Raw genomic sequence first — 230686 nt, 5'->3', positions numbered from 1 at the left:
CGGATATTTAAATTACGTACATCTTCAGAGTATTCCTTACTACATGATATTGACTTCATATTGTTTTAAGCGCCATACGAATAATATCTTTAGTGTCCAAGTTTGGTGATTCATCTTCTATTTTTTTTATTGTATCATAAGCTTTTGTTCTTTCATATCCAAGATTGATCAAAGCTGAAAGAGCATCTTCACTAATTGAGTGAAAATGATTGTTATTTATCTCTAATTTACTTACTTTGCCATTCAGCTCAGTAATAATTCGATTTATGAGTTTCAGGCCAAGTCCACTCACCTTAAGTGCTAGTTTATCCTCATTTATAATTGCCAAAAACAGTTGCTCTGGAGTTAATTTGCTCAAAATTGACATTGCGGTTTTATAGCTGACACCGCTCACTTTAACTAATAAACGCAGACACTGCTGTTCTTCTTTACTTATAAAGCCATATAGCTGAGTAACGTTTTCTCTGCTATTTGCATAAGTGTCGATAAGTAATTTTACTCTACTTCCAATCGAACAAGCACTTAAAGTTTTGGCTGAAAGATATACTATGTAGCCAACATCATTCACATTCAGGATTATGTGATCGCTACACACCTCATCAACTATTCCTCTTAGATTTCCTATCATTTCTAGTACTTTATAAAATTCAGTTTAAATGCTCCTGAATCTTAGGTCAAGCAAACGAACATTATAGAAGTAGTTCCAGTTTCAATCATTGCAGACAAGTTTGCAGGAAATCTATTTTAATATGTTATTCCAGATCATTATGTAATTGAACCACAAGTTACTCCGATAGAAATAGAATTGCAGTCTCCTAACTTAGCTAAGTAATAGAAATTTCTATCTTTGGTGAAATAAAGGTAATTGTTTACTGTTTGCGAAAATATTTGCATAATTTAAGTAACATTACTTGATAAGAATTAACTATGGAGCTTAATAAGATTGCAGCATCGATTTTACTTTCTGGATTAATAATTATGATAGTTAGTAATGTAGTTGATATGCTCTACAACCCAGAGGATTATAAAATTGAACACCAAACAATAGTAGCAGCCAGCAATGAGCCTCAACAAAAGATTGAACAAGTGGCACTTGATATTGGAGAGCTCATGCAGAATGCTAGCTTTGAAAAAGGCAAGTCAGCAGCAAAAAAATGTATAGCTTGTCATAGTTTTGAGAAAGGTGGAATGAATAAAGTGGGGCCAAACTTATGGAACGTGGTTGGAAATAAAAAGGCCCATCTTGGCAGCTCATTCAATTACTCAAAAGCACTACTTGAAAAAGGTGGGAAATGGGAGTATGAGGAGTTATTTGCTTTTTTAAAAAATCCAAAAGCCTACATAAAAGGTACACGTATGGCATTTGCAGGCATTTCCAATCCACAAGAGATTGCAGATCTAGTCAGCTATTTGCGTTCGATGAGCGATAGTCCGGTTGCCTTGCCAAAGTAGTATGAATTATTGTAAATTACTCGATGGAAGTAATGGCCATATAGCATATCGAAAGCTACAAGGAAAGAAGGCTTCTATAGTTTTTTTTAGTGGTTTTGCATCCAATATGGATGGAACTAAAGCAACTGCCGTTTACAAATTTTGCCAAGAAAATGATATAGCACTTGTGCTCTTTGATTATTTTGGCCATGGTAATTCAAGCGGTGATTTTGCTGATTATACAATAAGTGATTGGCAAAAAAATTGTGCTAAAGTGATAAGTGAATTAACTAGCAATAAACAAATAATTATAGGTTCAAGTATGGGAGGATGGCTGATGCTGCTCACTGCTCTTCAATTTCCAGAAAAAATTGCAGCATTAATCGGCATATCGTCTGCTCCTGATTTTACTGAAGATTTGATATTCAAGCAATTGTCAGGCAAGCAAAAAGAAGAACTAGGTTCTAAAGGTGTAATAGATTTTACTTCGGAGCATTGTGCATACAAAATAACTAAAAATCTGATCGAAGACGGTAGAAAGAACCTTCTTTTAAACAGAGAAGCAATAGATATAAACTGTCCTGTGCGCTTATTGCATAGCATTAATGATAAAGATGTTCCTTATCAAACTTCATTGAATTTAGCTGAAAAAATTAAGTCAACAGACGTTGAAGTACACTTAATAAAATCAGCAGAACACAACATGTCTGATAATCATTCACTGAAAATTTTATTTAAGACCATCAGAGAATTTTTGCCAGGAGAAATATATAATTGAAGTAATTCAGATGTGTTTGTCGTAAGAGCTGCAGTTATAGCTTCAACAGTAGGCACTATTCTTGATCACCTCAACATTTTCTCTTGGCAATTCTTTAATAAATCGAGAAGTGCGCATTGGTTGCCACTGATTATTAATTTCCCTCCTATCTGCACATGAAATGATCAACCTTTCTTTTGCTCTAGTTATGCCAACATATGCAAGTCTTCTCTCTTCTTCTAAAGCTTTACCACTTTTATCTTCAAAAGATCTTTGATGAGGAAATAATCCTTCTTCCCAACCAGGTAAAAACACGCACGGGAATTCAAGCCCTTTAGCCGCATGAAGAGTCATAACATATACAGTGTCATCGCTATTCATATTATCCACTTCCATCACCAAACTAATATGCTCCAAGAAGGTTATAGTGCTGTCAAAATTCTTCAAAGATGAAATGAGCTCTTTAACATTTTCTATTCGCGCTAAACCCGTCACTCCTTCATTCTCAAGCATTTCCATATATCCTGATTGATTTGCTACGATTTTAACAAATTCATGCAGTGGTTTTACGCTTACTATTTCTTCCCAAGCTTTAATTTTATTTAAAAAATCATTTAGTGAGAGTTTAATTCTTTCGGTTACTTGATCACTATTAACCAATATTTTTGCTGCCTCAAAAAAAGAAATTTTGTTATCCTGAGCAGTCGTGTATATTTTCTTTAGAGTTGTAGCTCCTATGCTTCTTTTTGGACGATTTACGATCCTTTCAAAAGCGAGATCATCATTATTATTTGTAACAAGCCTCAAATATGCAATTATATCCCTTACTTCTTGACGTTCGTAGAATTTTACGCCACTTATAATCCTATAGGGAATTGAATATTTTATAAAATACTCTTCGAGCACTCTAGTTTGAAAAGTCGCTCTTACGAGCACTGCAATGTCACTAAATCTGTATTTATTGAGCTTTAATATCTGTTCGCTTATGAACCTTGCTTCAGCTTTCCCGTCCCATAATTTTATTAGATTTACCTTTTCCCCTTCAATGTTTGTTGTCCACAACTTTTTTTCTAAGCGAGTCTTATTGTGATTGATAACATATGATGCAGTTGCAAGTATGTGGGATGTTGACCTGTAGTTACACTCCAGTTTAACGGTTTTTGCATTTTTAAAATCATCGGAAAATTTCAAAATATTTTCAACTTCTGCACCACGCCAACTGTATATCGATTGATCGTCATCTCCTACACAACAAATATTTGAGTGCTCTTTTGCAAGGTATTTTAGCCAAAGATATTGTATTGCATTTGTATCTTGATATTCATCTACCATGATATATTTAAACTTGTTTTGGTAGTAGGATAGAACCTCGGTCTTTTGATTAAAGAGTTGTATGTTATATAGCAATAAGTCACCAAAATCGACAGAGTTAAGGAATTTTAACCTTTCCTGATACTGGTGATAGACTTTGAGTGCAGTCACGTATACTTGCCTAAATGATTGAACATCTTCCACTTCAGACGGCAATAAACACTTCTCTTTCCATTGCTGAATAATATTCATAATGGTCTTACATTTTTCTGATAGGTAATCAGGGCTGATTTCATTAATAATATTTTTTATTACCTGTAATTGATCATCCACACCAATGATTGTGAAATTGGAATTTAAGCCCACAATTTCAGCATGATAACGTAAAATTTTTGCTGCAATTGCATGGAAAGTGCCAAGCCATGGTATGTTTGTGCCCGTGAGTTCAAGCACTCTTGATATCATTTCATTTGCTGCTTTGTTCGTGAATGTAACTGCTAATATTTCATCAGAATAAGCGTGACCGTTTCTAATTATGTGCGCTATTCTTGAAGTAATCGTTCTTGTTTTTCCCGTTCCCGCCCCTGCCAGTATCAAAATCGGCCCATTTAAGTTAGTTACAGCTAATCGTTGCTCTGGATTTAACAGTGAGAGATAATCGTTCATTGAAGCCCTATAGACTATAACTTCGTAAAGTTAAACCTATGATCCAAATATTGTAAAGATTTTATTGAATAGAACAGTTTAAAGAATGCTTCACTCAAGTACTACATATTTAAACGTAGGTTTTTTATCTATCTTGTTTTAGTAGCTTCAGGTGTATGTCAAGTAACAACAACTTGATTTGAGGTATTGGCACTAGAGCTTCTGCTTGTTGGTTGGATAGGTGGAGTTTTGAATGGCTTAGGCTTACGATTCAGTTCCTTCATCTCTATTTCCTCAGCTTTAACAGGAAGTTTTTCTGGAACATAGAAGTTATGCATTTCAGGTCGTTCAGTGAGATTTTCATATGTTTCTTTCAACCAAGCTCCGATATCATATATAAACCCATATGCTTCTTCTTTAAATTCTCTCCATGATCCACCTAAACTGGCTAGTGTGTTATTGAAGTAAATTGTCACATGATCTCTTGTGGTGTATTGATAACTTTTGCCATCTAACTTGCCACTTTGCTTATCACAAGTTTCGAAGTAACCAAATATGTTATACATTTTGAGCTATTACTGACTATTAACATGCATATATTGTACATTAATAAATTAAAATTGTCAAGAGTGTTTGTGTGACTGAGGAAATGCTCTATATAATAATTTAAAATGGAGCTGAAGCTTGTAGTACAATGTTTTTAAACGTTTAATATAATATTGACTTTACGGCAATAATTATTTTAAGTTAGTAACTATTGTTGCAGTTAAAGTATCGATGCCTTTTTTCTTTTATTTTTTTGCAATTCTTAGCATTTTATCTGCTGTATGCGTAATTAGTGTAAGGAATCCTGTGCATGCAGTATTATTTTTAATTTTCACCTTCGTTAATTCTGCAGTTCTTTTTATTCTCCTTGGAGCTGAATTCATCGCTATGATGATGCTGATAGTATACATCGGTGCAGTTGCAGTGTTATTCCTCTTTGTAGTCATGATGCTCGATATTGACTACATAAGATTGCATCAGGGTTTTGCAAAGCATTTCACTCTTGGTGCTATATTATGTGTTGTGTTTTTTCTAATCATCAGCTTTGTAATTCGCAGTTCAGAACCGAATATAAGCAATGTTATAAACTATAATAACAATAACGTGAAAGCTATCGGTAATTTGCTCTACACTGACTACATGTACGCTTTTCATCTTTCTGGTATTCTGCTGCTTGTTGCAATTGTTGGTGCAATTGCTCTTACTTTGCAGGAAAAGAAAAAAGGAGTTAGAAAACAGAACGTGTTAAAGCAATTGACACAATCTTCATCTGTAAAATTGATTAAGGCTAAATTTGGAAAAGGAGTGGAATGGAAATAGGATTAAATCACTTTTTGATAATTGCTGCTGTTTTGTTCACTATTGGCGTGTGTGGTATTTTCATTAACCGTAAGAGCATAATCAATATACTGTTATCAATAGAAATATTATTGCTGGCAATTAATATCAATCTAGTTGCTTTTTCTGCCTTTATGAATGATATAGTTGGGCAAATTTTTGTGATGTTTGTGTTGACTGTTGCGGCAGCAGAGTCAGGAGTTGGGCTTGCAATATTGGTTGTATATTATAGAAGCCGTGGCAATATAGATGTTGAACAAGCGAACTTAATGAAAGAATGAAAGTATGATGGATATACTGAAATTAATAGTATTTTTGCCACTCTTTGGTTCGCTATTTGCAGCACTTTTTAGAAAAAGTCAGTTAGTTACAACGGCAGGGATTGGAATATCTGCAGCTTTATCTTGGTATGTTTTTCTCACCTTCTCTGAAAATTATCACTTGAGTTTATTTCCTCTATTTTCATTAAGTGTATTAAAAGTAAATTGGGCAATTAGTGTGGATGCTCTCTCATCCTTAATGCTTATTGTCATTACCACCGTTTCACTAGTAGTCCACCTCTATTCTATCGGTTATATGGAGCATGACAAAGGGAAGTCGAGGTTTTTTTCTTACCTATCGCTATTTACGTTTTGCATGATTGTGCTGGTTGTAAGCGATAATTTCGTGCAGCTTTTTTTTGGCTGGGAAGGGGTTGGCCTGTGTTCTTATTTACTCATAGGATTTTGGTTCCAAAAATATTCTGCAAATAATGCAGCAATTAAAGCATTTGTTGTGAATAGGGTAGGAGACTTTGCACTATTGATTGGAATCTTTCTTATTTATTATACATTTCACTCTTTGAATTTTACTGAAGTTTTTGATACAACTGATCTTCTTGGCACACAGAACATTAGAGCATTCTGCTGTGAATTCAAAGTAACTCATATAATATGCATATTACTTTTTATTGGCTGTATGGGTAAATCTGCACAGCTTGGTTTACATGTTTGGTTGCCAGATGCAATGGAAGGGCCAACCCCTGTTTCTGCACTCATTCACGCAGCAACGATGGTAACAGCAGGTATATTTTTAGTAGCAAAATGTTCTCCATTATTTGAGCTATCAAATGTGGCACGAGAATTAATAGTTATTGTTGGGGCACTTACTGCTTTCTTTGCAGCTACGGTTGCGATTACTCAGAACGATATAAAAAAAATAATTGCTTATTCAACCTGCAGTCAACTTGGTTATATGTTCATGGCATGTGGGCTTTCTGCTTACAATGTTGCTATTTTTCATTTAATGACACACGCTTTTTTTAAAGCTCTACTATTTCTTGGTGCTGGCAATGTGATTCATGCAATGCATCATGAGCAAAACATTCAGAAAATGGGAAATTGCTGGAAGAAAATCCCTTGCACTTATACTCTCATGTGGATTGGATCTCTTGCGCTTTCTGGAATATTTCCATTTGCAGGTTTTTACTCAAAGGATTTGATAATTGAACATGCTTATAGCACGGATAGCTTTGCTTTTGTAATAAGCTTAGTTGTTGCATTCTTCACAGCGTTTTACTCTTGGAGGTTATTGCTTCTTGTGTTCCACAGCCAAAAACAAAGTAAAATTAATATACATGAGGCACCAAAGATTATGCTTATACCATTACTGATACTCGCTTTTGGATCAGTATTTTCTGGAATATGGGGAGCAAATATTTTGAACATAACTAGTAATGCGTTTTGGAAATCAAGTTTAGTGATGATTGATGAGCATGGAGTTCATAATTTCTTTATAAAACTACTGCCAACCTTAGCAAGCCTAAGTGGAATAGCACTTGCGTACCTAATTTACCAATATCAAGTAATTAGGCAAATTAAGAGTAAATTTTTACTTAAGTTTTTGCAGAATAAATGGTACTTTGATGAGGTGTATGAGTTTGTTATAATTGCACCGATAAGGTTTATATCTAGGCTTCTATGGAAGTTTGATGTTAAGGCTATTGATTCATTTGGACCAAATGGTGTTGTAAGGTTGGTTAATGAATGTTCAAAAAGTTCTATAAAGTTACAAACTGGTTATATATTTGATTATGCATTTATTATGTTTGTTACTTTAATAATCGGTGCTTTATATATTATTGGAATTAAATAGAAGGTGTTGTTACTTAGTATATTCTTGCTTCCACTGATAGGAGCGTTGATTTTATCCTCGATCAGGATTAATCATCAATCTATACACTTAAGATTCCTTGCCCTATTTTTTGCTGTACTTCCATTTTTGCTTAGCATTGTAGCTTGTATAGAATTTGATTATAACGATGCGGACTTTCAGTTTGTCAGCTATCCAGTAAGAGATATTGGAATAGGGGTGGATGGAATATCGTTGCTTTTCCTTCTGCTTACAACTTTCTTGTTTGTTATTTGTATGCTCTATAATTGCAAAATGAGTTATACGACCCTAAAAGCCTATATGGCATTATTTCTACTGCTTGAGAGTTTTGTAGTCGGTTTTTTCGTTTCACTGAATGCTATAAGCTTTTATGTGTTTTTTGAAGCTGTCTTAATACCAATGTTCTTTATTATTGGCATTTGGGGAGGGAAGCAAAGGATATATGCGACGTTTAAGTTATTTCTTTATACATTAACTGGCTCATTATTATTTCTACTGGGGTTAGTATACATCTATAGTGTTTTTGGAACGTTTAGTATACAAAAATTAGCTACATTAGTGCCAAGCCTTGATCTTGAAGTGCAGTCATTGCTGTGGATTGCATTTTTTATTTCTTTTGCAATAAAAGTACCGATGTTTCCATTTCACACTTGGCTTCCTGATGCACATGTGCAATCACCAACTTCTGGATCTGTGATTTTAGCTGGCTTGCTTATTAAAATGGGGGGATATGGATTTTTAAGATTTTCTATTCCAATGCTTCCTCAGGCAAGTTTGTATTTTTCAAATTTCGTTGTTGTGCTGAGCATTATTGCGGTGATATATGCTTCTCTAGTTGCGTTTGCTCAAGATGATATAAAGAAGTTAATAGCTTATTCTTCAATAGCACATATGGGGATCGTTACCGCTGGCCTCTTTTCATTTTGTGAGGAAGGAGTACTGGGTAGCATATTTCAAATGATTAGTCATGGCCTTATTTCTGCTGCTTTATTTTTGTGTGTTGGAATGCTATATACTCGAACTGGGACTTTGGAGATTGCAAAATATTTTGGCATAGTAAACACAATGCCAAAATTTGGTTTTATGTTCATTTTATTTTCAATGGCTTCAATAGGGCTACCTGGAACATCTGGATTCATAGGTGAGTTTTTGGCTATGGTTGGAATGTTTAAGAGCATAGGGTTTTTTACAGGATTTATCGCACTTGGCACTATTTTAAGCGCAGTTTATATGCTGAATTTATGTAAGCAAATAATATGGGGGGTTAGCTATTCTAAATTATTAAATAACCGTTTGGATAGCATAGAATTTTCTGTCTTAATTCTGCTTGCAGTGTTTGTTATTTTGCTTGGATTTTACCCAACCCTTGCACTGAATTATTTGAAGCCATGTATGGCAAATTTGTTAGTCAAATATAATGCGCTATGAATTATATACAGATATTGCCGGAAACGTTCTCTATTATCTCCTCGTTAGTGTTGCTACTGCTTGGAATTATATTTAACCGCCGAACTATCAACTTATTAGCACTTGGCTGCACAGTGGTAACTTTGATTATTTTAATTATTTCGGCAGAAAACAATGAAATTTTTCTCTTTAATTCGTTGTTAAAACTCAATTTATACATCAGGTCAGCCCAAGGGTTAATTCTCAGCACAGGAATTTTAATACTTTTGATGCTGAATTTATCAAAATATGACTATAAATATGAATTTTCAATACTGATTCTTTTTGCGCTATTTGGCATGATAACTTTGGTTTCAGCAAATAGTCTGATTTCTTTTTATTTAGCTTTTGAGTTGATGAGTATATCTTTGTATGTTCTTGCGAGCTTTAATAAAGATTCAGCTTATTCATGTGAAGCAGGAGTGAAATATTTTACACTTAGTGCACTATCTTCCTGCATTATGCTATATGGAATGTCGCTGCTTTATGGATATACAGGACAAGTCAATTTCTCTGAGCTCGGTTCATTCTTGCAAAACCATCAGATAACTTATGGAATAGTTTTTGGGTTAGTTTTTATCCTTATTGGTTTGTGTTTCAAGCTTGCTATTGCTCCTTTTCATATGTGGGCTCCAGATGTCTATCAAGGTGCACCTACCATAGTAACTGCGTTTTTTTCTACGGCCCCAAAAGCTGCACTTGTAACATTTTTAATTCGATTGATGAATGAAGAGTTAGTAAATGTAAAAAGTTATGTTCAGCCTATTTTCTTATACGTTTCAGCATTGTCTGTGCTTATCTCAGCTTTTGGGGCCTTGCGTCAGCAAAACTTAAAAAGGCTGCTTGCTTACAGTTCAATTGGTCACATTGGTTTTATATTTGCTTCACTTTCTATTTTTACACAAGCAGGAATAGATAGTGCCTTAATGTATCTGGTGATATATATCATCACAAGCATAGGGCTATTCTCATATCTCGTACAAATTGACGATGATGATTGTGATATTGCAAATTTATCTGGTATAGGAAAAAAGCAACCAATTTTAGCATTCCATCTTTCTATACTATTACTCTCGATGTCGGGAATACCTCCACTTGCAGGTTTTATCGCTAAATTTTTTATATTCAAAAGTTTAATAAATTCTGGCTTTATCAGCCTGTCTTTGATTCTTGTAATAGCAAGTGTGATATCATGCTACTATTATTTAAATATCATGAAAGTTATGTATTTTGATAAAGCTAGTGGTAATAAGGTTGCTTATTCTAAGGGTCTATTCATTATCACTTCAGTGGCTTCACTGATCAACCTCGTTCTTTTCTTGTACGCAGAAGATCTTTACTCATTGATTAATTCATTGACAAATTAACAATTTAGTGTTTATAATTAGTGATTAATTAATATTTTGTGGTGAAAAATGAGTAAAAGAAAAACTGTTTTGAAATTTTCAATTGCCGCTCTCTTGCTAGGAGGATCGAGCACTGTAGCTGTTTTATATTTTCCTTATGTTGCTTTAGCAATTAAATTTGGTATTGTAATCTCTACAGCTCCTCTGGCAATTTTTGCCATTTCTGTAGTTGCTGCATTAGTTTCAGTAATTACATTAGCAGCATTTACTATTTCCGCCATACGCAGTAAGGGTAAATCTAATAAGGTTAGTAGCGAACCAAGAAGTAAAAATGAAGAAGAAGGAGAAAGTCTAGTACAAGAAAAAGAGCAAGCTGTGCCTATTCTTACGCCACCGTTGCTTTCGCAAGAGCCTGAAAAGTCGGTTATTCCTATTCCACAACAACCACCAGTTGATGATCCAGTGAAAGAAACAGAAACACCGCAACCTGACGTTATGGTTAATGGTGCTGATCAGCAAGCTAACCAAACAGAGGAATCGTTGCCACCATATCCAGAACCCACCTCGCCTCTAAATAGCATGGATCAACTCAAATCGTTTCCTGAATTGCCGTCAATTGTTAGTTTGGAAGGTAGTAGTAATTCTATCAAAAATTGCAAAGAACGAGAATATGTGTTATTTTTACCAAGTCTGTCAGAGCAACCTTTAACGTTGTCTAATGCAAAATTGGCATTTAAGCTGAGAGCTGCATTAGATGAGTACAAAAGGCAACAACCTAATCAGGCTAGTACAGAAAATAGTTATGTTTCCTGGGGCAGTGACTTTGAGGATTCAATAATTGGTAACAATAGCCTTCCTAGTGTTAGTATCACCCAAGAATTAGAAGAACGGTCAGGAGGAGTTAGGTGTTTTTCTGAACTAAATAATGTTCATAATATACTCGAGTATCGAAGACAGCTATCTCTTATGAATAATTGCTCTAACAGTTATTGTTCTTCTATGCTTTCATCAATACAAGAACCAGATAGGCTACAAGCAAGTTTAGGAAGTGACAATCCATCAGTGCAGTCTTTTCAACCAAAGAAGGAGCTTTTATATGATGTAAATAAAAAAATTTTTGATAGCGTTGATTATGAAGTAAATTATACTAGACTTTCTGAGAATGCAGGGGAAGCTCCTAATTACGAACGGGAATTTCCACTTACTGAAACAAATGTTAACAGCGGTCCTGAAGCAATGCCCTATGACGTAAATGAAAATGGGGCTCCATATAGCAGTATACAATCACCTGTACCACCAAGTTCTGCTAGCCGTAGCAACAGTTTTTCTTGATAAGAGAGTTTTTGATAGAATTAAGAAAATGATCCCTGAAACATTTGAGGGCTTTCATATTCATCATTACAAAGAAGTTCCAAGTACTAATAAAGAAGCATTGGGTTTAATTGAGAAAGGGATATCTAATGAAACTGTCATTATTGCTGATAAACAAACAGAAGGTAGGGGACGCACTGGAAAAAGCTGGATTTCTCCAGAGGGTAATCTCTATGCGAGTTTGATAATTAACCAAGAAAAGGATGTCAGCAAATTAACAGAATTGACTTTTGTGACTGCTCTTGCTGTTGGAAATACTTTATTATCGTTAAATTTCTTGAATAATCAAACCCACTGCGGTGTCATTCCAGTGCGTGACACTGGAATCCATACTTTTTCTTCTGGATCCCAGTGTCAAAGCACTGGGATGACAAGAGATCAATTCATAAACGATCTCAATCTTCAACATAAATGGCCAAATGACATTCTAATCGATGGCAAGAAAATAAGCGGAATATTGCTTGAAAAAAAATCCAATTCAAATTGGCTCATTATAGGAATTGGAATTAATGTCAATCATGCGCCACTTCCAGGCACAACGTGCATTAGCAATTACGGTGAATCTGTGTCTAACATGGATCTGTTAAAGGAATTAATAATAAATTTTAATAAGCTAAGAAAGCAATGGCTATTTGATGGGTTTTATGCTATAAGAGAAATGTGGTTAAAAAAAGCATTCAAAATGAATGAGCAAATCAGTGTAAAGTTAGCTGACAAATTGTATGAAGGAATTTTTGCTGATATAGATAAAAGTGGTAAATTGTTGTTGCAGCAAAAGGATGGAAGCTTAATTTATTTTGATGCAGGTGAGTTATTTATTGGCAGTGCATTATGAATACATATGTAATTTTTGCTTACCTTATTAGTTTCATACTGATTGGTGGAAATTTGATTTTTACCGTTTCTTGCTATACTAAAAGTAAAAAAATTCTAGAAAGCCTGAAAGATAATAATGAAGAAGAAACATAAGCGATTACTTATAACTTCAGGAATTTTCTGCTTTTTAAGTTGTGCAGTTTTTTTTATTTTAACAACGCTCAAAGAAAATATCTCATTTTTCTATACAGTAAGTGAGGCAATAGTTTTACCAAATAATCAAAAGCCAATCCGTGTTGGTGGAATGGTTGTTGAAAATAGCGTGATACGGAGCGAAAGTGAAGTAGTTTTTCAGATGACAGATTTTAACAAAAGCGTTGTGGTGAAATATCAGGGAATACTTCCACCAATGTTTTCAGAAAAAAGTGGTGTTGTTGTGCAAGGTAAAATGTTTGATAATAGTACTTTTCTTGCAGATACGGTGTTTGCAAAACATGATGAGAACTATAAGCCGAAAGTCCTAAAATGTATCCGTTCAGCGGAGTGGCAGAATAAGGTAGACAAGGTGATCTAAAAAGATAATCATAGAGCAAAAGTGAGGTAATGTGGTAAACCTTTTAGAGCTTTGCAAAAATTTACAGCAAAAAATAGAAAAGTTAGAAGCAAAAATAGAAAAGCTGGAAAGGGAGAATGAAAGTTTAAAAGCAGAGAACAAGGCTTTAAAGATAGAGAACGCTGAATTAAAGGAAAGGCTTGGTTTAAACTCGAAAAATTCATCTCTACCAAGCTCTAGAGAGTTGTACAAAATAAAAAAGGACAAGCCAAAGAGCGACAGAAACGTTGGTGGTCAGGTTGGTCATAAAGGAAGTTTTCGCGCCAAAATGGATGCAGATGAGGTGATAAAAGTAAAGTTGTCATCTACTTGTGAATGCGGAGGAGGGATTGCAATATGCAATGGACCGTACATTCATCAAAAAGTTGATCTTCCGGAAATTAGGCCTTATGTAGTGGAATATCAGATGGAGCATGGTCGTTGCCGGAGATGCGGAAAAAGAAGAAGCAGTAAGTTACCAGAAGGTGTTACGTCAGATACATTTGGTCCAAGGGTTAAGTCAATAATTGCAGCGTTCAGCGGATTCTACAAAAATTCAAAACGCGAAATAGCGAGTGTCGTAAATGATATCTTCAATTTGAACATAAGCGTCGTTAGCATATCAAATAGTGAACATAGAGTTGCTTCAAAATGCAAAAAAATGTATGAGCAGATCGAACAAGAGATAAGTAGGAGTAAAGTTCTACATATTGATGAAACGAGCCATTATAACAAAGGTAAACTCGCTTGGTGTTGGATGTTTGCAAGCAATACGGCAAGTTTTGTGAAGTTGACAGAGTCAAGAGGAATGAAAGTTTTAAAAAATAACGCATGCTGCAATCATAATAGCTTAGTGGTAACCGACAGGTACGCAGTATACAATTACTTTGCTGATGAAAAAAGGCAAATCTGCTGGGCACACTTAGCAAGGGATTTTGAAAGATTAGCGCATAGTTGGAATATTGAAGTCAAAGTTCTTGGCTGTTACTTAAGAAATGTAGCTACTGAATTATTTGCACTAAAAAAGGCTTTGCTAAAAAATGAGATAGATGTTTTTAGATTTGCCAGACGTGCCAGAAAGTTGCGAAAACGTACAAGGTATTACTTGAAGGAAATATCCTACTTACCTGAAGCAATTGGAGCCTCTCGAGTTGCGAAAAATATTTTGAAATCTGAAAGAATGATGTGGAATTTTTTAGATGACCCAAAAAACATTCCGCTGACAAACAACCATGCTGAACAGCAGATACGGCATTATGTCGTTTACCGCAAAAATTCGTATTTTACACAATCAAAGCGGGGAAATGCATTCCTTGAACGGATAATTTCGTTATACTTAACATGGAAACAAAGGGGTCTCAATCCTTTCCAAAACCTCTTATCTATTGTTTCTTAAACCACTCTCCTGAACGGATACCCTAAAATAGATTTCCTAATTCAGTTGTATTGAAATGGTATGTGAAAGAAAGCAACAGCCTGCTAGCAAGCTGTTACTTTCCTAACTACCACAATATATCAGAGTGAGCTGGTGCTTCCCATTTTACGTTATTATGGTCAATTATTGCTGCTTTTAATCCTTCAACTTCGCCCCTTAGGTGATCAAGTTCTTCTGCCCATGTTCTATATTCTTTATTATTATCAATAAATCCATCCTGCTGAATTAACTTATTCAAATGAGATAAACCATTAGCCAATGCTTTACTCATATCAAGAGACTCTTCTCGAAGTTGTAATATGTTGTTCCCAAGTGAGTCATTTAAGTCAACAACAAACTTCTTATTTAAATCGCAGACTAACTTATCCATAACTTGATAGACGTAATGAATTGTTGCAATTTTATCTGCAATGTCCTCAAAGTTTGTGGGCTTAACTTCAACTTCTATATTGTCTATTTTTTTTAAGTTTAAAGCGCTCATTTGGTTTATTGCTTCAAAGTTATTTTCGCTTTCTTGTTTACTGTTGTTACTCATGTTAGCTCCATAAAATTTTAAAATTAACTCAGCTACATTGAAATGGTATGTGGAGAAAGTAATAGCCTAGAGACTATTACTCTTTCCAGTTTAACCCCAATCTGGTTCATTAGTGGTATTGTCTTCTAATTCTTTTACTCTTGTCTGTAAGTTATTCAGGCTCTGTACTAAACCACTATCTACATTACCAACGTCTTCAATCAGTTTTTTGACTTTTTCTTGTTCTCCATGCAAGTTAGTATTTACTTGCACAACAAGTCCGTCATTCATACTTTCAATCAGTTTATCAATAATATTATGAGTATAACCAACTGTCGCTTTTGTCAATTTTCTCGTTTCATAATTTATCGGTTTTGCAAGGGTAACTTTACTTATAATTTTTGGTTCATTGGCCATATAAACTACCTCATTAAAATTTAAAATTTCAAACAAAATCAACTATAGAAATATAAAAAGCTCTTTTCAAACCCATAAATATTTAGCTCAACAATACTTCGTATCCAGTCTGAAAGTACTCTTCCATTACCATTAGTTCAGCATTGGCGTTTTGAAGAGGGCCCTCCCATTCAGGTTTATCAGTAGAATCTCCAAGTTTCTTAATCAGCTCAAGGATTTCCTTTTGTTTTTCATTTTGTTTTTCATTTTGTTCATCAAACTTCTCCTGAAATGCATCAATAATAGCTTTAGATTGATCTTTACTGCTAAGATCGCCAATCACAGATATGACTTTCTCATGAGGCAGTTTGTGAATGATGTCTTTAAGCTCTTCTGCACCTAAGTTATCCAAAAGTTCTTTAAACTGCTCACGAGACATATTATGAGCAAAAGCTTGAAGTTTTTCTGGTTTGTCAACTAAAGACTTAATAACCATCTGAATCTTATTAGGATCAGTTAAATCTCGAGCTACTATTGCAAGTTTCTCGTGGTCTAGCTTATTAATTAAATTATGTAATGTATCTTCTTCTAAAGTTTTTACTAGGGCTGGAAGTTTATTTTTCAACGCGTCGTCCAAAATAGTGTTTATCATTTTCTCATTTGCATTTTTTATTAGTTCTACAAACTGGTCATCCTTCATTGTCTTGACCGCTATCTCGAACTGATCCATTTTAAGGTGAGGGAAAATTTGTTTTACTTGATCTGGATTTAAGTCTCTAACTAGAGCTTCAAGCTGAGCATCATTTAAAATAGGAACAATTATTTGTAACTTTTCTGGATTTAGTTCCTGAGCGAGGGTTTGTAATTGGTGATTGGTTAGATGATCCACTAAAGCTCGAAATTGTCCATCTGTTAAGTTCTCTGCTAAGACCTGTAGTTGCTCATTATTAAGAGTATTGGCAAGAGTCTCTAACTGATTTTCTGTTAGTCTCTCAACAAAAATTTTAGCAAACGCTTTTGATAGTATTATATCCTCTGGTATTTTAGATGATATTATATCTGTGCGACCCGAAGTTGCGATTTTGTGATGGTTAGATTCCATCTTCCCTAGACATCAGGGATAATGTATGTCTCACATTTTAAAGAATGGCAACCTTTAGGATGCAAGCATGAGATAAAAGCAGGTAATGCTAAACCTTATAGCAAACTCCTGCAAACAGAGTTAGATATGGTTACGAGAGAAACTTATGATTGAATTGTCGTTATATTGAATATGCGAAATTAAGGTTGTTTTACGCATAGACCAAAATGGTATGAAGCATACGAGGAATTAAAGTTAGATGTCTTTGATTATAGATGTTCTCAGCTTCCGGTAAAAAGTAAGAACCTAAGTCTAACACGAAACAAAATCGTGAAACGGGATAACCATATAGGTGCTCTTATATTCATTTGAATGTAAGTAGGCAGCCAGCCATAAGCACTTACATTGGAGGGATTGTCCAAGAAGCTAATGCCCAAAGTAATATTTGGGATATGCAGACGTGGACACTATAATTTGGAAGGTAAAGTGGTGAATAGTAGTAAATATGTTATAGACCAACAATTTGTTAGGTATGAATGGAATACAATTCCTTGGCGTAAAGTTGAGAAATTTGTATTTAAGCTACAAAAGCGAATTTACCAAGCTGCAATATGTAATGATAAGAAGAAGGTACATAAACTTCAAAGATTATTACTCAATTCAATAAGTGCAAAACTACTTGCTGTCAGAAAAGTAACTCAAGATAACAGAGGGAAGAAAACTGCAGGTATTGATGGAAAAGCAAATCTTAATCATAAAGAAAGATTGCAATTAGCATATTCTTTAAATGTTAGAGAAAAAGCGAAACCATCAAAACGTGTTTGGATTCCAAAACCTGGAAAACCAATAGAATATCGCCCTCTTGGTATACTTACTATCTCAGATAGGGCAAAAGAAACACTTATGAAAATGGCACTAGAGCCAGAGTGGGAGGTAGGATTTGAACCGAACATGTATGGTTTTAGACCTGGTAGGTCATGTCATGATGCTATTGAAGCCATATTTAATTCACTGAATTGGAAAACAGCGTACTGTTTAGATGCTGATATTTCTGGATGTTTTGATAATATTAATCAAAATGCTCTGTTGGAAAAACTTAACACTACACCAACCTTTAGAAGAATTATAAAAGGATGGTTAAGAGCTGGAGTAATGGAAAACAGAAAATTTGAATCCACAAAACGTGGTACAATTCAAGGAGGGACGATCTCACCGTTACTTGCTTGTGTTGCATTAAATGGATTAGAACAATATATCAAAGAAACGTTATGGAGTGAACTTCTTCAATATAGGAAGATGAAATGTGGTGTTGCAAGCAGTAGAGAAGCAAAAAGCTCATTAAGTGTAATTTTCTACGCAGATGACTTTATCATCATACATGAGAGTAAGGAAATCATTCTGAAGGCAAAAATGATAGTTGAAGAATGGCTCAAAACCATTGGACTAGAATTGAAACCTTCAAAAACAAAGATTTCTCATACTCAAAATGGAGAAAAGCCAGGATTTAATTTTCTTGGTTTCTCAATAAGGCATTACTCTACGAAAAATAATAAGAGGGGTTATAAATTATTAGTCAAACCAAGTCGTGAATCCAGAAAACAGCATACACTCACTATAAAACATAAGATTAGAGGATTAAGAGGATCAACACAAGAAACAGTAATAAGACAGCTTAACCCAATTACTAGAGGGTGGAGCAAATATTATTCTTCGGTTGTGTCAAACAAGACCTTTAGGTTTATTGACAGTGTAATGTTTAGAAACATCTGGAAGTGGGCAGTCTACAGGCACCCAACCAAAGGAAAATACTGGATTAAAAATAAATACTTTAAAAAGTATAAAAACGATAATTGGCGATTTATGACAAATAACAAAGTTCTTCTTATTAAGCACGGAGATCATGCTATTAAAAGGCATGTCAAAGTGAAAGGAACCAAGTCTCCATATGATGGCGATTGGGTTTATTGGGGTAATCGTTTAAGGAAGATACCAGATAAACTACCAAGAGTAATAAAATTGTTGAAGTTACAACAAGGTAAATGTGGTCATTGTCAACTTTGGTTTAAAAATGATGATATCTTAGAAACACATCATATTGACCGAAACAGACGTAATAATATGAAAAAGAATTTATCCTTGTTACATGGACATTGTCACGATGAATTACATAGAAAGTGTGCATGACAAGCACCAAATTATAGAGGAGCCGTATGAGGCGAAAGTCTCACGTACGGTTCTGAAGTCGAGTGGGGAGAGGCGACTTTTCCCACTTAGATAACTGTATTACTTCTTCCTTGACATGCCGTTCAATATATTGGAGTGCCTGATTGTCAGGTGAATCAATAATATTCCCTTGATCATCTGAGAAATAATATTTGTAGGTATCACCTGACTCTTCCCATGTTACATATTGATATTCGGCTGGTTGTGCCTTAAGAACGTAAGTATTAAGTGTCATATACTTAGAAGGTTGTGATACTTCGTAGTCAATTGATATCTTCATTAATTTTTCATTAAGATACACAAAAGAATGTAAGTTATTCTCATAACCGAGTTTAGCGTTTCTAAATGGCGCAACTGGAAATTTACAATTTGTGATTAGACCTTCTTCTTTATCACAACGGTAAGATGTTTGTTTCAAATCTTTTCCATTCTCCTTTATGCATGCAACAATTGTAAAGGAACCATCTCTTGAAGCGTTGCAAAATTTTATAGGTAAATCTAGTACTCTACCATCTTCATCATCCAGTGGAATAAATCCAATTTTATCAAAACTATTCCAAGTTAACTCTTCACCATCTACGGAACCTTGAAATATCCTCATTCTAGCCTCGTTAAATACCCTTTGTCCAGGTACCATCTTAAAGACATGTTTTTTTCCACTCATAAGTATTATCTAATAAATTTAATTATAGCTATTCTAGCATTTAATGATTAATTTATAATTAAATTAGCATGTATTGGAGTCATAATAACAAATATCACTAGAGAATTAGTATAAAACCCCGATAGAATAAATAGGCTGGCTTTATGGTATGTTGAAACCTATATTGGTGGGGGTAAGCGTACTTTTCGAACTCGCTCTCTCGAATATTATACAAAATGAGTAAAGTGAGTAAATAAAAGAATTTAATTTGTACTTAATGACATCTCAATTCAACCACTATGGATTAAAATCCAAAGATTGAAAGAGAGCGTAGAATGCTAACTTTCAACTTACCAAATTTATCTTCTTTTTTAGAGTGATTTTCAATATGATTTTTTATCATTACAAAGTAGCCTACTAACCATAACTCAGTATCTTTTTCTCAGCTCTGGAAAGTTTTGCTGGAACTTTTTCCTTTTATTAACTGCACTAACTTACTAATACTGAAGTATGGGGTACAGAAACGTATACATGTTGACGTAACTCTACCTCTGATAATTTCTACTTCCACATACTTCTTGTACAACTTCTTTAGTTTTCTGACCAATATCTCCAACTCATAATGGATATCGATATTTTGTTATCCACACTATGTGATATATATACAGAGTGACTGCTTTTTCTATAATATTCCACATTCTTTCAAATTTTTCACCTTAAGATTATATTCTTGAAAGGATGGTCCAGGGTTATTCTCCCAAATTTGGGAGAATAAAGAAAAATTGAGATGATTTACAGCAAAAACGAAATTAGAACAAAGCCCTTCTACAAGGAAGCTCAAAAACTTCAACAAAATACCATAATATTCAAAAATCCTTTGTTTTTCTGATGTATCTAATTACTATATAAAAGCTTTAGGTAATATAGGGGGTGTGTATGCTGAGGACACAACATCGAGTAAGTAATCTAAAAAAAGAGATTAATTCAGAAATCATTGATCGGTTGAAAGAGCAGCTGAATAAGCAACAAAACAGTAAATCTTTTCAATTTAAAAATAGAATAAGACGTCAATATAATCCTGATGATACTAACATTGCTAAATTGTTTCTGGCGATACGTGAGCATAGAACGGATAATCCTCAGCTAAATAAGATTAGTGAAATTGAAGGGTTACTTACTCAAGTACAAAATATTAATGATATTGATCTCAATGATGGTGGTAATACACCACTACATGTTGCTGTAAGCAAAAATCATCAAGACATTGTTGAACTTCTTTTGAATGTGTCTGGTATAGACCCAAATATTAAAAATAATCAAGGTAAAACTCCACTAGATATTGCTAAGCAACAAAATAAGGGAGAGATTATTAGGACTCTAGAAGAACATTTAAAAAAATCTTCTGATCAAGTAGAAAGACTTTCTGCACAGGAGAAGGAAGTGCATGAAAAGCTCAGAAAGTTTGTTGAAGATTTTGTTTTTATTTATGAACGCTCTTTATCAGAGTACTATGAGAGACTAGAAAATCAAAGAGGAAAGCAAGGTAAATGGGCTGATTTTGTTAATATGATAATATATATAGGAAAAGGTGGAACAGAACAAGGAGAAGCGGAATCAAAAGTAATTCCTCTTATTGGAATTAACATTCTTCGAGCAACAATATCCAGCATTGGTAGTAGTTATAATAGAGCAGAGCTTAAAAAGCTGATAGATCAATTGTATATATTTAAAAAGGATCCAATCAAAGTCAGGGAAGAGTTAGTAAAATCTGGTATTGAGATTTTTCAAAGTTTTGAGAGCCAATTTATACAAGTAACAGCAGAAGGAAGTTGGCAGAGAGCAATGACAAAATTAGCAGAAGATGCTGTGAGTAGAGTGGTTGATTACTATAGAAAAAATACCGAAAAAGAGCTTTGTGCTTCCTCAATTACTGAGGGTATTATTTTGGGAGAATCAAAAAGATATAAACAAACCTACACTGGTGTTCCTCATATTAAGCTAGGACATACTTTAGAAAGTAAAAACTCGAATTCATGGAATACTGCAGAACTATTTGATAAAGCGGGATTAGTAACAATAAAGAGTGATGGTAGTGCTGATAAATACTATAGGAGAATAGATGGAAAGAGTGATACTAGCAAATATGGCTATCGTCTTCTTTTTAAATGGGAATTGGAAAGTAAAATAAAAAAATTCGCTAGAGAATACATTGAAGAAAATCCTTCTAGGGAGGAGTATAGGTATATTTTAAAGTTAGATGAGGGAAAATGGAAAGATGAATTATTGGATGAGCTTAATAAGCAAGATCCGAAGTTAGTCGAAGAGAGGTTACTAAGCAAATTCAAAGGAGAAATGGAACAGGAAGCTGAAAAAAACTTCAATGAATTAGAGGATTATATAGGTAAGAATTTTAATGAGTTATCAGGTTACATAGAAAGTAATCAAAATGAGATTAAGGGAGTCTTTGATGAATTAATGAGTCAATATCAGGAAGCCAGTAGGCAACGTCACAAGATAGCAGATTCTATTGTAGAAGGAAGGAAAGAAAGTGAAAAAAGTTTCGAGAAAATAGATAAAAAGCTTGATAAGATATATGATGCAGTTGTAGCAAGAGAGCAAGTAAGAGAGCCAATTTGGTTTAATGTGGGAGAGTAGACCGGCGGAGCTTCCCCACCAGTCTCTCGCAGAACTGTACGTAAACCTCTCAATTTGGGAGTGTTAAATAAACTGTGTCAAACCGAAAAAAAAGTAATAAATTGATATAAAAAAATGGAGGTTTGACAATGAGTCAGAAAGTAGTAAACAGAACTACCGGTTTGGTAAGATTATAAAGAATTAGAAACAAATATCCTGTCGTCTATACGAGAAGGAAGACCGTTGACAGGAAGAGATGGAGCATTAACACCGTTTATAAAAAAGTTGCTGGAGGTAAGCCTGGAAGGTGAAATAGAAAACCACTTGTCGGCTGAAAGCGAAGAGAATAATCGAAGAAATGGGAGGAATGCAAAGACTTTACGTACAAGCGCAGGGTCATTTGAGCTTTTGACGCCAAGAGATAGGGAAGGAAGTTTCGAACCACAAATAGTCAAAAAAAGGCAAACAAACTTACATCCAGAGCTTGAAACGAAGATTTTGAGCACATTTGCCAGTGGTATGGGCTATAGAGATATAGTGTCACATGTTGAGGAAATTTATGATCACAAAATATCGGCGGCAGAGATATCAAGTATTACTGACAAATTGCTACCAGTAATCAACGAATGGCGTAGTCGCCCGCTGCAGTCTGTATATCCGATAGTTTTCATGGTTTTTTAAAGTCAAAGAGGACGGGCATTGCGTAAGTAAATGCATGTATAATATATTAGGCATAGATCAAAATGGCAAAAAAGAAGTATTAGGTTTTTATTTGGCTGAAAGTGAAGTTCTGGTTGGGAGTGCTAAATGACCTCAAAGAAAGAGGAGTAGAAGATATCCTTATTGCCTGCGTTGATGGGCTGAAAAGCTTTCCTGCAGCTATAAACAGTGTCTTTCCTAATGCGGAAGTGCAGATGTGTATAGTGCATCAGATACGCAACTCACTGAAGTATGTGGCCAGTAAAGATGCGAAGAGTTTTTTGAGCGATTTAAAGAAGGTATATCAAGCTTCAAGCAAGGAAATTGCCGAGAATTATCTGTTGGAATTGGATGAAAAATGGGGCACAAAGTATCCTATGGTTTTGGCAGAATAATTGGGAAAACTTGTCTGGTTATTTTAAGTATTCTGGTCCAGTTAGGAGGATAATCTACACCACCAATCCCATAGAGGGGCTACATAGGCAAATTAGGAAATTCACTAAGACCAAAGGCTCATTTACCAGCATAAATGCCTTGTATAAGCAGGTATATTGTGCTATAAAGAAGGCAGAGGAAAAGTGGACGATGCCTGTACATGATTGGGCTTTAACTATCTCTCAACTTGATGTTTTCTTTCCTGGCAGATTGAAAATTGAGTTGAACTAAAAATGCGGTTTGACACAGTTTATTTGTATCCGTTCAGGAGAGTGGTTTAAGAAACAATAGATAAGAGGTTTTGGAAAGGATTGAGACCCCTTTGTTTCCATGTTAAGTATAACGAAATTATCCGTTCAAGGAATGCATTTCCCCGCTTTGATTGTGTAAAATACGAATTTTTGCGGTAAACGACATAATGCCGTATCTGCTGTTCAGCATGGTTGTTTGTCAGCGGAATGTTTTTTGGGTCATCTAAAAAATTCCACATCATTCTTTCAGATTTCAAAATATTTTTCGCAACTCGAGAGGCTCCAATTGCTTCAGGTAAGTAGGATATTTCCTTCAAGTAATACCTTGTACGTTTTCGCAACTTTCTGGCACGTCTGGCAAATCTAAAAACATCTATCTCATTTTTTAGCAAAGCCTTTTTTAGTGCAAATAATTCAGTAGCTACATTTCTTAAGTAACAGCCAAGAACTTTGACTTCAATATTCCAACTATGCGCTAATCTTTCAAAATCCCTTGCTAAGTGTGCCCAGCAGATTTGCCTTTTTTCATCAGCAAAGTAATTGTATACTGCGTACCTGTCGGTTACCACTAAGCTATTATGATTGCAGCATGCGTTATTTTTTAAAACTTTCATTCCTCTTGACTCTGTCAACTTCACAAAACTTGCCGTATTGCTTGCAAACATCCAACACCAAGCGAGTTTACCTTTGTTATAATGGCTCGTTTCATCAATATGTAGAACTTTACTCCTACTTATCTCTTGTTCGATCTGCTCATACATTTTTTTGCATTTTGAAGCAACTCTATGTTCACTATTTGATATGCTAACGACGCTTATGTTCAAATTGAAGATATCATTTACGACACTCGCTATTTCGCGTTTTGAATTTTTGTAGAATCCGCTGAACGCTGCAATTATTGACTTAACCCTTGGACCAAATGTATCTGACGTAACACCTTCTGGTAACTTACTGCTTCTTCTTTTTCCGCATCTCCGGCAACGACCATGCTCCATCTGATATTCCACTACATAAGGCCTAATTTCCGGAAGATCAACTTTTTGATGAATGTACGGTCCATTGCATATTGCAATCCCTCCTCCGCATTCACAAGTAGATGACAACTTTACTTTTATCACCTCATCTGCATCCATTTTGGCGCGAAAACTTCCTTTATGACCAACCTGACCACCAACGTTTCTGTCGCTCTTTGGCTTGTCCTTTTTTATTTTGTACAACTCTCTAGAGCTTGGTAGAGATGAATTTTTCGAGTTTAAACCAAGCCTTTCCTTTAATTCAGCGTTCTCTATCTTTAAAGCCTTGTTCTCTGCTTTTAAACTTTCATTCTCCCTTTCCAGCTTTTCTATTTTTGCTTCTAACTTTTCTATTTTTTGCTGTAAATTTTTGCAAAGCTCTAAAAGGTTTACCACATTACCTCACTTTTGCTCTATGATTATCTTTTTAGATCACCTTGTCTACCTTATTCTGCCACTCCGCTGAACGGATACGTTTATTTAACACTCCCCTCAATTTATACAGCTCCCGTTATTCAGCCTTTTGATCCCAATCCTAGTGTCCAGTGATAGAAAATATTTGGAGACCTCTTTCTCACTTTTGCTAGAAATTGCTTTGCTAGTCTTCCATGATTTCGAAGTTTCTTATATTTGGCTCTGACCCATCCTACTAGGTGCCACTCTACATTTCTAAGAGATGGATACATCTCTGATTTATAAAACCTGCCATAGTACTGATACCAGCCTCGGACTATAGGATTTATTTTCTTTGATATTTTCTCTAGTGTTGTATATGTTTGCCTACGTATTTTCCATGACCTTATGGTTTGGTTGATCTTCTTCTTGGCTTTGTTGCTAATTGCAGGTAGAAATGAGACAAAATAGTTTCCTATTTTATTGTTCTTTGCCAGTCTAGGTCTGAACGTGTAACCCAGAAAGTCAAAGCTCTGTATTGGAAACACATCTCTCCTATTGTCATCCTTACAGTACACTATTTGTGTCTTTTCAGGATGTAATTTTAGCTTAAACTCAGCCAATCTTTCTTCGATCTTGTCTTTTATGAATTTTGCCTGTTTCTGGGTTTTACAGTGCACCATTGCATCATCTACATATCTCTCAAATGGTATTGTTGGGTAGTTTTGCCTCATCCACATATCAAATGCATGATGCATAAATATGTTAGAAATGATTGGGCTTACAGAACCTCCTTGTGGAACTCCCTTATTCCTAACTACCTTACTGCCATCTGCTAGTTGAATCGGGGCTTTCATCCACCTTTCCACGTACAGTATGACCCACTTGCAATCTGTATGCTTCTTGATAGTTTGCAGTGCTAACACATGATCCAGATTGTCGAAAAATCCAGAAATATCAAGATCTATCGTCCAATCACTTCTCCAACATCTCTTACACGCTGTACTTACCGCATCCAGTGCAGACTTGTTTGGTCTATAACCATACGAATCTTCGTGAAATTCCGGCTCTACTAACGGTTCGAGATACATAGTAGCTGCTGTTTGCCCTATCCTGTCGAATACTGAAGGAACACATAAAGTTCTTTGTCCTCCTGTATCTTTTGGTATCGCAACAGCTTTTACTGGTTCTGGAAAATAACTTCCGGATGACATCCGATTCCACAGTTTGTATAGATTATCTTTTAGATTTTCTTCAAACTTTGTTATCGAGACCTCATCTACACCTGCCGCACCTCTGTTTTTGGATACTTGTTTATAAGCTTTCCAAATCAGTTGCTTTGGTATGTCAAAAGATTTTGTTTTATTCATTAACTCTTCCCTTTCGGTTGATAAATAATTAAAACTAAATAACTCAGCCCCTTCGCTCCATTTCCATTACAAAAACTTCTTCACTACTACGAGCTAATCCGCCCCTGTTTTTCGCATCAGTACTCTCTTCCTTAGAGTTCAGCTCCTTGGACTTCTCCCTTATCATCGAAACGACAGGTTCCCATAGTTCCACACAATAGCCTGAAATAGGTTCATGCCACCTATATGCCGGATGCCACCTACCCAGTAGACAAGTTCCCGATAGGCTTATCCCAAGTTACTTTTTCTCCCCTGGTTTTGACATCATCGCATTACCTTTCGACGTGTAATCAGTGGTTCACTTGCGTTCATCTCTCTATTTCACACATGACGCATAATTACGCCTTTTCCATAACGCTCACTACCTTGGCTCTTTACCAAAGCAGCTTATGGTTGTTTGAAGCCTGCTCTTGTAAACCGGCTCCGAGGGGCCCACCCTCATCTATTGTGCAGCTTTCGCACTTAGTTTGCTCTTTCCTGAACATTCCTTGTGTCTCTACGGCACACAAAAAGCTTAATAAATTGAAAAAGGCAAATAAATCCCTGTATAGCGAGTTTTAATAATGTAAATTGGCACTGTAATAATGTGCTAACGCTTAAAGTAAGAGCGATTTGGCTGACCACCCTCATAAAGGCTTTTCATACAAGAGTTTTAGTAGTTTCTTACTAGGTCCACTAATGCAGCAATATTTTCAACCGGAGTATCAGGAAGCACTCCATGTCCAAGATTAAATATAAAAGGTAACCCTCTAAAACAATCTATTATACGCTTTGCTTCTTCAATTGCTTCTGACTTATTGTAGGCCAAAAGACTAGGATTAAGGTTCCCTTGCAGAGGAATTTTTAGATTTTCTTTCGCCCATTCTATTGGAACATTATAATCTATACTTACTGCAGATACGCCTGTTTGTTCGCAGTAATCTGTATAAAGATTTTCAGCAGAGCGCGGAAAACCTATTATTGGAAAATTGGGAAATCTACTCTTTATTGCCGAAACAATTTCCTTTGTTGGCTTGATGATGTATCTTTCAAACAGTTTTTCCTTCAATACACCAGCATTGCTGTCAAATAACTGAATAACATCTGCTCCAAACTCTATCTGTTTGATCAGATAAATAATTGTCGCTTTCGTTATTTTGTTTATTATTTCCTCTAGTGCCAATGGACAGAAATTTAGCACCTTGGAAAAAGTTTTACTACCACCGCCCTCTATGATGTATGAACCTACCGTCCACGGCCCTCCAGCAAAGCCTATAAGCGATTTTTCTTCTGGCAACTGGCTTCTTACTTCTTTTATAGCATTTAGGATTGGTAATGTGTTAGATTCAATTCCTTGTAGACTCTTCAAGTCTTTAGCACTTTCTATAGGTCTTATTATTGGACCCACACCTCGAATAAAATTTACATTACAGCCTAAAATGTCAGCTATTATCAAAATATCAGAAAAAATTATCGCTGCATCCATATTGAACCTTCTTATTGGTTGTAACGTTAACTCTGTTACCAAATCTGTGCTATAACATATCTCCATGAAATTATTCATGTTTTCCACCGCCTTCCGATACTCAGGAAGAGACCTACCAGCCTGACGCATTAACCAAATAGGAACTTTTTCATCTGACTCGTTCTGGCTGATGATTCTTGCTATTTTTGCTTTACTTCTTTTCAATCTACTTTATCTAATTTTTATTTAAACTAAAGTATAACAGTAGTAGTAGTTCTATCAATAAATTGTTATTAACTTAAAATTCAGTAAAAATTAGTATTACTTAGCTTGTGGATAAATATGTTAATAACTTCTCTATACTATTGATTTTCATTTATGATTTATGTGTATAAGTAAGATGTCTAGAATGTTAGTAATTTTCTTTTATGGAAAAAAGCTTTACTATCATGGATTGTTATATAATTATGTATATGTCATTGAAAAAATTGTTGATCAATTGTTAGTATTTTATGTCAACAAATAATTCACAAATTAATTTGACATTATTCACATGCTTATTAAACATTTAATAACAGTTTTCTTGATAGACCTTATCTAAAGATATTTTCACCATTAAAGGGAATAAATTGAATAAGAAAAGAACTTTAGTAGAAAAAATAGCATACAGAATTTTTCTCTTTCTCTTCAACAAAACTTCTGTGTTAAAAAAATGTGCGACTGAGTCATTAATGGGTGATCTGTCAGGTCTTGACATACTTAATAGTCTATTAAAATTCCGTGATTGTAGTATCATGGATATAATGACTCCACGTAAGGAGATATGTGCAGTAGACATTGAATCGAGCAAGGATGAGGTAATAAAGAAGGTGAAAAACACTTACCATGCTAAGATACCAACTTATATGAATAACTTTGACAACATAATAGGCTTTTTTTACGTAAAAGATATCATTTTCAATAAGAATAAAGATTTTAATCTGAGGAATATTATAAAAAATGTAATATTTGTACCAGCCTCAATGAAAGCAACAAATCTTTTTGTTAAAATGAAATCTTCCAAGTCATATTTAGCTATTGTACTGGATGAATATGGCGGAACTGATGGTTTAATTTCGATAAATGATCTTATAGAAGAATTGATACCAAATATTGATAACGAGAATGAGGTAAATTCAGAACACACCATTACTGAATTATCTCAAAATAAGTTTGAAATATCGGCAAGGGCCCTTATAAAGGATATAGAGGAAAATCTAAAAATAGAGTTGTGTGAATCTGAAGAGCATTATGCCACACTTAGTGGTTTGGTTCTTTCAATTGCTGGTAAGGTACCTTCTGTAGATGAAGTTATAAGATATAAAAATGGTATAAAATTTATCATCAAGGATGCAAATGAACGATACATTAACAAAATAATACTAGACTTAAGTGATTACAAAAATTAAATTCAATATTTTTTAGTGAAAGGTACTTTATCTTGGAAGTAGGGGACATAGTAGCCAGGTATACAATTTAAACAATTTCTTAATATACAAAAGTTTGTAGTTCTATACGTTACTGTTTGATAATTAAGGTGGGAATAGTTTTATTGGTACAAAGTTATAAAAATTAGTTGTTTAAATATTTTTAGCGATCTGTAACTTTCAAAGTATCCGTTCAGGAGAGTGGTTTAAGAAACAATAGATAAGAGGTTTTGGAAAGGATTGAGACCCCTTTGTTTCCATGTTAAGTATAACGAAATTATCCGTTCAAGGAATGCATTTCCCCGCTTTGATTGTGTAAAATACGAATTTTTGCGGTAAACGACATAATGCCGTATCTGCTGTTCAGCATGGTTGTTTGTCAGCGGAATGTTTTTTGGGTCATCTAAAAAATTCCACATCATTCTTTCAGATTTCAAAATATTTTTCGCAACTCGAGAGGCTCCAATTGCTTCAGGTAAGTAGGATATTTCCTTCAAGTAATACCTTGTACGTTTTCGCAACTTTCTGGCACGTCTGGCAAATCTAAAAACATCTATCTCATTTTTTAGCAAAGCCTTTTTTAGTGCAAATAATTCAGTAGCTACATTTCTTAAGTAACAGCCAAGAACTTTGACTTCAATATTCCAACTATGCGCTAATCTTTCAAAATCCCTTGCTAAGTGTGCCCAGCAGATTTGCCTTTTTTCATCAGCAAAGTAATTGTATACTGCGTACCTGTCGGTTACCACTAAGCTATTATGATTGCAGCATGCGTTATTTTTTAAAACTTTCATTCCTCTTGACTCTGTCAACTTCACAAAACTTGCCGTATTGCTTGCAAACATCCAACACCAAGCGAGTTTACCTTTGTTATAATGGCTCGTTTCATCAATATGTAGAACTTTACTCCTACTTATCTCTTGTTCGATCTGCTCATACATTTTTTTGCATTTTGAAGCAACTCTATGTTCACTATTTGATATGCTAACGACGCTTATGTTCAAATTGAAGATATCATTTACGACACTCGCTATTTCGCGTTTTGAATTTTTGTAGAATCCGCTGAACGCTGCAATTATTGACTTAACCCTTGGACCAAATGTATCTGACGTAACACCTTCTGGTAACTTACTGCTTCTTCTTTTTCCGCATCTCCGGCAACGACCATGCTCCATCTGATATTCCACTACATAAGGCCTAATTTCCGGAAGATCAACTTTTTGATGAATGTACGGTCCATTGCATATTGCAATCCCTCCTCCGCATTCACAAGTAGATGACAACTTTACTTTTATCACCTCATCTGCATCCATTTTGGCGCGAAAACTTCCTTTATGACCAACCTGACCACCAACGTTTCTGTCGCTCTTTGGCTTGTCCTTTTTTATTTTGTACAACTCTCTAGAGCTTGGTAGAGATGAATTTTTCGAGTTTAAACCAAGCCTTTCCTTTAATTCAGCGTTCTCTATCTTTAAAGCCTTGTTCTCTGCTTTTAAACTTTCATTCTCCCTTTCCAGCTTTTCTATTTTTGCTTCTAACTTTTCTATTTTTTGCTGTAAATTTTTGCAAAGCTCTAAAAGGTTTACCACATTACCTCACTTTTGCTCTATGATTATCTTTTTAGATCACCTTGTCTACCTTATTCTGCCACTCCGCTGAACGGATACCTTTCAAAAAGGGAGTGTTAAATAAACTGTTTCAAACCGCATTTTTAATTCAACTCAATTTTTAACCTACAAGAAAAAAAGATATCAAGTTGAGAGATAGTTAAAGCCCAATCATGTATAGGCATAGCCTATTTTTCTCTTACCTTTTTTATAGCACAATATACCTGTTCATACAAGGCATTTGTGCTAGTAAATGAGCCCTTAGTTTTAGTAAATTTTCTGATCTGTCTATGTAGTCCCTCAATAGGATTTGTGGTATAAATTAACTTTCTTACAGGGCCAGAATATTTTAAATAACTAGACAAATTTTCCCAATTATTCTCCCAAAACTAAAGTATATTTTCTCCCCATTTTTCCTCTAGCTCAAGCAAATAATTTTCGGCAATTTCTCTACTTGCAGCACGGTATATTTTTTTCAAATCATTCATGAAAATTTTCACATCTTTGCTCGATGCATATTTCAGTGAATTTCTTATCTGATGTACAATACATAGTTGTATTTCTGCTTTAGGAAATACACTGTTTATTGCTTTAGGAAAGCTTTTTAGCCCATCTACACATACAATCAGGATATCTTCTACTCCTTTCTCTTTTAAGTCATTTAACATCCCTAGCCAAAAGTTAGCTCCCTCACTTTCTGCTATATAAAAGCCTAAAACTTCTTTCCTTTCATTCTGCTAATATATTCTACATATATTTACTTACGCAATGCCCGTCTTCTTTGACCTTAAAAAACCATAAACACTATTGGATACACTGATTGCAGTGGACGACTACGCCACTCATTTATTACAGGCAATAATTTATCAGTAATACTTGATATCTCCGCTACAGATATTTTATATCTCTTCTACATGCGACTCTATATCTCTATATACCATGCCACTGGCATATGTACTTAAAACCTTTGCTTCAAGTTCGGTTGTTTGCCTTTTTCTGACTACTTGTGGCTCAAAGCTTCCTTCCCTATCTCTTGGTGTCAATAACTCAAATGAACCTGCACTTGTCCGTAAAGTCTTTGAATTTCTTCAATTTCTTCGATTATTTTCTTCGCTTTTAGCCGACAAGTGATTTTTTATTTCACCTTCCAGAATCGCTTCCAGTAGCCTTTTTACAAACGGTGTTAATGCACCATCTCTTTCCGTCAATGATCTTGTATCTTGTAAAAAGCATCTAATGTTTTAAGCTTAAGCATTAGATGGAGAAGAGAAGAACTCTGTCAGTGGTCTTAGATATAAAATCTGTAAGGTAGATAAGAGTTCTCTTCTCAAGAGTACAGGCTGGACGGTATCGTAGAAAAACCTAAATGGTTCTAATTCTGTATTCACAAGACTAGCCTTACTTTTCATTTTTAATGGTAACGCATGGGGTTATATATGATCAACAACTTTTTAGGTATAGATGTATCGAAAGATCGCTTTGATGTTTTTCTCTCGTTCATAAGCAAAAAAGGAAGATGTGAAACTAGAAAAAGGAGTTTTAAAAACGAGGATTCTGGGTTTCAAGGTTTACTTAGCTTTCTACAAAAACATAATGTAGAAGAAGTAAAAGCCTGCATGGAGGCTACTGGTTGTTATAGCGAAGCTTTGGCTGAGTTTCTGCACAACGCTGGACATTCTGTTAGTGTTGTAAATCCTTATTGCATAAAATCTTATGCAAGGAGTAAGCTGATACGACAAAAGAATGATCAGACCGATGCAGAAGTTATTGCTGATTATTGCCAAAGACAGGAACCTTCTAGTTGGACACCACCTTCTCCTGAAATGAAAAAATTAAAACATCTTTATCGTTGCTCAGTTGCGTTAAAAGATGAGTTAACATTAGTAAATAACCACTTAGAAAAAAAAGAGAGACTGCTTAAAGAAGTTGCAAGTGCTTGGGAAGACCTTGCAATGAATATAGCTCAAAAAATAGAAACAATAAAAAACTCCGTACGTGAACTATTAAATCAACATAAAGAATTGTTGGAAAATTTTCAACTTCTATTGACTATTCCAGGAATAGGAGAAGAATCAGCAATAGCTATTTTAGCTGAAGTTCCTGACATAGAGGTTTTTAGAGATGCCAGGCAATTGGCAGCATATACAGGAGTTATACCACGAAATATGACGTCAGGTTCCTCTGTATATGCCAAACCCAGATTAAGTAAATCCGGTTCACAAACATTACGTAAAGCACTTTTCTTTCCTGCTATAGTAGCTAAGAATCACAATCCTATCATTATTAGTTTTTGCCAGAGATTAAAGGAAAAGGGTAAGCATAATATGGCTATCGTTGGTGCTGCAATGCGTAAGCTACTCCATATCATTTTCGGTGTTCTAAAATCCAAAAGTGCTTTTAATCCTGACCATATCAAGAATTACAGGGCAAAGCGGTTGGAGGAGAATTTAGTACTTTAAAATCAAAAAATGCGTACTTTCTATCTTATGTAAAATAGCATTTTACACAAATTTATTTAATGTAGTTGGTTAGTGTATATGTTGATAGAAAGTATTTTTTGATTTCGTAATACAGCTTAAGATTCAATTTCTATAATTTTCTTGTTGACTGACAAGACGGTATCTACCTTCTCGTATAGATGACAGAATATTTGACTCTAGTTCTTGATAGTCTACTAATCCAACATATTTATTTGCCATTTTTTCACTCATGTGTAAAACCTCCGTTTTATATTAATTGTAATATTTTACTTTTCGGTTTGACACACTTTATTTAACACTCCCGTCCTTTCTGGCAATACCCATAGGTTCAGTGTCCAGACTCATCTATATACACTAATTCTTTAGGTTCTTTTGTTGCTATAACCTTTGAAAATTGAGCTCGCTTTTCTTCATTTCTTTCTTTATATCCGTAGGTCTTTTTTTTCTTGTGAATCCTATATTTTTAAGTGCTCGATGAATTGTTTGTCTACTAATATTGCCCCAGCATCTCTGACTGAGTTTTGCCACCTTGCTCATTTGCAAATTCGGCAAATGCATTCCAGTCGGTAATTTTATGCCACGCTTCCAGGCTTTTTTGACTGAAAATCTCCCGTTTTCTCACGTCTTTTCTTCCACTCATATAAAGTTGTTTTTCCGATCTTAAATCTCTTGGCAACAGTTTCTCCACTCTCTCCTTCATCCAATGCTTCCATTACCTTTTTTCTTAAGTCATAACTATATGCTACTGGCATCCTTACCTTCCACTACTATCAATCCATATCTTACTCTTTTTGGACTATTATGAGAAGGGCTATACTATCAGAAAGAGGGAGACTATGCTACTCCTTTCTATCCACTTTTTTGAGCAATCCACTTCTACATCTAACACACATCTCAGTGATTATAATATCCAATTTTTGATCATGTTTTTCTACAGGTAAATTTTTACAATATTGCTTCTCATAGGCTACACCTATAAATATTTTTCCAAGTGGCCGTAATTTTTTTATCATTTCATCATACCAACCACCGCCAAAACCTAACCTATTAAAATGATCATCAAAAGCAACAATAGGGGTAATGATTGTGTCGGGAATTATATCTTCATCTGCTTTATTCCATTCCTCAAATTTTAATAACTTATTTTTATTAGGAATTGCTACTTTATATCCTAAATCGAGTAAATGATGCATCAAAGGCACAACATTAATTTCTCCGTCTGTTGGAATGTACGCTGCTATTGTTTTACCTTTAACGCAACTTAAGTTTTTGTTAAAGAGATTAATAAGAGAATTTGCTGCATAACTAGAATAACTTTCATCAACATCTTTTCTTATGGTTCTATATTGCTTCCTTAGTTCCTCTTTGTGCTGTTTAGTGTCTTTGAACATGTTCTATCCATTTTGCAGTGAGCTTTTCTTGTAAACTATTTTGCTTCAAGCGCTCACTTAAAAAATCAAAGTCAACAAGCTCCATATCCTGGTCTTGATTACTGCAACTATAAACAAAACTTATTTCTCCTGTTTCCTTATTTATGTGTTGCTGAATACATTGAGCGCAGATTTCTTTCATCATGCACTGCATAGGAGAGTTAACTGATGATATTGCTATGTGTTTTGGTTTTAGATATGGCTTTAAAATTGTTTTTCTAGCTTCATTTATAGCTTTCATCATTTTATCAGAACCAATAGTGATGATTTTATCTATAGTGTTTAAACTAATAGTAATTTTACCTAACTTTCCTTGCTGATATGAGATTATTGCATCAACTATATTACCATGAAAGGATTTATCCTGTTCTCTGCTTGTTTCTATCAATCCTTCTTCACATGCCCAAATTACTGCACTTGATGCACGTTCTATCAGTGCTCGTTTAAATACATCACTTAATTTTTTATAGCCAGCGAAATATAAAACCTTATGATTGTTTTCAAGACATGCCTTCCCTATCGAAAATAACACTGCATTTCCAACTCCACCGCCAATGAGCATTATATTCTTCATAAACTTTTTATGGAGTAGAAAACCTCTCTAACTTCAATTAAACTGATAACTAACAGCTGCATTTTTACGCATATTATCCAATAACAGGTTGCTTTGTATCATAATCTTTTGTTGATACATTTCCTGTTTGATTGCTTCTATATCCATTGCATTATTTTTGATATCACATAACATCATCAACTTTGCAGTGCTATTTTCTCTTAATTCTACTATTTCATTCATATTTGTTTTACTAAATAAAATCTGTAAATCAGGATTTAAATTTCGCATTTTTATTTCAAACTCTTTTACGCTTGGCAACTTGAAATCATCTGCTAACTTGTCAAAATTTAAACAACTGACCTTTTGCTCCTTAAAATTAGAGAGTAAACTTTCTGAACCTTCAACTACAACCTGTTTCAGTTTTAAAGTACTTTTCAGCATTGTATGATTAAGCTGTACTTTATCTATGACTTTTATAACAGAGTAACCTTCGCTTAAACTAACCGGACCTGCTACATCACTGATTTCTAATCCTTCCAAAACGTCCTTGAGTTTACCTTTTAGCTGACTTAAATTAACGGTTGCTTTGCTCATCTTTATTGAAGATTCTGGATTATTACTGCTACGCAATTGTTTTATTAAATCTTCAGCCATCTTCTGATCAGGAATTACAAACTCCTGAAATGTAATAAGGTAGTCAGGTTTCTCTTTTTGTTTTCTTACATCGTCCACTTCTTTATCGCTGATATTGACAAGTGGCACAATTCCTACTTCAATAATCTTGTTCCACAGTAGCTGACACTTTACTTGTTTTTCTAGGGTATTGAGATCTATATTATGCTTTTTTACGTATTGATCAACTTCATCAGCCTCAAGTTTTAAACTTTGAGTTAAGAATAACGTGACAGCATTATTTAACTCCTCGTTACTCAATTCTATATTCATCTTCTGTGCTTTGCTGACAATGATAATTTCGTCTATTAACTGTCTTAGAATTTGAGATTTTACCTCTTTTTGATTAATCTTCTGAGTGCCAAGCAATGAATTTATGAAGTTTATACGTCTTTCGATATCTAAATTTGAAATTGGCTCACCATTTACATCTGCAACAATTTCAATCTCAGTTGCAAGTAACCTAAGCGGCAGCATTATTAATATCAAAATTAGTATTTTATGCATATAAAATTATTTAGCTAATAACTAATTCTATAATAAATACTGAATAAACGCTAGCTAACTTTTTAATAATTAAAAAAGAGGATGAAATTACTGTAATGAATACCTAAACAATAATATACGGAAGGAGAGGGATTCGAACCCTCGATACGACTTTTCAATCGTATAACGGTTTAGCAAACCGCCGCCTTCAGCCGCTCGGCCACCCTTCCAAATTATTACTATAATATCAAGACCTTTACTGCCTGTCTAATGCTTTTAACCGCAACATAAAAAACAACAATATTTTTCTGAGCAGCTCTAATGCAAACTAATTTCTACTTTTTTCAATGATTTTTTTTGCTTTTTCCACATCAGCCCATTCTCCAACTGTTACCGTTTTTCCCTTTTCTAAATCTTTATAATGAGAAAAGAAATGAGAAATTTTATCTAGTAAGTTTTTAGGTAAGTCAGAATAGTTTTTTATATTCTCATAATAGCTATCAACACTGGAGATAGGTACGGCTAATATTTTTTCATCCTCTCCTTTTTCATCTTTAGTGAGCAATGCACCTATTGGACGCACTGATATCAAAACCCCAGATGCTAAAGGAAATTGAGTTATTACCAAAACATCTACAGGATCACCGTCACCTGCACAGGTGTTTGGTACAAATCCATAGTTGCAAGGGTAAGTCATTGAGGTGGACAAAAATCTATCAACTTTTAATAAACCAAGCTCTTTATTAAATTCATACTTTACAGGCTCAGCATTTGCGCCTATTTCAATTACCACATTCACCGCATTTGGTCCCGCTGTTATTTTACTTAAATCCATAAATTACCTCTTAACTTAAGAATAAGCATTATACAATATGTGCTTTTAAGTTGCCACATTTATGTAGTTCTGAGCTTATTTTGCATGGAGCGGTTCTAATTTTTTCTTCCGCACATCATCGACTGTTGAAAGTGGTGGTTCCTGTGGTGGTTTCAATAATTGAGATAAGGCATATACTATTACGATAGTAAGTACTGCAGCAACTATGAAATTGATGAGATTATTTTGTGGCAAAATATTTGTTATTGAGTTGAATAACTTTTGCTCCATAAAGAAATAATCAGCAGTATATAATCCAATAGACAATATAAACATACCTAAAGCTAATTTACAAAATGTGTTTTTATGATTTTTGTTTTTTTTGTTACTGATAGTAGAGTTTAGTCTGCATTCACTTTGTGGCACTGAGTAATACGTATTCTCAGGGTTTGTTACTAATTGTTCAAATGCATCACTATTTTGGTTTTTTAGTAGTTGCTCTAGAGTACGTTTGATATTTTTAGGATATAGAGAATCTTGACTGTCTTGCTCTCTTGCAGCTGTAAATGTCCCGTTCAATTCACTTATACCTCTATAATTAAGTGTATACTTGGTGAATCCATTTCTATACGGTAACTCAATTTTTCTTAATACGTTTATTAACTGTAAGATGTAACTGTAATACAGTGGTGTGTTGATTACTCTAGCTTTCTCATTAATATATTGATTGAGTGATAAAATATCTCCATTTCCAGTACATGTAGAAAATATACCATAACTAGAAAATAGTAATGCTATGTCTTTATCTATTTTTATACTGTGAATCGAGTAATAATGATTTATTACCTCTTTACATAAGCTAAACTCTTTATCAAATTCATTTGCATAGCTTATTTTGAGTAACTTTTTAACATTATTGAGTACTTGTTTCTCAAAGTCATCATTATTGTTAAATAGAGCTTCACCTTTCGGATTTGCTAGAATATTAAAAAGCTTTAGTTTTTTTTGATCTTCTGTCAATTCTACTTGATCTACAATTTCCCTTAGCAGTTTCTTCGAAGTGTCACAAAGAGTAGGTATTTTTTTACTTTCAACTGCAGCATATATTTTATCAATTACTTCTTGAGTATTGAACTGAGCATTTTCTGCAAGAACTCTATAAGCTTGAACATAAATTAAAAACAATCCTTGTAGACTAAATTTTAAGTTAAAATATTTATCTAATGGCTCTTGTTCTTTTTTATTAATGAATTCGGATAGACCTATATGATTTCTGCAATCCATGCAATGATGTAAGTCAGCATGTTGAAAACTGCCCAAACGAATAAATGCGGCCTCTAGTAAATTGCCCTTACCAACAATTTTTATTAACTCTTCAACTTCTTTAACCATCCCTCTAGTCCACAATATAATAATTATCTTTATAGTATAAAGAATATAGGATAAAACAGCAATAAATTTTATTGTATGTTTACATTCTGCATTAAAAAATTAAACCACCAAGTTAGGAGCATATCCAACCTCCACCTATAACTTGTTCGCCCTTATATGCTACACAGGCTTGACCTGGACTGATGCCAAAGTAATCGTCGTTTAAAATTACACAGGCTTTGTTCTTTTCGTCAGTTGAATATATTGTCGCTAAGCTTCCTGCATGTGATGACCTAAGCTTCACAGTTACTTCCATGCCTTCTTTTGGTTGTTCTAACCAATTTAACTCTTTGACCAATATCTTTTTTTGCATGAGCGCATTGATTGGACCCACTACAACCTCATTATTTTCTGTATTAATTCTTATTACATAAAGAGGCTCACTGTGTGCAATGCAGAGGCCTCTTCTCTGGCCCACTGTAAAATTTACTATGCCGTTGTGCTCACCTAGCACTTTTCCATGAATATCTACTATTTTACCTTTCTGTACAGATTGTGGAGCTAATTTAGCTATTGTTTTACTATAGCTTTCGGAAACAAAGCATATATCTTGACTATCCGGCTTTTCAGAGATTTGTAAGCTAAAATATTTTGCTAATTTTCTTATATCACTTTTATAGAACTCACCTAGTGGAAATCGCAAAAGCTTTAACTGCTCCTCAGTTGTAGCAAACAAAAAATAACTTTGATCTTTACTTTTATCAATACTTCTGCACAACTTTACCTCACCATTTTCTTCTAATCTTCTTACGTAATGTCCTGTTACGAGCACATCCGCACCAAGATTTTTTGTGACTTGCAATAGATCACGGAATTTTACTGTTTGGTTACATCTTACACATGGTATGGGGGTTTCCCCACGCATATAGGTATTTGCAAAATCCTCTATTACTTCCTTTTTGAATATTTCCTCGTAGTTTAAAATATAGTGGGGAAAGCCAACACTTTCAGCCACGTATTTGGCATCATAAATATCCTGTCCAGCACAGCATGCACCCTTTCTCGCATTACCATCACTGCCATAGAGCTGAAGAGTCACACCTATCACTTCGTACCCAAGGTTATACAGCAGTGCTGCAGCAACGGAGCTATCAACTCCCCCGGACATTGCAACAATAGCCTTAGTTTGATGCGGAGCTTTATCTTTTAATAAAGGTTCAATTTCAAATTCTTTTAGCATATAATTTATAAACACAAACCTGGTGTCAAGCACTGGAATCCAGTTTCTATTACACAATTTCATCGAAACAGCGTACTTATTTGTAGTCAAGTTCCAGTGTCAAGCGCTGGGATGACACCCCTTCCTGCTGGAAGTTGCCTTTAAATTACTTGGTGCGTGACACTGGGATCTCATTTATATTACATAATTCCATCAAAACAATTCGATAAACTGCCTTCAAAAACAATTTAATCTTGCTTGAATAAAACATGGCCAAAATAGTCCATGTTTTCAAGTACTTTTCCGCTACCCAGGGCAACACAACAAAGTGGATCATCTGCAACACGAACTGGTAATTTTGTTGTTTCACTAATAACTTTACTCAAGTTGCGCAATAACCCACCTCCACCAGATAAAATTATTCCTCTATCAACTATATCAGAAGAAAGTTCAGGTGGAGTACTCTCCAGTGCAGTTCTAATAGCAGAAATTATCTGATGTACAGGCTCTATTAGGCTCTCTGCAACTTGATATTCTGATAAAAGCATTTCTTTTGGCATACCACTCACTAAATCCCTGCCTTTAATTATCATTCCCTCTTTGTTGTTTTCAACTGGCAGACTGGCTGAACCGACGCTTTTCTTAATTTTTTCAGCAGTTGTTTCGCCAATCAATAACTTATGATTTTCACGAATGTATGACTTTATTGCCTCATCCATAATATCGCCACCTACTCTGGCAGAACGTGAATAAACAATTCCACCTAAAGAAATAATTGCAACTTCAGTTGTACCACCTCCTATGTCAACAATCATAGAACCTTCAGGTTCGGTAACTGGAAGTCCAGCCCCAATTGCTGCAGCCATTGGTTCTTCAATTAAGAATACTTCATTTGCACCAGCACTTTCTGCTGCATCTTGTATAGCACGCCTTTCAACTGGGGTAGATCCAGATGGAACACATATGATAATATTAGGCTTATTAACAGTGAATCTTGTGTTTGCGCTGCGTATGAAATATTTTAACATTTCTTCCGCGCTTTTAAAATCAGCAATAACTCCGTCTTTCAAGGGCCTTATCGCTTCTATTTCTCCAGGTGTTTTTCCGAGCATCATCTTAGCTTTTTTGCCAAAAGCATAAGGAACGTAACTTCCTTTTTCTTTTACTCTTGCTACAACTGAGGGTTCATCAAGCACTATCCCCTGACTTTTCTGATAAACTAAAGTATTTGCAGTACCAAGATCTATAGCAATATCGCTAGCAAATAAACCTTTGAAAGTAAAAAAATTTCTGATTAAATTCTGAACAAAACTCATACACAACTCAAGAAAACCATTTATTTAGACAAATTATACTTTTCAGATAAGTAACTAGTGTAGCACTCAATATCTAAATCCCTACCTGTTACCTTTTTTAGCTGTTCCAAAAAGCCATAATTTGCACTATATACATTTTTAGAGAACCAATCGATAAGTAAACTGAAATCTCCTTTTACTATAGAATCTAAAAATTCGTAATGATTTTTCTTAATGAAAGAAAAAAACTGCACAGCAGCGATTAACGCTATGACTTTAATAGGAAAGTAGCCTATAACACCACTTATCCAATACTCATCTTGAAAATAAGTGTCTAGCTCATTTTTAGCTTTTACTGAAATCTTGTAATGCTTCATACCTTCCAACCATTTATCGTGTAGATCTTTAACTTCTAACGTACCATTTATTAGATCTTGTTCTAATTTAGTTCTTAGCATAATGTGAGCCAATAAACTAAATTCATCCGCATTCTTCAAAAAAGATGAAAGATTTACTTTATTGAAAATCAAATACAAATTTTCAACACTACTATTAATTTTGCCTTTTGTAGAAAGTTTCTCCTTTATGTGTGGTTGAATGAACTCAATAAATTCTCTGGATGTTCCAATGATCCTTTCCATGAATAACCCTTGAGTTTCATACATAATATGTTTTGTAATTGAGCTCTTTATAGAATTTTGCGCTAAACATTTTTGATGAATTGCATAACCAGTATGCCGTAAAAGTAAAAATAAACCATAACAAAGGTCAGATTCATCATAATCGATAGAATCGTAATAAGAAATGGAAATCTCATTTGGTGTAACACTCATTTGCTGTAAGAATAAGGAACCAAGTTCAATCTGTCTCTGAACCGTAACTTTTTGTATATTAGTAACCTTATCCTTCTTCTGCTTTTGAGTTACTTTCTCTACATTTTCACTAAAAAATTTACCTAGCTTAGGAAATATTTCCTTTATGTTCTTTTCTGTGATATTAGAGTCATAGTCAGCAAGCAATGACTCATAGTTTGAGCGCTTTAATTGCTGCGATTTTATAGAAGCTGCTTCACGAGTAAGCTTAATTAGGTTAGTAAAGCATTCTTTCAGCTTTTCTAAGTTACTAATTTCAGAATTAGTTAGCCTCCATAAGTTTTGGCATTCAATCTTAGCTTTGGACAAAGATTTTACTAAATCAACAGGAATAGCACTACTGCTTTTGTATATCCCCTCTATTAACTTTAGCTGCTGAATATTTGCACTCTTTTTATTCCTAAGAGCATTTGCTAATGATTCCTTTATTGTATCATGAGAGATAATTTCATGTCTGATTTCCTCTAGAAGACACATTTGTTCAACTTTGTCCTCTACATTCAATTGGCTTTTGCTTAGTAGTTTTAGTGTGTTTTCGATATTCCTTACCTTATGTAATACTTCCTCTAAAAACTTATAAGATCTCATTTTTATTCATTGCTTTGAAACATCTGCTTAATATCGTAATAGATTAATAATAAAGTTAAAAGTATATTTGCTTAAAGTACAATAAAAAATTGTATTTTTATTCTTTTATTGTACTTCATTGCTAAGAATTGAGCATCTTATCAGAAAATTAATTATAAGATTGTAAAGAAAACATTTAGTATTTTATTTCCCTTGACTCTATTCTAGTATAGAGGGATTATTAGTACTAAAATTAAAATTACGCACTATATTTTAAATTTATGGAGGTTTAGTGATGTGGAGTAGACTGATTATAATGTGTTGTTTTTGTTTACTGCTTACTGGTGTAAGTTCTTGCCCTAAAAAAGGAGTAAATACGACAAATAAAATGAATGCTGTTGTTAAGCAGATAGGTGATAAAAGAGTTTTCTTTGGTTATGATGAATCTAGTATCAGTGAAGTGAGTGCAGATGCATTACTTGACGTGATGGAAGTGTTACAAAATAATCCTGACGCAAAGGTCACTTTAACTGGTCATACTGACAATCGTGGTTCTCACGAGTATAATCTTGCACTAGGAGCTAGAAGAGCAGATGCAGCTAAAAAATTTATGGTCAGCTGTACACCTTATCTAGAAAATAGAATAAAAACTGCTTCTAAAGGTGAAACTGAGCCTTTGGTTAATGTAAAAGATGATTCTAGAAATTCTAAATATGAAAAAGAGCATGCTAAAAATCGTAGAGTGGAATTTTCATTTTCTGGAATAAAGAAGTAGTTTCTTGCATTAAAACCTGGATCCCAGTGTTAAGCACTGGGATGACAAAAGAGAGCAATTCCGCTGCTTGTTAGCGGGATCTATATATACCACAAATAAGTCGCTGTATGACGTAGAGACTATCTGGCCATCAAGAAACATAATGAAATTAGAGTTATTATTTCAAAATATAGCTAATAGCTTTGCTTTCCATAACCAAATCGCAGTTGCAGTATCAGGTGGTGTAGATAGTATAGTCTTACTGCATTTAATGACTAACTGGGCAAAAAAAAACAAGCTTTCACTTCCTATAGCATTAACAGTAAATCATGGGTTACGTTCAGAGTCTCAAAAAGAAGCTGATTTTGTTATAAGTTATGCAAAAGAACTTGGAGCAAAGGAATCGTTCATATTAAATTGGGAGAAGCAAAATATTAAAGGTAATATTCAGTTACAGGCACGAAAAGCACGATATAAGTTACTAGCAGAGTGGTGTAAAAACAATAATGTTAAATGTTTGCTCGTTGCTCATCACAAAGATGATCAAGCAGAAACGTTCTTATTAAGATTGGAGCGAGGTAGTGGAGTAGATGGATTATCATCAATGGATTACAAATCTTTCTTAAATGGTATTTATATATTTAGGCCGTTGTTAAATTTTAGTCGTAGTGAAATAGAAAAGTACGCTAATCTTCACCGGTTAAAATGGATCGAAGATAGAAGCAATTATGACTTAAAATACAGACGAACTTTATACCGTAACTTACTTAAAGCAAGTGACAATCAAGAGATTTTAACAGAGCGAATATGCCTCACAGCCCTTCATATGAAAAGAGCTGCAAAAGCGTTGATGCACTACACACGCCTTGCACTTAATGACTGCGTTAATATTCATGATCTTGGTTATATTGAAATTAAACTAGATGAACTTTATAAACTGCCAGAGGAAATAGCTTTAAGGCTTCTTCTTTATTCTATAATGGCAATTGTCAACAAGCACTATAAACCAAGGTACCGTAGCCTTATCGCAATATTTAATAGAATATTGCAACAAAATAGTGATGTTAATTGCACACTCTATGGATGCAAAATAAGAAAATATGGAGAAAGTATTTTGATAATGAGAGAATCGTCAAATATACAGGAAATTACTGTACACTTACCATTAAATGGTTCTATTGAATGGGATAACAGGTTTAGCTGCACAATATTTGGAGATGAGGAGTGTTCAGTAACTATTGCTCCGCTAAAAAAAACACAAAAAATCCCTGAATTTCTAAAAAATTATGATTATTGCTCTGAAGTTTACTATTCTTTGCCTACAGTACAAAAAGATGGAAAGATGTTTGCTTATCCATGTATGAAACATAATAGTAAGAGCACTAGTGATGATGAGATTAAATATTTTATTTCTAGTATAATAAAGGAAAATTTGCTAAAGTTAACTGATATTTAATTAAGGATTACAATGAGTGGGGCAAGATTTTTTAAATTTGTAATTATTTTTCTAAAGTTTACTACTCTTTTCCAACAGTGAAAAAAATGGAAAGGTGGTTGCTTATCCTGATGTAAATTATAACGGAGAAATACGGTGATGATAAGATTCGATGCATTATTAATAGCATGATAAAACAAAATTTGGTAAGCTTGATTAGTGTTTAATTAGAAATGTAAATGAAAAAATTTTTAGAAGGCTTATTGATCTGGTTAGTGATTATTGTTCTTATTTCAGTTGCTTATATTCAATTTAGCGGAAGTATAGGTAAGAGTAAAACAACCATACCTTTTTCAGAATTTTTAACTAGACTAGAAGATAATGATATAGAAAATATTACAATAAGAAACCAAAGCATCGAAGGGAAGTTTAGGGATGGGTCAGCCTTTAACTCAAGTGGTGTTATATATAGTGACTTAATAAAAAGTTTGCATGATAGGAAAGTGAAGTTCTCCTTTTCAATTGGAGACTCTGCAATAGGTATAATTGGTGGATTACTTATTCAATGGGTTCCGACCCTTATCTTTATCGGTTTATTACTTTTCCTTTTTAAACAAACGCAAGCAGGAGGTAATAGAACTATAAGCTTTGGCAAATCAAAAGCTAGGCTTATGACTACTGGAAAAAAAGTGACATTTGATGATGTTGCTGGGATTGATGAAGCAAAAGAAGAGTTGGTTGAAATTGTTGATTTTCTTAAACAAAGGCAAAAATTTCAAGTGTTAGGTGGGAAGATACCAAAAGGATGCCTTTTAATTGGTTCCCCTGGAACTGGTAAAACTCTACTTGCTCGTGCAATTGCAGGTGAAGCTAATGTACCGTTTTTTAGTATTTCTGGATCTGATTTCGTTGAAATGTTTGTCGGTGTTGGTGCAAGCCGTGTCCGGGATATGTTTGATCAAGGTAAGAAAAATGCTCCTTGTATAATTTTCATAGACGAAATAGATGCAGTAGGTAGGCATCGCGGCATCGGTCTTGGTGGCGGTAACGACGAAAGGGAACAAACATTAAACCAGTTACTGGTTGAGATGGATGGTTTCGAGTCTAATGAAGGTGTGATAATAATTGCTGCAACTAACCGTCCAGACGTCCTAGATCCAGCACTACTTAGACCTGGTCGTTTTGACCGACAGATTACTATTTCTTTACCTGATATAAATGGGCGTGAGAAAATATTAAATACGCATATAAAGAAAATATCGATAGCACCAGATGTAAACGTAAAAACAGTTGCGAGGGGAACGCCAGGTTTTTCAGGGGCTGATCTAGCAAATTTAGTGAATGAGTCTGCGCTTATTGCTGCAAGAAGAAATAAGAAAATTGTTACCATGGATGATTTTGAGTATGCACGTGATAAAGTGATGATGGGCATGGAAAGAAGGTCCTTAGTCATTACAGAAGAAGAAAAAAAGCTTACTGCTTACCATGAAGCTGGTCATGCAGTAGTTTCAGTTAATATGCCTGCTTCTGATCCTATACACAAAGCAACAATTATTCCACGTGGTAGAGCACTTGGTTTAGTTATGAGACTACCAGAAACAGATAGAGTGTCCCTCACAAGAGAAAAGATGCTAGCAGATATAACTGTTGCAATGGGTGGGCGTGTGGCAGAAGAGCTAATTTTTGGCTATGATAAAGTCACAAGCGGTGCATCTTCAGATATAAAACTAGCATCAGATTTATCACGTTCTATGGTGACAAAATGGGGAATGAGCGACAAAATAGGTCCGATCTATCATAATCGCGAACAAATCACACATGATTCTGAGACAATTTCTGAAGATACGTTAAGACTTATAGATGAGGAAGTAAAGAAAGTCGTATTTTCTTGCTATGAAAAAGCAAAAGACATTTTAACCAAGCGTAGGAAAGACTTGGAGCTCATTGCTGAAAATCTACTGGAGTTTGAAACTTTAACAGGAGATGAAATAAGAGACATATTAAGTGGAAAAAAAATTGTTAGAAATGAAAATGAAGGTAAAGAAGAGATAAGAAGATCCTCTCTCTAATAAGATCTGGCTTTATTTAACCGCTAAAACAAAAATTTTTAATTAATTAGCTTAAGTTATAAGATCATAGTTAAGCCGATGTATTTTATAAATGGACTTTTTTGAACATTCTTCCAATTTTTTTCTAAATAACTCTTTGCCTATTTAAATAAGTATGTTCAGTATTAGAGCTTTCCAGACCGCTACTAGGAGAAAGATTAGGTTCTTGACCTTTAAACATCTCTATTAGCTTTAATACAGGAGCAGTTCCTGCTACAATAGCTCCTATAACAGCAGTAGCACCCATGATGAGAAGAATCGGTTCTGCAGTGGTGATTACACAAAGCTCAATACATAAACCAGCAATGACCATACCAACCATTATACCAATGAAAGCACCTACAATTATGGATGAAACTACACCAATTAATTCTCCTATTTTTGAACTAAGTGGTACTTCTCTTTCACGTCTAATACGCCTAATATAGCGTGACCTCATTTGTCCTCTCATTATTACATTTTCATCCCTGTTTCCAAAGAGATTCAATGACGCTTCTCTTTCTCTAATAAAATTTGGCCGCATTTGTTGTTCTCTTGCCCTTCTTCGCTCTCTCATTATTATGTTTTCCTCAAAGAGGTTTAGTGGTACTTCTCTCTCACCTCTAATTCTAACATGATTTAGCTGTGCTTGTTCTACTAATAACCTTATTGTACTTTTTGTGTGCCGTAGAGACACAAGGAATGTTCAGGAAAGAGCAAACTAAGTGCGAAAGCTGCACAATAGATGAGGGTGGGCCCCTCGGAGCCGGTTTACAAGAGCAGGCTTCAAACAACCATAAGCTGCTTTGGTAAAGAGCCAAGGTAGTGAGCGTTATGGAAAAGGCGTAATTATGCGTCATGTGTGAAATAGAGAGATGAACGCAAGTGAACCACTGATTACACGTCGAAAGGTAATGCGATGATGTCAAAACCAGGGGAGAAAAAGTAACTTGGGATAAGCCTATCGGGAACTTGTCTACTGGGTAGGTGGCATCCGGCATATAGGTGGCATGAACCTATTTCAGGCTATTGTGTGGAACTATGGGAACCTGTCGTTTCGATGATAAGGGAGAAGTCCAAGGAGCTGAACTCTAAGGAAGAGAGTACTGATGCGAAAAACAGGGGCGGATTAGCTCGTAGTAGTGAAGAAGTTTTTGTAATGGAAATGGAGCGAAGGGGCTGAGTTATTTAGTTTTAATTATTTATCAACCGAAAGGGAAGAGTTAATGAATAAAACAAAATCTTTTGACATACCAAAGCAACTGATTTGGAAAGCTTATAAACAAGTATCCAAAAACAGAGGTGCGGCAGGTGTAGATGAGGTCTCGATAACAAAGTTTGAAGAAAATCTAAAAGATAATCTATACAAACTGTGGAATCGGATGTCATCCGGAAGTTATTTTCCAGAACCAGTAAAAGCTGTTGCGATACCAAAAGATACAGGAGGACAAAGAACTTTATGTGTTCCTTCAGTATTCGACAGGATAGGGCAAACAGCAGCTACTATGTATCTCGAACCGTTAGTAGAGCCGGAATTTCACGAAGATTCGTATGGTTATAGACCAAACAAGTCTGCACTGGATGCGGTAAGTACAGCGTGTAAGAGATGTTGGAGAAGTGATTGGACGATAGATCTTGATATTTCTGGATTTTTCGACAATCTGGATCATGTGTTAGCACTGCAAACTATCAAGAAGCATACAGATTGCAAGTGGGTCATACTGTACGTGGAAAGGTGGATGAAAGCCCCGATTCAACTAGCAGATGGCAGTAAGGTAGTTAGGAATAAGGGAGTTCCACAAGGAGGTTCTGTAAGCCCAATCATTTCTAACATATTTATGCATCATGCATTTGATATGTGGATGAGGCAAAACTACCCAACAATACCATTTGAGAGATATGTAGATGATGCAATGGTGCACTGTAAAACCCAGAAACAGGCAAAATTCATAAAAGACAAGATCGAAGAAAGATTGGCTGAGTTTAAGCTAAAATTACATCCTGAAAAGACACAAATAGTGTACTGTAAGGATGACAATAGGAGAGATGTGTTTCCAATACAGAGCTTTGACTTTCTGGGTTACACGTTCAGACCTAGACTGGCAAAGAACAATAAAATAGGAAACTATTTTGTCTCATTTCTACCTGCAATTAGCAACAAAGCCAAGAAGAAGATCAACCAAACCATAAGGTCATGGAAAATACGTAGGCAAACATATACAACACTAGAGAAAATATCAAAGAAAATAAATCCTATAGTCCGAGGCTGGTATCAGTACTATGGCAGGTTTTATAAATCAGAGATGTATCCATCTCTTAGAAATGTAGAGTGGCACCTAGTAGGATGGGTCAGAGCCAAATATAAGAAACTTCGAAATCATGGAAGACTAGCAAAGCAATTTCTAGCAAAAGTGAGAAAGAGGTCTCCAAATATTTTCTATCACTGGACACTAGGATTGGGATCAAAAGGCTGAATAACGGGAGCTGTATAAATTGAGAGGTTTACGTACAGTTCTGCGAGAGACTGGTGGGGAAGCTCCGCCGGTCTACTCTCCAATATCTATATTTAAGAATACAAAAATACCAACCTTTATGTAAAATAATAAAATTTCTAGCTTTTTTGTTGTGTAGAGTTTATCATTTTTATTTAACTTTAGTGAGATTATGTCAGACCTTGCAAAGAGGATGTCTCTGATAAAACCGTCGCCTACAATTGCTGTGACCGATAAGGCAAACAGATTAAAAAGCGAAGGAAAGAAAATTTGCGTTTTAGCTGCGGGAGAGCCGGATTTTGACACTCCAGATCATATAAAAAAGGCAGCTATTCAATCGATAAATGAAGGCAAAACTAAATATACTGCTGTTGATGGAACGCATGAGCTTAAAGAGGCGATAATCAATAAGTTAAAAAGGGATAACAATCTAGAATATACACTGAACCAAATTTGTGTCGGCGCAGGCGCTAAGCAGGTGTTATTCAACTTATTTATGGCAACAATTGACCCTGGAGATGAGGCTATAATACCAGCTCCTTATTGGGTTTCGTATGTTGATATGGTAAATCTTTTTGGCGGACTGCCAGTTGTTGTAGAGTGCAAGCAAAACTTTAAGCTGACACCAGAATTACTGAAGAGCAAGATAACTAAGAAAACTAAATGGTTAATTCTTAATTCACCGAACAATCCAGCAGGAATTGTCTATAGATATGATGAATTGAAAAGCATAGCGCAAGTATTGCTTGAATATCCACATGTAAATATTGTTACAGATGATATTTATGAGCACATAGTATACGATGAAAAGTTTTTTACCATTGCTCAGGTTGAGCCAAAGCTTTACGATAGGGTTTTTGTTGTCAATGGAGTATCAAAAGCCTATGCAATGACTGGCTGGAGAATAGGTTATATTGCAGGTAGGAGTGATATAGTAAAAGCTATTTCTACACTGCAGTCTCAAAGTACTTCTAACCCAAATTCAATAGCACAAGCAGCAGCAGTTGAAGCGTTAAACGGTGATCATAGTTTTTTGAAAGAAAGAACAAAAATCTTTAAGGATCGTAGAGATTTTGTAGTAAAAAAGCTAAATTCTGCTTCAGGATTGTCAGTATCTATTCCGCAGGGTGCATTCTATTTGTTTGTCTCATGTGAAGGTTTATTGGGTAAGAGTACGAAAAGTGATAAAGTAATAAATAGTGATCTTGATTTTACCGAATATTTATTAGAAGATCATTTAGTTGCTGTTGTTCCAGGAATTGCATTTGGTCTGAAAAATTTTATCAGAATTTCTTATGCAACCTCTCAGGAACAATTAGAAATTGGATGTGATAGTATTACTAAAGCATGCGAAATGCTAAGTTAACTTTTTAATATTCCTATATATAATATTTCAGTAAGATAGAGTTGATTTATGGCTTGGGTGTATTTGCTATTAGCTGGTTTGGTTGAAATAATATGGACCACAGCACTGAAATATAGCAATGGCTTTACTCGTGTTATACCTGTAGTAATTATTTTAGTTAGCGGTTCTGTGAGTCTTTACTGGCTATCGTTAGCAATGAAGTCTATTCCTCTTGGAACATCTTATGCAGTTTGGACTGGTATAGGCTCTATAGGTGCAGCGATAATAGGAATAATGTTTTTTAATGACCCAGTAAATTTTGGGCGTTTATTTTCCCTTGCTTTGGTAGTGCTGGGTATCATAGGATTAAAAGTATTTTCCAATTAGGAAAAGTTAAGTACGTCTATTTTACCACCTCAGGACTTTCTACTAAAGTTGCTTTGGATTTTTCAGTTCTCGAAGAGGGCATTCCTATTGATTTAGAAAGTACCTTTCTAATGTTCAATATTTCATTTTTCTCATTTTGTTGAGTTAAGTTAATGTCGTTTATTTTATTCACTAAATCTTTTCCTTCCTTTAAAATTTTTAAATCGCTTTCGTTGATATGATGTTCATTTTTAAATTCTGCAACGATTTCTTTCTTCTTTGGATGAGTATTCAGAAATTCTAATATCTGGTGTTTAGCAACAGCTTGAATAAATTTCTTATCGTGAAATATTGAATTGTTATGTAGTTCTTCTAGGCTTTTATCATATTGTTTTGCTTCGTTTACAGTAAGTTTTATTATTTCTTCTGCGCTACTTAAAAGTTCCCTGTATAACTTGTCGTATCTATTGCCTGTGTGTGCGGCGAATGTTTGTTCAATGTATTTTGTTATGTAGTTTTGTAGCGTATTGTCTATTGTACCTATGTACCTATGTTCATTCACTCACCTTGCTTTTATATTATATTTTACACACAAAAAGGTTAATATTTAGTTAACTACAGCGTTTCTGATACTGAATTTCATTAAAAATTATATTATTTAAAGTATAATCGGTATCACGAAATAAAAGCGTAAGTAAAATGAATTTTGTAACAAAACTAAAACTTATAGTAAAAAAAATAAAGCTTAAGATGAACAAGGGTAAAATTATAAAAATCCTTATCATCTGTGGTATAATTTTTTTCATATACCTTATCCATGAACCAGTTATAGATATGCTAAAAGGTCTCTTTTAAGAAAGATACTCGGATTAGAGTAGCTATTTACAAAAGTGTTGCTCCTTGCTGATAAAATACCTATAATTCTGTTTTTTAGGTAATATTAGGATTGCAGAGAAACTTTTTCATATGGTTGCTAGCATCACTATTTTATGCATACCAGTATATATTACGTGTAATTCCAAATATAATCGCGCCTGAATTAATAACGAAATTTAACATAAGTATTACAGATGTTGGTCAATTTGGTGGGCTATATTATATAGGCTATACGCTTGCTCACATACCTGTTGGTCTTGCCCTTGATAGATTTGGGCCAAAGTTTGTTTTGCCTGCATGTATTGTCTTAACGTTTGCTGGGACATTACCACTAATATGCTTTGATGAGTGGTATTACTCAATACTTGGTAGAATGATTGTTGGAGTTGGGTCATCTGCTTCGGCAATTGGGCTCTTTAAAGTTGCAAGTATGTATTTCTCACAAGAAAAATCAGCAAGGATGGCTAGTTTATCTATAATAATAGGGTTACTGGGAGCTATTTATGGTGGATTACCTCTAGACTTTTTGCTCAATAAATTTGGTTGGAATTATGTTATATACACTTTCTCAGCGTTTGGTTGCTTGCTCGCCCTACTTTTATTCTTAATAACGCCAAACAGTAACATAGAGGAGAGTAGAAATGACAACATACTTCAAGATTTAAAGACTGTACTTTTCAATAAACATATCATTCTAATCAGCTTTTTTGGGGGCTTGATGGTTGGGCCACTAGAAGGTTTTGCTGATGGTTGGGCAAAAGCGTTCTTATGTGAAGCATATCAAATGACCGGAGATTTGGCATCTTCACTTTCCTCTCTCATGTTCATAGGCATGGGGGCTGGATCATTCTTTCTCGCTTATTTACTGGAGAAGTATCCAGACAAACATTACGAGGTGATTATTGCGTGTTCTTTTGCAATGATCGCTAGCTTTCTTTTGCTTTTTACACAAGTTGGCGGTTTATATATTGCATTACCTACACTTCTTGTTATCGGCTTTGCATCTGGGTATCAGGTAATTACTATTTACAAGGCAATAAGTTATGTAAACAATAACTTGGTAGGCTTGGCCACAGCTGTATCAAACATGATAGTTATGGTTTTTGGCTATTTTTTTCATACTGGAATTGCAAAAATAATAGACTTATGTTGGAATGGAACGGTAATACAAGGAAATCCTTTGTATGGTACTGATTTGCTGGTAAAAGCAATATCAATTATTCCTGTATGTCTGCTTTTGGCTGTTTTTGGATTTATGTGGTTAAGGAAAAGGTCTTATGACAATTGCTTCAGAAAGGATTTGTAACTCTGAAAATAATTTAAAGTCTTTTGATAATGAAGTTTATCTCTCTATAGAGAAGGAACTGCAGCGTCAAAGATCGCAGTTGCAATTGATTGCATCGGAGAATTTTGCAAGTAAAGCAGTGATGGAAGCACAGGGTTCTTTTCTGACTAATAAATATGCAGAAGGTTATCCTGGTAAAAGATATTACTGTGGCTGTGAGTATGTAGATGAAGTTGAAAATCTGGCTATAGAAAGGCTTTGTAAGCTATTTGGTGTTAAATTTGCAAATGTTCAACCTCATTCTGGTTCTCAGGCAAATCAAGCAGTGTTTGCTTCACTGCTTGCTCCGGGTGATACAATACTTGGATTGTCACTGAACTGCGGTGGACATTTAACTCATGGTGCAGCACCAAACCTTTCTGGTAAGTGGTTTAAGTCGATTCAGTATACAGTTAATAGAGACACTTACCTGCTTGATATGGATGAGGTGGAAAGGCTAGCGCTGGAGCATAAACCAAAATTAATTATTGCTGGTGCTTCTGCTTATCCAAGAAAAATAGATTTCGAGCGCTTTCGTGAAATTGCGAATAAAGTTGGTGCATATCTGCTTGCAGATATTGCTCACTATTCAGGGCTTATTGCTGCAGGTTGTTACCCATCACCTGCCAAATATGCGCATATTATAACTTCTACAACTCACAAGACTCTACGTGGTCCTCGTGGTGGAGTGGTGATGACAAATGATGAAGCGTTACATAAAAAAATTCAGTCTGCAGTTTTTCCAGGATTGCAAGGTGGGCCACTTATGCATGTGATAGCTGCAAAAGCTGTTGCATTTAAGGAAGCATTAGCGCCAGAGTTTAAAACTTATAGTAAAAAAGTTGTAGAAAATGCAAAAGTGTTAGCTCAAGCGCTGCAAGGGCATGGGCTGAACATTATAACTGGCGGCACTGACTCTCATATAGTGCTAGTTGATTTAAGATCACGGAAATTGACTGGAAAAGACGTTGTGAATAGCCTTGAAAGAGCTGGCATTACCTGCAATAAAAACTCCGTGCCATTTGACACAGAAAAACCAACCATTACTTCAGGGCTCCGTTTTGGTACCGCTGCTGAGACAACACGCGGACTTGAGAAAGAAGATTTTAGAGAAGTAGCTAATCTAATAAATGAAGTAATTCAGGGATTAATTGATGGAAATAGCCCTGATGTTGAAAAAGCAGTGAAAAATAAAGTTGAAAGTATTTGTAGTAATTTTCCTATTTATTAATTTGTTTAGCATTGGAATTTCCTTCCTTTACTTTGGATTAAACTATTGTATAGTGATTTTATAGCTCTTTAATTTTATGATAAATGTACCTAGCATAGAGAGTTGTGATTTTCACAATAAAAATGTTCTGCTCAGGGTTGACTTCAATGTTCCTATAAAAAATGGAAGAATTTGTGATGCCACTCGTATTTTGAGAGCGCTACCTACCATTCAGTATTTGGCAAATGCGGGTGCAAAAGTTATTGTTATCTCACATTTTGGGCGTCCAAAAGCCAAAGACAGTAACTTATCACTAAAAAACGTAGTTGAAACTTTATCGCGGCTGCTAAGCAAAGAAGTGAAATTTATTGATGATTGTATTGGTGAGAGAGTACAAAGAGCAATAAATGCGATGGATGGAGGAGATATAATATTACTAGAGAATCTGAGGTTTTATAAAGAAGAAGAGCAGAATGATTCAAATTTTGCTAAACAATTAGCATCTCTAGCAGATATATATATAAATGATGCGTTTTCTTGCTCTCACAGAGCTCACGCTTCTATTTCACGCATTACGGAATTTTTACCTTCTTATGCAGGATTTTGCTTGCAAGATGAGCTAAAGTATCTTGAGCAAGCTATATCGTTTGACGCTAAACCTATTACTGCGATAGTTGGTGGAGCTAAAATATCAACTAAAATAAAAATGCTTATAAAGCTAGCAGAAAAGGTTGATTACCTTATTCTGGGCGGCGCAATTGCTAATAATTTTTTGTTATTTAATAAAGTTAATATAGGCAAGTCTTTTTTTCAAAATGGCGTTGATGATCTTCTGCACGATATTGTTGAGACGGCAAATAAAAACAATTGCAAAATAGTTGTGCCAGAAGACGTTTTGGTTGCAGTAAATTCTGATTATAGCACTGGCGTTTTAAGAAAAATTGAATCCATTTTGGACGGTGATATAATTTTAGATATCGGACCTCAAACTTTAAGCACAATAAGCGGTATAATAGCAAGCAGTAAAACTCTGCTGTGGAACGGACCTATTGGTGTTTTTGAACATTCAGCTTTTGCAAATGGTACAGTAGAGGTGATGAGAGTAGTAAGTGATTTGACACACGAAGGAAAATTAACCAGTGTAATAGGGGGAGGAGATAGCCTATCTGCAGTAAATGCTGCAGGTCTTGCCGATAAAGATTTTACATATATTTCAACTGGTGGGGGAGCGTTTTTAAGTTGGCTAAGTGGTGATGAGATGCCAGGACTGCGATCAACATTAGATTAAAACTTTTTTAAGTTGTTGCTTATACCCTAGCTTCTTTATGAATATGATTATGTCGAAAATAGCTAAGTTAATCTTGTGCTTGATAATACCAGTAATAGGATTTGTTTTTTACATTAAGGAGCATTATCTCAATGATGCAAATTCACAAATTGGCTTTGAGCCGTTTTTCAAAACAGATTCTTCAGATCCAGACTATATTCCACCACTTCCGGAGCTGACTGATTTTGATAGAGGAGTATTAAGAGTTTGTGGAGATTGGGGAACACACCCTGATGAAGAAGATTTTAGAATTTTGCTCGATTGTCCGCAGCATCAAGAAGTGGTGAAAAGGATATACGATAAGCTCGATCATCAAGTGGCTACACCAAATGCAGGCTTGGGGTTATTTAAAGATGAATTGACTAAGATTTGGTTTACAAATAGCGGAGTTGAGAAAGAAACTATAGGATTTGGACATATTTTTTGTGGTGAACCAGATAGATTGGGACTTGGTGGTATGCATTTTGTAGGTAGATATGTTGAAGCTCAAGAAAATAAGTGGGCGGGTGCAATTTGGGGTAATAAATCTCTGTGCAATAAATTAGATATTAAGCCACCTGTTTACACGTTTGGAATGAAATACTTAGGTAAGGGTGGAGAAGTAAAAGTTAAGTGCCCAAATGGGTATGCACATAACCTTCATGCTGATGATATTTTAGTTTCTGCAACTAAGGCGTTTAAGGAATTGGGAAAAGATGGAATGTGTCTGTATAAAATGGAAGATGCCAATTATCAATCAGTGTTTGTGAGAAAGAATGACGCTATACTTACGTTCTATCCTGACTTAACACCAAAATGTAATGATAAAAGTACTAATTGTAGCTGTAGCAAGCCTTGATTAGCTAAAAAAAAGTAAACATTTTATGCGTATTATGTTAATTTAGTTATATTGTGGGCAATTTGTAAAGCTGCATGAGACTTATAGTAAAAAAATGTTTGTCTGTTTTATTTCTGTTGCTGCTTGTAGCGCCTCTTGTATATGGACAGCAATCTTGCTTAATTGATATCGAGAACGATTTTCAAGATTTGAAAACATCATTAAAGAATCCAATATTTTTAGATCCTGCACCAAGTTCAAATTATGATGATAGAGAAAGCAAAAAAGTGTTGATGGTGGTGGTGCATCATACCGAATCACCAACATTAAAAAGCACAAAATGCGCATTAAATTCTTCAGGTATATCAGTACAGCTTATTGTTGATAGGGATGGTAGCATTACTCTGATGGTTCCACTCGAAAAACGAGCGTGGCATGCTGGTATAAGTTATGCGAAAGTTCAAGTAGATAATGTGATTGAAGAGCTACGAAAACTGAATGATTATTCTATAGGTATAGAGATTGTAAACACAGGGCTTGAGCCTTTTCCAGAAGAGCAAATGAAATCTGTTAAAGATCTGATTTTGTACCTCATGAAGCGCTTTAAGATTAGAAAAGATATGATATTTAGTCACGCTGAAATAGGTACTATAGTATATAACTCAGCCATTGAAGGCTACGCAATGCGTAAACCTGACCCACATAAGTTGTTTGATTGGGAGTTATTGGAGAGAAATGGCATTGGACTGCATATAGGTGATAGAATCAGTTCTCAAGACGCAAGACAAAAAGTAGAAGAGGTTTTATATAAGGTAGGCGATAAGAGTGAAAGTATTTTGAAATTAAAAAAAAGGTTGAACAATTTTTTTTATAAAATACTGCCTTGGAATGATAAAGAAGGTAACGCTGACAATAATGTTGATTACTCAAATGAGTTTGATGAGAATTTTGCGTGGGTTATTAATCAGTTTTCAATGCATCATTTGCCGAAAGAGATTAGAAAAGACTTGCCTCTAAAATTAGAACAGGAAGATATTTTGCCTGAATTTTTAAGCGAATATGGCAATTGTATTTTCAACAGATTCACATCTTTTAATAATAAAATTGAATCAAGTTTACAACCAACATTTTTGAATGAAGAGGATTACAAGCGTTTATTATCTTCTCTTGCAGAATATGAAAATAATATTTCTTCTAGTGCATTTGCTACGCTCATGTACAAGATTAAGCTATATTACGACTCTTATCTAAGGTATAATATAAGATCCTCGCTTTATATTCCATTTAAGCTTAATTCATTTGAGAAGCTAGATGTTTTAAAGAATGAAATATTGTCTTTTAAGTCTATAAGCCCTGAAAAGGCTATAGAAGTCTCGAATTTAATTAATGGGTTTAGGTCGAAAATTTCACCTGATTTCCAAAATTTTGAAAAACAATGGTTCCAAGAATTTAAGGACACTTGGAAACAAAAGTTTATACCGAATATGGAAAAGCAAATGTCTTGGACTGCGCTGCATGAAACTGTGTTGGAATATTTAGAAGAGGCGAAGAAAGAAGTCTAATGAGTATTACAATGGCCAGATGTATGGGCAGAGGAAAATATTGGATGAATTACAAGCACTACGTTTTTTTACTTATGCTAACAATTTTTTGTGGTGAAAACTATTTACAGCTCAAGATAATTCAAAGGTTAGGATTGTACGTAAAGTATTAAAAAATTTGTATCCATTTAGCAAAGTAGTGAAATAAGGTAGATGGGAAAAGACAACTAAATGGGTGTCATGAAAGTAACTGATACTGATTTCTGTAATTATCAGAAACGTTATATTTTAGCATAACTTTTATGCTTGCAAATTTACTGGATGCCAGTGTCTGAGCACTGGCATGACATCTATCATTTTGTGTTTATAGTATTTTTTGCAAATAAATGTTCATAGTTGTGGCATAAAGTGGAAAATGCCTTAGTTATTGTACAAGTGTGATTTTGAAAAGACTCTTGTAAAAACTTATTTTTCTCTTTTATCTAGGTTTTACCTTAAATTGGTATCTGTTCAGCAGAGTGGCAAAATAGGAGCCAGTAATCGGTAAGTGTAACAAACTTATTGTTAACCAGGCCATAGAAAGTTTATATGTGAAAACAGTCCAAAAGTGGCAGGCAGCAACAATAAAGTACACTAATGGCGTTGCTACCGATTATTTGTTGGCTTGTAATATGTGAGAGAAAGTTAATATATAGGTATAATATTTGTTTATGCGAGCAGATGTAGTTCATGATATAAGAAGCGTGTATAGAGAATACAGGCAATATCAATACTTATACCTATTATTCAGCCTAGAAAGGACGCTAAAATTTGTTTAGCTGACTACTTTATCAGAAAGAAACAAGTACGTTAGCAGAATATGAGCACTATGAGTAATAAGTGGAAGAAGAAAGTTAAATATGAAACACGGTCTTATGTTAAATCCTTTTTCTATGGGTTAAAGCAAATATTTGTTAAAACACAAATCGGAGATAAATCGTAAAAAAGAGCTGAGTACCATTTGCTCAACAAATTTACTGATATAGATATAGCTGAGTTTAAATTAGCTGCACGAGTTTACTCCAATTTGCATACCTATAAAGTGTTATGTAACAAAGCAATCCAGAATTCGGATTTGAAACACAAACGATTCTTACTGTAAAATATTGATTATTATAGTATATGCTAGCTTAATGATAAATTAACCAATATACACTATAATAAAAGTTTGAAAAGGTTATCTATGTATGACTTTTGGAATTGTAATTTTTTACAGGAGTTGATATGAGCACTGATGAACAGAGTGGTGAAAATAACCTCAAAGTAATGAGCAGAATAGAGATCAAACACAAGCCTTCTACTTTTGAGGATATTAAAGAAAGAAATGTACGAGTTAAATACCTTCACGCAGCTCTAGATAAATGTAACAAAGATCTAAATGATGAATTTGTTCCTAAATTGGATAGTGTATTGGACAATAATCAAAAGTCTATTAGCAAACTGCATAATGACCTAGATGTGGAGAAAGGTAAAACGAGCCATATAATGGAAGTTATTAATCATAATGTCGCAGTTTTTCATAATATGAGGGATAGGTTAGAAAAATTAGAATTAGCAACATTTGATGATAGTGGCATAGATGAGGGATGGCGACCGCCACAGTTCAAAAGTTGTGAAAATGAATTATTCTTATAGTATAAGAATGTGCTAAATGACCCTGGACAAAACTGTAAGCCGGACCTACCGAGAGTTAAAGTGGTTAGAGGCCGAAAGAAAATGGTCGATGAAAAGAGGCTACAAAGAGAATTAGATTTTATCACAAGCAGTGTAGAAAGTTTTTCCTCTGATGTTGAATCAGAGCTTAATCAGGCAGATTGGGAAACTAAACTTGATATAATAAGAAAATTAGTTCAACGCATTGAAGTTGATGATGATAACGTGCATGTAGTGTTTAGATTGAAAGAACTTGCTCTCTCGAAAGGCAAAAACGGGATTCCAGTGTCACGCACTGGAATGACATGATGGGAACTGAAATAACAAGAAGGGAAGCACTAGAAAGAAATGGGTGTCATGAAAGTAGCTGAAACTAGCATTCAGCAAATTTATTGCAAATAAGACTTAGCCATGCATCTGGAAGGATACAAAAATTTCTAAATGAGATTAATATAGTATTGGGATGACAGAGTTTAAAAAATAAGTTACTTTTTTATTTTTGGTAGAAAGTAACCCATGGGTATTAAAATTGCACCTTCTATACTTTCAGCAGACTTTGCAGAATTAGGGGAGGAAGTAAAAAGAATTAATGACTTAGGTGCGGATTATATACACATAGACGTTATGGATGGGAATTTCGTTCCAAATATTACAATTGGTCCGAATGTTATCTCTGCAATACGTAAATATAGCAATCTTCCTTTTGATGTACACTTAATGATTAAATCTCCTGGTGACCATATTGAAAGCTTTATAAATGCTGGTGCTGATATTATCACTATACATGCAGAAGCAGAGATACATCTTGAGAGGCTAGTAAAAAGGATAAAATCATATAAAAACATAAATGATACAAAAAAAACAATACAAGTTGGAGTTTCAATTGTCCCTTCAACTTCTCCAAGCGTGCTTGAGTATATAATACATGAGCTAGATATTGTGCTAATTATGACAGTTAATCCTGGATTTGGAGGACAAGAGTTTATTCATTTGCAGCTGCACAAGATATCTATTATAAAGAAAATGATACAGGACCGTAACCTTAAAACGCAAGTTTCAGTAGATGGTGGAGTTAACTTTTCTAACGCAGCTGATATAATAAAAGCAGGTGCAAATATATTAGTTGCTGGATCAGCAATATTTAAAGCTGAAGACATGAAAAAGGCTATAAACGATCTTAAAAATCTTTCGTTATAACCCTACAGATAACACAAACCATTTTTGTTAGTATCCGTTCAGCGGAGTGGCAGAATAAGGTAGACAAGGTGATCTAAAAAGATAATCATAGAGCAAAAGTGAGGTAATGTGGTAAACCTTTTAGAGCTTTGCAAAAATTTACAGCAAAAAATAGAAAAGTTAGAAGCAAAAATAGAAAAGCTGGAAAGGGAGAATGAAAGTTTAAAAGCAGAGAACAAGGCTTTAAAGATAGAGAACGCTGAATTAAAGGAAAGGCTTGGTTTAAACTCGAAAAATTCATCTCTACCAAGCTCTAGAGAGTTGTACAAAATAAAAAAGGACAAGCCAAAGAGCGACAGAAACGTTGGTGGTCAGGTTGGTCATAAAGGAAGTTTTCGCGCCAAAATGGATGCAGATGAGGTGATAAAAGTAAAGTTGTCATCTACTTGTGAATGCGGAGGAGGGATTGCAATATGCAATGGACCGTACATTCATCAAAAAGTTGATCTTCCGGAAATTAGGCCTTATGTAGTGGAATATCAGATGGAGCATGGTCGTTGCCGGAGATGCGGAAAAAGAAGAAGCAGTAAGTTACCAGAAGGTGTTACGTCAGATACATTTGGTCCAAGGGTTAAGTCAATAATTGCAGCGTTCAGCGGATTCTACAAAAATTCAAAACGCGAAATAGCGAGTGTCGTAAATGATATCTTCAATTTGAACATAAGCGTCGTTAGCATATCAAATAGTGAACATAGAGTTGCTTCAAAATGCAAAAAAATGTATGAGCAGATCGAACAAGAGATAAGTAGGAGTAAAGTTCTACATATTGATGAAACGAGCCATTATAACAAAGGTAAACTCGCTTGGTGTTGGATGTTTGCAAGCAATACGGCAAGTTTTGTGAAGTTGACAGAGTCAAGAGGAATGAAAGTTTTAAAAAATAACGCATGCTGCAATCATAATAGCTTAGTGGTAACCGACAGGTACGCAGTATACAATTACTTTGCTGATGAAAAAAGGCAAATCTGCTGGGCACACTTAGCAAGGGATTTTGAAAGATTAGCGCATAGTTGGAATATTGAAGTCAAAGTTCTTGGCTGTTACTTAAGAAATGTAGCTACTGAATTATTTGCACTAAAAAAGGCTTTGCTAAAAAATGAGATAGATGTTTTTAGATTTGCCAGACGTGCCAGAAAGTTGCGAAAACGTACAAGGTATTACTTGAAGGAAATATCCTACTTACCTGAAGCAATTGGAGCCTCTCGAGTTGCGAAAAATATTTTGAAATCTGAAAGAATGATGTGGAATTTTTTAGATGACCCAAAAAACATTCCGCTGACAAACAACCATGCTGAACAGCAGATACGGCATTATGTCGTTTACCGCAAAAATTCGTATTTTACACAATCAAAGCGGGGAAATGCATTCCTTGAACGGATAATTTCGTTATACTTAACATGGAAACAAAGGGGTCTCAATCCTTTCCAAAACCTCTTATCTATTGTTTCTTAAACCACTCTCCTGAACGGATACTTTTTGTTATCTTGTCAGTTTTAAAAATTCCTATTATCCCAGTGCTTCGACACTGAGATAATAGAAAGTAAGTTCAACCTCAATAGAAACCTGATGATGAGTCATTATTACCAAATTTTGGTCTGTTTCTATTACTAAAACCAGAACGAGGACGAGTAGGTCTATTACTATGATAATTATCTCCAGGTTTTTTATTAAACGAGTTGTTATAATAATTATCCCTATTATTTAAACCATCTCTCCTTTCTTCATTGTAAAGCTTACCTTCAAAAAATTCACCTGTTTCTTGATCAACACGACGTCTTGATAATTTTGGACATCCACCTTTTTCAAAGTCAATTATCAAAGCTTTGAAGGTATCACCCTGTTTAAGTATATCCTCAATGGACTCTACATGTTGATTAGCTACCTCGCTTATATGCATTTTTCCTTTTCTTCCATTAAGAAGTTCTAGCTCTACAATAGACTTCTCTATCTTTACAACTTTAGCATCAATTATAGAACCTTGTTCTAGCTCTGTTATTGAATCAATCATCATATTCTTTGCAGCTTCAGCTTCAGTACTACTAATGGCAAAAACAGAAACTTTACCGTCATCCCCTATTTCAATTTTTGCATTACTTCTTTCACATACACTGCGTATATTTTTTCCTTTAGCACCAATAGCTGCAGAAATTTTATCTTTATCTATATAAAACGATAACACTCTTGGTACATGATCTTTTATATCCTTACGATGTTCTGAAATTACTGCATTCATTTTTTCTAAGATATGTAATCTTCCGACTTTTGCTTGTTCTAAAGATTTTTCAACAATTTCAAAGCTTATACCAGGAATTTTCATATCCATCTGCAGTGCTGTAATCCCTTCGCTAGTTCCTGCTACTTTGAAGTCCATATCACCAAGATAGTCTTCATCGCCCAGTATATCAGAAAGTATTATATGCTCATTTTTGTCTTTGATGAGACCCATAGCAATTCCTGCAACGGGAGCCTTTATTGGCACACCTGTATCCATTAATGCAATGGAAGTTCCACAAACTGTTGCCATAGAAGAAGAACCATCAGATTCCATAATCTCAGATACTACCCTTATTGTATAAGGAAATTCAGATTTATCAGGTAAAACAGGATGAATTGCTTTCCAAGCAAGTTTACCATGACCAATTTCTCTCCTTCCTGGTGCGCGTATAGCAGAAGCCTCTCCAACAGCAAATGGAGGAAAATTATAATGCAACATAAAATGTTCACGTCTATCCCCTTCAATGTCATCCACAATTTGCTCATCTTGTGTAGTACCAAGAGCAGTAACAACTAGTGCCTGAGTGGTACCCCTTGTAAATAGCGCAGAACCGTGAGTCTTGGGTAGAATGTCAGCCTCAATTTCTATCTGGCGTATTTCATCATACTTACGGCTGTCTATCCTCACACTTTTCCTTCTAATCATTTCACGCACTAAAGATCTTTCAAAGCTTTTTACTGCATAAGTAATTAACTTTTCGTCTTTTCCAGCCTCTTTAAGAGTATTCAATATATTATTCCTGACTACTTCTAGAGCTTGAACTCGCTCTTGTTTTACTGTTTTTGAATATGCTTCTTCAAAGTCTTTTCGATATTTTTCAAGTTCTTGAGTTATATCTGATATATCAACAGGAGCAAAGCTTTCAGGTTTATTGCCTACTGTATCAGCAAATTCTTTTATAAGCTTAATAACAGGTTGAAGATGTTCATGGCCGAATTTTATTGCACTCAAAACATTTTCTTCAGAGAGCTCTTTGACTTCCGATTCGACCATTAAGATCGAATTTTCATCACCAGACAAAAACAGATCCAAGTTGCTTGCCTTCATCTCTTGAACGGAAGGATTGAGTATATAATTGTTATTTTCATCACAACCGACCATAACTCCAGCTATAGTAAAGTGGAAAGGAACACCAGAAATTGCAAGAGCTGCGACGGTACCTATCAATGCTGGTACTTCAGGAGAATTGACCGTATCGTAAGTTAACAGATTACATACTACACTAATTTCATCATGAAAACCTTCAGGAAATAACGGCCTTATACTTCTGTCTATTACTCTTGAAATTAAAGTTTCTCTATCAGATGGTTTTCCTTCTCTTTTAAAAAAACCACCAGGAATCTTACCCATGGCATAACTTTTTGCAATAAACTGCACATTTAAAGGGAGAAAATCAACACTTTCTTCCTTCTTTTTTCGTACAACAGTGACTAAGATAGAAGTATCTCCATAATTTACAACTACTGAACCATCAGCTTGACGTGCTATTTTCCCAGTTTCTAAAGATAAGGTACGCCCCTCCCAATCTATAGATTTTTTTATAATTTCAAACATACAAAATTCCTCGATTATTTTCTAATGCCTAACTTCTCTATTAACTCTTGATAGGCTTCATTACCAAATTTACGTTTTATATAATTTAAGTGCTTGCGCCTTCTACCTATCAATATAAGTAAACCGCGCTTAGAATTATGGTCATGCTTATGCGCTTTAAAATGCTCAGTTAAATTACTGATCCTCTCGGTTAAAATTGCACACTGTACAAAAGATGAACCTGTATCATCTTCTTTAATTGCATATGTACTAATCAAACTTTTTTTCTTTTGGGATGTTATTGACATCTAAACCTCATTTCAAAATATTAAAAACACGAATAGGCTTCACACAACCATGAGTAAAACTGCAAATTGCAATAGGTACATTACCCACTATCGTACAAAAAATATCATAATTCTTTAAATTACGCAAGTTATTTAATATAATTTCTTGACCTTTTCTGATTTTCTCCGCTTCCTCTAAGGAAATTTCAACTTTGAACATCGATTTTAAAGCCGATTCAATGGGGATGATGAAGCCTTTTGTATTACCTCCATCATCTTCTGCCATCCCAGTGCTTGACACTGGGATCCAGTCTATTTCATCACGAACATTGTTTTTGACATATGCTCCTAGAATCTTTTGTCCATTACATGATTTGTAAGTATTTGTATCCAGTGTCAAGCACTGGGGAGAGTAAGTTGTTGTGTTTTTTTTAGTAAGTTGCTCAATTGTCACTGATTCATCTTCCTTAAAATCACCTACCATCGTTCTTCTTAATTTTGTAATGTGTCCAAAGCAATTTAATGTGACTCCAAGATCTCTTGCAATTGATCTTACATATACACCGCTACCGCAGATCATAGAAAAATCAGCACTATTATTTATAGTGTCCAAGAATATCAGCTTCAGTTCATGTATTTTAACTTGTCGAGGTTTTATATTTACCTTTTGCCCACTTCTTGCCAACTTATATGCTCTTGCTCCCTTGATTTTCACTGCTGAAAATTGAGGAGGAGTTTGTGTTATCTCACCAATAAAATCCTTAATCGCACAATTTATTTGGTTATATTCGGGTTTTATATCGCTAGTTCTAATGATATCACCACCCAAATCATCCGTAGTTGTTTGCTTTCCCCATTTGATTGTGAAATTGTATGCCTTTAAGTCACAAGATAAATACGGTATAGTTTTTGTTGCTTCACCAAGAGCGATTGGTAATACACCTGAAGCCAAAGGATCAAGTGTTCCCAGATGACCAGCTTTCTCAATTCCAAAGATCTTTTTAACTTGGGTTACAGCTTGTGCAGAACTCATTCCTGTTGGTTTATCAAGATTCAGCCAGCCATTTACCATGTATCAATCTTATATAATTAGTAACAATTTAAAAAGTAGATAAAACATCAAGTTATTAATAAAAATGCTTGATTAGTTTACATTCTCAATATATAATTAACTTTTTATAAACCTTAATTAGGAGGAAGTGATTATGACTGCAAGTATATGGAAACTAAAAAACACAGCACATATAACAAAAATGGGTATTGACTGTTTAGTTGCAGCTGCATCTTTAGCAGGAGCAATAACAGCAATATTAATTGCTACTAAAGTAATTGCTGGACCTGCGTCTTTAGCGCTTATTGCTAGCCCTGCTGGAATTGCAGTTCTATTTATTGCCGCTGTATATTTTGCTGCAGCAGCTTATGCTTCATATCAGCAAATGTATAAGAATGAAGAAATAGGAGTGAATGGTACAAATGGTAAGGATGGTAAAGATGGTAAAGATGGTAAAGATGGTAAAGATGGTAAAGATGGTAAAGATGCAGATTTCTCTGTTCTTCTTGGTGATGCAATAAAGAAAGGTGAAATTGTTGAAGAAAGTCAGAAATTAAATCTGAAACTTTCAAAAGATGATTATGAAGCATTAACAAATGGTAAAAATGTTAATGATGAAGTAACTCTGAATGTGTTGCTAAAAAATAAATCAGTTGAAGTTAAATTTAAACACGTTGATGTTGCTAACGATAATTATAAAGTACAATTAACTAGCGTAGATGATGAAAATCAGCTTGCTGGAATGAAAGAAAAGTTAGTTATGGATGCTGATTCTAAAACAGTTGCGGTAAGTAGTAAAGATATGAATGCTTTAAAAGCTGACGTAACAACTAAATTAGGAGAGGTTGCAGTAAATGCATTCTTATCAAAAATTGCTAATAGTAAGCAGCTTTAAATCGAGAAAAAAAGAGGTAGGTTCATCTCTACCTCTTTTCTCTATCATTCAAGTATGTAAAGGTTACGATAATCTATCCCACACCTCAACTACATCCTTACTAAACTCTATTATCTCTACTTTTTTAAATTGGTAACAGTTGTTGATGGATTGAATTCCTAAATTCCCTATAAAGGGAGTGGCATCATTGCCTAGAATTTTACCACTGCGACAGATTATTAACCTGTCGATTAAATTGTGCTTTAATAATTCTGTAATCAACACTCCTCCACCTTCAACTAATAACCTTGTTATGCCAATTTCTGAAACAAGTTTTGATGCCATGTCTTTGAGGCAGACTTTGCCAGCATTGTTTGAATTAACTACTAAGTAGTTAATGTTTTTTATTTTTTTCTTTACTTCATTGTTTGTAATTACCCAAGTTGAACCTCCTGTCATCCCAGTGCGTGACACTGGGATCCATTCTTCTTCTTTTTTTCTAGATTCCAGCGTCACGCGCTGGAATGACATCGAAAGGTATGCTGTTGGCTCTTTGCTTAAATCATGGTTATATAAGGTATCTGCAGTCTTTGCAATATTATGCTCTTCCTTCAATTTCCCTTGGCTATCGATAATTAGCCTTATTGGTGATCTATTTTCCAGCCCTGGTAATCTGCAAGTTAAGAGTGGATCGTCACTAACAAGGGTATTGCTGCCAATCATAATTGCATCATATTTTGCTCTGAGCTCATGTACCCAATTTCTCGTATCTTCACTTGTTATCCATTTGCTATCGCCTGTAAACGTTGCGATTTTTCCATCGAGAGTTGTTGCGATTTTGCAAGCTATGAATGGTCTATGGAGTTTCTTGGTGGTAAAAAAGCCAACATTCAGCTTCTCTGCTTCTTTCTGCATAATACCTTGCTTCACTTCAATTCCTGCTTCTTTCAGAGCTTTAATTCCTCCGCCTGAAACTCTACTATCTGGATCAATTGCTGCAATCACTACCTTTCTTATTCCTGATTTTATGATTTCTGCAGTGCAAGGTTCTGTAACTCCAAAGTGGCAGCATGGTTCGAGAGTGACGTACATAGTTGCACCATGAGTTAAGTCTTTAGCATTTTGTAAAGCAACTACTTCTGCATGTGGACGTCCACCGATTCCTGTGTAGCCTTCACCGATCACCATACCGTCTTTTACAATGACACATCCAACAGTGGGATTTGGTGCAACACTTCCAAGACTTTTTTCTGCAAGTTTTAATGCGATCGACATGAAATAATCTTCAGTCATTAGAAAGAAGTCATTTCGTATGAGGTATCAAAAATTCTTCTGTGCTCGTGTATGGCAAATCTATCTGTCATACCTGAGATATAATCACATATTATTACTGAACGCTGAGATTCACAGGCAAGCTTGTTCCACTCTGTGGGTAATAACCCTGGGTTTTCATAAAAACATTGAAAAAGCTCCTGTACTATACGTTTTGCTTTGTTCATTGTTCTGGTCAGTTTATAACTTCTGTATATTTTTTCCATGTTGAACTTTTTCATCTCTTTTGTGGCATTTGCAACTTCTGGTGAAAATGTGACTAGCATTTTATTTAGACCTCTTACATCTTCTACGCTTTTTATTTTGTAGTCTTTAATATTTTTTTCAGTCTGAAAAACGACATCATTTATCATAATTCCTATAGCTCTACTCAGTGATTCATGTATGAGTTTGCTTTGGGCCAATTCTGAATATTCGCTTTTTACTTCTTTGAACATTTTGCCAATTAAAGGAACATCGAGCAAATCTTCGATGGTTACTAAATTTGCCCTGAGTGCATCATCAAGATCATGAACACTATAAGCAATGTCATCAGCAATCGAAGCAACTTGTGCTTCAAGACTTGAAAATTCTTCAAGCTTTAGATCATATTTTTCATTGTATTCTAATAACAGCTGATTATTTGTTTGAGATACCGCATTTTGACCGAGTAAAGGACCGTTATGCTTTGCAACGCCTTCAATCACTTCCCAACTTAGATTCATACCATCAAAATCAGCATGTTTTTGTTCAAGATAAGTTAAAATCCTTATAGCTTGAACATTATGATCAAACTTATACTTCTCGTTATCAATTTGAACTAGAGCATTCTCACCTGTGTGACCAAATGGAGGATGACCAAGGTCATGTGCAAGCGCTATGCATTCGGTGATGTCCTCATCTAATCTGAGCCTGCGTGCGATGGATCTTGCAATTTGTGCAACTTCAAGGCTATGAGTTAGCCGAGTGCGATAGTAATCATGCTCATAATTGATAAAAACTTGTGTTTTGTATCCTAGTTTCCTAAACGCATTAGAGTGAATAATGCGGTCCCTATCACGCTGAAAACAGCTGCGATTTTTGTCTTCTGGCTCTTTGAAATTTCTTCCTTTTGTTTTATTTGGAAAGCACGCGTAACTTAATAGAAAATTATTGTTTGACATGTAAAATTTCTACTATAATAGGTTATCAATAATGAACGGTGGTTGTTATGTCAACAGATTACAATATTAGCTTAACTGACAATGCATTAAGGAAAATCCACTCCCTTGTAGAACAGGAAGGAGATGAGAGTTCTATTTTGCGGGTTGCAGTTTCAGGTGGTGGATGCTCTGGCTTCAAGTATAATTTTCTTATGGATCAAATAAATAAGAAGATGTCTTTGGATGACGATTTTGACGATGATGAAGACGACGATTTTGACGATGACGAAGATAGCGAGGATTATAGAAGCCACTCCAGTTTTAGTGAAAAAGGTAAAGATATAGTAATTAATGATGAGAATGGAAACCCTGTGTTAATGGTTGATAATTGTTCAGCGAAATTTTTAAATAACTCAACTATAGATTATACTGAAGATCTAAGTGGTTCTGGTTTTCAAATCAAGAATGCTCTCGCTAAGTCTCGATGTGGGTGTGGTAACAGTTTCTCGGTCTAATTCTCCCTCCTGGATCTTTTTATAATATGGGTGGTGGTGTAACACTAGAGCTAGCTTCTGTAAGTAAGAGCTTCAAAAAAAGTCCTGCTATTGTAGAAGATATCAACCTGAAGATTACAAGAGGGCAAGTAGTTGCATTGATTGGTAGTTCAGGATCAGGAAAAACAACTATATTGCAAATTGCGGGTCTATTGGATGAGCCAACTTTAGGTATAGTGACGATAGATGGAATAAATTGCACACAAGCCAGTAATAAGAATAAAACTCATGTAAGAAGAAATTTTCTTAGCTTTGTTTATCAATTTCACTATTTATTACAAGAGTTATCAGTGTTGGAAAACGTTATGCTTCCTCAGCTCATTGCAGGAAAAAGCAAAGCTGAAGCAAAAAAAAAATCGCAAGCAATATTAGAAAAATTTGGTCTGGAAAATAAAGCAAGTAGTATGGTATCTGAAATTTCTGGTGGAGAAAGGCAGAGGGTTGCAATTGCAAGAAGCATTGTAAACTCTCCAAAGCTTTTACTTGCAGATGAGCCAACGGGAAATTTAGACCCAACAAATTCTTTGAATGTATTTTTGCTGTTACATTCATATGTAAAGGAAAATAACAGCTCTATGCTTATAGTAACACACAACTATATCCTTGCAGAAAAAGCAGATCACATTTTTCAGTTAAAAAACCGATCATTAGTAAAGCTGTAAATGGAAGAAACAGTACAATACAAAGCTACCTATAACTTGTACTTATTTAACCAATGGTCATTAACAGAGTGTAATTCGCATGAAATGCTTTCATTATTTTTTATACACGGACTCTTTAACTTACGCTGTTTACTTAGAAAGCATCCTGACAGCATAAACATTGCTAAAACGAGAAATAATAATTGCCTAAACATAACAAGACTTTTTTTATTTATATTAATACGTTCATTTCTCTCATTTGTAAAGTTAGGCATATTCTTTTACCCTTATCTCTTTTTTAACTTTTTTGGAGGAAGTGACTGCACTGTTTAAGCGTAGTTTTATATAATTATCTATAATTTGAGCTACTTCCTCTTCTTTATCCCTTAAAAAGTGGTTAGTATCTTCTACTATATGGTATTCCATATGGTTATTTTTTACCGAATTTATTAACCTTTGTGCTAATTCTGTTACATCGCTTTCTTCTGAAATTGTATCATTATTACTTTGTATTATAAGTCCAGGAACTGGGCAAGGAGAGAGAAAAGAGAAATCGTACTTAGTTGCTGGGAGAGAAAGGGCAACAAAACTTACTATCTCTGGACGGCGCATTGTCAATTGCATAGCTACCCATGCTCCAAAAGAAAAACCAACTATCCAAATTGGAACATTGTTAGAGTTATGCTCCTGAAGCCAATCAATAGCTACTGCAGCATCAGTTAATTCTCCTATACCCTTATCAAAAGTTCCGGTAGATTTTCCGACACCACGAAAATTAATTGTCAATGCAGAAAAGTTATTATCGATAAAAGATTCATATATAGTATGTATAATCTTACTATCCATACTACCACCATATTGAGGGTGATGATGTAAAATTAGCACAACTGGTGCATTGGTATCTTTGCTTTGATGGTATCTACCTTCTATCTTTTTTGTTGAATTATTTAAAAAGACTTCTACCATGATAACTCCTAATAAAAACCTGTTTTGACAGGTGTTGATAATGTAAATTGTTTATTAATTATGTATTAATTTCCCTGTTTTTGCAATAAATTTTTATCGTGTTAAAGTTAACATACATAATTGGTTGATGGTAAGTGACAAATAAGCCTGTGAGTTTATTCTCTCTGGAAGACAGTAGTTGCGTGTATGCTGATTATAATGCAACTGCTCCAGTGAGTAAAAATGTAAAAAAAAGTATACTTGAGATTTTGTCAAAACAAACACTAAATCCATCATCTCTGCATAAAAGAGGACAAGAAGCGAGGAAGATTCTTAAAGAGGTAAGAGATAACGTACGTGATGCTCTTAGCATTCCAGATGATAAAGAAATAGTTTTTACGTCTGGTGCAACTGAAGCAAACAACCTCGTCATGAGAGGAATGAAAGGCTATCTGCATGTAATTTCAGCTACAGAGCATCCTTCAATTCTTAATTCTGCATGTAATCCACATATAATACCCGTTAATCAAGAGGGTATTGTTGACTTTTTAGAGCTAGAGAAAATTCTAAGCGAACTTGAAGGGAATAAAGTAATAATTTCAGTGATGATGGCTAATAACGAAACTGGAGTTATCCAGCCTGTTAAGGAAATAGCTAAAATGGCACATAAATTCGGGGCAATCTGTCACACTGACGCTGCTCAAAGTGTTGGGAAAATCAAAGTAAATATGGAAGATTTAGGAGTGGATTTACTTACTTTATCTGCTCACAAATTTGGTGGTATAGCAGGTAGTGGAGTTTTAATATTTGACAAAAAGCTTGTAATAGAACCTACTATAATAGGTGGTGGGCAAGAAAAAGGATTGCGTGGTGGTACAGAAAACATTATTGCAATAGTAGGTCTTTCTGCTGCATTGCAAAACATTCCAGATCTTCTATCAAAGATGGATGAAGTAGAGAAGCTACGTGATCAATTGGAGTATGGGTTATTAAGTCTTGTCAGTGATATCAAGATCTTTGGCAGAAATTCTAAAAGATTGCCAAATACAAGTTTCATTTATATGCCGAGAGTGAAGAATGATCTGCAGCTCATGTGCTTTGACTTAAATAATATTGCAGTCAGCAATGGTTCTGCATGTTCTTCTGGAAAAGTTGGGCCTTCTCATGTTTTGCTTGCAATGGGAGCAACAAAAGAGCAAGCAGAATGTTCAATTAGAATCAGTATAGGTCCGGAGGTTAAACCGCGAGACATAGAAAAAATAGTGGATTGTTGGTATAGTATCTATAAGAAGAATGCTTTAGTAAATGCAAAAACTACTTTCACCATTCCCCTTAAATCATGATAGAGGGAATGGTGAAAGTAATTTCTATTGCCAGAGGTTGTTATAATAGTTAAATGCTGCTGAAAACCGATTTGCTTATAGTTATGGAAGAAATTCTCTAATTGCATACCACACCATTCAATTGTAGTATGTCATTTTATACTTGATAAAAACGCTGTATTGTATTATAATATATCATCAAGAGATAATAAGGAGTTACATATGTCTTATATGAAAAACGAACAGGATATTCGCTCTCAGGGCGTTTATTATAGTGCTGGACTCAGGAGTTACCTAACTAAAGTATACAATTATATGGCTTTAGCTTTAGGTGTTACAGGGCTTGTTGCGTTTTTAACAGTGTTTTCTGGTCTTTTCCAGGTGATTTATTCCAATCCTGTTCTATCGCTTGTGGTAATGCTATCTCCAGTTGCATTGGTGTTTTATATGTCTTTTAGGCTTCAACACCTAAGTGCTCAGTCAACACTTACTGTATTTTTTCTATTCTCAGTTTTAATGGGAATTTCTTTATCTCATATTTTTATAATTTATACTGCAGAAAATATAGCGAGAGCATTTTTCATTACATCGATCATGTTTGGTTCTATGGCTTTATATGGTAATACTACAAAAAAAGATCTTACCAGCATGGGTTCTTTTTTGATTATGGGAATCTGGGGGTTAATCATTGCATCTATAGTTAATCTGTTTCTTGGAAGCAGTCCTCTCTATTTTGCAATATCGTTTGTATCAGTGATAGTGTTTACTTTAATGACCGCATACGATGCTCAGAGAATCAAAGATGTTTATTATAGATATAATGATGGCTCAGAAGTTGCAACTACTAAGCTGGCAATACTTGGTGCAACTAATCTTTACTTTGACTTCATCAATATATTCCTCAATTTACTCAGGTTACTTAACTTGTTCAACAATAAGGATTAGATGATTTCCTTTTTAAGGGGAAACAATAAAAGTTCTATAGTTTTCCTCCTAATATCTTTAGTGGTATTGATGCTGTGTCTTGCATATGCTTCAGTACCGTTGTATAGCATCTTTTGTAAAGCTACTGGATATGGTGGCACAACGAGAAAAGTAACTAATGCAACAATAAATGCAACTGACCAAAAAATCAGGATTTACTTAAATGCTGATGTAATGTCCGGTCTGCCTTGGGAATTTAAATCAGAAACTAACTACATCGATACAAATATAGGGCAACAAAGTTTAGTATTTTATTATGCAAAAAATTTATCTGATCAGCCTTCTTTTGGAATGGCAGTGTATAATGTCACACCTTTTAAAGCAGGTAAATATTTCAATAAAGTTGCATGCTTTTGTTTTGAAGAGCAAATGCTGCTGCCAAAACAAAAAGCGGCTATGCCCGTATCCTTTTACGTAGACCCTGAAATAATGCGTGACAATAGTACAAAAGATTTAAGTGAAATAACACTATCATATACGTTTTTTAAGCTTAAATAACAAACCTTTTCCTATTGTAATCCGAACAAGGTTGTACGATACATCTATTGAATTGAGCAGGAGCTCTTATTTGCTTTTTGCACACTGACTACTTGTGTTTCAGTGTTCGTTGTTGCTAATTCCCATCCTTCATTATTTGCTTCACAAGCATTCCAACATTGAGCCAACTCCTTATTATTTTTTACAGAATCTGGTATTTCTATGTTGGGATTTTTTTCTAATGTGTGCTTAATTAGAATCTCACAGCAATTTTTGCGTTCAATTGACTTATCCTTACAATATAATTCAGCAACACACTCTAAAGCAGTGTTTCCATTGTAGTTTTCATCTGGGCTATCATTCACTCCCGCTTTTATGAGAGCCTTTAATATGTCCGGAGAATGGGTCAAAACACAGGTATGTAAATATCCTTTTTCGTTTTGCACATTAGCTCCTGCTTTTATTAAAACTTGCGCTAGATTTGTTAAAGTGTACGGTTTATAGTTAATGGCGATGGAAAAAAGACTATCTATTGGAAAGCCATCATAATCTTTCAAGTCAAATCTGTGATTAATATCAAATCCTTTTTTTCCCAAGAAGTATATAAATATTTACAATAGTCTCCTTTTTTATCTGATTTTTGCATTTTACATTTTAACCTTTCTTTTATTTTTATTATTGGTATCTAAATCGTCATCTTCATCCACTTCACACAACACATTGAATAAAACACCATAAAGCCAAGTTTCTCTGTTTGTCATAATTTGTGCCTCAAAACTATTAACAATACGCTTATGTAGTGTATAAACTCTAAATAACATTTTGCAAAATATTAATTGCTAGATAACATAATTAAAGTTTTTGTCTTACATTTATCATGGTTAGAGCTATACAAATTAAAAAAACTGGGGGGCCAGAAGTATTAGAATTTGTAGATAAGAGCATAGGTGAGCCAAAAGATGAGGAAGTCTTAATACGTCATACAACTATCGGCTTAAATCGTTATGATTTAGAACACAGAAAAGGTACACGCAAAATTAAAGATCTGCCATCAGTACTTGGAGTAGAGTCAGTAGGAGTTGTTGAAAAGCTTGGTAAAAAAATTAGTGATGGACTTAAGGTTGGAGATAGAGTTGGATATTGCACAGCTCCTCCAGGGGCATATTGTGAAAAGCGCATTGTACACCAGAAATATTTGATAAAAATTCCGAATGATATACCTGATGAAGTTGCTGCTGCAGTATTGTTTAAAGGTATGACAGCTCACTATTTAGTTAATCAATCTTATAGAATCAGGCCTGGTGCTTTTGTACTAGTTCATGGAGCTAATGGTGGTTTGGGGCAAATAATATGCCAATGGGCAAAGGATAAAAAAGGTGTAGTGATAGGTTCTATAAGCTCTGACGAAAAAATGAAGATAGCTTTACAAAGTGGCTGCACATACGCAATAAACTACAATGATAAAGACTTCGTTTCTAAAATCATGGAGATTACGAAAAATAGAGGAGTAGGTGCGGTGTATGACCCTATAGGTTACGCTACAAGCAAGCTCTCTTTTGAATCTTTAGGTAAGTTTGGCATATATGTTTCCTATGGGCAGATATCAGGTAATGCTCCTATTAATTTCTCTTTACTTAGTTCGCGTTCGTTATTTGCAGCTGGAACTTCGATATATCACTACAAGCACAATAGACTTACGTTAGTGCTTACTGCAATGGAAATTTTTGAAATGATAAGAAAAAAACTTTTAATTGTACGAATTAATAAAAAATATAAATTTGATGAAATAATAGAGGCTCATTGTGACATGGAAAATAGGAAAGTAAGTGGGCTAAATATTATCAAAGTTTCTTAAATAACTTAGTAACCTAAAATAATTATTCATTAAGTCATATCAACAAGAATTTCATATGGTTAGTTTTCTTATAACAAGTTAGTTTATTTGATGCAGGTGTAGAAGTTGATGATGTGTGTTCCTAGCTTTAGCTATTAGTCAATTCTTTCCATCCAAGAATCATTTTATTAGCTTGCCTCAATGTTTCAATAGAAGGCAAGTCTTCTGTGCTTAGTGGTAGACGAACAGTTTTGTGTTCTATAAGCCCAATGTCATGCAAGAGTGCTTTAGTAGGTATTGGATTGCTGGCAGTAAATAGAGTTTTGCAAGCTTGTTGCCAACTGTCTGCCTGAGGGTTCTCGCCACTCATGCATTGCTTAACATATTCATGTACTACACGTGGCCAAACATTGGCAGCAACAGAAACCAGACCAGCCGCACCCTTAGCAGCCATATCGGGTATCATATTATCATCTCCGCAAAAGACCTCAATATTTGGTGCAACTTTCTTATACTGAGTTAAAGTATCAACGGTGCCACTTGAATCTTTGATAGCCCAAAATTTTTCGTGGCTGGATAAGTTGCGTACAGTTTCAGCGTGAAGACTCACTCCTGCTCTTGATGGAATATTGTAAAGCATGGCTGGCACATGTGCTTTTTCAAGCAGCTTTTCAAACCATAAAGTTTGCCCCATGATTCCAGGCTTTGCATAAATGGGAGTTGTCATTAGATAGCCATGAATAGGCATACCCTTGCAAAAATCAAGCCATTCAAGAGTCTGATATAGATTCACTCCTGGTACACCAATTATAATTTTCGTATTTAATTTTAGCTCACATACAAATTCAACTAATGTGCGCTTTTCAGAATCAGTAAGTGATAAGCTTTCACCTGTGCTACCTAGCAACACTACACCATTTTCAGCTTCAGCTTGCATTGTTAGTAAACGCTGCAAGCTTTGGTAATCTATACTATCTCCACTGCAATTAAAAGGAGTAACACAAGCAGTCCATAAAAATGTAGATTTCAATTGAAGTTATTAAAATGGTATTTCATCATCGATTAGTTCGTCTTTTATATCGTTGTCAAAACTTCCGTGTTTATCTTTTTGTTCTGTTTCATTTTGTTTGTATTCACTTGGCTTGTAATCAGAGTTTGACATACTGTTTCGTGAATCTAAAAGGGTAAGGGCACTATTAAAGTTATATAGCACCACCTCTGTCGTATACCTTTCGCTACCATTTTGGTCAGTCCATTTTCTAGTTCTCAGAGAACCTTCAACGTAAACTTTACTACCTTTGCGCGCAAAATCCTTAACAATTTTTACTAATCCTTCACTAAAAATTACAATATTATGCCATTCTGTCTTTTCAGAGCGCGTACCAGAAAATTTGTCAGTCCAACTTTCAGATGTGGCTATCGAAAAACTTGCCATCTCTTTTCCATTTTGTGTAGTCCTAATTTCAGGATCTTTTCCTAAATTACCAACTAATATGACTTTATTTATAGTACCACTAGACATAATTATGCTTTAAAATAAATCTCTTTATTATCTTATGTGAGAGTATTATTGTCAAATTTAATTAAAAACGCGCTTGGAGGGATTCGAACCCACGACCTTTGCCTCCGGAGGGCAACGCTCTATCCAACTGAGCTACAAGCGCAGATGTATTAGATTATTTAATAGATAAACTATCTAAATCAAATTTTTGTTCTGGATAAAGCGTAAACATAATACCTCCATGTCCAAAATGTACATTTTTAGAATTGCTTATCCGTTCTTTTGTTATCTTTTGGTTTACAGCCCATGAAAAAGTTACATAATTTTCAGTTACTGAGTGCACTTTTAAATCCTTAGTATTTATAAACAACTTTCCATTTACCCATATTTTCCATGTATCGGGGGAAAAGTATAAAATTGAATCTAAACTGACTACTTTACAATTGAAATTTTCTTCCTCTGTAACTACTGAAGACTGTAAGTTAAACTTTTCCATCTCACTAACTATTCTATTAACCTGCTCTTCATCAAAAAAAATGCTTTTTATGCTACCATATTGCGATAAAGTACTCTCTGCTGCCTCTTTTATTATATCGTCTCGATCTATATAATAATTGTTGATAAAAAAACACTCCTTCGCACGCAAATTTGCTATATCAATGAAGTCATTTATTTCTTGATTTCCAACTTTTAAAATACTTTTTAAGTACTTCTTTTCTATAATCATTCCATCATTAGAATGATGACAGACCATTTCATCATTGCCTTGTCTTTCTATATATACACATAAATTTTCACTATTTAACCCTAATATTTTATGCTCAATAAAATCTTCATTACTAATATGCTGTTGGCAAGAATATTTTTTACAAATCCCTATATTTTCTACAAGATCTTCGCAATTGCAATATGCACTAAAATTAAAAAATAGCAGCGTAAAAATAAAAAACAACTTTATATTCATCTACTTAATATGGTATACCAATCAAAAACTATATTAGCTCTCACTATCTCTATCATATTACCACTTAAAATCTGGTTTATAACTTTAGCATCTATATTTCTCTGCTTATTCAAGGTAAGAGATCTGATCATAACATAACCAGGAAGATTTGGAATAGACTGTAGAAATAAAAAAATATGCTTATCGCTAATTGAGCTTAAACTTAGAACCACTTCACTTCTTATTACTTTTGTATGTTCACTTTTATTGTGGAGTTCAGCTTCTTCAGGTATAGAAATTGATATTTCAGGTTCTAACATGTAGTGTTTTTTATATAGCTTGTTAAGCTCAAAATTTAAATTTGTAATGTATCTGCTACTATGTAAATTTGAAGAAGAAATTCTTTTCCATAAATCTAGGTTTTTATTTAGAACGACTTCTTTCTTTTGAATTTCAATGATCTGTAAATTAATAGAGCGTATTTCCTCAGCTGCAGTTTGATTTTTATTATAAACCTTTTTGTTATAGATAATAAAACACGTTGATAACCCTATTAATACAATAGATAACAATAAGTAATATATGCACTGAATTGTAGCTTTTCTTTTTAGTTGAGAGATAGTCATCAATCTACATTGCCTCTCCTATTTCAACATCAATAGATAGATTTTTCTCTTTAGTAGTAGGTAAGCTAGAAATACTAATATCATGAGTACGGAAATTATCGTTTAAATTTTTCTGTAGTTTCTCGTATTGATAAGAAATGTCTTTACCAGATTGAAAATTAAACCTTAAAGTTGTGGTAATATAACTTTTTGCCTCATTATAATTCCACTCAAATAATTGAAGCTCTACATCTGGTACTTTTAGCTTTTCTACATACTTAACTTGTGTGAGAGGAGAGTACTCTATTTTTGATAAAATATTATTGATATTAATAAAATCGTAAACTTCATCTATCTTTTTTACATTATAGCTTTGGCTAAGTTTTATTAGTTTGTTATTTAAAGCACTCCGCTTTGCAGATAAATTATCAGCAACATTAAAATTTGAATACAAATTTTGCAAACAAAAGGTGTTAATTACAATTAAAGTCAAAAGGAGGTATAGAAAAATCCGAGGAGAGTTTAAATAAAGGTAATTGAATAGATAAAATTCTTTAGTTTCTTTTGTATTAAAAACATCTGTTGGCTTATTCTTAAAGCTATGGAACAAAATTGTAGTATCACAAAAGCTATCTTTTTCGCATATAGCTAATTCTGCTCCCAATAGTTTACCTAGCTCATATGGAGTCAATATGTTCACACTATTCTCTGAAAAATTTATAACTGATAAACTAGATTTAATAGCTTCTGATACTATGATGCAAAGGTCGATAGGGTCATTTTTTTCAAATCCAAACTTAGTTAAAGATTGAATTGTATTTTTCACTTCCTGATATATTTCACCAGCAATGATTCCTGGTAAATTATCATTAGTAAATGGTATTAAACGTGTAAATATCATTTTGTTCTCTTTAAGAACCACTTGTCTATAGCCACCTGTTTTAGTTGCAGCAACTATAATTTTCCAGTTACTAGGATCTTTGTGTAGAATCTTTTTTGCTATACTGACTAGTTCTATAGGAAACATTAATATTCCTTTAAAGTTAGAGCCTATTTCAACAAACACGTCCAACCAATATTCTATTAAATGATTTGCTTTTGATGAAACAAATAGATACCACCAGTTTTGATTAAATTTATTCGGCTTTTCGACCAAGAGAATAGAATTTATATCGTTATTATGAGCAAAATGCTCTACTTTTGTTTTTGCTGATAGATAAGCACTAATCCTATTTACTCTTGGGATAGACTGTAGCAAATAGTTCTGATCAGTGTGATTGAGAACCAGATATAAGGGTGCTTTTTTATCTGATGAGAGACATGAAATTAAGTCAGAAACAACTTTATTATTTTTGTCCTTAGCAAAATATCTTTTATTTAAAGTATCATTTTTAAAATATAGTAACATTGTGCCTTCTTTTCCTATAGAAAGCATAAACTTACTTTTGGGTTTTGACCCAAACATATTAACAAAGTGTATACTCATCTAGAATTAAAAAGGTAATTTATTGAAATTCATTAAACATTAGATGACAATATTACTTATATTATAAGTTTTTGATAAAATTAGTAGTAATATTAACCCTTTTGTATGATGAAGGTTTTTTATATTTGTGCTAGACACAACTTAACCTGACAAACGAGGATTAATTATATCTCAGCTTGATATTTTATTCTCCAACAGACTGAAAATTGAATTGAGCTAAAGACTTGATTTGACGCACGTTGTTGCACATTACCATTTAGTATACTTGAACTGAACATTTTCAGTGAATCCATCTGGCATGACTGAAACTTTTGTATTCATATTTATTTTTAAGTAATTTACTAGCTCATCAACTAATATATCAGGAGCAGAAGCACCTGCAGTAATTCCTATTTTTTCTGCGCCCTGCAACCAATTTTTGTTCATACATTTATAATTATCAATCAAATAGGCTCTTTTTCCTGTGGAAATGCACAGGTCTAATAAACGGTTTGAATTTGAACTGTTTTTGCTTCCTACAATTAACACTACGTCTGTAATTTTAGCCAATTTTTTAACAGCGTTCTGCCTATTTTGTGTTGCATAGCATATATCTTTTAAGTCGGGGCCTGTAATGCTTGGAAATCTGAGCTTCAGTGTAGCAATAATTTCTTTGGTATCGTCAATACTTAACGTGGTTTGTGTTACATAAGATAAATTATCTGGATCTTTGATTTGTAAATTGTATACGTCTTGCATAGTTTGCACTAGAGATATAGGATTACTTACTCTTCCTATAATTCCTTTAACTTCTGGATGATTTTCATGTCCAATTAGAATTAATTCTTTACCACTATCCTCATACCTTTTTGCCTCTTTATGTACTTTGCTAACTAATGGACATGTTGCATCAATCACTTGAACACCCTTTCTTTTTGCCTCATCCTCTATACTTTTCGACACTCCATGTGCGCTAAAGATCAATATTCCTCTATTGTCTTTAATGTCTTCTATGCTGCTTACAAAAACCACTCCTTGTTTCTTGAAGTCCTCTACTATATACTTATTATGAACGATTTCGTGTAGTACATAAACTTGGCGTTCATTTTTGTATTTCTCTAAAGTGATTGCTAATATGTCTACAGCTCTTTTAACCCCTGCACAGAAACCGCGTGGTTCAGCTAAGATAATCTCCATTTTTTAAGTAAGTATGTAAACATTGCTAAAAAGCAAGCTCCGCTCACTATGTTTCATATCATGACTGCTTTACTATAATTTCAAATTTATCATTACCAAGATTTTTGTTAATATACCAGGAACCGTCATCTTTAATTACAAATTCAGGACCCTTAAGGTCTCTTTTTATTGTCCTTCCATCTTGGCCATCCATAGCAATATGGATATCGAATGTAACGATGTCTAGATTTACCATAGCCTTTTTCCCACTTTGTGAATTTAGGCTAAACTTGCCCAACATGACATCATTAATACTCACTTCTCCTGCATAAGTATCACACTGACCATCTATACAACACTCACTTTTAATATAAAAAAGATCTAACATATTTAAATCTATAAAAAAAAGAACTAAATTTATATACTAAATACAATTCATCATTAATAAGCAACTATAGATTACTTTGGCTACAGCAATAATGCAACTGGAAGTATAACATAATTAATTGTATAAGAAACTACACTTTAGAGAAATGGTTGTTTGGTTTTTTTATTAATTTTTTTCACCATACTGTCAATCATGTGTTTTATTCCTTGATATACAGAGTGTGTACTTTCATCACTACGCATATAAGCAGAGCAGGAAAATATATTATGCTTTTCGTCTTCTATTGATAGCTTTGTATCGCATGTTATATGTTCGCCGCCGAGCTTCTCTATCAACTGGTCTTTGTCGTTTCCTATAGTTACCTTAATCTTACTTTCTTCTTTACCTATCTTGCTACTTAAAATTAAAACAATAATGGCTGGAGATATACATATAGTTCCTATTGGCTTTTTTGCAACAAAGAACTCTGAGACTAATCTTTCAAACTCAGGCATTACTGTTTTATTTTCAGCTAAGTCAGATAAATTTTTCGCAACTCCATATCCACCAGGTACGACTAGCATGTCAAAATTTTCAGCTTTAGCTTCTCTTAAATCATTTATCTCACCTCTTGCAATTCTTGCTGATTCTACAAGTACATTCCTTTTTTCTTTTACTGCTTCTTTTGTTTTGTGATTCATAACTTGTGTAATATCAATGTCAGGAGCAAAGCACGTGACTTCAACTTCCTGCTGATCAAGCACAAGCAAACTTAAAACTGCTTCTCTCACCTCTGTGCCGTCGAGGTGGCCGCATCCTGATAAAACCACAGCGGCTCTTAATTTTTTCTCACCCATAAAATACCTTGATTTCATATAATCTAGGTATTGTAATACAAATTCCATATTTGGAAAGGAGTAATTATTTTATGTCAATTATAATATAATTAATAATTAGTATATATAATTAGGTATATTTGTAGTTAATGGAGTTTGATATGGCCCTTGAAGAAGATGATGATGAATTTTTTGACGCTCAAATTGACCATCAGGAACTAAGAAAAGCTATTTCAAATATAATAGGAGGCATTGTAAAATCTTCATCAGAGGAAAAAAAAGCGTTATTGAGTAAGATAAGTGACACAGTTGATAAGATAGATATATATGAGCTTAAGTTAGTAATTAATAGCCAGGGTCTAGAAAAAGCCATAAATAAAGAATTATTTACAAAATTCATTGAAGAAGCGCTTGAGAATTTAATGCCAGAAGATGTCGTGCCAGAGATAATAGAAAAGGCGCTACAATCTGTTGAGCGTGAAGCAATAAGTAATATTATAAATAATAATAAAGGTCCGCTGGACAATCTAGTCAATTATTTTAAATCAGCATCTGCAAATGAAAAAATTGGAATGGCTTCTGCTGTAATGGTATTAGGAGCAGCATTTTCTCCGCTTATTGTGCTTGCCACATTAATAGCGCTTGTGGCTATTGGAGCGCGTTATGTAGGAATAGGTATAGGAAAGGCAGGGGAAAAAATAAAAGAAGGTGCGATTGATGCAGGAAAAGCAGTGAAAAGTTCATATAAGGATTTAATAGATAAATTACCTATAATTCAAGCAAGAGAGAATAATTTTGATAAGTTCAAAAATGACTTGTCTGAGCGTATTATAGAAATTGATACGGCACAAAAGCGAGAAGAAATTGGAGAAGATGAAACTAAAAACAATCTTTCTAATAATCTAAAAATGGTAAAAATGCTTCAAAACAAAGAGCAATTAATGGCCATAAAGGAATTAATAAAAGATGGAACCATTAAAAATTTTTCAGAAGATGATATGAACAAACTTCTGGAAAAGGGCCTCAGTACTCATCTAGATGATCAAAAACCATTTGATGATCTTATAGATAAACTTCAATCTGCAATTATGGCAATTGGTAATAATAAAATAGAGGAGGTGGAAAAAAAGGTTAATGAGAAAGTTCCGAAAATAGAACCAAGCCCTAAATTAGATAGTTCAAGTGCTGAACGAGTTAGTGAAGAAGGGAAAGGAATGGATTGATACATTTGAAGAGCGTTTTGATGCAAAAATGTATCTGTCTATCTTATTTTGCCACCCTGCTAAGCGGACACAAAAAATTACTTCCGCGTATTTTGAATCCAATTATAATTACAATTAGAGATATTTATTGAGCTCAAAAATCTATCTCCGTCTGCAGACCTTTTTTATTAAACTCATAAAAAATGTATTCTTCAGTGTATATCTGTCGTATGTGCGCTGCATTTTTTTCTAATCTTTTTTACAGGGGGATTTTATGTCCAGAATTCCAGATATTTGACCTTTATTTTAGCTAATAAAAACCAACTGGTACCTGCGGTTTTTATAGCTACGTTTCTCAAACAAGTTTCAAATGAATAGATTTCTTGCATAACTGGAATTCAAAAGTTGATGTCATTCTAGCGCGTGACGCTAGAATCCAGTCCTTTTGTGCGAAAAACGTTGTAAAGTAACTTAGTTGGATCCCAGTGGGCTTTTTAACTGTTGAAGAAAAAATATGCCACAGAAAATGAAAGTCAGTAACCAAAACGAATATAACAAATTCCTTGAAAAAAGGGGGAATATTTTTCGTTACATCGATGAAGCTATCGAAAATTGGTATGAAAATAGTCCAAAAATGCAGGGCGGCAACTATATTTATAGTGATAAAGTTGTGATTTTAGTGCATATAATCGTCAGTTTCTTTAGAATTGGTTTAAGACAAACAGTCGGGTTTATAAAAGGATATCTGCAACAAATAGGAAAAAATTTGCAGCTATTCACAAGCATCAAAAAAAACTTAATATTAAGATAAATGATTGCAGGATTGATAAAAGCAACATGGAAAATATTGAAATTATCATAGATAGCACAAATTTACAGTAACACTCCTGGCCACAGTAAGGAAAACAGTGCAGATAGAAAGTACCGAAGCTACGAGCAAGTAAGAAAGTTACATGTTATGTTAAGTGTGAATAGTAAAAAAGCTATAGCTGCAAGATACAGTAATGGCGTCTACTCTGACCACTTGCGATTTGCTTGAAGAAGTTAATTTTCAGCACAAAATAAAAGCATTATATGCAGATAGGGCATACGATAGGCAAAAACTTTATAAATTGTGTAAGAAATACGATATAAAGACAAAAGTTCTACCAAAAAAGGATGCAGCAGAACATTCAAAAATAGATTATATGTCTGACAGAAATGCTGCTATTAGGTTAATAAAATTATATGGACAAGATGGTGTAAAAGAGTGGAAAAAGGAAGTACATTATGGGAAAAGATCTTATATAGAAGGATTTTTCTCAAGGTTGAAGCAAGTATTTGTTTAGGAATAAATCTGAAGTAAATCGTGAAAAAGAATTACTAATTAAGTGCTATTTGCTCAACAAATTCACTGGTATTGGTATGGCTAAATTTGAGATAGTTACATGAATTTACCATAAATCACCATCTCATAAAGTGTGATGCAACAAAGCCATCCCAGTGTCAGCTACTCTGATGACAGAAGAAGAGTATTTTAGGTAACAGCTGTTTACTCCAAAGTAATGTTGCAAAAGGTCTAACATATAAATTATAAGACTAATATAGAATATACCTTGCTAAAAAAAAAAAAAAGTATAACCTTTTATAAGGTATGCAGGCAAAAATTCTGTAACTTGGTCAGGTCAGAAATGAAGCAACCATATCAGAATCTTTTTGGGTTGCATACCTATTTGTACTATTTGTTTTATTCTAGGCTATGAACATAGCATTAAAATATCGTCCTAGTAGCTTTAAAGATTTAGTAGGTCAAGATATATTGGTGCGTATACTAGAAAATGCTTTTACTCTCAACAAAATTCCACAATCTATACTGCTTTCTGGTAGCAGTGGAATTGGTAAAACCACCACTGCAAGAATAATAGCTTTATGTTTGAACTGCTCATTGGGGCCAACTTTTGAACCTTGTGGATCATGTACAAGTTGTCTGGCAATAAAAAATTCAAGCCATCCAGATGTAGTTGAAATCGATGCGGCAAGTCACACTAGTGTTGAGGATGTTAGAGCGATCTTGGGAGATATTTGCTATTTACCAATAAGTTCTAAATTTAAGGTTTACATTATAGATGAAGTACACATGTTATCCAGTAATGCATTTAATGCATTACTTAAAACTCTAGAAGAACCACCATCTAGCGTAAAGTTTATTCTAGCAACTACAGAAATAAAAAAGATACCAATAACTGTTATTGCACGTTGTCAAAGGTTTGACTTACATAACATTCCTTCAGCTAAGATAATGGAGCGTTTAAATGATATTGCACAAAAAGAAAATTATTTTATTGAAAAAGAAGCATCGGAATTAATTGCGCACCACTGTAGCAATTCAATGCGTAACGCTTTATTTTTGATGAATCAAGCAGTGCTATATAGCAAAGATGGTACAATATCCACTCAAAGTGTTACAGACATACTTGGTCTAGTAGATAGAAACGTTATATTTGATCTACTGGAAGCAGTATTAGACAGTGATTTACAGAAGGCTTTGTTAGTATTCGACAATGTGGTAAAAACAGCAAATCCGCTCAATATTTTTGAAGATCTACTGCAAACAATCCAATTAATATGCCGTTTTTTAATTACAAAAGAGATTGATACAGAATATGAGAAGAGCAGAGTAAAAAATTTGAGTGCAAAAAAGTCTTTAATATTTTTTTCGAGATTGTGGAAGGTGCTGCTTAAGGGTATTCAAGATATAAAGGTTTCAACATGCAATGAAATTGCCGCTGAAATGATATTAATTAGCCTTTGTTATCTTTCTGATTTGCCTTCTCCGGAACAGGTGATCAAAAAAATTCTTTCACAGAATGTAGAGCAAGGAAATAGACAGGGCAGACCTGTTGCACCTTCCCCCCCTGTCATCCAAGTAGCTGACTACTCGGATCCAAAAAAATATGTGGAAAAACCCCACTCTGTCATCCCAGTGCGTGACACTGGGATCCATGTGAAAAATAAACAACAAAATTACGATTTTGATAAGATTTTGCAACTATTAAGGCAGAGTAACCAAATTTATCTTTACAAACAACTGTGTAGTAATCTAAAATTAATAGATTGTAAATTTGGGTATTTAAAATTAAAAGCTGTATCTAACTTGAACAGTAATTTTTGTAATGACTTGAAAAGTTACTTAAATCAAGCTACTAATCAGGAGTGGGTTATTATAGTTGATACGAGTTATATGAATAGGGAAGTGAGTAATTTAAATTATGCACCTGTAGTTAAGGATATATTAAATACGTTTAAAGGTGCAAAGGTAGTTAATATAGAAAATAAGGAGTAGGTTGTGGATTTCAGTCAAATAATGAAGCAAGCGCAAGAAATGCAAAAAAAGCTTGCGGAAGCCCAAGAAAAATATATTGGAAAAGAGTTTCAAGGTATTTCTGGTGGTGGCAAAGTTTCTGTATTAGTGGAAGTTATAAAAATAGGTGGCTATAAAGCTAAAAAGGTAAACATAGACTTAGAGCTTATGAGAAATGAAGAAAAAGACATAGTAGAAGATTTAGTGACAGCAGCGTTTAATGATGCCATTAAAAAAGCAGAAGAAGATATGGCAAATGCAACCTCTGATCTTGCAGGTATGATGGGGTTACCACCTGGATTTAAACTTCCTTTTTAAATTTACTACTGAAGTTTGCCTTAATGCAGTAACTAAGTGTTTTCCTTTTATACTAGTACTTCCATGAAGTACATTCATATTACTGCATGAATATGCAGCAATTCACAATGATGAATGCAGATCAGAAGATAAAAAGACATTAGTGAAATAGGTGTCAGAAGATCAAGAGTAAAAAAAGTAGAGTAACTCTATTTATTAATTAATAAAATCTTTGTATTTTCCTAAAAGTTAGTTAAGATACAGAAGGTTTTGTGTTATTAAGTTAGCACTTGACTTAACTTTAGTTATTATTTAGACTGCTAAAGTGGAATTTTAATTTTTTTAACGAGGGCAATTATGCATTATAAAAAGTTTTTTTCGGCAGCTGCTTTAGTGACGTTGCTAAGCCTATCAAACTCTGCTTTTTCATCAGACCCTATTGGTCCAATAAGTGATGAAGAAACTAGCTACTACGTTCGTTTACAATACAACGGTGAAATTTTACCTTTTTATACAAAAGTTGATGGTATTACAAATGCAACAGGTAAAGAAAAGGATAGTCCCTTAACAAGATCTTTTATAGCTGGTGGTGGTGCATTTGGTTATAAAATGGATGACATTAGAGTTGATGTTGAAGGGCTTTACTCACAATTGGCTAAAGATACAGCTGTAGTAAATGCTTCTGAAACAAATGTTGCAGACAGTTTAACAGCATTTTCAGGATTGGTTAACGTTTATTACGATATAGCGATTGAAGATATGCCTATCACTCCGTACGTTGGTGTTGGTGTTGGTGCAGCATATATCAGCAATCCTTCAAAAGCTAATGAAGTTAAAGATCAAAAAGGATTTGGTTTTGCTTATCAAGCAAAAGCTGGTGTTAGTTATGATGTAACCCCAGAAATCAAACTCTTTGCTGGAGCTCGTTACTTCGGTTCTTATGGTGCTAGTTTTGATAAGGCAGCTAAGGATGATACTGGTATCAAAAATGTTGTTTACAGCACTGTTGGTGCAGAAGCTGGAGTAGCGTTTAATTTCTAGTCTATCTTTGTCTTATTATCCCAGTGGGTTTTTCTTGTCATTCAAGTAGCATGACACTGGGATCTAGAAAAAAGAAATGTGAATTCCAGTGTTTGAGCACTGGAATAACACATTATTTATTTAATGTAGTTTTTATAGTTACACGCTAGCAATTTTAATGATACATTTAGGTAGCTGTTGTTAAGATCTCAATAGATGTAAAATTGTGCTTTTTTAATTAAAGCTTGAATTTTTCACTGAAAATCAATATATTATATGTATAGAGTTTTAATTTAAGTTATTATGTTGACCCCAGTAGCAAATTTATGTGTTAATAGTAGCACTAATCTCATGCAATATATTGCTGAAGTGCGAAAATTTCCTATGCTTTCCCAAGAAGAGGAAGTGCGATTAGCAAAAAATTGGCAAGAATACCAGGATATTTCTTCTGCTCACAGGTTGATTACTAGCCATTTGAATTTGGTAGTAAAAATTGCAATGAAATTTAAGAATTACGGTCTATTGTTGATGGACCTGGTCATGGAAGGAAATATGGGTTTAATGCATGCAGTGAAAAAGTTCAATCCTGACTTGGGATTTCGTTTTTCAACTTATGCAGTATGGTGGATTGAAGCTTCAATGAAAGACTTTATATTAAAATCTTGGTCACTTGTAAAAATAGGTACAACGCAAGCACAAAGGAGATTGTTTTTTAGTTTACGTAAAATAAAAAAAAGAATTTTACAATACACAAACAAAGAAACTTTGAGTAAAGAAGAAATAAAAGCAATATCAAATGAGCTTTCTGTATCTGAAGAAGATGTTGTACAGATGAGCTATCGTCTGGCTTGTAAGGATCAGTCGTTAAATAATTGTATAAAAATAGGTGATGACTCTAAAAAGGAGTTACAAGATATGATTCCGTGTAATTTAGTTAGTCAAGAAGTAGCTTACCAGAATCATGAAGAAAAGGCATTAAAAGAAACAATTTTAAGCAATGCGCTGGCAAGTCTTAATGAAAGATCAAGAGACATTTTCATTAGCAGATATTTATCTGAAAGTACTCAGACTTTGGATGAGCTTAGCAAAAAATATTGTGTTTCAAGAGAAAGAATAAGACAATTGGCTAAGCAAGCAATGAGTAAGGTAAAACAACATGTAAAATCAGAGAGTTTGAAACTTGGTTTACATGCGTAGTCTTTTTGTATTTCTAATACTTTTTTCAATAGGTACTCTTGCATCGGTTAGTAACGTACAACTGAAGGAAAAATATAAAGATTGGCTTGTGTACACTGCATTGGAAGATGGTGAAAAAGTGTGTTACATTGTATCTCATCCTAAGAAAAAAAGTGAACATTATACAGCTGACCGCAAGCCGTATGTAATGGTCAGTTACGTTGATAAAAAAGCAGATGAGGTGAGCGTCACTTCTGGCTTTCAGTATAATAATGAGCCTGTAGTTCTCAATATCGATAAAAAAATTAAATATCAATTGCCAATAATACAGGGAAGTCTTGCGTGGACAGATGATACAAAAATGGACCAAGATTTGATTCTAAAAATGAAGCAGGGATTATCAATGGTAGTTAATGGAAAAGTAAAAACAGCAAATGTTGATGATACTTATTCCTTGCTTGGCTTTCAAAAAGCGTACCAAAAAATGCATGACTTATGCCATACAAAGCAAATTATTGATCACTAAAGTATAAGATAGGCTGTTTTGTCTCTCAGACAAAAATATGGATATCACTTTACATAGAATATGAATATCATTTAAAATATATTTTTGAGAATTAATATGTCAAAAATTGTAGATATAGGAATCAAAGAACAAAGTTCTGTGTGTGAACAAATGCGTTTTAGTGTAAGTCGTGCAAGCCTTTTAAATACGCTATCCAGGGTAAGTGGAGTGGTTGAAAGGCGCAACGCGATAGATGTTTTAGCGTGTATAAATATCAAAGCACAACATGGCAGCATAAAACTAAAGGCTACTGATCTTGACATTTCAATATTTGCCTCACTTACTGCAAATGTATCAGCAGAAGGAGAAGTGAAAATCTCAGCACATACTTTACATGACATAGTGAAAAAATTGCCAACTAATTTGGATGTCAATTTCGAAATGAATAATCAAGGAAAATTATTGATATCCTGTGGAAATGCAAATTTTTCTTTACCGAACGTAGTTTCAAATAACTTCCCTGTTCTTGAAGAAGGTGATCATCAATACGATTTCACTCTACTAAGTGCAGATTTGGTAGACTTGTTGACTAAAACGAAGTTTGCTGTGTCGCTGGATGATACAAGGTATAATTTAAACGGGATATATCTGCATACAGATGAGCAATTTCTGTACTGCGTTGCAACTGATGGCCACCGTTTATCATGTATAAAAAGGCCTAAACCTGAAGATATCAACGGAGAATTTGGGGTGATCATTCCACGTAAAACTATCATGGAACTGTTGAAAGTATTGGGTGATTGTAATGAGATAAATATAAAACTTTCAGATAGAAAAATCAAATTTACATGTGGTGAGTATATTCTAATATCAAAATTGATAGATGGGACTTTTCCAGATTACAAAGCTGTCATTCCAACGTCTCAAGATAAACAAATGATTGTTGAGAGTAGCAAACTTGCTAGTGTTATAGACCGAGTTTCCGTTGTTGTGTCCGATAAAATAAAATCAATTAAATTTTCATTGCAAGAGAATTTATTAACTCTACATTCAAATTCCCAAGAGTGCAGTGATGCGACTGAGTCTATAGAGGTGGATTACGATGGAGCTCTTATGGAAGTAGGATTTAATTCTCGTTATTTGCTTGATGCTTTATCTTGTATAAAAAACAAATGTAAGGTCAGCCTATCAGATGGTAATAGCGCTACAATTATCACTGATGAAGATGATCCAAGTGCACTATACATAGTGATGCCAATGAGGACTTAAGCTAGTAATCTATCTTTACTAAGTATAAGCCGTGAGACGGCGCAGTGACCCCAGCGGCGTTTCTTTTACATTGACTTAATATGTTTAGCATTTCTTGTGGATTAGTTCTATTTTTTCCAAATTCAACTAAAGTACCAACAATAATCCTCACCTGGTTATGTAAAAAGGAAATCGCAGATATTTTGATGTATATGTGACTTCCGTTTTGTACTATATCAATATCATCGATTGTTCTGACCGGATTTGTAGCTTGACAATCTTTTGAGCGAAAGCTTGAAAGATTATGTTTTCCAAGCAGGTGTCTAGCAGCTTCACGCATGATGTTTACGTCAAGTGGGTTAAATACTTGCCACACATAACCGATTTCCAGAGCTGCAGGAGCGTAGCGATTAATTATTCTATATTCATAATATCTTTTTTTTGCTGAAAATCGTGCATGAAATGCATCATCTACAGCTTCTGCACTAAGCACAACTATAGGAATCGCTTTTAAGTGATAGTTTATTCCATTTCTTATTCTGTAAAGCTCAAATTGCCTTTCCATATTGAAATGAGCAACTTGCCCTAAAGCATGAACCCCTGTGTCAGTTCTGCCACCACAATGCAAAGAGACTCTCTCGCCACTGAAATTAAATATAGCGTTTTCTATGGTTTCCTGAATTGAGTTAGCAGAGTGTTGTTGCTTTTGCCAGCCAGAGAAACCACTACCATTGTATTCTATCGTTATTTTGTATCGCACTACAAAGTCTATCTATCTAATTTTAGGTAACTAACGTTCTTCGTTATTAAAAAACCCTTGGCAGATTGGTTGCGTTCAATTACCATGGAGACTATACAAGTTAATAAATGATCCATGGCACATAATCCAGAAGAAAGAAATAATGATAAGCAAAAAGCACTAGATAATGCAATAAGTCAAATTGAAAAAGCATTCGGTAAAGGTGCAATAATGAAGCTAAAGCAAAACCCTGTAGAAAAAATAGACACGATATCTACAGGGTCGATTGCACTTGATTCAGCTCTGGGTGTTGGGGGATTGCCAAAAGGACGTATAATTGAGATATTTGGCCCTGAGAGTTCTGGTAAAACTACCCTTGCTTTGCATGTAATTGCTGAAGCACAGAAAAAAGGAGGTTTATGTGCATTTATCGATGCGGAACACGCACTGGATGTTATATATGCTCGTAAACTTGGAGTGAAAACTGATGATTTGGTAATTTCACAACCAGACACTGGAGAGCAGGCGTTGCATATTGTTGAGTATTTAGTGTGTTCTAGTGCAGTTGATGTAATAGTTATTGATTCTGTTGCAGCACTAACTCCAAGAGCTGAAATTGAAGGGGATATGGGCGATCAGCACATGGGATTGCAAGCAAGGCTTCTAAGCCATGGACTCAGGAAACTAACTTCTGTAGTTTCAAAAGCAAACTGTATATTGATATTTATCAACCAAATTCGTATGAAAATAGGAGTAGTATATGGAAATCCTGAAACTACCACTGGTGGAAATGCGTTAAAATTCTATACTTCTATAAGACTTGATATAAGAAAAGTTGGTGCGATAAAGGATAAAGAGAATATTACGGGTAATGAAACGAGAGTTAAAGTTGTAAAAAATAAAGTCGCTCCTCCATTTAGAGAGGCAAAATTTGATATAATGTATAATGAAGGCATATCAAAACTTGGGGAAATAATAGATATAGGAGCAAAACTTGGTGTCCTTGAAAAGGCAGGCGCTTATTATTCATATAACAATACGCGTCTTGGCCAAGGAAGAGAAAATGTAAAAAGTTACCTCAAGGCAAACAAAGAAATTGCAAATGAAATAGAAACAAAAATCAGAGATTTATTTAAAAATCACGATAATTCTATTGCAATAGAAGAGGAACGCGAACAACTTCTAGAAGAATCAGTATTCTAATCTAAATTAGTTTGTATTGGGCAGTATTCGTTTGCTATACTAAAGTTTCACTCTCAACCGAGTTGATAAAAGCTGTGGTATCTCCTTGCAGCATTAGGTGTATATTTTTTGCTATTTTTTCCACTAAGAGGATAACATTATCAAAATTTTCAAATTTTGATAGTACATAATCTGCTAAGCTTTTCCGATTTTCAGGCCTACCTACTCCAAATCTCAAACGCCAATAATCGTTACCAATAAAGCTATCTATAGACTTAAGTCCATTGTGTCCAGCAGAACTACCACCTTTTTTTACTTTTATTCTTCCAAATTTCAAGTCAGCATCATCATGTATGACAACAATATTGTCTAGCGATAATTTGTAAAAATTTTTTATTTTTGCAATAGGAATACCTGAATTATTCATAAATGAATAAGGTTTTATCAGCATGATTTTATTATTATTAATTATGCCAGAGGTTATCAAGTAATCAGCTTTATTAGAAAATGACTGAAAATTCCAATATTTGTGAATTGCGTCAATAACGATAAAACCAATATTATGGTGAGTTAATTCATATTTACTACCAGGATTACCAAGCCCAGCTATTAAATGCACTACTCCTCTGTTTTTGTTTGAGGCTCTTCAACATCACTATCAGCAGCAGAGATTGTTACAATGGTGAAATTTTCTTCCTCATGAGCTACAAATTTAACACCTTCTGGCAATTTTACATCATTGATATGTATAGACTGACCAATCATTTTGCCAGATAAATCAATTTCTATGACTTGAGGTATTTTCTCAGGAGAGCATTTGACAGTAATAGAACGACACAAAACATTAAGCACTCCACCTAATTTGATTCCTGGTGATTTACTTTCATTGATGAATGATAAAGGTATATCTATTTTAATTTCACTACCTTTATCAACAAACTGAAAATCAACATGTTGCACAGTATCCTTTACTACATGCCATTGAATATCACGAACAAGAGCATATTCTTTTTTCCCTGAAATATCTAGTTCTATTAAATGTGCAGAAAGAGCACCTGATTTATATTGTTTAGTAAATTCCTTTGCAGACAATGTCAAATTTACGTTATCATGTCCTTTACCATATATAACTGCAGGTATACTTCCCTTCTCCCTCAGAGCCTGAATCGCTTTCTTTTTTTTTACATCACGTAACTCTGCATTAATTGTTACCATTTCTTGCTGTGCCATCGATTACTCCTATTCAGCTAATCCTTTTTATATAATTTAATAATATAACATAAAAATATTTATTTCAAACTTCATTCTTTCACACTAATTCTTTGTGGAAAAATTTATTTAGATATATACTTAAGATTACGTAGTAAGATCTATGAGTATTAACGATCAAGTAGTTTTTAAGATTTATAAGCCAACAAAAACTGCAACACAATCTGGCTTAGGTAATACAAAATTCTGGTACCTAAAAATTGAGCCTTGTTCTTACTATATTGAACCTTTGATGGGATGGGTTGGCTCAAAAGATCCCCAAAAACAGATTGTATTAAAGTTTGATTCTCTTGAAAAAGCAATATCTTACGCAAAGAAACACAACACAAAGTACACAATTGAAATGCCAAAAGATGTTAAAAGACTGCCAAAATCTTATGCAAATAATTTCGTATCAAAGTAAGTTTTATCGTAGTGTGTTTATCTAAAAACCTAAACCTAATCGTTACTATGATTTTGCTAACACACTAAGGTCATTTAGATAGTTGAACCTGGCTAGCTAGTATCAAAGAGTTATTTTGTATCCGTTCAGGAGAGTGGTTTAAGAAACAATAGATAAGAGGTTTTGGAAAGGATTGAGACCCCTTTGTTTCCATGTTAAGTATAACGAAATTATCCGTTCAAGGAATGCATTTCCCCGCTTTGATTGTGTAAAATACGAATTTTTGCGGTAAACGACATAATGCCGTATCTGCTGTTCAGCATGGTTGTTTGTCAGCGGAATGTTTTTTGGGTCATCTAAAAAATTCCACATCATTCTTTCAGATTTCAAAATATTTTTCGCAACTCGAGAGGCTCCAATTGCTTCAGGTAAGTAGGATATTTCCTTCAAGTAATACCTTGTACGTTTTCGCAACTTTCTGGCACGTCTGGCAAATCTAAAAACATCTATCTCATTTTTTAGCAAAGCCTTTTTTAGTGCAAATAATTCAGTAGCTACATTTCTTAAGTAACAGCCAAGAACTTTGACTTCAATATTCCAACTATGCGCTAATCTTTCAAAATCCCTTGCTAAGTGTGCCCAGCAGATTTGCCTTTTTTCATCAGCAAAGTAATTGTATACTGCGTACCTGTCGGTTACCACTAAGCTATTATGATTGCAGCATGCGTTATTTTTTAAAACTTTCATTCCTCTTGACTCTGTCAACTTCACAAAACTTGCCGTATTGCTTGCAAACATCCAACACCAAGCGAGTTTACCTTTGTTATAATGGCTCGTTTCATCAATATGTAGAACTTTACTCCTACTTATCTCTTGTTCGATCTGCTCATACATTTTTTTGCATTTTGAAGCAACTCTATGTTCACTATTTGATATGCTAACGACGCTTATGTTCAAATTGAAGATATCATTTACGACACTCGCTATTTCGCGTTTTGAATTTTTGTAGAATCCGCTGAACGCTGCAATTATTGACTTAACCCTTGGACCAAATGTATCTGACGTAACACCTTCTGGTAACTTACTGCTTCTTCTTTTTCCGCATCTCCGGCAACGACCATGCTCCATCTGATATTCCACTACATAAGGCCTAATTTCCGGAAGATCAACTTTTTGATGAATGTACGGTCCATTGCATATTGCAATCCCTCCTCCGCATTCACAAGTAGATGACAACTTTACTTTTATCACCTCATCTGCATCCATTTTGGCGCGAAAACTTCCTTTATGACCAACCTGACCACCAACGTTTCTGTCGCTCTTTGGCTTGTCCTTTTTTATTTTGTACAACTCTCTAGAGCTTGGTAGAGATGAATTTTTCGAGTTTAAACCAAGCCTTTCCTTTAATTCAGCGTTCTCTATCTTTAAAGCCTTGTTCTCTGCTTTTAAACTTTCATTCTCCCTTTCCAGCTTTTCTATTTTTGCTTCTAACTTTTCTATTTTTTGCTGTAAATTTTTGCAAAGCTCTAAAAGGTTTACCACATTACCTCACTTTTGCTCTATGATTATCTTTTTAGATCACCTTGTCTACCTTATTCTGCCACTCCGCTGAACGGATACGTTATTTTTTAGGTATTTCTCCGTAAGACTGCAAGTTTTTTTGGATTACTCAAATAACTTCATTCTGCTTGAAGAACTTTTATGTTGCTTTGCACTAAATTAATTTCACGTTTTATTTGTGTTAGCTATTTATTTAGTGAGTGGACATGTAATTTTACCTTAAATAACCCTATAATAAAAACATAGTTATTGAAATAATACAGAAGGTTCTCATGACAACCTCTGTATAGCTCTTAATTTTGCTGAGCGCGCACGCGGATTTGCATTTATTTCTTCCGCACTTGCTTTAATCACTTTTTTGTTTAAAAGGGAGAATGTCTTGGTAGGTCCTGGTTCACACAAATCTTTAAAAAGGGTTTTAACTATACGATCTTCTAGAGAATGAAAGGTAACTACAATTAATTTGCCGTTTTCACTTAAAATCTCAGATGCAGCTTTAATACCCTTTTCAAGCTCTCCTAGCTCATCATTTACCCATATTCTGATTGCCTGAAATGTCCTAGTTGCAGGGTCAATCTTGCTTTTTCCACGAAACACTACAGAACGTACAATATCCGCAAGTTCAAATGTAGTTTTGATAATTTTCTTCTTCCGCGCATTTACTATCGCTCTTGCGATTTTACGAGAATGACGCTCACCCCCATAATTATATATAGTGTTCGCAATCTCTTCTTCACGTAAAGCGTTAACAAACGTCGAAGCATTCATATGAGAATAGTTATCCATGCTCATGTTAAGTGGGCCATCACGTAGAAATGAGAATCCTCTATCTCCATTATCAAGCTGCATAGATGAAACTCCAACGTCGAAAACTATTCCATTGATACCTTTAATATTATTACTATCTAATAAATTTTTAATATTACTAAATTTCTCAATAAATAGATTTATTCTATCAGGGTATTTAACGTTCAGATCATCATAAAATTTGGTAACTGTTTCATCCCTATCAATTGCATACACTTTGCAATCAGCGGATTTCAATATTGCTTTGCTATATCCTCCAGCCCCAAATGTAGCATCTACATATATGCCACCACTTTGTGGTGCTAATTGAAATAGCATCTCTTTTAACAAAACTGGAGTATGTGTCATATCAAGAGACTTTGTGCACTTAAATTAAAATAACTTTCTCGCCAAAAAATATATGGAAATATATAGGTATAGTATAAGAATATTTAAATATAATCAACGATATAAAAATTTAATAAGATAATATTATTAATATAACATTTACATAATTCACGTTTGAAAAAGTAAGTAATATTACTATAATATCAAACAAATTACGGAAGATTTCGTGCAACAAATAACAAAAGTAATACTATCAAGTTTAATTTGTAACACTTTGTTGTGGTATGATCACATGCTTTTCAGACATCTAATAAGCATAATCGGAGATGTGTTTTTTCCATCAGACGACAAATTAGTCAGCATACTTAAAGCTTTTGGAGTGTTTGCAGTGGGTTTCTTAATAAGACCAATTGGTGCTGCTATATTTGGCCACATTGGCGATAAATATGGAAGAAGGATTGCTCTATTTCTCTCTATCATATTGATGACTCTATCAACCGTACTTATTGCATTTGTTCCAGGGTATCAGAACATTGGGGTACTCGCATCAGTACTGGTGGTATGTTTAAGATTATTGCAGGGTATATCTCTTGGAGGAGAGGCAGGAAATGCCCCATTTTTAATAGAGCATGCTCCTAAAAATAAAAGAGGATTCTTTGGCAGTATTGAAGTATTGAGCGCAATTCTTGGCTCAATATTAAGTCTTATAGTGGTGCTTATATGCAAAAAAGTATCCGATTTTGAATCTTGGGGATGGAGATTGCCTTTTATTTTCAGTTTTGTAATAGGATTAATCAGTATATATATGAGATATATACTCGATGAAAGCCCAGAATATAAAAAGCAGGAAAAGCCACATGAATTACCGTTAAAAGAACTATTAAACGGCTATAAAAAACCTTTTTTAATATCAGTTGGAGTTGACATAGTTGAAAATGCATCTCTTTACATATATTTAGTGTTTTTTAATGTACTTGCATCAACAATCAACACTCACTTTAACCACATAGTGGAAGTATTAAACCAAATTGCACTTGGAGGACTGACTATACTATTTGCAATACTGTCTGATAAGATAGGAAGAAAGAAAGTCATGAAATTTGCGTTTGTGACTTTTATAGTAGTAAGTTATCCAGTTTTTTCAATGATACTAAGTGGTAATAATTTGCTCACCATAATGGCGCACGTTCTTTTTATAATCCCAATAGCTGCTTCTCTTGGTCCTGTTAGCGCGTTTATGTGCGAATTATTCCCAATAAAGGTACGATACAGTGGATTTGGTTTATCAAGAAATATAGCTTCGGGATTTTTTGGTGGTCTTGCACCATTTATATGCACAACTATTATCAAAGTTACAGGACAAGGAACTTTAGCAAGTTTTTACATGATTTTCTGTGCACTAATTGGGTTAGTTGCTATATCACAAGTTAAGAGTTAGATTTTTTCAAAAACCAAGTGTTTAAAAAATCTAATCATAAGGTGGAAAATGCCAATTTTTAGGGTATCCGTTCAGCGGAGTGGCAGAATAAGGTAGACAAGGTGATCTAAAAAGATAATCATAGAGCAAAAGTGAGGTAATGTGGTAAACCTTTTAGAGCTTTGCAAAAATTTACAGCAAAAAATAGAAAAGTTAGAAGCAAAAATAGAAAAGCTGGAAAGGGAGAATGAAAGTTTAAAAGCAGAGAACAAGGCTTTAAAGATAGAGAACGCTGAATTAAAGGAAAGGCTTGGTTTAAACTCGAAAAATTCATCTCTACCAAGCTCTAGAGAGTTGTACAAAATAAAAAAGGACAAGCCAAAGAGCGACAGAAACGTTGGTGGTCAGGTTGGTCATAAAGGAAGTTTTCGCGCCAAAATGGATGCAGATGAGGTGATAAAAGTAAAGTTGTCATCTACTTGTGAATGCGGAGGAGGGATTGCAATATGCAATGGACCGTACATTCATCAAAAAGTTGATCTTCCGGAAATTAGGCCTTATGTAGTGGAATATCAGATGGAGCATGGTCGTTGCCGGAGATGCGGAAAAAGAAGAAGCAGTAAGTTACCAGAAGGTGTTACGTCAGATACATTTGGTCCAAGGGTTAAGTCAATAATTGCAGCGTTCAGCGGATTCTACAAAAATTCAAAACGCGAAATAGCGAGTGTCGTAAATGATATCTTCAATTTGAACATAAGCGTCGTTAGCATATCAAATAGTGAACATAGAGTTGCTTCAAAATGCAAAAAAATGTATGAGCAGATCGAACAAGAGATAAGTAGGAGTAAAGTTCTACATATTGATGAAACGAGCCATTATAACAAAGGTAAACTCGCTTGGTGTTGGATGTTTGCAAGCAATACGGCAAGTTTTGTGAAGTTGACAGAGTCAAGAGGAATGAAAGTTTTAAAAAATAACGCATGCTGCAATCATAATAGCTTAGTGGTAACCGACAGGTACGCAGTATACAATTACTTTGCTGATGAAAAAAGGCAAATCTGCTGGGCACACTTAGCAAGGGATTTTGAAAGATTAGCGCATAGTTGGAATATTGAAGTCAAAGTTCTTGGCTGTTACTTAAGAAATGTAGCTACTGAATTATTTGCACTAAAAAAGGCTTTGCTAAAAAATGAGATAGATGTTTTTAGATTTGCCAGACGTGCCAGAAAGTTGCGAAAACGTACAAGGTATTACTTGAAGGAAATATCCTACTTACCTGAAGCAATTGGAGCCTCTCGAGTTGCGAAAAATATTTTGAAATCTGAAAGAATGATGTGGAATTTTTTAGATGACCCAAAAAACATTCCGCTGACAAACAACCATGCTGAACAGCAGATACGGCATTATGTCGTTTACCGCAAAAATTCGTATTTTACACAATCAAAGCGGGGAAATGCATTCCTTGAACGGATAATTTCGTTATACTTAACATGGAAACAAAGGGGTCTCAATCCTTTCCAAAACCTCTTATCTATTGTTTCTTAAACCACTCTCCTGAACGGATACTTTTTAGGTGATAGTGTAAATATTTCAACTCCATCTTTTGTGACTCCAAGCGTATGCTCAAACTGTGCAGAAAGTGAAAGATCACGTGTTGTCACTGTCCAGCCATCTAGCTTGCTGAGAAGAGTTTCATGTTTTCCAGCATTGATCATTGGTTCTACCGTAAAAAACATGCCTTCTTTTAAGATAAGATCCTCACCTTCATCATAAAAATGTACAACATTTGGTGGAGCATGAAAAACCTTTCCTATGCCATGTCCACAATAATTGCGTACGATAGAATATCCAAAATCTTCAATATATTTTTCTATAGCAAATCCTATTTCATTTAACTTATTGCCGGGCTTAACTTGTTTTATCGCTTCCATTAGCGCATTGTAGGCAGCATTACACAAACGCTTTGCTTTTATTGAGGGTTTACCAGTCCAAAACATGCGACTTGTATCACCATACCAGCCATTTAAAATCACTGTAACGTCAATATTTAAAATATCTCCATCTTTAAGAGGTTTATCATCAGGAATACCATGACATACAACAGCATTTTTCGAAGTACAAATTGATTTCGGATATCCCTTATAATTCAGTGGTGCTGGAATTGCACCTGCATTGATTATAAAATCATGACATAGATCATTTAATTCATTAGTTGTTACGCCTACTTTGACGTATGGTGCAATAAAATCAAGGGTTTCAGCTGCAAGCCTGCCAGCTTTACGCATAAAGTCAAAGTCTTCTTGTGAATGTATAGTTATGTTCATATCTTCCATTTCTTATTATAATTCACATCTTGCATAGTAGATAATGTCATTCCACTGCTTGACACATAATTGTACGAATATTGAATGCAAAAGTACAAAAAATAGTGTCATCAGAATGCCTTTTTTTCCTGTCATCCCAGTGTCAGCTACTCTGATGACACCAAAGGGGCACTTGGATAGAGGCTACTTGAATAACACCATCATAAGGTGAACCAGTGTCAAGCACTGGAATGACAAGGAAAGGGCTACTTGGATGACAAGAAAAAGGACGCTGAGATGACACCAAAGAGGCTGACACCACCATAAAGTAAATTCCACTAACACTATAGGAGACTAACATGAACTTTTTAAAATTTATCGAACTATGCTTTCAAACGGTAATGCCGGGGTGTGAGTATAACAATTATCATTATATAAAAATCATAGCAGACAGGCTTGAAGCAGCAGGTACTGGCACAGTGAAGCGAATAATATTCAATATGCCCTCCGCACTCAATGAAGTCTATGTGCGTGAGTGTTGCATGGCCCGCATGGATACTCGGTAATCAGCCAACTGCAAGAATAATAGTTGCAAGCTATTCTCAGCGGCTTAGCGAAAAGCATTCGCTCGACACCAGGTGCGTAATGCAGTCTAGTTGGTATAGAGCGCTATTTCCAGAGGTAGAGCTATGTAAAGACCAGAACACTAAATATAAATTTCAAACAGTCCAGAGAGGATGTAGGATTGCAACATCTGTTGGTGGAACATTAACTGGTGAAGGTGGTGATTTTATCGTTGTGGATGATCCACTGAGTTCCTCTCAAGCTTTGAGTGAAACGTTTAGAAAACGTGCTACAAATTGGTTTGATCAGACTTTAGTAACTAGGCTCAATGACAGGAAAAAAGGAGTTATCGTTGTTGTGATGCACAGACTACATCGGGAGGATTTAACTGGGCATCTTCTCTCCAAACCGATAAATATATGGCATCATGTTTGTTTACCGATGATTTCTGAAAATAAGGAAATTATCTATTCAATCAAAAGATCAATTCTCCCTTTTCCTGTTCCTATTATTCGAGTAACTACAAATGAGTGCAAAAGCTCAACAGGCGCTACATCTTCAAGGATTTTATACTTAAAAAAGGAAGGTCAGCTGCTATATCCCCTAGATGTAGGAGAAATTGAAATGATAAAGGCTGAACTTGGGAGTTACGCTTTTGCTGCTCAATATCAACAAAATCCTCTGCCACTTTCAAGTGGTATAATTAAGCAAGAATGGTTGAAACGCTATAGAAATTTTCCTGACAATCTCTCACATATAACTCAGAGCTGGGACACTGCTGTTTCAACAAAAGATTCTAGCGGCTTTAGTGTCTGCACCACCTGGACAAAGGTGAATAATAAGTTTTATTTACTCGATGTGTACCGTGCAAAGCTTGAGTATCCAAAACTTAAAGAACAAGTTCTATCACTAGCTGCAAGATGGAAGCCACACGCAATTTTAATCGAAGCAAAAACAAGCGGTCAGCAATTGATTCAAGAGCTCAAGGCAATACCTATTATCGGGATAGTGCCACACGGTGGCAAACTTGCTCGATTCCACCAGATTGTTCCGATAATAGAATCTGGCAAGGTTTTTCTGCCACACCAAGCAGTATGGCTCAGCGATTTTGAGTATGAGATTTTAATGTTTCCAGAAACCCGCCACGACGATCAAGTAGATAGCGCTGTGCAATACCTTCAGTGGATGAGAGATAGTAGCTTCAGGGTTGCAGCTATACGAACATTGTGATCCAAGAGGTAATAATTTGCTACCCACAATTTCGATTATAAGCTCATTTAAAATAAATATTTATTTTCTAGTATAATATGTAATAGTTAGATATTTTATTCTAGTTTAAAGGTAAAGTTATGGCAAAAGGATATGAAACACTGAAAAAAGTATTGAATGTAATTAACGATAAGCAAGATTTTAATAAAGATAACATAATTGAGAAAATACAAGAAGAACTAGAGAGGAAGGATCAAGATTTACATAAAGAGTGGATTGATGAGAAATTCGATATAAATCATGAATTTACCTCAGATCATCCTAAATATTTAAAGTTTACGTTATCAAGGATAGCTGCTGAGGCAGGCTATGCAAATGTGTTGGATGCTCTAATATCATCAGGATCAAACATTAGCGATAAGAGTGGAAAAGGTTGGACTCCTGTATTAAATTTAGCAGCTAAACATGGCCATATAGGAACAGTAGAAGCTCTATTAAAGATCGAAGGAATTAAAATTGATGAAAGGAATGAACATGGGTTTACCCCATTACACAATGCTGTTCATAAAGATCACAAAGAGATAGTAGAGGTTTTACTCCAAGCAGGAGCAAATGTTGATGCGCAACATTTGTATGGAACTCCTTTACATTATGCTGTTTCTTATTGTCACAAAGAGACAGTAGATGTTTTACTCGAAAAAGGAGCAAATGTTAATGCAGTAAATACACATGGAATGACCCCTTTAGATTATGCCAAGGGTCAAAACGTAGAAGTTCTATTAAAGGCAGGAGGACGTTCTTTTGTGAAAGCATTTAATAAAGGGATTGCTACCGCTGTAAAAACTGCATTATTAGGCACTGCTATAGCAGCGGTACTTTTTGCAATTGAAACAATTGCAATACCTATAGCTATAGCAGTGGTTGCAGTTATAGCAGTAGCACTAGCAGTTGGTGGTGCTACATATATGATGTTAAAGCCCAGTACTAAAGTTGATGGAGTAGCAGTCTTAATGGATGGGCGTCAAGAAGCTGCTAGCACTAATAGGGTTACCTAGCGCGTATTCGACCTAGCTGCATAAACACTGATCATAGGAAATGACATTACAGGAGAACTGGAATAACGTAGAAGAGAGCGCTGACAACTTTCGTTTAGGCAAGATTATATCTTGAAAAAATTAAGATTTAGTGCTACTAAATATTGTAACTTCTATGCTGAAACCTGACTATGAATATGGAAAAAATACGCAATGCTAAAATAAAATTACCAATATTTCTCGATTATCAATCTACTACTAAAGTAGATCCTCGTGTTTTAGAGGTGATGATACCTTATTTTGGTGAGTTTAGTAATGCACACTCTCGTAGCCATTCATTTGGTTGGACAGCTGAGGAAGCAGTAGAAAAAGCAAGGAAGCACATTGCTGATTTAGTGAATGCAGACAACAAAGAAATCGTCTTTACCTCGGGTGCAACCGAATCAAATAACATGGCTATCAAGGGTGTTGCTCATTTTTATAAGAATAAGGGGAATCATATAATAACTGTCTGCACGGAGCATAAGTGCGTTTTAGATTCTTGTCGACATCTAGAAAATGAAGGCTTTAAAGTTACATATTTGTCCGTTAAGCAAAACGGAATTATAGATTTGTTGAAACTTGAGGAGGCAATCACTGATAAAACAATTCTGATTTCAGTGATGATGGCAAATAATGAAATCGGAGTAATGCAACCTGTCAAAGAAATTGGTGCAATATGTAGAAAGCATAATATATTTTTTCATACAGACGCTGCTCAAAGCTTTGGAAAAGTTCCAATAGACGTAAATGAAATGAACATTGATCTTATGAGCCTTTCTAGCCATAAAATTTATGGACCTATGGGAATAGGTGCATTATATGTCCGTAGAAAAAATCCTCGTGTTAGGTTGACGCCACTAATTAGTGGTGGTGGACAGGAGAGAGGCATGCGCTCTGGAACAGTTCCTACTCCCCTTGCAGTTGGTTTTGGTGAAGCGGCACGTATCGCTAAAGAAGAAATGGAAATAGAAGCAAGCAAATTAGAAGAGTTGAGAGATATTTTGTACAACAAAATAAAAGAGGCATTTCCTGATGTTGTTTTAAATGGTGATTACGAAAATAAGATTCCAGGTAACCTTAACTTAAGTTTTCCTTATGTTGAGGGTGAGTCTCTTATCATGGCAATCAAGGATTTAGCAGTAAGCTCTGGTTCTGCATGCACATCCGCATCTCTTGAACCTTCTTATGTCATAAGATCACTAAACAATGGCCACGATCTTGAGCATTCATCAATTAGATTTGGCCTTGGCCGATTTACAACTAAAGATGAAGTTCTATACGCGGCAGATCTTGTTACTAAAAATGTTGGACGGCTAAGAGAGATGAGCCCACTTTTGGAAATGGTAGAAGAGGGAATAGATTTAAGCACCGTAAAATGGGACTCTCATTGAAGAATAAGACGTTAACCATTAGCAGAGTGATGGTTGTCTAAGCTCTTTCTATGGGTGAAATCGGAAACTTAGCTTTAAGTCCTTTGTAGATGTCACGGAACTAAGTAGCAATCCTATACATATTAAGCTCGCAGCAGTTGTGCTTCCGCCATAGGATAGAAATGGAAGTGGGTCACCTATTATAGGTAATAGGCCTATTGTCATTCCAATGTTTATAAAGAAATGAGCACCAAAAAAGGCGAAAACCCCGATAGATATTAACTTAGAAAAGTAATTTTTTGACCTGTAAGCAATGGAGAATATTATAGCAAGCAATGTGGTATAGAGTAAAATCAAAGCCATGCTGCCTAAGAACCCCCATTCCTCACTAAGTACCGCAAAAGCAAAATCTGTGCGTTTCTCTGGCAAAAATCCAAGTTGAGTTTGACTCCCATTAACAAACCCCTTACCAAACAAACCTCCTGAACCAATAGCTATTTGAGATTGCTGTGCATTATAACCTATTCCAAGTGGATCTACTGATGAATCCAAAAATGATAATATCCTTTGCTTGTGATAAGGGCGCAAAAAAGGCCAAATAGCTGGTATTGCGAAAATGCCAAGCGTTCCAAAAATTATTAAATGAGGTCTTTCCATTATTGCTGTGAATATAATTGATGCTCCTATAAACAATATTATTACAGCTGTTCCTAAATTAGGTTGCTTCAATACAAGGAATACAGGTAAGAAAATAATTATAAGTGGCTTAAATAAACTTTGAAATTTCATCATTTTATACACACTTTGTTTATTAAAATAACGAGCAAGTGCAAGTATTAAGCCCACTTTTACAAATTCTGATGGTTGTAAACTAATTGACCCAATTCTTATCCATCTCGTTGCACCCATTATATGCGAGCCAAAAAAATTTACTGCTAACAGCGCAATTACTGCTGCTATGTAAAAAAAATAAGCGTGCTTCAAATAAAAATCTAGCTCTATAAATGACATAGCTATAGCAAGCAAAAGGAAGAAAGAGAATATGACCAATTGGTGAATTGCAAATGGAGCCCACTTTCCTCCAGCAGAAGAATATTGAACAACAATGCCAACGCAAAACAGAGCTATTACGTTCATGACTAATAATAAGTGAATCTTCTTCAGCTTATCCACAGCGAAAACTTTACAGACTTTTAGATACAATAAAACATAAGAAAATCAAAAAGCAAATTTATTAATTACCAAACGAATTGGACTACTATATATCCCAGTTATTATCGTTAAAATTGCCATAAATAATAGACAAAAGAGCATAAGCAATGGTACCTCATTAAGTGTCATTCCAGCGTTTGATGCTGCGCTATTTTCAAAATACATTTTCTCTACCACCCTCCACATATATATTAGTGCAAGAAAAGAGCCAGCAGCAAAAACTGCAAGGGAAATCCATGCATGAGATTCGATAATTGCTTTCATCATATACCACTTACTTACAAAGCCATTTGTCAAAGGTACACCGATTAATGCGAAACTAAGTAGAGTAAATGCAAGTGTTGTATAGGGCATTGACTTTTTTAATCCTGATAAATTTTCTATTTTTGTCATACCAAACTTATAAGAAATACACCCTGCAGTCATGAATAAAGACGTTTTTATCATGCTATGATTTACTATGTGAAGAACTGCTGAAAACAAACCTGCTTTTGAATTTAAACCCAGCATTAAAATTATATAGCCAATCTGACTGATACTGGAGTGAGCAAACAGTCTTTTTATATCTTTTTCGATCATTGCAGATATTGATCCAAATACAACAGCACAAAGCGCAAGGATGATCATCACGTTGCTTAGTGGTAAGAAAAAATTTTGCTGAAAAACATTGTAAAAGATTCTGATAAAAACATATATCATCACTTTGGTTACTGTACCTGAAAAAAATATGCTAATGAAGCTAGGTGCTTCACTATATGCGTTAACCAGCCATCTGCTGAGTGGAAACAGTGCCATTTTGATTGAGAGACCAACAAAAATGAATAATGTACCAAGTCTTATGATGTTATTATCGTATAATGGTACTATTCTTTCAGCCATGTCAGACATGTTGAGCGTTCCGGTCATAGAGTATAAAAGGCCGATGCCAAACAAGTAAAATGTTGCTCCTAGAGTACCACTAATGAGGTATTCAAATGCTGCAACTAAAGCTTTCTTATCCCTTCCCATTGAAACTAAAACATAAGAAGAAAGAGATGAAATTTCTAAAAAGACATAAAGGTTGAATATATCGTTTGTTACTAAAATTCCGAGTAATCCACTTAGGCACAGTAGAAATAGAGAGTAAAAACCAGAGATTTTGTTTTTGCTAATCTCTTTTTCATTAATATGAAAGCTATAAAGCACACTAATCAGCGCTATAAAATTCACCAAAGTTAGAATCAAGGAGTTCAATATGTCAATTCTCAACTCTATTCCGTATGGAGGAGCCCAATCTCCAAGATAATAAGTTATAATTTCACCATTGTATGTTTTCACTAGCAACATTAATGAAATAAAGAAAGTAGCTGCCGTTGTAAAAAAAGAGATAAACCAGGACACCCTATGTTTCCTGGTAAGAAAGCAGAACATCGATGCAATTATTGGTATAATAACTTGTAGAATTGGTAATTGCATTAAACTGTTGTTAATACATCGTTAAAGTATTAGTATATATAATACTTTTTGTTTTAACACCTTTATGTTGTCTAAAATTTATAATGCAGTAACGAGCCTATTGCGGAGAGAAGGTGAACTTATAGGAAGGGACGAAAACGGAAATTCTTACTATGAATCAAGTAAAGGAAAAAGATGGGTAATATATGACAATGTTTCTGAGCCTACAACAATTCCTCCAGCATGGCATATATGGCTGCATTATACTGATAATGCAGTACCAGTGAATAATAACAAAAGAAAAATTCCTAATTTAACAGGTACAAAAGATGCATACTACCCAAACCAAAAGGTGAAAAATTACTATGAAAGCTGGAATCCTAATAACTAAAGATGCGAAGGTCAAATATACTTGAAATAACTGCTGGTTCATTTGTATTAATTTTTACTGTTTTTCTTATCTTCTTCGCTATTGATAAATTATCTTACATAAAGAAAAACTATAAGGATTGTTATAAAATACATGGCCTTTTTACTGATGCTAACGGTGTAGGGGTTGGTGATAGTGTCAAGATCTCTGGTGTAGAAATCGGAAGCATAACTGGTGTATCGCTTGACAAAGCTACCTACATAGCACGAATCGACATGTGTATAAGTAGGGATATAAAACTCCCAGTTGATAGCTCAGCCCTAATCACTAGCAGTGGAGTTGTTGGTAGTAAATTTGTTAATATATCACCTGGCGCAGATCCCAAATTAATTTCACACGGTGGTAAGATAGCACACACTCAAGCTGAAGCAAATATGGGCGGAATAATGGATAAAATTATTGGCATGTTTACAAAGTGAGAATAAGAACACATAAGCCAACTTGGCCTATGTACAATTAAGGGATTTTTCTATCAATAGCTTGAAGTTGTTCAGCGTTTGAATTATCAAGATTTCTGCTAGGTTTTACATTCCTAATAATCTCAACAAATGCTTGTACTTTCAGTATAGGAGTGTTTTTTCTTACGTACTTAGGGAAGTGTTAAATAAACTGTGTCAAACCGAGAAGTAAAAATAAAATAGAAACAAAAAATGGAGGTTTGACAATGAGTCAAGCAAACAGAACTACCGGTTTGGTAGACTATAAAGAATTAGAAACAAATATCTTATCGTCTATACGAGAAGGAAGATACCGTCTTGTCAGTCAACAAGAAAATTATAGAAATTGAATCTTAAGCTGTATTACGAAATCAAAAAATACTTTCTATCAACATATACACTAACCAACTACATTAAATAAATTTGTGTAAAATGCTATTTTACATAAGATAGAAAGTACGCATTTTTTGATTTTAAAGTACTAAATTCTCCTCCAACCGCTTTGCCCTGTAATTCTTGATATGGTCAGGATTAAAAGCACTTTTGGATTTTAGAACACCGAAAATGATATGGAGTAGCTTACGCATTGCAGCACCAACGATAGCCATATTATGCTTACCCTTTTCCTTTAATCTCTGGCAAAAACTAATAATGATAGGATTGTGATTCTTAGCTACTATAGCAGGAAAGAAAAGTGCTTTACGTAATGTTTGTGAACCGGATTTACTTAATCTGGGTTTGGCATATACAGAGGAACCTGACGTCATATTTCGTGGTATAACTCCTGTATATGCTGCCAATTGCCTGGCATCTCTAAAAACCTCTATGTCAGGAACTTCAGCTAAAATAGCTATTGCTGATTCTTCTCCTATTCCTGGAATAGTCAATAGAAGTTGAAAATTTTCCAACAATTCTTTATGTTGATTTAATAGTTCACGTACGGAGTTTTTTATTGTTTCTATTTTTTGAGCTATATTCATTGCAAGGTCTTCCCAAGCACTTGCAACTTCTTTAAGCAGTCTCTCTTTTTTTTCTAAGTGGTTATTTACTAATGTTAACTCATCTTTTAACGCAACTGAGCAACGATAAAGATGTTTTAATTTTTTCATTTCAGGAGAAGGTGGTGTCCAACTAGAAGGTTCCTGTCTTTGGCAATAATCAGCAATAACTTCTGCATCGGTCTGATCATTCTTTTGTCGTATCAGCTTACTCCTTGCATAAGATTTTATGCAATAAGGATTTACAACACTAACAGAATGTCCAGCGTTGTGCAGAAACTCAGCCAAAGCTTCGCTATAACAACCAGTAGCCTCCATGCAGGCTTTTACTTCTTCTACATTATGTTTTTGTAGAAAGCTAAGTAAACCTTGAAACCCAGAATCCTCGTTTTTAAAACTCCTTTTTCTAGTTTCACATCTTCCTTTTTTGCTTATGAACGAGAGAAAAACATCAAAGCGATCTTTCGATACATCTATACCTAAAAAGTTGTTGATCATATATAACCCCATGCGTTACCATTAAAAATGAAAAGTAAGGCTAGTCTTGTGAATACAGAATTAGAACCATTTAGGTTTTTCTACGATACCGTCCAGCCTGTACTCTTGAGAAGAGAACTCTTATCTACCTTACAGATTTTATATCTAAGACCACTGACAGAGTTCTTCTCTTCTCCATCTAATGCTTAAGCTTAAAACATTAGATGCTTTTTACAAGATACAAGACCATTGACAGGAAGAGATGGAGCATTAACACCATTGATAAAGAAGCTGCTAGAGGCAAGTTTAGAAGGTGAAATGGAAAGCCATTTATCAAATAATAGGAACGAAGAAAATAATCGCAGAAACGGCAAAAATTCAAAAACTTTACGAACAAGTATTCGAGCTGCTAACACCAAGAGACAGAGAAGGAAGCTTTGAGCCACAAATAGTCAAAAAAAGGCAAACAAGCCTACATTCTGAACTTGAAACAAAGATTTTGAGCATGTTTGCCAGCGGTATGGGATATAGAGACATAATGTCACACGTCGAAGAAATTTATGACAACAAGATATCGGTTGCTGAAATATCCAGTATTACTGATAAATTATTGCCAGTGATTAACGAATGGCGCAGTCGTCCTTTACAGGCAGTTTATCCGATAGTTTTTATGGTTCTTTAAAGTAAAAGAGGACGGACGCTGTGTAAGCAAGTGCATGTATAATATATTAGGTATAGATCAGAATGGCAGAAAAGAGGTGTTAGGCTTCTATTTAGCTGAAAGTGAAGGAGCGAACTTCTGGTTAGGTGTACTAAACGACCTCAAGGAAAGAGGTGTAGAAGATATCCTAATAGCCTGTGTTAAAAAGCTTTCCTACAGCTATAAACAGCGTCTTTCCTAATACAGAAGTACAACTATGTATAGTGCATCAGATACGTAATTCATTGAAGTATGTGGCTAGCAAAGATACAAAGAGCTTTTTAAGTGATTTGAGGAAGGTATATCAAGCACCAAGCAAGGAAATTGCTGAGAATTATCTACTAGAACTGGATGAAAAATGGGGTGCAAAGTACCCTATGGTTATAAAATCGTGGCAGAATAATTGGGAAAATTTGTCTAGTTATTTCAAACGCTAATTCTGGATGGCTTTGTTGCATAGCACTGATAGGCATGTAAATCACAGTGAATTTACGCAGCTAATTTAAATTTAGCCATACCTATATCAGTAAATTTGTTCAATAAGTAGCACTTAATTAACAGCTCTTTTTCACGATTTACCTCTGATTTATTTTTCAAGCCAAACCCAAATATTTGCTTCAACCTATAGAAAAAGACTTCAATATAAGACCGTGCTCCATACTTAACTTTTTTCTTCCATTCATTAATACCATCTTCATAATTCTCATATGACCTAATTCTACTAATATACTTGTTTCTTTCTGATAAGTAGTCAGCTAAACAAATTTTAGTATCCTTCCTAGGGCGAATAATAGGCACAATATTGTATTTTCTGCATTCTTTATACACACTTTTTATATCATAAGCCGCATCTGCTCGAATAGAACAAATGTTATATTTATCACTGACTTCTTCTAACATATCGCAGACCGGCAAATAGTCTACAGCAACACCACTAGTGTAGTTCATGCTTATTGCTTTCTTATCATTTATGTTTAAAACAACATGTAATTTTCTTACTTGACCATAACCACTGTATTTCCTTTTTCGAATATTAAGCTTACTATGCCCACCGTTATTATTGTAGATACTAACTCTAGTGCTATCTACGGCAATTTCAACATTTTCCAGATCATCTTTATTGCTTCTATGGTCATCAATCTTCAAATTAAGCTTTTTAAATCTTCTGGAAGCTTGTGTATAGCTGATAATCTTAAGTTTTTTGCCTATTTGTACCATATAACCTTTTACAAAACCTACAGCTTGTCTCAAGCCAATTCTAAAAAGATGAACTATTATGTGTATTAAAATTACAACTTTATCACTATAAGTGTTATTGCCACCTGCAACTTTTGGACTATTTTCATACCAATTTTCTATGGCTTGATTAACAAAATGAAAAACATTTCCTCTTTTTTTGAGAAACTCGTTATATTCTCTTTGGTTACTTACTCTCATTTTTTGTGGCATAAGTTGTACTTGTTTGAAAAATGCCTATTTTACAACAAAATGCGTTAGTAGCCATATATTAAAAAGCTTTTCTTCTTACAATAACCTCAACCAACACTAGCTATGCAACAAAGCCATCCAGAATTAGCGTTTCAAGTATTCTGATCCAATGAGGAGAGTAATTTACACCACTAATCCGATAGAGGGACTACACAGGCAAATTAGAAAATTCACCAAGACCAAAGGCTCATTTACCAGCACAAATGCCTTGTATAAACAGGTATATTGTGCTATAAAAAAGGTGGAAGAAAAGTGGACGATGCCTGTACGTGATTGGGCATTAACTATGTCACAGCTTGATATTTTCTTTCCTGGTAGATTGAAAATTGAGTTGAGTTGAAAATGTGGTTTGACACACTTTATTTAACACTCCCGTCTTTCTTTCGATGAGATCAAACAGTTACAGCAGAAAAGACCTCATAGTTCCCTCAATTTATCCCTCTGCTTATTCCTTTAACTACTGATGTTCCATTTAAGAATGTATCAGGCTTTTTGTGTGCCGTAGAGACACAAGGAATGTTCAGGAAAGAGCAAACTAAGTGCGAAAGCTGCACAATAGATGAGGGTGGGCCCCTCGGAGCCGGTTTACAAGAGCAGGCTTCAAACAACCATAAGCTGCTTTGGTAAAGAGCCAAGGTAGTGAGCGTTATGGAAAAGGCGTAATTATGCGTCATGTGTGAAATAGAGAGATGAACGCAAGTGAACCACTGATTACACGTCGAAAGGTAATGCGATGATGTCAAAACCAGGGGAGAAAAAGTAACTTGGGATAAGCCTATCGGGAACTTGTCTACTGGGTAGGTGGCATCCGGCATATAGGTGGCATGAACCTATTTCAGGCTATTGTGTGGAACTATGGGAACCTGTCGTTTCGATGATAAGGGAGAAGTCCAAGGAGCTGAACTCTAAGGAAGAGAGTACTGATGCGAAAAACAGGGGCGGATTAGCTCGTAGTAGTGAAGAAGTTTTTGTAATGGAAATGGAGCGAAGGGGCTGAGTTATTTAGTTTTAATTATTTATCAACCGAAAGGGAAGAGTTAATGAATAAAACAAAATCTTTTGACATACCAAAGCAACTGATTTGGAAAGCTTATAAACAAGTATCCAAAAACAGAGGTGCGGCAGGTGTAGATGAGGTCTCGATAACAAAGTTTGAAGAAAATCTAAAAGATAATCTATACAAACTGTGGAATCGGATGTCATCCGGAAGTTATTTTCCAGAACCAGTAAAAGCTGTTGCGATACCAAAAGATACAGGAGGACAAAGAACTTTATGTGTTCCTTCAGTATTCGACAGGATAGGGCAAACAGCAGCTACTATGTATCTCGAACCGTTAGTAGAGCCGGAATTTCACGAAGATTCGTATGGTTATAGACCAAACAAGTCTGCACTGGATGCGGTAAGTACAGCGTGTAAGAGATGTTGGAGAAGTGATTGGACGATAGATCTTGATATTTCTGGATTTTTCGACAATCTGGATCATGTGTTAGCACTGCAAACTATCAAGAAGCATACAGATTGCAAGTGGGTCATACTGTACGTGGAAAGGTGGATGAAAGCCCCGATTCAACTAGCAGATGGCAGTAAGGTAGTTAGGAATAAGGGAGTTCCACAAGGAGGTTCTGTAAGCCCAATCATTTCTAACATATTTATGCATCATGCATTTGATATGTGGATGAGGCAAAACTACCCAACAATACCATTTGAGAGATATGTAGATGATGCAATGGTGCACTGTAAAACCCAGAAACAGGCAAAATTCATAAAAGACAAGATCGAAGAAAGATTGGCTGAGTTTAAGCTAAAATTACATCCTGAAAAGACACAAATAGTGTACTGTAAGGATGACAATAGGAGAGATGTGTTTCCAATACAGAGCTTTGACTTTCTGGGTTACACGTTCAGACCTAGACTGGCAAAGAACAATAAAATAGGAAACTATTTTGTCTCATTTCTACCTGCAATTAGCAACAAAGCCAAGAAGAAGATCAACCAAACCATAAGGTCATGGAAAATACGTAGGCAAACATATACAACACTAGAGAAAATATCAAAGAAAATAAATCCTATAGTCCGAGGCTGGTATCAGTACTATGGCAGGTTTTATAAATCAGAGATGTATCCATCTCTTAGAAATGTAGAGTGGCACCTAGTAGGATGGGTCAGAGCCAAATATAAGAAACTTCGAAATCATGGAAGACTAGCAAAGCAATTTCTAGCAAAAGTGAGAAAGAGGTCTCCAAATATTTTCTATCACTGGACACTAGGATTGGGATCAAAAGGCTGAATAACGGGAGCTGTATAAATTGAGAGGTTTACGTACAGTTCTGCGAGAGACTGGTGGGGAAGCTCCGCCGGTCTACTCTCCATTTCATTTAGCGGTGCTCTTCCTCCAATATCCTTAATTGCCTTCTCAAATTTTAATAGCGACTTGTTATTTAGTCTGACATTATTCTGAGAATCACAAACAATAACCCAATCTAAAATTGGCTTTTTTTGACCACCATACTCTATATCATCATTAATGTGTTCCTTTAGTTTTTTAATTATCTCTACTGCTCTTGTTTCCATAGTTTCTATGGTGCTATCTTCATTTTCTACGAGTATATTGAAAACAATTCCTAATAACTCCTGCTGGAAATCCTTGCGTTCTTTAATATTCATAATTAGCCTCAACTTTTATATGCTATTTCACCAAAGTAATTTTACCAAATAAGTAATATACAGTACAGATAAATTCAATTTATTCGTTTAAAAATTTTCTTACATTAGCCTATCTAAGTTATGTTTTAGGATGTAAAAGCTTCTTACTTTAATACTTTATTAAAGTAAACCATATATGGATTGCTATTTAGGAGCAGCTGTTGTACTTTAATCAGAAGGTACAGTAATGTAAGAAGGAGGTACTTTATGTCTTTAAAAAATGAAATTTCTGAGTTGATAGAGCAACAGCTTGGCATTAAATATCATGACAATTGCTTAGCTTACACTATCCATAATTCGGCTGCAGGTGAAATATCCGATTCTATTGCTCTTTGCATAGTTGGCTGTGGCGATTGTGAGATTAAGTATCAAGGTATTGCTAATTCATTTAACATAACGAAAGAAGAAATTAACCAAAGTAATATAGAAAGCATAAAAAATAAGATAGAAAGTGAAGCTAGAAAAGAAGGTAGTGAATTTTCCGAGTTGATTTCTAAGATGGATCAATCGCTGAAAGAACAAAGTGAAAAGTCTATTATACAGATTTTAAATTCATCTGCTGAAGAGATGTTAAGGAGTTTTTGTGGTAGTTCTATACAGAGAACAGAGGATAAAGAAGTTAGTCTGTCCTCTGCTTCACATGAAGAGCCTGCTACAGAAGATTCGGAAACTACTATTAATTCTGATCTTTTATCAATTTAACCAGCTCCTCATATAAATTTTTTCTGTACCCAAGCTATATGTTTGTGAGAGGATAGTAAGCACTACATTTTTCTATTTCCATTATAACAGATTCGTCTATTTTCATGATGATCTTACTATTTGTACTCTGTCTAGGACTAAGCAATAGAAATAGTAGGATAACAGTAGTCAACCAAGATTCCAGCATCACGTACTAGGATGATATAAGTATCATGATTTACGATTAGATTGACATAGGGTAAAGAGTAAATTAAAAATTAAATAGATCTTTTAATGCAGAATAAATGCCTATAGAAATATTGATGCCCGCTCTTTCCCCAACAATGAGTAAAACTGGAGGGAAAATTGTAAAGTGGTGTAAAAAAGAACAAGATAAAGTTGAAATAGGTGATGTAATCGCTGAAATTGAGACTGATAAAGCCATAATGGAGTTTGAATCTGTCGATGAAGGAGTTTTAGCAAAAATTTTAGTGTCGGAAGGAACAAGTGGTGTGCCTGTAAATCAACTGATAGCTCTAATGTTAGAGGAAGGGGAAGATAAAAGCGCACTTGATTTAGCTTCTGCCATCAATACCAAGGTTGAGAAGGAGGTTGAAGCCGATTTTTCAGTATCATCCAACCCTTCGATTTCATCTAGCTCTTCAATGTCATCCCAGTGCGTGACACTGGGATCTAAAAAAGAGGATAGAGCAACAGAAAATAGAATAAAAGTAAGTCCCTTAGCTAAAAAAATAGCTCAAAATGAAGGTGTTGATATAAAGCGATTAAAAGGTACAGGTCCATATGGTCGTATCATCAAAGCTGATGTATTAGAATTTTTAGATCAAACTAAAAGCTATGAGAGATTTGAGGAAAATACAACAGTTGAAGTAAGTAATATGCGCCAAGTGATAGCGCAGCGCCTAGTTGAATCTAAGCAAAATATTCCACACTTTTATTTAACTGTAGACTGCCACGTTGATAAGCTAATATCGCTCAAAAATGAGGTTAATTCAGCAAATGAGAACAATAAAGTAACAATTAATGACTTAATTATAAAAGCTGTGGCTTTCAGCATGAAAAAATTTCCTGACATAAACTCATCGTGGATAGATACTAAGATAGTAAAATATTCAAATATAGATATCTCAATTGCTGTAGCGCTTGAGGATGGACTTATTACTCCTATAGTAAAAAATGCTGATGAAAAAAGTGTTTTATCTATATCAAAAGAAGTGAAAGATTTAGTAAATAGAGCACGATCTGGAAAATTAAGGCCTGAAGAATTTCAAGGAGGAGGGTTTACCATTTCTAATTTAGGCATGTTTGGTATAAAAACTTTCAGTGCTATAATCAATCCACCACAGTCTTGCATTATGGCTGTCGGCGCATCTAAAAAACAACCAGTTGTCATAAGTGAAAAAATAGAGATAGCAGAGGTAATGACAGTTACTCTCTCTGTTGACCACAGAGCAGTTGATGGAGCACTCGGAGCAAAATTTTTAAATGCCTTTAAGTACTATATAGAAAACCCTACGGTGATGCTTCTTGAGCCTTTATTATTATAATAAAATTAATACCTCTTAGTTTATACTTTTGTTAGTTAATAGGTTTAGAGGTAAAATATGACTGATAAAAAGATAGAAAAACGTAGTATATCTTTTGATGCTACAAAATCAAAATTTTCAAACGATAGGTTTCAAATAGATTCCTCATCTAATGAGTCAATAGATACCATTGGTAAAAAATTTAAGTATGAAGTGAAACTTCCAGGTGTTATTCACACTACAACAAGAAAAAATAATGTTGGAAGCGGATTAAATGAGTTAGATCTAAGAAAGAAAAATGAAAACTCTTTCAAGACACCAATAAAGAATATTGAAGAATCAGATAGTAAGAGAAACCAAAGTCATTTGCTGTTTCAGGAGGACTCATTTCCAGAACTACCAGCATGTGCATATAAGCCAGCACTGCTGCCAAAACCATCAAAAGAAAAAATAAAGGAAGCTGTAGATAAAATGCGCAATAATAGAAAAGCTCATAATTCTGCAAGTGTTGAAAATGGTGTTAGTTCAGACAGGTTCAAAGTGCGCCCGTTCTTATGTAGTGATATAGATGGATATGTAGCTCCTGACAAACGTGACCGTAATCTAGAAAGGTGTAGGGTTACACATGATAGCAGTAAGCTTGAAGCACAAATGGAAAGAAAGCATGGGTTTCAATCAGATCCAAGTGTTAAGCATGTAAAGGCTGATACTGTAGTATGTTCTATTACTAAAGGTCATGACAAAAAAGGCGTTAAATCTGATGTCTCATATACACAAGAGCCTACATCAGAAATGTCTAAGGTTAATGTGAGAGAATTAGCAAATAGGTTCCGTGGCTAATCATTATTGGATTTGTATCCGTTCAGCGGAGTGGCAGAATAAGGTAGACAAGGTGATCTAAAAAGATAATCATAGAGCAAAAGTGAGGTAATGTGGTAAACCTTTTAGAGCTTTGCAAAAATTTACAGCAAAAAATAGAAAAGTTAGAAGCAAAAATAGAAAAGCTGGAAAGGGAGAATGAAAGTTTAAAAGCAGAGAACAAGGCTTTAAAGATAGAGAACGCTGAATTAAAGGAAAGGCTTGGTTTAAACTCGAAAAATTCATCTCTACCAAGCTCTAGAGAGTTGTACAAAATAAAAAAGGACAAGCCAAAGAGCGACAGAAACGTTGGTGGTCAGGTTGGTCATAAAGGAAGTTTTCGCGCCAAAATGGATGCAGATGAGGTGATAAAAGTAAAGTTGTCATCTACTTGTGAATGCGGAGGAGGGATTGCAATATGCAATGGACCGTACATTCATCAAAAAGTTGATCTTCCGGAAATTAGGCCTTATGTAGTGGAATATCAGATGGAGCATGGTCGTTGCCGGAGATGCGGAAAAAGAAGAAGCAGTAAGTTACCAGAAGGTGTTACGTCAGATACATTTGGTCCAAGGGTTAAGTCAATAATTGCAGCGTTCAGCGGATTCTACAAAAATTCAAAACGCGAAATAGCGAGTGTCGTAAATGATATCTTCAATTTGAACATAAGCGTCGTTAGCATATCAAATAGTGAACATAGAGTTGCTTCAAAATGCAAAAAAATGTATGAGCAGATCGAACAAGAGATAAGTAGGAGTAAAGTTCTACATATTGATGAAACGAGCCATTATAACAAAGGTAAACTCGCTTGGTGTTGGATGTTTGCAAGCAATACGGCAAGTTTTGTGAAGTTGACAGAGTCAAGAGGAATGAAAGTTTTAAAAAATAACGCATGCTGCAATCATAATAGCTTAGTGGTAACCGACAGGTACGCAGTATACAATTACTTTGCTGATGAAAAAAGGCAAATCTGCTGGGCACACTTAGCAAGGGATTTTGAAAGATTAGCGCATAGTTGGAATATTGAAGTCAAAGTTCTTGGCTGTTACTTAAGAAATGTAGCTACTGAATTATTTGCACTAAAAAAGGCTTTGCTAAAAAATGAGATAGATGTTTTTAGATTTGCCAGACGTGCCAGAAAGTTGCGAAAACGTACAAGGTATTACTTGAAGGAAATATCCTACTTACCTGAAGCAATTGGAGCCTCTCGAGTTGCGAAAAATATTTTGAAATCTGAAAGAATGATGTGGAATTTTTTAGATGACCCAAAAAACATTCCGCTGACAAACAACCATGCTGAACAGCAGATACGGCATTATGTCGTTTACCGCAAAAATTCGTATTTTACACAATCAAAGCGGGGAAATGCATTCCTTGAACGGATAATTTCGTTATACTTAACATGGAAACAAAGGGGTCTCAATCCTTTCCAAAACCTCTTATCTATTGTTTCTTAAACCACTCTCCTGAACGGATACTAGTTGCATGGGACATATGTATGCACCCGTTTACAATCTTAAATTAATTAAACTATCGAGGTTATTTATTATGATTACATCTTATCAAAATTTCATTGGCATTGATATCGGAAAATTTAAAAATGTTGCTGCAGCTTATAACCAAAGGAGCGCTATCAAGTTTGACAATGATGCTACTGGTTGGCAACAGTTGTTTCAAAAATTTTCAGATATCCTACCTAATTCTCTAGTAACTTTAGAAAACACTGGAAAATATGAGCTTGGCTTAGCACATTTTCTTGTTGATAAGAATGTTGCTGTACATCGAGCTAATACTCGTAAAGTAAAAAGTTTTATCATATCACATGGAACTTTAGCAAAGACAGATCAATCAGATGCAAGAGCCCTTGCTCAATATGGTTTTGAACGCTATAGTGCTCTATCTCTATTTGTGCCTATGTCAAAAGAACAAACCGCCTTAGTTGCACTCTGTCAACGTCGTGATGACATTACGCAAATGAGAACTCAAGAGAAATGTAGGCTTGCAGCACCTGAAAACGACTATATAAAGGAAAGTTGCCAAAAAACAATAGACTTTTTTACCAGTCAGATAAATGAGTTCAACGATGCCATACAAAGAATTATTGATAAAAATCCAGAGTTACAAAAGCGTCAAAAGATCTTGAGAACAGTGCCAGGAATAGGTCTCAAGTTATCACAAGTTTTTGTGTATCTAATGCCAGAACTTGGCCACCTAAACAAAAAAGAAGTTGCAAGTCTTGCTGGAGTTGCTCCACATCCAAAAGAAAGCGGTAAAACTATTGGTTACCGAAGGATAACAGGTGGTAGAAGCAATGTTCGTGCAAAGCTTTTCACAGCTGCTATGGCTGCTGCAAGATCTAAATCTGCACTTGGTGCTTTTTATTCTGATCTTATTGGTAGAGGTAAAAAGAAGATGGTAGCTATAACAGCTCTAATGCGAAAAATCATAGTAATTGCCAATGCAAGACTTAAAGAAGCAATTAATATGAAATAAAAAAAATCTGTATAGAAAATAGGTTAACGAATATGTGCGTCTACACACATTTAAAGCACATATTCGTTAACCATAAAATCTAAGCAGTGCTTGCTGTTTGATATAAATTTCTTTCTGTATAAACTAGGGTTTTTGTTGCCAAAATACATTTTTCAATTGAATAAAAATACAAAATTATCAACAAATGAGACTAAATTCAAAAAATTTTAAAAAACATAGTTGATGGTAAAGTAACACTTATCATTCCTGAGGAATTAAAAGCTGGTAGGGAAAGTTTACTAGACGATATTAATGAACGTTTCACAGATTATGATAATGATGGATTTATTCGTTTACACGTTGGAGCACAAAAAGGTGATGTTGAGCTTGGCAGGCGTTTACTAGAATGTGGTGCAAATATTGAGATTAAATCAAAAACAAAAGTAGGTGGTGACACTGCACTTCATTTAGCTGCTAGAAATGGTCATAAAGATTTTGTGAAGCTTTTACTTGATAACGGTGCAAATGTTAATTCAGTGAGTAGTACAGGCAGCAGAGTAACTCCTTTACATGAAGCAGTGTATTATGGACATTTAGATGTTGCGGAATTGCTAATAGATCGTGGCGCAACAGTTGATGCTAAAGAACGATATAATCTTACTCCTTTGATGTATGCTTCTACACAAGGTAATTCAGCAATGGTGGAATTGCTTTTAAAAAAAAAGGCAGATCTTTATTTACAACATCATAATGGTGAAACTGCATTGCACTTAGCTGCTGATAATGGTCATTCTGATGTAGTTGCCATCTTAATAAGTGCAGCAGAAGATAAAGAAAGGTATGTTAATATGCAAAGCAATAATATTGGTACTGCGTTGCATGTTATAGCTTATAATCGAAAAATAAATGAAGGGCATAAAAAATCTGCAAAATTGCTAATAGAAAATGGTACAAGCCCGTATTTAGAAAACGATCCAATTATTAATAAACCATCAGATACTCTTTTGAAAGGAAGCTCTTTAGATATGGCAAAAAAACGAGGAAATAAGGGATTTTTGGAATTTATGTCATCTTTAGGCTATTCAGCAACCGTACCAAGCAATTCAAAGAATGATCCACAAAACACAAAAAAGTATGTCGTAGCTGCTTCTGCGCTTGCAATAACTGGTATTGCCTTAGGAGCAGCTGTTGCAGTTTACTTGGAAATGTTAGCAATAGGAATAGCAGTTGCAGTTTGTTGTCTTATTGCAGCTACAATTACGTACTGCTATAGGCCTAAAAGCTTAGTTGAGGATAATCAGGTCAAAAAGGTTATGCAGACAGAAAAATGTCAGTCTAAGTAATAAATATAGTAGTCTATCATTTAATAATTTATTATAATTATATTGGTTGTTAATAGATAAAAACTTGGTAGACTACGAAGAAATATTCTTAAATAAAATCAAAGATATAAAAGAAGAAGGGCGCTATCGTGAATTTACACATTTTGCGTCATTACCTGGCAAACTTCCCTATATTATGGATTATGAAAGAAATAGAGAGGTTATTGTCTGGTGCAGTAATAATTATCTGGGAATGTCACAAAACGATAGTGTCATTGCTGCTATTCAAAATTCATCTGTTGGTGCTGGAGGAACAAGAAATATATCAGGTACAACAAAGGAAGTTGTTGAGCTCGAGAAGTCTTTGGCTGACTTGCATCAAAAAGAAGCTGCTTTAACTTTTGCTTGTGGCTATCTTGCAAACCAAACTACACTTAGTACTTTATCGTCTGTTATTCCGGGCGTGGTAATTTTTTCAGATGAGAAAAACCATTCTTCAATGATAGAAGGTATAAAATCAGGAAAAAGACCGAAGCACATATTTAGGCATAATGATGTTGATCACTTAGAGCAGTTGCTAAAGTCTATAGATATAAAAACGCCGAAAATAATAGCACTTGAATCTGTATACTCAATGGATGGTGATGTAGCACCGCTTGAAGCGATATGTGATCTAGCAGATCAGTATAATGCAATTACCTATTTGGATGAGGTACACGCAGTTGGCATGTATGGACCGCGCGGTGGCGGAATTGCAGAAAGAGAAGGTTTGATGGATAGAATAACTGTTATTCAGGGTACATTATCAAAGGCTTTTGGAGTGATGGGTGGATATATAGCGTCTTCAAAGAGCTTAGTGGATGTAATAAGAAGTTCAGCCCCAGGATTTATTTTTACTACTGCTATGTCACCCGTTTTAGCAGCAGCAGCAAAGGCAAGCGTTGAGCATTTAAAATCGAGCAATGTTGAAAGAGAGAAGCAAAAGCAGTCTGTTGAAAAGGTAAAAGACTCACTGAGAAACGCAGGAGTGAATTTTATGCAAACAGAAACTCATATAATTCCAATCATAATTGGCGATCCTGAGTTGTCCAAAAAAGCATCAAAATTGTTATTTGATGAGTATGGAATATATGTACAACATATAAATTACCCAACAGTTTCAAAGGGGACTGAGCGCTTCCGTATTACTCCTACGCCTTACCATACAAATGAAATGATAGAGCATTTAACAAAATCTCTTGTAAAAGTTTTTGAGAAATTGTCTGTTTGTGTCTGTTGTTGAGTTTAAAGTTGCCAAGAATAAGGTATCTATTTAAAAGCATGGTTAATGTACAAAATCAGTGCTTTATTTCTTGTCATGAAAGTAGCTAACACTGGGATCCAACTAAGTTACTTTACAACGTTTTTTGTGCAAAAGGACTAGATGCCAGTATCCGTTCAGCGGAGTGGCAGAATAAGGTAGACAAGGTGATCTAAAAAGATAATCATAGAGCAAAAGTGAGGTAATGTGGTAAACCTTTTAGAGCTTTGCAAAAATTTACAGCAAAAAATAGAAAAGTTAGAAGCAAAAATAGAAAAGCTGGAAAGGGAGAATGAAAGTTTAAAAGCAGAGAACAAGGCTTTAAAGATAGAGAACGCTGAATTAAAGGAAAGGCTTGGTTTAAACTCGAAAAATTCATCTCTACCAAGCTCTAGAGAGTTGTACAAAATAAAAAAGGACAAGCCAAAGAGCGACAGAAACGTTGGTGGTCAGGTTGGTCATAAAGGAAGTTTTCGCGCCAAAATGGATGCAGATGAGGTGATAAAAGTAAAGTTGTCATCTACTTGTGAATGCGGAGGAGGGATTGCAATATGCAATGGACCGTACATTCATCAAAAAGTTGATCTTCCGGAAATTAGGCCTTATGTAGTGGAATATCAGATGGAGCATGGTCGTTGCCGGAGATGCGGAAAAAGAAGAAGCAGTAAGTTACCAGAAGGTGTTACGTCAGATACATTTGGTCCAAGGGTTAAGTCAATAATTGCAGCGTTCAGCGGATTCTACAAAAATTCAAAACGCGAAATAGCGAGTGTCGTAAATGATATCTTCAATTTGAACATAAGCGTCGTTAGCATATCAAATAGTGAACATAGAGTTGCTTCAAAATGCAAAAAAATGTATGAGCAGATCGAACAAGAGATAAGTAGGAGTAAAGTTCTACATATTGATGAAACGAGCCATTATAACAAAGGTAAACTCGCTTGGTGTTGGATGTTTGCAAGCAATACGGCAAGTTTTGTGAAGTTGACAGAGTCAAGAGGAATGAAAGTTTTAAAAAATAACGCATGCTGCAATCATAATAGCTTAGTGGTAACCGACAGGTACGCAGTATACAATTACTTTGCTGATGAAAAAAGGCAAATCTGCTGGGCACACTTAGCAAGGGATTTTGAAAGATTAGCGCATAGTTGGAATATTGAAGTCAAAGTTCTTGGCTGTTACTTAAGAAATGTAGCTACTGAATTATTTGCACTAAAAAAGGCTTTGCTAAAAAATGAGATAGATGTTTTTAGATTTGCCAGACGTGCCAGAAAGTTGCGAAAACGTACAAGGTATTACTTGAAGGAAATATCCTACTTACCTGAAGCAATTGGAGCCTCTCGAGTTGCGAAAAATATTTTGAAATCTGAAAGAATGATGTGGAATTTTTTAGATGACCCAAAAAACATTCCGCTGACAAACAACCATGCTGAACAGCAGATACGGCATTATGTCGTTTACCGCAAAAATTCGTATTTTACACAATCAAAGCGGGGAAATGCATTCCTTGAACGGATAATTTCGTTATACTTAACATGGAAACAAAGGGGTCTCAATCCTTTCCAAAACCTCTTATCTATTGTTTCTTAAACCACTCTCCTGAACGGATACAGATGCCATTGTCACACACTGACTATTTGTTCCTATAGTTGTCTTTTCTCGTCTATCTTATTTTGCCACCCTGCTGCAATGAGGGGTAGGTAAGACCATTTATTATTTTCACTACGTGACTTTTGCTCTTTTGAATGAACTTTAGTTTATATCTCCAGCAATGACAAGCGCGTTATCTTCCCTTAATCTCCCACCGCTTTCTTGCAGAAAAAGCCTACCGAGTGAAGTTTTATATTTATTAATTCCAGAGTAAATTATTCCATTGTATCTTCCGGCAGCAAGATATGCAAAACCTAGTACCGTTGAGCCAAGGGAGCGTAGATTATTATTGTCAAGTGGTAATTTATTTAACAAATTACCACTTATGTCTATTATTCCCCCTTCACGAGCTTTCATCCGCATTTTTACATGGCGAGATTTGAAATCTTCAAGAAAAGCTCCTTTCTTTTCCTCTGCCCAGAAAGTTTCTCTAAGCGCTGGAGCATCAATCACAGCTGCTACAACTCTGTTTTTATGAATGAGACAAACTGATACTGCAAAATAAACCATACAACTAAAAAGGTTTTCCTTGCCTTCTATAGGCATAATAAACCAAGTATAACCGCCGTCTTTTAGATCTTGGCCCACATCGTCTTCAAAAATAAAGTCATAGTTCTGGTTGTAGTTTTTCAAGCAATCGTATATAAGTTGCTTGGATTTTGAATAAGTTTTATTGATAAAGTCTGCTGACTTAACGCTTGAAATTTGCAATTCATTAAAATCACGTATAAGCTGCTTGGAGGCACTGCGTACAGAATCAAGCATCACATTGATTCGTGGTGATGAAATTGCCATTTACTCTTTCACTCTTTCGTAATAGCTGTTATCAGGAGTATGTACTACAATTTTATCACCTTCTTTTATAAATTGAGGCACGTTAACGCGTATTCCGTTTTCCAAAATTGCAGGCTTATAAGAAGCAGTAACAGTCTGCCCTTTGATAACAGACTCTGTTTCTTTTACAGTTAGTGTAACGTGATCAGGCACATGTGCAGAAATTATTTTATCTTGATAAGTTACTACTTTAATTTTCATATTATCTTGCAAATAAGCCTTCTTTTCCCCTAATAAGTCTAAATTTATAACAATCTGCTCGTAACTACTTGGATGCATAAGATTTACGATATTCCCTTCAGTAAAGAGATAAACATATTCCTCTTCATCTAAAATTGCCCTTCTGATTGTTGCATCAGAGCGAAACCTCTCATAGTACTTTGCTCCTGTTTGGATATTTTTCATTTCAGCTTGTATATATGCACCACCCTTACCAGGTTGAGTATGCATAATACTTATAACCGAAAATAAACCACCGTTATGTTCTAGTACCTGACCTGGCCTGATATCATTAGCCCTTTCTGCCATAATTACACTTTTAATTTGGTCTGATTATTATAAATAACTTTATACAAATATCAAAATTTTTATTGGCCAATGAATTCTGGCATGTTGATTACTATATACCTTTCCTTCATGTTGATGTATGGAAATACTTCTTTAGTAAAAGATAACATAATGTTTTTTTTTGTGCTGATAACCAAAATTTCTAATATATCCCCCGAGCCGAAATTATTCACAGACTTCACATAGCCATATAATTCATTACTCTCTAGTCTTACTTCCATATTCACAAGATCATCTTGGTAAAATTCATCCTCATCATTTAATTGTGGTAGCTTATTTCTCTCTATATATAACTTTTTATTTCTTAAAAGTTCTGCTTCATTACGGGAGTTCACACCGCTAATTGTTGCTATTACTAAATTATTACTGACAACAGACACCAAGCTTATTTTATAATTTTCACTTCCGCTTATTAGTTCACCATATAGGAAAATATTTTCGGGCTTTTCAGTAAAGGTTTTTATCTTAACAGCTCCTTTGATTCCATGGGGAGAAGTAATTATTCCGAGGCATATATTCATATTAATATGATAGTTGAAATCAGCTTTTTGTCCATAGAATTGACAATTTACTGAATTAACATACAATTAATATTGTAATAATTATAGCGGGTAATGTGTGAGTTCTATCAGTAATCAAGAAAAGCAAAGTATTATAAGTAGCTTAGAAAAAATCAACTGCAAGCTAAAAGGTGAATCTATAAAACTTGATGATACAAAGGAATCTATAATAGTAGCACGTCGTAAACCTGTTGTTGAAGAGGCATTAGAACATTTACGCAACCCTTCTACTACTAACTGTAATGTTCTGATCGATGCAGAAACTGGGTTTGGCAAGACTTACGATATTGGAATGTGGAGCCATTTACTAGCCCAAGCAGGGTTTCATCATCTGGTTGCAGTACCAAACAGTGATCTAGTAAACCAAGCTAAAAAAATGATGAGTAGTGCATTTACTGTAAACATTAGGACACCTAAAACTGCTGAGGAAATTAAAAATGCACTGAAGGCAACTAAACCTACAACAATTATAGTGACACATGACCTGTTATTACAGCAAGAAAATGATCGTAAATTTAAAGACCAAAATACCAAGTTGTGGATTAGTGTTGATGAAGCAGACAGTATTAACAAGCAGCAGGATTTTGAGAACATGTGCAAGCTTGATGAGAAATATCCTACGACTTACCTCACTGCAACACCAAAGAGAAGGATTTTAAATAGATGCGGAAAAGTTATCAGCCCGACAAGATTGAGTAGACGTTGTATTGCAAACGCCATCGAAACAGCAAGTGTTATTGCAAAAACCAATAGGAGAACAAATTTCACTCTAGCATTTGTAGTGAATATTGCTGTTACTATAATACCTATGATTACATTATTTCCTGTTATAAATAGTAATGTTGCTGCTGTAATTGGTCTAACTTCAGATTATTGGCTGTATTCTGCTTTGATTGGAAACTTATATTATACAATTTCTATGTTTATATTTGGTATAGTAATGTTGCCAATTTGGTGGGTACTAACTAAAGCAACTGGTGTAGAGTCAAAAGAACTGCTTTCTAGATTTCTTGCTAACGTGCGTAGCTTATTTACTAGAGAAAAATCGAGCCCAGCTCATGAATATGTTGAAGAGAGCGAAGAAGTTTTTAATTACAATAAGCTTGTTGATACCGATGATTTATTAACTTCTATAAGATGGAATGTGCAAAGCCCAATTGGAGAAAGTGCTCTGCTTTTAGCTGATGATGTAAATAGTATAGTTAATCTTAACTTTGCGTTGCAGGGTAGAGATAATTTAGTATATGAAGGTAGTACACGTTATGAAGTGTATAATAAATTTCAGCCTGAAGGGATATCTTATCAAGACTATAGGCTCAAGTTACGCGAAGCGAACTTTATAAGCTGCGTTAAAAAGCAACATCCTAGTCTGACAGAAGAGCAGATATCTGAATTAAAAGAAAAGGTGGATTTCAGTAGTACTGCTGAATATCTAAAATATAGAGTAATGCATTCAATGATCGATCTTACTCTCTCATATTTAATGAAGTGTGATAATATTACTTTAGATAAAAAAAGAAGAGAAGGTTTGAGTGAATTGATAGAAGATGTTAAAAAGAATGTTAGCACCACTAATGATAACAATATTATAAGCTACCTAGAGAGAAAAGGCTTTAGTGAGCAATTTGCTAGAGATGAGCTCTTACCGCAAATAAAGACAGTAATTGAAGCATTGAGTAAAAGTGATAATGAGCAATGCAGCTTAATAGTTGATAATTGGCGCTTAAGCAAAGAGCTCCATGACCTCATGGAAAGAGAGGAAGGTATACTACATAGTCTCATTGATTTCTGCAAACAAAATAAATGTATCTTTGCAGGAATTGGGAAAAATGATCTTGGTATTGGAGAAAACAGACTCTTTTCAGCGATAATACGTAATCAGATAGGTGGATATCGAACTCTTTATTGTGATTATGAAAAAAGAGATTTTGATTCATTGGCTAAATATGCGTTGACAACGGTTATAGATGGATCGAAAGGTCGTGGATTTGATAGTGAATATAATCATGTTGCATCAATATTTGCAGATTCGGTTAGTCAGTTCAATAATCCATCTGAAGCCCTACAGAATCTTGGAAGAAATAGAGAGCGTAATGAGAGCAGACAATCATGGTTTTTCGCTGCTGCAGGTGAAGAAGTTGAGCTATTTGTGAATAAGATCTTAGCAAATTTTAAAAACGAACCACAGAAATTTTGTCAGAAAGTTTTGTTTCCAGCTACTAATAAATACAATAAGTTGCTAAAAAATAGAATGGGAGAAGAACTTGGAAGAAAAATAGAAATCTATATTAGTAAAAATATTGATGCATTAGGAAATATTGATGATTCAGCTCTGAAGAAGTTTTCTAGTGATTTGATAAAAGAAACGTATGAAAAAGTTCATGATATAAATGATTTTGATGTCAAAAAGACAGAACAAGATTTACATAGGATTTTAAAAAGTACAGAGGCATACCTTCGTTCATATGAGAACAGAATTAAAAACAACGGTAAATTATCTTGCACACGCTCAGCTTTATTTTCTGTGGGGAGTGCTATAACAAAGGTAATGTATTATCTTTGGGCAGGGTTTGACTATTTAGTCTTTTTGGCTAAAGCGTACAATATAGATAAATCTGGAGATACCAGTGCAAGAGCGTATGTACACATAATCAGAAACTGTCACTGTGAAAGTAGTGTGAAGGCGCAAAATGTATTGGTTCATGCATTAGAAATTGCCAAAGAACATGACAGCAGTTTCAAAAGAAATAGTTTGTACGAAGGCAATGAGGATAGATGTAAAGAAAAAATCATCTCATATTTTCAATCCAAGCAATATATACGTGCATTAGATAGAACAATTGCTCAAATTGAAAATAAACACTTGGTAACAATTTTGAAAGCTGTAGGCTACGAAGATGATGCTAATAAAATGGCACAAGAAATCAAAGATTTTTTATGTGATTTAAAGAAACTAGACTGCGTGAAATTTAGAGAAAAGTACTATCAAGGAGATTCATATCAAACGAGCAATTTATACAAGATCAATGATCAAATTAAGAAGGTAATTGATGAAATTGTAAGGTGCCATAAGTGGCGTCATGGAATAGAGGATTTGGGGCTAAAATTAAAAAATGGCCATAGTATTTTTGAAGTCAGAGTTAACAATGATTTTTCTAAGTTACGTGAGAAAAACTTTAACAAACGCTCTAAAGAAAGGACATATCTAGGTAGAGCTATGTTACTTATTGGGTTTATAATTTCAATGGAGCTTATAGGTAGAATATCATCAGGTCAGACCATGCCATTGCCTTTACTTTGCGGTTTTATAGTATTTGGACCACTGGCACTCTTGTGTGGTGCATTGTTATATGAAATAACAACCTATTTAGTGAGAGGAGCATTTTTTACTTTTGGAGTGCCAGTTGTGTTAGAGGAGCTATTTAAATTCATTGTTAAAAACAGTTTAATGCAGAAGTTATTAGATGTGGCATTATCGTTTGGTAATGGTGCTTTCTTAGGTGTTGAGAAGAGTGCCGTGCAATCTTTTATATTTGAAGATGCAACAAAATTTGACTCACTAAGTGATATAAATGAGCTTACACTGATAAGAGAACAGGAAAAGGCAAAGTGTACAAATGAAGTAGCTGATAAAGTTGTAGCTACTGCTTTATCTGCAATTTTGATACAGCCAACAACTAGTGAGCAGGAAGGTTTAGTTTTTAACTAGAACTTTTCAGATAAATACTGAGTGAGGATTTCAATGCCTTCATCAATCTCTTTTTCAGTGATAATGAGTGGAGGCAAGATTCTTAGAACGTTATCTGATGTTACTCCAACAGTAAGTAAACCACGGTGACTTAGCTCTTCTGCAAATTTTTGGTTATTCATTTTTACTTTTATTCCTAGCATCAACCCTTTTCCTCTCACTTCTTCTATCATTGGAAACTTGCTTGCTAAATTTTCTAGTTTGTTTTTTAAGTACTTACCTCTAACTTCAACATTTTCTAAGAAGCCAGGGCTGAGCAATTCATCCAATACAGCATTACCTACTGAAGTTGCAAGTGGATTACCACCAAAAGTAGAACCATGCATACCGACCGCCATGTACTTAGCAACCTTTTCAGTTGCAAGACAAGCCCCCAGAGGGAAACCTCCTCCTATTCCTTTTGCAAGAGCACATATGTCAGGCTTAATTCCTATGTGTTCATATGCAAATAACTTTCCTGTCCTGCCAGCACCGCACTGAACGCAATCAAAAAATAGCAGTATGTCGTTTTCGTTACATAGTTCTCTTAGCTCTTTCATGAAGACTTCACTCATTACTTTAATACCACCTTGTCCCTGTATTGGTTCTATTAATATAACACCTATGCCATTAGAAATTGCTTTCTTTACACTCTCAATATTGGGCTCTATGTTATCACACCAGTCAATATAAGGATTCAGTAATTCAGAAAATTTCTGTCTATCGTTTGTTGCACAAGTTAAAAATGTCCTTCCATGAAATGCACCATGAAATGTTAGAATTCTATAGCGATTTTTATTACCTTTTCCATTTTGATAGGCCCTAGCGATTTTAAGTCCACATTCCACTGCTTCTGATCCAGAATTTGCAAAAAATACAGTATTAGCAAAGCTGTTGTTTATTAAATTTTCTGCAAATTTGTTGGCAGTAGATATATTATAGGTATTTGATATATGCCATAGTTTTTCTCCTTGTAATTTTAGGACATCAGTTAATCGTGGGTTGGCATGACCTAAACTGCTAACAGCTATTCCAGAGTGAAAATCTATATAGCGCTTATTATCGATATCATACAAGTAAATACCTTTGCCATAAGAAAAATTTATGTTAACAGGAGAATAAACTGGCAAGATAGGAGAAATTGTCATAAAAGTATGATATGCTAATTTTTTATTAATACCATAAAAGACGTTATTTCACAATGAGAAGAATATGTATAAATTAAGTAAATTAATTTTTACTACACTAAAAACAAATAGATATACAAAAATTATCTCGCTATTCTTATTAATTTTTGTGGTTTTATTGGGCACAATATACCGCAGTTATTCATTAAAGAATAATTTTCTTTCTTTTTACCGTAATTCAAATGCAAACTTAAAAGATCTATTGGAAAATAGTATAATAAAAAAATATCATTATTTACTAATAGAAAAACATCATATTAAATATAACAGTTTTGATTACATAAACCAGTTGGTAAAATTGCGTGCTGAATTGTTACAATCAGTAAGCAAAGTAAGAAATTTTAGCTTAATACTGTATGATCAAAATGCCAGAGTGATTTTCAGTAATTTTAATACTCAAGGTCATGACTATGAGCAGTTGCTTACAAATGATGAAATTGATAAATTGCTAAGCAATCAAGAAATATTTTACGCTACAGGAAATACATTAACTTCTACTTTCCCTATATTTCATGAAGATGACATTAAGCCTTCATTTTTTTTGAAGATCATTCAAAGCTATAATGACTCTTATATTATGGTATATAGTCTATTTTCAATATTAATGGGCTTATTACTGGTTATCTTAATACTAATAATGCTTTATTTGCACTTTTCCAATACCCAAATGCTAGCCAAGCAGCATAAAACTAATATTGAATTACAAAGGGTTAAAGAGGCATTAGAGCAAGAAAATGCAAATAAGATAAAATTTTTTGCAAGTGTTACACATGAGTTGCGTACACCTCTTAATGCTATTATTGGATTTGCAAAGTTGATCAAAAATGAAACTTTAGGTTCGGTAGATCACTCTAAATACAAGGAATACGTAGACGATATATATAATGCTGGTACACATTTACTTGCTTTGATTAATGATGTGCTCGATTTTTCTAAAGCTGAATCCAGTAGTTTAACAGTAGAGAAAGTGAAGTTTAATCTGAATAAGATAATAGATTCGTGCTTAAAAATGTTATCACCTAAACTAAAAGAAACAGGTATTAGTTTAAAGAAAGAGATATCTGATAAACAATTATTAGTTATCGCCGATCCCAAAAGAATGAAGCAAGTTATAATAAATTTGTTATCAAATGCAATCAAGTTCACTCCTCAAGGTGGTTTAATAAGAATGATTATTAAAGAGAATATAGAAAAAAATTTATTAACTATTGAGTTTCATGATAATGGAATAGGGATAATGCAGCAGGACATATATAAAGTTATGTCCGTTTTTGGCCAAGCAGATTCGGGATATAGAAACGAAGGCACAGGTATCGGATTACCTCTAAGCAAGAAATTAGTAGAGTTAATGGGTGGGACTTTCAACATTCAAAGTGAAGCAAAACTTGGTACTACGATAACATTGAGCTTCTTTTATGAAGAGCAAACATGTGAAAAGTTGATTGATTTTTAGTAAAATATATTTGATATTGCACTTTTATATCTAGTACATTCCTAAGTCATACTGACGTGATACCTCTTGGCTAATAATAAGTAGCGGAATGTAAGTAAATTAAACTTTTTTAGCTATACTTCCTGAAAACACTTTATAATTCTTGAGCATAAAGAAAATTCCTTTAATAATGAAGCATGCTAATCAGGAACTTAATAAAACAAGCAACTCAAGTAGGAAATAGTGAAAACGTAATACAATATGTCAAATATCTCTATCAATTTGAGAAGTTTAGAAATACATTAAACCTCACTTTGTCACTAATAAAGCAAACTAGACTCTCGTTTGAAATATATCAAGAAGGATTAGTGGATATGGAAGAGGGAGTGTGTAAGACAATTCGTTCTTCTGGTTTAAATAAGTATGTTATTGTGCTAAGAAGGTCAAATCCTTACATCATAGTACATGAACTTTCACATATGGTTGAAAATGAACTGAACTTAAGCTTAGAGCAAGAATTTCTCTATAAAGTTTATCAGGATATTGAGCAGAACTTAAAGCAGTCAAATATTCTGGTACAAAAAATTATTGGTCAAATTATATTTAAGGAGATACAAGTTTACCAAACTCCAAAATCACGTGCGTCTGAGTTATTCGCACGCTATTTTGAGCTGTTTGCTTGGGCTCAGGAAGTTTATCCTAAAGATAAAGAATATCTAATTCGCACTCAAGATTTAAATAAAGTATTTCTTGCTACTAACCAATGGAAAAAGAGATGCCTGGATCCACAAATAATGAAGATAATAGATAAAGAAGTAAAGGAGTATAGCAATAAAACTGCCTTTAAAGATATAAACAAAGTACAAAGCAGTTGGACTAATAAATTTTCCTCTGGGAGTAAAAAAATTGGTTCTATATTTGGAGATGATAATTAGCTTAACAGAACAAAGTTCACTTCTTCAACATTTCAAGTTATAGTTCTCACAATTAAAGAGTTCAAATATATATGAAAACTATATTAGCTGTTGAAACAAGCTGTGATGAAACTGCAGCAGCAATTGTAAATAGTAATAAGCAAGTCCTTGCTCACGAAATTCTTTCTCAGGAAGAGCACAAAAAACGCGGTGGGGTAATACCTGAAATAGCGTCACGTGCTCATATGAAGCATTTAAGTGGTCTAGTAAAAAGCGCTATAGAAAAATCTAACCTTAACTTTTGTGATCTAGATGCAATTGCAGCAACATCAGGACCAGGACTCATAGGTGGACTAATAGTTGGTACAATGATGGCTAAAGCAATTTCGCATGTAGCACAAAAACCGTTTATTGCAGTTAATCACTTAGAGGCACACACATTAGTTATTAGGCTGCTATATGAGGTTAAATTTCCATTTCTAGTCCTACTTATATCGGGTGGCCATTGTCAATTTTTAATTGCACAGGATGTAGGTAAGTATATTAAACTTGGAAAAACACTTGATGACTCGCTGGGTGAAGCGTTTGATAAAATTGCTAAGATGCTGGATCTAAGCTATCCTGGAGGTCCATTGATTGAAGAGTTAGCTAAAAAAGGTGATGGTATGAGATTTAAGCTGCCAAGAGCAATGATAAAACGTTCTGGATGTGACTTCTCATTTTCTGGAATTAAAACAGCAGTAAAAAACTTAGTTAAAGAGCTTGCAATGAGCAAGCAAGATGTTTGCGATATGTGTGCTTCGTTTCAAGAGTGTATTAGCGACATATTACTCGATAGAGTCAGAAATGCTATTGATATCACTGCATCTTTAAATATTAAAATCAATGATTTTGTAATTACCGGTGGAGTTGCAGCAAATAATTTTCTGAAGGAGAGATTGAAAAAATACATAGATTTGAACGTGCTTTCTCCTCCAAGCAACCTATGTACAGACAATGCGGTAATGGTTGGATGGACAGGAATTGAAAGGTTACAGAAAAATTATATAGACTCTCTTGACTTTGCACCAAGGCCAAAGTGGGAATTAGAAAAATATTACTAGCACAAAAAATTATCTACTATATAATGCGGCCGCTGGTGAATTTTTGTAGGCTTAAAAATTACAGTGGTATCTACTAAAGCCTTATTCACTACCGGCATTATTATTTATGAGGTACAGTATGTTCAAAAATAAATTTGACACAGTTACTAATGTTTTCAAAGCTAAATCTAGTACAAGCGCAAAGACACTCAAGTCGTGTTTATTTATTTCGGGAAACGTTGTTATGGCCAGAGCAGTTAGTGATATAGACCTCTCTTCATTACAAGGCAATTCAGAAGATAAAGTCAATAAGCAAGACCTAATAATCATATATGATTATATTAACAAAGTAACTCAAGAAGAAAACTATAATATATGTACTAATAATCTTGATTATATAAAAAGCAGGATTTTAGAAGAAAATATAAGTGATTCATTAGCTGAAAAATTTTGTCAAGATGGATGGAATATAATAAGTAATGATGGTTCTTCGCTATTAACAGTGGCTATTGAAAGAATTAGGGAAAGACAACAAAAGAAAAATAGGGATTGTGATATTAAAATGGCTGTATCTCTAATTCTTGGTATGAAGAAAGAATTGATTACAAAACTGGAGAATTTTGCAGATAGTAATGATAAAACACTTCTACATTATTTAGCTGAGTTGGGTAAAGAAGATATTTTACGTTTTGTGATAGAAAATTCTAATTTTGACATTGAAGAAGCATTAAGGAATAAAGATAGAGATGGCAAAACACCACTACACTATGCGGCTAAATCTGGCAATAAAGAATGCTTGAAAATTCTCATAGAAAATGAAGCAGATTTTAGTTGCACTACCAATAATAAAACTGAGTTACACTATGCTGCCAGAAGCGGAAGTCCTAACCTCCTAGAATATTGTAAGTTGAAAATGTGATATAAAAGAGGATAAGAGGGAAAGATAGCCCTACTCACTATAGGAATAGGACTATCATGGGCGTGTGCGACCGGAAGAATATTGGTACTACAACCGTTTAAATCAAGGTACACTAGCCCATCTCTCGATACGTTTGAATAGTTGCTTGGGACATATATATGCACCCGTTTACAATCTTAAATTAACTAAAACTATCGAGGTTTATTATGGTTACATCTTATCAAAATTTTATTGGCATTGACATCGGAAAATTTAAAAATGTCGTTGCAATTCACAAACAGAAGAACGCTGTCAAATTTGACAATGATTCTGATGGTTGGCAACAATTATTTCAAAAGTTTTCAGATATTCTACCTAATTCTTTAGTAACTTTGGAAAACACAGGAAAATATGAGCTTGGTTTGTCACATTTTCTTATTGACAAGAATATTGCAGTACATCGAGCTAATACTCGTAAAGTAAAAAGCTTTATCTTGTCTCACGGAACTGTAGCAAAGTCTGATAAATCAGATGCGAGGGCTCTTGCTCAATATGGATTTGAACGCCATAGAACTCTCTCTCTATTTGTACCTACATCAAAAGAACAATCAACCCTGGTTGCACTTTGTCAACGTCGTGATGACATTACGCAAATGAGAGCTCAGGAAAAGTGTAGACTGGAAGCTCCTGAAAATGATCATATAAAGAAAAGTTGTCAGAAGACCATTGAATTTTTCGATAGTCAAATAAACGAACTCAATGATACTATACAAAAAATTATTGATAGAAGCCATGAACTACAACAACGTCAAAAAATCCTTAAAACAGTTTCTGGAATAGGTAAAAAGCTATCACAAGATTTTCTGTGTTTAATGCCAGAGCTTGGTTACTTAAGTAGAAAAGAAGTAGCAAGTCTTGCCGGAGTTGCACCTCATCCTAGGGAAAGTGGTAAAACTGTTGGTTACCGAAGGATTATAGGAGGTAGAAGTAATATTCGTTCAAAGCTCTTTACATCTGCCATGTCTGCTGCAAGGTCCAAATCTGCACTTGGCACCTTTTATTCTAAGCTTGTTGAAAGTGGTAAGAAGAAGATGGTAGCTATAACAGCTCTAATGCGTAAAATTATAGTAATTGCTAATGCAAGGCTTAAAGAGGCAATTAATTTGAATGTTTAAAAATTTACATAGCAGTAATTGAAATGAATATTGTGCATCCACACAAACTTAAAGTGCTTGTTCACATAGCTTAAACGGAAATTGTTGCAGTAGCTGTTTGATATAGAATTCTGTTTCTATGACAAACGGGTTTTTATTATCTATATGGTTGGGTAAAGTTGCAAAATTATACAAATGAAAAATTAAAAAAAAACATAGTTGATTTAAAAGAAATATTGACAGCAAAAGGAATTTTTGATAAGGAGAAAATTAAAACAGATAAATATGGAAATAACGCATTACACTATGCTGTGCAATCTGGAAATGCTGAGTGCATAAAATTCTTCATTGATAATCAAGTACAATTTTTAAAAAATAAATATAATGAGAATCCTTTTCATAAGATTGCAGGTAACTCAGAAACTCAAGAAAATGCCATAAATTTTCTTATAAAGAATCTAGAATTTTTAGGTAGACTAAACAGTAAAATTGATCAAGAAAATGTAGATGGTAACACCCCATTGCATATAGCTGCAAAACATGGAAATAAACAGCTAATAGAATTGTTTATTAAATCAGGTGCAAAAATTGTTCAGAATAAACAAGGTAACACCCCCTTACATATTGCTATTATACATGGTAATACATATTGTATAGAGCTATTTTATGAAAATATAGGAAATAGCATACTTCAATCCAAAGGTGAGTATGGAAGAGATCTTGTACATTTAGCTGCAATGTACGGGAAGTATGATTGTCTAACATTTTTACTCAATAAATTTCCTGATTACGATTTAAGTACAGAAACACGCAAAGGAAATATGGCCCTACACTTAGCTCTATCGAGTAATACAGAAACAGAACTAAGAAAAAAATGTGTGAGTCTATTAATAGACAGAAGCATGCAAGTAAATAAGAGTAATAATGAAGGAAACACCCCTTTACATTTTGCTGCCCAACTTGATTTATCGTTTTTAAGCATGATAGAAAAAAAGTTGGAAGAGAAGAAATTTGACGTTTATCAAGAGGTTTTGCGTGAGAATAGCAACGGTGACACCGTCTTTCATATGGCAGCACGTGTTGGTAATAAATCATGCCTTGAGCACCTTTTTAAAAAAGAGAGAGTGGGAGAAATATTAAGTAAGAAAAATAAGGATGAACAAACTTTACTACACTTATCTATCCTCAGTGGAAGAGTAGAATGCGTTAAGTATTTGGTAAAAAAAAGCCCAAAGGGTATTTTTTTAGAACAAAATACACAAAAAAAGTTGTTATTTGCAGCTATTTTGAGCGGCAATAAGGAATGTCTTGAATTTGTGTCAAAAGAACTTGTAAGTAAAAAGGTGGCTGCTAGCATCAAAGTGTTATATGATGAAAATGACAATACACCGTTACACATGGCTGCTCTTGCCGACGGCATAGGATGCTCTCAGTATGTTATTGAAAGTATTGCTAAGTCAACTATTAGGAACACAGTATCACTTTTTCGCGCAAACAGTCAAGGGCTTATACCTCTACATTTAGCTGCCATGATCCTTAATGCTGAGGTAATAGAATATTTTATGACAGATCATCATGATCCCTATACTGAGGAAATGTTTAATGTTGTATCTAAATCTGGAAGAACACCATTACACTATCTTGTAATGAGTGATAATGATTTTGAAAAAACTATAAATGAGGATTTTAAGCAAGGTCAATTTTTGAAAAAGTTGGTTTTAGAAAAGCGTAAACAAAATGAGCACTTAAGGGAAAAAGCTATTAAAGCCTTATTCTACCTAACAATCAGCACCGGAGAGAAAACTGTAAATAAGAGGATAAATTTTGATATAAAGGATAATGCAAAAAAAACAGCTTTAGATTATGCTTTTAAATATAACGACATAAATATCTTGAGGTTATTTTTAGATGCTTTGTATGAAACAAAGGAAAACGGAGAAAGGGAACATAATAAACTTAAGCTAAAATATCAAAAGAAAAGCAAAAAGTTTTTAAACTGCGCTAACATATCCGTATCAATATCAAGTGTGATTGTTTCTGTTTGCATTGTATCTGATCAGTCAAAATCTAAAACAGAAGAAACTTTTAACTGGATTTCCATTGGATGTTCTGTGATATCACTTATTTCTTTCTTATGCAACTTAGCGATTGACCGTCAAAAAGCACTTGTTAAACGTAAGATAGAAAACTATACTGAAAAGATCAACAAAATTGAAAAGGCCACAGGAAAGTTAGCTAAGACAAAAGTAGGGAGTCATGATTTGGAAGAATACAACTCAATACTGGAACTATTAACAAAGAATGAAGAAAATCTTTCACGATTGGAAAATGAACTTTACAAGTTTACGCATGAAACTAGCTTAGAGAGTAAAAACAAACTCAATATTTCTCCTCAGAAAATGAGTAGGCGTAGTAGTACAGAGTTAGCAGAAAGAAGAAGTTCATCTTTTCTGGGCAATTTAGGGGAAAAGCTCGGTCAGTATGCAAGACGCACCAGTAGAGTGCAAGATATAATGGATAGTGAATTATCCTCAATTATTATAGACAAACATTCAGAAAAAGCTTCGCAAAGTAAGCTTAATTCTACGGTAAACAGTCTAGTATTAGCCAAGAAAGCAGTCGGTTTTTTTAAGAAAAAAAAGAATCCGGTTGATGCATCAAGCTTATCAGAAGGTGCTAATCAAGAGAATATTACAAAAATGAATGAAGAAAACTGTGGGTTGATAAAACGATTTGGTGATACCAATGGGTATTCAAAATTTTCGACTCCTTTTAATCCAAGCGGTTCAACCTCAAGAGAAGAGTGTGGTAACAATCATAGTGCAGCGCGTCATGTGAGTTATGGTAGTGCAAATAATTCTGTGAGTGATAAGGAAGTTAGTAAATCTCCATCTCTAATACTTTCTAACTTTGAGGAGGGGATTACTGTTGACTGTTTTAAATTCGAAAGATATAGACCAAGGGTATATTCAAGTCCATCTTGTGTGAGAAAAAGAGCAATTACAGCTAGATCATTGGAATATGTAATACTTCCTGATCATATAGAAAGAGGAAAATAGATGCAGATTGTAATCACTGACTCTGATAGCATCAACTTTCAGAGGAGTGATAGTAAGCATTATAGTAAACTGTCATTGAGTAGTAGATAAGGAAAACATAGAACAATTGGCAAGGCTATCGTATAAGATTATAGTAGAGAAGGAATTAGATAGTCTTGCTATAAAAAAGTTTATGTTTTCCTATTCGCATATGTTAACATTTTATTATATTAACGATAGGGTAAGGCAATAGCTGTTAATACTTTTGAAATAAAAGTTATATATGGTGCATATAGTTAAGTTAAAAGGAAGATTGTGGAAATTACTCCATCAATAAAAAAAGAATTAAAGCAAAGTATACTATACACTTGTCTAGAGAAATGCAAGAGTGCGTTTTGGTTCATTTTCTGGTTTAGTTCAGGGATTAATGCGTTGATGTTATTTTTGCCACTCTATACTTCTCAGGTACTTGATCGAGCGAGAGTGTATCAACATTAGTTATGCTGACGATTATTACTTTATCTGCGTTTGCATGTTCTGCAATGCTTGAAACTTGTCGATATTTAGCCATGGCAAAAATTGGCGACTGGATTGATAAAACTGCAACACCAGACCTAATAGTAAGGTCAATTAGGCTAACATCAGTACAAAGCTCAACTTCAAGTGGTGAAGCAATACGAGATCTTGGAGTAATAAAAAATTTCATTACAGGAAATGGTATATTTTCACTGTTCGATACTCCATGGTCGCTAATTTACCTTGTTGTGATCTTTATGATACATACCTCTACAGGGTTTATAGCTATTGCCGGGATCATTATATTAGTTTCAATGGCAGTATGGAATGAACTTGCCACTAAGCGTATATTGCGAGAAACCAATGAAGAAACTATACGCAATATTAATGCTATAGATATTGCAACAAGAAACGCAGAGGTGGTTGAAGCTATGGGCATGTCAGAATTTATAGTTTCTGATTGGTGTAAACGGAATGATCAAAATCGTGCAATGCAAGTTACAGCGCAGAATCGTTCTAATGTGATTACTGGGATTACTAAGTTTTTACGCTCGACTCTCCAAATTTCAGTAATTGGAACAGGCGCATTACTTGCAATTACAGCTCACAAAACTGCCGGTAGTATCATTGCTGCCTCGATTTTGATGGGTAGAGTATTGGCTCCATTTGATGCAGCAGTTCATACTTGGAAATTTTTAAATCAAGCCAGAATGTCATATGAGAGGCTACAAAGACTTATACTAACATCCCCAAAAAGAGAGCAAACTATGGCTCTACCAGAGCCTGAAGGGAAGTTGGAATTTGATAGGGTATTTTTTACTCCTTATGGGAGCAATAAGCCAACAGTAAAAGGAATCTCATTTGTAATAGAACCAGGGGATGTTGTTGGTGTTATTGGTGCAAGTGCTTCTGGTAAGTCGACCATTGCAAAACTAACCGTTGGTGTTTGGAAACCCATATCAGGTGTAGTCAGACTAGATGGCGCTGATGTATATACTTGGAATCGAGAGAACTTTGGTAATTATGTTGGTTACTTACCTCAAGATATTGAGTTATTTAACACGAGCGTTAAAGCTAATATTGCCCGCATGAGACCAGATCCAAATCCTGAAGAAATAATCAAAGCAGCAAAAATTGCAGGAATACATGAATTAATACTGAGCTTACCAAATGGGTATGATACAACAATAGGAGGACCTGGAGGAGTAATACTCTCTGGTGGCCAAAAACAGCTTCTTGGACTTGCAAGGGCTTTCTATGGTAATACTAAGCTTTTAGTGCTTGATGAACCGAATGCTAACTTAGACAGTAATGGAGAGGCGCGCTTGATTAATGCAATCAATGTTGCAAGAGAGCAAAATACTACCACTGTTATCATCACTCATAAGCTACAGCTACTATCTGTAGTCAATACAGTGATCGTCATGTCAGATGGGGTTATTTATGCTATGGGACCAAAAGATGAGATTTTGAGTAGATTAGTTGCTCCATCACCAGATGCTACAGAAGATAAACGTTCTTCAGCAAGTGGTTAAGAAAGAGAGAAGTTGTCACACTTCTCTTATAGAGTACTATATGCACAGTTTATAAAATCTTAAGCAATTGTTATTCGAAAAATCCAATGAGTATGTTCAAGACTGTGGAACTATAGATAGAGTGCCTCTATATGTGAGGGAAATAATAAAACAGGGATTACTGATTGACGCATCATCTGTTGCAATTTCACATAATCATCCAAGTGGAGATATAGAGCCATCTAAAGAGGATGAAGATAACACACTTACATTAGCTGCAACCTGTGAAAATGTAGGAATGAAATTAATAGATCATATAATCGTAACACAGAAGAGCCATTTTAGTTTTTATGACAGTGGTTTATTGTAATCTGTAGACTGAAAGGAAAGTTCTCTAGCTTTCCTTCTTTTTTTTTCACTTCATAAATTAAAAAATTCAATATAAGCTTGAACAGCTAAAATTAGTAATAAAAAGTGGAATTAGGCAAAAAAATAAAGGAACTTAGGTTATACTGTGGTTTAACACAAACTGAGTTAGGAAAAAAAATAGGTGTTTCATATAGGCAGATACAAAGGTACGAAAATGGTTCAAACCACATTTTGGCTAGTAGACTATACGACTTAGCAAAAGCTCTATCGATTAATGTGGCTGATTTTTTTACTGATGTGCATGACGACTCACATGAAGCTTATGATGAGGAGATATTAAAATTAGTCAAAGGATACAATGAAATTAAGAGCAAAAGGTTACGTAGTGTAGTTTATATATTGGTAAAATCTTTTTCTCAAAGTATATTATCTGATACGTAAAATGACCATACAACATCCTATCGATAAGCAAATAGGTGAAAGAATAAGGAAAAGAAGGCTAATATGTGGTTTTAGCCAAAGGGACTTAGGAAAAAAGCTTGGAATTTCATTTCAGCATATACAAGGATATGAAACTGGAGAGGTAAGGCTTGTAGTTGATAGATTGTATAATTTAGCAGAAGCTTTGTCTGTTGATATGTCATATTTTTTTACCAAAGCCTCTGAAGACTTGCATGATAAGGCCTTTCACAGCGATGTAGGCAGCGAAGAAATATCAAGATTAGTAAGAGAATATAGAAAAATTGTATCCGTTCAGGAGAGTGGTTTAAGAAACAATAGATAAGAGGTTTTGGAAAGGATTGAGACCCCTTTGTTTCCATGTTAAGTATAACGAAATTATCCGTTCAAGGAATGCATTTCCCCGCTTTGATTGTGTAAAATACGAATTTTTGCGGTAAACGACATAATGCCGTATCTGCTGTTCAGCATGGTTGTTTGTCAGCGGAATGTTTTTTGGGTCATCTAAAAAATTCCACATCATTCTTTCAGATTTCAAAATATTTTTCGCAACTCGAGAGGCTCCAATTGCTTCAGGTAAGTAGGATATTTCCTTCAAGTAATACCTTGTACGTTTTCGCAACTTTCTGGCACGTCTGGCAAATCTAAAAACATCTATCTCATTTTTTAGCAAAGCCTTTTTTAGTGCAAATAATTCAGTAGCTACATTTCTTAAGTAACAGCCAAGAACTTTGACTTCAATATTCCAACTATGCGCTAATCTTTCAAAATCCCTTGCTAAGTGTGCCCAGCAGATTTGCCTTTTTTCATCAGCAAAGTAATTGTATACTGCGTACCTGTCGGTTACCACTAAGCTATTATGATTGCAGCATGCGTTATTTTTTAAAACTTTCATTCCTCTTGACTCTGTCAACTTCACAAAACTTGCCGTATTGCTTGCAAACATCCAACACCAAGCGAGTTTACCTTTGTTATAATGGCTCGTTTCATCAATATGTAGAACTTTACTCCTACTTATCTCTTGTTCGATCTGCTCATACATTTTTTTGCATTTTGAAGCAACTCTATGTTCACTATTTGATATGCTAACGACGCTTATGTTCAAATTGAAGATATCATTTACGACACTCGCTATTTCGCGTTTTGAATTTTTGTAGAATCCGCTGAACGCTGCAATTATTGACTTAACCCTTGGACCAAATGTATCTGACGTAACACCTTCTGGTAACTTACTGCTTCTTCTTTTTCCGCATCTCCGGCAACGACCATGCTCCATCTGATATTCCACTACATAAGGCCTAATTTCCGGAAGATCAACTTTTTGATGAATGTACGGTCCATTGCATATTGCAATCCCTCCTCCGCATTCACAAGTAGATGACAACTTTACTTTTATCACCTCATCTGCATCCATTTTGGCGCGAAAACTTCCTTTATGACCAACCTGACCACCAACGTTTCTGTCGCTCTTTGGCTTGTCCTTTTTTATTTTGTACAACTCTCTAGAGCTTGGTAGAGATGAATTTTTCGAGTTTAAACCAAGCCTTTCCTTTAATTCAGCGTTCTCTATCTTTAAAGCCTTGTTCTCTGCTTTTAAACTTTCATTCTCCCTTTCCAGCTTTTCTATTTTTGCTTCTAACTTTTCTATTTTTTGCTGTAAATTTTTGCAAAGCTCTAAAAGGTTTACCACATTACCTCACTTTTGCTCTATGATTATCTTTTTAGATCACCTTGTCTACCTTATTCTGCCACTCCGCTGAACGGATACTGCAACTATTCAAACGTATCGAGAGATGGGGCTAGTTTACCTTGATGGCTACGGTTGTAATACCAACTTTCATTCGGTCGCACACGCCCGTGATAGCCCTATTCCTATAGTGAGTAGGGTTATCTTTCCCTCTTATCTCTTTTATATCACATTTTTAACTTACAATTTTCATACTCTACTTCACCATTATGAAATTTAAGTGTGAATCTAAGTAAACTGTCTAATTCACATATCTCCTTCTCTGGCTCATCAGAATTGCGTGCCACCATTGATGACTTATAGTTAATGCGTACATAATTCTCATCAGAACAATCGATGTACATGATCTTCTTGTAAGAATCGCTAGAAAGTACCTGATATTTTATTAATATACTATGTATTCGGATAGCAAGGAAAGCCATATACCCCGCTTGATTACAACTTGTGGTTAATTCCTCTATGAGGGAATCATTCGGAACCTCTGCTTTAGCATGTTTAAAAATTTCCGTAAAAACATACTTTGCAAACAGACGTTTATCATCTCCCTCATTATATTTATCATATAACCCTTTAATGAAACTATTATCTATAGTGCGATCATTGATTACAAAAAAATCCGTTCTATATAGGTCTTGATAAGCTGTGTTACCAGACTTTACATCTTCATTATTCTCATTTGCCTTTACTTGACCCAGCAGAGATTGTGTTAGCTGAAATTCTAACGTAGTTACTGCACTAGATTTAGTATCAGAATTATTAACGCCAGATTCTTCTTGACTTTCATTACCTGAATCCTCAGAACGACGGCGCTCTTTTTCCTCTCGTTCTAAAATTTCAAACCCTTCTTCAGTTCCTGAATCCCTAGAATCTGATTTCTTTAAAATTTTGTTTGATTCCTGTGATACAAAATCTGAACCTAACATGTTTTTCCTCACTAATTAGTAGCTAAGCTAAGTGTAGCATTAAATGGCAATTTTGTCAACTTAGCAAGCATCTCTTCGTAGTCCACCAAGTTTTTATCTATTAACAATCAATATAATTATAATAAATTATTAAATGATAGACTACTATATTTAGTATACAGACCTTTCCTTGAACACAATCTCTGCAGGCTCACCATTCTCAATTAAGCTTTTAGGTCTACAGCAGTATGTAACTGTAGCTGCAATAAGACAACAAGCTGCAACTGCTATTCCTACCGCTAACATTTCCAAGTAAACTGCAACAGCCACCCCTGAAACAATACCGGCTATTGCAAGCGCAGAAGCAGCTACAACATACTTCTTTGTATTTTGTGGATTTTTTTTTGAGGCCACTTTTGCTGCTTTGCTCATTAATTCTTGGCAATTCTGTTTTTGGCTGTCCATTTCCGTTAGCAACTTGTTCTACATGCTCAGTAGGTTGATTAACGTTAATATCATTATTAACATCTTCAATTTCAATCGAAAGAAGTTCATCTTCATCATCACTTGTTAATTCTACTCTTAAAGTACAAGGAACAGAATTACTAGAAACAGTACCATTAGCTGTTGCTTCAGCTTCCACTGTGTCAATTACAGATATTCTTGTTTCATGACCTTCTTCACTAATTTTTTCAAATGGAGAATTACTATTAGAGTCTGAGGAAGTTCCGGCAGAGCAATCACTTTTATTACCTTCAAGTTTAGAAAAATCATCCTCCTCAGAACTCAGTGATGGTGAGCTTTCTTTAGACTCTACCAAAGGAGCTTCTTGGCTACTTGCAGCAGCTTCTACATTGTTGTCTACTGGTAATGTAGCAGCAGTGTGCTTGAGCTCATTTTCAAGAAATAGTATTATTTGTTCAAGAGCCTCTTTTTGCTCACCCTCTTCCAAATTTGTAATTTTGTCATTTGCTTGGTCCAAGAGCTTCTGTACAGTAGGTTCATATGTGCTGACTTCTAATTTCTTTAATAAATGTATCAAACCAGTAAGATTGATTCTATCGACAGCATTAGACAATTTTTCTCCTATAATTTTTTCATTTCCAGGCATTTTACCTCTCCTATAATTGTTATCCATAGCTTCTTCTATTGAAGCCTTTTCATTATTCATAATGTTTTCTCCTTTATCAACAATACTTCTTTGTGGCCGTTGATTATCAATATTTTTGAATTCTGGATCTTTTTTAATATTTAAATGCAAAGGTGTTTTATCATCTAAACCTTCAAGAAATTTTGTGATTTTTGATTCACTAGAAGATTTTTCCCTGTTTTCTTCCCTTACCAAATATAAACTTTTCGTTCCTACCAGATCTAAAGCTGTTTTGCCATCTCTATCTTTAATGTTCCAATCAGCTCCCTTGTTTACAAGTAATTTTACTATTTCAAATTTATCATGGTAAGCAGCCCAATGTAAAGCTGTTCTGCCATGCCTCTCATCTTGAACATCAACATTAGCACCATTTTCAATAAGTAAGCTTATTAGTTTAAAATTATCACGTGCTACAGCATAATGCAAAGGTGCAATTCCAGAATTATCTATACTATTAATATCAACAACTTTACGATTAACAATTACCTCTGCCGCTTTACTTTCAGGAGCTAAGTGTATAGCATAGTGCAAAAGTTTAGATGAAAAAATAATTCTACCTTCAGCCTCAGTATTCTTAAACCTATTTAGTATCACTTCTACGCATTTTTGATTACCAACAAAAGATGCCCTTTCAAGTTTTTTACATATACCATCCAAAAACATAGTATGATTCGGCTTATCCAAATGCTCTAATAAAAACTTAATATAGCATTGTCCACCAACACCAATAAGTAGCCTATCGAGCTCTTCATCTTGCGTAAATAATATACTTTTATGCGTTTCTGCATATCTTTCCACAAGCGTATCATTAGCTGCAATGGCTAGTAGTGAAAGCTCTTTTACTGAATGATTATAATAACCATTTGTTTCATCATAACTATTATTCAACAGCACATTGTGCGTATGATCAGTCAAATTAAGCTGTTGAGAGCAAAAATCCTTCAAATTACCACAATTCAAATCAGTAATAAATCTATCGCTTTCCTCTATATTATTTATAGTTTTATCTAAACCTGTGTAATCACCATAATTTTTTGCTTTATTTATAACGTCTATTAATCCATCAAAGGTTAAATTTTCAGGGATAATGGTAAATTCTTCTTCATTATGCCTTGGTTCTATATTAACCTGATCTTGAGGCCAAAATAACTCTGTTGCTACAACTGCTGTAACTTCTGCAACACCTACCAATACATTCGCAACATTACCTAAAATGCCTGGATCAGTAACTACTTTGTTTGCTACTTCACTACTATCAGATGAACTCTCAGTAATAGACAAGTCTTCAGCAGCAAATGACTTAGGTCCTTCATTCATATTTTCTCAAGAGTCTCTGTAATTCTATTATCCTCATCTTCGAAATGCCTATTTATTTCATCTAACAAACTTTTGCCATTAACTTTGTAATTCTCTAATTGTTCAGGAATAGCAAGTGTTACTTTGCCGTTTTCATACTCTACCTTACTGTCTCGAAACTTAAGGGTGAACTCTAAAATAGCATCAACCCTGCATATTTCCTTATTCGTATCAAGTTCTCTAACAGGCATACTTGGACAATACTGAATATTGAGAGAACCTTGGCTATTATATACAATACTTATCTTTCTATCGTTGGCATGAGGCAAGCTTAGTTTATGCTTAGAGAATATAGGAGAGAGCTGCATTAACAAAGAGCCATCATACCCAGCCTGATTGCAATTAGTAATTAACTCTTCTAATATATTGTCATTTGGAGTTTCTGCCTTAGCATATTTAAACATTTCTGTGAAAACTTGCTTAGCAAACAGGCGGTAATTTGCATTTTCACTCGAAATTAAGTGATTGTGCTGGCAATATGACTCGTGAACATACGCTTTGCTTATTGTTTGCCCATTAATTAAAAAATCCATTCTTTCCAAATCAAGTTGTGCTTGCTTGCCAGAATTTGCATTCCTATTATTCTCACCTGCCTTTACTTGACTTAGCAAAGATTGTGTTAGCTGAAATTCCAATTCAATTGCTCTGTTAGTATTTTGTCCTTCCTCAACCTCTGAACAATTGCCTGAATCTCCAGAATGACGATGCTCCTTAATTTCTTCTTGTTCTAAAACTTCGAATTCTTCTTCAGCACCTGAATCTCTGGAATGGCGACGCTCCCTTTCTTCTGCAGTATCTACTGCTGGCGGCATGAGCCCACCAAGTAAATTCCACCCCATGTTTTACCCCCTAATTATTAGCTAAACTAAGTATAGCATTAAATAGAAATTTTGCCAAGCAAGTTATTGAGCCTTTTAGCAAATAGACTTACGTCTTCCATCTCTTCACCTTCCACTATACAAGCTTGATAGAACAATAAGTAAATCATATCTCCAAGTGTTGGATTTTCACCATTTTCAGCGTGAGATTCCATTATGTTTCTTATCAAAGGATGCTTAATGTTAATTTCAAGTACTTTTGGCGTGCGGTAATTTAGCTGCTTCTGTTCACGTAAAAAACGCTCCATACGGAGATCCATAGTTCCTTCATCAACTGCTAGACACACAGGACTATCGGTTAATTTCTTAGAGATCTTTACACTTTTTACTAAGCTTCCAAGAACCTTGGTGAAGTATTCGAGTATAGAATCCGCGTTTTCTTCGCTTTTGTTTTCATCTGATTTATTTTCTTCATCTTTCTTACCTTCTTCTGAAGAGAATTTTTCTAAATCAACATCAGCACGAGTTACAGATTTAAATTTTTGATCTTTATATTCATGAATCACGCTAGTCCAGAAATCATCAACTGGATCAACAAATAGAAGCACCTCCAATCCTTTGCTGACGAATCCTTCAAGTTGTGGACTGTTTTTTACTGAATCGAGACTATTTCCTGTGAGATAGTAGATATGTTCCTGTTCAGGCTTCATTCTGCTTATATAATCATCAATGCTAACTAGCTTACCATCACTGGTGCTATGAAATCTGCAAATGGAAAGCAATGCTTCTCTTTCATCAGTTGGCATAGCTTCGCAAAGACCTTCTTTTAACACCGCACCAAAATTGCCCCAGAATTTTGTGTATTCCTCTAAATTATCTTTTGCTTTTTTGCCGAGCTCTGATATTATGCGCTTAGTTAAAGATTTCCTAATCTGCTCAACTACACGATTATTTTGCAGTGTTTCTCTGCTGATATTGAGAGGCAAATCCGGTGAATCAACCACACCTTTCAAAAAACGCAAGTACTGCGGTATAATCTGCACATTATCTTCAGTGATAAACACTTTATTTACATACAATTTTACAGAGCAGCGTCTATCTGGATGAAATAAATCAAAAGGCTTGATAGAAGGAACATAAAGCAAGTTCGTATACTCTATTGCACCTTCATTTTTATTATGAAATATCATCCAAGGCTCACCGCCCACATGTGCAACACCACGGAAGAAGTCGTTGTGCTCTTCTGGAGTAACGTCATTTTTTGGCTTAGTCCAAATTGCAGCTTTGCTATTTAATTTTTCACTTTTTCCTTCTTCATTTACAAACTCAACGGGAAAATTTATGTGGTCAGAGTAAGTAGTAACGATGTTTTCAATACGGAATTTGTCTAAAAATTCGCTTTCTTCAGGACGCATGATGAGCGTAATTTTTGTGCCACGAGAGATTTGACCATCTAATTTGCTGATTGAATACTCTCCATCTCCTTTAGATTTCCACACCCAAGACTCTTCTTCTCCGGCTTTTCTTGATTCTACTATAACTTCTGAAGCAACCATGAAGCTTGAATAAAAACCAACACCAAACTTTCCAATCAGCTCTACAGCTTGGCTCGAATCTTTATTATTCTTAATTGCATCCAAGAATTTTTGCGTACCAGAACTTGCAATCGTGCCAAGATTATCTATTAAATCTTGCCTGTTCATGCCAATTCCATTGTCGGTTATATACAGCTCATTCTTATCTTTACTGGAGCTAATAGTAATCTTCAACTCATCACTTGAATCTAATAAATCAGCATTTAATTGTGATTCATAGCGCAATTTATCACATGCATCTGATGCATTTGATATTAACTCACGCAAGAAAATATCCTTATTAGTATAAAGTGAATGAATTACTATATTTAGTACTTTGCCTACTTCAGCGTCAAATTTTAAACTTTCAGTTTCTTGTATGTTGTGCATTTTGAGCTCCATTATTAGCCTACTACTCTAATAATTTAAGTATTGCACTGCGATCTTTCAAGGTCACACATGCTAAAATTTATGTGGGCCAACTTATGGTTCCAATGCTAAACTGGAATAAGTACAACCATTGTGTCATGCAAATTAAGAAGAAAGTGCTAGAATATAATATCTCTTATTTGCTTCAAAGATTTGTTAGTCTTTGATTCTTTTTTTTTAAAAGTAGTCTCAAGAGAGATTTTAAGCTTTTTCCATTCTTCTTGACCATTTGGCATTAAATCACTCTCAATCTTCTCCAGTACTTTCTGAGGTGATGAATATAATTCCTCGTACAAATCAGTGTTTACTGACTGTAGTATTACTAAAAATGTAAACAAATTCGAATCAAGTAATTCTTCTTTTGCATGGTTCAAAAAACATAGCTTTATTCTCCTTATACAGTATTGTATTGCCTGCAGTGATAATGAGAAGCTTTCTGCATAAAATATAAAGCTATCTATAATTAAGCTCTTTGATTTTTTCGGTAATTCAGAACTTTCAAACAGTTTTCTTATAAACTGCTCTGTTGGCTGTTTTGGCAAATGCAAAGAGAGATCAGTAAAAGATTTTAGGCTAAAATTTGGTCCAAGTATTGTGCTAATTGCTCTTTGCACATTACTCTTATCTTGGCTAACAGAGATAATGAAAACCAGTCCCTCGACATCAAGCATGTACTTTATGGATTCTAAAAAATCGACAATGAATTTAGGGCGACATATATCAAGATCATCGACCATTATATAAATGTTTTTGTCTTTCCTGATTTTATTAACCACATCTGCTAGTTGTATCTTAAAGTCTCTAATGTTCTCTTTTCTCCTTTGGAGAAGATTTAATTCACCCAAGACAAAACCAATGTCTTTCTTATCAGCCTCTTTTGCAGCATCGAGAAATACTGAAAGCATAGCAAGTGGAGATTTACTGATCAGCTTTCCTAATGTATTAAGAGAAAATAGTTCTTGATTTATGTTTTTGAACTGCTGTATAACACTCCTTTTTACTTTGTATGATGCGAATAGATCCTCAAACAAGAAATGCAAAAAAGAAGGCAATGGTTGATCTAGCGCACTAATATCCCATGCGCTGTAATAAGCTGCAATTTCATTTTGCTGCTCTAGATCCTTTACCCATTCTTTCAAGAAAAATGTCTTACCCCACTTATCATATCCTTCTAAGGATACGATTGAAAAAGACTTGTCGATTGTCTTGATTATAGAACTAAATTTACTTGCAATTTGCTTATAACCCAAGCAATCACCTTCCCAATTTATTACCTTAGGCAATTGTTTCTCTTCTTTTTTTCTGAAGGTTATTAGCGATGTAAGTTTTTTTAAGCACATACCTTACTTTATATTTAACTCATACTCTTGTCTTGACGTAAGCGCTATCTTCAGAGTCCCTTCATCTAGGTAGTCAATTTCTCCACCTATCGGTATACCACAAGCAAGGCGCGATATTTTTACATTCGAATTCTTTAGCAATTCAATTATATATTGCGCAGTAACTTGGCCTTCTAATGTCGGATTGATTGCAATAATGACCTCTTCAATTTTAAATTCTGTAACTCTTTTGGGAATGTTATCAAGATTCAGTTCTTTTGGACCTATGCCATTTATTGCTGATAGCCTTCCACCCAAAACATGATACATACCTGAATATATATTCCCTTTTTCAAATGCCCATAGATCACCCAATTCTTCTACTACACACATTAACTTGGTGTCACGCTTTGGGTTAGTACAAATAGAACACGGCGATTTAGTATCTAGGTTTCCACAAATTTTGCACTCTATTATAAGATCCGCTAGCTCTCTAATCAAAGATGCAAGCGGTAGCATGACTTTCTCTTTATTTTGGAGCAAATGTATAACTAACCTTCGTGATGATGATGGACCTAAACTTGGCAATTTAGAAAAAGCATGAACTAAATTCTTTATATTAATGTTCATTTAACAAATTCAGGATATAGTTTATAAAATGATAACATCAAACCTTTCGTAAAGAAAGCTTAGTTTGATTGGCTATGAAAAAGATTTCCCACTTTTTTTTAGAACTGTCTTGAAAAAATTAATGTAATCACAATCTACTGTAACCTAACTCTGATTCAGGTATAACTGAAATTATCTCACACATTTGCGTAGTTACTACGGTACTTCTTTTTTGAAAATGACGTAATTTATTTTTCAACATATTTCTTTCTTCCACATAACTGTCCGATTCTTTATTCAAACTAGAATTTTTTTCTTCATACTTGGAAAGTATTGTGTCGATCAAATAATTAAAAAATAATATTAGACCTGTAGTGTTGGAGAGCAATTCAAGAGAATAATATAACATATCTTCACTCACTTCTTCATTTATTATGTCATGAGAATTTTTATACATTCTAAAACAAGAGCCGAAGGCTGCTAAGCATACGCAAGTAAGTTTTGTTTTGTTTAGGACGCACTTAATTCGCGCTAGTTTTTTATTATTATCTTCTAATTTTATACGCAACTCACTAATTTTACTACTATAGTGCTTAATAAACAATTCTATTGCCTCTTTGTTATTAGCATAATTATATGCTTTGTAAGATTCCTTATCCATAAATTCAGTATCTATATCTCTTGATTTTAGAAGCTCTTTGATTACTTCATTCTTGCCAAGAAGCACAGCTTCGTGTAGAGGTGTGTACTCACTTTCAACATCTTTCCTTCTGTTAATATGTTCACGAGTTAAGTAGTCGAAAAGAACTGAAACGCATTTTGAATTATTACCTTCAATAGCCAGAGTAATTACATCTTTTTCGTCTTTGTTCTTAGTATTAATAACTTTAGAAAGCGGCTTTTCATTCTCTTGCTTACGTTCAAAATATTTGTGCTTGTAAAACTCATTCGAACAGTATGGTTCCTTAAGAATAGACAAAAGCTTTTTTACAAAATCAGCACGATTTTTTTTTATGGCCAAATGTAAAGGTGTGTCCTGATTTTTCTTATCTTGCAACAATAAGGCATCATACAAACAGCCCTCTTTATATAGAGAATCAATCTCTTGGTCAAAATAGATATCTTCTTCTTCTCCTTCACAGATATTTAATAGCCGTGACCCTATACTTTCTGTAGTACTGTAATCAATTGCAGAGCTACGTTTCACTTTAGATTGATAAAGGTTTATGTTCATACTACCCCTGCCTTTAAACAACCCAGCTATACCTCTAAACAGTTCAGCTATACCTGATTCACTCCGAGTGGCACAAGGTGTTTCATCTGGAATGTTAATCTCAACATTTTCACTAGAAAAAAGTTCTAAAACATGCGAGTTGCTTTTTCTACTGGAAAAAGGCACATCGTTCCTTTTATCTTTAATCTCAGCACTCTTTGCATTCAAAGAATTTAGAGAGTTAGCTAAACAATCAAGATCTGTAGCATTTTTAGACTCAAGGTCTTCTGCTTGAAAATTTGCTGCAGTGTTTATTTCACCTTTCATATTTCTTTATTTTACAGGGATTGCATTTCAGGTAGGGTATCTCATCTTTAAAATTTTTCAACTCTATTTAAATTTTTTTAAAATAGTTTTTGATAAAAATATTTATGACACTAACTTTTTGGTTCTCTTGTTAAACTTTTACAAGACAGAATTATTTTATAGCTAAAAAAATTACTTCCGCGTATTTTGAATCCAATTATAATTACAATTAGAGATATTTATTGAGCTCAAAAATCTATCTCCGTCTGCAGACCTTTTTTATTAAACTCATAAAAAATGTATTCTTCAGTGTATATCTGTCGTATGTGCGCTGCATTTTTTTCTAATCTTTTTTACAGGGGGATTTTATGTCCAGAATTCCAGATATTTGACCTTTATTTTAGCTAATAAAAACCAACTGGTACCTGCGGTTTTTATAGCTACGTTTCTCAAACAAGTTTCAAATGAATAGATTTCTTGCATAACTGGAATTCAAAAGTTGATGTCATTCTAGCGCGTGACGCTAGAATCCAGTCCTTTTGTGCGAAAAACGTTGTAAAGTAACTTAGTTGGATCCCAGTGGGCTTTTTAACTGTTGAAGAAAAAATATGCCACAGAAAATGAAAGTCAGTAACCAAAACGAATATAACAAATTCCTTGAAAAAAGGGGGAATATTTTTCGTTACATCGATGAAGCTATCGAAAATTGGTATGAAAATAGTCCAAAAATGCAGGGCGGCAACTATATTTATAGTGATAAAGTTGTGATTTTAGTGCATATAATCGTCAGTTTCTTTAGAATTGGTTTAAGACAAACAGTCGGGTTTATAAAAGGATATCTGCAACAAATAGGAAAAAATTTGCAGCTATTCACAAGCATCAAAAAAAACTTAATATTAAGATAAATGATTGCAGGATTGATAAAAGCAACATGGAAAATATTGAAATTATCATAGATAGCACAAATTTACAGTAACACTCCTGGCCACAGTAAGGAAAACAGTGCAGATAGAAAGTACCGAAGCTACGAGCAAGTAAGAAAGTTACATGTTATGTTAAGTGTGAATAGTAAAAAAGCTATAGCTGCAAGATACAGTAATGGCGTCTACTCTGACCACTTGCGATTTGCTTGAAGAAGTTAATTTTCAGCACAAAATAAAAGCATTATATGCAGATAGGGCATACGATAGGCAAAAACTTTATAAATTGTGTAAGAAATACGATATAAAGACAAAAGTTCTACCAAAAAAGGATGCAGCAGAACATTCAAAAATAGATTATATGTCTGACAGAAATGCTGCTATTAGGTTAATAAAATTATATGGACAAGATGGTGTAAAAGAGTGGAAAAAGGAAGTACATTATGGGAAAAGATCTTATATAGAAGGATTTTTCTCAAGGTTGAAGCAAGTATTTGTTTAGGAATAAATCTGAAGTAAATCGTGAAAAAGAATTACTAATTAAGTGCTATTTGCTCAACAAATTCACTGGTATTGGTATGGCTAAATTTGAGATAGTTACATGAATTTACCATAAATCACCATCTCATAAAGTGTGATGCAACAAAGCCATCCCAGTATCAGCTACTCTGATGACACCAAAGGGGCACTTGGATAGAGGCTACTTGAATAACACCATCATAAGGTGAAACTAGATTCCAGTGTCAAGCACTGGAATGACATCGTCTACTATGCAAATTACCAAAATGTTCGTACAGCTGTGACTGGTTTGGGTTTTGTACAGCTATCCTGCAAACGCTATGTAAATAACAACTATACATTTATCTTCAAGATTATTTACCAAGTATAGACATCAGCTCATCCCATTCTCTTTTACCCATGCCACTTTCTTCTCTCGTAACATTTTCTCCTTTTATTAGCTTGCGAATTATTTCAAGACCAGTTTTTGAAATGCAGGCTGATTTTAGCGAGTATTCAACAAAAGCATTATAGGCCAGCGGGACCCATTTCTTTACTATGTCCAACATAACTTCTGCATAGACTCTAATTTCATATTGGGCGTGCTGATCAGCTCTAAGCCTTAAAAAGTGAAGAAGGTTGTGTAAATCTATTTTCCAATAAAACTGAGTATAGTAATTAAGTGTTAGATTAGTTCGGGCAATTTCTCTTGCAAGGCCCTGTTCAATAAATTTCTCATAATGAGAATATACTAAATTAGAATCATTTATTAGAGAATCTATTATTTCTTTTGAAGTACTTGAGTCAAAAGCTTCACCGCTGCCTTGTTTATTATTATCAGATTGTTTTGCAACCTGTTCTGGTATATAAAATTCATTATCAAGTATCGAATACCTTCCGGAATATTCATTCACATTTGCAGTTCTGTGTCTTATCCACTGTCTTGCAATAAAAATTGGAAGTTTCACGTGAAACTTAATTTCACACATTTCAAATGGAGTTGTATGATGATGCCTCATCAAATACTTTATAAGCGCTTCATCTTGATTTATCTGTTTTGTTCCCTTTCCATAAGAAACACGAGCAGCTTGAACTATGGCGCTATCAGAGCCCATATAATCAATCACTCGAACAAATCCATGATCTAACACCTTATGTTCTTCGTATAGAATTTTATCTATCTCTTTTACTGTAGTTCGCTTAGTTGTCTCATTCATAATATATTCTCAAGATGAAACGAAAATATCAGCCCCGCATGAATTGAGTTTTTCGTGCATTGCCTCATATCCTCTCCATAAATGATGTGAGTTATTTATTGTAGTTTCTCCTTTAGCTACCAAAGAAGCGAGAATTAAAGCTGCTGTTGACCTTAAGTCATTAGCATGCAGATTAGCTCCAGATAAGCTCTTTATTCCACTTATAGTAGCTTTACTTTTTTCGATGCTAATATTAGCACCTAATTTTCTTAACTCATTCGCATGTGCAAATCTACTTTCAAAAATGTTCTCTTCAATGATTGATATTCCATCTGCAATGCACATTGCAGACATTAGTTGTGGTTGCATATCACTGGGAAAGTTGGGATATGGATTTGTTGCAACGTGAGCAGATTTAATAGAGCCATTTTTTCTAGAAATAATAATACCATCATCATGTAACTCAACTCTGGCTCCTATAGTCTTCAATTCATTTGCAATACATTCTATATCAGACAAACTTACTCCTTCTAACTTTAGCTCGCCGTCGGTAATGATAGCAGCCAAAGCATAAGTACCGGCCTCTATCCGATCTGGTATGATTGTGTGGACACATCCGTTTAATTCATCAACGCCTTCTATTGTGATTTTTGTGTTGTTAACTTCAATATTGGCACCCATTTTTTTTAGAAACTCTATTAAATCAAGAACTTCCGGCTCCGTTGCGGCATTGTTTATTGTTGTTACTCCTTCTGCAAGTGTTGCTGACATGATTATGTTTTCTGTTGCGCCAACACTTACTTTTTCAAATGTTATTTCTTTGCCTTGCAATTTTCCCTTTGTTGTTGCAGTTATATTACAGCTATCAATTTCAATTTTAGCTCCCATTGCTTCAAGTGCCTTGATATGAATGTCAACAGGACGTTTTCCAATATTACATCCACCAGGAAATACTGTTGAAACTCTACCAAATCTGCTGAGCATTGGACCTAGCATTAAAAAAGATGCTCGCAGTCTGCTTGCAATTTCATGTGATATTAAATGGTTATTGATATTGCTACAGTCAATTTCCAAAGTATGATTTGCTTTATAGTCTTTATTGCATATAAAATTTACTTCTGCACCAAGACTCTTAAGCAGCTCAGACATCAAATGCACGTCAATTAAATCAGGTACGTTATGCAAAGTTATTGAAGAATTACTAAACAAGCTTGCCGCCATTATTGGCAAGACTGCATTCTTTGAACCATTAATCTTGATTTTTCCAATCAAGGGCTTATGGTTACTTCTTACTAATATTTTATGCATTTAATCAAGCGATAGAACTTATCAAGTAAGTATAATAGGTTAGCGGTAAAAGGCAAAATTTTGCTTTTTCTTCTTCTGTCATTCGAGTAGCTGACACTGGGATCCATTTCTTCATCATCATCAAAATGTTATATTTCAACATTACTTTTATGCTGACCAATTTAACTGGATTCCAGTTGGCTTTGTTGCATCGCTATCTACGGCGGATTAAAGATAAAAAAGATGAAGAATATCAGTAGCTTATTATTCTAGCATTTATAGTAAGGACGGTCAGTGAATATCTAAATTTGAGTAAAAGAAATTTTACTACCATTCACTAATCTAGCTAAAATTCAATAATTTCAATGCTTTAGCTATTTTAAGTAGAATTAAATTTACTAATACAAACAATAAATTACTATTCTTAAATTTGATCAGATTGACTGCAAAAAAATAAGATTTTCAATAAGTTGCTTGTATAGTTAGCCTTTCATAGGTAGCGATGCAACAAAGCCATTCCAGTTTCAGCTACTCGAATGACATTTTCGTAGTCGATTGTGTGTCCAGAGAAGGCAAGTATGTTCAGTGGGAGGTAGACCCACCAGGATAAAAGTCGAAGTCCTGTAGCTAGGGTAGCAATGTGGAGGGAAAGCAAAATGTTGAAGCCTACCGACAACGTTATCATAGGATAATGGCGAATTACCAGGCCGTAGCGAAAGCAAACATATAGGTGGCCTCGAAAACGATAAGAACTGAAGGCTGAGCCAGCGGTCAATGGGCGAAAGCAGAATAGGCAGTTGAAAAACGACTGATACAATTGTTCTACTTCAGCGGGGTGGTAGTGATAGCATGGTAATGAGGACATACAAAGCAACTGGAGAAGCCCTCCTCATCCCAAGGAGAAATACCTTGGAGTGGTAGGTTCTATAACTGGAAAACAGGAAAAGAACCGAAGATGAGAGGGTGGCGGATGGGTGCGTAGTAGTAAAGAAGTGAGGTAACTCTCATGGAGCAAAGGCACCCTACTAGTAGAAATCTTTTAACAAAAAGGAAGGTAAAGGTAAAAATGATAAAAATGCCAATAAAATTACAAGACCTGAGAAGAAAGATATATACCAAAGCGAAAACAGAACCGGAATGGCGATTCTGGGGAATCTATGTTCACGTCTGCAAGATGGAGACACTAGAAGAAGCATATAAGCTGACAAAGAAGAGCAAAGGGGCACCAGGAATAGACGGGGTGACATTTGAATCGATAGAGGCAGAAGGCTTAGAAAAGTATCTTCAACAAATAAGACACGAACTAATAACCAAAACCTATAGCCCAAATAGGAACCGGAGGAAGGAAATACCAAAAGTTGGGGGAAAACTCAGAACGTTGAACATACCCTGCATCCGGGACAGAATAGTGCAAACAGCACTGAAGCTAATACTTGAACCAATATTTGAATCTGACTTTCAGGACGGATCATATGGATATAGACCTAGGAGAAAAGCGCATGAAGCAATTGATAAAGTATCGAAAGCAGCAATCAAAGGCAATACAAAAGTTATTGACATAGATCTGAAATCCTACTTCGACAATGTGCGACACCATATTCTTATGGAAAAGATTTCCAAAAGAGTAAATGATAAAGAAATCATGCACTTGATCAAGCTAATCCTCAAAGTAGGAGGGAAACGAGGAATAGCGCAAGGATCACCACTTTCACCACTAATAAGCAATATATACCTAAATGAGGTAGATAAAATGCTAGAGAAGGCAAAAGAGGTGACAAAAGAGGGAAAATATCGACATATAGAATACGCCAGATGGGCAGACGATTTAGTGATACTGATAGATGGGCACCAGAGATGGGAATGGCTAGAAAAATTAGTGTATAGAAGAGTACAAGAAGAATTAGCAAAACTAAAGGTAGAAGTAAATAAAGAAAAGACAAAAGTAATTAACCTAAAGGAAAGAGAGACATTCAGCTTTCTAGGATTTGATTTTCGAGAGAAGATCACAAAACAAGGAAAGTGGAGGGTACAAACAACACCACAGATGAAAGCGCGGACAAACTTACTTCAAAAATTGAAGGAGGTATTTCGCGACCACAAATCGCAACCAATATGGAAAGTGATAAATATCATTAATCCAATACTGAGAGGGTGGACAAACTACTTTAGGATAGGAAACTCAGGTCGAAACTTTAACTACGTGAAACTATGGGTAGAGAAGAAAGTAAGACGCAAATTAATGAAAGCTAGAAAAGCAAAAGGATTTGGCTGGGAGAGGTGGAGTAGCGAATGGATATACGAAACACTAGGTCTATATAAAGACTATAGATTAAGATATTACGTTCCGAAAGCAGCCCCAGTACAAGATGTTATAAACTTTGGTAAGAATCTGCTAGGAAAGCGTAGTGCGGGAAAACTGCATGCTGCGTTTGACGAGGCGGGAGCTGGAAACGTAAACATGGGAATTTTGGATTGAGGCCCAACATGAAAATAATGGATCAGCCACCAAGCCCTAAAGAGGCGCGCCAGTTCTCGACCCTACCAAAATAGCATAATTAACTATACCTTTCCAAAGATGAGAGACGCGTTGGTACCACCAAAACCAAATGAATTAGAAAGCGCATATTGAATTTTATGCTCTTGAGCTTTAAGTGGTACAAAATTTAAATCACACCCTTCTGAAGGTTTGTGTAGGTTTAAAGTTGGTGGAACAATTCCATTGTTTAATGCAAGGATACTAAATATTGCTTCAACACTTCCTGCGGCACCAAGTAAATGTCCTATAGAAGATTTAGTCGAGGAAACAGGTATTTTATAGGCATAGTCACCGAATAACTGCTTCATTGCTATTACTTCAACTTTATCCCCAAGTGTTGTTGAAGTCCCATGTGCATTGATATACCCAATTTGACTTGGGCTTACTTGTGCACTCCTTAAAGCAAGTTCCATTGCCTTAAGTGCGCCTCTTCCTTCTGGATGTGGTGCTGTGATGTGGTGCGCATCTCCTGTTAACCCATATCCAGTGAGTTCTGCATATATTTTTGCTTCCCTTTTTTTTGCATGTTCATATTCTTCCAGAACTAATATACCTGCCCCTTCGCCCATGACAAATCCATCGCGTTCTTCGTCCCATGGCCTTGAGGCCTCTTCAGGCTTATCATTGAATTTAGTTGATAGCGCCTTCATCGATGCAAAACCTGCAATTCCAACTCTGCATAACGCACTTTCTGCTCCGCCTGCAATCATAATGTCAGCTTCACCGAGTTTTATAGCTCTTGCTGAGTTTATAATCGCATGCGCACCTGTTGCACATGCAGTAACCGCTGAGTCATTTGGACCTATAAATTCGTATTTAATAGAAATATGACCAGATATCAAATTTATTAGACTTGCAGGAACAAAAAATGGGCTAACACGTCTAGGCCCCTTCTCCTGCATGGTAATTACATTTTCCTGAATTGATGGAAGACCACCTATACCAGAACCAATAGCTACACCTATTCGCTCTTTATTAATATTTTTATTTTCCAAAATTAGTGAATCTTCTACTGCCTGAATAGCTGCTGCAATTCCGTAGTGAATAAAACGATCTGTTCTTTTTAGGTCTTTTTCAAAAATATAATCTGGTGGATTAAAATAATGCTCAATGTTATCGGATTGCACAGGCACCTGCCCTGCAACCTGACAAGCAAGATCAGAAGAGTCGAACCTATCTGTATTGATTGCTTTGATGCCAGATTTACCTTCTTTCAGCTTTGACCAGGTGTTATTAACATCTGCTGCTAGTGGAGTAATTAAGCCAACACCGGTAACTACTACTCTTCTGCTCATTCAACATCAATTGTTTGCTTTGTTTACTACATATTCAACTATCTGTTCCATAGTTTCCATTTTTTGTGCATCTTCGTCAGGAATCTCTATACCAAATTCTTCTTCAGCTGCCATGATTATTTCAACTGCATCTAAACTATCTGTGCCATGGTCTGAAAGCTTTGAAGAACTACTAAATCCCTCTACATCCTTACTGATGTGCTCTAGTATAATCTTCTTTACTTTTTCTTCTATATCTTCCCTAGTGCTTTTTGCCAATTCGCTCATTTCTTACTAAAAAATAACCTATTCTCTGATGTTATAAGAAATTTTGATGTTTGCAATAGCTTTTATGATTATATAAACTATTAAAAACTTCCTATCTCTTAGCACTCAATAGTTAATAAATTTAAAAATGCTAGACGAAACAACAAAAAATTTGCTTGTTGTAGAAGTGAATAAGCTCTTACCTGAAAATAGCGAGAATAAACTTATATCAGCTATGCGTTATGTGCTTCTTGCTCCTGCAAAACATATACGTTCTTTTTTAGTTATAGCATCTTCGTCGATATTCAACATAAAGGTTGAAAAAGCAATAACAGCAGCAGCAGCAATTGAATTTATTCATGCTTATTCCCTAATTCACGATGATCTGCCATGTATGGATAACAGTGACACCCGCAGAGGCCAGCCAAGCTGCCACAAAAAATTTGGTGAAGCAACAGCAGTACTGGCTGGAGATGCATTACTTACCCTGGCTTTTGAGGTATTATCTTTGTTAAATTGTGAGATCATAAAAGTGCTCTCTCAAGCAATAGGAATGAAGGGAATGGTGGGAGGGCAGATTTTAGATATAGGTGCAGATTTTGACAAAATAAAAGAAATTCATTTGATGAAAACTGCAAAACTATTTGCAGCTTCATGTGAAATAGGGGCTATAATAGGAGGCGCTACAGACAAGGAGCGGGAAGCATTATATAACTATGGAATAAATCTAGGGCTTATTTTTCAAGCCAAGGATGATATCGAAGATTATGAGCAAGATAAAACAAACAATTTAATGTCCGTGCTTGGAAAAAATGAAATGGAAAACTATATAGATAGTCTCTTTAAACAGGCCTCAGATAATTTAAGTACGCTTTCAGGGAATACTAATGACTTATATGATTTATTGAATCAAGTAAAAAAAGATGGTTAGAAAAATTATATTACAAATGTTTATCTCTGTAGTAATGATTCTCACTTTAGCTTCTGCTTTTATAATTACGATTGTTTATATAAACAAAGATAAACCAGAGAAAAGGGAAAAGCTTTACGAAATAAATGCTACACATGGTGGTTTGACACAGATGATAGCAAGTTATTTGGTCAGGCCGATACTTGAATCAGCTCTTGATCGTTATATTGAAAAGCATGGGTTAGCAGAATATTTAGAAGAAATAACACAGCAAAAAGAAGAAGAGATGATAAACTTTTATGAAATTACTGAAGGCAGTGGCAGTAAAGTTTTCTGTGGCCAAGAAGTTCTGCTACAAATGTACAAAGTCTCCAACAACCTAGCAACGCTACTTCCGACTGATGTCAATTTGAAAATAGGTCAGGATTACTTAAAAGAAGTGAGTTTAGGGGTAATAGGTATGAAAGAAGGTGGAGAGCGTGTAGTTACTATTGCCGCTGATGACAACAAAATGAGTTTTAACTCTTATTACATCAAACTGATTGAAGTAAAAGATAAATATCCTGATTCAGTAAATAACCTAATGATTTTTAATGACTTAATTAACAAAACTGGAAAACGAGTAAAATGTGGCGATGAGATATCAGTTCAATATAGCATAAAGAGACATAATGGTGAGTATATAATCAAAGATCAAATAGTGCAGTTTAAGGTTGGTGACAAAAAAATACCACTTGCTATAGAACTTGGAGTTGTGGGAATGAGAGCTGGTAATAAAAGAACAGTTCTTTCTCCACCTGATCTTTTAACTGATGTGTTAACAAAAGGCATAGATTGTGATATTGCAATAATTGATTTAAGCTTGAATTCTACTATTGAAAAATAGCTTAAAGAATTACGAAGTAAGAAAAAATAAAACCGTATCCGTTCAGCGGAGTGGCAGAATAAGGTAGACAAGGTGATCTAAAAAGATAATCATAGAGCAAAAGTGAGGTAATGTGGTAAACCTTTTAGAGCTTTGCAAAAATTTACAGCAAAAAATAGAAAAGTTAGAAGCAAAAATAGAAAAGCTGGAAAGGGAGAATGAAAGTTTAAAAGCAGAGAACAAGGCTTTAAAGATAGAGAACGCTGAATTAAAGGAAAGGCTTGGTTTAAACTCGAAAAATTCATCTCTACCAAGCTCTAGAGAGTTGTACAAAATAAAAAAGGACAAGCCAAAGAGCGACAGAAACGTTGGTGGTCAGGTTGGTCATAAAGGAAGTTTTCGCGCCAAAATGGATGCAGATGAGGTGATAAAAGTAAAGTTGTCATCTACTTGTGAATGCGGAGGAGGGATTGCAATATGCAATGGACCGTACATTCATCAAAAAGTTGATCTTCCGGAAATTAGGCCTTATGTAGTGGAATATCAGATGGAGCATGGTCGTTGCCGGAGATGCGGAAAAAGAAGAAGCAGTAAGTTACCAGAAGGTGTTACGTCAGATACATTTGGTCCAAGGGTTAAGTCAATAATTGCAGCGTTCAGCGGATTCTACAAAAATTCAAAACGCGAAATAGCGAGTGTCGTAAATGATATCTTCAATTTGAACATAAGCGTCGTTAGCATATCAAATAGTGAACATAGAGTTGCTTCAAAATGCAAAAAAATGTATGAGCAGATCGAACAAGAGATAAGTAGGAGTAAAGTTCTACATATTGATGAAACGAGCCATTATAACAAAGGTAAACTCGCTTGGTGTTGGATGTTTGCAAGCAATACGGCAAGTTTTGTGAAGTTGACAGAGTCAAGAGGAATGAAAGTTTTAAAAAATAACGCATGCTGCAATCATAATAGCTTAGTGGTAACCGACAGGTACGCAGTATACAATTACTTTGCTGATGAAAAAAGGCAAATCTGCTGGGCACACTTAGCAAGGGATTTTGAAAGATTAGCGCATAGTTGGAATATTGAAGTCAAAGTTCTTGGCTGTTACTTAAGAAATGTAGCTACTGAATTATTTGCACTAAAAAAGGCTTTGCTAAAAAATGAGATAGATGTTTTTAGATTTGCCAGACGTGCCAGAAAGTTGCGAAAACGTACAAGGTATTACTTGAAGGAAATATCCTACTTACCTGAAGCAATTGGAGCCTCTCGAGTTGCGAAAAATATTTTGAAATCTGAAAGAATGATGTGGAATTTTTTAGATGACCCAAAAAACATTCCGCTGACAAACAACCATGCTGAACAGCAGATACGGCATTATGTCGTTTACCGCAAAAATTCGTATTTTACACAATCAAAGCGGGGAAATGCATTCCTTGAACGGATAATTTCGTTATACTTAACATGGAAACAAAGGGGTCTCAATCCTTTCCAAAACCTCTTATCTATTGTTTCTTAAACCACTCTCCTGAACGGATACTGAACGGATACATAAAACCTCTTGAATGCTCTATATTACTTAAAGTAGGCTTCCTCTAAAGTATAAATTTAGATAAATCAAGCTGCTTTGAAATTGACTCTAGTTTATCTCTTACATATTTGCTATCTATAACAAATTTTTCACTATTTTTTTCAGAAGCGATAAAACTTATTTCATCCAAAAGCTTCTCCATGACAGTATGAAGTCTTCTTGCACCTATATTTTCCACTTCTCTATTAACTGTAAATGCTATTTCAGCTATAGTCTCTATACCATCATCAGTAAACTCAAGTGTTACATTTTCCGTTTTCATTAACGCTATATACTGTTTTAACAAACTAGATTCTGGTTCCTTTAATATTTTTATTAGATCCTCTTGAGTAAGCGCCTTAAGTTCCACTCTAATTGGCAATCTACCCTGTAATTCTGGTAAAAGATCAGATGGCTTAGATAAATGAAAAGCACCAGATGCAATAAATAATATATAGTCTGTTTTTACGGGGCCATACTTAGTTGAAACAGTTGTTCCCTCAAGTAATGGTAACAGATCGCGCTGCACTCCTTCTCTGTTGACTTCACCTTTTATTTCTGTACGTGCTGCAATTTTATCTATTTCATCTAAAAACACTATGCCTTCATTGCTAACAAGATCAATCGCTTCTTTGATTATCTTGTCTTCATCCATTAACCTTTCGCTTTCTTCATTAATCAATATTTCACGTGCTTCTTTCACTTTAACTGTAATAGTTTTTGTTTTTTTGCTCCCATTAAACATCTTGCCCACGATTTCTGTTACGTTCATCACACCAATTTGCCCACCTGGCATGCCAGGTATATCAAAAGTGGGTAACATACCTTTGCTCTCCCTGACGTTAATAGAAACTTCTCCATCTTCAAATTCCTTATTTCTCAGTCTTTCTCTGAAAACTTTTTTGCTTTCCTCGGTTGCATCTTCACCAACCATGGAGTTGACTATTATCTTTTCAGCCAAACCTAAAGCTTTTTTAGTTAAGGCTTTACGTGCTTTTTCCTTAACTAAAACTATTGCTGCATCAACTAAATCACGTATTATCGAGTCAACATCACGTCCAACATATCCTATTTCAGTAAATTTCGTTGCTTCAACTTTTATAAAAGGTGCACCAGCAAGCTTTGCTAAACGGCGAGCTATTTCAGTTTTACCAACTCCCGTATGGCCTATCATGAGTATATTCTTAGGTATAATCTCTTCACGTAGTGGAAGTGGGACTTTATTTCGACGCCAACGATTTCTGAGTGCAATAGCAACAGCGCGCTTTGCGTCATTCTGTCCGATTATAAATCTATCCAACTCTTTAACTATCTTCTGTGGTGGTAGATCATCTAATAAAGCTTGTGAGCTTTGAATGCTGCTACTTTCTGTACCTTCATTTTCATAGAGGCCGTTTTTTTTATTGCAGTCATCATTATTATCAGATTGACCTACTACAGGTTGACCAGAAGAATTGGTACACAAAGTTCTTGACATATTACTCCTTTATTTTTTCAATAATTAGATTATGGTTTGTATAAACACATATATCGGCAGCTATCTTCATAGCCTTTTTTGCAATCTCCTCTATTGATATTCCTTCAACGTCAATCAAAGCTTTTGCTGCAGATAAAGCAAAATTTCCTCCAGAGCCAATGGCTGCAATGCCATCTTCAGGTTCAAGAACATCACCCGTTCCTGTAATGACCAATGAAATGGACTTGTCTGCCACGATCATCATAGCTTCTAATTTTCTTAGATATTTATCCATTCTCCAGTCTTTTGCAAGTTCAACACATGCCCTCATTAACTGTCCTGGGTGCTTATCAAGTTTAGATTCTAGCCTTTCGAAGAGAGTAAATGCATCAGCTGTTGCTCCAGCAAAACCGGCAATTACGGAATCACCAGAAAGACGCCTAACTTTTTTTGCTCCAGATTTTATAACGGTATGGCCTAGCGAGACTTGCCCATCACCTATTACTACTACATTTTTGTCTCTTCTAATTGACAGTATAGTAGTACCATACATTTTACTGCTGTCATGATGAATCATTTTTTTGTTATTTTAATTCGTTATATTATATTAAGATTATAACTTATAATATAGTACTTTTCTTATAACATTTAAAGTGTAGATGCAAAACATAATTCATCCAAATCTGGAAAAAGATATAAATAATTGGTTCAAAACAAAATTTAATGGTTTTACATTACCATTTTATAGCTCCATAGATCTTAGGAATTCAGGCTACAAAATTGCTCCAGTAGACGCCAATTTATTTCCTGCAGGGTTTAATAACCTAAGTGAAGTATCAAAAGCGATAGCAGCAAAATTGATAAAAAGCTACTTCGAAACAAAACAATATAAAAAGGCCCTTATAATACCGGAGAATTACACACGAAATAAAATGTATATAGAAAATGTATTTGCTATAGAAAAGGTACTGCAACTCGCAGGTTTTGAAACTAGAATTGGCCTCTTTCATAATGAAACGTACAATTTAATAGAACAGTATGAAACTGTTGTGAAAGAAAACTCTTTGCTGAAGACAACTTCAGGATTTGTGCCTGATATTATTATACTGAATCGTGATATGACGAGCCACATTCCAGACACGCTAGAAAACGTAAAACAAGAGATAGTGCCAAGTCCATTATATGGCTGGCACAGTAGGCAGAAATTTCAATATTTTGAAATCTATCAAAAATTAGTGTCCGAATTTTGTGGCGAATTTAAAATGGACCCATGGCTTATTTCTGTGCTTACAGAAAGCTGTAATGGAGTTGACTTTAATGATGATTCATCACTAGGAGCAGTAGCGACTAAAGTTGACCAAATATTATCTCTAGTGCAAAAAAAATATGAGGAATATGAAATAAAAACACAACCTTACGTTTTTATCAAAGCAAGCAATGGCACATATGGAATGGGCATTATAACAGCAACAAGTGGAAAGGAAATATTAAATCTCAATAAAAAAAAGCGTCATAAAATGAAAAAGATAAAAGAAGGAATAGCAATCAATAGTGTTATTATACAAGAAGGTGTACCAACTATTGACATATTTAAAAGTAGTTCTGCAGAACCGCTAATATACTATATAGGAGATACTCCAACATGTTACTTATACCGATGTAATAGCAGGAAAGATGTATATTCTAGCTTGAATTCCACTGACTGTGAATTTTATGACATCAGCCAAGAAAATAAAACTTTGCCACTTTGGAATATTGTTAGCAAATTAGCAGTGCTAGCATTGGCAGTAGAAATTAAGTCTTTTCATCTCTAATAATTAATTTCTACAATGCTGCCATTATGCTGAATATGGTGAGCGTCATCAAGTCCAGTAGAAGGATCAGTACCATTATTAGGTTGATTGACAAACTTATCGATGTTTGATACTAGATATGCTATGCTTAGTATCAAACTGACCGTAACAGTTAAGTTGAAATTATAGATTATGCCACCACCCAAGTCTATTGGTATGGTTGGAAGTTCCATTCTTTTTAATATGAAGCTTAACAAGCCCAATGACAAAGCGAATGTGCTAAAAATAACTTCTTTGCCATATTTAGCAGACTTTTCAGAATCCTTATTATCTAGATACTTCTTCCATGTATAATAACAGTTTATGCATTCTGAAAATAGAAATAGAACTGCTGATGTTAAGCTAATATAACTTATTACATCCTTGTTGTTTCTAGCTAAGAAATGAATGATTTTTGTCTGCATCAATATTCCTATGACACAGTTTGCCAAGAAGGCTAAGCTACCCACAACCTGTATTGGTTTTTCAGGTTCATTTCCCCCTTTACCATTCTGAAGTTTTTTAGATTTATATCCAGCTAAATTGAGACCAAAGTGAAGAGCAAATATTATTGATGTTGGTAGTTTTATGAACTTAGAAATATCTAATATAGTACAAATATTGGATCTGTTGTTATCAATAAACTCGCAACAGAATTGCAATGAAATTTTACACAATATGCCTGTTAAACCTACTGCAATACAATACATCTTTCTAATATCATGATTGTGAGCATCATGTATACTTTCTATAAATGTATTTGGCTTACCTTTTGGCATAAGTAGATAATAAAATCATAACTTTTTAATATTATACTATAAAAATCTAAAAAGAAAAGTGCTATAAATCAGTACTTTGAGAGTGATCTAAACATAAATCGGCCAAGCACTTGATAAATAAGAGATCAGTACTGAGAGTTGGTACGCGAAAGTAATATCCGTCTTTGATAATTGCTTTATACTCTATATCAAGTTCAACCAGTGTTTCAGAATGCTCAGAAACAAAAGATATAGGTGATAAAACTACAGGTATATTATCGTCTTTCGCGCGTGATAGCTCACTTTCAGTGCTAGGCTCCAACCATTTTACAGGGCCAACCTTACTCTGATAACATATTCCCCAATCAAGATCTTCAATATTCAATTTTTTTACTATTAATTTTACTGTTTTTTCTATCTGTGAAGCGTAAGGGTCGCCTTTTTTAATGATACTAAGAGGTAAGCTATGAGCCGAGAATAGGACTCTTGGCTTACCGATTTTGCTAGCTAATTTATAATATTTAGACGTCAGATTAACATGAGCTTTAATAAAGTCTTCATTGTCATAATAATGGTGAATTGTTTTTGTGTTACATTCCAGTTTGGCATTTTTTTGCCAATTCTCTATGGATGATAGAGTTGTGGTGGTTGAATATTGCGGATATAGTGGTAACAGAATGATTTCGTCAGGGTTGAATTGCTTTACGCTTTTAACAACTTCATCAGCAAATGGATGCCAATAACGCATGCAGATGAATATCTTATACACATGGTTTCCATCTTCATTTAATTTTAGTTCTAAAGCATCAGCTTGTGCTTTTGTATTCTCCAAGATTGGCGATTTACCTCCAATGTGCTCGTATATTTCTTGTGCAGTACTTTCTCGCCTTTTGGAGATAAACTTTGCTAAAAGGAAGCGAAAAGGATTTGGTAGATTTATTATTCTTTTATCGTAAAAAAGATTAAATAAGAAAGGACGGACCGCACTTAGTGAATCAGGTCCGCCTAGGTTAAATAAGATTACTGCCTTCTTCACTGACAGCACCTTTCTTCAGGTTTGCCTATAAAATCAGCTACACACTCATCAAGTTTAGTTACAGGCACTAAATTTCTTACACTGGCATACAATAGATGAGCAGATCTCTTCATGTTACTCTGTGTAGATGCAAAGCCTCTATCGAAAACCACATCAACACAAAAACTTGGCACTGCTTCAAGAAGTTCAACAGCAGCCAAAGATATCATTATGCAGCTTTGTAGAGCCTTCAGAAAAATCGTAAGGGGGAAAAGTAAAACCTTAACAAAAAGAGAGGGAGGACTTTCATTCATTAGTTGTCCTGGATTAGGAGAATTATATTCAATATGCTGTCTGTTTTTATCAAAGATAGGAAATTTTATAGTGTCTTTCTTAAATTCCTGCTCTATTTGTTCCTCGGTATAATTTTCATTATTAGTCATTTTTTTCAATAACTTTTCACGCAAGTAAAAGGTTCTCACAACAAAACATGTTGCAACCATCAGTGCAGCACATATAAGCGCACAATGCATGAGGTTCATCCCACCTATCATAGATGGTAATGCAAGACAAACAAATGGCACTATGATAGCCATTTCGAAAAATGGAATAGTATTCCTTTTTATTGCAAAAACAGCGCCTTCTTTTAATTTTGTATTATTGTGTAAGCTATACTCTAAATAACTCAAAAATGCCAAATTAAAAGTTAAAAATCCTTTTGTCCCACAAAAAATTGATGACTTGAATTGATTAACCCATTCTTTAGCAGTAAGTGTAGTTTCAATTGATTGTTTAACATTAGGATCGACTGGTTTGTTGTTTTTTTTATTACAACACCCCATAAAACACCTCCTTGATGGTTTATTCTTAACTATAAGTGAAAAATTGCTTTTATCAAATCAAAGTTTATAATAAAATAAATCTATAAATATACGATCTTAATATAAGGAAATAATATGGCAATTGAGAGAACACTTTCAATATTAAAACCTGATGCAGTAAAAAATAATATTACAGGCAGTATAAATTCTTACATTGAAAAATCTGGACTAAAAATTATAGCACAAAGAATGATGATGCTGACAAAAAAACAAGCAGAGCTGTTTTATGAAATTCATAAGGATAGGCCTTTTTTTGGAGAGTTGGTGGAATTTATGACTTCTGGGTCTGTGATAGTTCAAGTTTTAATCGGTGAAAATGCAGTCAGTAAATACAGGCAAATCATGGGTGCTACAGATCCAAAGCAGGCAGATAAAGGTACAATTAGGGGTGATTTTGCTGATGATATTAGTGAAAATAGAGTGCATGGTTCTGATAGTCTAGAGAATGCTCATAGAGAAATAGCTTTCTTTTTTGCTGAATGTGAATTGGTGTAGTTTTACTTTTTTACATATTAAATTTCTGAATTTTATGTTGAACTGTATAATATTAGCCCAATTTTTAGTTTAAGCAATATTAAGGGAAAGCTTTTTCATGCACAGTATAGATAATATTTAAAATGGATCATGTTGTTAACGCTTATAATAGATCTGAAGCTTCTATAGTTAGAGGAGAAGGAGTATATCTCTTCGATAAGGATGGTAAAAAATATTTAGACTTTGCTGCAGGAATTTCTACAACCTCTCTAGGGCATTGTCATCCATACATTACAGATAAACTGAAGGAGCAACTGGATTCATTATGGCACTGCTCTAATATTTTTACTATTCCTCAGCAGGAAAGGCTTGCTCAGCGTTTAACAGAACTTACCTTTGCCGATAAAGTTTTTTTCTGCTCAAGTGGACTTGAAGCAACAGAAGCTGCAATTAAATTTATTCGCCGCTATTTCTACTTAAATGGACAAGAAAAGCGCAGTCACATCATTACAATTGAAGGAGGTTTTCATGGCCGCAGTATTGCTGCAATTTCAGCTGGGGGAAATGAAAAATCACGCGAAGGTTTTGCTCCACTCCTTTCTGGTTTTGATAAAGTTCCAAGAAATAACATTGAAGCATTAGAAAAGAAAATCAATAGCGAAACAGCTGCCATATTTTTAGAGCCCATACAAAGTGAAGGCGGAGTACATCCATTGGACGTAGAGTATCTTAAAAAAGTAAGAGAGATAACAAAAGCTCAAGGAATAATTTTATGCTTTGATGAAGTGCAATGCGGATATGGACGGATTGGCTCTCTATTTTACTATCAAAATATAGGAGTTGAACCTGATATGCTCACTTGTGCGAAGGCTATGGGTAATGGATTTCCTTTGGCTGCATGTTTAGTAAAAGATTATATAGCAGAAGCAATCACTCCAGGAACTCATGGGTCAACTTATGGAGGTAATCCACTTGCCATGACTGTTGGTAATGCAGTACTCGATGTAATGCTAAAGGAAGGCTTTTTTGACCATGTTAAGAAGGTCAGTAAATATCTAAAAGAAAAGTTGTTGCCTTTGACTGAAGAATTTCCGAAGATCGTTTCAGAAGTTCGTGGGGAGGGTTTATTGATAGGGATAGAGCTTAGAGTACCTTTGGCTGATAAAATTGTTAAACAATCTCTTGACAAAGGCTTAATAATGACTAAAATTTTAAATAATAGGGTAATAAGAATAACTCCTCCACTTGTTGTTGAGAATATGCATGTGAATGCAGTGTGTGATATATTTCATGATTTATTTTTTTATATTAAAGATATATAGACTTGCAAATGCTTCTTACAACATATAAAATCGACTCTGTTTCTATATCGCAATAACATCATACTTTAATGGATTGGTTATTGATTTCAGTATTGTCAGCAATTTTTTTCTTATTGATTTTATCGTTTTTGTTCTCAGGAGCAGAAATAGGGTTAACCTCAATTAGCCGATCCCGAGTGAATAAACTAAAGCTAGAAGGTAACAAAAAAGCCAAGATAATAGAGCTTTTGTTAGGTAAAAAAGAATTAACAATAGGAACAATATTACTGTGTAATACAATTATTAACATTACTTGCTCTGCTTTATTTACAGTAATATTTATAAATTCTTTTGGGAGTGAGGGCATATTTCTTTCAACGTTCATGATGACGTTTTGTATTTTGCTATTTTGTGAAGTTTTACCAAAAACTTACGCCATGCAAAATCCTGAAAAATTTACATTACTTTCTGCTTATTTTATGCTGTTTTTTGTCAAGGTTCTTTCTCCATTGACATTAGGCATTCAGTTTATTGTCAATATCATTCTGAAGTTATGTGGGCTTCATAAGAATAGGGAGGTAATATCTGCAGCAGATGCAATGCGTAATATGATTACTCTTCACCGCAGTGAGGGCACTATGTTACAACAGGATTTAGATATGCTAAATAGTATACTTGATTTGGCTGAGACAGAAATATCACAAATTATGACCCACAGGAGAAACTTATTTTCTCTTGATATAGATCGAAACAAAGAAGAGTTAATAAGAGAGATTTTAACCAGTAGCCATAGCAGAGTACCTTTATGGCAAAAAGAACCAGATAATATTGTTGGAGTGGTTCACGTGAAAAATCTAATAAATGCCTTGCGTGAAAAGGATAATAAAATAGAGATTGCCAAAGTTATGTCAAAGCCTTGGTTTATACCAGAAAGTACGCCACTCAGTGTACAACTTCACAACTTCCGTAAAAACAGGAAACACCTTGCATTTGTTATTGATGAGTATGGAGCACTACAGGGAATCGTAACTCTTGAGGATATACTGGAAGAAATAGTTGGAGAAATTTCAGATGAACATGATTTGATCACAGAGAATTTTATAAAAAAGATATCCGATAATATGTATCACATAGAAGGAAAATCTACTATTAGGGATATTAATAGACAGTTACATTGGGATCTTCCTGATGAAGAAGCTACAACTCTAGCAGGTATGATTGTAAACGAGATAGAGCGCATTCCTGAAGAAAATGAAGAGTTTTCCATGTACGGTTTTTACTTTAAGATTTTAAAAAAAGATAAAAATATTATTACTATGATTGAAGTACAAGTAAAAACTGATAATACTGTAGTAGCAATTAATTAGTTGGGTTCTATGGAAGATACAGTAAAAATAACGGCTGAAGATTTGAAGAGCTATATAGAGAGAATCGAAAAACTTGAACAAGAAAAGAGGGATGTGCAAGATCACATCCGTGATGTATATGCAAAAGCTGCAGATGAAGGTTGGGATATAAAAGTGATGAAACAGATTATTAGGCTAAGAAAGATGGATGATGATGACAGGGAGGAACAGGAAATATTACTTTATACCTACAAACGTGCATTGGGAATGAATTACGAAGGTGAATAGTAGGATTGTAATTGGAATAAGTGGAGCATCTGGTTCTATTTACGGTGTACGGATTCTAGAGGCACTAAAAAATACCAATCATGAAACTCATTTAGTGATCAGCAGTGCTGGAAAAATAACTATAGCTCATGAGATTAAAGAAAAACTTGAAGATATTATATCGCTTGCAGATTTTTACTATTCTGAAGAAAAAATAGGAGAAAAAATAGCAAGCGGCTCATTTAAAACCTCAGGTATGGTTATTGCTCCATGTTCTATGAAAACAATGTCTGAAATAGCATCGGGGGTGACTTCCAATCTATTAACAAGGGCTGCAGATGTAACTCTAAAAGAAAGAAGAAAATTAGTTCTTATGGTGCGAGAATCTCCACTACATCTTGGACATCTCCGAAATATGTTAAAACTAACGGAGATGGGAGCAATTATTGCTCCGCCGATGCCTGCTTTTTATATTAAACCAAAATCTTTGGATGATATTGTAAATCATGCTGTTGGTAAAGTATTGAATTTATTTGATATTGCATTACCTGACTTCAAGGAGTGGCAAGGAAATGTCAATTATTATTAACGGTAAAAAAATAGCAAATGATCTCTGTGAGGAGCTATCAAAAAAAATTGATATTTTAAAGAAAGAGTATAATGTTTTTCCTTGTCTTAAAGTAATTCTTGTGGGTAGCAATCCAGCAAGTCAGGTCTACGTTCGTAATAAACAAAGAAAAGCAGAATCAATAGGCATAAGTTCTGAAACTATTGTTTTGCCTGATAGTATCTCAGAAGATGAATTGATTGAAAAAGTTAATACATTAAATGAAGATTCATCTGTGCATGGAATTTTAGTTCAGTTACCTTTACCAAAGCACATCAGTGCAAGCAGAATAATTAATACAGTAAGTGTTGAAAAAGATGTAGATGGCTTTCATGATGAGAATGTTGGCAGGTTAGTTAAAGGTGAAAAAAATTGTCTGATACCTTGTACTCCCAAAGGTTCTTTGCATTTAATTCAGTCAGTTGAAAATAATCTGTCCGGTAAAAATGTGGTAATCATTGGCAGATCAAATATTGTGGGTAAGCCAATGTTTCACCTATTGTTGCAAGAAAATTGCACTGTTACCATCTTGCATTCACAAAGTAGGGATTTAGCTGATTATTGCTCTAAAGCGGATATAGTAGTTGCAGCAGTTGGAAAGCCAAATTTTGTTCAAGCAGATTGGATAAAAAAAGGTGCAATAGTGATCGATGTTGGCATAAATAGCATTAACATAGGAAATCAAAGTAAGCTTGTGGGTGATGTTGACTTTGAGGGAGTAAAAGAAAAAGTCAAAGCTATTACTCCAGTGCCTGGTGGAGTTGGCCCGATGACAATAGCATTTCTTATGATGAACACTGTAATTGCTGCTTGCTTGCAGCGGGGAGTTGATGCTTCTGATTTCATTAATTGAGGGCATAAGAAAAATAGATACCCGTCTCTAGATAATAGTATCCGTTCAGGAGAGTGGTTTAAGAAACAATAGATAAGAGGTTTTGGAAAGGATTGAGACCCCTTTGTTTCCATGTTAAGTATAACGAAATTATCCGTTCAAGGAATGCATTTCCCCGCTTTGATTGTGTAAAATACGAATTTTTGCGGTAAACGACATAATGCCGTATCTGCTGTTCAGCATGGTTGTTTGTCAGCGGAATGTTTTTTGGGTCATCTAAAAAATTCCACATCATTCTTTCAGATTTCAAAATATTTTTCGCAACTCGAGAGGCTCCAATTGCTTCAGGTAAGTAGGATATTTCCTTCAAGTAATACCTTGTACGTTTTCGCAACTTTCTGGCACGTCTGGCAAATCTAAAAACATCTATCTCATTTTTTAGCAAAGCCTTTTTTAGTGCAAATAATTCAGTAGCTACATTTCTTAAGTAACAGCCAAGAACTTTGACTTCAATATTCCAACTATGCGCTAATCTTTCAAAATCCCTTGCTAAGTGTGCCCAGCAGATTTGCCTTTTTTCATCAGCAAAGTAATTGTATACTGCGTACCTGTCGGTTACCACTAAGCTATTATGATTGCAGCATGCGTTATTTTTTAAAACTTTCATTCCTCTTGACTCTGTCAACTTCACAAAACTTGCCGTATTGCTTGCAAACATCCAACACCAAGCGAGTTTACCTTTGTTATAATGGCTCGTTTCATCAATATGTAGAACTTTACTCCTACTTATCTCTTGTTCGATCTGCTCATACATTTTTTTGCATTTTGAAGCAACTCTATGTTCACTATTTGATATGCTAACGACGCTTATGTTCAAATTGAAGATATCATTTACGACACTCGCTATTTCGCGTTTTGAATTTTTGTAGAATCCGCTGAACGCTGCAATTATTGACTTAACCCTTGGACCAAATGTATCTGACGTAACACCTTCTGGTAACTTACTGCTTCTTCTTTTTCCGCATCTCCGGCAACGACCATGCTCCATCTGATATTCCACTACATAAGGCCTAATTTCCGGAAGATCAACTTTTTGATGAATGTACGGTCCATTGCATATTGCAATCCCTCCTCCGCATTCACAAGTAGATGACAACTTTACTTTTATCACCTCATCTGCATCCATTTTGGCGCGAAAACTTCCTTTATGACCAACCTGACCACCAACGTTTCTGTCGCTCTTTGGCTTGTCCTTTTTTATTTTGTACAACTCTCTAGAGCTTGGTAGAGATGAATTTTTCGAGTTTAAACCAAGCCTTTCCTTTAATTCAGCGTTCTCTATCTTTAAAGCCTTGTTCTCTGCTTTTAAACTTTCATTCTCCCTTTCCAGCTTTTCTATTTTTGCTTCTAACTTTTCTATTTTTTGCTGTAAATTTTTGCAAAGCTCTAAAAGGTTTACCACATTACCTCACTTTTGCTCTATGATTATCTTTTTAGATCACCTTGTCTACCTTATTCTGCCACTCCGCTGAACGGATACAGATAATAACATCGAATTTTTATCCAAATAGCAAACCTCTTTGCAGGATTATCTTATTCACTACAAGAAATATGCAATTTAGAACATTAAAAATTATAACGTATGCCTACTTCTATGATTGCATCTGGTATTTGTACTGGTGGCTTGAAGGCACTTAATTGCCCACTTGCAGCAATAGCAACTGTAGCAACTATCTGCGGAGTAAATTCATAATCAACACCTACCTTTAGTTTATAGGAAATAGAACTCAGTATTTTGTCTACTAAAGATGGATCAGACGTTTTATCAGCAGCTAGTAGATCTGGATCTTCTTGACTCTCTTTTTTCTCTTTCCCTTTTTTATCGTTTTTTCCACCACCTTTACTCACAATTTCACCTGAATTACCACTATCTGAAACATTTTTGACTGTAGTTTCACCTGTACTACTGCCACCGAAGCCAAAAGAAGGCAATACTTGGATATATCCACCCAGTCCTATACTGGCATATAATTTAATGGGATCAATTTCAAGATCAGGATAGTAACGGTAATTCGCCAACAAGCTAGCTCCTACTTTCCTTTTTTGTTTATCAGTTATATCACTTATGTTGGCAAGAACCTCAAGTTCAAATTTAGAATTTTTGTCATAATTATAACCAAAAACAACGCTAGGTTTCATTTTAAAAGTATCACCCCATCCAGCACCAAAGTTTAAACCTACATAGTACTGATCTTCGTACCGATCTTCGTACCGATCTTCTAACTCACTTGCACTACTACTAGCTGTACTTGCTAAAGATGAAGCAAGCAATATAGCAAACAATTTTTTCATTTTCATATTACTCATATGTAACATTCCTTAAAACATACTAAAATAAGTGTTCAAACATGCTAGCAGCAAGTTTTGAGCATTGCTTATGGTTACACCTAAACATGTACACAATGCCATCCAGCATTAAAAACTATAACGTACTCCTACTTCCAGCATCGCATCTGGTATTTGTTTTGCTTTTAAACCACTCAGTTGCCCGCCTACGGTTAAAGCAGCTGTACCAACTATCTGTGGAGCAACTTCATAATCAACACCAACCTTCAGTTTGTACGAAATAGCACCCAGTATTTTATCTAGTGTTTCAGTGCCAACAATGTCAAAAGGATATACTTGTAGATGTACTCCTAAACCTCCACTGACATATAGTTTCACAGGATCAATGTCAACGTCAGGATAATAACGGTAATTTGCTAATAAACTAGCTCCCATTTTCTTGGTTGCCTTACCAAACATATCACTTACGTCGGTGAGAATCTCAAGTTCAAACTTAGAGCTTTTATCATAATTATAACCAAAAACTAAGCCAGGTTTTATTTTTAATCCAGTGCCCCATCCACCACCAAAGTTTAAACCTGCGTAGTACTGCTCTTTTGCACTATTACTAGCTGCTTTATTACTAGCTGCACCTGCTAGAGATGAAGTGAGCAAAACAGCTAAAACACACAATCCTTTTATTTTCATATAACTACCCATACAAAAAAATATATAATGCACAAGTATATATCCTTTATATTAAAAAAGATATAACCTCATATCAAAAAAAGTATACCTACGAAATTAGGGACATGCTACTCAAAATTTTTATATAACTATGTTTACTACCTTATTTGGTACAGCATATATAGTGCGAATTTTGCTTTGATCGATTTTGTTAGATACAGAATCTGTTGCTATTTTCTTCAATTCTTCTTGAGATAAACCAGTTGCTACTTTGATGGTCGCACGCAACTTTCCATTGATCTGCACTGCCACAATTACCATATTATCAATTAGTAGTGATTCATCAGCTTGTGGCCAAGGCTTTAGATATAGCATACCTTCGCCTCCTATTTTTTGCCATAAATTTTCAGCCAGGTGTGGCATGAATGGCTCAATTACTCTGATTAGTATGCATATACCTTCATCAATAAGAGATTTTCCAGTTTTTACGTCTATTGCAGCTATTAAATTTGTCATTTCACGAAACTTTGCTACCACACAGTTTAATCTGCAGTTTTCCAAGTCATCTGTAAGCCCTTGCAATAGTTTATGGATTTTTTTTCTGTCCTCTAGGAGTTTACCTACAATGTTTTCATTGTCATAGTGTATGTTTACGGGCCTAAGTTGCACTACCATACGCCACAATTTATTTATGTAGCGAAAACAACCTTCCACGCCATCATCAGACCATTCCATATCTTTTTCTGGGGGGGTATCGGATAATACAAACAAACGAGCAGTATCAGCACCGTATTTTTCTATGATAAAGTTTGGGTCAACTGTATTCTTCTTTGACTTACTCATCTTTTCGACTTTTCCAACTTGGATCTTAGCACCCTTCGCAATCAACTCTTTTGCTTCTTCGGGAAAGAGCCATTTGCCATTCTCATCTTTATAAGTTATATGGCAGACCATTCCTTGAGTGATTAAAGTAGAGAAAGGCTCTTTAACGTCAAAATAGCCACATTTAGTTAAAGCACGGCAGAAAAACCTTGAGTAAAGCAAATGTAGAATTGCATGTTCTATTCCACCTATGTAATAATCAACAGGCATAAAACGATTACAAGTATCTTTATTAATCGATTTATTTTCACTGCAAAATGCAGCAAAATACCAAGAAGATTCAAAAAAAGTGTCAAATGTATCAGTTTCACGTTCTGCTTGCTTTCCGCACTTTGGACAATCAACAAATTTCCAGGTTGGGTGCTTATACAGGGGATTACCACCACTTGTAAATTCTACATCCGTTGGTAGAACAACAGGGAGGTCTTTTTCTGGAACTGGAACAATTCCACAATCTTTACAATGTATAATAGGTATAGGACATCCCCAATAACGTTGCCTTGAAATTCCCCAATCATGCAAACGGTAGTTTACTGTTTTTTTGCTTATTCCTTTTTCTTCAAGTTTTTTTATGATTACTTTTTTTGCCTCATTAATCATTAGTCCGTTTAAGAATTCAGAATTGAACATCACTCCATCACCGAAGTACGGTTCTTTTAAGATCTCTGTGGTCTCTTCACAAACTACAGGAATAATCGGTAAACCATACTTCTGTGCAAATTCAAAATCACGCTGATCATGTGCAGGGCAACCAAAAATCGCACCTTCTCCATACTCCATCAACACAAAATTCGCTATATAAATTGGTAATTCCTTGTCGAGAAATGGGTGCCTGACGTTCAGTCCAGTGTAAATTCCAATTTTTTCATCATTCTCCCCCTTTGCCTTCATATTACCAATAAAGTCTCTTATTTCTTTGTCCTTAAGGTCTTGTACAATAGGGTGCTCTGCTCCTACTGCAAGAAAAGAAGCTCCAAATAAAGTATGAGGAGAAGTTGTAAAAATCTTTAACTTCTTATTCAAGCCAACTATTTCAAAATCTATAGTTGCCCCTTCAGATTTTCCTATCCAGCGCTCTTGCATAGTTTTGACTTTTTCTGGCCAATTTTTTAAACTTTGCAGACAATGAAGCAAATCTTCAGCAAAATCAGTAATCTTTAAAAACCATTGGAATAACTTACGTTTTTCAACAACTGCACCTGATCGCCATCCTTTTCCATCAACCACTTGCTCATTTGCAAGCACTGTTTGGTCCACTGGATCCCAATTAACCCACGACTCTTTTCGATAGGCAAGACCATGCTTTAAAAAATCCAGAAAAAATTTCTGTTCGTGTTTGTAATAATCAGGCTCACATGTGGAAAGCTCGTGATTCCAATTGTAGGAAAGACCTATAGATTTTAGCTGTGCACGCATATTGTCTATATTCTCTTTTGTCCACGCTGCAGGGTTAATATTATTGTCCCTTGCTGCATTTTCAGCTGGTAATCCAAACGCATCCCAGCCAATTGGGTGCAAAACCTCAAATCCATGAGCTCTCTTGTAACGTGCTATAACATCTCCTATTGCATAGTTACGCAGGTGCCCCATATGAATCTTACCAGATGGATATGGAAACATTTCCAACACGTAACATTTCTTCTTTTTACTATCTTTGCTTACAGAAAAATCCCACTTATTTTGGTAGAATTTTTCAACGTTTTTAAAATCATATTTCATAAATTCAATCACAGTTTATATGTACTAAAGGATCGACTGCTTGACCATTATGCCTTATTGTGAAACACATCTGCGGATCTTTATCTTGTGTGCTTGATTTACCTGCAGATCCAATTACTTGACCTTGTTTTACTTTATCACCAATTTCAACTTGTATGTTTTTTAAATAGGAGTACATAGTCATGTAATTATCTTTATGTTCCACTATAATTAAATTTCCGTACCACCTCAGGCCTTTGCCTACGTATATTACTTTGCCAGGTGCAGAAGCAATAACCTTTGTTCCACTTTGAGCAGTAATTTTTATGCCATCTTGACATATTTTATCAGAAGAGGTAACTGCACCTTTAACCGGTATTACAAATTTACACATGCTTTGTGCATTATTGTTATATACCTTATCTACAAAGGCTTTTCTACTTTCTTTTCGCAGCGAAGAATCAACATTTTCTTTAATCAAATGATACTCCCTTGTGTACTCTAGGTCTCTTTTCCCATAAAATTCTTCGCCTTTAAGTAGTACAGGTGCAGGTTTTTGCAGGCCACAGCTTATCAGTATTGCTGATAATATAAAGAACAAGGCTATACGACACATACACTTATCTCTAGATATATCAACTTTCACAAAACTTTATAGTGTTTTTCGTCTATTTATTACTTTCTTCATTTATTTTATCAGTCAAATAGTCTCTTAAATCGGTAAGTTCTTTCAACAAATTTCTTGAATAATGATCAATTCTTACATCGTTACCAAATTCCTTTTGTACTCCTTTTATTGTATATCCTTTGTCATATAGCATATATTTTATTTTCTTTATTGCCTCTATACACTTATGATCATATAGTCTTCTTCCCTTCCGTTTTATGGGTTTAATTTGATGGAATTGACTTTCCCAGAATCTTAAAACATGCTGCTCCAAATGTAGTTCTTCAGCTACTTCTCCAATTGTGTAAAATAATTTTTCCTTATTCATCGGTTGTTTATTAATTTCTTCATCATTTTTGAAGGTCTAAAAGAAATTGATTTTCTCGCTTTAATTACTACCCTTTCCGATGTCTTTGGTATATTTCCTGGTCTTTCTTTCTTGTTTTTAACCAAAAATGTTCCAAATGAAGATATTTTTACTATTCCATCCTTTGCTAAGCTCGTTTTTATCTCATCCAATATATCATCTATTATTGCAATAGAGTCTTCTTTCGATAATCCAATTTCCTGGTTTATACATTCAGCTATTGTTGCCTTAGTTACTGTTGTGTCTTTTGTTGTCATAATTTATTACAGTATGTTAATATAATATAACAATCGACTCAAGATTCAGCTACTTTATTTTTATAGTATGTTTCTTTTGTAGCATAATTAAAAATACTAGCAAATGTTAACATTGCAAATATTGTGAAAAGCGCCATTTGATGATCTGAAAAAAGTGCTAAAATTGACACTAAAATTCCACTCATAACAAACATAAATCCATTGATAATGGATGATGATGTGCTAATATACTTCTGCTCAACAATCTCACTACCAACAGTAAAATTAAGCATATGTCCTCCTGCAAAAAAACCAAACATTAACATACAAAAGTATATAATATGAACTGTTAAATTACCGCATAGTAAAATAATAGCTGAAATACTTTGCAATGTGGCAAAAGCAGAGATTACGTGCCTTCTATTTTTAAATAGATTTGAGATTAGATCTGCAATTGGAGCACCAACTGCAAGACCAAGCCACAATATTGCAGTTGCCACACCTAACTCCATTGTATTGAGTTCTAAGTTGCTTAGTAACCTTGGTGCCCACAGCATATTAAGCGCTAAAAATGTTCCAAAAGTAATAGCACCCACTATTGAGGTTATCCAGATATCTCTTAATTTTAGCACTGTTAGTACAGAACATATTACTGTTTTTATAGAGCTCTTTATTGTGTATTCCCCCAAATTTTTTTTTGAAAGTCCTTTCGGATAAAAAAACATAAGTACAAATATCGATACGCCAAATAATATTACGCATACAATAAGATTTTTCCAATCTGCACCTTCGGCAAGCAAGCTAGAGAAGCACATTTGAATCATCAAAGCAGAAAGACTTGAAATTGTCTGCACTAGTGAGAACATCAGTCCAAATTGAGTAAGGGGAAAATATGTGCTACTTACATGAGCAGCGCCAATAAAACCAAACGATGCTCCAATTGCGATCAAAAATTGAGATAAAATTAAATGGGCAAAATTGTCACTCTTGATAAGGACAAAAAAACCAAAGAGCATGATTGACAATGAGAAAAAATAAATTTTTTTGCTGGAAAAAACATTAAACATTGCCCCACTAAAAAATTGTGAGATAGCAAAAGTCCAAGTATATGCTGAATTAGCTAGTGCAACTTGCGCGATTGTGAGCCCAAGTTCTTTTTCAAGATTCACGCTTATAAAGGTGTAGATTATCTGCATATTGCTGAATACAACAATCAAGTTACTGATTAGCCAAATGAACCAAGCTTTATTTTCCATAAGATTTTTTATAAATAGTCCATTGATAATAAACCTCTTTTAGGCTCTGATTATTGTTAAAACAGTTGCAATTATAGTATGATATAAAAGCTATGAAACAACAAATTTGTTGTGAGATTTAATTTGTTAGAGTCTGTACATAATCTCAAGAAAGAAATAAGTTCAACAATCATTACCTATAAGATAAAAGGTGAAAATTTGAAATTATCATGAACTGGCTCATTTTTCTGCCACTTAGATGATGTTTTTTCAAATTGTTGATAAATCAAAGTCAGTTTAGCTATTAATTATTCATCTTTTTTCTAATTATGCAGTGGATCTATTATTAAACCTTTCAATAATACTTTTTATTTTTGCTGCCTCTTCAAACTCTAAATTTTCAGCATGCTTCAACATTTGTTTTTTCAAACTGCTTAGATCATTCTGACTAAAATCCTCAATCACCACTTTTTCCCGTAAAGTATTTGATATAGGCTTTATTATAGTTTTTGGTACAATATTATGCAGTGTATTATGCTCTGTCTGTTTCTTTCTTCTCCTTTCAGTTTCTTTCAGTGCACGATCCATAGAATTAGTAATTTTGTCTGCATATAAAATTACTCTGCCTTCAACATTTCGTGCAGCACGACCTATCGTTTGAATGAGCGAAGTCTCTGATCGTAAAAACCCTTCTTTGTCAGCATCTAAAATTGCAACCAATCCACACTCGGGAATATCAAGACCTTCCCGCAACAAGTTAACGCCAACAAGAACATCTATTTCTTTAGATCTTAATTTGCATATAATTTCAATTCTTTCCAGTGCACCAATATCTGAATGTAGGTAAGTTACTTTCATACTGAGCTCACTCATATGCTCAGCTAGCTTTTCAGCCATTTTTTTTGTCAATGTGGTAATTAGAATACAAAATCCTTTTTTTATTGTTACTTGCGCCTCGTGAATCACATCATCAACCTGACTCTCTGTTGGTTTTATGGTGCAGATGGGATCTGTCAGTCCTGTTGGGCGGATAACTTGCTCTATAAATGCGTGATTAGTCTTTTCTAATTCATATTTTCCTGGAGTAGCCGAAACGTAAATAGTCTGTGGCCGTATTGCCTCCCACTCTTCCAATTTTAATGGACGGTTATCAAAAGCAGAAGGTAGCCTAAAACCATAATCTATCAATTTCTTTTTACGTGCTTCATTACCGCTATACATTGCACCTATCTGGGGAACGGTTACATGGCTTTCATCAACAAATAAAATTACATCTTTAGGTAAATACTCAAACAATGTAGGCGGTGGATCTCCGGCTTTCATTCCGTAAAGATAACGCGAATAATTTTCAATACCTTTACACACTCCCGTTGCCATCATCATTTCAATATCAAAATTAGTACGCTGCTCAAGGCGTTTTGCTTCAACAATTTTGTTCTGTGAATAGTAATAATCCAGGCGTTCATGTAGTTCTTTTTTAATCAATTGAACTGCTTGCAAAAGAGTCTCACGTGATGTAGTGTAATAGCTATTTGGAAAAATGGTGACTGTATCTATGCGTCTGATAATATTGCTGTTCATGGCATCAATCTCAGAAATTTCCTCTATTTCATCACCAAACAATGATAAACGCCAAGCTTTATTTTCATAATAGGCAGGAAATATATCAATAATATCGCCGCGCACTCTGAAATATCCTCGCTCAAATCTGACATCAGAACGTTTATATTGGAGATTAACTAAATTATTCAGAAAGTCATTAACATGAATCTTATCTCCAGCACTTAAAGTCAAGGTCATGCTGAGATAGCTCTCAGGCGAACCAAGACCATATATACAAGAAACACTCGCAACTACAATCGTGTCCCTACGCTCCAAAAGAGAGCATATAGCAGAATAGCGTAGCATATCAATTCTTTCATTTATTAAAGAGTCTTTTTCAATATAAGTGTCTGTTTGTGGCGAATAAGCCTCAGGCTGATAATAATCATAATAAGAAATGAAGTATCCAACAGCATTGTGAGGGAAAAATCCTCTCATCTCCTCGTAAAGCTGCGCCGCTAAAGTTTTATTATGTGCCATAATTAATGCAGGCCTGTTTGTTCTTGCAATAACATTTGCCATAGTGAAGGTTTTTCCAGAACCAGTAACTCCAAGCAAAACCTGATCTCTTTTATTACTATTTAACCCTGCAACTAAGTTGTCTATTGCCTGTGGTTGATCTCCAGCTGGCTGAAAATGTGTAACTATTTGAAATTCCATACCTTTATATTTTCATAATGTATTTATTACTATACAATACATTTGCTAGTGTAAATAAGGTATGAAAGAATGAACATAAAAAACTCTATTTTTTCTTTTTATAGAGCCTGCTCCAAATCCTGTTGTTGGTTAATACAAAAAACACCGTCAAAATTATAAAATATGTCACTATTTTTAGCCCAAGTTTATGTCGGCGCTCCAGTTCTGGCTCTGCTGCCCATTGTAAGAAATTTACCACATCATATGCCATATTTTCAACTGTGGCTTGCCTTGTACCATCATATTCTACCATTCCTTCAGAGAGTGGTGGTGCCATAGCTAACCTGCCTGTTGAAAAATATGGATTAAAATATAAACCGTTCTCATCATGTTCACCGTTTTGATAACCAATTAGTAGTGAATAGACATAATTTGCACCATCATGTCTTGCTTTGACAATTAATGATAAGTCCGGTGGAATTGCTCCATTGTTGCTTGCTGCAGCTGCTTCTTTTGTATCAAAAGGTGCAATAAAATAATCCGAAGACACTCCCGGCCTATCAAACATTTCACCCAAATCATTCGGACCATCTTTAACTTGGTAAGAGGCTGCAATTTGTTTTACATCCTCTTCAGAAAAACCAACATCTTGCAAATTACGAAACGCTATTCTATTCATTGAATGGCAAGCAGCACAGACTTCCTTGTATACTTTATAGCCACGCTGAATTGACTCTCTATCGAAAGATCCAGTAATTCCATCAAAACTCCAGTCGATTTTCTTATTTGGTAAAGGTTTAAACTCCTCTGCAGACAAAGAATTAGTGAGAAGTAATATACAAAATACAGCAACTTTAACCAACAGCATCACTTCATCTCCGGAACGGAATCGCTTATTGTTTTTGGTAATTTTTTTGGTTTCTCATACTTACTAAGTAAAGGTAAAACTATCACAAAATATGAAAAATAATAAAGAGTTGAGAGCCTACTTAAAGTAATGTAAGGCTCCTTAACTTCTTGTCCCCCAAGCCAGGCAAGAAATGCAAAATTTATTGCAAAAACCCAAAAAAATTTCTTAAATAATGGGCGATAAGCACCACTTTTAACCTTTGATTTATCAAGCCAAGGCAAAAGAAACCACACTAAAATAGATCCAAACATGGTAAGTACACCAATAAGTTTATTTGGAATTGAACGCAGCATCGCATAAAAAGGTAAGAAATACCACTCTGGCACTATATGTACTGGAGTTACCATAGGATCAGCCTCTATATAATTATCAGGATGCCCAAGATAATTAGGGGCATAAAAAACAAATGCAAATAAAATTATAAAAAATAAACCAAAAGTTATGCAGTCCTTTGCTATATAGTAAGGATAAAAAGGAATGGTATCCTTATCTGACCTGACTTCTATTCCACTTGGATTATTAGAGCCAAACCTATGCAGAGCAACAACATGCAACATAGCTAAAGCGATAATAATGAAAGGCATAAGATAATGCAGCGCAAAAAAACGATTGAGCGTTGGATTATCAACAGAGAAACTTCCCCATAGCCATATAACTATTTTATCACCAATTAAAGGTATAGCCGAGAATAAATTAGTTATAACTGTTGCACCCCAAAAACTCATTTGTCCCCATGGAAGAACATATCCCATAAAGGCAGTTGCCATCATTGCAAAAAATATAAATATGCCAATAAACCATACCATTTCTCGCGGTCTCTTATAAGATCCGTAATATAATCCACGCATGATATGAACATAGACCACCATAAAGAAGAGCGACGCCCCAACAGCATGAGTATAACGTATCAGCCATCCATAACTTACGTCACGCATTATACGCTCCACACTATTAAATGCATGATCAACATGCGGAGTGTAGTGCATGGCAAGAAATATACCTGTTATTATTTGTAAAATCAGCGCTATACCAGCTAAAGAACCAAAATTCCAAGCATAATTTAAATTTTTTGGTACTTGATAAGAAGCAGTATGTTTTAGAAAAGAAAATATAGGCAGTCTATACTCTATCCAACCTAATATACCTTTTTCTTCTATTATTTCTTTTTTGCTATCATCTTCCATAACTTAAAGCTTTGTCATCTTAACTCATTGTATTGTAACAATTTAACGCTAATAAACAATAAAAAGTTTAAGTTTAAAGAGTAGATTTCACAAAAACAAGCACTCAAATTTGAGTGCTTGTTTTAAAGGGATTTTTGATGACATACACCTTTAGATATTGTTGAATTGCTTAATAAACTTCGAGGACATTGATCAAGTTTTTCAAACTTACTAAGTGCCGTCTCGACATTTTTTGCCATAGTGTGAAACTCTTTTTCTCTAATTCCTTCTATTGCAAAAAGCGAATTATTCAGTGGTTCTGAATATTTTTTCCCTGTAAATTGCTTGAACATTACATAACCTAACATGGCTGTTCCATACAAATTACCTCGTGAAAAATCTATTGAGCTTTCAGCTGAGTGGACAGCAGATTGCTGTGCAGGAGGTAAAGCAGGGGCACTCTGAAATAAGCTACTGAGTGCAGGCAGTTGTTGAAGTTCCCATCCAACTAAATACACTATTAATAAAAGAAGAAGGTCTTACTGCACTACTTGGTGCAGGAGTAATATCTTCTGAGTTTACATTGGCACTCTCTGCTTCTGCAGCAATTTCTTTTATCGTTTTGCCGGAATAAAATAACTTAACATAATCTGATGGTGTCTCGTTCCTTATATCTTTAACATTATCAATATCAGCACCATTATCGTATAACAATTTTATCATTTCAGGGCGTTTTGATCTAATAGCTAAATATATAGGTGTTTGCCCCTGTTCGTTTTTAACATTGACATCAGCACGATATTCAATAAGAAGCTCAACTATTCTTGAGTAGTTTTTTTCAATAGCAGCATGTAGGCATGAATTTTGTGAATAAGCAAGAAGATCAAATTTGCCATTTGGGCTAGCACCATGTTTAAGTAAGACCTCCACTTTTTCCGGACTATTCTTGTCTATAGCCCAACCTACAAGAGTGCGTTTTTCACCAGCATATGAAAAATAGCCACTAATGCTTGCCTTTTTATTGATTAAAAGCTCTATCATTTCTGTAGTGCCCTTTGTAACAGCATAGTATATAGGTGGCATACGAAAATAATCCTCAATATTAACATCTGCACCATTCTCAATTAAAAAATTCATCATTTCTAAATCTCGGTTACTAACAGCAATCGATAAAGGTGAGTTACCATTTCTATCTTTAGAATTAATAACATTAGTAGTATGTGTCTTTCCTTCTCTAATATACTCCTCAGCTTTTTGAAAATCACGTTCCTTTACTGCAGAACGTAGCCCGTCTCTCCATTTTTCAACTTCTGTTTTTGTAACCATAATCCCTCCTAAAGGATAAAACTTTTGATTGTATATCACATAATTTATGCATATACTAGTAAAATTTATATGTAAAGCTAAAGAAATTCCACAACGCAAGAGATTATTTATTTCATCACGTGCTACATTTAGTTTTCGTACAAAACATCATAAATCTCCTTAATTTCGTAGCAGCTTATTCCTAATATATAAGAGCTTAAACTTAAAGAGGATTATACGAAAATAAGCACTTAAGCTTGAGTGCTTATTTTAACTGATTTAAAGGGACTTTTGATGCATACCTTTAGATATTGTTAAATTGCTTAATGAACTTTCAGGACATTGATAAAGTTTTTTACACTTACTAAGTGCTGTCTCGAAGTTTTTTTCTATAGTGTTAAGCTTTCTTTCTCTAATTTCTTCTATTGTGAGAAGTGAATTGTCCAGTGTCCTTGAATATTTTTTTCCTGTGAACTTACTCATTGCTGCAGCAGTTAGTAGAATTATTCCATTACAATCAACTTGTGAAGAACTAATTGGGCTACGATCTAAGTGGTCAACAGATTGCTGTGCAGGAGGTAAAGTAGGAGCACTGCTGAATAAGCCATTGAGTGTGGCAGTGGTTACCCAACTAAATATACTATTAATAAAAGAAAAAGGTTTTACTGCACTGCTTGGTGCAGGATCTGGAGTATCACCAGCTTCCAATCCTATCTTAGTATTTGCTCTGGTGGAGGCTGAGAAAGGGTTCGCTGTACTACTTGCTGCATCTGGAGTATCACCAGCTTCTAATTCTAACTTAGTATTTATTCTAGCAGAAAGTAATAGTTCTGTACAATTATTTTTATGAAATCTTAACACAGCTAAGAATATTTTTTTTATGTCACAGCCATCACTGCAAAGACTTTCATAACCTGGAATAACCTCAAATGCTATTTTGCCATTTGTACTTCTAATATTAACATCAATATTATGATCAAGCAGAACTTTTGCTATATCTAATCGACACTGATAAAGTGCTAAGTGTAAAGCTGTAAAATTTTGCATTCCTTGAAAGCTAGTGTTGCCGTGAATACAATCAAATACAACTTTCTCCATATCATATGTTACAACAATGGATACGGAAGGAACAATGCACGCATCACTCACAGCATTAACACGAGCACCATTGTTAATCAAAAACTGCAATATCTTTGAGTTAGCTCTGTAAGTAGCAAAATGTATAGGTGCCATGCCATATTGCTTACCATTAATAATATCGTTTTGTACACCTTTAATCTTTGCCTTTCTAACACATCTTTTAACTTTCTCAAAATCAAGTTTGTTTATAGCAATAAACAATTTATTCCTTAACTCTTCTATTCTGTATTTTCGCATCAAATACCTCCTATAAGACAACGCCCTTGGCTTTGTATCACATGATTTAGTATTTACAAGTAAAATTTACAGAGAAAACAATAGTTAAAAATTAGGTCTTTAGCAATCTATCACGTGCTGCGTTTAACTTTTGTGCAAAATATTCCGAGCCTCCCTTGTCTGGATGGACCAGTTTCATTAAATTTTGGTATGCCTTATTGATTTCATTTTGGCTTGCCTCGGAATTCAGCCCCAGTATTTTTAATGCTTCATCTTTGGACATATTATCACCAGTGTAATTTTTGGTGTAACTTTTACTGCTGTTAAATTCGTTCAAAAACTTACTTAATATAGAGTTCATCATAAAACTTATGTTATTTCTCTTTGCCAAAAAGAGAAAAAATACAACAACGCTAGGTAAAACAAACGTGATTATTGTGAATATCAAAAAAAGGAAGAAGATGAATGACATGTATATTTTTTTATCATTTTATGATTAAATAGTAACAATTATAATTGTCATGGTAAATAACATGTTTATCCAGATTGAAGAAACACCAAACCCAAACACGCTGAAATTTCTTCCTGGTTTTGAAATTCTGAGCGAAGGAGAAACAGCTGATTTTTCAAATGCAGATGAAATAAAGAACTCCAAACTAGCAGTAAATCTTTTTCAAATAGAACATGTTGTAAGAGTATTTTTTGGGCATGATTTTATTTCGGTAACAAAATCAGATAGAATGAATTGGGATATAGTAAAGGTGGAAATTTTAACTACAATTATGGATCACTTTACTTCTGGTGGAAAAGCATTTGATAAAGAAGGAGTAAGTGATAATAAAATGCTAGAGGAAGAATTCTTTAATGAAAATGATATAGAAATTGTAAATAGAATAAAAGAATTGATGGAAAGTTATATTAAACCTGCAGTTGCTCAAGATGGTGGTGATATCAAGTTCCGTGGCTATAAAGACGGAATAGTTTACGTTGAACTGCAAGGAGCTTGCTCTGGGTGCCCAAGTGCTGCAATTACCTTAAAACAAGGAGTGCAGAATATGCTAAGCTATCACATACCAGAAGTTTCAGGTATAGAGACTATGCTATGACTAATCAAACAGTTAGAGGAACAAAAGATCTCCTGTTTGATGAATGGTACAAGTTTAAACACATAGAGCAAACAGCAAGCAGAATCTCAAGTTTATACGGCTTTTTACCTGTTCAAACTCCGATATTTGAATACACAGAAGTCTTTACAAAGACTTTAGGTGATAGCTCAGATATTATCACTAAAGAGATGTATACTTTTATTGATAAAGGGGGAAAGAGCATAACTCTGCGTCCTGAGTTCACTGCAGCTATTGTTAGGTTACTCATTGAAAAAAAACTGCAAACGCCGATAAAATTATTTTCAATAGGGCCTGCATTTCGCTATGAAAGACCGCAAAAGGGAAGACAAAGGCAATTTCATCAGATAAATTTTGAGGTTTTTGGCATAGAAGATCCAAAAGCTGATATTGAATTGATATCACTCGCTCAGCACTTACTAACTGAATTTGGCATCAATAAAAATGTAAAGCTGGAAATCAACTCTCTGGGTGATAGTGAAACAATAACTCAGTATAGAGAAGCTTTGATATCGTATTTAAAAAAGTTTCAAAATGACCTATCAGAAGATAGTCAAAATAGATTGATTAAAAACCCACTCAGAATATTAGACTCTAAGGATAAGACAGATAAAGAAATAATCTCTGACGCACCAAAAATCAGTGATTATTATACAAAAGAATCTTCATATTTCTTTGACCAGGTGTTAAATGGACTGCAAGCTCTTGGCATACCTTACACTGTAAATAGCAAATTAGTTCGAGGTCTAGACTATTATTGTCACACAGTATTTGAATTTGTCACAGAAGATTTAGGTGCACAAGGAGCAGTTTTTGCCGGTGGAAGATACGATAATCTAGTATCTTCAGTAGGTGGAAAACACACTCCAGCAATAGGATTTGCAGGGGGGATTGAGCGTATAATGGAATTAATCAACTATGCTGAAAAAAAAGAGAGGCCTATTTATATAATTCCAATCGGTGGAGAAGCTGAAGAACATGCTCTAACACTTGCAAGTGAATTACGCAGAAATGGTTTATATGTGATTTACGAATATAGTGGAACTCTAAAAACCCGAATGAAAAAAGCAAATCAAGCAAATGCAAAAGTTGTATTAATCTTTGGTGATGAAGAGCTAAGCAGTAAAACTTTAAAAATTAAAAATATGGACACGGGTGAAGAAAAAATGATTGCTCGCGATAAAACCGTAGAAAATATCTAATCAGAAGCAATAGGAGTGTTAGCTATAGAAGAAAATTCCTCTGCACAAGAATTTTTCATAGCATTTAATATATCATAATCTGTAAAATCTAATTTTATCGGTGTAATAGTAATAAAACCTCCTTTTATTTTATCTACACTACCACTGCCTGAGTGTTCCCGAGACCAATTTAAGCTCAAAGAACCATTTAAGTTTTCAGTAAAAGTTAAATCACCATCAATGTTATATTCACCTTGTTCAGCAAATTCGACCCCTTTCACTTTTTCTGTAGCAGGAAAATTTATACTCATCACTATATCTTTAGGCCAACCAACTTTCATTAGCTTGCTGATAACCTTTGGTGCAAAAACTTTTGTATTGTTCCAGTCTATTTTATCATGATAAACTTGGCTCAGCGCAATAGAAGGTATAGATCTTGCAGCACCTTCCATTGCAGCACCGATTGTGCCTGAATAACAAATATCATCTCCGACATTTGATCCAATATTTACTCCAGATAATATTAAGTCTGGTTTCTTATTCATAATTTTATTTAACGCGATAATAACACAATCTGCGGGAGTACCAGACACACTAAACTCCCTTTCACTATGTTGGTTTATTCTAATAGATTGTTTCACTGGGTAATCAAGAGATCTTGCAGATCCACTCCTGTCAGTATCTGGTGCCACTATCCATACTTCCGATGCAAAATTGTGTGCAATTTCTTTAAGTAGTCTTATTCCTTCACTTTCAAAACCATCATCATTTGTTATCAATATTATCATATGCAGCACTCGACTATCAAAGTATACTAATGAGGTTTGAAGTTTCTTTTCATAACCATAACAAAGAATCTGCTACAAATCAATAAGGAAAAATTAGAAGACGGCCAGATTGCCATCGTTTAGTTTGCTGTGAGTTAATTGTAAATACCAATTTTAGCTTCACGCCTAACTCACAATCAAAGCTTAGGCAAGTCTCAGAGCTCTAAGCAGCAGAGAATCTTGTATGCCCTGCAAAAAATGCTTTCATCTTTTCAAGATAAGTAGATGGTTCTGCAGGAACTTCTATCTCATTTATCTGATAAGATATTGCTGCATCTATGACTTCATCTGTTATTAATTCTCTCAGCCTTTGTTTTATTTGCCCTCTTCGAATATGTTCTCCATAGTCATTATAAAACTTCACATATAATTCTTTAAACACAAATTCTTTTATAGCATCTCTCATATGAGAAATTCCATCCTTTACTTCATCATTTGCATTGCTCAAATCCACTCCAGAACCTAGCGAATATAAGTCGTCAAACTTTTCTTTTAAAATCTTTATTTTAAAGTAGTGCTTATCTACAGATTGCTCAAGAAATTTTTTAGTAGCATTACCTGCCAACTCTCCTATTATCTGAGGTTCTAGTTGAGCTGCAAAATTATTTTCTGCTTCAAGGCCACTTAATGCATAAATGATACGATTAAGCATTCCAGGACCACATTGGCGATTACTTTCCTCAAAACGAACCAGCAATATGGATTTCAACAGCTCTACATCTGCATTTTGCTTTGTTGCTGCAATTAAAACTAAATTTATGGCCTGTGTTAATGTCAGTCCGGTTTTAGAATCTACCCATCTTACCCATTCTCCTTCTCTATAATTATCTACCTTCAAATAAGGTGCTATCAGTTCTTTCTGAGGATTTGTCAAACCTCTTATATAACTTTTAAATTCTTCATTCAGCTCGTTTGACGGACTACCATATTCTTCCTTTAATTTTTTGGCACACTCAATAACGCTTTGCTCAAAACTTCTAGTATGAACATTCTGATTACCAGTACCTACATCACTTACATTAAACAAAAAGCTCATTTGCTTTACACTTAAACCCAGAGGCGAGAAGAGCTTTATTAATGGATACTTTATTAACTCAAGAAGTGCTACTGGGATCAATAATATAGTATTAATAAGCACTAAACATATTCTAAGACCCAACGCTCTACTATTTGATAATGTTCTGCTAAGCTCTGATATCTTCGATGAACAATACAAAAATGGTAATTGGATACAATATATTGAGTATATAGAAAAAAATAAAATCTTATCTTTCAACCCTATTGTCGGGTCATTATATACTTCAGAAAAAATGTTATCATCACTATTTTCATTTTTGAAAGATTGATAGCTACTTGTAATCTTTTCTGTAAAAATAGAACAGAGCTTATGCAGTCCGTAGCACAAAACACAAGTGGCAAGTAAAACTGCAAGTGTTCCAAAAACAGCTAACACCTCACTTGAAGTTTTGGCAAGAAGGAATGCATAAAGCGCATCAATAAAGATCTCAAGTAAGTAGTCAAATAAAAAAATTGCTCCAATAGCAGCACCAACTAATAGAACATACCCACAAACAACCAAAAATGTTTTTAACCTCGGATTCATAAACCACTTCTTAATAACCTATTAATATACTTCTCATTATATGCTTAAATTAAAAAAATGCAAATTTTTATACAAAAAAGATCAATTGAAATTTTCGAGCTTCAGCTATATTGTTAATATATTCAGATAAAAATTAAACATTGTCGTGTCAAATAAAATAGGCTTTTTGGCTATTTTCGCCTTGGTGATCAGTAGCCAAATCGGCTCTGGAATTTTTATGCTCCCAATTAGCCTTGCACCATACGGCGCTTATAGCCTCATAAGCTGGGTTATATCAGGATTTGGTGCTATATCTCTTGCTTTAGTTTTTGCTTCACTCTGCGCAAAATTTCCAGAAACGGGTGGTCCTCATATTTATGTGAAACATGCCTTTGGCTCTACAGCAGCTTTTTTTGTTGGCTGGACATATTGGGTAAGCTCGTGGGTAAGCTCAACAGCTGTGACAATTGCAAGTATCGGTTATTTAGCCCCGCTTTTTCATAATGATATACAAGATATACGTTTGCTTTTAGAAATAACATTAATTTTAGCTATTATGCTAATAAACTTAAGGGGAGTAACTACTGCTGGGCATGTTGAGCTTCTGCTGACCATTGTTAAAATTATTGCACTTCTCGCAATACCTATCGCAGGGTTGTTTTTCTTTGATAAAAATAATTTTATTGTAAGCGAGGAAGTATCAAACTTTACAATATCACAAACTCTTGCTCGTTCTACACTCCTTACTCTATGGTGTTTTATTGGACTTGAATCAGCAACGGCACCTGCAGGATATGTCAATAATCCCTCTAAAACAATACCAAGGGCTATAGTGCTTGGAACAGTCTGTGTTGCTGTGATATATTTCATCAATAGTCTTTCAATTATGGGATTGATAAGTTGTAATGACCTAGCTAGTTCAAAAGCACCATATGTTGATGCGATAAAAATTATGTTTCCAGGTAATTGGCATTTAATTATTTCTGTTGTTGCCTTTATCGTTTCTGTAAGTAATTTAAATGCTTGGTTTTTAGCTGATGGACAGGTCACCTTAGGCCTTGCAAAAGACAAGTTAATGCCGCAATTTTTTGGCAAAAAAAATAAGCATGATGCTCCATTATGGGGAATAATACTCAGTACTTTGGGGGTGTTAGTTTTACTTATCCTAACGTCAAACAAAAGTTTTGCTGAGCAAGTAACTTCAATAATTGATATCTCTGTGGTGTCATTTTTGTTTATCTACTTAGCATGTAGCCTTGCTTTTCTCAAAGTTAATATACAAGACAAAAGCTACTGCAAATTTTTAATTGGAGGTGTGGCTGTATCTTTTTGCTGTTGGGTAATATACGAGACTTCTATAAAAACATTGTTAATATCAAGTCTATTCCCTTTAAGCGGAACACTTATTTATCTACTTTGGTATCATAAACTAAAAACTTAACTTAAATTTTTTAGTTGCTAAAATTCTTAAGCTATACTACTGGCTTACATTAATAGAATTAAGAGGTATTGTGTCAAATAAAATAGGTTTTTGGGCTGTTTTTGCTTTAGTCATTAGTAGTCAGATCGGCTCTGGGGTTTTTATGCTTCCAATTAGCCTTGCTCCATATGGCGCTTATAGCCTTATAAGTTGGATGATATCAGGAGCTGGTGCTGTGTCTCTTGCGCTAGTTTTTGCTACGCTATGTGCAAAGTTTCCAGAAACAGGAGGTCCTCACGTTTATGTGAAACATACTTTTGGTCCTGCTGCAGCGTTCTTTGTTGGTTGGACATATTGGGTAATCTCATGGGTTAGTACAACAGCTTTAATAGTTGTGGGTGTTGGCTATCTTACACCATTTTTCCATGAAGATATCAAAAGTATGCGTTTATTTTTAGAGCTGTTGTTATTTACAATCATTACATTAATAAATTTAAGGGGAATAGCTACTGCAGGGCACGTTGAGTTTCTGCTCACGGTTGTGAAGGTTGCTGTATTGCTTGCAATACCTGTAGTAGCGTTGTTTTTTTTCGATAGAAATAATTTTATCATAAGTGAAGAAATATTAAGTCTTACAACATCGCAAATTCTTGCCCGCTCTACACTCCTTACTTTATGGTGTTTTATTGGACTTGAATTGGCAACAGCACCTGCAGGGTCAGTTGATAATCCAGCTAAAACTATACCAAAAGCTGTGGTGCTTGGCACAGTTTGTGTTGCTGTTATATATTTTATCAACAATTTTGCAATTATGGGATTGATCAATGGCAACAATTTAGCAAGTTCAAGAGCACCATATGTTGATGCGATAAAAATTATGTTTTCTGGTAATTGGCATTTAATTGTTTCTATAGTTGCATTCATTTTTTGTGTTGGCAGTCTAAACGCTTGGGTTTTATCTAGTGGACAAGTTGCTTTTGGTCTTGCAGAAGATAGACTAATGCCAAAATTCTTTGCTAAAAGGAACAAGCATGGCTCTCCTTTTTGGGGAATAACAGTTAGTTCAATTGGAACTGCAATTTTACTAATTCTCACTTCAAACAACAATTTTGCCCAGCAGATTACGTCGATTATTGACTTTTCTGTAATTTCATTTTTGTTCGTTTATCTTGCGTGCTGTTTTGCCTTTCTAAAGGTTATTATACAGGAGAGGAGTTGTTATAAGCTTTTAATTGGTAGCATAGCAACAACCTTTTGTTGTTGGGTGATATTAGAAACCCCTGTAGGTACTCTGCTGACTTCGAGCCTGTTCACTGCAAGTGGCATACCCATTTATTTATTTTGGTACTGCAAAACTTCTGTGCAACAAATTCAGTAGTGAGAGATACACTTTAAATGGTTAATATTTATGGGCCAAGATTTTTTTTCTCTTTATCTACTTGTTCAATATTACCGTTCTCAAGTTTGCTACCTACTTCTTCTGTGCGTTTATTATCTATGTAGATCTCATTTTTTGCTTTATTAGAAAGACCTATTTGCGATTGCAGTTTTTTATACTCTTCTTTTTCAGGCGTGAAAATTTTCACTAAAAATCTTCCTATTATTGGTATTGAACTTAAAAAATCTCTTAATCCAAAAGATTCTTGCTTCTTGTTTGAAAGATGCTGGTCTATCTTAGAAATTTTTACACCATACTTTTTATCATCAAAATTTATCGCTGGCTTGCTTTTTTTCGAAAGAACATTTTGAATCTCTAATCTATTGACTTTTTCAGGCTTTTGAAATTCAGATACTGCAGGTTTGACCTTAGTGTCATCATGTTTTTTACTCATTTCATTCTACCATGCAATATTACTAGTGTCTTATAATTATAACTAAATTATGGTTAATTGCAAGGTAAAAATATTAAAGTAATTGTAAATTTTATCAGTAAAAATATAATATAGCTTTAAAATCAGAGGTTTATTTATATGGGATGTAAGATTGCAGTTATTGGAGCAACAGGAAGAGTAGGATATGAGGTATTGACCATGCTTGCTGAGTTTCAAAAAGAGGGAAAATTTTCGATAGATTCTGTTGTTGCTTTTGCATCGAAAAAATCAAAGGGAAAAAAGGTGAGTTTTGGTGACAAAGAGTTAACAGTTTTATGCCTTGAGGATTATGATTTCGTTGGAACTAATATAGCCATTTTCTGTGCAGAATCTCATGTTTCTGAGAGATACGTACCAATTGCAACTGAGGCTGGGTGCGTTGTGATAGATAACACTTCCTATTTTAGGATGAAAGAAGGCGTGCCACTAGTTATTCCAGAGATCAACAAAGATAAAATTACGGAATATAAAAACCATAACATAATATCTAATCCAAACTGTACTACAATACAAATGTTGCTGGCATTACATTTATTACACAAAAAAGCAAAAATAAAGAGAATCGTTGCTTCAACTTATCAATCAACTTCTGGTGTAGGTAAAGCAGCAATGGATGAGCTTTACAATCAGACAAAAAAAATCTTTATGAATGAAGCTAAAAAACCTGAAATATTTCCTAAGCAAATAGCATTTAATTGCATTCCTCATATAGGAGAGTTCATGGAAGATGGTTCTACAAAAGAGGAGTGGAAAATGCAAGAGGAGACAAAAAAAATTTTAGAAGAGGATATAAAAGTAACTGCAACTTGTGTACGAGTACCTGTTCTTGTTGGTCATGCTATAGCAGTAAATGTAGAATTTGATCAGCATATAACTGAAGAAGAAGCTCGTGAAATGCTCAGTGAAGACGATGGAGTTTTAGTACAAGATAAGCGCGAAGATGGTGGATATATGACTCAGATTGATGTTGTGCAAGAGGATGCCGTATACATATCGCGTATTAGACAAGACGATACCGTTAAACACGGATTAAATATGTGGATAGTAGCTGATAATCTACGCAAAGGTGCAGCACTAAATATAGTGCAGATCTTGGAGATCTTGATCAAAGAGCATTTATAGCTCAATAACTTAAATCTATATTGACATGTCCCATTTTACGCTTGTCCCTAACCTCTTTTTTCCCATATATGGTTAAACTAGCTTTTTCGTTGCTCAAATATTTGTGAGAATTATATATATCATTACCTATTATATTTTTTGTCATGCAAGGAAAGCGTAATACTACTTCCTGCATAGGTAATCCGCATATTACCCTCACCAGCTGCTCGAATTGACTAACGTTGCATGCATCCAAGCTCCAGTGGCAAGAATTGTGGGGTCTTGGGGCCAATTCATTAACTAGTAATTCATGATTTTGAGTGATGAAAAATTCAATAGCTAGAATTCCTACTACATCAAGCGCAGTTGCTATTTTCTTTGCAGTTTTTTGTACCTCTTGGGCTAATTTATTATCTATTTTAGCTGGTGCTATTGAAGTATTAAGTATTCCGTCAACGTGGTGATTCTCTGCTATAGGAAAAAAAGCTACTTTACCGTTTTTATTTCTTGCAACGACTATTGAAACCTCTTTCAGTAAATCAACACTTGCTTCAAGAATGTACTCTTTATTCCAATCGAAGGAAGCAAATTGCTTCAGTTCAGAATCATTTTCAATCACATATTGTCCTTTTCCATCATAACCCATTTCTGTTGTTTTTAGCCTCACTGGATAGCTAAAAGTTTCACTACTTTCTAGTAGCTGATTATAATTTTGTATACTTTTGTAATCAGCAGTTTTTATGCTTAAATCTCTAATAAAATCTTTCTCTCTCAGCCTATTTTGCGAAATGTGTAACGCCTTTTTGCCTGGATAAAAATCTGCGTGCAGCGACACAATATCAATTGCACTACATGGAATATTTTCAGACTCAATAGTGACTAAATCCACACTCTGTGCAAAAGATTCAAGTGCCCTCTTATCACAGAAGTCTGCTATTGTTAAATCATCAGCAACAGAACAAGCTGGATCGTTTTTAGCACTGGCAAAAATATGCGTTTTGTGCCCAAGTTTTATTGCAGCGATAGCAGTCATTTTACCTAATTGCCCACTTCCTATTATTCCTATCACTTTTTTATCCAGTGGATCTGTTTTGTTCATCATGTAGATTAATATTTCCTAGTTAGAGTACGATAATATGCTTGGAAAATCTATGAAAAAAGTGTATAATTGAAGTGTGTTAAATTTTTATCATGAACACTTTACGATGACCATGAAATACACACTTATTACTAATTCTGTTGAAGTTACAGTTTTGCCAATTTACATTGAAGAGCAATCCATTCCTTATGAAAATTGTTACGTATGGATGTATAATGTTAAGATAAAAAATAAAAGCTCATCAACCATTCAATTATTAAGTCGCTATTGGCGAATAATAGATCATAAGGGCAAAATAAATGAAATTGCCGGAGTTGGTGTTATTGGAGAACAACCTGTAATAAAATCTGGAGAGGTATTCAAATATACAAGTGGAACATACTTAAATACACCATCAGGAATAATGCAGGGTAAATATGAATTTCTGAACGAAGAGAGCATAAAAACCTTTGATGTTATGGTACCACCCTTTTCCTTAGATAGTCCATACGTTAACACTAGACCTCATTGATCATCAAGATAGTGTATTTGTTTAAGTGCATCTGAAACCAGTGCTTCTTGTTTTGTCATTTGAGCTTCCATAATGTCATCCGAGTAGCTGATACTGAGATCCAACTAAGTTGATAAACACGAAAGCACTGACCATTTGCTTCTATAGTTGTCTTTTTTCGTCTATCTTATTTTGTTACTCTGCTGAACAGATGCAAAATAGTTTATTTTTGATTCTTATCATCAAGTGTGAATAAGATTATTGTAGAGGTTAAACCTATAATAACTATCATTAACGAAAATGGGGCAGCTTCTCTGTAACGCTCATCGCTGACAAGTTCATATATTCTAGTTGATATAGTTTCAAAATTAAATGGTCTGATAATTAGTGTTGCCGTGAGTTCTTTTACCGTATCCATAAACACGAGCAGAAATCCCGATAGTATGCTTTTCTTGATAAGGGGAATATGAATATTCAGGCACGTGGAAATAGGCCCATGACCCATAGTATATGCAGTCCATTCAATTTCATTTGGTGTTTTTTTGAGTCCCGACTCTATCGCCTTGAAAGATATAGCAAAAAAACGAAATAAATATGAGTAAACTAATGCACCAATAGTTCCTACCAAGCTAATTTCCACAATATATTGAGTAATGAAAGAAGATATTCTGCTTAAAAACATTATTATGCTAATTGCAATAATTGCATTTGGAATTGCATATCCAAGAGAAATGAGACGTGCTATATTGCTTATTACCTTATTTTTACGTGCTGTATATCCAATAATTATTGCAATGCTGATCGAGATTAGCGCGGTAATAAATGATAAACTAATACTGTTTGCTATTATATTATAGAATCTTGCTTCGTATATGAAAAAGCCTTTCTCTATGCTCCAATATATAAGTGGAATCATTGGTAAAATAAAGCCTATTAATATCGGCAATAAACACATAAGATAAGAAAAGATCAACGATATAGAACCGTTTATACTACGTTTATTGTGATAATCTGCATTAGTATTGATTGAAGAGTAAGATATTTCTCTTTTTTGTAGTTTTTTCTCGATAACTATTAGTGTTGCAACGAAAATCAGTTCTGCAACTGCCAAAACAGTAGTTGAATATTTGTCATGCAATAAAAACCAAGTACGGTATATTCCTGTCGTGAAAGTATCGATAGCAAGAAACTGTGGTGTGCCGAAATCTGTAATTACTTCCATTAGTACCAAGGATAACCCAGCTATAATTGATGGACGTATGGAGGGTATGATGACAGAAAACAGACTCTGTAATGAGGAGAACCCAAGTGTTGATGCAATAGTGACTGAGTTACTAACGCTCTTTAGACTTGAGCGGACCAACATATAAACGTATGGATATAGACTAAATCCCATTACTAATATTCCACCACCTAGGGATTTGATCTCGGGAAACCAATAGTCACCTTTGCCCAATTGAAAAGTATCTCTTAACAAGCTCTGAATCGGACCTGAAAACTCTAGCGTATTTACATAAACAAACGATACTATATATCCAGGAATTGATATCGGAAAGAATAAGGCAATCTCAAAAATTCTACTTCCGGGAAACGAAAAAAATGTAGTAAGCCAAGCTGGAATTACTCCAAATATAAAGGATATTAACCCTACTCCTACCATCAAAATTAACGTATTGAGTATATATTCAGGAAAAAGTCTACTAATTACCCATCCAGAGTTTGCTGATTCTGTAAATAGAATCGATATTAACGATAGTATAGGGCAGACAAATAATACACTTACTAAAAACAAGAATATATTTTTAAATACTCTCAGAAACATTAACTTGAATCTATATTTGATATTAAAATGTTATATGCAAAAACTAAAGATATCCAGTAATTAACAGCCGTCCTATTGAATATCTTCATAATTTTATATATTATGTTTTAAATCGATAAACTAATTAATTATGAGTTTTGTCATTGCAACTTTCTATCATTTTGTAAAACTCTCTAATTATTATGACATGAAAGATGAAATAAAAGTTGCATGCGATAATGTCGAATTAAAGGGTACTATACTCCTTGCAGAAGAGGGTATTAATGCAACCGTATCTGGTGAAAGAAACGCGATTGATAAAATATTCGATTTTCTACGTTCTGATTATAGACTAAGGGACCTTACATGGAAAGAGAGTGCAGCAGAATATCAACCATTTAGTAAGATGAAAGTGAGATTAAAAAGAGAAATTGTGAATCTTGGTGTAAGTAATCTCGATACTTCCGTTAGAGGTCAGTACATTGATCCAGATTATTGGGATGATTTTATCTCTCAACCTGATGTTTTAGTGATAGACACACGAAATGATTACGAAGTAAAACTAGGCAAGTTTAAAAATGCAATCAATCCACATACTCAGCGTTTTCGAGATTTTCCTCAGTGGTCAGAGTCTTTCTCTGAGAGTAAAGATCTGAAAGTGGCTATGTACTGCACTGGTGGAATCAGATGTGAGAAATCTACAGCATATATGAAAAGCCTTGGATTTAACGATGTTTATCACCTTAAAGGCGGTATTCTTTCCTACCTTGAAAAAACTGGTAATAAAAGTGGTAATTGGGAAGGCGAGTGTTTTGTTTTTGATGATAGAATTGCTGTTGATCACTCACTCGCCCCAAGTGATAAAATAAAATGCATATTCTGCTCAAGTAAAGTTTCAACTGATGAGCTGAAATCAGTTCCACGTGGCCAGGTAGTTTGCTCTGATTGTAAATCTTTAAGTATTGAAAGAAAGCTAGAATTCAATACGAACCTCTAAGAAAATCTGCTTATTGCACACTTACTAACCTCAATTTTATCAAGACATTTACCTACGACATAGCCCGCTCCAGCTCCAAGTAACGCACCAACTATAGCAAATGCAATCAACACTACACCAGAACCGCCAATAAGAGCTAAAGTTTCTTGCCATAAACAACATGCTGCAACTAGACCAGCAGCTAAACCAATTCCTGCACCTCTGCACCTAAGTTTCATATTATTACTAATATTGTAACCTCTTCTAGATTTTATGTTATGACTAGTATTGTTACTTATCCAATCAAAGGTTTTGATATCTAGGTTTTTGTCCATAAAAGCGATAAGCTCACCTATTGTTTTTTTATGTAAATTATCTAAAAATATAACTTTACCTTTTACATTTTGTTCAAATACATTTTGTTTGCGTGTCATTTATTTTTCCATACTATTAGAATATATTTTTACTACACTTAATGTCTTAATAGTTGGTAAATTCCCATACAAGAATAAGTAGATAATCTTACCACTATAGGTGGGACTAAAGCGCTGTAAGATTAAATTCCTGAAAAATGTTAGTAAGAAGAGCTTTTCCAAAAACAATAAAGTTAAGAGTTGAAGAGATAGTAAAAGAGCGACTTACAGTTAATCCAATTGATTTTGGTGAATCGTTTTGTTACAAACTCAAAGGATACAGAAGACTGAGAACTGGCGATTATCGTATCATGTAAATGCTGCAAAGTATGAAGTGTTTCAATAAAACACAGAAAAGACATTTACGAGTCTGAGGCTCCATACTAGTATCCTTCCAGTATTAACTTACTGTAACCTTTCCAGTTGAGCCACTGCGATTCTTTGCAACGTTTATCTCTAATTCGTTATTAGCATCGATTTTATAGTCTGTAGAGTAGTAAAATTATAGGGGTATAGTCAAAAAATGAGTTATTTTTGAGCTGAGCAAAGCCACCTAAGGTGAAGAGGAAAGAGGGCTGTATAATGAAATATACAATGCTTATAGGAAGGTTCTAACTTTTATAGATGTATTCTCTATGCTCTATTGCAGTAATTATTACCGTACGTTCTAATTTACTTATTCTATAAACCAAACGATAATCACCAGATCGTATTCTACGATGTCCTTTGAACTCACCGAGCAAGGGATCTCCTGCCTTTTCAGGAGAAAGCGTAAGACGCTCTTTTACAATTTCTTTTATCCTTGACCATATTGTCTTTGGAAGATTTGGAATGTCTTTGTGAACTACATTTTCCTCATAGCAGATTAAATACTTATCACCAGTTGATGTCTTCATGCCTGATGAATTTTGCATTTCGAGTGTCACGTTGAATAGCAAGTTTGGCTATTGCCATATCTTCTTCATTTTCAATTGCTTCTTGTATAAACTGCTCTGCTAGCTCTTGAGCTGATTGATTCTTTACTTTAGCTAAACGAGTAAGGTTTTTTAAAACTTTTTCACTAATGTTAATACTTGAATCAGCCATAAGTTTTACCAAAATCTACTAATAATTATACAACATTTTTCTAAAATTTTCAATAAAGAATGGATCAGGAAGGAGGGCTGTATAATAATATATTTATAATTTACTTATGTAACTTAACGAAGCAGAGTTTATTGAAAAACATGGTTCTTAAGTACCTTCAAAGCTTTCTCGTAAATGGTATCCCTATGTCCTATTGTAACGATAGTTACTTCATGTTTTTGGTGTCTGCACAATACATAATACGGTAATCGCTGACTCTTAGTCTTCTAAACCCTTTAAAGCTATGGTATAAAGGCTCACCAATGGATCAACTGTAAGGCGTTCCTTTATTTACTCTTGATTCTATTTTTATTGGTAAAGCTGGAAGATCTTTTTCAGTGACATTCTTCAAAAATTTAATTTTGTAGTTCACTTGATCTCCACTTTACATCTTTGTAATCAACTGTTTCTGCACCTTCAATATCATATTGATCAGCAACTACAGATAGTAAAAAATCTTCCATTTCACTATCTATTGCTTCTTTAAGTAGTTTTTCTGCTAATGCTTGAGCAGGTTGCTTAGTAAGTTCAGATAATTCAGCAAGATGCTGTAAAGTTTCTTTACTGAAAGCTAAATTAGCGTTTGCCATAAGTTTTACCAAGTTCTACTACTGTATAATTATACAACATTTTTCTGAAATTTTCAATAAAAGTAATTATACTATTATTAATATAATATTAATGCTTTTATATTAAAATTAATACAATATTAATTAAGGGGAATATTATGTTCGGAAACTTACAGAGTGAGAAAACAGGAGCAGATTTACAACAAAAGTTGGATAATCAATCAACACAGTATGGAAAAACACGTGTACACCGAAATGAATCAAATTTGAATGATTTGGATCCGGACATGGATCCTTCTCGGCTCTGGAAGAGCTCAGAGGGCAGAACAGTTTATGAAGAACACCAGGTTGATGCAAGTGATGTATTAAGTGATATTGGAGACAATTTCCATGCTCTCGCAGATTCATTTTCTGTTCTGTAGAAGGTACAGGTTTAATATCAAAAAAGTGTGAGGCTTCTTTATTTTTTCCTAAAATTTTCAATAAAGTAAACGAAGTAATTATGCTAATCTAAATATTGGGATAATATTAACATATAAGTACTATCTTAGCGTTAGTTTTTTAATTAAGGAGTATATTATGGTTGAAGACCCTTTTTGTCATATAAATCAGACTTGCCACGAATACTGTGAAATGAAATTCATTGAGGAAAAATCTCAGTGCAATGACCTCTGTGATTTTATCTTTCCAATTTCTGAAACTTGTTCACCATCTGAAGTTGTGGATCAATTAGTATCTATTTAACAAAAAAGTGTCAGTATATTTTTTAATAAAGAATTATATTAACAGATTATGATAGGTTGAGTATACACGAGTTTGCTGATGCTCGTGAGAAATGACACAGACTAAGTATAGTATTGCAAAACATCATTAGAAATAGGGAGGGTATGCCGGCGGCAGGCTATTGGATGTATCCGTTCAGGAGAGTGGTTTAAGAAACAATAGATAAGAGGTTTTGGAAAGGATTGAGACCCCTTTGTTTCCATGTTAAGTATAACGAAATTATCCGTTCAAGGAATGCATTTCCCCGCTTTGATTGTGTAAAATACGAATTTTTGCGGTAAACGACATAATGCCGTATCTGCTGTTCAGCATGGTTGTTTGTCAGCGGAATGTTTTTTGGGTCATCTAAAAAATTCCACATCATTCTTTCAGATTTCAAAATATTTTTCGCAACTCGAGAGGCTCCAATTGCTTCAGGTAAGTAGGATATTTCCTTCAAGTAATACCTTGTACGTTTTCGCAACTTTCTGGCACGTCTGGCAAATCTAAAAACATCTATCTCATTTTTTAGCAAAGCCTTTTTTAGTGCAAATAATTCAGTAGCTACATTTCTTAAGTAACAGCCAAGAACTTTGACTTCAATATTCCAACTATGCGCTAATCTTTCAAAATCCCTTGCTAAGTGTGCCCAGCAGATTTGCCTTTTTTCATCAGCAAAGTAATTGTATACTGCGTACCTGTCGGTTACCACTAAGCTATTATGATTGCAGCATGCGTTATTTTTTAAAACTTTCATTCCTCTTGACTCTGTCAACTTCACAAAACTTGCCGTATTGCTTGCAAACATCCAACACCAAGCGAGTTTACCTTTGTTATAATGGCTCGTTTCATCAATATGTAGAACTTTACTCCTACTTATCTCTTGTTCGATCTGCTCATACATTTTTTTGCATTTTGAAGCAACTCTATGTTCACTATTTGATATGCTAACGACGCTTATGTTCAAATTGAAGATATCATTTACGACACTCGCTATTTCGCGTTTTGAATTTTTGTAGAATCCGCTGAACGCTGCAATTATTGACTTAACCCTTGGACCAAATGTATCTGACGTAACACCTTCTGGTAACTTACTGCTTCTTCTTTTTCCGCATCTCCGGCAACGACCATGCTCCATCTGATATTCCACTACATAAGGCCTAATTTCCGGAAGATCAACTTTTTGATGAATGTACGGTCCATTGCATATTGCAATCCCTCCTCCGCATTCACAAGTAGATGACAACTTTACTTTTATCACCTCATCTGCATCCATTTTGGCGCGAAAACTTCCTTTATGACCAACCTGACCACCAACGTTTCTGTCGCTCTTTGGCTTGTCCTTTTTTATTTTGTACAACTCTCTAGAGCTTGGTAGAGATGAATTTTTCGAGTTTAAACCAAGCCTTTCCTTTAATTCAGCGTTCTCTATCTTTAAAGCCTTGTTCTCTGCTTTTAAACTTTCATTCTCCCTTTCCAGCTTTTCTATTTTTGCTTCTAACTTTTCTATTTTTTGCTGTAAATTTTTGCAAAGCTCTAAAAGGTTTACCACATTACCTCACTTTTGCTCTATGATTATCTTTTTAGATCACCTTGTCTACCTTATTCTGCCACTCCGCTGAACGGATACTATTGGATGTATTTCTATGATAACAACGACTCTTCGTCGTCAAAAATCAAGAAGGCTCTGCAACTTGATAACTCTATTCTTTTATTGACGTAGATGACTCTGAAAAATTGCGGAGCTGAAGTGCTAATGCTATATGGTTATTACGTTCAAGAACAAAACGGAAAATCCTATGTTATACTAGAAATAATGTGCGGAAAAGGGGGGATTCGAACCCCCGACATATTTTCATATGTGCACGCTTTCCAAGCGTGTGCTTTAGACCGCTCAGCCACCTTTCCATACTTATTCATAATATTAAAAATTATGCTGCTAAACAACTGGTATATATGGTTCGCCACGAAAATTCACAGTATTGTTAAACTTGTTTTTGCACGTTAAAAACGCTTTATCACAACCTGCAAGTATCGAATATTTATCTCCGGTAGAAATTTGATATGGAGGAGAAGCAAATAATGTAACTACTTTATTTTTGTATTCTTTAACTACAACTTCAAATGTTGCTGAACTAAACACTCCGTGCTTATAATATCCATCGCTTTCGATTAAATTAGTGTCTTCAAATCTTCTTTCATCTATCACTTTAGTAATTGTGCTCATTCTACTAAACTTTTTAGCATCAGCTTTACATCTATCATCGCAAAATTGTGCCCTGCATACAGGAGAATATAGCTCTGTTATGCTTCTCTCAAGCTTTGTCGCAAGACCTCTAATTTCAGCGATAAACCTCCCACTATTTAATGTTACTTTACCAAAAGTTCCTGCATGCAAATTCATAATTCCCTGACTCAAATCTTTATAATTCACAAGAAATATTTCAATATTTGCAAAGTCATGCCTTCCTGATAAAACATCTTTTTCTTTAATATCAGCACTATTTAATATTCCTTCAATTTCTAGATTATCAGTTCTCAAATCGCTATTTAATATTATGCTACTAGCTGTAAACCCACTTGAAGATTTATAGAGTATATTATTGAGATTTAAATCTTCATCATAGTCAGTGAATCCCATTACCTCCCCACTTACAAGTGTTAATTTCCAGCAAGTAGCGATGGTAAGTAATTCTCCAGTTAAATGGTTTTTTAGTTTGGTTTGCATACTGCTTAATTGATTGAATTTGAAAACGTTCGATAGGTAAGGGATTATATCCATTATCTGAGTAGCCATAGGGTGTCATGCCAGCGCCCAGACATTGGCATCCAGTTAAATTTACGAGTATAAAAGTAATGTTAAAATACAACGTTTCTGATGATGATGGAAAAATGGATCCCAGTGTCAAGCACTGGGATGACACCATTTACTATGCAAATTGCCACAATTTTCGTACAGCTGTGACTGGGATGACATTACTTATTGTGTGAATAAAATAAATACTCGTAGAGTTTGTTACGCACTGGCTTATGTTTATTTGATCGACAAATAAACACTAACAGACAAGACACACACCACATTCAAGTTGTGGTGTGTATTACTAGAACAAATTAGAAAGAAAACTTCACACCAGTGAGGAGAAGAATTCCTTGGTTAGAAGGTACATCAGTACCTTTTTGGTCTTTCAGCGCACCTTGTTCATCAGTCATAAAATAATGTAAGGCTGCATAAGGAACAAACTTGCTCTTATTGCAAGAAGATAGATCATACTGAACACCAAGTGCAACATCATGAAGCATATCTTTATCATTCATTGTACTGCCAAAGTATGTCAAGCTTGTGTAGATATTATCATATTGATAACCAGCACCTGCAGTCCAATACATGGTGTCCTTGTCATTAAATTGCTTTAAGCCATTTTTTCTAGCAATATCAGTAGTCTCTTTATATTCTTTTGAAGTAGGGTTGAGTTCCTTGATACTCTTCGGTTGACCAGATTTGCCTAAATATGCAAAAGAGGCAGCAAATTTTACACTTTGATCTTCATCAATCTTATAATCAGCGCTTGCACCTAAATTCATACCTGCTAGGTTATTGTATTCTATGAACTCATTATAAAGGTGCTTATCTTCACTTGGCTCTTTTGCCAAGCCAAACTCACCAACTACGGAAGTTTTAACTTTTATATTATGTTTACTAAAGTCATATTCATATGACGCACCAGCACTTATTATATGCTGGTAATCTGGTCCAACATGTCTTAACGTTTCCTTATGCTTTACCTCATCTTGCTTTTGAGCATTTTTAGAAAGAACTGAATCTATTTCTTTTACAACGGATAAACCACTATCATAGCGAGGTGAGTAGCTAAGACCAAATCTTGCACCCATATAATTTGGTGAGTAGTAAGCAGCTCTAAACGGCAATGTGGTCATAACGTCTTTGTTGTATTTTCCTGCCATACGGAAGGAGAGTTTTTCGCTCTCGCTCGAGAAGCTTTCAGTGTAAAGACGTGGTGTTACGTAAAATGGGAAGTTTGCAGCACTTCCTTCTAAGTTTACTTTTCTGAACCAGTCACTATCTGCAGCTCCATCAACAGTTGCAATTCTTGTTGCATCAAGTCTCATCAGAGACTCAGGACCAAACTGATAGCCAAGTTTCAGATCACCATATTTTGAATTCAAAAACACATGTGCACTTCTACCTCTTGCAGCATTCACGCCTTGTGAAGCTCCTTTACCTTCGGTAACTGGAACATGGAATTGTACATCGGCACCATAACGAAGACCAATATCCTCATTTTTATTTTCAGCTCTTAAGTGCAATATTGCATCTGAAATCATGCCCATGTTTTCACTGTAATCACCAATATTCCCTATCCCTTTAGGAAATATTGGATTTGCTCCTTTTATACTATCTGGAGTATTGTTAAAATAATCTGTAGATTTACCTGGCATAACATTATAATGGTTATAGCCACTTAGCCCATGGTTACCATAACCTTGAGAATCAACAACGCCACCGAAAGTTATTCTTAAACCATCCCCTTGATTGGTATTGATAATATCAATACCACCAACTGAAACAACAGGACTTGCCTTGCCTTTTTCCTCTGTATTGCTGTTAACAACTTTTACATCCTTTTTTATATCTTTAGCTTCAATTTTAGCATTCTTAGTTTTAGAACCCTTAATTTTTGACTTTTCTACATTAGAATTTTTAGTGCTTAGAGCTTTCGCCTTTGAATCCTCTATAAGCTTTGCTTTTTTCTCTTTTGCTAGCCTAATTTCATCTTTTTTCTTTTGTTTTGCTACTAATTTTAACTCTTCTTTTTTCTTCTTTTGTTCAGCTGCTAATTTTAACTCCTCTTTTTTCTTCTGCTCAGCTGCTAATCTTAGTTCTTCTTTTTTCTTAAGCTCCTCAGCTTTTTTTCTTGGATCAGCATTACATATCCTGTCCATTTTTTCTTTTAGTTTCTTATTTGACGTCTTCATCACTTCCATCTTTCCAGAAGTTTTGATTGACTCGTTACTCTCTTGCTTTTTTACTTCCTTCATACTCTCGTCAGAAAAGTCAGCAGCAAAGCCACTGAAAGAACATAAAGTCAATAGAGAAGCTAGAGCAGTTCTAGTATAAATAGATTTTTTCATGAAGTGCCCCCAAAAAATTTTAAAATCATAACATAAATAGTATAAAGGTGTTGAAAATCCAACTTAAAGCAACCTTATAGCGAAAATAAAAGTAAAATGCAATACTTTAAAAGCAACTTTCTTAATACGCTCAACGTGTATATTAACCAAAATTTAGTACAGAGGTTTGCTTGTTAGTGTATTATAACTCTATACTTATTCTATGGAAGTAAAATTTACTCAAGTGAAAGTACATAAAGATTAAAATATTAATATAACTATTGACAATAATATTAGTTTATATTATAATTAGTGAATTATTGTTTTATTTTTAATAATTAAGGTATTTATGGATTTTAGTTTTTTACGAAATTGGTTTAGCACTACAGGTGCTGCTACAGGCTCAGAGCCAGGTAATACTGAACAGCCAGATTCTATTTCAGTAGATGATGGCAAATACGAGATGAAAGAATATGACGATGAATTTGAGATCATTGAAGATTATGAATTTATAAATCGTGCTGATCCAAATGAGCCATGTTCTTTACCTTCTGACTATAAAATAGATGAAAGTATTGTAAAAATTGCAGGATTTGATCGAGAGAAATTATTAGAAATGGGTAATTTCTGCAAGATAAGCTATGGCGATGATGATGATAAATTAAGTAAAAAAAGATGTAATAACCTAGCTCAAGGAGTATACAAAACTGAATTTGAAACTGCAGAAGATTTTGAAATTATTCCATCTACTGAAAAAATGTATAAAACTAGAGCTGAACTTATCAGCGAAGGTTATGAAATCATTCCATTTAGTAATAGTTTTGAGGAAGATGCTGGTCATGTTTTCATAAAAGGTAAAGAAATAACGGTAGCTTACCACGGTACTCGTGGCCTCAATGATGGAATCACTGATGCAAATGTACTTTTTACTACTTCAGAATTTTTACCAGAAGGTGGAAGAATTCATCGTGGTTTTTATAATTCATTTACGGATTCATGGTCTAATCTTTATGGCATTTTGAAATCTTATGCTGAAAAACAAGAATCAGAAATCAAAGATTTTAAAATCAATCTCACAGGTCACAGTATGGGAGGAGCTATTGCTAAGATAGCTGCTTTATGCCTCAATAAAACAGAAGGAGCTGAAGATGTTCATGTTGCAACTTTTGGTGATCCACGAGTTTTTGATCTTACTGCTAGTGAATTTTATAATGATGTTCTTCAAGAAAAAACCATTAGAGTAACTCAACATAGACAAGACCCAGTACCAGCGGTATCACCTGGTATTTGTGGTTATGCTCATGTAGGTGCACAATTGAGAATATCAGTACCTGAAGGATATTTTGTTCATCAAATGGATGGTTATCATGAAGCCATTAAAATAATGGATGAGAATGACTTCCAATCAAACAATAACGTTTCTCTCTTTTATTACCCTTCGAGAATATTAAGTCGAATTAACTGTGCAGTTTTAGGTAATGCTCAATATTATGCTGCTAATTTAGGTAATTATATTCTTAGTGGACAAAATTTTTTCGAGAAAGTAAAAAAGGAATACCAAGATAAAAACTTAGAAAATTTTTCTAAGCTTGAACAAGCAGAAGTTAAGCAAAGGGCACATCAAAATGTCTTTTCTACTACAAGGAGTTTATAACTACTATACAGAGCAATCATTAGATTGCTCTGTAGCATCTATTCATTTAAATTCAATATAAAAATTTTCACCAGAAGTTATTTTCCATTCTTCTTTAAATTTCTTTAGGTGTTCTTTTTTTTCGCATTCTAAAAGCAGTTCTTCTATGCTCTTATTATAGCTTTCTGTAGTAATTCTTCCTTGATGATGCATAAACCTCAAATAAATCAAATAAGTGTTAATCACATCTGTTTCACAATAATCGCGAATCTCTTGTATTTTGCCACTATCATATAAGTCCATAACTTGTGAACCATCAACTCCAATCTTACCGGGAAGATTAAATGCTGCGCAAACTTCGTTCATCTTCATTCTTGCAGAAGCTCCAAAATCAGAGAGAGATTCAAGCAAATCACAATGCCAATCACTACTGTACCTCTGATTGTAACTATTCCACTTATCGCCAGCTTTGTGAAAATATTCTGCTTGAATGCCATGAACCATAGCACGGTACTTCAGTACCGGTATATCAAAAGTGCGTCCATTGAACGAAACTATTCTTGGCTTTTTCTCTGATATGTAGTTAAAAAATCCCTTTACTAGCTCTTTTTCATTGGAGTTTACTGTGCCTCCAGATCTTATTTCTTGTAGTGTGAACATTTCATAACCGCTCTGGCGTGTTATATTACAAAGTAAAAAACTAATGACTACAACAAGGTGGAAGGGCTGACGCAGAAAAGAGTTTTGCCCGTTTGTTATTTCAAGATGATATTTTGTTAATGCGTTCCTCTTTTCTTCTACACTGCTATCATCACTAATATTTAGTAAATTCTTGCAGGAATTTACATCTGGTATAGTTTCAATATCAAATACTAACAAAGAATTAAGCATTACTTATATATTCCTCAGGGCGATCAGTCCAAGGTCGCACTTTTACGAACAAAAAGAGATGAACTTTACACTCAAATAACTTTTCCAATTCTGTACGCGCCTCGATATTAATTTTTTTTATGCTACTGCCGTCTTTTCCTAGCACTATTTTCTTATGATTATCTTTCAATACAAATATGATCTGTTTTATGACTAAACTCTTATCTTTTTTTTCCTCAAATTGTTCAGTTATAACAGCTGTAGAGTATGGCAATTCTTCACGTAGGTTCAAGAATAACTTTTCTCTCGTAATTTCCGCTGATAAAAAATCAGCTGAGGAATCAGTTATTTGATCTTTTTCATAAAACCAAGGGCCTATCGGTGCAATTTCAGACAAGTAACTAGTCAGATCAGAAAGTCCATCATTCTTCAGTGCCGAGATCGTAAAAATTTTTTCAAACTTATAAAGCAAATTTAGGTGCTCATGTGCCATCTTGAGCTCTGATTTCTTTACTAAATCAGTTTTATTGATAACCAAAATGCATCTGCCTTTTGTGCGCTCCAGTCGTGCAAATATCGTTTTTATTCTTTCTATATTTTTTAGGTAATTGTTTACATCAACAAGCAACAAAGTAATGTCACTATCCTTAACTGCTCCCCATGCAGATTTGACTAAAGCTTTTTCAAGATTTGTTTCTGCTGAAAACACTCCTGGAGAGTCAGTAAAAACAATTTGCGCATTGTTGCATATAGCAACACCCCTTACCTGTGTCCTTGTTGTCTGCACTTTAGGGGTGACAATTGCAATTTTCTTGCCTACGATGCTGTTAATCAGCGTTGACTTTCCAGCATTTGGCAAACCAGCTATCGTTACAAATAAGCATCTTTCTTCTTTCACAAAGGAAATTATAAAGAAAACTAAATGCTAACGTCAATGGATTATTTTGCAGGTAGATTGCACTCTTCCTCTTTTGAAGAAAAACGCTCAACTATAGGTGATATAATATAATCATTCACTTTTTCAGCTATTGGTTCAATAACACAAACTGTAACACAAACTGTTACAAATACCCCTGCGATTACTGCTATGAGTGCTATGGGTGCTATCACCGCACCTGCTAAAGCTGCTGATCCCATTCAAAGCATTGCACCAGGGAAAACAGCAGTTGCAGCTGCAGCAAGACCAACTCCAGTTGCAAAGCTTGCAGCACATAAACAAGCACCAATAAAAAAACTTTCTTTGGAAAATTTTTTATTATAAATAGATTTACATGCAAGTAAGGCTGCCGGAATCGCAGCAATAATTCCACCCATTACCAAAGGTGATAAAGCTGTAAAACTGAGTCCCAAACCTGTAAGTGCTCCTATTGGTATATCTGTACCTAAGATAAATAACATTATTTTAGTATTATCATTCATATAATCTTCTTAATTAATTTTCTAAAAAGCTTTTAGCTACTTTTAGTATAGCTGAATTAGTTGGATAAGCAAAGCAATTTTTTTATGGAATGATCTTGGAGCGGGAGAAGGGCCTCGACCTCAACCTTGGCAAGGTTGCACCTTACGAACTTCCACAAGCCACTTATAGGCAAAATAAAAAGCAAAAACCTCACTTAAACTCTCTGTTCTTTTGAAGAAAAACGCTCAACTATAGGTGATATAATATACTCATTCACTTTTTTAGCTATTGGTTCAATAATACAAAATGTTACAAGGAACCCTGCAATTACTGCTATGGGTGCTATTATTGCACCTGCTAAAGCTGCCGATCCCATTCCAAGCGTTGCACCAGGAAAAATAGCCATTGTAGCTGCAGCAAGACCAACTCCAATTGCAGCACTTGCAACAAATAAACAAGCATGAGTGCAATCATGAGCATAAGAGAATTGGGATTGTGAGAGTCTCTTACCTGTACAAAGGGCAAAGTATAAGAGTGCAGGAATTGCAGCAACAATTCCACCCATCACCAAAGGTGACAGAGCTGTAAAACTGAGCGCTAAGCCTGTAAGTGCTCCTATTGATGTAGCTATACCTAAGGCAAATAACATTGCTTTAGTCTTGTTGTCCATATAATCCTCCTAAATAATAATTTTCTAAAAAACTTTTAGCTACTTTTAGTATAGCTGAACTAGTTGAATAGGGGAAGGAAATTTTTTATGTTAAAATTAAAGAGCGGGAGAAGGGGTTCGAACCCTCGACCTCAACCTTGGCAAGGTTGCGCTCTACCAACTGAGCTACTCCCGCAGTTAAATTCTGCTTAGATTCTACTTCTAATTATAGGTACATATTACAATTTGTAAACCCTACATGCATGAAAATCATGAGAGCCAATTTTCTATGATCTTTTCGTATACTTAAAACTCATTTTTGATTATTGTATGTGTCATAAAACATATTAAATTTATGAGAATATTTATATATAAGGACGACCTGCCAGCCAGTGCAATACCGAATGATATAAAATCTATAGCTGTTGATACAGAGGCAATGGGGCTACTGCATAGCAGAGATAGATTATGCCTTGTTCAGCTCTCTTTCAATGATGGCAACGCTCACTTAGTTCAATTCAAAAACGATTATACAGCTCCAAATTTGAGAAAAATATTAGAGGATAAAAATATAACCAAAATATTTCACTTTGCGCGATTTGATGTGAGTATAATACATTACTACCTGCAAACTTGGGCACTGCCTTGCTATTGCACGAAAATAGCCTCACGTTTAGTTCGCACCTACACAGATAATCATAGCTTAAAAGAGTTGTGCTTAGAACTACTTGATATAAAATTAAATAAGCAACAACAATCTTCTGATTGGGGAAATGAAAATTTAACAGACAAGCAAAAAAGTTATGCTGCATCTGATGTTTTATATCTCCATAAAATAAAGGAAAAGCTAGATTTAATGCTAGAACGTGAAAATAGAAAAGAATTAGCCGAAAAGTGCTTTGAATTTCTTCCTACTCGTATTGAGCTAGATTCAATGGGTTGGGGGAGTGTAGATATCTTTAATCATCATATGTAATCACTTCACTTGAATCCAGAAAAATTTAGTTGATCAGCTGTTAATTGATACGCTATATTTATAAAAATTTAGGTATTTTATGAGTGATGATATTAAAGCGGTAAATGATCAAAATTTCGAATCTGAAGTTGCTAACCACAAAGGATTTGTGCTGGTAGATTTTTGGGCAGAATGGTGTGGACCATGCAAAAGTCTGATGCCACGTATCGAGCAGTTAGCCAAGGATAGAAAAGACAAGATCAAAATCTGTAAGTTTGACATAGATGGAGAAACTGAGGTGCCAAGTAAGTATGGAGTTCAATCTATACCTACTTTAATCATATTTCAAGATGGTAAGGAAATTGCACGCAAAATTGGCGCAATAAATGATTTACACAGTTGGGTTGATAGTGAAATAAGCGAGTAGACAAATTTCCTTTTGCGTGTATTATAGGTGTTGATAAAAGGGATTGTAGCTCAGTCGGTTAGAGCAGTTCGCTCATAACGAATTGGTCGTAGGTTCGAGTCCTACCAATCCCACCACTATTGATACAATTGCAAGGCCTACTCTCTTAGATAAGCTTTTTGCCTTATTAAAGTACTTGGTTGTTAGTGTTTGAAAACTCCATGATATTAGATTCCTTGCATAACTGGAATTCAAAAGTTCCAGCGCGGTTTTCTTATTGGATCTCAGCTGGGATGACGCCTGGTTATGAAAGAAATCTATTGTCAAAAAAAATTACTTCCGCGTATTTTGAATCTGATTATAATGACAATTAGAGATATTTTAAGAGCTCAAAAGTTTATCTTTGTCTGCAGACTTTCAATTAACTTTTCAATAAAAAACGTAGCGTATCTTTTTCAGCGTATACACACTTCTGTCATATGTGCGCTGCATTTTTTTCTAATTTATACAGGAGGATTTTATGTCCAGAATTCCAGATATTTGACCTTTACCTTAGCTAATAAAAATCAACTGGCGCCTTTGGTTTTTATAAAGAAAATCTAGGAAATAACCAAAAACTGTTTCCAGGCATAAATTTGCCATGTATACCTAAAAAGTAATGGTATTAACATAATGTTCATATTTGCATGCTAATATTAGAATTATTTGAATTGGAGAATATTATGCAACAACAAGCATCAAACAGAGAGAAAGGGATTAAATTTATGCTGAATCAATGTCGTCAGAAATGCTATGTCAACAAAACAAAACAGACAGACCAAAAATGCCTAGATGAATGCCGTGAGTATCACTATCCTAGAGTTTTGAAATTTTGTAAGTTGAAATGCGATTCCTACACAAAAAAACAGACAGACCCAGAATTCCTAGATGAATGCCGTAAGGAGTGCATTTCTAAATTTTATCCACAAATTAGTGAGAAATTATTAGCTAGTGAAAACAATCTCTATGATGAAAGCACAGAATTATCACTTATGGCAGATACTCTAGATGCAATGTTTTTTTAATCACAAAAGAAACACTTATTTCAATATTTGCAGAGATGTTAGCTTTTTAGATATATTCTGACTTATTGAATAATTCTTTAAATTGGTAAAATACTGTTTCTTTTCCTCTATTTCTTTTTCACTATTCTTTCCACATATCGCTTCTGTTTTTATCTCTGGTTGTTTCTCTTGATTGAGAGAGCCCTTCTTTTCAAAATAATTATCTGTGAATTCTAAAAAGAGTGAAATCAGCTCAGGAAGATTGTATTTGTGTTCACTTGATGAGCACAATTCTGTAATCGAAGAAAAGTGAATATCATCTGCCTTAATAGGTAGTAACGATAGAAACTTATTCCAGCATTTTTTCATTATTCCAACTTCAGGTTCAAGGTTTTTTATTTTAGCTAAGTTGGCATGCTCCATAAAAAACTCTTTATATTGCTCAAAACCTTCAAAAGTTTCTTTTTTTTGGTAGTTTTTTTTCCTATGACTTTTTTCTATGTCAGCAATTTTAGTACCTATATTTGCCTGCTTACTAATAAAGCCATCGTTCTCTAAGTTAAAACAAATTGTGTATGGAGTAATGTCGTTTACTATTGTGTGTGGCTTAAAGTGCCAACCAAAGCATTTGAGTATGAATTTTATTATAGGAGGAAATAGCCATTTAGGTTTTGATATGTGTAGTAATTTCACTACAAGTTTTTTGAATGAGCTAAAGGATTTATTGATAATGCATCTTAAATGAATATTTTCATCTTTTTTAAACTTTTTATAAACCTCCGCAGCTATTGGTCCTCCAGCACAGCTTCCATACAGTACTATATTGTCTGGGTGAATGCCTTGCTTTAGAAGATCTGAAATGACTCCAATTCCTGCATTTACTCGATTTCGACCGTTTAAAGAATGGCCTTTGCTTTTTCCAGAACCAGGAAAATTAATAAGGTGAACATCCATACCTGCTTCAGCTGCCCAATTCCATTCACTTTTGTCTTCATTTGGCTCTTTTTCAAAAGTATATGTAAGCCCTGGAAAGTAAACTATATGCTTTTTCTTTCTGCTATCTGCACTGCTCTTCGAGTTTGACATCACTATCTTTTGAATTCGCATTCCATTTTGAACTTCTACGAACTCTTCCCTAATTTTTATTGTATTTTCTTCTGTTACTTTCATTTTGCGTTTTTCACTATATTGATTTAATAATACATGAAATTTTAGAAAAAATCAATTTTACTAAAAAATTAACCTATAGCGTATCTATCTTTATATTTATTGGAATTAAAGTAGTAGTGAGAAATGCCTCTTGACATTTGATAAACCTAAACGTAGCCTAAAACAATTTACTGTTTATTTATGACATTTGTTCAATTACTTAATAATCAATTAGATAGTTTACACTTATTAAAACACCCATTTTACGAGTCATGGAATGAAGGTGGCTTAAGCCTGCAGGCTCTGCAAACCTACGCTAAGGAATATTATCACCATGTTGCTGCTTTTCCTCGTTATATCAGCGGTATACATTCCTTGTGTCCGAATTTGAAAATGCGGCAAGTTTTACTTGGTAATTTAATAGAGGAAGAACAAGGCGACGAGAATCACCCAGAATTATGGCAGCGTTTTGCTGAAGGACTGGGAGTAGCACGTTCAGAACTTTGTGAAAATGCACAAATTAAGGAGACACGAGAATTAGTTGATGGTTATTTTGACATTGTAAAATCAGATTTTGCAGCAGGTCTTGGAGCTCTGTACGCTTATGAACGTCAAACTCCAGAGGTTTCTAAGTCTAAAATTGAAGGTCTGAAAAAACACTATTCAATAAATGATGAGCGTTCTCTCAAATTTTTTACCGTTCATATGGGAGCTGATGAGTGGCATTCTGAAGAATGTGCAAACCTTATTGCAGATTTAAACGAAGAAGAACAAGAGAAAGTTATGCAAGGCGCTGAAAAAGGAGCAAAACTCTTATGGGGTTTTCTTGATGGCATGATGAATGTTGATGTTTGTCATTAATTATAAGTAGATACTAAATTCAGTGGTAGCATGTAATCTTCTTATATCTGATTTACGGCTTTGGGTTCATTTGGGATGTAGTGCAGAAGAGAAGTTTTCTCCCCAATTGGTGAGTATTGACGTTGATTTCACTTTTAAATCTCCTCCTTCAGGGCTTACAACTGATCAACTTAAAGATACTATCTGCTATTTGGAAGTAGTGCAAAATATTCAATCTCTTGTTCAGGGCAAGCAATTTAATTTAATCGAGCATTTAACTCATGAGATATACAGAGCCATTAATAACCTTTTGCTGCGAAAGAAGCATATTATTTCTTCTGTCAGGGTGACTACTCACAAAATCGCACCACCAGTTCCTGGTGTGCATGGGGGCGTTTTTTTTACTTACTGTAATGAATTGCAAGAATGATCTATATTTCTATTGGATCAAATATAGGGAATCGCCTTTCCCATTTACAAAGAGCTACTGAGTTACTAAAGAAGCGCTATTTAAAAGACTTAAAGTCTTCGATCATTCTAGAAACTAAGGCTATTTTACCAAATGGTGCTCCACCTGATTGGAACAAGCCATTTCTTAACATGATTGTCTATGGAAGTTGTTCTTCTTCTCCTGAGGAGCTACTAAAAGGCTTAAAACAAATTGAATGTGACATTGGTCGTCCACAAGTCTACGAAAAATGGGCACCTCGTGTTATTGATTTAGATATTTTGTTATGGGATGATCTAACGCTTGATATACCTGACCTTAAAATTCCTCACCCAGAATTAGTAAATAGACCATTTTTGCTCCACTTGATGGCAATGGTTAACAAAACCTTTGCTTTCAATGTTCAAGACTGTTTTTCAAAGAGTTTTACGCTTTCACCAAAGCTTATGGGTATCGTCAATATTACCCCTGATTCATTTTCAGATGGTGGTCTTTATTATGATGCGAATCGAGCAACCAAGCAGGCATTGCAGCTGGTATCAGATGGTGCAAGCATAGTTGATCTTGGAGCTCAATCAACAAGGCCTGGAGCTTCAATAAAGACGCCAGAGGAAGAGTATGAACGTCTAAAACCAGTACTTGATAATCTTAGCGACTATATGAAAAATGGTGATATTGAAGTCAGCATTGATAGTTTTTGGCCAGACATTATTTTAAACGTTTTGAAGCACTACAATATTGCCTGGGTAAATGATCAGAAGGGAGATCTGAGTAGTAATACCTTAAAAGAAGTTGCTAGCAGTGGGTGTAGTGTCGTTATTATGCATTCACTTTCGATACCACCACATAAGGACAATATTATTCCACATGACACTGACCCAATTGATATCATAAATAATTGGGCAGAGAAGAGCATTAATAGGTTACTTGACCTTGGTTTTGATGAAAATTCAATAATTATTGATCCTGGTATTGGTTTTGGCAAATCTATGTATCAGAATATTCAGATTTTACGCAGTATAGAAACTTTACAAAATTTTGGCTGCAAGGTTTTAGTTGGCCATTCTAGAAAGTCATTTATTTCTTCTTTTTCCACAGAGCCTGCCTCTAATAGAGATTTAGAAACAATTGCTACATCTGCTATACTGCACAATAAGGTTGATTTCCTTAGAGTGCATAATGTACGTGACCACATGAGATTTTTTGTAGCCCAAGCTGCCTTACAGAGATGAAGATTATTGGAATTATGGCTGTTGACCCTAATGGGGTAATTGGAATAAATGATGATTTGCCCTGGCGTTATCCAAGTGAGTTTAAACATTTTTGTCAAGTGACCGATAAACAAATTATTGTGATGGGAAGAAAGACATTTGAAACCGTGCCTCAAAGCATACTAAAGAATCGTACACCTATTGTTTTCTCCCGTAACAAGTGTCTTAATAGAGGTCCAAAATGTACTGTTGTCTCTTCCATGCAAGAATTTCTGTCAATTCAAAGTAGTTCTCAAGTCTTTGTGATTGGTGGGGCACAAATAGCACACCTTTTTTTAGAGCATAACCTAATCTCAGAATTTATTATAACTGAAATTCACAAGCCCTATAAGGGTGATACATACCTCAATTTAGCATTTTTTGATGGATGGAATAAAACTATTCTCGTCAGAACAGAAGACTATACTATATTCAATTGTATCCGTTCAGCAGAGTAGTAAAATTATTAGCATAAAAGTAATCAACGTTTCTAATGAAAGCTGGATTCCAGCATCAAGTGCTAGCCTGAAGCTTTAGCTATAAATATTAAGAAATTTACCAAACGAAGAAAAAAGGCAGAAGAATCGTATCCGTTCAGGAGAGTGGTTTAAGAAACAATAGATAAGAGGTTTTGGAAAGGATTGAGACCCCTTTGTTTCCATGTTAAGTATAACGAAATTATCCGTTCAAGGAATGCATTTCCCCGCTTTGATTGTGTAAAATACGAATTTTTGCGGTAAACGACATAATGCCGTATCTGCTGTTCAGCATGGTTGTTTGTCAGCGGAATGTTTTTTGGGTCATCTAAAAAATTCCACATCATTCTTTCAGATTTCAAAATATTTTTCGCAACTCGAGAGGCTCCAATTGCTTCAGGTAAGTAGGATATTTCCTTCAAGTAATACCTTGTACGTTTTCGCAACTTTCTGGCACGTCTGGCAAATCTAAAAACATCTATCTCATTTTTTAGCAAAGCCTTTTTTAGTGCAAATAATTCAGTAGCTACATTTCTTAAGTAACAGCCAAGAACTTTGACTTCAATATTCCAACTATGCGCTAATCTTTCAAAATCCCTTGCTAAGTGTGCCCAGCAGATTTGCCTTTTTTCATCAGCAAAGTAATTGTATACTGCGTACCTGTCGGTTACCACTAAGCTATTATGATTGCAGCATGCGTTATTTTTTAAAACTTTCATTCCTCTTGACTCTGTCAACTTCACAAAACTTGCCGTATTGCTTGCAAACATCCAACACCAAGCGAGTTTACCTTTGTTATAATGGCTCGTTTCATCAATATGTAGAACTTTACTCCTACTTATCTCTTGTTCGATCTGCTCATACATTTTTTTGCATTTTGAAGCAACTCTATGTTCACTATTTGATATGCTAACGACGCTTATGTTCAAATTGAAGATATCATTTACGACACTCGCTATTTCGCGTTTTGAATTTTTGTAGAATCCGCTGAACGCTGCAATTATTGACTTAACCCTTGGACCAAATGTATCTGACGTAACACCTTCTGGTAACTTACTGCTTCTTCTTTTTCCGCATCTCCGGCAACGACCATGCTCCATCTGATATTCCACTACATAAGGCCTAATTTCCGGAAGATCAACTTTTTGATGAATGTACGGTCCATTGCATATTGCAATCCCTCCTCCGCATTCACAAGTAGATGACAACTTTACTTTTATCACCTCATCTGCATCCATTTTGGCGCGAAAACTTCCTTTATGACCAACCTGACCACCAACGTTTCTGTCGCTCTTTGGCTTGTCCTTTTTTATTTTGTACAACTCTCTAGAGCTTGGTAGAGATGAATTTTTCGAGTTTAAACCAAGCCTTTCCTTTAATTCAGCGTTCTCTATCTTTAAAGCCTTGTTCTCTGCTTTTAAACTTTCATTCTCCCTTTCCAGCTTTTCTATTTTTGCTTCTAACTTTTCTATTTTTTGCTGTAAATTTTTGCAAAGCTCTAAAAGGTTTACCACATTACCTCACTTTTGCTCTATGATTATCTTTTTAGATCACCTTGTCTACCTTATTCTGCCACTCCGCTGAACGGATACGAAGAATCCCCGTGTGACGAGTTTTATAATGTAAATTGGCGCTATAATAATGTGCTAACAAGCGCGTTTTGGCTGAATGTAGAAAAAATAAAAAAAGCCGCTATAATTTTTGTGTAATTTGCCAATAAATATTTGAGTTTTTTACTGATTTTGTGATTGAGCCTGCAGGTCAAAAATAAGGATAAATACTCTTAGTATCATAGTAAAGGGAATGACGAAATTTGTAAAGTAGTTTTCACTCAAATGACGCCCAGGCAAAAACTATATGGTTATGCAAAAAATCTATTTTTAAAACTGTTAATATAACATAGAAAAAACCTCACCTTCATTAATAATAGATTACTTACCAATTGGGTAGTCACCAGTGAAACAAGCATCACAATATTGCGGTGTAGCATTGTTACGTTTTTCTGCTTTAACAGCTCTGTATAGCCCATCAATACTCAAAAAGGCTAAGCTATCTACTCCTATACTTTCCTTTATCTCTTCTATAGATTGAGTCGCAGCAATTAAATCTTTGCAATCTGGTGTATCTATTCCATAAAAACAAGAGTGCTTAATTGGTGGACTTGAAATTTTGAGGTGAATCTCTTTTACTTCTGCATCCTTTAGCATAACTATTATATTTCTGAGCGTACTACCACGCACTATACTATCATCTATTAAAATTATGTTTTTGCCTTTCAAAGTGTGCTTATTAGCATTGAATTTTAATTTTATTCTAACTTTACGTACTTCAGCGGTGGGTTGTATAAAAGTTCTTCCTATGTAATGATTACGAATTATCCCCAGTTCCATAGGTAATCCTGAATGCTTTGCATATCCAATAGCTGCAGGTATTCCAGAATCAGGTATTGGTACAACCATATCTACATTGTTTTTTGGTGGGCTCTCTTCTGCAAGTATTCTTCCTATTTCTTTTCTTATATCATATATGGACCTCTTCTCCATTATGCTGTCTGGTCTCGAGAAGTAAACGTATTCAAAAATACAAAAACTTGATTTTTGCTGTGGGAAAGGAAACATTGAGGCTAGCTTACTATCCGAACTGATGGTAACTAATTCGCCTGGTTCTATTTCTCTAATAAACTCTGCATTTATTATATCAAGAGCACAAGTTTCAGATGCAAGAACGTAAGAACCGTTTAACTTTCCTAAAACAAGAGGCCTGATTCCAGATGGATCACGTACTCCAATAACTACTTCTTGATTGATTGCCACAAAAGAATAAGCACCTTGTATTTGCTTTAATGCATATATAAAACTCTCTAAAAAGCTATCTTTTTCACTGCTTGCTGTCAGATGCACTACTACTTCTGTATCAATATCTGACTGAAAAACGCACTCTTGTTTAATTAATTGTTCGCGTATCGGAGAAATATTAATTAAATTACCATTATGTGCTATGGCAAAATCCCCAAATTTGCCACTTTTGCCAAACATGGGCTGCACTCCAAATTTACTACCACTTGTTGAGTATCGAACATGACCTATTGCACAATCCCCAGGTAAGGATTTCTTTATTTCATCTATATCATCAAATACACTGCTCACTTGGCCTTGAAAGTGATAAGAGTGCAGCTTATCGTTGTTACTGGTTACTACGCCAAAAGACTCTTGACCTCTATGCTGCAAAGCGTGGAGAGCAAGTATAGAGTTAAAAGCAGCACTTTGGTTATAACTTATGCCAAATACCCCGCACTCCTCATGTACTTCATCAAGCATGAAAAATATTAAATAAAGCCTGATTGTACTTTAGTAGAGGCAAAGTACAAGAATTTTATTTGTTAATCCCTTTCAAAGTTGAAGCTTTCTACGGTAGTTTTGATGTATACCAGAAAGTAGGTTATATGCAATTAACCAATTTTGAGATTTTTGACAATTTTTTAGCACTGAAGAGAAAAAGATATTTTTATTGACTTATCTATGTATTGAAGTAATCACTAAAAAGTTTTAGTGGTTATGGTATATAATATGTCTAAGCAAGTAGGTAAACAAGGTGAAAGTAATCTTATTTTAGAGCCTGAACAGTTCTCTAACAGCTTCTTCAATAGTCAACAGAGTAGTTTATCAAATCCAAAATTACCGACTATAAGTCGTAAAGATAGGCATATGGATTTAATCAAGAAAAGGTACGCAAAAAACAAAGATGTTGCAGAATATCTAAGAAGTTATGACTTTATTAAAAGAGCAGAAGAATTGTCAATAATTTATCTTTTTGAGCGAGACTCATCTTCTACGAAATTGCAAATACCATTGACTACAGATGAACAAATTCTAGTTAAAAAATTTTGTGATGAGATGATAAAAGGTATAACAGAACACGATGAGCAAGAAAGCGTTTTAAAGTACATGGAACGCATAATAGAGGGTTATTTAAATCAAGGAATAAGATTAAACTCATATTACGGTAAGGATAATAAGACTGTAACAAATTTTATATTTGAAAAAGTGGAAGAATTAATTAATCGCTTTCATGCAAATCCACACAATTCAACTACAAAAAATATCATACAAAAGATCACTCGTAATTTAGTGTTAAAAGGTGGGGTAGAAAAAGGATTATCTTTTTATAGCGATATTGAAGGCGGATATTACGGCTCTAATTATTTAAATGATCTTAACGAACAATGTAAGAGTAAGAAAAAAATGCTAGAGGGTCTAGCATATGAAGGTATTGTGAAAGAAAATAACAAGCAAATTGATAAATATGATCTTGAAGTAGAAGTAGATAATAAATATTTTTATATTAAGTATCCACAAGGTAGTATTGTTGAAACTGCGAGAACTTTAAATAATGAAAAAGCTAAGGATTTAGAAGTTGGCATATTTCAGATTGAGGAAAGTATAGTAAAAGTTGAAATTACAGAAGATGGAAAAAGAAATTACACAGATATCTTAAAAGGTGGTATTGAAATATTTTTTACTACTAAAATAGGAGAGATTAGTATTTATCTACGGAAAGATGGTAACAAAATGGTAGTAGAAATTGATGAGAAAAGCAAAATAAGGTTTAGCAAGTTAGAAAACAAATCAAGCTTTGGAGGGAATTGTCTTATACAGGGGAAAAGTGTTTTAGAAGTTATGGGCAAGAGTTTTGAAAATATTCCTGAGGAGTTAACTCAGACTATTAAAAACGTTCCATCTACTAGTCTTATGCAAACATGTTTACAACAACAAGAAAACTCTAATAGGGGATTAAATTAATGTATTTTTAGGATAATAATTAAGAAATTAATTATAAACATTCATACGCATTCGATTGTAGTAGAGGATATGGGGCAGCAATTAGCACAAGAACTAAAGGCAAATGTGGTTGGTTGTCAAATAGTGATTGATTAAATCAATTTAGAGAGGTAAATAGCAGCTTTGCAGCTTGTTTTTATGAACAAAGATAAAACGTTGTAGCCAAGTGCGCTTTCGGCATTGTGCTGAATTGCAATATCTCTGTGCTCTAATTCCTCATCGCGAAATTTACTTATAGTTTCTCTTAATTCCCCATCTTCTAAATGTAAGACTTGCTCCTTGTAGTGCTCTCCGATCACTTCTTCAACTGCAGCAGTGCAAGCCATAGCGGCTTTTTTACCCATCATGGCAGTTACAACACCAAGTGATACCCCTAAAGCACCCCAAACTGGCAACAAAACAGTAGGACGAACTCTTTGCTCCTTGATTTTCTCATTAAAAT

At 34.6% G+C, this 230686-nt stretch carries 211 protein-coding genes, 5 tRNA genes, 1 other RNA gene and 12 pseudogenes (2 of these 229 cut by a window edge); 115 read left to right on the top strand and 114 right to left on the bottom strand.

Translation table 11 applies throughout. From position 1 onward, the window contains the following. Positions 1 to 59 carry the 5' portion of a Holliday junction branch migration DNA helicase RuvB gene (gene ruvB, locus ONG75_RS07290; RefSeq protein WP_007302374.1) on the bottom strand. The gene continues 931 nt to the left of window position 1, outside the view, so only the first 59 of its 990 coding nucleotides appear in the window; the start codon lies at positions 57 to 59; the stop codon falls past the left edge of the window. Next, entirely contained in the window at positions 56 to 628 is a 573-nt protein-coding gene (gene ruvA, locus ONG75_RS07285; protein ID WP_007302375.1) for a Holliday junction branch migration protein RuvA, read from the bottom strand. Before ruvA ends, ruvB begins: the two co-directional genes overlap by 4 nt. Before the next feature lie 299 nt (positions 629 to 927). Here ruvA and ONG75_RS07280 point away from each other — a divergent pair, with 299 nt between their 5' ends. Together ONG75_RS07280 and ONG75_RS07275 are read left to right on the top strand one after the other, a co-directional pair. Continuing rightward, positions 928 to 1452 (top strand): c-type cytochrome, encoded by a 525-nt coding sequence (locus ONG75_RS07280; protein WP_007302376.1) that lies wholly within the window; start codon positions 928 to 930, stop codon positions 1450 to 1452. Position 1453: 1 nt separating this feature from the next. Next, on the top strand, positions 1454 to 2209 hold the full coding sequence (locus ONG75_RS07275; RefSeq protein WP_007302377.1) for an alpha/beta hydrolase: 756 nt from the start codon (positions 1454 to 1456) through the stop codon (positions 2207 to 2209). 42 nt (positions 2210 to 2251) lie between these two features. On the opposite strand, the gene ONG75_RS07270 is transcribed toward ONG75_RS07275, so the two are convergent. Next, complete coding sequence (locus tag ONG75_RS07270) at positions 2252 to 4165, bottom strand: ATP-dependent helicase (protein WP_264376133.1); 1914 nt, start codon at positions 4163 to 4165, stop codon at positions 2252 to 2254. A gap of 158 nt (positions 4166 to 4323) precedes the next feature. After that, positions 4324 to 4710 carry a WD_0964 family protein gene (locus ONG75_RS07265; protein WP_264376132.1) on the bottom strand — a complete coding sequence of 129 codons (387 nt, stop codon included), beginning with the start codon at positions 4708 to 4710 and terminating at the stop codon, positions 4324 to 4326. A gap of 211 nt (positions 4711 to 4921) precedes the next feature. On the opposite strand from ONG75_RS07265, the gene ONG75_RS07260 reads away from it, so the two are divergent. Genes ONG75_RS07260 through tnpC (ONG75_RS07220) form a run of 10 tightly spaced genes read left to right on the top strand, consistent with a single transcriptional unit; the run spans position 4922 to position 14645 of the window. Next, positions 4922 to 5509: an NADH-quinone oxidoreductase subunit J gene (locus ONG75_RS07260; RefSeq protein ID WP_029237644.1), complete on the top strand. Its 588-nt coding sequence runs from the start codon at positions 4922 to 4924 to the stop codon at positions 5507 to 5509. Further along, positions 5500 to 5808: an NADH-quinone oxidoreductase subunit NuoK gene (gene nuoK, locus ONG75_RS07255; RefSeq protein ID WP_010404075.1), complete on the top strand. Its 309-nt coding sequence runs from the start codon at positions 5500 to 5502 to the stop codon at positions 5806 to 5808. Before ONG75_RS07260 ends, nuoK begins: the two co-directional genes overlap by 10 nt. A 4-nt stretch (positions 5809 to 5812) precedes the next feature. Continuing rightward, positions 5813 to 7660, top strand: coding sequence for an NADH-quinone oxidoreductase subunit L (nuoL, locus tag ONG75_RS07250; protein WP_264376131.1), 1848 nt, complete (start codon positions 5813 to 5815; stop codon positions 7658 to 7660). Between the two features lie 3 nt (positions 7661 to 7663). Beyond that, the gene (locus ONG75_RS07245) at positions 7664 to 9106 is read left to right on the top strand and encodes a complex I subunit 4 family protein (RefSeq protein WP_264376130.1); all 1443 of its coding nucleotides are present in this window, start codon (positions 7664 to 7666) and stop codon (positions 9104 to 9106) included. Then, positions 9103 to 10491, top strand: a complete 1389-nt coding sequence (locus tag ONG75_RS07240) for an NADH-quinone oxidoreductase subunit N (protein ID WP_264376129.1) — start codon at positions 9103 to 9105, stop codon at positions 10489 to 10491. Before ONG75_RS07245 ends, ONG75_RS07240 begins: the two co-directional genes overlap by 4 nt. A 48-nt stretch (positions 10492 to 10539) precedes the next feature. Further along, entirely contained in the window at positions 10540 to 11802 is a 1263-nt protein-coding gene (locus ONG75_RS07235) for a hypothetical protein (protein ID WP_264376128.1), read from the top strand. Between the two features lie 28 nt (positions 11803 to 11830). Then, positions 11831 to 12676 carry a biotin--[acetyl-CoA-carboxylase] ligase gene (locus tag ONG75_RS07230; protein WP_264376127.1) on the top strand — a complete coding sequence of 282 codons (846 nt, stop codon included), beginning with the start codon at positions 11831 to 11833 and terminating at the stop codon, positions 12674 to 12676. Continuing rightward, complete coding sequence (locus ONG75_RS07920) at positions 12673 to 12810, top strand: CcmD-like small membrane protein (RefSeq protein WP_007302385.1); 138 nt, start codon at positions 12673 to 12675, stop codon at positions 12808 to 12810. The genes ONG75_RS07230 and ONG75_RS07920 overlap by 4 nt, the downstream gene beginning before the upstream one ends. Further along, complete coding sequence (gene ccmE / locus ONG75_RS07225; protein WP_264376126.1) at positions 12794 to 13231, top strand: cytochrome c maturation protein CcmE; 438 nt, start codon at positions 12794 to 12796, stop codon at positions 13229 to 13231. Before ONG75_RS07920 ends, ccmE begins: the two co-directional genes overlap by 17 nt. Positions 13232 to 13262: 31 nt before the next feature. Next, the gene (gene tnpC / locus ONG75_RS07220; RefSeq protein WP_264375454.1) at positions 13263 to 14645 is read left to right on the top strand and encodes an IS66 family transposase; all 1383 of its coding nucleotides are present in this window, start codon (positions 13263 to 13265) and stop codon (positions 14643 to 14645) included. A gap of 106 nt (positions 14646 to 14751) precedes the next feature. Here tnpC (ONG75_RS07220) and ONG75_RS07215 read toward each other — a convergent pair whose 3' ends face one another. The 3 genes from ONG75_RS07215 to ONG75_RS07205 all read right to left on the bottom strand — a co-directional run bounded on the left by ONG75_RS07215 (position 14752) and on the right by ONG75_RS07205 (position 16696). Further along, positions 14752 to 15219: a hypothetical protein gene (locus tag ONG75_RS07215; RefSeq protein ID WP_264376125.1), complete on the bottom strand. Its 468-nt coding sequence runs from the start codon at positions 15217 to 15219 to the stop codon at positions 14752 to 14754. Positions 15220 to 15309: 90 nt separating this feature from the next. Further along, positions 15310 to 15615, bottom strand: a complete 306-nt coding sequence (locus ONG75_RS07210) for a hypothetical protein (protein ID WP_264376124.1) — start codon at positions 15613 to 15615, stop codon at positions 15310 to 15312. Between the two features lie 82 nt (positions 15616 to 15697). Further along, the gene (locus ONG75_RS07205; protein ID WP_264376123.1) at positions 15698 to 16696 is read right to left on the bottom strand and encodes a magnesium transporter; all 999 of its coding nucleotides are present in this window, start codon (positions 16694 to 16696) and stop codon (positions 15698 to 15700) included. Positions 16697 to 16717: 21 nt separating this feature from the next. Here ONG75_RS07205 and ONG75_RS07200 point away from each other — a divergent pair, with 21 nt between their 5' ends. Both ONG75_RS07200 and ONG75_RS07195 read left to right on the top strand, forming a co-directional pair. Beyond that, on the top strand, positions 16718 to 16849 hold the full coding sequence (locus ONG75_RS07200; RefSeq protein ID WP_255521118.1) for a hypothetical protein: 132 nt from the start codon (positions 16718 to 16720) through the stop codon (positions 16847 to 16849). Between the two features lie 255 nt (positions 16850 to 17104). Next, positions 17105 to 18859 (top strand): reverse transcriptase domain-containing protein, encoded by a 1755-nt coding sequence (locus ONG75_RS07195; RefSeq protein ID WP_214303292.1) that lies wholly within the window; start codon positions 17105 to 17107, stop codon positions 18857 to 18859. 40 nt (positions 18860 to 18899) lie between these two features. Here the strand turns inward: ONG75_RS07195 and ONG75_RS07190 are convergent, their stop codons facing one another. Next, the gene (locus ONG75_RS07190; RefSeq protein ID WP_264376122.1) at positions 18900 to 19562 is read right to left on the bottom strand and encodes a hypothetical protein; all 663 of its coding nucleotides are present in this window, start codon (positions 19560 to 19562) and stop codon (positions 18900 to 18902) included. Positions 19563 to 19845: 283 nt separating this feature from the next. Continuing rightward, positions 19846 to 20237 (bottom strand): annotated as a pseudogene (tnpA, locus tag ONG75_RS07185) (IS200/IS605 family transposase). Positions 20238 to 20477: 240 nt separating this feature from the next. Between tnpA and ONG75_RS07180 the strand changes: the two are divergent. Further along, entirely contained in the window at positions 20478 to 22196 is a 1719-nt protein-coding gene (locus ONG75_RS07180) for an ankyrin repeat domain-containing protein (protein ID WP_264376121.1), read from the top strand. Between the two features lie 128 nt (positions 22197 to 22324). Next, positions 22325 to 23540, top strand: a pseudogene (locus tag ONG75_RS07175) (IS256 family transposase). Between the two features lie 46 nt (positions 23541 to 23586). Here the strand turns inward: ONG75_RS07175 and tnpC (ONG75_RS07170) are convergent. From tnpC (ONG75_RS07170) to hemE, 4 genes are all read right to left on the bottom strand, one after another. After that, entirely contained in the window at positions 23587 to 24969 is a 1383-nt protein-coding gene (gene tnpC / locus ONG75_RS07170) for an IS66 family transposase (protein ID WP_264375454.1), read from the bottom strand. Between the two features lie 119 nt (positions 24970 to 25088). Further along, a complete protein-coding gene (gene ltrA, locus ONG75_RS07165; protein WP_264336129.1) occupies positions 25089 to 26336 on the bottom strand; it encodes a group II intron reverse transcriptase/maturase in 1248 nt (415 codons plus the stop codon). Positions 26337 to 26379: 43 nt separating this feature from the next. Then, positions 26380 to 26529 carry a hypothetical protein gene (locus ONG75_RS07160; RefSeq protein ID WP_264336130.1) on the bottom strand — a complete coding sequence of 50 codons (150 nt, stop codon included), beginning with the start codon at positions 26527 to 26529 and terminating at the stop codon, positions 26380 to 26382. A gap of 498 nt (positions 26530 to 27027) precedes the next feature. Beyond that, entirely contained in the window at positions 27028 to 28044 is a 1017-nt protein-coding gene (gene hemE / locus ONG75_RS07155) for a uroporphyrinogen decarboxylase (RefSeq protein WP_264375167.1), read from the bottom strand. Between the two features lie 404 nt (positions 28045 to 28448). Between hemE and ONG75_RS07150 the strand changes: the two genes are divergently transcribed. Further along, positions 28449 to 29267 carry a transporter associated domain-containing protein gene (locus tag ONG75_RS07150; RefSeq protein ID WP_010403535.1) on the top strand — a complete coding sequence of 273 codons (819 nt, stop codon included), beginning with the start codon at positions 28449 to 28451 and terminating at the stop codon, positions 29265 to 29267. Positions 29268 to 29491: 224 nt separating this feature from the next. On the opposite strand, the gene tnpC (ONG75_RS07145) is transcribed toward ONG75_RS07150, so the two are convergent. Both tnpC (ONG75_RS07145) and ONG75_RS07140 read right to left on the bottom strand, forming a co-directional pair. Continuing rightward, a complete protein-coding gene (gene tnpC / locus ONG75_RS07145; RefSeq protein WP_264375454.1) occupies positions 29492 to 30874 on the bottom strand; it encodes an IS66 family transposase in 1383 nt (460 codons plus the stop codon). 122 nt (positions 30875 to 30996) lie between these two features. Continuing rightward, positions 30997 to 32130, bottom strand: a pseudogene (locus ONG75_RS07140) (IS256 family transposase). Between the two features lie 198 nt (positions 32131 to 32328). Here ONG75_RS07140 and ONG75_RS07135 point away from each other — a divergent pair. After that, positions 32329 to 33351 (top strand): IS110 family RNA-guided transposase, encoded by a 1023-nt coding sequence (locus ONG75_RS07135; protein WP_264375440.1) that lies wholly within the window; start codon positions 32329 to 32331, stop codon positions 33349 to 33351. A 123-nt stretch (positions 33352 to 33474) separates the two neighbouring features. Here the strand turns inward: ONG75_RS07135 and ONG75_RS07130 are convergent, their stop codons facing one another. From ONG75_RS07130 to ONG75_RS07080, 11 genes and pseudogenes are all read right to left on the bottom strand, one after another. Continuing rightward, on the bottom strand, positions 33475 to 33603 hold the full coding sequence (locus ONG75_RS07130; protein WP_264376120.1) for a hypothetical protein: 129 nt from the start codon (positions 33601 to 33603) through the stop codon (positions 33475 to 33477). Between the two features lie 100 nt (positions 33604 to 33703). Then, positions 33704 to 34124 (bottom strand): annotated as a pseudogene (locus ONG75_RS07125) (IS630 transposase-related protein); the annotation flags it as partial. An 87-nt stretch (positions 34125 to 34211) separates the two neighbouring features. Continuing rightward, positions 34212 to 34763 carry a 5-formyltetrahydrofolate cyclo-ligase gene (locus ONG75_RS07120; protein ID WP_010403418.1) on the bottom strand — a complete coding sequence of 184 codons (552 nt, stop codon included), beginning with the start codon at positions 34761 to 34763 and terminating at the stop codon, positions 34212 to 34214. Continuing rightward, positions 34747 to 35376 carry a ferredoxin reductase domain-containing protein gene (locus ONG75_RS07115; RefSeq protein WP_019236782.1) on the bottom strand — a complete coding sequence of 210 codons (630 nt, stop codon included), beginning with the start codon at positions 35374 to 35376 and terminating at the stop codon, positions 34747 to 34749. Before ONG75_RS07115 ends, ONG75_RS07120 begins: the two co-directional genes overlap by 17 nt. 33 nt (positions 35377 to 35409) lie before the next feature. Beyond that, on the bottom strand, positions 35410 to 36537 hold the full coding sequence (locus ONG75_RS07110; protein WP_264376119.1) for a SurA N-terminal domain-containing protein: 1128 nt from the start codon (positions 36535 to 36537) through the stop codon (positions 35410 to 35412). Positions 36538 to 36655: 118 nt separating this feature from the next. Further along, a tRNA-Ser gene (locus ONG75_RS07105) sits at positions 36656 to 36746 on the bottom strand. 98 nt (positions 36747 to 36844) lie between these two features. After that, the gene (gene ppa / locus ONG75_RS07100) at positions 36845 to 37351 is read right to left on the bottom strand and encodes an inorganic diphosphatase (protein WP_264376118.1); all 507 of its coding nucleotides are present in this window, start codon (positions 37349 to 37351) and stop codon (positions 36845 to 36847) included. A gap of 75 nt (positions 37352 to 37426) precedes the next feature. Continuing rightward, positions 37427 to 38722 carry a WD1261 family protein gene (locus ONG75_RS07095; protein WP_264376117.1) on the bottom strand — a complete coding sequence of 432 codons (1296 nt, stop codon included), beginning with the start codon at positions 38720 to 38722 and terminating at the stop codon, positions 37427 to 37429. A 112-nt stretch (positions 38723 to 38834) separates the two neighbouring features. Further along, positions 38835 to 39941, bottom strand: a complete 1107-nt coding sequence (mnmA, locus tag ONG75_RS07090) for a tRNA 2-thiouridine(34) synthase MnmA (RefSeq protein WP_264376116.1) — start codon at positions 39939 to 39941, stop codon at positions 38835 to 38837. A 227-nt stretch (positions 39942 to 40168) separates the two neighbouring features. Beyond that, on the bottom strand, positions 40169 to 41236 hold the full coding sequence (locus tag ONG75_RS07085) for a rod shape-determining protein (RefSeq protein ID WP_264376115.1): 1068 nt from the start codon (positions 41234 to 41236) through the stop codon (positions 40169 to 40171). Between the two features lie 20 nt (positions 41237 to 41256). After that, positions 41257 to 42675 (bottom strand): gluzincin family metallopeptidase, encoded by a 1419-nt coding sequence (locus tag ONG75_RS07080; protein ID WP_264376114.1) that lies wholly within the window; start codon positions 42673 to 42675, stop codon positions 41257 to 41259. A gap of 274 nt (positions 42676 to 42949) precedes the next feature. On the opposite strand from ONG75_RS07080, the gene ONG75_RS07075 reads away from it, so the two are divergent. The 3 genes from ONG75_RS07075 to ftsH all read left to right on the top strand — a co-directional run bounded on the left by ONG75_RS07075 (position 42950) and on the right by ftsH (position 46912). After that, positions 42950 to 43429, top strand: a complete 480-nt coding sequence (locus ONG75_RS07075) for an OmpA family protein (protein WP_007302208.1) — start codon at positions 42950 to 42952, stop codon at positions 43427 to 43429. Between the two features lie 142 nt (positions 43430 to 43571). Beyond that, the gene (tilS, locus tag ONG75_RS07070; protein ID WP_264376113.1) at positions 43572 to 44864 is read left to right on the top strand and encodes a tRNA lysidine(34) synthetase TilS; all 1293 of its coding nucleotides are present in this window, start codon (positions 43572 to 43574) and stop codon (positions 44862 to 44864) included. A gap of 218 nt (positions 44865 to 45082) precedes the next feature. After that, positions 45083 to 46912, top strand: coding sequence for an ATP-dependent zinc metalloprotease FtsH (gene ftsH, locus ONG75_RS07060; RefSeq protein WP_264376112.1), 1830 nt, complete (start codon positions 45083 to 45085; stop codon positions 46910 to 46912). A gap of 124 nt (positions 46913 to 47036) precedes the next feature. On the opposite strand, the gene ONG75_RS07055 is transcribed toward ftsH, so the two are convergent. Next, positions 47037 to 47627, bottom strand: a complete 591-nt coding sequence (locus ONG75_RS07055; RefSeq protein WP_264376111.1) for a hypothetical protein — start codon at positions 47625 to 47627, stop codon at positions 47037 to 47039. 336 nt (positions 47628 to 47963) lie between these two features. Between ONG75_RS07055 and ONG75_RS07050 the strand changes: the two genes are divergently transcribed. The 4 genes from ONG75_RS07050 to ONG75_RS07035 all read left to right on the top strand — a co-directional run bounded on the left by ONG75_RS07050 (position 47964) and on the right by ONG75_RS07035 (position 51154). Continuing rightward, a complete protein-coding gene (locus ONG75_RS07050) occupies positions 47964 to 48113 on the top strand; it encodes a hypothetical protein (protein ID WP_264336130.1) in 150 nt (49 codons plus the stop codon). Positions 48114 to 48156: 43 nt separating this feature from the next. Beyond that, positions 48157 to 49404 carry a group II intron reverse transcriptase/maturase gene (ltrA, locus tag ONG75_RS07045; RefSeq protein ID WP_264336129.1) on the top strand — a complete coding sequence of 416 codons (1248 nt, stop codon included), beginning with the start codon at positions 48157 to 48159 and terminating at the stop codon, positions 49402 to 49404. A gap of 190 nt (positions 49405 to 49594) precedes the next feature. Then, positions 49595 to 50788 carry a pyridoxal phosphate-dependent aminotransferase gene (locus ONG75_RS07040; protein WP_264376110.1) on the top strand — a complete coding sequence of 398 codons (1194 nt, stop codon included), beginning with the start codon at positions 49595 to 49597 and terminating at the stop codon, positions 50786 to 50788. A gap of 48 nt (positions 50789 to 50836) precedes the next feature. Then, positions 50837 to 51154: a DMT family transporter gene (locus tag ONG75_RS07035; RefSeq protein ID WP_010403511.1), complete on the top strand. Its 318-nt coding sequence runs from the start codon at positions 50837 to 50839 to the stop codon at positions 51152 to 51154. 16 nt (positions 51155 to 51170) lie between these two features. On the opposite strand, the gene ONG75_RS07030 is transcribed toward ONG75_RS07035, so the two are convergent. Next, positions 51171 to 51695: a hypothetical protein gene (locus ONG75_RS07030; protein ID WP_264376109.1), complete on the bottom strand. Its 525-nt coding sequence runs from the start codon at positions 51693 to 51695 to the stop codon at positions 51171 to 51173. Between the two features lie 384 nt (positions 51696 to 52079). Between ONG75_RS07030 and ONG75_RS07025 the strand changes: the two genes are divergently transcribed. From ONG75_RS07025 to tnpC (ONG75_RS06985), 9 genes are all read left to right on the top strand, one after another. Continuing rightward, positions 52080 to 53315, top strand: coding sequence for an MFS transporter (locus ONG75_RS07025; RefSeq protein ID WP_264376108.1), 1236 nt, complete (start codon positions 52080 to 52082; stop codon positions 53313 to 53315). After that, positions 53287 to 54564: a serine hydroxymethyltransferase gene (gene glyA / locus ONG75_RS07020; protein ID WP_264376107.1), complete on the top strand. Its 1278-nt coding sequence runs from the start codon at positions 53287 to 53289 to the stop codon at positions 54562 to 54564. The genes ONG75_RS07025 and glyA overlap by 29 nt, the downstream gene beginning before the upstream one ends. A 79-nt stretch (positions 54565 to 54643) precedes the next feature. Beyond that, a complete protein-coding gene (locus ONG75_RS07015) occupies positions 54644 to 55831 on the top strand; it encodes a phosphoglycerate kinase (RefSeq protein WP_264376184.1) in 1188 nt (395 codons plus the stop codon). A gap of 49 nt (positions 55832 to 55880) precedes the next feature. Beyond that, positions 55881 to 56708 (top strand): EndoU domain-containing protein, encoded by an 828-nt coding sequence (locus ONG75_RS07010; protein WP_264376106.1) that lies wholly within the window; start codon positions 55881 to 55883, stop codon positions 56706 to 56708. A gap of 74 nt (positions 56709 to 56782) precedes the next feature. Next, positions 56783 to 58249 (top strand): N-acetylmuramoyl-L-alanine amidase, encoded by a 1467-nt coding sequence (locus ONG75_RS07005; RefSeq protein ID WP_264376105.1) that lies wholly within the window; start codon positions 56783 to 56785, stop codon positions 58247 to 58249. Positions 58250 to 59491: 1242 nt separating this feature from the next. After that, complete coding sequence (locus tag ONG75_RS07000) at positions 59492 to 59902, top strand: hypothetical protein (protein ID WP_264376104.1); 411 nt, start codon at positions 59492 to 59494, stop codon at positions 59900 to 59902. 60 nt (positions 59903 to 59962) lie between these two features. After that, positions 59963 to 60229, top strand: coding sequence for a hypothetical protein (locus tag ONG75_RS06995; protein ID WP_264376103.1), 267 nt, complete (start codon positions 59963 to 59965; stop codon positions 60227 to 60229). 207 nt (positions 60230 to 60436) lie between these two features. Beyond that, entirely contained in the window at positions 60437 to 61117 is a 681-nt protein-coding gene (gene rpe / locus ONG75_RS06990) for a ribulose-phosphate 3-epimerase (protein ID WP_264376102.1), read from the top strand. Between the two features lie 108 nt (positions 61118 to 61225). Continuing rightward, entirely contained in the window at positions 61226 to 62608 is a 1383-nt protein-coding gene (gene tnpC, locus ONG75_RS06985) for an IS66 family transposase (RefSeq protein ID WP_264375454.1), read from the top strand. A gap of 100 nt (positions 62609 to 62708) precedes the next feature. On the opposite strand, the gene pnp is transcribed toward tnpC (ONG75_RS06985), so the two are convergent. The 3 genes from pnp to truB are packed head-to-tail and all read right to left on the bottom strand — an operon-like array spanning position 62709 to position 66323. Further along, on the bottom strand, positions 62709 to 64985 hold the full coding sequence (pnp, locus tag ONG75_RS06980) for a polyribonucleotide nucleotidyltransferase (protein WP_264376101.1): 2277 nt from the start codon (positions 64983 to 64985) through the stop codon (positions 62709 to 62711). Positions 64986 to 64999: 14 nt separating this feature from the next. Continuing rightward, on the bottom strand, positions 65000 to 65272 hold the full coding sequence (gene rpsO, locus ONG75_RS06975) for a 30S ribosomal protein S15 (RefSeq protein ID WP_007302237.1): 273 nt from the start codon (positions 65270 to 65272) through the stop codon (positions 65000 to 65002). A gap of 7 nt (positions 65273 to 65279) precedes the next feature. Beyond that, positions 65280 to 66323, bottom strand: coding sequence for a tRNA pseudouridine(55) synthase TruB (gene truB / locus ONG75_RS06970; RefSeq protein ID WP_264376100.1), 1044 nt, complete (start codon positions 66321 to 66323; stop codon positions 65280 to 65282). Between the two features lie 133 nt (positions 66324 to 66456). Between truB and ONG75_RS06965 the strand changes: the two genes are divergently transcribed. Further along, on the top strand, positions 66457 to 67197 hold the full coding sequence (locus ONG75_RS06965) for a hypothetical protein (RefSeq protein ID WP_264376099.1): 741 nt from the start codon (positions 66457 to 66459) through the stop codon (positions 67195 to 67197). Between the two features lie 63 nt (positions 67198 to 67260). On the opposite strand, the gene ribD is transcribed toward ONG75_RS06965, so the two are convergent. Beyond that, positions 67261 to 68469, bottom strand: a complete 1209-nt coding sequence (gene ribD / locus ONG75_RS06960) for a bifunctional diaminohydroxyphosphoribosylaminopyrimidine deaminase/5-amino-6-(5-phosphoribosylamino)uracil reductase RibD (protein ID WP_264376098.1) — start codon at positions 68467 to 68469, stop codon at positions 67261 to 67263. After that, complete coding sequence (locus ONG75_RS06955) at positions 68469 to 69650, bottom strand: deoxyguanosinetriphosphate triphosphohydrolase (protein WP_264376097.1); 1182 nt, start codon at positions 69648 to 69650, stop codon at positions 68469 to 68471. Before ONG75_RS06955 ends, ribD begins: the two co-directional genes overlap by 1 nt. 47 nt (positions 69651 to 69697) lie before the next feature. Between ONG75_RS06955 and ONG75_RS06950 the strand changes: the two genes are divergently transcribed. After that, the gene (locus ONG75_RS06950) at positions 69698 to 70144 is read left to right on the top strand and encodes a HesB/IscA family protein (RefSeq protein ID WP_007302232.1); all 447 of its coding nucleotides are present in this window, start codon (positions 69698 to 69700) and stop codon (positions 70142 to 70144) included. A gap of 26 nt (positions 70145 to 70170) precedes the next feature. Beyond that, positions 70171 to 70845 carry an ABC transporter ATP-binding protein gene (locus tag ONG75_RS06945; RefSeq protein ID WP_264376096.1) on the top strand — a complete coding sequence of 225 codons (675 nt, stop codon included), beginning with the start codon at positions 70171 to 70173 and terminating at the stop codon, positions 70843 to 70845. A 246-nt stretch (positions 70846 to 71091) separates the two neighbouring features. On the opposite strand, the gene ONG75_RS06940 is transcribed toward ONG75_RS06945, so the two are convergent. Continuing rightward, on the bottom strand, positions 71092 to 71790 hold the full coding sequence (locus ONG75_RS06940) for an alpha/beta hydrolase (RefSeq protein WP_211907559.1): 699 nt from the start codon (positions 71788 to 71790) through the stop codon (positions 71092 to 71094). A 134-nt stretch (positions 71791 to 71924) separates the two neighbouring features. On the opposite strand from ONG75_RS06940, the gene ONG75_RS06935 reads away from it, so the two are divergent. The 3 genes from ONG75_RS06935 (at position 71925) to ONG75_RS06925 (ending at position 74573) form a co-directional block, all read left to right on the top strand. Next, entirely contained in the window at positions 71925 to 73112 is a 1188-nt protein-coding gene (locus ONG75_RS06935) for a cysteine desulfurase family protein (RefSeq protein ID WP_264376095.1), read from the top strand. A gap of 201 nt (positions 73113 to 73313) precedes the next feature. Then, on the top strand, positions 73314 to 74036 hold the full coding sequence (locus tag ONG75_RS06930; RefSeq protein ID WP_007302228.1) for a Bax inhibitor-1/YccA family protein: 723 nt from the start codon (positions 73314 to 73316) through the stop codon (positions 74034 to 74036). After that, positions 74037 to 74573 carry a cytochrome c oxidase assembly protein gene (locus ONG75_RS06925; RefSeq protein ID WP_063630821.1) on the top strand — a complete coding sequence of 179 codons (537 nt, stop codon included), beginning with the start codon at positions 74037 to 74039 and terminating at the stop codon, positions 74571 to 74573. Positions 74574 to 74617: 44 nt separating this feature from the next. On the opposite strand, the gene ONG75_RS06920 is transcribed toward ONG75_RS06925, so the two are convergent. Further along, positions 74618 to 75148 carry an ankyrin repeat domain-containing protein gene (locus ONG75_RS06920; protein WP_010407015.1) on the bottom strand — a complete coding sequence of 177 codons (531 nt, stop codon included), beginning with the start codon at positions 75146 to 75148 and terminating at the stop codon, positions 74618 to 74620. 281 nt (positions 75149 to 75429) lie between these two features. On the opposite strand from ONG75_RS06920, the gene ONG75_RS06915 reads away from it, so the two are divergent. Then, on the top strand, positions 75430 to 76407 hold the full coding sequence (locus tag ONG75_RS06915) for a quinone oxidoreductase family protein (RefSeq protein WP_264376094.1): 978 nt from the start codon (positions 75430 to 75432) through the stop codon (positions 76405 to 76407). 127 nt (positions 76408 to 76534) lie between these two features. On the opposite strand, the gene dapA is transcribed toward ONG75_RS06915, so the two are convergent. From dapA to elbB, 9 genes are all read right to left on the bottom strand, one after another. Next, complete coding sequence (dapA, locus tag ONG75_RS06910; RefSeq protein WP_029237692.1) at positions 76535 to 77416, bottom strand: 4-hydroxy-tetrahydrodipicolinate synthase; 882 nt, start codon at positions 77414 to 77416, stop codon at positions 76535 to 76537. Between the two features lie 9 nt (positions 77417 to 77425). Then, a complete protein-coding gene (gene ssb / locus ONG75_RS06905) occupies positions 77426 to 77908 on the bottom strand; it encodes a single-stranded DNA-binding protein (RefSeq protein ID WP_006014313.1) in 483 nt (160 codons plus the stop codon). 68 nt (positions 77909 to 77976) lie between these two features. Then, a tRNA-Arg gene (locus ONG75_RS06900) sits at positions 77977 to 78050 on the bottom strand. Positions 78051 to 78062: 12 nt separating this feature from the next. Next, on the bottom strand, positions 78063 to 78851 hold the full coding sequence (locus ONG75_RS06895) for a hypothetical protein (protein ID WP_264376093.1): 789 nt from the start codon (positions 78849 to 78851) through the stop codon (positions 78063 to 78065). Beyond that, a complete protein-coding gene (locus ONG75_RS06890) occupies positions 78848 to 79456 on the bottom strand; it encodes a hypothetical protein (protein WP_264376092.1) in 609 nt (202 codons plus the stop codon). The genes ONG75_RS06895 and ONG75_RS06890 overlap by 4 nt, the downstream gene beginning before the upstream one ends. A gap of 4 nt (positions 79457 to 79460) precedes the next feature. Further along, positions 79461 to 80900: a hypothetical protein gene (locus ONG75_RS06885; RefSeq protein WP_264376091.1), complete on the bottom strand. Its 1440-nt coding sequence runs from the start codon at positions 80898 to 80900 to the stop codon at positions 79461 to 79463. Between the two features lie 270 nt (positions 80901 to 81170). Continuing rightward, entirely contained in the window at positions 81171 to 82097 is a 927-nt protein-coding gene (ispH, locus tag ONG75_RS06880; RefSeq protein WP_139686676.1) for a 4-hydroxy-3-methylbut-2-enyl diphosphate reductase, read from the bottom strand. Positions 82098 to 82155: 58 nt separating this feature from the next. Next, a complete protein-coding gene (locus ONG75_RS06875) occupies positions 82156 to 82464 on the bottom strand; it encodes a hypothetical protein (protein WP_010406993.1) in 309 nt (102 codons plus the stop codon). Between the two features lie 137 nt (positions 82465 to 82601). Continuing rightward, on the bottom strand, positions 82602 to 83300 hold the full coding sequence (gene elbB / locus ONG75_RS06870) for an isoprenoid biosynthesis glyoxalase ElbB (RefSeq protein WP_264376090.1): 699 nt from the start codon (positions 83298 to 83300) through the stop codon (positions 82602 to 82604). Between the two features lie 128 nt (positions 83301 to 83428). Here elbB and ONG75_RS06865 point away from each other — a divergent pair, with 128 nt between their 5' ends. The 9 genes and pseudogenes from ONG75_RS06865 to dnaN all read left to right on the top strand — a co-directional run bounded on the left by ONG75_RS06865 (position 83429) and on the right by dnaN (position 92088). After that, positions 83429 to 84502, top strand: coding sequence for a hypothetical protein (locus ONG75_RS06865; RefSeq protein WP_264376089.1), 1074 nt, complete (start codon positions 83429 to 83431; stop codon positions 84500 to 84502). Positions 84503 to 84995: 493 nt separating this feature from the next. Next, a pseudogene (locus ONG75_RS07915) lies at positions 84996 to 85912 on the top strand (IS5 family transposase). A gap of 192 nt (positions 85913 to 86104) precedes the next feature. Then, positions 86105 to 86203: signal recognition particle sRNA small type (ffs, locus tag ONG75_RS06850), an RNA gene on the top strand. Positions 86204 to 86219: 16 nt separating this feature from the next. Further along, positions 86220 to 87803, top strand: coding sequence for a DNA polymerase III subunit gamma/tau (gene dnaX, locus ONG75_RS06845; protein ID WP_264376088.1), 1584 nt, complete (start codon positions 86220 to 86222; stop codon positions 87801 to 87803). A gap of 21 nt (positions 87804 to 87824) precedes the next feature. After that, complete coding sequence (locus tag ONG75_RS06840; RefSeq protein ID WP_006013488.1) at positions 87825 to 88139, top strand: YbaB/EbfC family nucleoid-associated protein; 315 nt, start codon at positions 87825 to 87827, stop codon at positions 88137 to 88139. Positions 88140 to 88475: 336 nt separating this feature from the next. Next, on the top strand, positions 88476 to 89159 hold the full coding sequence (locus tag ONG75_RS06835; protein WP_264376087.1) for a P44/Msp2 family outer membrane protein: 684 nt from the start codon (positions 88476 to 88478) through the stop codon (positions 89157 to 89159). A 282-nt stretch (positions 89160 to 89441) separates the two neighbouring features. Then, positions 89442 to 90335 carry an RNA polymerase factor sigma-32 gene (locus tag ONG75_RS06830; protein ID WP_264376086.1) on the top strand — a complete coding sequence of 298 codons (894 nt, stop codon included), beginning with the start codon at positions 89442 to 89444 and terminating at the stop codon, positions 90333 to 90335. Then, positions 90328 to 90840, top strand: a complete 513-nt coding sequence (locus ONG75_RS06825; protein WP_064085618.1) for an invasion associated locus B family protein — start codon at positions 90328 to 90330, stop codon at positions 90838 to 90840. The genes ONG75_RS06830 and ONG75_RS06825 overlap by 8 nt, the downstream gene beginning before the upstream one ends. A 96-nt stretch (positions 90841 to 90936) precedes the next feature. Continuing rightward, positions 90937 to 92088, top strand: coding sequence for a DNA polymerase III subunit beta (gene dnaN, locus ONG75_RS06820; protein ID WP_010407054.1), 1152 nt, complete (start codon positions 90937 to 90939; stop codon positions 92086 to 92088). Between the two features lies 1 nt (position 92089). Here the strand turns inward: dnaN and truA are convergent, their stop codons facing one another. Next, positions 92090 to 92827, bottom strand: a complete 738-nt coding sequence (gene truA / locus ONG75_RS06815; RefSeq protein WP_019236842.1) for a tRNA pseudouridine(38-40) synthase TruA — start codon at positions 92825 to 92827, stop codon at positions 92090 to 92092. A 114-nt stretch (positions 92828 to 92941) separates the two neighbouring features. Between truA and recA the strand changes: the two genes are divergently transcribed. Further along, on the top strand, positions 92942 to 94009 hold the full coding sequence (gene recA / locus ONG75_RS06810) for a recombinase RecA (RefSeq protein WP_264376085.1): 1068 nt from the start codon (positions 92942 to 92944) through the stop codon (positions 94007 to 94009). A gap of 34 nt (positions 94010 to 94043) precedes the next feature. Here recA and pth read toward each other — a convergent pair whose 3' ends face one another. Together pth and ONG75_RS06800 are read right to left on the bottom strand one after the other, a co-directional pair. Next, positions 94044 to 94607: an aminoacyl-tRNA hydrolase gene (gene pth / locus ONG75_RS06805; protein ID WP_264376084.1), complete on the bottom strand. Its 564-nt coding sequence runs from the start codon at positions 94605 to 94607 to the stop codon at positions 94044 to 94046. Beyond that, positions 94607 to 95218, bottom strand: a complete 612-nt coding sequence (locus ONG75_RS06800) for a 50S ribosomal protein L25/general stress protein Ctc (RefSeq protein WP_264376083.1) — start codon at positions 95216 to 95218, stop codon at positions 94607 to 94609. Before ONG75_RS06800 ends, pth begins: the two co-directional genes overlap by 1 nt. A gap of 142 nt (positions 95219 to 95360) precedes the next feature. On the opposite strand from ONG75_RS06800, the gene ONG75_RS06795 reads away from it, so the two are divergent. Then, complete coding sequence (locus tag ONG75_RS06795; protein WP_064085624.1) at positions 95361 to 95660, top strand: ETC complex I subunit; 300 nt, start codon at positions 95361 to 95363, stop codon at positions 95658 to 95660. A gap of 138 nt (positions 95661 to 95798) precedes the next feature. On the opposite strand, the gene tnpC (ONG75_RS06790) is transcribed toward ONG75_RS06795, so the two are convergent. Further along, complete coding sequence (tnpC, locus tag ONG75_RS06790; RefSeq protein WP_264375454.1) at positions 95799 to 97181, bottom strand: IS66 family transposase; 1383 nt, start codon at positions 97179 to 97181, stop codon at positions 95799 to 95801. Between the two features lie 288 nt (positions 97182 to 97469). Next, positions 97470 to 98354 (bottom strand): 16S rRNA (cytosine(1402)-N(4))-methyltransferase RsmH, encoded by an 885-nt coding sequence (gene rsmH / locus ONG75_RS06785; RefSeq protein ID WP_264376082.1) that lies wholly within the window; start codon positions 98352 to 98354, stop codon positions 97470 to 97472. Positions 98355 to 98559: 205 nt separating this feature from the next. On the opposite strand from rsmH, the gene ONG75_RS06780 reads away from it, so the two are divergent. Next, entirely contained in the window at positions 98560 to 99771 is a 1212-nt protein-coding gene (locus tag ONG75_RS06780) for an MFS transporter (RefSeq protein ID WP_264376081.1), read from the top strand. A gap of 141 nt (positions 99772 to 99912) precedes the next feature. Then, positions 99913 to 101295, top strand: coding sequence for an IS66 family transposase (tnpC, locus tag ONG75_RS06775; protein ID WP_264375454.1), 1383 nt, complete (start codon positions 99913 to 99915; stop codon positions 101293 to 101295). Here the strand turns inward: tnpC (ONG75_RS06775) and map are convergent. Next, positions 101292 to 102074, bottom strand: coding sequence for a type I methionyl aminopeptidase (gene map, locus ONG75_RS06770; RefSeq protein WP_264376080.1), 783 nt, complete (start codon positions 102072 to 102074; stop codon positions 101292 to 101294). The two genes, tnpC (ONG75_RS06775) and map, sit on opposite strands and share 4 nt — an antisense overlap. 338 nt (positions 102075 to 102412) lie before the next feature. Between map and terL the strand changes: the two are divergent. The 3 genes and pseudogenes from terL (at position 102413) to ONG75_RS06755 (ending at position 106293) form a co-directional block, all read left to right on the top strand. Then, positions 102413 to 103847 (top strand): annotated as a pseudogene (gene terL / locus ONG75_RS06765) (phage terminase large subunit). Positions 103848 to 103966: 119 nt separating this feature from the next. Continuing rightward, positions 103967 to 104881, top strand: a complete 915-nt coding sequence (locus ONG75_RS06760) for an ankyrin repeat domain-containing protein (RefSeq protein WP_264376079.1) — start codon at positions 103967 to 103969, stop codon at positions 104879 to 104881. Between the two features lie 170 nt (positions 104882 to 105051). Continuing rightward, positions 105052 to 106293, top strand: a complete 1242-nt coding sequence (locus ONG75_RS06755; protein WP_264376078.1) for an IscS subfamily cysteine desulfurase — start codon at positions 105052 to 105054, stop codon at positions 106291 to 106293. A gap of 48 nt (positions 106294 to 106341) precedes the next feature. Here ONG75_RS06755 and rodA read toward each other — a convergent pair whose 3' ends face one another. Both rodA and ONG75_RS06745 read right to left on the bottom strand, forming a co-directional pair. After that, the gene (gene rodA, locus ONG75_RS06750; protein ID WP_029237648.1) at positions 106342 to 107445 is read right to left on the bottom strand and encodes a rod shape-determining protein RodA; all 1104 of its coding nucleotides are present in this window, start codon (positions 107443 to 107445) and stop codon (positions 106342 to 106344) included. A gap of 45 nt (positions 107446 to 107490) precedes the next feature. Next, complete coding sequence (locus ONG75_RS06745) at positions 107491 to 108939, bottom strand: proton-conducting transporter transmembrane domain-containing protein (protein ID WP_264376077.1); 1449 nt, start codon at positions 108937 to 108939, stop codon at positions 107491 to 107493. A 64-nt stretch (positions 108940 to 109003) separates the two neighbouring features. Here ONG75_RS06745 and ONG75_RS06740 point away from each other — a divergent pair, with 64 nt between their 5' ends. The 3 genes from ONG75_RS06740 (at position 109004) to ONG75_RS06730 (ending at position 110135) form a co-directional block, all read left to right on the top strand. Beyond that, a complete protein-coding gene (locus tag ONG75_RS06740; protein WP_010404196.1) occupies positions 109004 to 109309 on the top strand; it encodes an NADH-ubiquinone oxidoreductase subunit NDUFA12 family protein in 306 nt (101 codons plus the stop codon). Positions 109310 to 109311: 2 nt separating this feature from the next. Beyond that, entirely contained in the window at positions 109312 to 109767 is a 456-nt protein-coding gene (gene mlaD / locus ONG75_RS06735; RefSeq protein WP_264376076.1) for an outer membrane lipid asymmetry maintenance protein MlaD, read from the top strand. Positions 109768 to 110012: 245 nt separating this feature from the next. Next, complete coding sequence (locus ONG75_RS06730) at positions 110013 to 110135, top strand: hypothetical protein (RefSeq protein ID WP_264376075.1); 123 nt, start codon at positions 110013 to 110015, stop codon at positions 110133 to 110135. Between the two features lie 123 nt (positions 110136 to 110258). On the opposite strand, the gene ONG75_RS06725 is transcribed toward ONG75_RS06730, so the two are convergent. Next, positions 110259 to 111281 (bottom strand): IS110 family RNA-guided transposase, encoded by a 1023-nt coding sequence (locus tag ONG75_RS06725; RefSeq protein WP_264375440.1) that lies wholly within the window; start codon positions 111279 to 111281, stop codon positions 110259 to 110261. A gap of 219 nt (positions 111282 to 111500) precedes the next feature. On the opposite strand from ONG75_RS06725, the pseudogene ONG75_RS06720 reads away from it, so the two are divergent. Further along, positions 111501 to 112391, top strand: a pseudogene (locus tag ONG75_RS06720) (IS256 family transposase); the annotation flags it as partial. A 58-nt stretch (positions 112392 to 112449) separates the two neighbouring features. On the opposite strand, the gene ONG75_RS06715 reads toward ONG75_RS06720, so the two are convergent. Beyond that, on the bottom strand, positions 112450 to 113409 hold the full coding sequence (locus ONG75_RS06715) for an IS5 family transposase (RefSeq protein WP_264375556.1): 960 nt from the start codon (positions 113407 to 113409) through the stop codon (positions 112450 to 112452). A 130-nt stretch (positions 113410 to 113539) separates the two neighbouring features. On the opposite strand from ONG75_RS06715, the pseudogene ONG75_RS06710 reads away from it, so the two are divergent. The 3 genes and pseudogenes from ONG75_RS06710 to ltrA (ONG75_RS06700) form a co-directional block, all read left to right on the top strand. Beyond that, positions 113540 to 113788: pseudogene (locus tag ONG75_RS06710) on the top strand (transposase); the annotation flags it as partial. 507 nt (positions 113789 to 114295) lie between these two features. Continuing rightward, positions 114296 to 114445 carry a hypothetical protein gene (locus tag ONG75_RS06705; protein ID WP_264336130.1) on the top strand — a complete coding sequence of 50 codons (150 nt, stop codon included), beginning with the start codon at positions 114296 to 114298 and terminating at the stop codon, positions 114443 to 114445. Positions 114446 to 114488: 43 nt separating this feature from the next. Then, positions 114489 to 115736 carry a group II intron reverse transcriptase/maturase gene (ltrA, locus tag ONG75_RS06700; RefSeq protein WP_264336129.1) on the top strand — a complete coding sequence of 416 codons (1248 nt, stop codon included), beginning with the start codon at positions 114489 to 114491 and terminating at the stop codon, positions 115734 to 115736. On the opposite strand, the gene ONG75_RS06695 is transcribed toward ltrA (ONG75_RS06700), so the two are convergent. Further along, complete coding sequence (locus ONG75_RS06695) at positions 115703 to 116113, bottom strand: hypothetical protein (protein WP_264376074.1); 411 nt, start codon at positions 116111 to 116113, stop codon at positions 115703 to 115705. The genes ltrA (ONG75_RS06700) and ONG75_RS06695 overlap by 34 nt on opposite strands. A 246-nt stretch (positions 116114 to 116359) precedes the next feature. On the opposite strand from ONG75_RS06695, the gene ONG75_RS06690 reads away from it, so the two are divergent. From ONG75_RS06690 to tnpC (ONG75_RS06655), 8 genes are all read left to right on the top strand, one after another. Then, entirely contained in the window at positions 116360 to 116854 is a 495-nt protein-coding gene (locus tag ONG75_RS06690; RefSeq protein ID WP_010403296.1) for a WBM0748 family T4SS-associated protein, read from the top strand. Positions 116855 to 117138: 284 nt separating this feature from the next. Beyond that, positions 117139 to 118401 carry a pyruvate dehydrogenase complex dihydrolipoamide acetyltransferase gene (locus ONG75_RS06685; protein ID WP_139686792.1) on the top strand — a complete coding sequence of 421 codons (1263 nt, stop codon included), beginning with the start codon at positions 117139 to 117141 and terminating at the stop codon, positions 118399 to 118401. Positions 118402 to 118458: 57 nt separating this feature from the next. Then, positions 118459 to 119220 (top strand): hypothetical protein, encoded by a 762-nt coding sequence (locus tag ONG75_RS06680; protein ID WP_019236771.1) that lies wholly within the window; start codon positions 118459 to 118461, stop codon positions 119218 to 119220. A 92-nt stretch (positions 119221 to 119312) separates the two neighbouring features. Continuing rightward, positions 119313 to 120695 carry an IS66 family transposase gene (tnpC, locus tag ONG75_RS06675; protein WP_264375454.1) on the top strand — a complete coding sequence of 461 codons (1383 nt, stop codon included), beginning with the start codon at positions 119313 to 119315 and terminating at the stop codon, positions 120693 to 120695. Between the two features lie 91 nt (positions 120696 to 120786). Continuing rightward, on the top strand, positions 120787 to 121731 hold the full coding sequence (locus ONG75_RS06670) for an IS110 family RNA-guided transposase (protein ID WP_264375534.1): 945 nt from the start codon (positions 120787 to 120789) through the stop codon (positions 121729 to 121731). Between the two features lie 194 nt (positions 121732 to 121925). Beyond that, positions 121926 to 123053 carry an ankyrin repeat domain-containing protein gene (locus ONG75_RS06665; RefSeq protein WP_319606837.1) on the top strand — a complete coding sequence of 376 codons (1128 nt, stop codon included), beginning with the start codon at positions 121926 to 121928 and terminating at the stop codon, positions 123051 to 123053. Between the two features lie 64 nt (positions 123054 to 123117). Continuing rightward, complete coding sequence (gene hemA / locus ONG75_RS06660; protein WP_211908736.1) at positions 123118 to 124314, top strand: 5-aminolevulinate synthase; 1197 nt, start codon at positions 123118 to 123120, stop codon at positions 124312 to 124314. Between the two features lie 225 nt (positions 124315 to 124539). Then, on the top strand, positions 124540 to 125922 hold the full coding sequence (tnpC, locus tag ONG75_RS06655; RefSeq protein WP_264375454.1) for an IS66 family transposase: 1383 nt from the start codon (positions 124540 to 124542) through the stop codon (positions 125920 to 125922). Between the two features lie 162 nt (positions 125923 to 126084). Here tnpC (ONG75_RS06655) and ONG75_RS06650 read toward each other — a convergent pair whose 3' ends face one another. The 3 genes from ONG75_RS06650 to rimM are packed head-to-tail and all read right to left on the bottom strand — an operon-like array spanning position 126085 to position 127904. Beyond that, positions 126085 to 126777 carry an inositol monophosphatase family protein gene (locus ONG75_RS06650; RefSeq protein ID WP_007302192.1) on the bottom strand — a complete coding sequence of 231 codons (693 nt, stop codon included), beginning with the start codon at positions 126775 to 126777 and terminating at the stop codon, positions 126085 to 126087. Next, positions 126778 to 127344 carry an elongation factor P gene (efp, locus tag ONG75_RS06645; RefSeq protein WP_264376073.1) on the bottom strand — a complete coding sequence of 189 codons (567 nt, stop codon included), beginning with the start codon at positions 127342 to 127344 and terminating at the stop codon, positions 126778 to 126780. 59 nt (positions 127345 to 127403) lie between these two features. Then, on the bottom strand, positions 127404 to 127904 hold the full coding sequence (gene rimM / locus ONG75_RS06640; protein ID WP_264376072.1) for a ribosome maturation factor RimM: 501 nt from the start codon (positions 127902 to 127904) through the stop codon (positions 127404 to 127406). 97 nt (positions 127905 to 128001) lie between these two features. On the opposite strand from rimM, the gene ONG75_RS06635 reads away from it, so the two are divergent. Further along, a complete protein-coding gene (locus ONG75_RS06635) occupies positions 128002 to 131652 on the top strand; it encodes a DEAD/DEAH box helicase (RefSeq protein ID WP_264376071.1) in 3651 nt (1216 codons plus the stop codon). On the opposite strand, the gene ONG75_RS06630 is transcribed toward ONG75_RS06635, so the two are convergent. Beyond that, the gene (locus ONG75_RS06630; RefSeq protein WP_007302196.1) at positions 131649 to 132818 is read right to left on the bottom strand and encodes an aspartate aminotransferase family protein; all 1170 of its coding nucleotides are present in this window, start codon (positions 132816 to 132818) and stop codon (positions 131649 to 131651) included. The two genes, ONG75_RS06635 and ONG75_RS06630, sit on opposite strands and share 4 nt — an antisense overlap. Positions 132819 to 132882: 64 nt before the next feature. Between ONG75_RS06630 and ONG75_RS06625 the strand changes: the two genes are divergently transcribed. The 10 genes and pseudogenes from ONG75_RS06625 to ONG75_RS06580 all read left to right on the top strand — a co-directional run bounded on the left by ONG75_RS06625 (position 132883) and on the right by ONG75_RS06580 (position 144558). Then, positions 132883 to 134310 carry a sensor histidine kinase gene (locus ONG75_RS06625; protein ID WP_010403276.1) on the top strand — a complete coding sequence of 476 codons (1428 nt, stop codon included), beginning with the start codon at positions 132883 to 132885 and terminating at the stop codon, positions 134308 to 134310. Between the two features lie 176 nt (positions 134311 to 134486). Next, entirely contained in the window at positions 134487 to 135224 is a 738-nt protein-coding gene (locus tag ONG75_RS06620; protein WP_010403278.1) for a WD_0702 family putative metalloprotease, read from the top strand. Positions 135225 to 135295: 71 nt separating this feature from the next. Beyond that, positions 135296 to 136306, top strand: coding sequence for a tRNA (adenosine(37)-N6)-threonylcarbamoyltransferase complex transferase subunit TsaD (gene tsaD, locus ONG75_RS06615; RefSeq protein WP_264376070.1), 1011 nt, complete (start codon positions 135296 to 135298; stop codon positions 136304 to 136306). A 118-nt stretch (positions 136307 to 136424) separates the two neighbouring features. Beyond that, positions 136425 to 137204, top strand: a complete 780-nt coding sequence (locus tag ONG75_RS06610; RefSeq protein ID WP_264376069.1) for an ankyrin repeat domain-containing protein — start codon at positions 136425 to 136427, stop codon at positions 137202 to 137204. 206 nt (positions 137205 to 137410) lie between these two features. Beyond that, on the top strand, positions 137411 to 138358 hold the full coding sequence (locus ONG75_RS06605) for an IS110 family RNA-guided transposase (protein WP_264375505.1): 948 nt from the start codon (positions 137411 to 137413) through the stop codon (positions 138356 to 138358). Positions 138359 to 138516: 158 nt separating this feature from the next. After that, positions 138517 to 141396, top strand: a complete 2880-nt coding sequence (locus ONG75_RS06600; protein ID WP_264376068.1) for an ankyrin repeat domain-containing protein — start codon at positions 138517 to 138519, stop codon at positions 141394 to 141396. A gap of 294 nt (positions 141397 to 141690) precedes the next feature. Beyond that, a pseudogene (locus ONG75_RS06595) lies at positions 141691 to 143426 on the top strand (type I secretion system permease/ATPase). A 67-nt stretch (positions 143427 to 143493) separates the two neighbouring features. Then, positions 143494 to 143775: a JAB domain-containing protein gene (locus tag ONG75_RS06590; protein ID WP_264376067.1), complete on the top strand. Its 282-nt coding sequence runs from the start codon at positions 143494 to 143496 to the stop codon at positions 143773 to 143775. Positions 143776 to 143879: 104 nt separating this feature from the next. Next, the gene (locus ONG75_RS06585) at positions 143880 to 144215 is read left to right on the top strand and encodes a helix-turn-helix domain-containing protein (protein WP_264375456.1); all 336 of its coding nucleotides are present in this window, start codon (positions 143880 to 143882) and stop codon (positions 144213 to 144215) included. 1 nt (position 144216) lies between these two features. Beyond that, entirely contained in the window at positions 144217 to 144558 is a 342-nt protein-coding gene (locus tag ONG75_RS06580) for a helix-turn-helix domain-containing protein (RefSeq protein ID WP_264376066.1), read from the top strand. Here ONG75_RS06580 and tnpC (ONG75_RS06575) read toward each other — a convergent pair. From tnpC (ONG75_RS06575) to ONG75_RS06540, 9 genes and pseudogenes are all read right to left on the bottom strand, one after another. Next, a complete protein-coding gene (gene tnpC, locus ONG75_RS06575) occupies positions 144541 to 145923 on the bottom strand; it encodes an IS66 family transposase (RefSeq protein ID WP_264375454.1) in 1383 nt (460 codons plus the stop codon). The genes ONG75_RS06580 and tnpC (ONG75_RS06575) overlap by 18 nt on opposite strands. A gap of 224 nt (positions 145924 to 146147) precedes the next feature. Continuing rightward, positions 146148 to 146903: a hypothetical protein gene (locus tag ONG75_RS06570; protein ID WP_264376065.1), complete on the bottom strand. Its 756-nt coding sequence runs from the start codon at positions 146901 to 146903 to the stop codon at positions 146148 to 146150. A gap of 150 nt (positions 146904 to 147053) precedes the next feature. Then, complete coding sequence (locus ONG75_RS07910; RefSeq protein ID WP_458694719.1) at positions 147054 to 147314, bottom strand: TomO hydrophobic C-terminal domain-containing protein; 261 nt, start codon at positions 147312 to 147314, stop codon at positions 147054 to 147056. A gap of 985 nt (positions 147315 to 148299) precedes the next feature. Beyond that, a pseudogene (locus ONG75_RS07905) lies at positions 148300 to 148695 on the bottom strand (ankyrin repeat domain-containing protein); the annotation flags it as partial. 650 nt (positions 148696 to 149345) lie between these two features. After that, positions 149346 to 150227 carry a hypothetical protein gene (locus ONG75_RS06560; protein WP_264376063.1) on the bottom strand — a complete coding sequence of 294 codons (882 nt, stop codon included), beginning with the start codon at positions 150225 to 150227 and terminating at the stop codon, positions 149346 to 149348. Between the two features lie 38 nt (positions 150228 to 150265). After that, positions 150266 to 152170: a molecular chaperone HtpG gene (gene htpG / locus ONG75_RS06555; RefSeq protein ID WP_264376182.1), complete on the bottom strand. Its 1905-nt coding sequence runs from the start codon at positions 152168 to 152170 to the stop codon at positions 150266 to 150268. Between the two features lie 158 nt (positions 152171 to 152328). Beyond that, positions 152329 to 153549 (bottom strand): KAP family P-loop NTPase fold protein, encoded by a 1221-nt coding sequence (locus ONG75_RS06550; RefSeq protein WP_264376062.1) that lies wholly within the window; start codon positions 153547 to 153549, stop codon positions 152329 to 152331. Between the two features lie 3 nt (positions 153550 to 153552). Further along, positions 153553 to 154152: a recombination mediator RecR gene (gene recR / locus ONG75_RS06545; protein ID WP_405197680.1), complete on the bottom strand. Its 600-nt coding sequence runs from the start codon at positions 154150 to 154152 to the stop codon at positions 153553 to 153555. A gap of 133 nt (positions 154153 to 154285) precedes the next feature. Next, positions 154286 to 155677 (bottom strand): ankyrin repeat domain-containing protein, encoded by a 1392-nt coding sequence (locus tag ONG75_RS06540; protein WP_264376061.1) that lies wholly within the window; start codon positions 155675 to 155677, stop codon positions 154286 to 154288. A gap of 587 nt (positions 155678 to 156264) precedes the next feature. On the opposite strand from ONG75_RS06540, the pseudogene ONG75_RS07900 reads away from it, so the two are divergent. Further along, positions 156265 to 157181 (top strand): annotated as a pseudogene (locus ONG75_RS07900) (IS5 family transposase). A 267-nt stretch (positions 157182 to 157448) separates the two neighbouring features. On the opposite strand, the gene thyX reads toward ONG75_RS07900, so the two are convergent. Then, the gene (thyX, locus tag ONG75_RS06525) at positions 157449 to 158291 is read right to left on the bottom strand and encodes an FAD-dependent thymidylate synthase (RefSeq protein ID WP_264376058.1); all 843 of its coding nucleotides are present in this window, start codon (positions 158289 to 158291) and stop codon (positions 157449 to 157451) included. Positions 158292 to 158300: 9 nt separating this feature from the next. After that, a complete protein-coding gene (murA, locus tag ONG75_RS06520; protein ID WP_264376057.1) occupies positions 158301 to 159578 on the bottom strand; it encodes a UDP-N-acetylglucosamine 1-carboxyvinyltransferase in 1278 nt (425 codons plus the stop codon). Between the two features lie 985 nt (positions 159579 to 160563). On the opposite strand from murA, the gene ltrA (ONG75_RS06515) reads away from it, so the two are divergent. Continuing rightward, positions 160564 to 162033 (top strand): group II intron reverse transcriptase/maturase, encoded by a 1470-nt coding sequence (ltrA, locus tag ONG75_RS06515; protein WP_264375419.1) that lies wholly within the window; start codon positions 160564 to 160566, stop codon positions 162031 to 162033. An 83-nt stretch (positions 162034 to 162116) separates the two neighbouring features. Here the strand turns inward: ltrA (ONG75_RS06515) and fabF are convergent, their stop codons facing one another. Continuing rightward, complete coding sequence (fabF, locus tag ONG75_RS06510; protein WP_264376056.1) at positions 162117 to 163388, bottom strand: beta-ketoacyl-ACP synthase II; 1272 nt, start codon at positions 163386 to 163388, stop codon at positions 162117 to 162119. A 6-nt stretch (positions 163389 to 163394) separates the two neighbouring features. Then, entirely contained in the window at positions 163395 to 163655 is a 261-nt protein-coding gene (gene acpP, locus ONG75_RS06505) for an acyl carrier protein (protein WP_064085853.1), read from the bottom strand. A gap of 127 nt (positions 163656 to 163782) precedes the next feature. Here acpP and ONG75_RS06500 point away from each other — a divergent pair, with 127 nt between their 5' ends. From ONG75_RS06500 to tnpC (ONG75_RS06490), 3 genes are all read left to right on the top strand, one after another. Continuing rightward, entirely contained in the window at positions 163783 to 164565 is a 783-nt protein-coding gene (locus tag ONG75_RS06500) for a polyprenyl synthetase family protein (RefSeq protein WP_064085854.1), read from the top strand. Then, entirely contained in the window at positions 164558 to 165430 is an 873-nt protein-coding gene (locus ONG75_RS06495) for an FKBP-type peptidyl-prolyl cis-trans isomerase (protein WP_264376055.1), read from the top strand. The genes ONG75_RS06500 and ONG75_RS06495 overlap by 8 nt, the downstream gene beginning before the upstream one ends. A gap of 112 nt (positions 165431 to 165542) precedes the next feature. Then, complete coding sequence (gene tnpC, locus ONG75_RS06490; RefSeq protein WP_264375454.1) at positions 165543 to 166925, top strand: IS66 family transposase; 1383 nt, start codon at positions 165543 to 165545, stop codon at positions 166923 to 166925. A 76-nt stretch (positions 166926 to 167001) separates the two neighbouring features. Here the strand turns inward: tnpC (ONG75_RS06490) and hslU are convergent, their stop codons facing one another. Beyond that, positions 167002 to 168453, bottom strand: a complete 1452-nt coding sequence (hslU, locus tag ONG75_RS06485) for an ATP-dependent protease ATPase subunit HslU (protein WP_264330724.1) — start codon at positions 168451 to 168453, stop codon at positions 167002 to 167004. A gap of 1 nt (position 168454) precedes the next feature. Next, complete coding sequence (gene hslV, locus ONG75_RS06480) at positions 168455 to 169009, bottom strand: ATP-dependent protease subunit HslV (RefSeq protein ID WP_026092657.1); 555 nt, start codon at positions 169007 to 169009, stop codon at positions 168455 to 168457. Positions 169010 to 169091: 82 nt separating this feature from the next. Between hslV and gshA the strand changes: the two genes are divergently transcribed. Further along, positions 169092 to 170246 carry a glutamate--cysteine ligase gene (gene gshA / locus ONG75_RS06475; protein ID WP_010406439.1) on the top strand — a complete coding sequence of 385 codons (1155 nt, stop codon included), beginning with the start codon at positions 169092 to 169094 and terminating at the stop codon, positions 170244 to 170246. Here gshA and ONG75_RS06470 read toward each other — a convergent pair. From ONG75_RS06470 to ONG75_RS06460, 3 genes are all read right to left on the bottom strand, one after another. After that, positions 170243 to 171043 (bottom strand): hypothetical protein, encoded by an 801-nt coding sequence (locus ONG75_RS06470; protein WP_006014617.1) that lies wholly within the window; start codon positions 171041 to 171043, stop codon positions 170243 to 170245. The genes gshA and ONG75_RS06470 overlap by 4 nt on opposite strands. A 61-nt stretch (positions 171044 to 171104) precedes the next feature. Beyond that, the gene (gene hemH / locus ONG75_RS06465; RefSeq protein WP_264376054.1) at positions 171105 to 172058 is read right to left on the bottom strand and encodes a ferrochelatase; all 954 of its coding nucleotides are present in this window, start codon (positions 172056 to 172058) and stop codon (positions 171105 to 171107) included. Next, complete coding sequence (locus ONG75_RS06460) at positions 172055 to 172879, bottom strand: hypothetical protein (protein ID WP_264336351.1); 825 nt, start codon at positions 172877 to 172879, stop codon at positions 172055 to 172057. The genes hemH and ONG75_RS06460 overlap by 4 nt, the downstream gene beginning before the upstream one ends. Before the next feature lie 114 nt (positions 172880 to 172993). Between ONG75_RS06460 and ndk the strand changes: the two genes are divergently transcribed. From ndk to folD, 6 genes are all read left to right on the top strand, one after another. Then, positions 172994 to 173413, top strand: coding sequence for a nucleoside-diphosphate kinase (gene ndk, locus ONG75_RS06455; RefSeq protein WP_149168695.1), 420 nt, complete (start codon positions 172994 to 172996; stop codon positions 173411 to 173413). A gap of 122 nt (positions 173414 to 173535) precedes the next feature. After that, complete coding sequence (locus tag ONG75_RS06450; protein ID WP_015587994.1) at positions 173536 to 174714, top strand: aspartate aminotransferase family protein; 1179 nt, start codon at positions 173536 to 173538, stop codon at positions 174712 to 174714. 68 nt (positions 174715 to 174782) lie between these two features. After that, positions 174783 to 176060 carry an HlyC/CorC family transporter gene (locus ONG75_RS06445; protein WP_029237684.1) on the top strand — a complete coding sequence of 426 codons (1278 nt, stop codon included), beginning with the start codon at positions 174783 to 174785 and terminating at the stop codon, positions 176058 to 176060. Positions 176061 to 176069: 9 nt separating this feature from the next. Next, positions 176070 to 176327: a DUF2312 domain-containing protein gene (locus tag ONG75_RS06440; protein WP_064085427.1), complete on the top strand. Its 258-nt coding sequence runs from the start codon at positions 176070 to 176072 to the stop codon at positions 176325 to 176327. Continuing rightward, positions 176320 to 176895: a UbiX family flavin prenyltransferase gene (locus tag ONG75_RS06435; RefSeq protein ID WP_010406412.1), complete on the top strand. Its 576-nt coding sequence runs from the start codon at positions 176320 to 176322 to the stop codon at positions 176893 to 176895. Before ONG75_RS06440 ends, ONG75_RS06435 begins: the two co-directional genes overlap by 8 nt. Beyond that, on the top strand, positions 176879 to 177766 hold the full coding sequence (folD, locus tag ONG75_RS06430; RefSeq protein ID WP_264376053.1) for a bifunctional methylenetetrahydrofolate dehydrogenase/methenyltetrahydrofolate cyclohydrolase FolD: 888 nt from the start codon (positions 176879 to 176881) through the stop codon (positions 177764 to 177766). The genes ONG75_RS06435 and folD overlap by 17 nt, the downstream gene beginning before the upstream one ends. A gap of 58 nt (positions 177767 to 177824) precedes the next feature. On the opposite strand, the gene tnpC (ONG75_RS06425) is transcribed toward folD, so the two are convergent. The 14 genes and pseudogenes from tnpC (ONG75_RS06425) to ONG75_RS06355 form a co-directional block, all read right to left on the bottom strand. Next, positions 177825 to 179207 (bottom strand): IS66 family transposase, encoded by a 1383-nt coding sequence (gene tnpC / locus ONG75_RS06425; RefSeq protein WP_264375454.1) that lies wholly within the window; start codon positions 179205 to 179207, stop codon positions 177825 to 177827. Positions 179208 to 179371: 164 nt separating this feature from the next. Continuing rightward, on the bottom strand, positions 179372 to 180103 hold the full coding sequence (locus ONG75_RS06420; RefSeq protein WP_264376181.1) for a cell envelope biogenesis protein OmpA: 732 nt from the start codon (positions 180101 to 180103) through the stop codon (positions 179372 to 179374). A 117-nt stretch (positions 180104 to 180220) separates the two neighbouring features. Next, positions 180221 to 180790 (bottom strand): hypothetical protein, encoded by a 570-nt coding sequence (locus ONG75_RS06415; protein WP_264376052.1) that lies wholly within the window; start codon positions 180788 to 180790, stop codon positions 180221 to 180223. 108 nt (positions 180791 to 180898) lie between these two features. Beyond that, complete coding sequence (leuS, locus tag ONG75_RS06410) at positions 180899 to 183358, bottom strand: leucine--tRNA ligase (RefSeq protein ID WP_264376051.1); 2460 nt, start codon at positions 183356 to 183358, stop codon at positions 180899 to 180901. Between the two features lie 4 nt (positions 183359 to 183362). Beyond that, positions 183363 to 183953, bottom strand: coding sequence for a murein hydrolase activator EnvC family protein (locus ONG75_RS06405; RefSeq protein WP_007302156.1), 591 nt, complete (start codon positions 183951 to 183953; stop codon positions 183363 to 183365). A 52-nt stretch (positions 183954 to 184005) separates the two neighbouring features. Then, positions 184006 to 184332 carry a MerR family transcriptional regulator gene (locus ONG75_RS06400; protein WP_012481900.1) on the bottom strand — a complete coding sequence of 109 codons (327 nt, stop codon included), beginning with the start codon at positions 184330 to 184332 and terminating at the stop codon, positions 184006 to 184008. Next, complete coding sequence (locus ONG75_RS06395; RefSeq protein WP_007302154.1) at positions 184329 to 184628, bottom strand: integration host factor subunit alpha; 300 nt, start codon at positions 184626 to 184628, stop codon at positions 184329 to 184331. Before ONG75_RS06395 ends, ONG75_RS06400 begins: the two co-directional genes overlap by 4 nt. Positions 184629 to 184666: 38 nt before the next feature. After that, the gene (locus tag ONG75_RS06390; RefSeq protein ID WP_264376050.1) at positions 184667 to 185863 is read right to left on the bottom strand and encodes an MFS transporter; all 1197 of its coding nucleotides are present in this window, start codon (positions 185861 to 185863) and stop codon (positions 184667 to 184669) included. 306 nt (positions 185864 to 186169) lie between these two features. Then, positions 186170 to 188104: an excinuclease ABC subunit UvrB gene (gene uvrB / locus ONG75_RS06385; protein ID WP_264376049.1), complete on the bottom strand. Its 1935-nt coding sequence runs from the start codon at positions 188102 to 188104 to the stop codon at positions 186170 to 186172. 85 nt (positions 188105 to 188189) lie between these two features. Then, complete coding sequence (locus ONG75_RS06380; RefSeq protein WP_264376048.1) at positions 188190 to 188951, bottom strand: cytochrome c1; 762 nt, start codon at positions 188949 to 188951, stop codon at positions 188190 to 188192. Beyond that, positions 188951 to 190177, bottom strand: coding sequence for a cytochrome b (locus tag ONG75_RS06375; protein ID WP_264376047.1), 1227 nt, complete (start codon positions 190175 to 190177; stop codon positions 188951 to 188953). Before ONG75_RS06375 ends, ONG75_RS06380 begins: the two co-directional genes overlap by 1 nt. Positions 190178 to 190299: 122 nt before the next feature. After that, positions 190300 to 191482: pseudogene (locus tag ONG75_RS06365) on the bottom strand (ankyrin repeat domain-containing protein). 258 nt (positions 191483 to 191740) lie between these two features. After that, on the bottom strand, positions 191741 to 192838 hold the full coding sequence (locus tag ONG75_RS06360; RefSeq protein ID WP_264376044.1) for an ankyrin repeat domain-containing protein: 1098 nt from the start codon (positions 192836 to 192838) through the stop codon (positions 191741 to 191743). Between the two features lie 91 nt (positions 192839 to 192929). After that, positions 192930 to 193181 (bottom strand): DnaJ domain-containing protein, encoded by a 252-nt coding sequence (locus tag ONG75_RS06355; protein WP_236607909.1) that lies wholly within the window; start codon positions 193179 to 193181, stop codon positions 192930 to 192932. A 169-nt stretch (positions 193182 to 193350) separates the two neighbouring features. Between ONG75_RS06355 and ONG75_RS06350 the strand changes: the two genes are divergently transcribed. Both ONG75_RS06350 and hisS read left to right on the top strand, forming a co-directional pair. Further along, positions 193351 to 193923, top strand: coding sequence for a NifU family protein (locus ONG75_RS06350; protein WP_006015115.1), 573 nt, complete (start codon positions 193351 to 193353; stop codon positions 193921 to 193923). Beyond that, entirely contained in the window at positions 193920 to 195143 is a 1224-nt protein-coding gene (gene hisS, locus ONG75_RS06345; protein WP_064085321.1) for a histidine--tRNA ligase, read from the top strand. Before ONG75_RS06350 ends, hisS begins: the two co-directional genes overlap by 4 nt. Here the strand turns inward: hisS and surE are convergent. Continuing rightward, a complete protein-coding gene (gene surE, locus ONG75_RS06340) occupies positions 195140 to 195910 on the bottom strand; it encodes a 5'/3'-nucleotidase SurE (protein WP_264376043.1) in 771 nt (256 codons plus the stop codon). The two genes, hisS and surE, sit on opposite strands and share 4 nt — an antisense overlap. A gap of 202 nt (positions 195911 to 196112) precedes the next feature. Further along, complete coding sequence (locus tag ONG75_RS06335) at positions 196113 to 197552, bottom strand: hypothetical protein (RefSeq protein ID WP_264376042.1); 1440 nt, start codon at positions 197550 to 197552, stop codon at positions 196113 to 196115. A gap of 145 nt (positions 197553 to 197697) precedes the next feature. On the opposite strand from ONG75_RS06335, the gene ONG75_RS06330 reads away from it, so the two are divergent. Together ONG75_RS06330 and ONG75_RS06325 are read left to right on the top strand one after the other, a co-directional pair. Beyond that, a complete protein-coding gene (locus ONG75_RS06330; protein ID WP_029237623.1) occupies positions 197698 to 198972 on the top strand; it encodes an APC family permease in 1275 nt (424 codons plus the stop codon). A 70-nt stretch (positions 198973 to 199042) separates the two neighbouring features. Then, entirely contained in the window at positions 199043 to 200329 is a 1287-nt protein-coding gene (locus ONG75_RS06325; RefSeq protein WP_264376041.1) for an APC family permease, read from the top strand. 28 nt (positions 200330 to 200357) lie between these two features. Here the strand turns inward: ONG75_RS06325 and ONG75_RS06320 are convergent, their stop codons facing one another. Then, positions 200358 to 200783 (bottom strand): hypothetical protein, encoded by a 426-nt coding sequence (locus ONG75_RS06320; RefSeq protein WP_015587974.1) that lies wholly within the window; start codon positions 200781 to 200783, stop codon positions 200358 to 200360. A gap of 138 nt (positions 200784 to 200921) precedes the next feature. On the opposite strand from ONG75_RS06320, the gene ONG75_RS06315 reads away from it, so the two are divergent. Continuing rightward, positions 200922 to 201944: an aspartate-semialdehyde dehydrogenase gene (locus ONG75_RS06315; RefSeq protein ID WP_010402896.1), complete on the top strand. Its 1023-nt coding sequence runs from the start codon at positions 200922 to 200924 to the stop codon at positions 201942 to 201944. A 1-nt stretch (position 201945) separates the two neighbouring features. On the opposite strand, the gene ONG75_RS06310 is transcribed toward ONG75_RS06315, so the two are convergent. Beyond that, positions 201946 to 203022: a 5-(carboxyamino)imidazole ribonucleotide synthase gene (locus tag ONG75_RS06310; RefSeq protein WP_010402894.1), complete on the bottom strand. Its 1077-nt coding sequence runs from the start codon at positions 203020 to 203022 to the stop codon at positions 201946 to 201948. 106 nt (positions 203023 to 203128) lie between these two features. Between ONG75_RS06310 and apaG the strand changes: the two genes are divergently transcribed. Then, a complete protein-coding gene (gene apaG / locus ONG75_RS06305) occupies positions 203129 to 203533 on the top strand; it encodes a Co2+/Mg2+ efflux protein ApaG (protein ID WP_010402892.1) in 405 nt (134 codons plus the stop codon). A 202-nt stretch (positions 203534 to 203735) separates the two neighbouring features. Here the strand turns inward: apaG and ONG75_RS06300 are convergent, their stop codons facing one another. Further along, the gene (locus tag ONG75_RS06300; RefSeq protein ID WP_264376040.1) at positions 203736 to 205334 is read right to left on the bottom strand and encodes an ABC transporter permease; all 1599 of its coding nucleotides are present in this window, start codon (positions 205332 to 205334) and stop codon (positions 203736 to 203738) included. 130 nt (positions 205335 to 205464) lie between these two features. Between ONG75_RS06300 and trhO the strand changes: the two genes are divergently transcribed. Further along, a complete protein-coding gene (gene trhO / locus ONG75_RS06295) occupies positions 205465 to 206310 on the top strand; it encodes an oxygen-dependent tRNA uridine(34) hydroxylase TrhO (protein ID WP_264376039.1) in 846 nt (281 codons plus the stop codon). On the opposite strand, the gene ONG75_RS06290 is transcribed toward trhO, so the two are convergent. Next, on the bottom strand, positions 206307 to 206723 hold the full coding sequence (locus ONG75_RS06290) for a hypothetical protein (RefSeq protein WP_264376038.1): 417 nt from the start codon (positions 206721 to 206723) through the stop codon (positions 206307 to 206309). The two genes, trhO and ONG75_RS06290, sit on opposite strands and share 4 nt — an antisense overlap. 137 nt (positions 206724 to 206860) lie before the next feature. On the opposite strand from ONG75_RS06290, the gene ONG75_RS06285 reads away from it, so the two are divergent. After that, the gene (locus ONG75_RS06285) at positions 206861 to 207019 is read left to right on the top strand and encodes a type II toxin-antitoxin system RelE family toxin (protein ID WP_019236727.1); all 159 of its coding nucleotides are present in this window, start codon (positions 206861 to 206863) and stop codon (positions 207017 to 207019) included. A gap of 294 nt (positions 207020 to 207313) precedes the next feature. Here the strand turns inward: ONG75_RS06285 and ONG75_RS06280 are convergent, their stop codons facing one another. The 3 genes from ONG75_RS06280 to ONG75_RS06270 all read right to left on the bottom strand — a co-directional run bounded on the left by ONG75_RS06280 (position 207314) and on the right by ONG75_RS06270 (position 208417). Then, positions 207314 to 207616: a type II toxin-antitoxin system RelE family toxin gene (locus ONG75_RS06280; RefSeq protein WP_264376037.1), complete on the bottom strand. Its 303-nt coding sequence runs from the start codon at positions 207614 to 207616 to the stop codon at positions 207314 to 207316. Continuing rightward, positions 207579 to 207788 (bottom strand): DUF6290 family protein, encoded by a 210-nt coding sequence (locus tag ONG75_RS06275; protein WP_007302130.1) that lies wholly within the window; start codon positions 207786 to 207788, stop codon positions 207579 to 207581. Before ONG75_RS06275 ends, ONG75_RS06280 begins: the two co-directional genes overlap by 38 nt. A gap of 395 nt (positions 207789 to 208183) precedes the next feature. Further along, positions 208184 to 208417 carry a hypothetical protein gene (locus tag ONG75_RS06270; RefSeq protein WP_264376036.1) on the bottom strand — a complete coding sequence of 78 codons (234 nt, stop codon included), beginning with the start codon at positions 208415 to 208417 and terminating at the stop codon, positions 208184 to 208186. A 137-nt stretch (positions 208418 to 208554) separates the two neighbouring features. Between ONG75_RS06270 and ONG75_RS06265 the strand changes: the two genes are divergently transcribed. Together ONG75_RS06265 and ONG75_RS06260 are read left to right on the top strand one after the other, a co-directional pair. Then, a complete protein-coding gene (locus ONG75_RS06265; protein ID WP_264376035.1) occupies positions 208555 to 208818 on the top strand; it encodes a hypothetical protein in 264 nt (87 codons plus the stop codon). A gap of 157 nt (positions 208819 to 208975) precedes the next feature. After that, on the top strand, positions 208976 to 209140 hold the full coding sequence (locus tag ONG75_RS06260) for a hypothetical protein (RefSeq protein WP_264376034.1): 165 nt from the start codon (positions 208976 to 208978) through the stop codon (positions 209138 to 209140). Positions 209141 to 209327: 187 nt separating this feature from the next. On the opposite strand, the gene tnpC (ONG75_RS06255) is transcribed toward ONG75_RS06260, so the two are convergent. From tnpC (ONG75_RS06255) to ONG75_RS06240, 4 genes are all read right to left on the bottom strand, one after another. Further along, entirely contained in the window at positions 209328 to 210710 is a 1383-nt protein-coding gene (gene tnpC, locus ONG75_RS06255) for an IS66 family transposase (RefSeq protein WP_264375454.1), read from the bottom strand. Positions 210711 to 210979: 269 nt separating this feature from the next. After that, positions 210980 to 211066, bottom strand: a tRNA-Ser gene (locus ONG75_RS06250). 31 nt (positions 211067 to 211097) lie between these two features. Continuing rightward, entirely contained in the window at positions 211098 to 211886 is a 789-nt protein-coding gene (locus tag ONG75_RS06245; RefSeq protein ID WP_264376033.1) for a DUF2163 domain-containing protein, read from the bottom strand. Positions 211887 to 212269: 383 nt separating this feature from the next. Next, on the bottom strand, positions 212270 to 214309 hold the full coding sequence (locus ONG75_RS06240; protein ID WP_264376032.1) for a WD0745 family porin: 2040 nt from the start codon (positions 214307 to 214309) through the stop codon (positions 212270 to 212272). Positions 214310 to 214637: 328 nt separating this feature from the next. On the opposite strand from ONG75_RS06240, the gene ONG75_RS06235 reads away from it, so the two are divergent. Continuing rightward, complete coding sequence (locus tag ONG75_RS06235) at positions 214638 to 215942, top strand: lipase family protein (protein WP_264376031.1); 1305 nt, start codon at positions 214638 to 214640, stop codon at positions 215940 to 215942. 42 nt (positions 215943 to 215984) lie between these two features. On the opposite strand, the gene ONG75_RS06230 is transcribed toward ONG75_RS06235, so the two are convergent. The 6 genes from ONG75_RS06230 to ONG75_RS06205 form a co-directional block, all read right to left on the bottom strand. After that, a complete protein-coding gene (locus ONG75_RS06230; protein ID WP_264376030.1) occupies positions 215985 to 216812 on the bottom strand; it encodes a 3'-5' exonuclease in 828 nt (275 codons plus the stop codon). Continuing rightward, positions 216805 to 217689: a GTPase Era gene (era, locus tag ONG75_RS06225; protein WP_064085366.1), complete on the bottom strand. Its 885-nt coding sequence runs from the start codon at positions 217687 to 217689 to the stop codon at positions 216805 to 216807. Before era ends, ONG75_RS06230 begins: the two co-directional genes overlap by 8 nt. A gap of 41 nt (positions 217690 to 217730) precedes the next feature. Next, entirely contained in the window at positions 217731 to 217928 is a 198-nt protein-coding gene (locus ONG75_RS06220; protein ID WP_264376029.1) for a hypothetical protein, read from the bottom strand. Next, positions 217929 to 218210: a hypothetical protein gene (locus tag ONG75_RS06215; RefSeq protein ID WP_264376028.1), complete on the bottom strand. Its 282-nt coding sequence runs from the start codon at positions 218208 to 218210 to the stop codon at positions 217929 to 217931. It lies immediately after the preceding gene. Positions 218211 to 218404: 194 nt separating this feature from the next. Beyond that, positions 218405 to 218860 carry a hypothetical protein gene (locus ONG75_RS06210; protein ID WP_264376027.1) on the bottom strand — a complete coding sequence of 152 codons (456 nt, stop codon included), beginning with the start codon at positions 218858 to 218860 and terminating at the stop codon, positions 218405 to 218407. Between the two features lie 102 nt (positions 218861 to 218962). Next, positions 218963 to 219035 (bottom strand) — tRNA-Gly (locus tag ONG75_RS06205). Positions 219036 to 219194: 159 nt separating this feature from the next. On the opposite strand from ONG75_RS06205, the gene ONG75_RS06200 reads away from it, so the two are divergent. The 4 genes from ONG75_RS06200 to ONG75_RS06185 all read left to right on the top strand — a co-directional run bounded on the left by ONG75_RS06200 (position 219195) and on the right by ONG75_RS06185 (position 221264). Further along, a complete protein-coding gene (locus ONG75_RS06200; protein ID WP_007302121.1) occupies positions 219195 to 219815 on the top strand; it encodes a ribonuclease D in 621 nt (206 codons plus the stop codon). A gap of 79 nt (positions 219816 to 219894) precedes the next feature. Continuing rightward, positions 219895 to 220221 carry a thioredoxin gene (gene trxA, locus ONG75_RS06195; RefSeq protein ID WP_064085368.1) on the top strand — a complete coding sequence of 109 codons (327 nt, stop codon included), beginning with the start codon at positions 219895 to 219897 and terminating at the stop codon, positions 220219 to 220221. 39 nt (positions 220222 to 220260) lie between these two features. Next, positions 220261 to 220337, top strand: a tRNA-Ile gene (locus ONG75_RS06190). Between the two features lie 549 nt (positions 220338 to 220886). Continuing rightward, the gene (locus tag ONG75_RS06185) at positions 220887 to 221264 is read left to right on the top strand and encodes a hypothetical protein (RefSeq protein ID WP_264376026.1); all 378 of its coding nucleotides are present in this window, start codon (positions 220887 to 220889) and stop codon (positions 221262 to 221264) included. A gap of 15 nt (positions 221265 to 221279) precedes the next feature. Here the strand turns inward: ONG75_RS06185 and ONG75_RS06180 are convergent, their stop codons facing one another. Next, positions 221280 to 222413: an alpha/beta hydrolase gene (locus ONG75_RS06180; protein ID WP_052264773.1), complete on the bottom strand. Its 1134-nt coding sequence runs from the start codon at positions 222411 to 222413 to the stop codon at positions 221280 to 221282. A gap of 180 nt (positions 222414 to 222593) precedes the next feature. Between ONG75_RS06180 and ONG75_RS06175 the strand changes: the two genes are divergently transcribed. The 4 genes from ONG75_RS06175 to ONG75_RS06160 are packed head-to-tail and all read left to right on the top strand — an operon-like array spanning position 222594 to position 225388. Further along, a complete protein-coding gene (locus ONG75_RS06175) occupies positions 222594 to 223253 on the top strand; it encodes a CADD family putative folate metabolism protein (RefSeq protein WP_264376025.1) in 660 nt (219 codons plus the stop codon). Between the two features lie 22 nt (positions 223254 to 223275). Beyond that, positions 223276 to 223662, top strand: a complete 387-nt coding sequence (locus tag ONG75_RS06170; protein WP_143689820.1) for a dihydroneopterin aldolase — start codon at positions 223276 to 223278, stop codon at positions 223660 to 223662. Then, complete coding sequence (folP, locus tag ONG75_RS06165) at positions 223659 to 224912, top strand: dihydropteroate synthase (RefSeq protein WP_264376024.1); 1254 nt, start codon at positions 223659 to 223661, stop codon at positions 224910 to 224912. Before ONG75_RS06170 ends, folP begins: the two co-directional genes overlap by 4 nt. Beyond that, entirely contained in the window at positions 224909 to 225388 is a 480-nt protein-coding gene (locus ONG75_RS06160; protein WP_264376023.1) for a dihydrofolate reductase, read from the top strand. Before folP ends, ONG75_RS06160 begins: the two co-directional genes overlap by 4 nt. A 149-nt stretch (positions 225389 to 225537) precedes the next feature. On the opposite strand, the gene tnpC (ONG75_RS06155) is transcribed toward ONG75_RS06160, so the two are convergent. Beyond that, complete coding sequence (gene tnpC, locus ONG75_RS06155) at positions 225538 to 226920, bottom strand: IS66 family transposase (RefSeq protein WP_264375454.1); 1383 nt, start codon at positions 226918 to 226920, stop codon at positions 225538 to 225540. 417 nt (positions 226921 to 227337) lie between these two features. Next, positions 227338 to 228723: an amidophosphoribosyltransferase gene (gene purF / locus ONG75_RS06150; RefSeq protein WP_264375095.1), complete on the bottom strand. Its 1386-nt coding sequence runs from the start codon at positions 228721 to 228723 to the stop codon at positions 227338 to 227340. Positions 228724 to 228972: 249 nt separating this feature from the next. On the opposite strand from purF, the gene ONG75_RS06145 reads away from it, so the two are divergent. Beyond that, complete coding sequence (locus ONG75_RS06145; protein ID WP_264376022.1) at positions 228973 to 230205, top strand: hypothetical protein; 1233 nt, start codon at positions 228973 to 228975, stop codon at positions 230203 to 230205. Positions 230206 to 230336: 131 nt separating this feature from the next. Here the strand turns inward: ONG75_RS06145 and ONG75_RS06140 are convergent, their stop codons facing one another. After that, positions 230337 to 230686 carry the 3' portion of a demethoxyubiquinone hydroxylase family protein gene (locus ONG75_RS06140; protein WP_007302313.1) on the bottom strand. The gene runs 178 nt beyond the window's last position, so the window shows 350 of its 528 coding nt (coding positions 179-528); the start codon falls outside the window, past its right edge — the gene reads right to left on this strand; the stop codon is at positions 230337 to 230339.

It is taken from the genome of Wolbachia endosymbiont (group B) of Sphaerophoria taeniata, from assembly GCF_947179355.1.
Lineage (GTDB): Bacteria > Pseudomonadota > Alphaproteobacteria > Rickettsiales > Anaplasmataceae > Wolbachia.
Note: the sequence above shows the minus strand (reverse complement) of the source record. Positions and strands in the feature narration are given on the sequence as shown.

What these genes read in the sequence shown, in the direction of transcription:
- ruvA (WP_007302375.1), bottom strand. Translation starts at nt 628, where the DNA reads ATGATAGGAAATCTAAGAGGAATAGTTGATGAGGTGTGTAGCGATCAC.
- ONG75_RS07280 (WP_007302376.1), top strand. Translation starts at nt 928, where the DNA reads ATGGAGCTTAATAAGATTGCAGCATCGATTTTACTTTCTGGATTAATA.
- ONG75_RS07275 (WP_007302377.1), top strand. Translation starts at nt 1,454, where the DNA reads ATGAATTATTGTAAATTACTCGATGGAAGTAATGGCCATATAGCATAT.
- ONG75_RS07270 (WP_264376133.1), bottom strand. Translation starts at nt 4,165, where the DNA reads ATGAACGATTATCTCTCACTGTTAAATCCAGAGCAACGATTAGCTGTA.
- ONG75_RS07265 (WP_264376132.1), bottom strand. Translation starts at nt 4,710, where the DNA reads ATGTATAACATATTTGGTTACTTCGAAACTTGTGATAAGCAAAGTGGC.
- ONG75_RS07260 (WP_029237644.1), top strand. Translation starts at nt 4,922, where the DNA reads ATGCCTTTTTTCTTTTATTTTTTTGCAATTCTTAGCATTTTATCTGCT.
- nuoK (WP_010404075.1), top strand. Translation starts at nt 5,500, where the DNA reads ATGGAAATAGGATTAAATCACTTTTTGATAATTGCTGCTGTTTTGTTC.
- nuoL (WP_264376131.1), top strand. Translation starts at nt 5,813, where the DNA reads ATGATGGATATACTGAAATTAATAGTATTTTTGCCACTCTTTGGTTCG.
- ONG75_RS07240 (WP_264376129.1), top strand. Translation starts at nt 9,103, where the DNA reads ATGAATTATATACAGATATTGCCGGAAACGTTCTCTATTATCTCCTCG.
- ONG75_RS07235 (WP_264376128.1), top strand. Translation starts at nt 10,540, where the DNA reads ATGAGTAAAAGAAAAACTGTTTTGAAATTTTCAATTGCCGCTCTCTTG.
- ONG75_RS07230 (WP_264376127.1), top strand. Translation starts at nt 11,831, where the DNA reads ATGATCCCTGAAACATTTGAGGGCTTTCATATTCATCATTACAAAGAA.
- ONG75_RS07920 (WP_007302385.1), top strand. Translation starts at nt 12,673, where the DNA reads ATGAATACATATGTAATTTTTGCTTACCTTATTAGTTTCATACTGATT.
- ccmE (WP_264376126.1), top strand. Translation starts at nt 12,794, where the DNA reads ATGAAGAAGAAACATAAGCGATTACTTATAACTTCAGGAATTTTCTGC.
- ONG75_RS07215 (WP_264376125.1), bottom strand. Translation starts at nt 15,219, where the DNA reads ATGAGTAACAACAGTAAACAAGAAAGCGAAAATAACTTTGAAGCAATA.
- ONG75_RS07210 (WP_264376124.1), bottom strand. Translation starts at nt 15,615, where the DNA reads ATGGCCAATGAACCAAAAATTATAAGTAAAGTTACCCTTGCAAAACCG.
- ONG75_RS07205 (WP_264376123.1), bottom strand. Translation starts at nt 16,696, where the DNA reads ATGGAATCTAACCATCACAAAATCGCAACTTCGGGTCGCACAGATATA.
- ONG75_RS07200 (WP_255521118.1), top strand. Translation starts at nt 16,718, where the DNA reads ATGTATGTCTCACATTTTAAAGAATGGCAACCTTTAGGATGCAAGCAT.
- ONG75_RS07195 (WP_214303292.1), top strand. Translation starts at nt 17,105, where the DNA reads ATGCCCAAAGTAATATTTGGGATATGCAGACGTGGACACTATAATTTG.
- ONG75_RS07190 (WP_264376122.1), bottom strand. Translation starts at nt 19,562, where the DNA reads ATGAGTGGAAAAAAACATGTCTTTAAGATGGTACCTGGACAAAGGGTA.
- ONG75_RS07180 (WP_264376121.1), top strand. Translation starts at nt 20,478, where the DNA reads ATGCTGAGGACACAACATCGAGTAAGTAATCTAAAAAAAGAGATTAAT.
- ltrA (WP_264336129.1), bottom strand. Translation starts at nt 26,336, where the DNA reads ATGAATAAAACAAAATCTTTTGACATACCAAAGCAACTGATTTGGAAA.
- ONG75_RS07135 (WP_264375440.1), top strand. Translation starts at nt 32,329, where the DNA reads ATGATCAACAACTTTTTAGGTATAGATGTATCGAAAGATCGCTTTGAT.
- ONG75_RS07130 (WP_264376120.1), bottom strand. Translation starts at nt 33,603, where the DNA reads ATGAGTGAAAAAATGGCAAATAAATATGTTGGATTAGTAGACTATCAA.
- ONG75_RS07120 (WP_010403418.1), bottom strand. Translation starts at nt 34,763, where the DNA reads ATGTTCAAAGACACTAAACAGCACAAAGAGGAACTAAGGAAGCAATAT.
- ONG75_RS07115 (WP_019236782.1), bottom strand. Translation starts at nt 35,376, where the DNA reads ATGAAGAATATAATGCTCATTGGCGGTGGAGTTGGAAATGCAGTGTTA.
- ONG75_RS07110 (WP_264376119.1), bottom strand. Translation starts at nt 36,537, where the DNA reads ATGCATAAAATACTAATTTTGATATTAATAATGCTGCCGCTTAGGTTA.
- ppa (WP_264376118.1), bottom strand. Translation starts at nt 37,351, where the DNA reads ATGGATTTAAGTAAAATAACAGCGGGACCAAATGCGGTGAATGTGGTA.
- ONG75_RS07095 (WP_264376117.1), bottom strand. Translation starts at nt 38,722, where the DNA reads ATGGTTAAAGAAGTTGAAGAGTTAATAAAAATTGTTGGTAAGGGCAAT.
- mnmA (WP_264376116.1), bottom strand. Translation starts at nt 39,941, where the DNA reads ATGCTAAAAGAATTTGAAATTGAACCTTTATTAAAAGATAAAGCTCCG.
- ONG75_RS07085 (WP_264376115.1), bottom strand. Translation starts at nt 41,236, where the DNA reads ATGAGTTTTGTTCAGAATTTAATCAGAAATTTTTTTACTTTCAAAGGT.
- ONG75_RS07080 (WP_264376114.1), bottom strand. Translation starts at nt 42,675, where the DNA reads ATGAGATCTTATAAGTTTTTAGAGGAAGTATTACATAAGGTAAGGAAT.
- ONG75_RS07075 (WP_007302208.1), top strand. Translation starts at nt 42,950, where the DNA reads ATGTGGAGTAGACTGATTATAATGTGTTGTTTTTGTTTACTGCTTACT.
- tilS (WP_264376113.1), top strand. Translation starts at nt 43,572, where the DNA reads ATGAAATTAGAGTTATTATTTCAAAATATAGCTAATAGCTTTGCTTTC.
- ftsH (WP_264376112.1), top strand. Translation starts at nt 45,083, where the DNA reads ATGAAAAAATTTTTAGAAGGCTTATTGATCTGGTTAGTGATTATTGTT.
- ltrA (WP_264336129.1), top strand. Translation starts at nt 48,157, where the DNA reads ATGAATAAAACAAAATCTTTTGACATACCAAAGCAACTGATTTGGAAA.
- ONG75_RS07040 (WP_264376110.1), top strand. Translation starts at nt 49,595, where the DNA reads ATGTCAGACCTTGCAAAGAGGATGTCTCTGATAAAACCGTCGCCTACA.
- ONG75_RS07035 (WP_010403511.1), top strand. Translation starts at nt 50,837, where the DNA reads ATGGCTTGGGTGTATTTGCTATTAGCTGGTTTGGTTGAAATAATATGG.
- glyA (WP_264376107.1), top strand. Translation starts at nt 53,287, where the DNA reads ATGACAATTGCTTCAGAAAGGATTTGTAACTCTGAAAATAATTTAAAG.
- ONG75_RS07010 (WP_264376106.1), top strand. Translation starts at nt 55,881, where the DNA reads ATGTCGAAAATAGCTAAGTTAATCTTGTGCTTGATAATACCAGTAATA.
- ONG75_RS07005 (WP_264376105.1), top strand. Translation starts at nt 56,783, where the DNA reads ATGAGACTTATAGTAAAAAAATGTTTGTCTGTTTTATTTCTGTTGCTG.
- ONG75_RS07000 (WP_264376104.1), top strand. Translation starts at nt 59,492, where the DNA reads ATGAGCACTGATGAACAGAGTGGTGAAAATAACCTCAAAGTAATGAGC.
- rpe (WP_264376102.1), top strand. Translation starts at nt 60,437, where the DNA reads ATGGGTATTAAAATTGCACCTTCTATACTTTCAGCAGACTTTGCAGAA.
- pnp (WP_264376101.1), bottom strand. Translation starts at nt 64,985, where the DNA reads ATGTTTGAAATTATAAAAAAATCTATAGATTGGGAGGGGCGTACCTTA.
- rpsO (WP_007302237.1), bottom strand. Translation starts at nt 65,272, where the DNA reads ATGTCAATAACATCCCAAAAGAAAAAAAGTTTGATTAGTACATATGCA.
- truB (WP_264376100.1), bottom strand. Translation starts at nt 66,323, where the DNA reads ATGGTAAATGGCTGGCTGAATCTTGATAAACCAACAGGAATGAGTTCT.
- ONG75_RS06965 (WP_264376099.1), top strand. Translation starts at nt 66,457, where the DNA reads ATGACTGCAAGTATATGGAAACTAAAAAACACAGCACATATAACAAAA.
- ribD (WP_264376098.1), bottom strand. Translation starts at nt 68,469, where the DNA reads ATGACTGAAGATTATTTCATGTCGATCGCATTAAAACTTGCAGAAAAA.
- ONG75_RS06955 (WP_264376097.1), bottom strand. Translation starts at nt 69,650, where the DNA reads ATGTCAAACAATAATTTTCTATTAAGTTACGCGTGCTTTCCAAATAAA.
- ONG75_RS06950 (WP_007302232.1), top strand. Translation starts at nt 69,698, where the DNA reads ATGTCAACAGATTACAATATTAGCTTAACTGACAATGCATTAAGGAAA.
- ONG75_RS06945 (WP_264376096.1), top strand. Translation starts at nt 70,171, where the DNA reads ATGGGTGGTGGTGTAACACTAGAGCTAGCTTCTGTAAGTAAGAGCTTC.
- ONG75_RS06940 (WP_211907559.1), bottom strand. Translation starts at nt 71,790, where the DNA reads ATGGTAGAAGTCTTTTTAAATAATTCAACAAAAAAGATAGAAGGTAGA.
- ONG75_RS06930 (WP_007302228.1), top strand. Translation starts at nt 73,314, where the DNA reads ATGTCTTATATGAAAAACGAACAGGATATTCGCTCTCAGGGCGTTTAT.
- ONG75_RS06925 (WP_063630821.1), top strand. Translation starts at nt 74,037, where the DNA reads ATGATTTCCTTTTTAAGGGGAAACAATAAAAGTTCTATAGTTTTCCTC.
- ONG75_RS06915 (WP_264376094.1), top strand. Translation starts at nt 75,430, where the DNA reads ATGGTTAGAGCTATACAAATTAAAAAAACTGGGGGGCCAGAAGTATTA.
- ssb (WP_006014313.1), bottom strand. Translation starts at nt 77,908, where the DNA reads ATGTCTAGTGGTACTATAAATAAAGTCATATTAGTTGGTAATTTAGGA.
- ONG75_RS06895 (WP_264376093.1), bottom strand. Translation starts at nt 78,851, where the DNA reads ATGAATATAAAGTTGTTTTTTATTTTTACGCTGCTATTTTTTAATTTT.
- ONG75_RS06890 (WP_264376092.1), bottom strand. Translation starts at nt 79,456, where the DNA reads ATGACTATCTCTCAACTAAAAAGAAAAGCTACAATTCAGTGCATATAT.
- ONG75_RS06885 (WP_264376091.1), bottom strand. Translation starts at nt 80,900, where the DNA reads ATGTTTGGGTCAAAACCCAAAAGTAAGTTTATGCTTTCTATAGGAAAA.
- ispH (WP_139686676.1), bottom strand. Translation starts at nt 82,097, where the DNA reads ATGGAGATTATCTTAGCTGAACCACGCGGTTTCTGTGCAGGGGTTAAA.
- ONG75_RS06875 (WP_010406993.1), bottom strand. Translation starts at nt 82,464, where the DNA reads ATGTTAGATCTTTTTTATATTAAAAGTGAGTGTTGTATAGATGGTCAG.
- elbB (WP_264376090.1), bottom strand. Translation starts at nt 83,300, where the DNA reads ATGGGTGAGAAAAAATTAAGAGCCGCTGTGGTTTTATCAGGATGCGGC.
- ONG75_RS06865 (WP_264376089.1), top strand. Translation starts at nt 83,429, where the DNA reads ATGGAGTTTGATATGGCCCTTGAAGAAGATGATGATGAATTTTTTGAC.
- dnaX (WP_264376088.1), top strand. Translation starts at nt 86,220, where the DNA reads ATGAACATAGCATTAAAATATCGTCCTAGTAGCTTTAAAGATTTAGTA.
- ONG75_RS06840 (WP_006013488.1), top strand. Translation starts at nt 87,825, where the DNA reads ATGAAGCAAGCGCAAGAAATGCAAAAAAAGCTTGCGGAAGCCCAAGAA.
- ONG75_RS06835 (WP_264376087.1), top strand. Translation starts at nt 88,476, where the DNA reads ATGCATTATAAAAAGTTTTTTTCGGCAGCTGCTTTAGTGACGTTGCTA.
- ONG75_RS06830 (WP_264376086.1), top strand. Translation starts at nt 89,442, where the DNA reads ATGTTGACCCCAGTAGCAAATTTATGTGTTAATAGTAGCACTAATCTC.
- ONG75_RS06825 (WP_064085618.1), top strand. Translation starts at nt 90,328, where the DNA reads ATGCGTAGTCTTTTTGTATTTCTAATACTTTTTTCAATAGGTACTCTT.
- dnaN (WP_010407054.1), top strand. Translation starts at nt 90,937, where the DNA reads ATGTCAAAAATTGTAGATATAGGAATCAAAGAACAAAGTTCTGTGTGT.
- recA (WP_264376085.1), top strand. Translation starts at nt 92,942, where the DNA reads ATGGCACATAATCCAGAAGAAAGAAATAATGATAAGCAAAAAGCACTA.
- ONG75_RS06800 (WP_264376083.1), bottom strand. Translation starts at nt 95,218, where the DNA reads ATGGCACAGCAAGAAATGGTAACAATTAATGCAGAGTTACGTGATGTA.
- ONG75_RS06795 (WP_064085624.1), top strand. Translation starts at nt 95,361, where the DNA reads ATGAGTATTAACGATCAAGTAGTTTTTAAGATTTATAAGCCAACAAAA.
- rsmH (WP_264376082.1), bottom strand. Translation starts at nt 98,354, where the DNA reads ATGACACATACTCCAGTTTTGTTAAAAGAGATGCTATTTCAATTAGCA.
- map (WP_264376080.1), bottom strand. Translation starts at nt 102,074, where the DNA reads ATGAACATAACTATACATTCACAAGAAGACTTTGACTTTATGCGTAAA.
- ONG75_RS06760 (WP_264376079.1), top strand. Translation starts at nt 103,967, where the DNA reads ATGGCAAAAGGATATGAAACACTGAAAAAAGTATTGAATGTAATTAAC.
- ONG75_RS06755 (WP_264376078.1), top strand. Translation starts at nt 105,052, where the DNA reads ATGAATATGGAAAAAATACGCAATGCTAAAATAAAATTACCAATATTT.
- ONG75_RS06745 (WP_264376077.1), bottom strand. Translation starts at nt 108,939, where the DNA reads ATGCAATTACCAATTCTACAAGTTATTATACCAATAATTGCATCGATG.
- ONG75_RS06740 (WP_010404196.1), top strand. Translation starts at nt 109,004, where the DNA reads ATGTTGTCTAAAATTTATAATGCAGTAACGAGCCTATTGCGGAGAGAA.
- mlaD (WP_264376076.1), top strand. Translation starts at nt 109,312, where the DNA reads ATGCGAAGGTCAAATATACTTGAAATAACTGCTGGTTCATTTGTATTA.
- ONG75_RS06730 (WP_264376075.1), top strand. Translation starts at nt 110,013, where the DNA reads ATGAGTCAAGCAAACAGAACTACCGGTTTGGTAGACTATAAAGAATTA.
- ONG75_RS06725 (WP_264375440.1), bottom strand. Translation starts at nt 111,281, where the DNA reads ATGATCAACAACTTTTTAGGTATAGATGTATCGAAAGATCGCTTTGAT.
- ONG75_RS06715 (WP_264375556.1), bottom strand. Translation starts at nt 113,409, where the DNA reads ATGCCACAAAAAATGAGAGTAAGTAACCAAAGAGAATATAACGAGTTT.
- ltrA (WP_264336129.1), top strand. Translation starts at nt 114,489, where the DNA reads ATGAATAAAACAAAATCTTTTGACATACCAAAGCAACTGATTTGGAAA.
- ONG75_RS06695 (WP_264376074.1), bottom strand. Translation starts at nt 116,113, where the DNA reads ATGAATATTAAAGAACGCAAGGATTTCCAGCAGGAGTTATTAGGAATT.
- ONG75_RS06690 (WP_010403296.1), top strand. Translation starts at nt 116,360, where the DNA reads ATGTCTTTAAAAAATGAAATTTCTGAGTTGATAGAGCAACAGCTTGGC.
- ONG75_RS06685 (WP_139686792.1), top strand. Translation starts at nt 117,139, where the DNA reads ATGCCTATAGAAATATTGATGCCCGCTCTTTCCCCAACAATGAGTAAA.
- ONG75_RS06680 (WP_019236771.1), top strand. Translation starts at nt 118,459, where the DNA reads ATGACTGATAAAAAGATAGAAAAACGTAGTATATCTTTTGATGCTACA.
- ONG75_RS06670 (WP_264375534.1), top strand. Translation starts at nt 120,787, where the DNA reads ATGATTACATCTTATCAAAATTTCATTGGCATTGATATCGGAAAATTT.
- ONG75_RS06650 (WP_007302192.1), bottom strand. Translation starts at nt 126,777, where the DNA reads ATGGCAATTTCATCACCACGAATCAATGTGATGCTTGATTCTGTACGC.
- efp (WP_264376073.1), bottom strand. Translation starts at nt 127,344, where the DNA reads ATGGCAGAAAGGGCTAATGATATCAGGCCAGGTCAGGTACTAGAACAT.
- rimM (WP_264376072.1), bottom strand. Translation starts at nt 127,904, where the DNA reads ATGAATATATGCCTCGGAATAATTACTTCTCCCCATGGAATCAAAGGA.
- ONG75_RS06630 (WP_007302196.1), bottom strand. Translation starts at nt 132,818, where the DNA reads ATGACAATTTCTCCTATCTTGCCAGTTTATTCTCCTGTTAACATAAAT.
- ONG75_RS06625 (WP_010403276.1), top strand. Translation starts at nt 132,883, where the DNA reads ATGTATAAATTAAGTAAATTAATTTTTACTACACTAAAAACAAATAGA.
- ONG75_RS06620 (WP_010403278.1), top strand. Translation starts at nt 134,487, where the DNA reads ATGCTAATCAGGAACTTAATAAAACAAGCAACTCAAGTAGGAAATAGT.
- tsaD (WP_264376070.1), top strand. Translation starts at nt 135,296, where the DNA reads ATGAAAACTATATTAGCTGTTGAAACAAGCTGTGATGAAACTGCAGCA.
- ONG75_RS06610 (WP_264376069.1), top strand. Translation starts at nt 136,425, where the DNA reads ATGTTCAAAAATAAATTTGACACAGTTACTAATGTTTTCAAAGCTAAA.
- ONG75_RS06605 (WP_264375505.1), top strand. Translation starts at nt 137,411, where the DNA reads ATGGTTACATCTTATCAAAATTTTATTGGCATTGACATCGGAAAATTT.
- ONG75_RS06580 (WP_264376066.1), top strand. Translation starts at nt 144,217, where the DNA reads ATGACCATACAACATCCTATCGATAAGCAAATAGGTGAAAGAATAAGG.
- ONG75_RS06570 (WP_264376065.1), bottom strand. Translation starts at nt 146,903, where the DNA reads ATGTTAGGTTCAGATTTTGTATCACAGGAATCAAACAAAATTTTAAAG.
- ONG75_RS07910 (WP_458694719.1), bottom strand. Translation starts at nt 147,314, where the DNA reads ATGAGCAAAGCAGCAAAAGTGGCCTCAAAAAAAAATCCACAAAATACA.
- ONG75_RS06560 (WP_264376063.1), bottom strand. Translation starts at nt 150,227, where the DNA reads ATGGGGTGGAATTTACTTGGTGGGCTCATGCCGCCAGCAGTAGATACT.
- htpG (WP_264376182.1), bottom strand. Translation starts at nt 152,170, where the DNA reads ATGCACAACATACAAGAAACTGAAAGTTTAAAATTTGACGCTGAAGTA.
- ONG75_RS06550 (WP_264376062.1), bottom strand. Translation starts at nt 153,549, where the DNA reads ATGTGCTTAAAAAAACTTACATCGCTAATAACCTTCAGAAAAAAAGAA.
- ONG75_RS06540 (WP_264376061.1), bottom strand. Translation starts at nt 155,677, where the DNA reads ATGAAAGGTGAAATAAACACTGCAGCAAATTTTCAAGCAGAAGACCTT.
- thyX (WP_264376058.1), bottom strand. Translation starts at nt 158,291, where the DNA reads ATGAATGAGACAACTAAGCGAACTACAGTAAAAGAGATAGATAAAATT.
- murA (WP_264376057.1), bottom strand. Translation starts at nt 159,578, where the DNA reads ATGCATAAAATATTAGTAAGAAGTAACCATAAGCCCTTGATTGGAAAA.
- ltrA (WP_264375419.1), top strand. Translation starts at nt 160,564, where the DNA reads ATGGAGCAAAGGCACCCTACTAGTAGAAATCTTTTAACAAAAAGGAAG.
- fabF (WP_264376056.1), bottom strand. Translation starts at nt 163,388, where the DNA reads ATGAGCAGAAGAGTAGTAGTTACCGGTGTTGGCTTAATTACTCCACTA.
- acpP (WP_064085853.1), bottom strand. Translation starts at nt 163,655, where the DNA reads ATGAGCGAATTGGCAAAAAGCACTAGGGAAGATATAGAAGAAAAAGTA.
- ONG75_RS06500 (WP_064085854.1), top strand. Translation starts at nt 163,783, where the DNA reads ATGCTAGACGAAACAACAAAAAATTTGCTTGTTGTAGAAGTGAATAAG.
- ONG75_RS06495 (WP_264376055.1), top strand. Translation starts at nt 164,558, where the DNA reads ATGGTTAGAAAAATTATATTACAAATGTTTATCTCTGTAGTAATGATT.
- hslU (WP_264330724.1), bottom strand. Translation starts at nt 168,453, where the DNA reads ATGTCAAGAACTTTGTGTACCAATTCTTCTGGTCAACCTGTAGTAGGT.
- hslV (WP_026092657.1), bottom strand. Translation starts at nt 169,009, where the DNA reads ATGATTCATCATGACAGCAGTAAAATGTATGGTACTACTATACTGTCA.
- gshA (WP_010406439.1), top strand. Translation starts at nt 169,092, where the DNA reads ATGCAAAACATAATTCATCCAAATCTGGAAAAAGATATAAATAATTGG.
- ONG75_RS06470 (WP_006014617.1), bottom strand. Translation starts at nt 171,043, where the DNA reads ATGCCAAAAGGTAAGCCAAATACATTTATAGAAAGTATACATGATGCT.
- ONG75_RS06460 (WP_264336351.1), bottom strand. Translation starts at nt 172,879, where the DNA reads ATGGGGTGTTGTAATAAAAAAAACAACAAACCAGTCGATCCTAATGTT.
- ndk (WP_149168695.1), top strand. Translation starts at nt 172,994, where the DNA reads ATGGCAATTGAGAGAACACTTTCAATATTAAAACCTGATGCAGTAAAA.
- ONG75_RS06450 (WP_015587994.1), top strand. Translation starts at nt 173,536, where the DNA reads ATGGATCATGTTGTTAACGCTTATAATAGATCTGAAGCTTCTATAGTT.
- ONG75_RS06445 (WP_029237684.1), top strand. Translation starts at nt 174,783, where the DNA reads ATGGATTGGTTATTGATTTCAGTATTGTCAGCAATTTTTTTCTTATTG.
- ONG75_RS06440 (WP_064085427.1), top strand. Translation starts at nt 176,070, where the DNA reads ATGGAAGATACAGTAAAAATAACGGCTGAAGATTTGAAGAGCTATATA.
- folD (WP_264376053.1), top strand. Translation starts at nt 176,879, where the DNA reads ATGTCAATTATTATTAACGGTAAAAAAATAGCAAATGATCTCTGTGAG.
- ONG75_RS06420 (WP_264376181.1), bottom strand. Translation starts at nt 180,103, where the DNA reads ATGAAAATGAAAAAATTGTTTGCTATATTGCTTGCTTCATCTTTAGCA.
- ONG75_RS06415 (WP_264376052.1), bottom strand. Translation starts at nt 180,790, where the DNA reads ATGGGTAGTTATATGAAAATAAAAGGATTGTGTGTTTTAGCTGTTTTG.
- leuS (WP_264376051.1), bottom strand. Translation starts at nt 183,358, where the DNA reads ATGAAATATGATTTTAAAAACGTTGAAAAATTCTACCAAAATAAGTGG.
- ONG75_RS06405 (WP_007302156.1), bottom strand. Translation starts at nt 183,953, where the DNA reads ATGTGTCGTATAGCCTTGTTCTTTATATTATCAGCAATACTGATAAGC.
- ONG75_RS06400 (WP_012481900.1), bottom strand. Translation starts at nt 184,332, where the DNA reads ATGAATAAGGAAAAATTATTTTACACAATTGGAGAAGTAGCTGAAGAA.
- ONG75_RS06395 (WP_007302154.1), bottom strand. Translation starts at nt 184,628, where the DNA reads ATGACAACAAAAGACACAACAGTAACTAAGGCAACAATAGCTGAATGT.
- ONG75_RS06390 (WP_264376050.1), bottom strand. Translation starts at nt 185,863, where the DNA reads ATGGAAAATAAAGCTTGGTTCATTTGGCTAATCAGTAACTTGATTGTT.
- uvrB (WP_264376049.1), bottom strand. Translation starts at nt 188,104, where the DNA reads ATGGAATTTCAAATAGTTACACATTTTCAGCCAGCTGGAGATCAACCA.
- ONG75_RS06380 (WP_264376048.1), bottom strand. Translation starts at nt 188,951, where the DNA reads ATGCTGTTGGTTAAAGTTGCTGTATTTTGTATATTACTTCTCACTAAT.
- ONG75_RS06375 (WP_264376047.1), bottom strand. Translation starts at nt 190,177, where the DNA reads ATGGAAGATGATAGCAAAAAAGAAATAATAGAAGAAAAAGGTATATTA.
- ONG75_RS06360 (WP_264376044.1), bottom strand. Translation starts at nt 192,838, where the DNA reads ATGCGAAAATACAGAATAGAAGAGTTAAGGAATAAATTGTTTATTGCT.
- ONG75_RS06355 (WP_236607909.1), bottom strand. Translation starts at nt 193,181, where the DNA reads ATGATGAACTCTATATTAAGTAAGTTTTTGAACGAATTTAACAGCAGT.
- ONG75_RS06350 (WP_006015115.1), top strand. Translation starts at nt 193,351, where the DNA reads ATGTTTATCCAGATTGAAGAAACACCAAACCCAAACACGCTGAAATTT.
- hisS (WP_064085321.1), top strand. Translation starts at nt 193,920, where the DNA reads ATGACTAATCAAACAGTTAGAGGAACAAAAGATCTCCTGTTTGATGAA.
- surE (WP_264376043.1), bottom strand. Translation starts at nt 195,910, where the DNA reads ATGATAATATTGATAACAAATGATGATGGTTTTGAAAGTGAAGGAATA.
- ONG75_RS06335 (WP_264376042.1), bottom strand. Translation starts at nt 197,552, where the DNA reads ATGAATCCGAGGTTAAAAACATTTTTGGTTGTTTGTGGGTATGTTCTA.
- ONG75_RS06320 (WP_015587974.1), bottom strand. Translation starts at nt 200,783, where the DNA reads ATGAGTAAAAAACATGATGACACTAAGGTCAAACCTGCAGTATCTGAA.
- ONG75_RS06315 (WP_010402896.1), top strand. Translation starts at nt 200,922, where the DNA reads ATGGGATGTAAGATTGCAGTTATTGGAGCAACAGGAAGAGTAGGATAT.
- ONG75_RS06310 (WP_010402894.1), bottom strand. Translation starts at nt 203,022, where the DNA reads ATGAACAAAACAGATCCACTGGATAAAAAAGTGATAGGAATAATAGGA.
- apaG (WP_010402892.1), top strand. Translation starts at nt 203,129, where the DNA reads ATGACCATGAAATACACACTTATTACTAATTCTGTTGAAGTTACAGTT.
- ONG75_RS06300 (WP_264376040.1), bottom strand. Translation starts at nt 205,334, where the DNA reads ATGTTTCTGAGAGTATTTAAAAATATATTCTTGTTTTTAGTAAGTGTA.
- trhO (WP_264376039.1), top strand. Translation starts at nt 205,465, where the DNA reads ATGAGTTTTGTCATTGCAACTTTCTATCATTTTGTAAAACTCTCTAAT.
- ONG75_RS06290 (WP_264376038.1), bottom strand. Translation starts at nt 206,723, where the DNA reads ATGACACGCAAACAAAATGTATTTGAACAAAATGTAAAAGGTAAAGTT.
- ONG75_RS06285 (WP_019236727.1), top strand. Translation starts at nt 206,861, where the DNA reads ATGTTAGTAAGAAGAGCTTTTCCAAAAACAATAAAGTTAAGAGTTGAA.
- ONG75_RS06280 (WP_264376037.1), bottom strand. Translation starts at nt 207,616, where the DNA reads ATGCAAAATTCATCAGGCATGAAGACATCAACTGGTGATAAGTATTTA.
- ONG75_RS06275 (WP_007302130.1), bottom strand. Translation starts at nt 207,788, where the DNA reads ATGGCTGATTCAAGTATTAACATTAGTGAAAAAGTTTTAAAAAACCTT.
- ONG75_RS06270 (WP_264376036.1), bottom strand. Translation starts at nt 208,417, where the DNA reads ATGGCAAACGCTAATTTAGCTTTCAGTAAAGAAACTTTACAGCATCTT.
- ONG75_RS06265 (WP_264376035.1), top strand. Translation starts at nt 208,555, where the DNA reads ATGTTCGGAAACTTACAGAGTGAGAAAACAGGAGCAGATTTACAACAA.
- ONG75_RS06260 (WP_264376034.1), top strand. Translation starts at nt 208,976, where the DNA reads ATGGTTGAAGACCCTTTTTGTCATATAAATCAGACTTGCCACGAATAC.
- ONG75_RS06245 (WP_264376033.1), bottom strand. Translation starts at nt 211,886, where the DNA reads ATGCAAACCAAACTAAAAAACCATTTAACTGGAGAATTACTTACCATC.
- ONG75_RS06240 (WP_264376032.1), bottom strand. Translation starts at nt 214,309, where the DNA reads ATGAAAAAATCTATTTATACTAGAACTGCTCTAGCTTCTCTATTGACT.
- ONG75_RS06235 (WP_264376031.1), top strand. Translation starts at nt 214,638, where the DNA reads ATGGATTTTAGTTTTTTACGAAATTGGTTTAGCACTACAGGTGCTGCT.
- ONG75_RS06230 (WP_264376030.1), bottom strand. Translation starts at nt 216,812, where the DNA reads ATGCTTAATTCTTTGTTAGTATTTGATATTGAAACTATACCAGATGTA.
- ONG75_RS06220 (WP_264376029.1), bottom strand. Translation starts at nt 217,928, where the DNA reads ATGGGATCAGCAGCTTTAGCAGGTGCGGTGATAGCACCCATAGCACTC.
- ONG75_RS06215 (WP_264376028.1), bottom strand. Translation starts at nt 218,210, where the DNA reads ATGAATGATAATACTAAAATAATGTTATTTATCTTAGGTACAGATATA.
- ONG75_RS06210 (WP_264376027.1), bottom strand. Translation starts at nt 218,860, where the DNA reads ATGGACAACAAGACTAAAGCAATGTTATTTGCCTTAGGTATAGCTACA.
- ONG75_RS06200 (WP_007302121.1), top strand. Translation starts at nt 219,195, where the DNA reads ATGAGAATATTTATATATAAGGACGACCTGCCAGCCAGTGCAATACCG.
- trxA (WP_064085368.1), top strand. Translation starts at nt 219,895, where the DNA reads ATGAGTGATGATATTAAAGCGGTAAATGATCAAAATTTCGAATCTGAA.
- ONG75_RS06185 (WP_264376026.1), top strand. Translation starts at nt 220,887, where the DNA reads ATGCTAATATTAGAATTATTTGAATTGGAGAATATTATGCAACAACAA.
- ONG75_RS06180 (WP_052264773.1), bottom strand. Translation starts at nt 222,413, where the DNA reads ATGAAAGTAACAGAAGAAAATACAATAAAAATTAGGGAAGAGTTCGTA.
- ONG75_RS06175 (WP_264376025.1), top strand. Translation starts at nt 222,594, where the DNA reads ATGACATTTGTTCAATTACTTAATAATCAATTAGATAGTTTACACTTA.
- folP (WP_264376024.1), top strand. Translation starts at nt 223,659, where the DNA reads ATGATCTATATTTCTATTGGATCAAATATAGGGAATCGCCTTTCCCAT.
- ONG75_RS06160 (WP_264376023.1), top strand. Translation starts at nt 224,909, where the DNA reads ATGAAGATTATTGGAATTATGGCTGTTGACCCTAATGGGGTAATTGGA.
- purF (WP_264375095.1), bottom strand. Translation starts at nt 228,723, where the DNA reads ATGCTTGATGAAGTACATGAGGAGTGCGGGGTATTTGGCATAAGTTAT.
- ONG75_RS06145 (WP_264376022.1), top strand. Translation starts at nt 228,973, where the DNA reads ATGTCTAAGCAAGTAGGTAAACAAGGTGAAAGTAATCTTATTTTAGAG.